Genomic DNA, 230,686 nt, shown 5'->3' with positions numbered 1-230,686 from the left:
CAAATTCTAGGCGCACAAGGCGAGGAGTTACCCGCCGGTTCACAAGGCATTATCGCGCTTAAGCAGCCATTACCTCCCAGTTGCTTACCAACAATTTGGGGTGATCATGAGCGTTTTAGGACGGGGTATCTTTCAGAGTTTCCTGGTTATTATTCAACAGGTGATGGCGGCTATAAAGACGAGGATGGTTACGTATTTGTGATGGGCCGTACAGATGATGTGATTAATGTAGCCGGCCATCGCTTATCAACAGGCGAAATGGAAGAGGTCGTTGCTAGCCATCCTGCGGTAGCTGAATGCTGTGTCATTGGAATTAACGATCCTCTAAAAGGCCAGCAACCTATTGGTTTAGTCCTTATTAAGAACGGTGTAGAGGTTGACGAAGAGCAGCTGGAAAAAGAACTGGTTGCGATGGTAAGAAAATCGATTGGTGCTGTCGCTTGTTTTAAAAAAGCGGTTGTTGTTCAGCGTTTGCCTAAAACGCGATCAGGGAAAATACTGCGTAAATTGCTCCGCCAAGTTGCTGATGGACAAGCTTACAGCATCCCTTCTACGATTGATGATCCAGCGAGTTTGCCAGAAATCGAAGAAATATTGGACTCACGCGGGTTAGTCAGCCGTTAATTATTCGTGCGCCAAACCTGTCTTTAAAGCAGCCATTTAGGCTGCTTTTTTTGTTGCTTAATTAGATGGAACTAGCTCTGGATAACTAACCTTTGTATAGTTCTGAATTAAATTAATAAATAGCGATATATTATTGTTTTTAAAGCTATTTATTTTTATTTTCTGTATCTTTTATGCAACATAAAGGTGAGTGCTGATGACAAAACAAGGTGGGGTGTCAAGGTGTGTACTAATTTTAGGCAGCGTAGCGCTTCTACTGCTGGCAGTAGTGCTCTTTATATTTTGGCAAACGATAAGCGTTAAAGAGTCCGGTGCTGATGTGCCTCCAATCATTGAATCACAGGTTGAGGATCGATTGATTAATCAACCGGCGACCAACCCGCTTACGGGTCGTAATGAACAGCTATCTGAGACTCGTCATTCCCACCCGAGTGAACCGCTGGCTAAGTCTGTATTTAGTCGCGACGCTGATATAGCAGTAAGCATTCCTACAGAACTGGGGCATGGTTTTGCGCTTCCTTTATTTGCCGATGTGGACTTGGACATAACGTTTGAGACTGAACGTAGAATAGGTGAAAAGAAGCTTCTCTTACAGGGGCGCATTACTGGTGAATCTCTGTCTACCGTCACACTGACGTTAATAGGCGATGATTATCTAATGACCATTCAAGACATGGAAAATGGAAAGTCATACCGGTTACGAGGTAACCAAGCGAAACGGCGCGCCACAGTTACCGAAGTAGATTTAGCCAAAATGCCGGCCCAAACCCATGAACATGTGTCAGTTCAATAATAGATTTTATATGTACAGTAACCGCTGTTTAGTAGTCCGTCGGTTTTATTCAAGCAAACCCTGCAAGCGATAGAGAGACCATGATGGCTCAACAACTAAAAAAATCTGAACATCCTGTAATTGTTTCGCCCAAACACGCCCATCAAGCGAAACGTGTTCCTATTTTAATGACTACTTCCCTAGCGGTGGCCTTAATCAGTTCACCTGTTTTTGCCGAAGAAATTGATGTCATGATGGTCTTTGATTCAACGGCTAAGGCCTGGGTCGATAATAATGGGGGGATGGAGCTGTTTTCATTGGATATCCAAAACCGAATGAATCAAGTGGCAAGCAATAGCGGGTTAGACCTGGAGTTCAATATTGTCCATAGTCTTGATATTGATTACACCACGCAAGCTACTACCAATAGCAGTAGTTTTTATAATGATTTAGTGGCTTTACGCCAAGGGCAAGGGGTGTTTAGTTCGGTTGCCACTGCACGTGAAACGTACGGTGCAGATCTAGTAACTATGATGGTGGATCATGGCTCTGCATACGGTAATGTGGGCTTGGGGTATTCATTAATTTATTGGCAAGGGGATTCGAGTGCTGCGTTCTCGGTTGCCGCCATACGATCAGTTGATATATCCAACACCCTCGTACATGAGCTTGGGCATAATTTAGGCGCGGCGCACCCCAAAGCTTTAAGTAGTGGAGCGGGGCCAAATAGCTATCTAGATAATCAATATTCAGCGGGTTGGTTTTTCACAGGATCTAATGGCAAAGCTTACTCTACCGCTATGGGCTACAACTATAACGACGGAACCTATTACGCAGGCGCCCCTCTGTTCTCTACTCCCTACGTTAACTATCAAGGTGTCGCGGCGGGGGATCAGGCTGATGCTGATAATACGCGATTAATTAACGATACGATGTCGGTTGTTGCCTCCTATCGTGAATCGGTTTGCCAAGAAGAGCCTGTATCTGCATGGAATACTGTGACCGGTGAGCTAGCAGGTTTTGATTCAATGTGTGATGTACAGGAGCCTTGGCAAGCTGGTTCACCGCCTGATAGCGATGGTGATGGGTTAGATGATGCTTATGAATTACGAAATGGTCTAGACCCTGATAACCCAAATGATGGCGGAGTAGCCGACCCAGCAATTGACGTAGATGCGGATGGTGACGGCACGCCAGATGAAATAGACAGTCATCCAGAAGACCCTACACGGCGAGGCAGTGATCTGCTTGTACTGAACACAAGCCATGAGTGGACAAGTGTTGTGCTGCCCTCTACCTATGACAATCCGGTCGTTATCGCAGGACCACCAAGCTTTAATAACAGCTCACCAGGTGTGGTTCGTATTAAAAATGTAACCCGTGAGGGGTATGAAACGCGCTTCTCGATTAACTTTAGCGAATGGGATTATTTAGATGGGGAGCACGCCAGCGAAACGATACCGCATGTGGTGTTAGAAAGTGGTCGATACACAATGCCAGATGGCTCTATTTGGGAAGTGGGAACCTTTACGTTAGATAAAACGCGTAACTTCCAAGCACAGACATTCAGCGCCAGCTTTGCGGCAGCCCCGCGGATCTTTTTAACGATGCAAACAGCCAATGAAGCACAAGCCGCTATACCCCGTGTTAAATCGGTAACCGCCACGGGTTTCAGTGCCGCTTTGTATGAGCAAGAAAGTTTGAACAATGGCCATGCCGCTGAAACAGTTGGGTATTTAGCCGTTTATAGCCCGCATGGCTCAGGAAAAGTAATATTGGGAGGCGAAGAAGTCACTTATTTAACTCAGCAGACGCTTGTTACCCATGAGTGGTTGCCTTTAATTAACTCATCCATCTTTGTTGAGGAAGAGCAATCGCGCGATTCTGAAGTTGCTCATACAACGGAGACAATCGATGCAATATCTATTGGTGGGCAGCTTTTTGCGCAGGATGTCAGCACCCGAGGAGGCGATGCGTCTGCATTGCGCCAACAACCACAAATTGATGCTACGCCTGTTGAGTGGGGCTACTTACAAGGCATTACTGACCAGTGGACAACGGTTCCACTAGGCAAGGACTACAGCGCTCCTGTTGTAACAGCGTCGGTTGGTGAACTATCAAATGAGTTAGGTGCTATTCAAATCCGCAACGTTACACCTACTAGTTTTGATATCCGCTTTTCAGGTTGGGATTATCAGGGCGGTACTCACGTTAACGGGGAAAAAATATTCTATCTTGTCGCTGACAGTGGTGAGTATCAATTAGGCGATTTAGTATTAAAAGCCGGCCGCTCGGATGTAGAGGTAACCGCATCCCAATCCGTTAATGTGTCTTACGGCTCAAGCTTTAGTGAACCTCCCGTTATTTTTACAAGCGTTAACAGTGTTAATGACGAGGACGTTGTAGTTGCTAGGGTGCTCTCAAACTCGAATGCAGGCTTACAGCTCGCGCTTCAAGAACAAGAAAGTTTAAGCAATGGTCATGCTAGCGAAGTGGTCGGTTGGATCGCGATAGAAAAAGGGAATACCGACATTGGCGGTCGGTCGATTGAAGTGACGACAGCGTACGGTGCCAATAAGGTGGTTAATTTCAACAAGCTTTCAGCGAATAAGCACCCTGTTGTTGTGACGGCCCTAGCCAGTTTCCGGGGAGCTGATACCGCCTATGCCGCTCATCGAGCCTTATCATCTTCTAAAGTTTCCGCGTATGTGCAAGAAGAGCAATCTCGCGATAGTGAGCTGGGGCATACCAGTGAAACAATCAGCATTTTTATTGCGGATTAGTGACTGTTACTCATCATTAAACAACGCTCTAAAAGCAGCCACTAGGCTGCTTTTTTTTGTTGTGCGAACACGGATTACGCTAAGCCATGCTACTCGATTAACTTCTACTATATATAAGGGGCCTTAATAGAAAAAACTAATCAACCTCTTAAAAACAATTAATTTCTACATATCAATCAATTTCCATAGACTAGCTCCTGTCGAATCAACACCTAATTGAATCAAACCCAGCTTTAACAGGAGCAACAAAATGATCAATACAGAAATCAAACCATTTAATGCATCAGCTTTTAAACAAGGCGAATTTATCGAAGTATCAGACGCTGATCTAAAAGGTAAATGGTCTATTGTTTTCTTTTACCCAGCTGATTTCACATTTGTTTGTCCAACCGAGCTAGGCGATATGGCAGACAGCTATGCTGAACTTCAAAGCATGGGTGTAGAAGTATACTCAGTGTCTACTGATACGCACTTTACTCATAAAGCATGGCACGACTCTTCTGAAACGATCGGCAAGATCCAATACACAATGATCGGCGATCCTACAGGCACGGTTACTCGCAACTTTGGTGTGATGCGTGAAAACCAAGGCCTTGCTGACCGTGCGACGTTTGTAATCGATCCTGAAGGTATTATCCAGTCAGTTGAAATTACTGCTGAAGGTATTGGTCGTGAGGCGGCAGACACCGTCCGTAAGGTAAAAGCAGCACAATACGTAGCGGCTCACCCAGGTGAAGTATGCCCGGCTAAATGGAAAGAAGGTGAAGCAACACTTGCTCCGTCTTTGGATCTAGTTGGCAAAATCTAAAACGACGCTCCTCAACTGACTCCTGCTTGAGAACCACTCGCTAGTAGGAGCCAGTTGGCCGATTAGGCATCAGCTTTATTACGTAAGATAAGTCGAATTTTAAGACACTAGTCAGGTAACGATAATGTTAGATACAAACCTTAAGAAACAATTGGACACCTATTTGCAGAACATCGTTAATCCGATAGAACTGACTGTGTCCACCAATAACACTGCAAAATCTAAAGAGCTAGAAGAATTGGCCACCGAAATTTCGGCGCTCTCTTCAAAAATAGAATTAATTATTGATAACAACCCCGTTGGTCGAGCACCGCAAATGAGTATAGCGCCTAAAGGTAGCGCATCTCGTGTCGCTTTTGCTGGCATCCCAATGGGCCATGAATTTACGTCACTTGTGCTGGCATTATTACAGGCAGGGGGGCATCCCTCTAAAGCCGAACCTGCATTAATCGAGCAGGCAGAGCAGCTTACGGGTGATTACAACTTTGAAGTATACATTTCCCTGTCATGCCAAAACTGCCCTGAGGTTGTACAAGCACTCAACCTGATGGCGATTAAAAATCCGAATATACGTACAACCATGATCGATGGTGCTTTGTTTCAGGATGAAGTTAACGAGCGAAATATCATGGCAGTTCCATCTGTTTATTTGAATGGTGAGTTATTTGGTCAAGGGCGCATGTCTTTGGCAGAGATACTCAACAAAGTTGATAGCGGAGCGAGTGAGCGCCAAGCAGCGGCCTTAGCAGAAAAAGACCCATACGATGTACTGGTCGTTGGTGGTGGCCCCGCTGGTGCAGCATCAGCAATTTACGCCGCCCGTAAAGGTATCCGCACTGGTGTTGTGGCCGAACGTTTTGGCGGCCAAGTGATGGATACGATGGCTATTGAAAACTTTATCTCAGTAAAAGAAACAGAAGGTCCTAAATTAGTCGCTAACCTTGAGCAACACGTATTAGATTATGATGTTGATCTTGTAAACACGCAGCGAGCCAAGCGGCTAACTAAAGGTGACATGATTGAGGTTGAGCTAGAAAGTGGTGCGGTTCTAAAAAGTAAGTCTGTCATTTTAGCCACAGGTGCGCGCTGGAGAGAAATGAACGTACCGGGCGAGAAAGAATATCGTGGTAAAGGAGTGGCTTACTGCCCGCATTGTGATGGCCCGTTATTTAAAGGTAAAAAAGTTGCTGTGATTGGCGGTGGTAACTCAGGTATTGAAGCAGCAATCGATTTGGCTGGTATCGTTGAGCATGTCACCGTACTTGAATTTGGCAACACATTACGTGCCGATGAAGTCTTAGTGCGCAAAGCTAAATCGATGAAAAATATCACCATCATTAAAGAAGCGATGACCACAGAGGTTATCGGTGATGGCCAGCGAGTTATTGGTCTGAATTACACAGACCGTGCTACGGGTGATAAACACTTAGTGGATGTTGCTGGGATATTTGTTCAGATAGGTTTAATTCCGAACACTGAATGGTTAAAAGATAAGCTTGAACTATCAGATCGAGGCGAAATTGTAATCGATACAAAAGGGCAGACATCGATGCCAGGCGTTTTTGCTGCAGGCGATGTGACTACCGTCCCTTACAAGCAGATTATTATTGCAATGGGCGCTGGTGCAACAGCCGCTTTGGGCGCATTCGATCACTTAATACGTACGTCAGTGCCCGCAGAAGCAGGAAGCGAAGCGGCCTAACCTGACAGTCAGGCGATCCACCTGATAAAAAAAGCCCCCACCAGAACTCTTTGGTAGGGGCTTTTTTATGGGTAAAGGCTACGCTATTTCCATAGCGTTTGCAGAAGCTCTGTTGTTCTAGCAGCGGGGTTTTCTCTAATCGCTTTTTCTTGCTCGGCTAGTTTTAAAAACAAGCCATCGAGCGCTTTGTTTGTTACATAGTCAGTCAAATCAGTGTCGATTGATTCTCCGACGACGGGTAGGCTAGCCGCTTTTTTGGCGAGTTGATCGTACGAGCGGGTTGCATCAACACTAGATAAAGCCGAGCTGATTTCAGGTTTGAATAAAGCCGCAATCTTATCGCCTGACTTGTCCTTTAAATATTGAGTAGCTGCGTCATCGCCACCTGAGTATATAGTGCGCGCATCCTCAAAACTCATGTTGGTAATGGTTTCAGAAAGAATAGAGGCAGCTTTAGGTGCGGCTTTTTCTGCGGCACGGTTAATAGAGTTTTCAAACTCGTCGACCTGATCGCCCATACCAAATTGGCGTAAAGCTCCCGACAGCTTATCTAAGCCGTTAGGCAAGGGGACTCGTATGTCAGCATCATTTAGGTAGCCGCCATTTGCAGAGACTATAGCTACCGCACGTTGGGTGCCGACTGATAACGATTCTTTTAACCCCTCTATGATGGTGGACGTCTCCAATGATGAGGACGAGCCTGTGTTGTTACCCGATGTGAGGGAGTCTTTGAGTACGCTACCACCTTCATCTTTGACCTTATCAACTAAATCCGACCATCCTGCGTTAACGTGAGGTACGAGTAAGCAAGAACTCATTAATATGGCCGGAGCCCATAATTTACGCATTATTCAATCCTTTTACGGTTAGTCGTTAGTAAGTCTGATGTATAGACTGCCACAGAGAAGATTTATTCCAGCTTTACAGCAATTAAACCGATAGATTACGCGAAAATAAAGAAGAAGGGGAAGCGAAGAGAAGAGGAAGGATTTACCTAAGTGGCTTTTAATAATTTAAAGCCACTTAGGTGTTGAGAGCTATATTAAAGAAAACACTTAGATTTTCTTAGCTTGCTCTACGGCGTTACCAATATAGTTATGCGGTGTCAGTGCTTTGAGCTCTGCTTTAGCGGCTTCTGGCATTTCTAGGGTGTCAACAAAAGCAAGAATTGTAGACTTGCTCATAGTTTGACCCCGTGTCAGCGCTTTTAGCTTTTCGTAAGGCTCTTCGATAGCGTAACGGCGCATCACCGTTTGGATAGGTTCCGCTAGCACTTCCCACGCATTCTCTAGATCTTCGTCTAAGCGCGCGGCGTTTAACTCTAATTTAGAAATACCTTTTAAGGTAGATTGGTAAGCAATGACGCTGTAGCCAAAACCTACGCCCATGTTACGAAGAACCGTTGAGTCGGTTAGATCACGCTGCCAGCGGGAGATAGGTAATTTAGCGGCTAGGTGCTGCATGATGGCGTTTGCAATACCTAAGTTGCCTTCAGAGTTTTCGAAGTCAATTGGGTTAACTTTGTGCGGCATAGTAGAGGAGCCGACTTCGCCCGCAATCGTTTTCTGCTTGAAGTAACCCATGGAGATGTAACCCCAGATATCACGATCAAAGTCGATGATAATGGTGTTGAAACGACAAACAGCATCAAACAGCTCTGCTATGTAATCATGAGGTTCGATCTGAGTTGTGTATGGGTTCCAGCTAATGCCGAGACCTTCGATAAAGTCTTTAGCGTTGGCTTCCCAGTCGATATCGGCATAGGCAGATAGGTGAGCATTGTAGTTACCAACGGCACCGTTGATTTTGCCTAAGAACTCTACATTGTTGAGTTGTTTTATCTGACGTTGCAAACGATGAGCTACGTTTGCCATTTCTTTACCGACCGTTGTCGGAGAAGCCGTTTGCCCATGTGTTCGAGACAGCATTGGTTGCGTAGCGTAATCGCGACCCATGCGAGCAATTTCATCAGCAATTTTTTGCATTTGTGGCTTTACAACGGCTAAGCCGTCACGAAGCATTAATGCATGAGACAAGTTGTTGATGTCTTCGGAAGTACAAGCAAAATGAACAAATTCGTTGATGGCCTGCAGCTCAGCGTTAGATTGGATCTTTTCTTTGATCAAATATTCTACGGCTTTAACGTCATGGTTTGTTGTGCGCTCAATTTCTTTTACGCGCTCTGCATCCGCTTCGCTAAAATTATCAACTATATCGTTAAGAAGTGCGTTTGCTTCATCGCTGAAAGCAGGAACTTCCTGAATCTGGGGGTGTGAGGCCAGTTTTTGTAACCAACGAATTTCAACCAAAACGCGGTTGCGGATTAAACCAAATTCACTGAAAACAGGGCGTAAGTCAGCAGTTTTACTGCCGTAACGGCCATCTACCGGAGAAACGGCGGTGAGTGCAGAAAGCTCCATGTATCGTCTCGCTGTAGCTATAGGGTTAAAAAGAAGGCGGGATTATAGCGGAAAATATAACGAAAATCTGTAGTTAGATTCAGCCTACACTCTGGACAAAGGATGAACTTGTGCGGTGTTTTTATAAGCAATGTGTTTCAAGGAACAGTGCCGCACCCTCAGCACTAAGCGGTTTGCTATAAAAGTACCCTTGTATGTAATCGCACTCAGCGGCTTGTAAAAAATTAAGGTGGCTTTCAATTTCAATGCCCTCAGCCGTAACATGCATACCTAAGTGCTTAGCCATACTAATTATGGATTGTAGAACACCTCTAAATTTTTCACCTTCATCTATTTGTACGATAAAAGCTCGGTCAATTTTTAGATGATCGATTGGCAGATTTGTAATGTATGCTAACGATGAATAACCCGTACCAAAATCATCCAATGCAATACTAATATGACGGTCATGGATTTTGCGTAAGAGTAACGCTGCTCCTTCTGGATCGTCAATTAAAACGCCTTCTGTAATTTCTAACTCTAAGTTGCGAGGATCAGCGCCTGTTTTTTCTAAATACAGGTCTAAATGGGCTAAAAAATGAGTATCAAATAGTTGAACTGGGGATACATTGACGGCCATTTTACCGGACCATAATCCTTGTTGCTCCCACGCTACCTGCTGTTTCAAGGCTTGATGTAGTACAAAATAACCCAGTTCTAATACTCGTCCTGTATCCTCAGCAACGGCAAATACATCGAAAGGGGATACAGAGCCTTTAGTTGGATGGCTAAAGCGTGAAAGAGCCTCGAAGCCGGAGATGGTCATGGTGTGTAAATCTAGCTTTGGTTGATAATAGACCGTTAATTGATTTTTATTCAGTATGTTGGCTACATACCGTTCCATATCGACGCGTTTAGTGAGCTGTTCACTGAGTTGTTTGTTGTAGAAACTACATTGCTCCCTACCATTCTCCTTGGCATTGTACATCGCTAAATCTGCGCATTGTAATAATTCATCAAAGCTCGTTGCATCATTAGGTGAAATACTTATGCCAATACTCGCACTGACAATCGCATGATAACCGCCGATAAAGTAGCTGTCAGACAGCGCAGTAATAATTGCTGTGGCGATGTTTTCAGCGTTGATGTTTGTTGAGTCTGGGATGAAAACAGTAAATTCGTCACCTCCAAATCGAGCACAGATAGCATTGCTGGGAATTGATTTAAGTAAGCGTATGGACGCCTCTTGTAATAATAAATCGCCAATATGATGGCCCAATGTATCGTTAATGTTTTTGAATCGGTCAAGATCGATAAACATTAACAAGGATTCCTTACAGGGCGTAGCAAGGTTGTCCAAGCAGGCTGAAACTTGTTCTTGAAAGTACTTCCGGTTATGTAATTTCGTTAAACTATCTGTATTGGCTTGCGACTCTAAAAGTTTGTCTCTTTGTAGAGCATTTAACACAATTGAGCTGTGCTGAAAGTATTCGTTTGTGCGTGGATGATATGTTTTACGATCGTTAGCAACGATAAGGAAAACTCTCAGGTGCTGTTCGTTTGATAATTGAAACAAGGTGTAGCTGCTATCAATAGAGAGGTAAGGGGTTGTTATACGTGATTTTATTTGATCGTAAGAAAAACAAACACTTGTGCCGGGCTCTATATCGTCGAAGGCAATAGTTGGATCCTGCAGTATATGGTCCTTTACATGCAGCTTATTGTCTTTACAGTCAAATCGATAACTAGAATAACTGGTTTCGTTAATGGAATCGGATACATAAGCAAAGATGCTATGGGCGGCTGTTAAGAGTGGTATATTGCGAATGATCGATTCCATACATTCTGAAAACGCTGCTCTAGTTATCAGTTTTTCATCAATCTCTGTGAGCGCTGTGCTTATATCAGACTCTGATGATAGCTTGGTAGTCATTGTGTTGAATGAATTAGCTAAATCTTCATATTCGTCGTTTGTTTTAATAAGCACTTTATGTTGCAAATTGTTTTTGTAAATTTCCTGAGTACCTAACAGTAATGCATCAATTGGTTTTAGGTGCTTCTTTACAAGGAACAGAATTGCGTACGTTGTTAATAATAGGGCTAGTGCAATACCAAGGAAAAGTAAGTTTTGAAAGCTGTATAAGTCTTTGAAAATTATAGACTCTGGCTTGCTAGTGACTAAAATCCAGTCGCTGCTTTTAAATTGATGACCTAGGTATAGCTGCCAATGAGCAGAGAGCATTTCTTCCTGTTCTTCGTTCATCCACTGGATTAACTTGCTCTCTTTTTGATTTAATTGCGTGATAGCTGCGAAGTTTGGTGGGTTATTAGAGCAGTGAAGCAATAGTAGTTTTTTTGTGTATACACACAGCTCTTCATACGCATCTAAATAGGTGTCTGCCCATAAATATTCTTGGTTTAGCTCAGCCGTGTATAAAGTTGCTTGTGGTCCATTGGTTTGAGTGACGTGAAAAGAGATCGACAGCTCGTCTCCGTTTTGGGTTACTTTTAGCGAAGGGTATTCAAAATTCCCTATGTTAGTGCCTTGGCTGACTTCTAACGGAGTTTTATCGATGCTTAAAAAATATTCAGATAATAATTCCTGATCGGAGTCGTCTAAATTATTATCCAAAGCTTGTGTTTCGATCACAAGTTTTAGGTGGCTTTGGGCATTATAGAGACGCTCGAACATGTCAAGCCCGTAGCTTTTGGTGCTTTCGCGAATAAGTGTGCTCTGACCTTGAGTCAGTAGCTTTTTTATTTCGTGATTAGAGATAAGTGCTGTAAATAGTATAGGGACTATTACAATGGAGAAGCACAAAATAAAAAGCCGACGGGCTATTTTACTCTTAAATATTTCGAGCTCTATTTTCATTAATAATCAGAAGCTAAGCCGATATAGGAACCGTCGTTGGCAACAATGATGTCATCTTGGCTTTTCTTAGCGTTAATAGGGCTGGTGGAGTCTCCGTCTTTTCCTTTACTGTAAAGGTCGTACGCACCATTGATTGGCTTCAAGTTTTTATCTTTTCTGACTTTCCCATTACCTTTTACTGTTGATAAATTGAGGTAAACATAGTTGTTACCCCATGGATCTGTCTTTTGTTCATCGGATAAGCTGAGTTCGTCAAGGGAATTTGGGAAGCGATTGTTCACTGCGTTGAAAATCTCGATTTTATCAATTAGTACTTGCAGTTGAGATATAGCGACACCGTTATCTACTTTATCTTTATAAGCGCTGTAAGAAGGGTAGGCGAATGATACGATAATACCTAAAACAGCCACTGCAATAAGCAACTCCAGCAGGCTCAGTCCTTTACAGTATGCGTTCGAAATTGTCATTCACCCTCACTCTTAGAAAAACTGTAAGTCCTTACATGTTAAGTGTAGTAGGTTTCGACAAATTTACCTTTTTCTTTATCGGATTTTTTGTAGAGAAGGTCTAATTCGAGAGCGGAAAAACAACATGTGCCAGCGCTTACCACCTACTTGATTCCACAAAATGGCAGCACGAACACCAGCAAGTAATAGGGCACGAATTTTAGCGGCATTTTCTGCGTTTTGCAGATGTCGTGGGTCTCCAGAGACCTGTATTCTAAAATTAAAAGTGCTGATTGTGTCTTGGTATAGGTTAGCGATGTTGGCAATGATACTGGAATGCGTGAACGCTGATGGCTCGTCCATAGGGTTGGACACATCTGGGCTAAAATAGTGAGTCTTCTCTCTAATGTCGTCTAGTCGATCGCTAATTGTCTCAAGCATGCCAGGTGTTTTGCGCACCTTGGATTGAAGCATCATTAGGCTTAATACATAGTTGGTGATGTTGTTGTTTTTCACATCGCCTTTTTTTTCAACCAGGTCGCTTAACGTCTTGATGCCCATACCTAAATTGTTGGGTAAGCTACTAACCCCGCCAAATACATCTTCGGTAATATTGGGTGAATCAACAAATAAGCTATAAATAGAAGACTCAAGGCTGTGTTGAGGTACCATGCCTCGAGTGGCTATTTGATCGACTAAGGTCGCCACTTGAAACATGGCGGCTAAAGCTATGGTTTGTTCATCATGTTCACGAGACATTAATTACGCCTTTTTTCCAGTCGATTCGATAGCACCACCACCTAAACAAAGATCATCTTTATAAAAGACGACGGATTGCCCTGGGGTAATAGCGCGCTGCGCTTCGTTAAAGTGGACTATATAAGATCCATCTTCTTGTTTTTCAAGTACACAATCCTGATCTTCTTGACGATAACGGACTTTTGCTTTGCAGTGAAAAGGGGTTTGTGGTGCTTGTCCATTTATCCAAAACAAAGAGTCACTCGTTAACCAATCAGTAAAGAGCAAGTCGTTTTCTATACCTTGAACGGCGATTAACACGTTACGCTCTAGGTCTTTACCTGCAACAAACCACGGTTCTTCTGGGTAGTTTTTGAGGCCGCCGATATGTAAGCCTTGACGTTGCCCTATGGTGTAATACATCAAACCCGAGTGTTCACCAATGACGTCTCCACTCTCTGTTTCTATTTTTCCAGGCTGAGCCGGTAAGTATTGCTGTAAAAAGTCTTTAAAGCGGCGCTCTCCGATAAAGCATATGCCAGTACTGTCTTTTTTGTTGTGAGTAATAAGGTCGTGTTCTTCTGCTATCCGGCGAACTTCAGGCTTTTCAAGCTCACCCACGGGGAATAAGGTCTTCTTAATTTCGTTTTCTCCCACTTGGTGGAGAAAGTAGCTCTGGTCTTTGTTGTTATCTAAGCCTTTTAGTAAGCACGTGTGTCCGTCTCTTTCACCGCGACGTACGTAGTGACCTGTTGCAATAAAGTCAGCTCCTAATTCAATCGCGTACTCTAAAAATGCTTTAAATTTTATTTCCCGGTTACATAGGATATCGGGGTTAGGAGTGCGGCCGGCTTTGTATTCCGCTAAAAAGTATTCAAATACATTATCCCAGTACTCAGCCGCAAAGTTGGCTTTATGGAGCACAATGCATAGCTTGTCACAAACTGCTTGGGCATCGGCCATATCATCCATTGCTGTGCAATATTCAGTGCCGTCGTCTTCTTCCCAGTTCTTCATGAACAGGCCTTCTACTTGATAGCCTTGCTGCATTAGTAAAAGCGCAGAAACAGAAGAGTCGACACCGCCAGACATGCCGACGATAACTTTTGCAGTATGATTTTGGGTCATGAAATACTCGAACTAATTGGGTCAGTGTTAAATGTTGCGTACAAAATTTACGGGAAACCGCCGATTATCCAGATAATCGTCAATGCATGCCAGTACCAGGGGGCTTCGAATTTGATCGAATTGTGCAATTAACTCTTCACGGGACATCCATAGTGTTCTTACAATGTCATTATCAAGTTGATAGTTGGGTTCTGCCGATAAGATGGAGGCGACATAGCATAAGCGGTGATACGTTACGCCATTACTGCCTTCACACGTATACAAGCCGACAAGATCGGTAAGCGCTACGTTAAGGCCTGTTTCTTCAAGTGTTTCACGAATGGCGGCTTGTTCGAATGTTTCACCTTCTTCTACATGGCCAGCAGGTTGGTTGAAAACATGTTGGCCATTGTCGATTTCTTCCACCATCAAAAATAGACCTTTTTGCTCAATAATAACGGCAACGGTAGCATGCGGTGTCCAACTCATATGAATCTCCTAGGTAACTCGTGGAAATACTAGCATTAATGGTATGATTTTTCTTAAACAGTGATGACGCGGAAACGATATGGACTCAATTAGAATTGATGTGCAAACAGAAGACTTTAATATTGCACAGTTACATCATTGGTTATCATTGGGCAATGTATCATCTGGAGCTGTCGTTACCTTTACGGGCTTGGTTAGGGATCAGACCACCAATGATTTTGAAGGCTTGTTTTTAGAGCATTACCCAGGTATGACCGAAAAAGCATTGTTGGCTATTGCTAACCAAGCTTGTGAACGTTGGGACATTAACAAACTGCACATCGTGCACCGTGTGGGCCGTTTGCTGCTTGCTGACAATATTGTGTTTGTAGGGGTTTCGTGTCCGCATCGTGCGGAAGCTTTCGAAGCAGCCCAGTTCGTTATGGATTATCTAAAAAGGGACGCGCCGTTCTGGAAAAAAGAAATCGGCAAAAACCCTAAATGGGTAGAGCAAAAACAATCAGACCTAGACAAAGCGTCTCAGTGGTAAAAACGCTATATCCGCTTTAGCGTTTAGTTTTTAATAGCTTTGATCCCTTGGTTGGTTTTCTTGTAGAGGCTTTGCCACCTGTTTTTGCGGCGGTAGAGCGTTGGTTTTTTAGGGGGCGCTGCTTGTTTTTGGAAGGGATGGTAATATTTGCTTCCATTTGGCGCTGCTCACCCGGCGCTAAGCCTTCAATAGTCCACGCTCCAATAGCGTATCGAATAAGCCGTAGTGTAGGGTGGCCTACGGCGGCCGTCATTCTTCTTACTTGCCTGTTTTTCCCTTCGGTTATCTTTAATTCTATCCATGTGGTCGGAATATCTTTGCGCTCTCTAATAGGTGGGAGGCGATCCCAAACATGCGGGGGGGCTATAGCGCGGGCTTTGGCAGGACGCGTAAGGCCGTCTTTCAAAACCACCCCTTTTGCTAGCTGTTCAATTGCCATGGCAGATACTATGCCTTCCACTTGAGCCCAGTAAGTTTTTTCCATTTTAAACTGTGGATGTGCTAAGTGATGCTGCAATGCGCCATCATCTGTTAAAATCATTAAGCCTTCGGAATCAAAGTCTAAACGGCCAGCAGGATAAAATCCCGGCGTTTTAATGAAACTAGCTAGTGTAGTTTTCTCACCAGATTCAGAAAATTGGCTTAAGACATGATAAGGCTTATTTAATAGAATGATGTTAGACATGAAAGGCCTAAAGCTAAGCAGGAAAGTGGGGCATAATTATACAAAGAAGATGCAATAAGCGCATGCAAGATTGAATAACAGTGTATATAAAGTGAGACAGTACTATTTTGGGGCTGATGAAACAGTCTATTGCTAATTTAGCAACTTGTATAAAACTGACCTTCTAACAGGCAAAACAACAGTAAACTGCTGCTTTGCCTGTAATCAGCAAATGAAGGTGATTAAAGAATTATGAAGCGATGGGGGTGATGTTAACCGCATGCAGCCCTTTGGGGCCTGGAGTTGTCTCAAACTCTACGGTTTGTCCTGCTTTAAGACTTTTATAACCTTCTGATTGTATTGCTGAATAATGGGCAAATAGATCTTCGGTGTAATTTTCATCTGGGATGATGAAGCCGAACCCTTTAGCATTATTGAACCACTTAACTTTCCCTGTCTGCATCACGTACTCCTAGTTAAAACTGTTTAAGGTCTACCTGCAGATAGCAGACCTATACCGCTCACTCCTGCTACACTCAAATGAAAGAGTTGTAACTAAGAGTGAATCTTCCATATTATTCTAACAGGGATATCAGAAATCCATCTCCTGTTACAATTAGTATAGCATTCTGTTAAGGCTGTGCTAATCATTGTATTTTTTTTAATAAAAATTTACAGAGTAAATTCATGTTTGAAGTAATAAAATCGGTTAAAACAAGATTATCGTCTGAGGATGAGGACAATAATAACGACCACGGTTGCTTGGTAACTCAAGAAGCAGCGCCTAAACTCAAAAGACCATCTATGTATCGGGTCGTTTTGATGAATGATGATTTCACTCCTATGGAGTTTGTAGTAGAAGTATTAATGATCTTTTTTAATATGAATCAGGAGAAGGCAACACAAGTAATGCTTTCGGTGCATACACAAGGAAAAGGCCTTTGTGGCGTTTTTTCTCGTGACGTCGCTGAAACTAAAGCAACACAAGTGAATCAATATGCTAGAGATAACAAACACCCGTTGTTGTCCGAAGTAGAAGCTGTATAGCGGAGGCGTGGCTATGTTAAATCGTGAACTTGAAGATACGTTAAGTGCAGCGTTTAAAGGAGCAAGAGAAAAACGTCATGAGTTTATGACGGTTGAACATCTATTGTTAGCATTGCTCGAAAACAGTGACGCGTCCAAGGTGCTTAATGCTTGCGGTGCGAATTTAGAAAATTTACGTCAAACCTTATCAGATTTCATTGATGAGACCACTCCACTCCTACCTGAAAATATACCTAATATGGAAACCCAGCCAACTTTAGGTTTCCAGCGTGTACTGCAGCGTGCTGTATTCCACGTGCAATCATCTGGCAAAAGCGAAGTTAGCGGTGCTAACGTTGTTGTCGCTATTTTTAGCGAGCAAGAAAGCCAAGCGGTTTACTCTCTTCAGCAGCAAGGCGTTGAACGGTTAGATGTTGTTAACTTTATCTCTCATGGCATAGGTAAATCAGCTGATGATGAAGACGAAGCAGCGGCCGAAAATGATGATGAAGGCGCTCAAAGCAGCGCAACGGCACTAAGCAAGTATGCGGTAAACCTTAATCAGCAAGCGGCAGAAGGTCGAATTGATCCGCTCATTGGCCGCGCTGCCGAAGTTGAACGTGTTATCCAAATTTTGTCTCGCCGTCGTAAAAACAACCCGTTATTAGTGGGTGAAGCTGGCGTGGGTAAAACCGCTATAGCTGAAGGTCTGGCTAAGCTGATTGTGGATGAAGAAGTCCCGGAAGTGATTCAAGGTAGTATTGTTTATTCCTTAGACTTAGGTGCGTTACTTGCGGGTACTAAGTACCGCGGTGATTTTGAAAAACGCTTAAAAGCTTTGCTGGGAGAAATTAAAAAAGCAGAAAAGTCGATTCTGTTCATCGATGAAATCCATACCATTATTGGGGCCGGTGCAGCTTCTGGCGGCTCAATGGATGCTTCTAATTTACTCAAGCCGCTGCTTAGCTCTGGGGATTTGCGCTGTATTGGTTCAACAACGTTCCAAGAGTTCCGTGGAATATTCGAAAAGGACAGGGCGTTAGCGCGTCGTTTCCAAAAAATTGACGTGCTTGAGCCTAGCGTTGATGAAACATATGAAATTTTGCGCGGGTTGCGGAAAAAATTTGAGCAACACCATGAAATCGAGTACACCGACGAAGCATTAAAAGCGGCCTCTGAGTTAGCTGACCGATACATTAATGATAAGCACATGCCGGATAAAGCGATTGATGTCATCGACGAAGCTGGCGCATATCAACGTTTGCTAAGTGCCGATAAGCGAAGCCCTGTTATTGGTTTGCATGAAGTCGAAACCGTCGTGGCCAAGATCGCTCGCATTCCTCCTAAAACAGTGTCTGTATCGGATAAAGAGCAGCTTAAAAAGCTGGATAACAACCTCAAGATGGTTGTGCTGGGGCAAAATGAAGCCATTGATAGCCTGTCATCCGCTATTCGCTTGTCACGCGCAGGCCTTAATGATCCGCATAAACCCGTGGGTAACTTCTTGTTTGCTGGCCCAACAGGGGTGGGTAAAACAGAAGTAACTAGCCAGCTTGCCCGCATTTTGGGTATTGAGCTAGTGCGCTTTGATATGTCTGAGTATATGGAGCGACATACAGTTTCGCGCCTGATAGGAGCGCCTCCGGGTTATGTTGGGTATGACCAAGGCGGGCTATTAACTGAAGCGATAACTAAAAGCCCTCACTGTGTACTGTTGTTGGATGAAATTGAGAAAGCGCATCCCGAAGTATTCAACATCCTGCTTCAGGTAATGGACAACGGATCGTTAACTGATAACAATGGCCGTAAAGCTGATTTTCGCAATGTCATACTGGTTATGACTACCAATGCGGGTGCAGAAGCAATGAGTAGACCATCTATTGGTTTTACGCATCAAGATCACTCGACAGATGGAATGGAAGCCATTAAGCGACTCTTTACGCCTGAATTTAGGAATCGTTTGGATGCGGTTATCCAATTTAAACCACTATCAACAGATATTATCATTGGCGTGGTGGATAAATTCTTAACAGAACTGCAAGCTCAACTGGACGAGAAGAAAGTGGTGCTTACGGTTGATGATGAGGCGCGTGCTTGGTTGGCCAGTCATGGATATGACGAGAAAATGGGGGCGCGTCCAATGAAGCGTTTGATTCAAGAGAAGCTCAAAAAGCCACTTGCCGAAATGATCTTGTTTGGTGACTTAGCTAATGAGGGCGGGGAAGTGCATATTTCAGTTGATGAGAAAGATGAACTTGCTCTAGAAACAATAGTGGCGACTGTTTAAGTCGCCACTAGCAAATCTTTGCGGGAAGTGCACCCAAGTGTGCACTTTACTGTACTAACGAGCGCGGTATACGATGCGACCTTTAGTCAAATCGTATGGTGTTAGTTCAACTTTAACCTTATCGCCAGTTAAGATGCGGATGTAATTCTTACGCATTTTACCAGAGATATGTGCCGTTACTACGTGGCCGTTTTCGAGCTCTACGCGGAACATTGTGTTCGGCAGAGTGTCGATCACGGTACCTTCCATTTCAATGCTATCTTCTTTAGCCATTAATTACCTACCTGTGGAAAGGGCTGATTTCGAACGATGTCCTATTCTCAGAGCGGCGTATTTTGCCTTAATTACGCGGGGATATCAAAAGAAATACAGGAAAAACTCATCGAATAAGTATCCATTGGCCATCAATAAGGAATTCCATAGGCCTAAATCCTATTTTATATTTCATTTTTCTACACGATTGTACCCAATAACCAAGGTATAAATAATCGAGCCCTAATCGCTCACATTCTGCAATTTGCCATAAAATTGCAAAAGTCCCTAGGCTTCGCTTGCTAAATTCTGGGCTCGGATCGTAAAAAGTATAGGTGGCCGAGAGGCCACGAGTAAGCGTGTCGGTCACAGAGACAGCTATAAGAGTATCTTCTAAGTAGTACTCGATAAACTCACAAGGTTGGTCTCCGTCGACTAGAAAGCTAACAAACTGCTCTCTCGTGGGAGGGTACATGTCGCCATCCGCATGACGCTCGTTGATGTAGCGTGTATATAGATCAAAATAATCGTCATTGCAGTGTGGGGTGGCATGTTTAATAACTAAGTCTTTGTTGCGGCTGATAATTCGGCGCTGGGTTTTGCTAGCCTTAAAAGTGGCTACGGGTATCCTGACAGATATACACGCTTGGCATTGCTCGCAGTGGGGACGATAAATATGCTTGCCGCTTCGACGAAAGCCTAGGTCTGATAATTGGCTAAACGCACCCACACTGATACTTGTTTGAGGATCTACAAACAAAGTTTTTGCTTTATTGCCCTCAATATAACTGCAGTTATGCTCAGGGGTTGCAAAAAAGTGCAATTCTTTAAGGTCTGTCATCTAGCTAAAATCACCATTAACGATAGCTTAGCAGCTATGGTCAAATATCCATTGGTGTTCTGGTTCGCTGTCTATATAGCTATTAATATAGAGTAAAAATTCGTCCCGTGAAATCCCTATAGCCCCCAAACTTTCAAGATGGGGGTTATGCACTTGGCAGTCAATTAATGGGTAGCCCCATGTGTTAAGTTGGCGTGCTAATTTAATAAAAGCTACCTTCGACGCATTAGGTCTTAAACTAAACATGGATTCACCAAAGAACAACTTGCCCATAGCAAGACCATAAAGCCCCCCTATAAGCTCTCCATGCTCAGACCAGACCTCGACCGAGTGTGCAACACCTTGTTGGTGGAGCGATTGATAAGCGGTGATTATTTCGTCCGTAATCCAAGTACCCGATTCCTCTCGTAGCGCAGAACAGTGCTCAATAACGGAATTAAAAGCGTGGTCGAAGGTGACGTTCCAAGCATGCTTCTTCATGTGTTTTTTCATGCTTTTAGAAATATAAATGTCGCTTGGCTTAAGTACGCAACGAGGGTTAGGACTCCACCAAAGGATAGGTTCGTCTTCACTAAACCAAGGGAAAATGCCATGCCTATAAGCGTTAACTAAGCGTTGGGCGGACAAGTCACCTCCCGCGGCTAGCAGTCCGTTGGGCTCTTGTAGTGCATCGTCGACTGGAGGGAAATCTAAATGAGTAGGGGATAACCAAGGTATCATTATTAATCGGCTGTCGAATTATTTATGCGGGCAAGTGTGGTAAGACGTTAAACCTGTTTCATGTGATGAGCAATAAAAAAGGAGGGTGATTTCCCTCCTTGTTGATATAACAGCGAAAAACTACTGCTTTATTACTTGGTTAGCCCATCAAGGAAGCGCTCAGCATCCAGCGCGGCCATGCAACCGAAGCCAGCAGATGTAATAGCCTGTCGATAAATATGATCGCAAACATCACCCGCCGCATAAACACCTGGTACGCTAGTTTGTGTCGCGTTACCGTCAAGTCCAGACTGGATTTTTAAATAGCCGTCTTTCATCTCCAATTGGCCTTCAAAAATATCTGTGTTTGGTTTGTGGCCAATCGCTACAAATACGCCAGATAAGTCTAGTTCTTGAGTAGAGCTGCCGTCTGTGCTTTTAATGCGTACACCAGTAACACCCATATCATCGCCAAGGACTTCATCTAGCTGATGGTTCCAAATGATATTAATGTTGCCATTTTCAGCGCGCTCAAACAGTTTGTCTTGCAAGATCTTTTCAGAACGCAAGCTATCGCGGCGATGAATTAGTGTAACTTCGGCTGCAATGTTTGATAAGTAAAGTGCTTCTTCTACTGCGGTGTTACCACCACCGATAACCGCTACTTTTTGGTTGCGATAGAAGAATCCATCGCATGTTGCACATGCGCTTACCCCTTTACCTTTGAAGGCTTCTTCTGATTCTAAACCTAGGTATTGCGCCGATGCGCCGGTTGCGATTATGAGGGCGTCGCAGGTGTAAGTTCCCATATCGCCGGTAAGAGTGAAAGGGCGGTTTTTTACATCTACTTTGTTGATATGATCAAAGAGAACTTGAGTGTCGAAACGTTCAGCATGAGCTTTCATACGTTCCATTAGCTCTGGGCCTTGAACGCCTTCTACATCACCAGGCCAGTTATCAACTTCGGTCGTGGTGGTTAATTGTCCACCTGCTTGCATACCCGTAATAACGACTGGGTTAAGGTTAGCACGTGCTGCGTAAACGGCTGCTGTATAGCCAGCAGGGCCGGAACCTAAAATAATTAGTTGATGGTGTTGTGTTTCGCTCATGATAGTAGCCTTAAATCCAACTCGTATTGATACAATATCTACATATGATGGGGCGCAGCCCTTAAAATGCAATGACATTGGTTTAAAAATCATTAAAAGCAGTAAAGCTGCCTTCAATAAAACTTTTCGCTACCTCAAGTTGCACTTGTTAGAAGCGGTTAAGTAAAGATGCAATATGATACACAGAAATTATTCGCAACGGCTAATAATGATTACTCTTAAGGATATAGCTTAGCCTGCGATAGGGCGCGTGTGTTACTTCGTAAATAGCATCACATTTATGGGAAACAATCATATTTTACGTTGTCTGTGCAGAGCAGAAAGTTAGCAATTGTGCTATTTTTGTCGGTTTGTTATCAGTGCTTCAAGTTTAAGGATATTGAGTGGATAAAATGCGATCAGCCAGCCCGCAAGCGTTTATGGATTTACTGGCACGCGTAAGTAAAAGTTTTGTGCTGTTAGTTATTGCAGCCCTGTGTCTTTTTTTATTACTGAGTTTATTGGGCTACCACCCCAAAGATCCGGGGTGGTCTCATCTTGGGTATCATCCTGAAGTTCAAAATTGGACCGGGAAAGGCGGGGCGCTTGTCTCAGATATAGCTTTTTCTTTTCTGGGGGTTGCGGCGTGGTTAATACCATTTGTTATTGGTTTACCCATTATTCGTTTCATGATTCGAGGTGAAATTTCGTTATTGGATGGGCTTCCGTTTGTGATGCTGCGAGCATTAGGCGTGTTGCTTATCGTAACAACGCTTAGCACATTAGCGTCTATCCATGTCAGCAATGCCAGTTTAGGTTACAGCTTTACAAGTGGGGGGCTGCTTGGCGAAGCAATATCGGACGTGATGGTTTCGTGGTTCAGCATTTTAGGAAGCAGTGTTCTTTTGCTCGCTACGCTTCTGATTGGATTGACGTTTTATCTTGAGTGCTCATGGGGACAAATGCTCGATGCCGTCGGTAATTCTGTGCTTAAAGTGGGCTCTATAGGTCAGTTATTTACGTTCAAGCCAAAACCGACTAAAGGTTCAGAAACCTCGGTACAGGAGCGCGCTGAATCTTTACGTGAGCAATTTAAACAACGCTTTGAGCAGCCTAAAGCCAGACCGGTTGCACAAACCGGTAACACAGCCGCTACGGCTCCAACTGCAACGCCATTAACGCCATTAACGTCAACGCCAGTCCGGGGCAATACCGAGTATGACCTGGATAAAAGCCATTTGTCTTTGTCTGCCAATCGCTCGTTTGATGTTAATGAATCAACTGGCGAGCTATTGTCTTCTCCGGTACAAACCACTGAAGAGGTTGATATCCCTGTCGTCACTAACGTGGTGTCGTCTAGCACGAACCCTACCTTTGATGAAGGTGTTAAGGCAGCGGCGCCTACGATTGCTGGTATACCCGTAGTGGATCCGGCTACCCCTAAGCCATCATCATTAACACCGACCGGTTCAGTAGGGCAGGGCAACCCACTCAGTACAGAACAGAAAAAAGCGCTCAAAATTGTACCTTTGGCTGAAACGCATCAGCCAATTAAAACGGAAGATGAAGTAGATCTAAACACGCCTGCTATGGATAGACGCCCAGCGCGGTCTATACAAAAAATTCCTTCTATGGATCTACTTGATCCTCCTGAATTACATACAGAAACCGGCTATACCGACGAGCAACTAGAGGATATGTCGCGTTTGCTAGAAAGCAAGCTGAAGGATTTTGGGGTTGTAGCCGAGGTGGTTGAAGTTAACCCAGGTCCTGTTATCACTCGCTTTGAGATACAGCCAGCACCGGGAGTAAAAGCCAGTAAAATTACTAATTTATCAAAAGATTTGGCTCGCTCATTAGCGGTGTTGAGTGTGCGTGTTGTGGAGGTTATCCCCGGTAAATCCGTCATGGGTATAGAAATACCCAACGAGACGCGACAAATGGTGCGCCTAAGCGAGGTCCTTAACTCAAAATCCTACAAAGAATCATCATCGCGTTTATCTCTGGGCTTGGGTAACGATATAGCGGGGAACCCTGTGGTAACTAACCTTGCCAAGATGCCACATTTACTGGTCGCGGGTACTACAGGCTCGGGTAAGTCCGTTGGTGTTAACGCTATGCTACTGAGCTTGCTGTATAAAGCAACTCCTGAAGAAGTCCGCTTGATGATGGTTGACCCAAAGATGCTGGAGCTTTCTATTTACGAAGGCATACCGCATTTATTGACACCTGTTATCACTGATATGAAAGAGGCCGCAGGCGGTTTGCGTTGGTGTGTGGGGGAGATGGAGCGTCGCTATCGCTTAATGGCAAAAATGGGGGTGCGTAATCTAGCTGGATTTAACGATAAAGTTAAAGCAGCTGAACAGCGCAATGAGCCTATTCGAGATCCACTTTGGAAGGCAGAGGAGCACGGGGAACCAGAAGGTACACCCGCGCCTTATTTGGAATCGCTTCCGTATATCGTCGTCGTTATTGATGAGTTTGCTGACATGATGATGATTGTCGGCAAAAAAGTAGAGGAATTAATCGCCCGGATCGCTCAAAAAGCCCGTGCCGCAGGGATTCATCTGATTTTGGCTACGCAGCGACCTTCTGTCGATGTCATCACTGGCTTGATAAAAGCCAACGTCCCTACGCGTATTGCCTTTCAAGTATCTTCTAAGATTGATTCACGTACCATCCTTGATCAATCGGGCGCAGAGAACTTATTAGGTAACGGCGACATGCTGTATTTGCCCGCTGGAACAAGTGTCCCTAATCGAGTCCATGGCGCATTTGTGAGTGATGACGAAGTGCATCGAGTAGTTGAAGCATGGAAACAATTAGGCTCTCCGGTTTACATTGATTCTATTCTGGATGAGAGCAGCGGCGATGCAACTATGGGCAGTGGCGGTGGTCTATTTGATGAGGAGCAAGACGCTCTTTATGATGAAGCCGTTGCTTTTGTAACAGAAACCCGCAAAGCCTCCATCTCCAGTGTGCAGCGCAAATTAAAGATTGGTTATAACCGTGCTGCACGCATGATAGAAACGATGGAAGCGGCGGGAGTGGTTACCGAAGCAGGAAGTAATGGTCAGCGCGAAGTATTAGCTCCGCCGCCAGTGAGGAATTAATGGATGCAATTAGTGCTTAATAAAAAAACATTCGTAACACACTGTTTAACCGCTTTATTGTGTGTGATGCCAGTGAGTGTGTTTGCCGATGAGACAGAAAAAGATCCCGCGCAAGCGCTAAGCAGTGTGCTAAAAAGTTACGAGCGCTTTAGTGCCGATTTCGAGCAAATTACTCGTTCTGATCAATCAAGTGAGTCAGAAATTAGCAAGGGTGAGATGCAGATAGAGCGCCCAGGAAAGTTTCGCTGGGAGACCAACACACCATTCCCACAATTAATCGTTAGTGATGGTGACAATGTTTGGATTTATGATCCTGATTTGGAGCAAGCAACGCGTAAACCCGTAAACCTAGAAGACACTAATGGGGCGGCACTCATCCTCAATGGCAACATCGAAGAGTTGCAAGAGAAGTTTGATATTAGCATGCCGGTCAGTGATGCCGGCTCGCAATTGTTTGACCTTCAACCCAAAGACAATCAAAGTAGTTTTCAGCGGATCCGCATTTATTTTTCGAATGGCGTGATGTCCGAGCTAATGCTTCAGGATGTATTGGGACAGCAAACGACGATCGTTCTTCATAACTCAAGCATTAACCCGGCATTTAGCGATACCCTGTTTGAATTTACACCCCCTGAAGGTGTCGATGTGATTATCAGCGACCAGATGTAATGGATGATTTGTTTGGAGCCCCCTCGCCAGTGTATCAACCACTGGCGGCCAAAATGCGTCCCACCACGCTTGCCAACTACATAGGGCAATCTCATCTTCTAGGCGAGGGTAAACCGTTGCGTGCAGCAATAGAGCAAGGGATGCTGCATTCAATGATTTTATGGGGGCCACCAGGTGTTGGGAAAACAACGTTAGCTAAAATAGTGGCTAATACGTGTGATGCTCACTTTATGACAATCTCGGCTGTCCTCTCAGGTGTCAAAGATATTCGTGCCGCTGTCGATGAAGCCAAGCAAATAGCTGTTTCTCACCAGCAAAAAGTTATCTTGTTTGTTGATGAGGTGCACCGCTTTAACAAATCACAACAAGATGCCTTTTTGCCTTATATTGAAGACGGGACCTTCTTGTTTATTGGTGCCACGACTGAAAATCCATCATTTGAGCTCAATAACGCCTTACTTTCTCGGGCGCGGGTTTATCTTTTAAAGAATCTAACAACCGAAGAGACTCAAGCGGTAATAAATCAAGCGCTTAAAGATGAGGTGCAGGGTTTAGGTCAAAGGCAGCTCACCTTTGAAGAAGGAGCGTTGGCTCAGTTAGCACTGGCCGCAGATGGAGATGCAAGACGTGCATTAAATTTGCTGGAGATCGCCGCAGACTTTGCCGAAAAGCAAGAAGACGGTTCAGAAGCCATTCGATTAAGCGCGTTATCGCAAGTGCTAGCAGGCAACGTACGACGTTATGATAAGCGAGGTGATTTATTTTACGACATGATATCGGCTTTCCATAAGTCAGTGAGAGGGTCATCACCTGATGGTGCATTGTATTGGTGCTGCCGCATGCTAGAAGGAGGCTGTGATCCTTTGTATATTGCTCGCCGATTAGTCGCTATCGCTTCAGAGGACATTGGTAATGCAGACCCTCGGGCCATGCAAGTAGCGTTATCCGCTTGGGACGCATTTGAGCGAGTAGGGCCAGCAGAAGGGGAACGTGCTATTGCCCAAGCGGCTGTGTATTGTGCCTCGGCCCCTAAAAGCAATGCTTTATACATGGCTTATAATCAATGCCGATCAGATGTGCGCCAAGACCCCGATTTCGAAGTGCCTGTTCATTTACGTAATGCGCCAACATCATTAATGAAAGACCTAGGTTACGGTGCAGAATATCGTTATGCGCATAATGAACCTAATGCTTACGCGGCAGGTGAAGTTTATCTTCCAGAAGAGATAGCACAGCGCCGATATTATCAGCCAAGCGATAGAGGGCTTGAGTCTAAGATTCGAGCTAAGTTTGAAAAGTTGAATGAGCTAGACCAGGCCAGCCCGCAAAAACGCTATACATAACTCTTATCTGAGTAAATCACTGCCCAAACTCTGCTACCTTTGGTAGGCTTTTCTTCAGATAAACACCCGTTTTTGGCTGCTAAGAGGAAAAATCAATGCAGATATTGTTAGCCGTAGGCTTTGGCGGTGCTTTAGGGGCGGTAAGTCGTTATTGGTTGGCGGGGATGCTTAATAGCAAAGCTGATAAGTTACCTTTAGGAACCTTGAGCTGTAATGTTATAGGGTCGCTGGTAATGGGGATTCTGTTTGTCCTTATAATGGAAAAGGCCAAGTTATCACCTGAGTTACGTCCCATGTTAATGGTCGGTTTTCTAGGGGCATTTACTACCTTTTCATCTTTCTCATTAGAAACGGTGGCTCTCTTGCAGGAAGGGCATACCATGTCCGCCCTAATCTATGTATTATTAAGCGTCATTTTATGCATCATCGCGTTAAGCGTCGGTATTTGGTTCACTCGCTTGTTTTGATTAAGGTTTTTAAGAAATATGTTAGACACAAAAATTGTCCGTTCTAACCCTGAAGCTGTTGCGCAACAGCTGGCTAAGAAAAAATATGAATTTCCATTGGATTTGTATAACGAGCTTGAAGCTAAGCGTCGTGATATACAGGTGCAAACTGAAAATCTTCAAAACGAGCGAAACACACGATCCAAAAGCATTGGTAAAGCCAAGGCTGCTGGAGAAGATATCAAACCCTTGTTGGCCGAAGTACAAGATTTAGGCGACCAGTTGGATGCAGCTAAGGCGCAGCTAACCGCCGTCGCTGACGAGCTCGATAACTTATTGATGGGAATGCCTAATTTGCCTGATGCAAGTGTTCCTGATGGCATGGACGAAGACGATAACGTTGAGGTCCGTCGCTGGGGAACTCCACGCGAGTTTGACTTTGAGCCTTTAGATCATGTGGCCCTGGGCGAGCAAGATGGTGGTTTAGATTTTGAAACGGCTGCTAAGCTTACGGGTTCCCGCTTTGCGGTTATGACAGGAAAAATGGCGCGTTTACACAGAGCACTAATTCAATTCATGTTAGATGTTCAAACAAACGAGCATGGTTATACCGAAGCTTACGTACCTTACTTGGTCAATGAAGATAGCTTGCGTGGTACTGGACAGCTACCAAAGTTTGGTGAAGATCTATTTAAAGTACCATTCGGTGACCGCCAGTATTATTTGATCCCTACTGCAGAAGTGCCCGTTACTAATATGGTGCGCGATACTATCGTAGACGCCGATCGTTTGCCGCTTAAGTTTGCTGCTCATACACCGTGCTTCCGTTCCGAAGCTGGCGCGTCAGGCAAAGATACTCGCGGTATGATTCGCCAGCATCAGTTCGAAAAGGTCGAGATGGTACAAATTGTTGATCCTGCTACTTCTTGGGAAACGCTGGAAGAGATGACAGGGCATGCCGAAGCCATTTTGCAAAAATTAGAATTACCTTACCGAGTTGTTGCGTTGTGTGGCGGTGATCTAGGCTTTGGTGCGGCTAAAACATACGATATAGAAGTATGGTTGCCTGGTCAGGATAAATACCGTGAAATATCGTCTATTTCCAATATGACTGACTTCCAAGCCCGCCGCATGCTGGCGCGTAGCCGAAATGCTGAAACGGGTAAACCAGAACTGCTACATACGTTGAATGGATCTGGTTTGGCCATTGGTCGTACTTTGGTCGCGGTATTAGAAAATTACCAGCAAGCCGATGGCACGGTAATTATCCCTGAAGTGCTGCGTTCTTATATGGGTGGTATTAGCCAGCTGTAAGCCCACCGAAAACTCTACATCGCCACCGTTTTACTGGTGGTGTGCAATGCCCTAGTCCAATCAATGGAGTAGGGCATTACTTTTTATAGAAGGTCAAGGATGAGCAAACTGCCCTATAAACGACTCTCAGGCTTCTATTTTTTCTACTTCTCGCTGTTGGGCGCAATGATGCCCTACTGGTCGCTTTACTTAAAACAACTCAATTTTGATGCCAAAGCCATTGGTTTTCTTATGGCGACTTTGTACTGCTCTCGTATTTTTGCGCCTTCTTTATGGGGCTGGCTAGCCGATAAGACGGGTAAACGCATGTCAATTATCCGTTGGGGCGCCGCGGCTACTTGGCTATTGTTTCTGGGCATATTTTGGCAAGAGAGTGCATGGAGTATAGGCCTCATTATGCTGGCCTACAGCTTCTTTTGGAATGCCGTTTTGCCACAGTTTGAGGTCGTTACACTCAATCATCTGGGCGATAAGCGGGAGCGATATAGTCAAATACGCGTATGGGGCTCTATTGGCTTTACTTTAACGGTAGTGGCTCTGGGTTATATCTTCGATTTTATTAGTGTCTCTTGGTTACCTGTCATCATGCTTCTTTTGATGATCATGATATGGCTCAATGCATGTTTGGTGCCGGCTGGCGATACTTCTACTGTTTTAGAATCAACCGAACATTCAAAAGGCGGGATGTTCCTTAGCACATTATGCAGGCCTGCAGTCATCGCTTTCTTTGCTGCAACATTCTTAGTTCAGTTATCACACGGTCCTTATTATACGTTTTTTAGTGTGATGCTAGAGGATCAAGGCTTTAACCGAAGTGAAATTGGTTACATGTGGTCCTTAGGTGTTGTGGCTGAAGTAGTGGCGTTTATTTTTATGCACAGAATGATAGGCCGCTTTGGAGTGCGAGGGGTTATGTTGTTTAGCTTGTTAATGGCGGTGGTACGCTGGGCTGTGATTGCTTTGTACCCAACGAATATCGTCTTACTATTGATGAGCCAATTGTTGCATGCATTTACTTTTGGGGCTTTGCATTCAACTGGGGTAGCTTTAGTCCATAATTTTTTTGATGCAAATACACAAGGTCGAGGTCAGGCGTTGTTTTCCAGCGTTGGCTTTGGTTTAGGTGGGACTCTGGGAGCTGTGCTCTCGGGAATGTTTTGGCAATCCCATGGTTCTATGGTGAGTTTTCTGATGGCGTCTATCATTTGTGCGGTTGCGCTTATTTTAACTTATACTTGGGTCTATCCTATTGATAAAGCAGGGGCTAAAAATTGATTTTTGCACTGCGGTAATTATCGCTATATAGTGAACTTCGTCCTGTTTTATAAACTAATAATAAAGGGTTCTATTTATGAACTTTAAAATTGATGTGGACATGACACCAGAAGAGTTTCGTAAAGTAATGGGCTTACCGGATGTAGCCTCATTACAAGACGAAATGATCAGTAAAATTAAAGAACAAATGGAAGCGGGTGTTGAAGGCTATGACCCGTTAACATTACTCAAACCCTATTTAACAAATAGCGTGGGCTCGGTTGAAGCCTTTCAAAAAATGATGCTGGGTATGATGAGCCAATACAACTCATCGAGTAACGACAAAAAATAATCCAGCTCGACACATTTAAGGGTTTATGGTGACAGAGAGAGAACCAGAAGTGCGTATTCTTCGTAAATATACAAATCGCCGCTTATATGATACTTCGCGTAGTTGTTATGTAACGCTTGAAGATGTAAAAGAACTCGTTTTAAATTCTGAGCCCTTCCAAGTACTGGACTCAAAAACAGGCAATGACTTAACACGTAACATTTTATTGCAGATCATCAGCGAGCAAGAAGGGGAAGGGCACGGAACGCTTCTGACTAATCAAGTGCTGCAGCAACTTATCCGTTTCTATGGTGACAGCATGCAAGGAATGATGAGTCAGTACCTTGAACAAAGCATAGCGGCGTTTTTAGAGCACCAAGAAAGGATTCGTGAGCAGATGCAAAGTATGATTGGTGCCGCTAACCCGCTAACCATGATGAACAAAATTGCCGATCAAAATATGGCTGTCTGGAATATGTTTCAACCTGGGGCAAGCAGAACAGGGTCAGCTGACAGTAGCGCAAAAGCTGATGATGCAGAGCCAACAGAAAAAGATAGCGACAAATAAAGCGCGATAACAAATATTAAGAAAGGCTGCTGACTTTGGTTTGCGGCCTTTTTTATTGTTACTCTGCAAGCCATTTAACAATGGTATCGGGCACAAGTTTATGGGCTTTTCGGCTTACGAAAACACCAATATGCCCAGCTTTAACTAAGAGTTCGGAATACTGACTGTGAGGGCACACGGCTTTTAACGCGAGCGATGAATCAGCTGGAACCAAGTGATCATGCTGACCATAGATATTTAAGATAGGATGCCTGATTTCAGATAAGTTAACGTCAGTTCCTCCTATGGTTAAGCCACCGTTTACAAATCGGTTTTCTCTAAAGAATAGGGTTATAAACTCTTTAAATGCCTCTCCTGCTTGGTCCGGGCAGTCGTATAACCATTTTTCCATGCGAAGGTAGCTCAGAGCTGATTCCGTTGTTGTTAGATGTTTTGGAAGATTCAAGTTCTTTTGTATGCCCAATCGCATTGGCATAAGTGAGCTATAAACATGGTTAAGAAAAGAACCCGGTATATTTCCGTAGGTTTTAACAGCCAAATCAATATCTGTATGCTGTGACAATTTTTGTAACATATTGTCAGGCGTCTGAAAATTAACCGGTGTAACGGCGGTGATAAGTTTGCGAACTTTCTGCGGGTGTAAAGCCGTATAACACAAGCTAAAAGTGCCGCCTTGGCAGATCCCCATTAAATCCAACTCAGTAGAACCTGAATGTGCTAAGGCTTGGTCAATGCAATCATCTAGGTAGTCATTGATATAATCATCTAGATCAAGAAAACGATCAGCTTTGTCAGGGTAGCCCCAATCTAAAACATAGACATCTAAACCTCTTGCTAATAGCGATCTTAGCAATGAACGCTCGGGGTCTAAATCAATCATGTACCATCGGTTGACTAGGGCATAGCAAATAAAAATGGGATGAGATGCGCGATCTTCTTTAGGCTGCGTGCTTTCAAAATACAATAACGACAATTTGTCGCGCTTATATATACAGTGACTTGGTGTGGAAGCCACATCGATGTTGGGTAAGCTATTCAGCGTTAACTGACTTTTTCTTAAGTTCTGAGTGAGCTCTGTTAGTTCGTCCTGAACTTGTTGGGCGTCCAGTTTCAGGTTTTTCATTTTAGTATTTATTCTTGTGTCGCCTGAGAGGTTTTTGGTAGCAGGTTACCACCTATTTGTTCAAATTGTTGGCTTAATTCTATAAGAGAGTGTGTCAATTGTTCATTAAGCAACCGTTGCTCCTCTAGTTGCTTTTTGACTGCTTTCATTTCTTTATGCAGCGCTTTTTGCTGCTGTAGAGTGCTATCTAATCCCTTGTGCGTGGCTAAGCCTTGTTGCTCATACACGCTTAGTTGCATGTCCTGTTGGAAAGCGACTAGAGCCATATAGCAATTGGTAATGTTTCCATACGCTTGCTGGTAGGTTTCTTGCCTGATCGCTTCTGCATAGGCATCTTCGTAGCAGCAAACCCACAGCTCGTGTAATTGGTTTAAAGACTCTATTGGCTGCTCATTATGCTCAAGCGCGTGCTTTAAGCGGTTAACCGCACTCTCTGTTATTTGGGTGCTCTGCTGTATATAGGTGTGTAAAGCTGCTTGGTAGTTGGCTAGATGTTCACAACCCGCTTTAATTCGTTCTTCATGCATTGCATGAAACTCAGGACAGGTAAAAAGCAGTGTGTGGCGCCATGTGCTAAATAAAGCATTGGGATTTTGTGCGGTAGTTTTTTCGATAGCCGCTTGAAATTGATGAGGTATTTGCCACTGTTTTAAAATGCTATCTAGTGAGTGTTGTTGTGTTTGTTCGCTTAATTGGCGAATGAGTGAGTCTATAAGGCCTTTGTCTAGTGCTTTGGCTTTAAGCTGCTCTAAGAGTTGGGTGCTTTGTTTGAGGAACCCCGCTGTTTTAGATGCCATCATGGCGGCGGCTTTCATTTGATCATTACTCATGGTCTGAAATGCTTCAGGGGATGGCGTCAACCATTGAGTAAAAAGCGCCTGCTGTTGCTCAAAAAAAGCGTGTAGTTGGGCATGAAAATCAGCTTGCACTCAAAAGTCCTCTAATACTGCTTGTTGTGCATCGTCATCATAGAATGCAGTGTAATGGAGTAGAGGTCGTAATTGAATACTCGGTTCTACTCGGTGTTCGTCAGCATACTAACAAGCGCGCTTGCAGCATTCGATAACGTGCGATCTCTATGATAAATATAGCCCAGTTCCCGAACAATAGGTTCAGCGTTGGGGTGTAATATGGTTAATGATTCGTCAATCATCGTTTCTGGCAATAAGCTCCAACCTAGGCCAATACTGACCATCATTCGGATGGTGTCTAGGTAATTGGTCGACATCATCACATTGAGTGCTAGGTCATTGCGCTGAAACTGATCCGCTACAATTTGATGTGTAAAAGTACTTTCCGATGGCAATATCGCCGCATGGCCAGTTAGCTCACTTAAGCTGACTTGTGGCTTTTTTGCCAAGGGATGATCTTTAGCAACGACGTATTGTAACCTATCTTCCCAAATGGGATATGAACAGATCATAGGATCGGGGTGAGGGGATAGTGTGATTAGAGCCAGCTCAAGATCCCCATGTTGCACGCCGTTATACGCTATTTCTGATTCATGAAAGCGCAGATCTAGCGTGACTTGAGGGTATCGGCGTGTAAAAGCCCGTAATATAGGCGGTAACCGGTGCAGGCTAATGTGATGGCTAGCGGCCAAAGACAAGATTCCACTGACTTCGCCGGATAAATTACCCATGGCTCGGGTGGCATCTTTTATTTCATTTAAAATATTTTTGGCTCGTGGTAATAGTGCATCACCCGCTTCTGTTAAAGAAACTTTGCGGCCGATTCGGTCAAATAGTCGTTGATTTAACTGCTCCTCTAATAAAGCAATGCGCTTACTCACGGCCGACTGAGTAATAAAAAGTTGTTCGGCGGCTTGGGAGAAAGATTGAGTGTCTGCTACAGCCAGAAAAGCAGTGAGTGTATGGGTATCCATTAAGCTCGTCCTTGAATTTAAGTAGGGAGCATATCGTATATAAATACGGTATGCCTACTTCGCTTTATATCGAGTGAGCGCCACGCCACTAAAAATAATACCAATCGCCACTAAAGAGATTGCTGTTGCGCTCTCTCCTAGAATGGTAACGCCCAGTACATAGGCCACAACAGGTACCATAAAGTTCATATTGGCAAGAAAGCTAGGACCGGCTTTCTGGATAATATTAAAATAAATGAGCGATGCAACCCCTGTCGATAAAGCCCCCAGCCATAAAATGCTCAAAAAACTCGCGGTCATTAGGTTCGCCATAGAAAGCTGATCTAAACCCTGGCTAATGAAGAAGGGAAATGCAATTAAACTGGAAGCGATGAGCATGCCAGCGCCACCAACCATAGGGTGATGTTTAGATAATCGTCTTACCAACACGGCATTCAGTGCATAACAACTAGCAGCAGCTAAAATACAGAGTTGATGTACGAGTAGTCCGGTATTAGCTAAGGACGGATTTAAAAGAATAGCGACACCTATGAAGGCCGTTGCGGCGCCAGCCAACTTATAGCGGCTTAGCGTTTCGCCTACAACGGTAAAATGAGCGATCAGCATAGTCATAATGGGCATGATAGCCATTAAAACGCCGGCTAGCCCCGAAGGCACGCTTTGTTGGCCCCACGCAATTAAAAAGAAGGGGGCTGCATTACCCACTAACCCCAACACAAAGAACGTTCCCCAATCTTTTAACGTAAAGGGCAAGCGTAAATGTTTAATATAGACCAAGCAGGTTAATACAGCGGCACCACATACCAACCTAAAAAATGTGATAAAAAGTGGTGAGAATGTTTCTAAACCAATAGAGGTAAAAAGAAAAGAGGTTCCCCATATTAAGGCTAATGCCAGCAAAAGAACCCAACTTCCATAGCTTACGTGTGTCGATTGATTCGACATGAACATTCCTTAGTAATTATAAAGCCTGCGATTAAGCGTCTAGTGCCTTTAGATCATGACGCTCTGTATAGATGAGAATTAGTAATAAAATAGTACCCAGCACCATCATAATTGCTGCCATAAAGAGTGCGGCGCTGTACTGGCCTGTTTGGGCCGCCATATAGCCCGCAATGGCAGGGGCTATAATCTGAGCAACACCATAAGAAAGTGTTAATTTACCCATTAACTTAGCAGGCTTAGTCGGATAAAAGCGTCCAGCCATAGTGAGGACTAAACCAACGATACCAATAAAGGTTGCGCCATAAAGCATGCCGCTAACAATAGCTGCTGTCAGAGTCTGCGAAAATAAGGGTAATACTATGCCAATGATATGTATTAAGTAGCAAATCAATAAGGTGTATAAGGTGCCTATTCGTCGGGCTAGTTTATCCCAATAAATGACAGCAGGTATTGCGGTAAGCCCTAGCAGTAACCACACTAGCTGGCCTTCACCCGCTAACCCAGGTAGACGCTCAACCATGGCAACAGTAAAAGTCGCACTGATAACATAGCCAAATCCTGCGCAAAAATATGACATGACCATCAACCAAAAAAAGCGTGCGCTTGGAGGTTTGTCTTTTAACACCTGACCGGAGCTATGCACAGTGCCATTATGTGGTCGAGGTAGCCATCGCCAAGCAGGGATACTTAATAAGGCCGCACATACGCCTAGCACTATCCATTGTGTTGACCATGTTAGTTGGTTAACCATCAATTCGCAGGCGATAGCGGTAAACACAATGCCTAAGCCCATCCCCATAAAGTGGATACCAAGCTCGCTTCGGTAGTTGTTTCTAATCAACCAATTAAGCACTAAACCTGATCCAATTAAGAGGCCTGCCGCACTGCTTAACCCTGACATAAAGCGCAAAAAAGCCCACAAATATACATTGTCGGTGAATGCCATTGCGAGAGTGGTGATAATCGCTGTTATCAGACCTGCCCGATATAGCTTGTCCTTGAGCATTAGATCGCCGATTGTGGCAGCTAACACTGCTCCACATAAATAACCGGCATAGTTTATAGTAGCGAGCCACCCGGCACTGATATCAGACATGACAGAGGCACTAATCATTACTGGAATAAGCGGGGTGTAAGCAAACCGAGCGATACCGAGTAACACAACTAAGCTGATAACACCGGCGGCTAAGACGTAATATTTCTGATGCTGTATTTTATTATTGTTTGTCATGAGGCTATCAAATAGGCAAAGAGCAAGGTTAAGGTTATAACAAGCTCGATGACTATTTGATAGTAATAGCGAAAGGAACGGACTGTCCTGTTTTGCAAGGCTTATTCTTTAGTCGATACACTTCGCTTAATGATGTTCTAGCGTGGTCTCCGGGCTTTGCCCTGGTAATTCTGAAGCCGGTGTAATCATCATTTCAGTTACCCAAGGATGGTCAACGATCATTTCCATCATATGATCAATAAACAACCTTACTTTGGGGTTTAAATGACGGCGGCTTGGGTAAATTGCATTAATCTCTATAAGAGGGCACTTATAATCCGTTAAAATTTCTACCAATTCACCAGCTTGTACGCAGTTACGGCAATATACGCGGGGTAAGCGGGCAATACCGTGCCCTTGCATCACCATTTCTTTTGCAAAGGCGATGCTGTTTACTTTTAAGTGCCCTTTGACTTCTACCGCCGTTGGCCAGCCTTCAAATTCCCAATATTCATGAGCTTTAAGTTGCCCGAAGCACTCGTACTTTTCTAAATCATCTGGCGTTTTTGGAGTGCCCATACGCTTGAGATAATCAGGAGACGCATAGAGCGCACGGGACACATGTGCTACACGACGTGCAATAAGGCTTGAGTCGGCTAGTTCACCTACGCGTATCGCTAAATCGACGCCTTCTTCAATTAAGTCTACTAGGCGGGTACTGAGCTCAACTTCTAGATTGATTTTTGGGTAACGCTGCATAAAAGTAGAGACGACATCATTCATCATGAATACGCCTAACTCAGAAGGCATTGTAATGCGTAAGCGGCCACGTGGATCTTCTTGTGTGGCTGATAATTGATCGCGGGCCGTTTCTAACTCATTAATTAAGGGCTGGCAACGAGAGAACAGCTCTTCACCATCATCAGTAAGCTTGAGCTTGCGCGTGGTTCGTTGCAGCAACCGGACGCCTAAATCATCTTCTAACTGGGCGATACGACGGCTGATCGTTGATTTTTGTATTCCAAGACTTTCAGCAGCAGAAGTAAAGCTGCCGGTTTCAACAATCCGTATAAATAGGCTGACGTCATTTAAGTTCATGTGGTCATCGCTTGTTTGGTCGAAAATAAATGCGCTTTGAAACGCAAAGAGTGAATATTCTAGAGTTGATCGGCAAGTAAAGACGAGGGCCGAATCTGTTTCGCATATGAAAAGGGGCTGCTATACACGAATATTGAATATTCTAGATATATCGAATCTTCGACTATTGAGGCTTAAAGATCAAGCGATTGCAGCCTTCTAATTTGTTGTTCGCCAGGCCCTGGGGAGGTAGTTACTAGCGAGTGTACGCTTTAATTGTCTCGACAATCGCGTGCAATCCGTTAGTGCGGGAAGGGCTGATAAATCGGTGCAAGCCCCGAGAATGCAGGGCCTCCGTAACATCGAAGCATTGAATCTCTGAAGCGGTCTTACCTTGTAGAAAGCTTAAAACCCATAGCGATAAGCCTTGCATAATTTTGGCATTAGAGTTGACCGCAAAGTTAAAAAAAAGCTCTCCATGAACCTCAAGCTTCTGGCAAACCAGCCAAACATCAGACTCACATCCGCTAATGCGGTTTTGGTCATAATGGTATGATTGGGGTAACAGGCTTGGGTGATCAGCTTGGGATAGCAAGAGAGCTAGCTTATTTTGCTGTGCCTCAGCTGCAATACGTTGATCGAGTTCAACTAGCTGGTTGGCGTCAGGGAAGCTAATGGCCGGTAAGGTGGCTTCAATTGTTTGGTCACTGTTTGGTTTAATCGGTTGGTTACTTGCCATTTTAGAAGACAATAAATCGATAATATGTGCGACAAATGTTTCGGCTTCCTCTCGTGTATTGTATAAGGCAAAAGAAGCGCGCAAAGTACCTTGAATTGAAAGAGACTCCATTAGCGGCATGGCACAATGGTGTCCAGTCCTGACCGCTATGCCGTGTTCATCTAATAGAAAAGCGGCATCCTGATGATGCAGCCCGCTGATGCTAAGCGAAACAATGCCTACGTTCTCTGCAAATGGGGCATATACCTTGATAGCCGGGTATTGTTGTAGGGAGTCGACAACAAACCGACGCAGTGCCGATTCATGCGCCTGCACGGCTTGTCTATCTAGCGTTGATAAGTACTCAAGCGCAGCCGCTAAACCCAATACACTCGCTATTGGAGGAGTTCCCGCTTCAAACTTAAAGGGAAGGTCATTAAACTCGGTGTGATCAAAACTGACGTGCTTGATCATTTCTCCGCCACATTGCCACACCGGCATGGCTTTTAGTAAGTCTTCTTTGCCCCAAAGCACACCAACACCACCGGGTGCATAACATTTGTGCCCTGAAAAAAAGTAAAAATCACATCCTAATTGCTTAACATCCACCGAGAGGTGGGCAATAGCTTGAGAGCCGTCAATAACGGTTGTTGCATGATATTGTTTAGCCAAATGACAACATTGCTCGACAGGATTGATGACCCCTAGTGCATTTGATACGTGAGTTAATGCAACAATTTTAGGGCGATGCTTTTTTAATAGGGACTCATAAGCAGATATGTCTAGCGTTTGTTCATCTGTTAGCGGGACAGGAATAAGGGTAGCTCCCTTGCGCAGAGCGGTCTGCTGCCAAGGTACAAGGTTAGCGTGATGCTCCATCGTCGATACCAGAATCACATCTTCTGGTTTAATTAACAGATCACCTAACGAATAAGCTAATAGGTTAGCCGCTTCCGTAGCCCCCTTTGTCCAAATAACATGGGCAGGATCGGGAGAACCAATAAAGCTAGCGGCTATTTTCCTAGCGTTCTCAAATTCTGTGGTTGCGGCATTGGACAAGGTATGTGAGCCACGGTGTACGTTACTATTTTGCAGTTTATAAAAACGAGCAACACTGTCCATAACAACACGAGGCTTATGTGTTGTGGCGGCGTTATCAAGATAGACCAGTGGTTTCCCGTTGACACGTGATGACAGTATTGGGAAATCTCGGCGTATTCTTGATACATCAAACATGTCAATGCTAGTCCTTTATTGGGCAGGAAGGTTTTGGCGAGCTAATTGGCTAGCCCAGCGCGCGTACATCATCGCAGCTGTGAATAATACAACCACAAGCAAAGCGTAAATCAAACCGAATACTCTTGTTTCGGGGTTGGTTGCTGCGGCTAATACGGCTTCATTAAAATACAGTAATAACATAAAGCACAACCACGCGTGGCTGCGAGGATTACCGCTTTTAATACTAGGGAAAAAGCAGGCCAAGGGGAGAAAATGAATCAGCCAAATTACCCAAGGGTTGGCCGTATCAACAGGGTGAATAAAGACATACCATGCAGTAAAGAGTATCAGCAGCCCCGCATAACACGACACAGTGAGAAAGCGTGTTAACCGAACCTTGGTCTGTAAAGTGCTCATTGACTAGCTCCCAATTTAACGGCGATGCTCGCCAAATGCTTACCTTGAGCTTGGCACAGTGAAGTTTCGTCTGAGTCCAAGGCACGTTTACTATCCTGACCTGCTACATGCGTTGCACCATAGGGAGTGCCTCCGCTTTGGGTGGTAAGTAAAGCGGTTTCGCTATAAGGAATACCGGCAATGACCATTCCATGGTGCATAAGCGGTAACATCATACTAAGCAATGTGGTTTCTTGCCCGCCATGTAGGCTGGACGTGGAGCTAAAGACGGTCGCGGGTTTACCAATCAACGCACCAGACATCCACAAGCTGCTAGTTGAGTCGATAAAATACTTGAGCGCTGCTGCCATATTACCGAAACGTGTAGGGCTACCGAGCGCTAAGCCTGCGCAATCCCGAAGGTCTGCTTCTGTGCAATAAATATCGCCATCATTAGGAATTGTCGGAGCCGTTGCTTCACATACGCTTGAAACCGGCGGCACTGTGCGTATCCGTGCCTCTATGCCGCATTGCTCAACACCACGGGCGATGTGCTTAGCCATGTTTGCTGTAGAACCGTGACTACTGTAATAAAGCACTAATATATAAGGGGCGCTCATTATAGAATCTCAAGTACTGATTCAGGAGGGCGGCCAATGCGAGCTTTATTTCCGGTTACTACAATAGGGCGTTCTATGAGTTTTGGGTTAGCAAGCATAATATCGATAATGGCTTCGTCGCTTAAGGAAAGGTCATCAGCGCCAGCTGTTTTATATTCGGCTTCTTTTTTGCGCAGCAAGTCACGTGGGCTTATCTGTAATGCAGATATGACGGCCTTCAGCTCATCCTTACTCGGTACATTTTTTAGGTATTCAACGATAGTTGGTTCGATACCTTTATCAGTCAACAGTGCGAGTGTTTCACGAGATTTAGAACAACGTGGGTTATGGAAAATAGTTACTTGGCTCATATCAATTCCTTGTCAGACGATTCTAAAGCACTGATTCTAATGCATGGGTTGTAAAAGAATAGCGAAGCTGCAAAGCTGGTATTGTATATGCCAAGCTCTGTGCAACAAAGTTACAGAAAGGAATTTCTCTTCATGAAAGCAATTTTGGATTCAACCTTTGTCGGTTTTGTCCGGTATCTCATTAAACAGTTTATTAACAATGGTGGGATAATTAATGCCTCGGCACTGACATACACCACATTATTTGCTGTAGTGCCTTTAATGACGGTCACTTATGTCATGATCTCGGCCATCCCTTCCATCAATGGTTATGGAGATGAAATACAAGGATGGATCTTTGCAAATTTTGTCCCCACCACAGGGGAGGTGATGCAAGAATACCTACGAGAATTTACAGGTCAGGCTAAGAGCCTAACCGGGGTTGGTGTCGGCTTTCTTGCGGTGACTTCCATCATGATGATGCGCAATATAGAGGTAGCATTTAACCGAATTTGGCGTGTGAGTGATCAACGAAAAGGCGTTTCTAGTTTTCTGCTATATTGGGCGGTGCTAAGTTTAGGGCCTATTCTAATTGGTCTAGGGTTAATAGTTACCTCTTATATAGCCAGTCTTCCTTTTATATCTGACGCAACAGAGCTGGTAGGAAAGGGCAGATTGCTCTTGTTTTTGCCTGTTATTTTGTCATCTGTCGCTTTTACCTTGCTGTATGTCGCGGTCCCAAACTGTAAAGTGCCGATTCGTAATGCATTTATTGGCGGTGTGGTTGTAGCCATCTTATTTGAGTCGGCTAAACGTGGCTTTGCTTTCTATGCTACGCAGTTTCCATCATATGAACTGATCTACGGTGCTTTTGCAGCTGTACCTTTGTTTCTTGTTTGGATATTCATTAGTTGGGTCATCATCCTCTTGGGCGCTGAGTTAACACGAGCCCTTACTGTCTATAAAACGCTAGACCGCACGCGCGAGTTTTCCCACTTACATACAATCATGGGAGTGTTACATGCCCTATGGGTTGCACAGCAAAGTGGGACAACTTTATCGGATGATGAGCTATTACAAAATGTTCCAGGCTTAGATCAAAGTGGCTGGGATAGCTATGTGCAGATCCTGATGGAGCAGAAAATTATACGCCGTGCAGATCAGGGCGAATATTTATTAAGTCGAGACCTAAGTACACTGACTCTGAGTGAATTATGCGATCGTTTACCTTGGCCACTGCCTAGTCCAATGAACAATGCAATAATGAATAAAGGCTGGCCTATAGCGTTGGATACCCACTTAGACAGAGTGAAAAAGATTCAAAAGGGTGAGCTGGACGTATCACTGGACCTTTTGTTTAAAGATCCTGCCAGTTAATTGATTGGCTTAATTAAGCAAAGAGAATTTTCCATAACGACACTATAAAAAAAGCGGCTACTAGTAATAGTAACCGCTTTTTTATTGAGCCTATCTTTACCAATTAAAGCTGAGCTTTAAGAAACTCAATAACGCCTTCTGCGTTCACATCTTGCTTATCATCATCGCGACGGCCTTTATATTCGTAAGCACCGGCTTTAATACCGCGATCAGAAATGACGAGGCGATGAGGAATACCCATTAGCTCAGCGTCAGCAAATTTAACACCGGGCCGCTCTTTACGGTCATCCATGATAACTTCGATGCCTGCCGCTTTTAAATCACTATAAATGGCGTCTGCAACCTGTTGAACTTCTTCAGATTTATCATAATTTAAAGGGATGAGGGCGACCTGAAATGGAGCCAGCGAAGCCGGCCAAATAATACCGTTTTCGTCATGGTTTTGTTCGATAGCCGCCGCTACAACACGCGTAACACCGATGCCGTAGCAGCCCATATCCATAGCGACAGCTTTACCATTCACATCTAAGACGGTTGCGTTCATCGCTTCTGAATACTTAGTGCCTAATTGGAAAATATGGCCCACTTCAATACCACGTTTAATTTGTAACGTGCCTTGACCACATGGGCTTGGATCGCCTTCCACAACATTGCGTAGATCAGCGACTTTTGGTGTTGGCATATCACGATCCCAGTTAATACCGAAAAAGTGCTTCCCTTCGATATTCGCTCCAGCACCAAAGTCTGACATTTTTTCAACAGCACGATCGATAACACACGGAATTGTTAGATTAACGGGACCGATTGAGCCTGGCCCTGCATCCATAAAGCCGCGGATTTCTTCTTCTGTAGCCATGCGCAAAGGAGACTCTACTTCTGGCAGTTTCTCAGCTTTAATTTCGTTAAGCTCATGATCACCACGCACCAGTAAAGCAATAAATGAGTGATCAGACTCTTCAGAGGCAGCTACGATCAACGTTTTAACTGTCTTCTCGATCGCTAGGTTATGCTGCTCAACCAACTGTGCAATAGTTTTTGCGTTGGGTGTATCAACTAACGTCATTTCCATAGTTGGCTCAGCGCGCTCACCAGCAGGTGATAGTGCTTCAGCTAGCTCAACATTGGCTGCATAGTCACTGCTATCAGAAAACGCGATGTCGTCCTCACCAGAATCAGCTAACACATGGAACTCATGAGAGCTGCTGCCACCAATCGATCCTGTATCTGCTAAAACCGGACGGAAGTCTAAGCCAAGTCGCGTAAAAATGTTCGTATAAGCTTGATGCATAATCTCATAAGTATTTTGCAGAGACTCACGATCAGCATGGAAAGAGTAGGCGTCTTTCATAATAAATTCGCGCGAGCGCATCACGCCAAAACGAGGTCGAATCTCGTCACGGAACTTAGTCTGAATTTGATAAAAATTTGCCGGTAATTGCTTATAACTTTTCAGCTCGCGACGCACCAAGTCTGTGATGACTTCTTCGTGTGTAGGCCCCATGCAAAAAGCACGGCCATGACGATCGCTCAAGCGCAGTAGTTCTGGTCCGTATTGCTCCCAACGGCCAGATTCTTCCCATAGCTCAGCCGGTTGTACTGTCGGCATCAATACTTCTTGAGCGCCAGCATTTTCCATTTCTTCACGGACAATTCGCTCAACCTTTCTCAATGTCCTTAAACCCATGGGCAACCATGAGTAGAGGCCGGAAGCTTCTTTACGGATCATACCAGCACGTAGCATGAGTTGATGGCTAATAACTTCAGCATCGGATGGTGTTTCTTTTAGGGTAGCAATTAAAAATTGACTAGCGCGCATGTCGTGAAGACCCTTACAGTTCGTATGAAAAATCGCTTTATTCTAGGGCGTAGCTCTCTTGGTAACAAGCCAGACCGCACAGAAGCTCAGGAAACAGTCATATTAGGCAAAAAAATACCTTCAAGATTATCAATTTAAACAGATAATCGATATATTAACTGCCTGTAAGAGTACATCTATTGATTTCACTACATCGCTAAGAAACTTGCTCCCAATATGCGAAACGAGCCAGTTATTTCTTTTTGTCATCAGGAGAAACGCTATGGATCAGTTTATGAAAGCCGCAATCGATGAAGCCAAAAAAGGACTGGCGGCAGGTGGTATACCCATAGGTTCTGTTTTAGTTATTGATGATCGAATTGTTGCCGCTGGACATAACCAGCGGGTTCAACGAGGCAGTGCTATTTTGCACGCGGAAATGGACTGTTTGGAAAAAGCCGGACGTTTAAAAGCCGCAGACTATAAACGAGCAACACTGTACTCGACCTTATCTCCATGTGATATGTGTAGTGGGACCGTGTTGTTATACGGTATTGGTAAAGTCATTGTTGGTGAGAATAAAACCTTTCAAGGGCCTGAGGCTTATCTAAAAGAACGTGGAGTTCAGGTTACCGTGCTAAATGATCCTGAATGCATTTCTATCATGGAACAATTTATTGCAGATAAGCCTGAGCTCTGGAACGAAGATATTGGTGTATAGCCCTTGTTAACGGGTTATTTATGCAGGTCTAGCGTCGATTTTAAGGAATTCTAATTGCGTTATTTAGTCATTTTTTCGTTATTGCTGCCTAGCTTTGCTCAAGCTGCAATAGTGTCATACTTTAAATATGAAGATGGTCGTACCAATTGGCAGTATGTTGCTAACTTCTCAAGCAGCATTCTTATTATTTTGTTGTCACTGGTAATTTTGGGGCTTTTCATTGCGCGCCGCCGGTTGTTTAAAGCCCATAGAGAACTGCATGCTATACGTGATGATTTAGAGGTGCGAGTTAAAGAGCGTACAGCAACGCTTAATGAATCAAATACCAAGTTGCTTGCTAGTAACGAAGCACTAGAGCAAGAAATAGCACAACATATATTAACAACGAAGCGGCTCATGACATCGGAAGCGTATATCACCGATATTCTGACATCGATGCCGCTAATGTTAGTGTGTTTAGATAAAGATGGACGTATTACTCACTGGAACCGCCGTACCGAGGAAGTCTCAGGAATTTCTGCAGAACGCGCTTTAGGTAAATCATTGTGGGAAGCTTACCCAACGGCCACGGTTTCTCCTGATCAAATCCAGCAGGCGATTAAAAACCAAGACACAGTCCACATTAAGCAAAGCCTGCGCAGCATGTCCCATTTTGACATCACAATTTACCCGTTACGTGAAAACAGTGACGGTGGTGTCGTTTTGTTGATTGATGACATAAGTAAAGAGACCATGGCAGAAAATATGCTCATTCATAACGACAAGATGTCGTTTATGGGGGAGATGGCCTCTACCATGGCGCATGATATCAATACACCTTTACAAGGCATTCTGCTTGATCTTCGAAGTTTTCAGCGTGCGTTGCGTGCAAATGCCGATTCTGATGATGCGCAACAAAACGCAAAACGTGCTGAGCGCTTAGATGAAATAGCCAATCAGATGTCGTTAAAAGGCGATCAGGTAAACACCATTATTAACAACTTGCTTGCATTTGCCCGCAGCCGGCAAGAGAAAAAGCAAATGGTTAATATGGTCGATGTGATGGAAAACACATTGCGTTTGGCTGGAGATATTCTGTCTGTATCTGAACGATTGCCTTTTAATCGTATCAAAATCGAACGCCACTTTGATGAAAACTTGCCACTCACACCATGTTACATCACCGAAATGCAGCAGGTATTCTTAAGCTTGTTACGTAATGCGTGTCATTCATTAGATGAGAAGCTAGCAAGTGAAGTGGTAACAACCGATAGCGATAAGCCGTTTATCCCTACCATTAAGCTATTGCTAGCAGAGTGCTACGGTAACCTATGGATTAAGGTTCAGCATAACGGCAAAGGGTTATCTAACGAAGAGCAAATGTATTTGTTCGAGCCTTTCTTTAGCAATCAAGAACCAGAGAAAAGTGTCGACGCGGGGCAACGCTTGTCGTTTTCGTATTACATCATCACTGAACAGCATCAAGGCCACATGGCTGTGACATCTGATGAGGAGTCTGGATCTACCTTCCATATGCAACTGCCGCTTCAGGCTTAACTCTGGATCACGCTCATCTACTTACATAGTGGGTGAGTGTGTAAAATTACGCTGACTGATTGCCTCGCATCCCGCCCATTATGGATACCTGCCAGTTAAACGATTTTCAACCAGTTCAGCCAAAATGGTATTTGCTAAACGCATTACAGAGTTAGGTGCCTCAGCACGGCGGCGAGACGCAATAGCCGGTACAGAAATGCTGTCTCCTGTAATTTCAACGAAGCTTACGTTTTCGCGGGTTAAGCGTTTTACCTGATCAGGCACTAACGTAAACCCCATTTCAGAAGCCACCAGCGATAAGGCGGTTTGCACATCATTGACTTGCTGTACTACATTAATGCTTAAACCACGGCTATGAAAAAGAGACTGCGATATATCGGAAAAGTTAGGCCCATTCCCGGCAGGAAAAGTGATCATGGGGACTTCAGATAAAGCCGCCATAGTAGGGTTCGATTTAGAAATCACATGCGAGGTAGGCACAGCGGCTAGTACGGGCTCATTAAATAGCAGCTCTTGCTCTATATCTGGATCATCGATACTCAGACGGCCAAAACCGATATCTATTTTCCCTGTTTTAAGGGCATCGATTTGCTCGCGTGTTTTTAATTCGTAAAGCATGATTTCTAAGTTCTTATTCTTTCTAAGCCGTCTGACCATCAAGGGTAGCTGTCCGTAGAAAATGGAGGGGACAAACCCAATGGAAAACACCGTTTTTCCATGCTCCGCAATACGCCGCGTATCCACAATCGTGGTATCCACCTTATTCAGTATTTGCCTCGCCTGATCTTTAAAGTACAAACCCGCTTGGGTTAGCTCTAACCCTCGAGGTTTTCGTATAAAAAGCGCTGCGCCTATTTCTTCTTCGATCTGTTTTATCTGGCGTGTTAGCGGTGGCTGAGCGATGAATAACTTTTCGGCGGCTCTGGTTAAATTAAGCTCTTCGGCAACAACGCAAAAATATCGTAAATGTCTTAATTCCATCCATACCTCCAAGGTATTGCTCGCTACTTATTCAATATTGGTTAGTCTTACAAAAAGTCCGTAATTTATCGACTAAACAAGAACAAAAAATAAGTCACGGAGTTTTCATGTCGACAACGATCCATTCAATAGACGCTATTCTGGTCGATATACCTACCATTCGTCCACACAAGCTATCCATGACAACCATGGGTGTTCAAACCATGGTGATTGTTCGTATAAAAGATTCTAACGGGCTTGAAGGCTTAGGAGAAGCAACTACGATTGGCGGTTTAAGTTATGGGCCAGAAAGCCCTGAAAGCATAAAGCTGACTATCGATAGTTATTTGGCCCCGCTGTTACTTAATCAGCCTTCCAATAATATCAATACCTTGAAAGTAAGGCTGAATGCCAATATTCGTGCAAATCATTTGGCAAAATCAGCCATCGAAACCGCACTACTTGATCTAAAGGGTAAGCAACAAGGTTTATCGGTTTCTCAACTGCTTGGTGGAGCGATTCACCAGCACCTTCCCGTATTGTGGGTGCTAGCCAGCGGAGATACCGCTAAAGATATCGATGAAGCTCAATCCATGATCGCAGCGAAACGTCATTGTGTCTTTAAGTTAAAGATTGGCTCTCGCCCTGTAATGGAGGACGTAAAGCACGTTGCTGCAATTAAAGCCGCTTTAGGAGATTCTGTGAGTATTCGCGTTGATGTCAACCAAGCCTGGGATGAATCTACCGCAACTAAAGGTATGCAAGCTCTGCAATCGGCAGGGATTGACTGGGTAGAGCAACCAACCCCAACTAAAGATTTTGCTTCGCTAGTAAGGCTTTCACAAAAATTTACTATTCCCATCTTAGCGGACGAATCCATTAATGATGCAACGGATGGTTTTCAGCTCGCGGCAGCAGGGTTTAGCGGATCTTATGCACTGAAAATTGCTAAATCCGCAGGGCCTATCGGTGCACTCAAGCTGGCATCAGTAGCGCAAGCATCTGGGATCGGCCTCTATGGCGGCACCATGCTTGAGGGAACCATCGGTACTGTTGCTTCATTGCATGCATGGTCAACCCTTGAAAAATTGCATGTAGGCACCGAAATGTTTGGCCCCTTGTTGATGAAGGACGACATTGTAGTTAATCCGCTTAACTACTCAAACTTCGGAGTCGAGATTCCCACGACACCCGGCTTAGGGGTTGAGATCGATGAAGACAAGTTAGCATTTTACCGTCGTAAATAGACGGGAAATAGTCCTGAGCAAAAAGCACAAAAGACATAAAAATAAGGAGTTCACATGCTTTTTAAAGTCGAAATGAAAGTGAATATACCCACTGATATGCCAGAGGCGATGGTAGCCGATATCAAGGCTCGCGAAAAAGCCTATTCACAAGATCTACAAGGCCAAGGTAAATGGCGTCATTTATGGCGTATCAGCGGTAGTTACGAAAACGTTAGTATTTTTGATGTCGACAGTAATGTTGAATTGCACGACATAATTACAGGACTTCCCTTGTTTCCTTATATGGATATTGCAGTGACACCCTTATGCCGTCACCCATCCTCAATAAACGAAGATGATCGTTAAAAGCTTTAATAACAGATATTTATATAAAAAAAATAAAAGTAAATAGTTACTCCTTAACGGGTATTCCCAATCAGTTAAGACAAAAATCCGATATAACAAAAACAACAGATGAGGACCAACGTCATGTCAGTTAAAACAATGAACACTGCACAAGTACAATCTCTGCTTAAAAAAGTAGCCGGTATGGATAAAGAGGGCGGTGACGAACGGTTTAAGCATATCGTTCACCGCGTCGTTCGTGATCTTTACCAAGCGATTGAAGACTTTGATGTCACGCCAGAAGAGTTTTGGAGTGCGGTTTATTACATTAATGATTTAGGTAAAAACGGTGAAGCTGCACTACTTGCACCTGGCTTAGGCTTTGATCATTATCTCGATATCCGCATGGATGCCGAAGATGAACAAGCGGGCCTAACAGGCGGGACTCCACGGACAATCGAAGGGCCCTTGTATGTCGCCGGCGCTCCGCTATCTGAAGGCTTTGCCCGTATGGATGATGGTAGCGTTGAAGGTGAAACCATGATTTTCACCGGTGTAGTGACTGATGAGCAAGGTCAACCGATCGAGGATGCCATAGTTGATATTTGGCATGCCGATGTAAAAGGTCGTTATTCGTACTTCGATCCCTCTCAAAGCGATTACAACTTACGTCGTCGCATAAAAACGGGAGCCGATGGTCGCTATACTGTTCGTAGTTACTTACCGTCTGGTTACGGTTGCCCACCCGATGGATCAACTCAATTATTGCTTGATAACTTAGGCCGCCACGGCCAACGCCCTGCACACATCCACTTCTTTGTGACCAAGCCAGGGTTTCGTCATCTCACATCGCAAATCAATGTGGCAGGTGATAAATACACATACGACGACTTTGCCTTTGCAACGAAGGATGAATTAGTTGTTGAAGCGAAAACAGTCTCTGCTAGCCCTAACCCTTGGGATATTGAAGGCGACTATAAAAAGTTGGAATTCAATATCACGTTATTGAACGCACCAAACGAAACGGCACAAGAGCGTCATGCCCGAGTACGAGCGCTAGAAGCTGACGCTGCATAACTTTCGGTAGTAACTTCCGGCATTAGTTTGCCGAATCAATAGAACACGATGATTTCTGTCTGCTGGCTCTAAAGAGACGGCCTGGCTAACGTCGGCCTAAATCTAGACCTCAGACACGAAATCGAGGGTAAGTGACTGTTATGACTAAACGATTAGATCAACTACAAGACAAGGTAAACAGCGCAGTCATTGCGCATCCGGAAACGGGCCGTTACCAATGTGACCGTAGTGTTTTTACTGATAAAGAACTCTTCGATTTAGAGATGAAATATATTTTCGAAGGTAACTGGGTATTTTTAGCACATGAAAGCCAAATCCCTGAAATAGGCGATTACTTTACCGTCACAGTGGGTCGCCAGCCTGTTGTTATTACCCGCGACAAGTCCGGAGAGCTAAATGCCATTCTTAATACGTGCTCACATCGGGGGGCAACTTTATGCCGTCGTAAGCGTGGTAATAAAACCTCATTCACTTGCCCATTCCATGGGTGGTCGTTCAAAAACGATGGCAAATTTCAAAAAGCTAGGGACCAGAAAAAGGGTGGGTATCCTGAACAGTTCAACACGGATGGTTCGCATGACCTCAAAAAAATGGCACGTTTTGAAAACTATCGTGGTTTTTTATTTGGCAGCTTAAGTGATGACGTTATTCCGCTATCCGAGCATCTTGGTGAAACCACTAAAATCATCGATAACATTGTTGATCAGTCGGAAGATGGTATTGAAGTATTGCGTGGAACATCTTCCTACACCTACGAGGGCAACTGGAAATTAACCGCTGAAAATGGTGCGGATGGCTATCACGTAGGAACGGTCCATTGGAACTACTTGTCTACAATGGGCCATCGCAACTATGAAAAGGGCGGCACAGAAGCGGTCGATGCCCGTTCATGGTCTGCCGATGGGGGGTTCTATTCTTTTGAACATGGCCACATGATGCTTTGGACACGGTTACTCAACCCCGAAGCCCGCCCCATATTTAACCAACTAGAGCGATTAGAGAAAACCTTTGGAGAAGCGCGAGCTGACTCAATTGTACGTACCACTAAAAACTTGTGTTTGTACCCGAACGTTTACTTAATGGACCAGTTTTCTACACAAATTCGTGTAACTCGCCCGATTGATGTTAACAAAACAGAAGTGACCATTTTTGCTTTCGCACCTAAAAACGAACCCGCCGAACTCCGTGCTAAGCGTATCCGTCAATATGAAGACTTTTTCAATGTTAGTGGCATGGGAACCCCCGATGATTTGGAAGAGTTCCGAGCTTGCCAACAAGGTTACGAAGCGTCCGGTATGAAGTGGAATGATATGAGCCGAGGCGCGGCACACTGGATCAATGGCCCAGACGATCATGCCAATCAAATTGATATGAAACCTACTTTGAGCGGTGTAAAGCCGGAAGATGAAGGGCTGTACGTTAATCATCACCTTCACTGGGTCAACGAAATGACCCGCGCTATCAAAAATGAACGCAAACAACTCATAGCCGTATCGAACGTAGGAGAAGTGTCATGAATGCTAGCTACCAAGATATCCGTGCATTTATCTATCGCGAAGTACGTTTGTTAGATGATCGCCAGTGGGACGAATGGCTCACCTGCTACAGCGAAGACGCCGTTTACTGGATGCCTGCCTGGGACGATTGTGATGAGTTAACCGACAATCCTCAAAGCGAGATCTCATTAATCTATTACCCGAATAGGGATGGGTTAGAAGACCGTGTATATCGCATCAAAACAGAGCGCTCAGGTGCCAGCATGCCAGAACCGAGAACCACCCATTTTATCGCTAATCTAGAGGTTCTCTCGGCATCCGATACAGAGGTGAAAGTTCGTTACAACTGGCACACCTTGAGCCATCGCTATAAAGAGACGACACAGTTTTTTGGTACCAATTTCTGCACGATCGCTACAAGTGGCGAGCAGTTTGTTATCACGCATAAAAAAGTCGTTCTGAACAATGACTACATCAATCAAGTGATTGATGTGTATCACCTATAACCCAAGGGAGTGAATGATTATGCCGTACAACATAGCCCTAAATTTTGAAGATGGTGTAACGCGCTTCATTACCTGTAATGATGATGAAACCGTGCTAGATGCCGCTTATCGCGCTCACATTCGCCTACCCATGGACTGCTCTGATGGTGTGTGCGGAACCTGTAAAGGCGCATGCCACCAAGGCAAGTTTGACCTTGGAGATGAATACATTGACGACGCATTATCAGACGAAGAGCTTGAAGCCGGAAAAGTATTAACTTGCCAAATGGTGCCGGCTAGCGACTGTGTTGTTGAAATACCGATTGCCTCCTCGTTATGCAAAGCGGGACCAACCGAGTTAACTGCAGTTGTCGATGAAGTGAATCTAGTATCTCCAACGGCTATTGAACTCAAAATCACAGCCCAATCACCGGTTGAGTTTTTAGCAGGGCAGTACGTGAATATTCAGGTGCCTGGTACTCAAGAAACGCGTGCTTATTCGTTTAGCTCTCAACCCGGCAGTGATCAATTAAGCTTTCTTATCCGCAATGTATCAGGCGGTTTGATGAGTACCTGGTTAGTCGGCAAAGCACGTACTGGCGATTCGCTTTCATTAAATGGGCCTATGGGTAGCTTTTATCTAAGACCCGTTGAGCGTCCTGTACTCATGTTAGCCGGTGGCACTGGCTTGGCACCTTTTTTGGCAATGCTCGAATATCTAAAAGTGCAAGCTGTAGAGCATCCTATCCATCTTATCTATGGTGTAACGAATGAAGATGACCTTGTCGGTTTGGCGGTATTAGAAGCATTTGCCGACATTATCCCGTCGTTCAGTTACAAGACAGTTGTAGCCAACCCTGAAAGTCAGCATCCGCTTACAGGTTATGTAACACATCACATGGAAGATGCAGCTTTAGATCAAGCGACTGATGTATATCTGTGTGGGCCACCGCCAATGGTCGATGCCGTGTTGGGTTATTTCCGTGATAACACTATCAAACCTCACTCATTTCACTACGAAAAGTTTGCGCCAAGCCTGGTGAGCACAAAGGAAAAAGTCGCATGAGCACAGTAGATAAGTCTTATCCAACGAGCTTGTCACGCTTTAGTCATAAAGTGGTCGTGGTCACGGGTGCTGCTCAGGGTATTGGTAAGCGGGTAGCGCAACGGGTTGGGGACGAAGGAGCCAAAGTGGTTATCGTTGATATTGCGGATTATATCCACGATGTTGCGAAGGAGCTGCAAGCGCTAGATATTGACGTTTTAGCACTACAGGCAGACCTAGAAACGTGGGTTGGTGCAGAGCAAGTTATGGAAAAAGCCAACGCCCATTTTGGCCGCATCGACATCCTCATTAATAACGTGGGGGGCACCATCTGGGCGCAGCCTTTTGAGCATTACACACCTGAGCAAATTCAAAAAGAAATCCAGCGTTCGCTATTCCCCACATTATGGGGTTGTCGAGCGGTTCTACCTGCATTTTTAGAACAGGGTGCAGGTGTGATTGTTAACGTATCGTCTGTTGCAACGCGGGGACTGATGCGTGTGCCATATGGCGCCGCAAAAGGCGGTGTGAATGCGATGACCGTGAATTTGGCTTATGAATATGCCGAACACAATATTCGTGTTAATGCCACAGCACCGGGTGGCACTGAAGCACCACCACGATTAACGCCAAGAAACGCGAAGCCTCAAACAGAGCAAGAAGCTGCCTGGTATCAGACGCTAATTGATCAAACAGTCAGTAACAGCCTAATGCATCGCTATGGTTCATTGGATGAGCAGGTTGATCCTATTTTATTTCTGGCATCGGATGCTGCCAGTTACATCACAGGCACCATCTTACCGGTGGCAGGAGGCGATCTCGGCTAATCAAAAATAATCACGTGAACACATCTACATGAGCAATGACTTGAGTAAGGTTGGCTCACAATAAAAATAAGAGGGTAGATCAATGAAAACAATCGACGTACAAGACGTCATCGATAATGCAACGTTTAATCCTTTCCACTGGAAAGTACTCTTTTGGTGTACTTTGGTTATCATTTTTGATGGTTACGACTTAGTCATTTACGGTGTTGTGCTTCCTATTCTAATGGAGCAATGGCAACTCGACCCATACGTAGCGGGGCTACTAGGCAGCAGTGCGTTGTTTGGCATGATGTTTGGCGCCATTGGGTTTGGCATGATGTCTGATAAGGTTGGACGTAAAAAAACGATTTTAGCCTGCGTTATTCTTTTTAGCTTAACCACAGTCGTCAATGGCTTTGCTACAGATCCTTGGGTATTTGGCATATTACGCTTTATTGCGGGTTTAGGCATCGGTGGTGTCATGCCCAATGTGGTTTCGTTAATGAGCGAATACTCACCAAAGCGTCGTCGTAGCACCATGGTCGCTTTGATGTTTAGTGGCTATGCCGTCGGTGGCATGATGTCCGCAGGCTTAGGGATTTGGATCGTACCAACGTATGGCTGGGAGGTTATGTTTTATTTAGCGGTAATTCCGTTGTTGCTGGTGCCTTTTATGATTAAGTTTTTGCCCGAATCGGCAAGCTTTATGATGTCGCAAGGTCTCAAGGATCAAACGCGTCATGTGTTGGTTAAGATTGCACCAGAACGCCAGATCGCCGAATCAGATGAACTCACCATTCCGGCTGCTCACGTCAGCAAAGCCTCGGTAGCTGAATTATTTCGGGATAATCGTGCGCTATCAACCATGATGTTTTGGATCGCCTTTTTTTGCTGCCTATTAATGGTATACGCGTTAGGTTCATGGTTACCCAAACTCATGTCATTGGCCGGTTACCCTTTAAGCTCTAGCCTTATGTTCTTAATGGTACTTAATATTGGCGCTATTATTGGTGCAGTAGGGGGCGGGCGTTTAGCCGATAAGTTTTCATTACGTTCGGTACTTATCAGCTTCTTTATTCTTGGTACAACGGCACTCATCACCCTAGGTTATGAGAACCCTATGTGGGTCTTATACTTATTAATGGGAATAGCTGGAGCTACAACAATTGGTTCGCAAATCCTACTTTACGCCTATGTTGCTCAATACTATCCGACTAACATTCGTTCAACAGGGTTAGGCTGGGCTTCAGGTATCGGGCGAAATGGCGCATTATTAGGGCCTATGTTAGGCGGTGTATTAATGGCGATGGCATTACCACATCATATAAACTTCCTTGCGTTAGCTGTCCCTGGAGCGATTGCTACCATCGCGGTTGCTTTTGTAGGCCGTAATCCCGTTAAAAAAGATAGTCTTGGATCATTCAGTGGAAGCACGGCTCAGTAAGAGTCAGATATCCATTTATTATCCTATCGAAAGCTCTGGCGTTTATGCGTCAGAGCTTTTTTACATGTAACGGGAGGAAGATATGCCAACGTTAATTAAAGATTTTTCTGTCTCTGCTTTAGTGGCTGGGTTGCTGGCTGTCTTTGTCTCCTATTCCGGTCCGTTAGCTATCGTATTTCAGGCGGGTAACAAAGCGGGCATTGACCATGACATGATGACGTCATGGGTATGGAGTATTTCAATCGGGGCAGGCATTACCAGTATTGTGCTCAGTACAGTCTTAAGAGTGCCGGTGGTGACCGCATGGTCGGCACCCGGTACTGCTTTATTAGTCGGTTTGTTCCCTGATTTATCACTCAATGAAATGGTCGCAGCTTACGTAACAGCCGCCGTTATCCAGCTGATTATTGGTGTCAGTGGCGCCTTCGATTACCTAGTTAAACTGATTCCACCCGGCATAGCCGCGGGTATGATGGCCGGCATACTCTTCCAATTTAGTCTAGGCGCCTTTCTGGCTATTGAAACCACGCCTGTATTAACGCTGGGTATGCTAATGTCCTACGTAGTTGCTCGCCGTTGGCTGACTAAATACACACTGGTGTGTCTGTTAGGTGCTGGAATAGTGTTGGCTATTTTTAGTGAAGGTACATCGCTATCTCACGTAGGCTTAGAGCTAGCGCATCCTCAATGGATTACCCCGCATTGGACCATAGCATCAGTATTGAGTGTCGCACTCCCGATTGTGTTGGTCAGTTTAAGTGGGCAATTTCTACCTGGCATGGCGATTCTACAGGGAGCCGGGTACAAGGTCAGTGCCAAACCAATCATTACGTTTACCAGTTTAGTGTCAATCCCATTGGCATTCACAGGCGGAATAAGCACCGTTGTAGCCGCCATAACCGCTGCTATCTGCACCGGAAAAGACGCACACGAAGATCCAAGTAAACGGTACGTATCGGGTATTTTTAACGGTATTTTCTATTTAGCCGGCGCGGTATTCGCAGGAACGATCGTGTCACTCTTTACAGCCTTGCCCGCCGCATTCATTGCCGTACTCGCTGGGTTAGCCCTATTAGCTCCCATCGCTAACAACCTTGCAGGCGCAATGGCGGACGCTGCGCATCGAGAAGTATCGCTGATCGCTTTTATCATCACGGCATCAGGGCTCTCGGTTTACGGGCTTTCATCGGCATTCTGGGGAGTCGTGATTAGTTTGGCGTGTTATTGGATTTTGAATATAAAAACAATAATAAAGGTCGATACTGAATGAGTGATATGGAACAGGTATATCAATACTGGGGACTTAATCGCATGTTCCTTAGTTTAGGTCGCCTTTTTTCTGCCTATTGATAGCACATTCCCTAGGCTCATGGTTACACAAACTAATGTCATTAAGCGGTTATCTTTTAAGCTTGAGTTTTATGTTCCTAGTGATACTCAATTTTAGTGCCATTACCGGCACAGCAGAGCGGCGTTTATCATGGAGGCAGCCGGGGTTGTCTCGTTAGCGCCCACTGCGAATAACCTTGCCGGAGTAGTTATAGATGTCTTACTGATGGCGAGTGTTTAGTATAAGAAGGTTGTATTATCCTTAATAAGTAGATATGCTGCTAATGCAAAGAAGAATCCATATCATTTTCATTTACTGATATTCAAGGAATGAATTTATATCGAATAAATACGAGATTGTAATTAATGAATTCTCCGGTTTGACAGGCCATACAAACATGAGTGTGTATGCTAACGGAAAATTACTTGGAACTTACGGCTCTAATCTAGGCGATCCCGATTTCAATATATTTAACGGTTTATCAGGGGGGGGTTATGTAGAGGCGTTAGAAGAACTTGTACGTGAAGAAATAACAGACCTTGCTGACTGGCTACAAGTTGCCGTTGGTGCTATTTACTTTACAGCAGACTTGGAGGTTGCATGAAATATTTAGTAAAATTTACGATAATCACTTCTACATTATTTTTATCGACTGTAACTAGTTCACAACCGACTATAAAAGAAAAATCAGTAGATGTAGAGGAAATTTTAAGTGGGAATTCCATACTAATTACAAATAAATTTACACCAGCATTATTTCAATTCGATTCTAATTATGAATTCAGAGGTTATAACCCTAACGGCGACATAGTTGATATAGGCGTTTGGCGTGCTAATGGAAACTCCCTATGTTCGACTGTTACTTATCAACCACTTAGATCGCCAACTAAAATTCAAAAGCCAAAAGAATTTTGCATGGTTATCCCTTCATCGAAAACATCCTGGAGCGCAGTAGACCCAAAAAATGGTGTCATAAAATATTTAATATTAGATGGCAAACCTTCTATCGATGAAGCTATTAAAATTATAAAAAAATGAGATATTGCCACCAAGCCACTTGGTGGCAATATCTTGGATTTTTGTGGAAGTGGATATAAATATCAACTGCAGTGTTAACGAAGCTATAAAATCTTGTAAAAATCTTTTTTTATATATGGGATTTTAGTTTGTTTACTAATTTTCTTATGCTCATTGATATAAATAAAAAGGCCTTATTCGAACCACTATAGGACAAGAATGAGGCTGAAGGCGTGATTTTTTAAGCAAACATACCGCGCATAAGTATGAACAGAAGCGATGGGCCTAGTAGGCAGCCAAGTGCAGTATAAAAAGCAGCGGTTAAGCAGCCGTAAGGGACGAGTTTAGGGTCGGTAGCTGCTAAACCTGCGGCGACACCACTGGACGTTCCCATTAATCCACCAAATATAACGGCTGAGCGTGAGTTATTTAGACCAATGTATGGCGCAACAAAAGGTGTCAATATCATCACTAAAATCGACTTAACCAAGCCTGCGGCAATCGACAAGGCCATGACTTCTGAGCTAGCACCAATAGCAGCCCCGGTTACGGGTCCAACAATGTAAGTTACAGCACCCGCTCCTATAGTGGTTAAGCTCACTGCATCGGTGTATCCAAATGCTAATGCGATGGAAACACCTGCTATGAAGGATGAAAAAATCCCCATAAATAACGCAATAACCCCCGCTTTACCTGCGCGTTTCAGCTCATCAATATCCACACCAAAGCCAGTTGCCACAATAGCAAAGTCTCGTAACATGGAGCCGCCTAAAATGCCAATACCCGATAACAAAGGAAGATCGACAATTCCTTTTTCACCACCGGTAAATACACCGCCTAAATAGGCTAAAAATAACCCTAGCATGATAGCGATAGCTGAGCCATGAACACGGCCTTTAGTAAAGCGGCCTGACACCCAATAAGATAACCACATGGTTAATCCAATAACGGCAAAACCCATGACCAAGCTGTATTTATTACTTACTACTAATAAAGATTCGTACATAATGATCACCGCACAGAGCTAGAGGTTGTAGTCGATGGCGTTTCTACTGAAACGGCCTTTGTTGTCTTAGAGCTTTCGTCGTTCCCGATTCGGCTCAATACCGGTACTAACAAAAATCCACAAACAACCGCAAAAATACCGGCTGTAATTGCCATAGGTCCGCCAGTTAGGGCACCCATTACATTTTGCTTTGCCGCCATAGCAACAACGATTGGGATATAAATGGCACTCCAAAACTCGACGCCTTGCTCAGTTTTTATGTTGAGTAAGTCGCGCTTTTTAAGATATGTACCGGCTAAGATAAGTAGGATCATTGCAATACCTACACCTCCGACATTGGCAGGGACGCCAATTAGTTTGCCTAACATTTGCCCAATAGCGATGCCCGTTAAGGTGCAAACGGACAGCAGAGCAACTCCGTAGATGATCATAATTTTTCTCCAGTTGTTATTTCTATTATTTCTGGCTGTATAATTTTGTGTTGTTAATGCGAGTGGTTTTTAGTGTTTAATCTCCTCAAGTAGGCATATAGATTAAGTTGAAAGATTTATAGGTGCTGATAAAGCAAAGTGTCGAGGCGCGTGCTTTGAGCAGCAAAGCATTGCCCTTGAGTAAATACCCGGCGGCATAGACCTGTTAGTGTCGAACCGGGTGGTATTTCAACAACCCGTCCCACACCACGCTCCAGCAACAATTGGCTGCTATCATGCCAATGTGCTTGGTTTGCCATGTTGTGAGAAAGGTCTTTACGAATATCGTCTATATTATTGATTAACCTTGATTTTGATGCGCTAATGTAGCGGATTTTAGGACGCTTGATTATTGTTTTTTCTAATTTGCTCAACAAGTACTCTGATTGGTCTTTTAATAAGGAGCAATGGGACGGAACCGCAACTTCTAATAAGCGAGAAGTACATCGGGTTTTCGATTTGATGATGGCGGCGGTCTCCAATAGGGCAGGTTTATAACCGGCCAGAACAAACTGGTTTTCGGCGTTAATGTTCGCTAAATAAACGCGCTTACCCTCTATCACCTGTTGTTCTAACACGGATTCTACTACCGTGCGATTTACATTAAGCAGCGCTAGCATTCCGTAGTCTTGCGGGAAAGCAGTCTGCATTAATCGACCTCGTAAGGATACCAATTGAAGAGCATCTTCAAATGACAAGCAACCAGCAAGGACCGCCGCAGGATAAGCGCCCACGGATAACCCCATGACATAATCCGGTACGCACCCTTTATCCATTAGGTATTTACCCCAAATAACTCCGCTAATAAGTAATGCCAATTGAACATTAACGGTTTCTTTTAAGGCTCTTTCGGAGTCAATATTTGTTATGGTTTGGCCTAAAGCGCTTTCTGCATGACTCAAGTAGCTGTGTGTGGTTGGGTCATCGGGTAGGTTCTCCCTTAACATACCGGGAAACTGTGAGCCTTGCCCCGGAAAAGTAAATGCCGTTAACATTTATGCGCTCTCCTTGGCTAAGCCCCACGGGTCGCTAACGAGGGAGGGGCCATGATTACTTTTTACCAACACGTGATTATCACGTAAGGCCCACTCAGCCAATGCAACGGCCCCCATTGGGGTTTCTAACTGTATATCCAAGCGACAACCCTTTACGTTCCAAGACGCTAACCAACGTGACGCATCAGCTTTAGACCACAATGTTTGCCCATCGATAATTAAATCAAGATCGCTACGTGGCGTTAGTTGCGGGATACCTGTCGCTAGCTCGTAGCCACAGCTTCCGGTGATCCCCCATGGACGACCGAGCGATTCAAGATGTGGTGTTAATGAATCCAACGTTTTAAAAACCGAATGTTCTCTTGTCAGTGGGTGATTAGCCCAGAGCTTACGTTTTACAATCTCGTATGGGCTGATAGATTGTAAGATGTGATGTGTTGCTACATAAGCGGCACAACGTTCTGCTTTACAGCCTCCGCGTACTCCTACAGGAATGTATTTAATACTCTGTTTAACTATGGGCATCGCACGACGAACCACAACAGGGCCGGTACTTGTAAGTACCCAATCCGGTATGGGTTGATGGTTTTCAGCAAGCATCAATTCAGCTTTGCTTGTTAACCAGACTAGGTCGTGCGCATGCCAGCTCATCTTATGCTCCTGTCCATTGCGCTTTTAACAGATCTCTCACCTGGCGCGATGCTTGTCGATGCTCACCACTAAGCCGACGAGATATACCTGTATCCTTAGGTTTAATGTCCAAAAGGGCGTCCGTTATGGCTTGCTCTACACTATGTTTATCGCTTGGTGTTGGCTGGGTAGCCGATTCAACTTGTAAGAGATTATCAATGAGCCCCAATGACGCGTAGCTTTTAAGATCGTAAGCCATAGGTGGGTTTTCGGCGGCAAGCTGGTCAAGCTCGGCTTCTGTGCGCTGAGTAACGCGCGCGGCGGCGGCCTTACCCATGGCATGCACCATGACTCCTTCATCCGATAAAGCTATGATGCGGTTGGCTTGATAGCCATGCGCTAAATACGCCCCTGACATTGCTTTACCGACGAGTAGGGCGATGATTGGATGGCCGTTTTGACGAGCATTAGCGTACGCACTCACAGCGGATGCCAATGCTTGATGTATGCCTAATGTTTCTTCTCTTCGGCCATAGGCTTGGCTGGGAACATCCACGATAAGAACAAGTGCCCGTTTGGTTTCAGAGTGCGCATCGGCTTCTACCACGGCGTTGACTTCACGTGCGAGCGCCATGCCTTCTAAAAGTCCAACCTCGCCATTAACAGCACGAGGAAAATGATTGTTAAGGTCTGGCACAACTGCGATCAGTCGACAGGCACGGTTTTCATACTCACCGTCTGCCACAAGGACGGAGGGAACAATAGCGTTTTGCTTGGTAAAACCATGGCTGAGCAACGCAAACCATTGCGCGCCTCGATGACTGGAAGGGTTATCATGTATTACTTTCATTTCAGGTATTGTCTGAACAGAATTATTCATGGCTAGCCACTCCTTCTAATAGCACTTGCTGAGCATCATGTGGCGCTATGTGATCTTGTGTATCAAGGCGTAAAAATGCTTCTAACAAATCGCTGTATTTTTCACTTCGGTGTATTGTGGGGACACCTTGATTTAAATACTGCTCTACAGCTTCGCGAGCGCTGCTTTGGCTATCGCTGATGTAGCTATCCACCAAGCCACTTTCAAACCGCTGCTTACCACCAATCACACTCCAAATAAAAGGGCGGTCGCTCGCGTTATACTCGGCAATGCCGGCTTCTTGTTCTATCACTAGGGGGCCATTTAATCCTAAGCGACCTTCGCGTGTCATGATGATGTAGCTACACAACGCGGCACTGATCGACATCCCGCCAAAGCAGCCCACAGGGCCTGTCACTAAGGCAACCACCGGTCGATGTCTTCGTAAGGCAACAATGGCGGATTGAATTTCTGCAATAGCGGCCAAACCTAAGTTAGCTTCTTGTAATCGAACGCCCCCCGTTTCTAGAATTAATACAGCCGACATTGGGTTGCCGTTTTCATTTTCTTCAACCGCTAGCTCAAGCGCCCCCGCTATTTTTGCACCACTGACTTCACCTAAACTGCCGCCCTGAAAGCTTCCTTCAATTGCTGCAACAACGGTTTGTTCTCCGTTGATGGTGCCTCGCGCTATAACAACACCATCGTCAAACTGAGAGACAATCCCTTGCTTAGCCAACCAAGGTGACGTTATTCGATCAAATGGGCTAATAAGTTCACGCATGGTTCCTTCGTCCAGCACGTTCTTTACACGCTGGCGAGCGCTTTGTTCTATAAAACTGCTGTCTTTTGTCGTCATTGTGCTATTCATGATGGCTACCTCCTAACGACATGGCTTGCTCTAATGCTTGTTCGATACGTAGGCGAATAACGCCTGGCGTGGCTGCAAAGTCATGTATATCCATGCGCATAGCGGGTAATGGGATGACAGGCGTAATTTGGTCAATGATCTGTTGCCAACGGACTTCACTGCCAGCGGTAGACGTTTGAATATGAATTTCTGCAAATTCACCGCGGCTTGGCTCTATCATGACTTCTAAGTCACCCGAGCCAACATACCCAACCAATGATGGTTGTACCTGACTCGCTGAAGCAGGTCGTTGAAAATATAAAGTCTCCATCGTGACTCCTACTGTTGATACTTATTATTAGAGGTACTGCTTACAAATAAGCGGTCTATAAACAGGGTGGCCGCTAGCAAATCAGCAGCCCCGCCTGCAGAGGCGTTTAACACGAGAAGCTCGCGCTCTAGTTGGCGTAATGCTTGCCGGCCTGTAAAAGTATTGCAGCCACCCGCATTGAGTACTTCAGCTGCCCCCGTCTGCATAGTGACTAAGCCTGAGATGCCCGACCGAGATAGCACACAGGTATCATCCAGTGTGGCCATAATGGCCAATAAAGCATTAAGTCGAGCGGATGATTCAGCATCACCACGCGCGCGACTTTCCCACAGTGTTGGCAACGCCTGTTGTTGAATGTGCGGAAAGCCTTGTTGAGCTTGTTCTCGAGCACCGGCTACTTGATACTCGCGGCATGCTTGCTGTCCTTTGCTTAACGCCTGCGTCGTCTTTAATGCGGGGTCTTCAATTGAGGCGATAGCGGCCGCTCGGGAAAGGAGTCTCTCAATAGTGGTATCGTGTGTTGTGGCCGCCACAATCAAAAGCCCCAATGCCCATATCGCTCCTCTGTGAGTATTCACGCCTTGCGTTGTTTGCAGCATGGCTTTTTCTGCTTCGCGGCCAATTAACCCTATTTGGGTGCGCAACTTTGTATCGTTTGATTCGAATGCAGCGGTTTGGGCCATGCGCAAAAAATAAGGCTCTAATGTGTTAGCAGAAGCTAGCATGAGTGCTAAGTGCATATCTTTATGCGCCCCAGAGCCTCGGCTATCGACTAGCGCAGGTTTAGGGCTAAGCCGTGCTTCTTGTTCTAACGCCCATGTCACGGATTGAGAGAGATATCTCAGCGAAAACCGTTTCTGATCACGTTGTGTAATAGGCGAATTAATAGTTGTCATCATTACCAGCTCCTAAACTTAGCTGGTGGTTGATACAACCCGTCGGACCAATCTTGTAATTCTGCAATGCTTTTTGCTGCTAGTAAGTCTCGTGTGGCGTCACTGCGACGGATCCCAAGGTCTTCTGGGTAGGCGACCAACCCAGCGGCTCGTAAATTGGCCGTTACCTCTGGATCACGTTTTAGCCCTATAGGCGTTACACCGGCAACCGCAGCAATCATGGCGCGGCGCTGTTCTAACGACTCGGCTTTGTATAGATAAGCAATCCCTTCTTCAGTGAGTACATGAGTGACATCACTGGCATAAATCATGACGGGTGCAAGTGGCATTTTATAATCACGTGCCATGGCTAAAGCATCCAGCTCCTCAACCAACGTTGGGCTAGTACTGTTCTGGAATGTTTCAACCATTTGAACAACGAGCTTACGCCCCTTAGTAAGCAGATGGTCATCACTTCGCATATCCAACCAGGCAGGCGATGAATGACGGCGGCCACCAGGGTCATGTCCCATATTCGGCGCTCCGCCAAAACCCGCTAATCGTCCGCGTGTCACGGTAGAGGAGTTGCCATCACCATCAACTTGCAGTGTGGAACCGATAAACATATCTACAGCGTACTGGCCTGCCAGTTGGCAAAAAGCTCGGTTAGATCGCATCGAGCCATCTTGGCCCGTAAAGAAAACATCAGACCTCGCTGCTACATAGTTTTCCATACCCAGTTCAGTACCAAAGCAATGAACGCTTTCTACCCATCCCGATTCAATAGCAGGGATAAGAGTAGGGTGAGGGTTTAACGTCCAATTGCGGCAAATTTTGCCTTTTAAGCCCAGAGCTTCGCCGTAAGTAGGTAGTAGCAGCTCGATAGCGGCCGTATTAAAGCCAATACCATGGTTAAGCGACTGCACATTGTGGCGTTCATAAATACCACGAATAGCCATCATACCCATGAGCACATGCACGTCTGTAATTAAACGCGGGTCACGTGTAAACAAAGGCTCAATAAAGAAGGGTTGATCGGCTTGTACAATATAATCCACCCAAGAGGCGGGGATATCCACACGCGGTAGGTCTGTTACATCATCGACAATTTCATTAACCTGTACGATAACAATTCCATCTCTAAACGTGGTTGCCTCAACCAATGCCGGCGTATCTTCAGTACTGGGGCCCGTATAGATGTTGCCCGCTCGGTCGGCTTTAAATCCTGCCAGCAACGCAACGCTGGGTGTGAGGTCAACATACAATCGAGCGTATAACTCGATATACGTATGAATTGCGCCTACTTCGAGTAAACCGTCTTCCATGAGTTGACCAATACGCAAACTTTGCTGGCCAGAAAAAGAGAAATCCAACTTACGAGCAATGCCGTTTTCGAATAAATCTAAGTGCTCAGGACGTCCAACACTAGGCATAATCATATGCAAGTGGTTAACAACGTCTGGATTAATAGTGGATAGCGAGCGGGATAAAAAGTCAGCTTGTTTCTGGTTATTACCTTCTAAGACGACTTTATCACCGGATTTGATTAGGCTTTCTAAGGCTGTGTTGATCTGTTGAGTAGGAATGATCTTGCCGTTGACGATGGATGAAACAGTGTCCATTCGGCGGCGTTTTTCGTCTCGGCGCGTTGACCAATTAATAGTCGGTTTGGAGATGGCATTCATGATGCGATCCTTTTTTTTGTATTATTTTTTCTTAAAAAGTAATCCTCCTAACGCTGCCCATCAATCAAGCAAGTTGATAAACCGTTACTCTTAGAGTAATAATCAAACCTCCCTATATATAACAATAAAAAGAGAGAGCCATGTTTGACGATGTTTTGACACTCAAAAAGCTCGAGATTTTTCTCGCTTTCATTAAAACGGGGACTTTATCCGAAGCCGCTGCGGATCTGAACATGAGTACCGTGAGCATCCATCGTGCTATTCATTCGTTGGAAGAAGGGTTGAAGTGTCCTTTGTTTCGTCAAGAAGGCCGTCTGTTGCTCCCTTTACCTTCAGCGCGGGTGCTAGAAGAACGAGCAGAAAAAATAATGGCTGATATCAACGAAGCTGTTGCATCTACTCGTGAAGCGGCCGGCTTATTTTCTAGTGAATTTAATTTAGGCGCGCTGTATTCCTTAACCTTAAACACAGTTCCCCGTTTGATTGCCGGATTAAAGCTGAGGAAAGGAGACCTAAACATACAACTGACATTAGACTCCAATGCGGTTTTATTCAATAAACTCAATAACTTACAGCTAGATGTTATTCTGGTTTCTTTAGAACAGCAATTTAATAACCCAGATTACATCTCGCTTCCGCTTTTTAGTGACGATGTTCTCCTCGCCGTACCTGCTGATAGTGAGTTAGCCAGCGCAGAGGATGTTGACTTAACCTCATTAAAAGACGAAACATTCGTGACGCTAACACAACAATTTGCGACCCACAGAGATAGCCTCTTAGCGTTTGATAGAGCGGGGTTTCAGCCCAATGTTGTGATGCAAGTTACTGATATATTCTCACTCATTAGTATGGTTAGTGCCGGAATGGGGTACGCTATTTTGCCGCGGCGTGTAGAGTCGGTCTTTGAAAATAAGATTAAGCTTATAAAACTCAAGGGGTTAGAAGATATTAAGCAGAATATCTCTATGGTTTGCCTAGCGAGCAGAGAGCGCGATCCAAGAATACTCAGCTGTATAGCAGAATGTCGGACAAATGATTATTTGTGAAAGGAGTGGTGCTTATTATCACTCAAATAAGCACCACAATGTTTGCTGTATTAATACTCGACAGTGCCGCGTATTGGGTAAGTTTCTTGGCTTCTCACAAACGTTAATCCATGAACCACAATTTCTAATTCAGGACGTAATGATGGGGCATTTGATATATCAACGCTCTGCAGCGTTCCGGCTTCATTAATAATAAACATACCCGGCTCAGCAAAGTTATGATCGGTTTCTTGCTCATGCCGAGGCATCGAAACATATAGCCCCAGCTGTTTCATTTGGACTTCGGTTAAACCGTACGCGATAGGGAAGCTAACATTCAGTTTCTGAATATGTTCTTCTAATTGATCTTTTGAATCAGCAGAAACCGCCATAACATCGACACCGATATCAGCGAGCTTCGTCTTATATTCTTCTAATAAGTTTAAATAACGTGTACATAACGGGCAATGCTTTCCACGATACACCACAACCATGTGCCACGTGGCGCCTTCAGTTATCGTTTGGCCTAATTGAACAGTCGATCCATCTAGCAGATTGGCTTTAATCGTTGGAAATGCATCACCTGCTACTAGTTTAAAAGAGGTTGTCATTGCGTACTCCGAATATGATTCATATAGCTTTTCTTTCTTATATAATATTGTATTACATATAATAAGGCCATATTGAAATCTACAACAATGCTATCCATGATCCGTCCATTAACAGCACCGTATTTTAGGTAAGCCCTCGAATCGAGTTGTATACTGAGGCGACAAAAAAGCACGCTTCATCGCATATTGGGGCGTAATACCTTGGCCTGCAATATGTACCGTGTTACGGCCATAGCGAGCATTGATGCTATCCATACACTGCATAAGGGAAGGGTTGTCGTTCGAGATAGAAAATAAATCGGCTTGGTATTGGCTAGCATCCACTATTTCGATTAAGCCCACACCACATTTATAAAAATGTACGCCTGATTTATACAGACCGTCCACTAAACCACTCACCGCATGAGCTATCACGGTTGTATCACTGGTCGGAGTCAAAAACTGATAGGTAAATGATTTACGATAAAACGGCTCGCCATCATGCGGAGAATTACTGGCAAACACCTGCAGAGTACTCGCCAACCCTTGCTGACGACGTAATTTACTAGCCGCAATACCAACATGAGATAACAACGCTTGGCGCAAAACGGATTTATCCGTAACACGTGCCCCAAAAGACCGGGTGGAGTAAATTTGTTGTTTGGGTGCACGCACATCATCCCATGATAACTTAATGATACCATTGAGCTCATGTACGGTACTTTCAACCAATATACTAAAATGCTTACGCATCAGCGCAGGCTTGGATTGTGCCAATTGCCACGCGCTCTCGATACCCATCTCATTTAATCGACGTGCTAATCGACGACCAATACCCCAAATATCACGCACCGACATCTGCTTTAAGACGCGACGGCGCACCGCTTCATTATCAATCACCGCCACACCATTAAAGCCTGCAATGTGCTTGGAAGCATAGTTAGCGGCTTTCGCTAAGGTTGGCGTTGGGCCTATACCCACGCCTATCGGTAAACGCACCTCTTTCCAGACGGTGCGCCGAATATCGCAAGCATGCGCTTCCCAGCCTATATCGGGAACATAAGAGCCAAAGTATAAAAAGCATTCATCAATGCTATAAACATGATGGTCAGGCGCAAAGCGCGCACAGGTATCCATTAAACGCTGGGACAGATCAGCATAGAGTTCATAATTAGAACTACGCACGACAGCGCCAGCGGCCGCCAACTCATTCTTGACGGTAAAGTAGGGCACAAAGCTTTTACCAATGCCCATCTTGCGTGCCACAGGGCAAGTGGCACAAATGCACCCATCATTATTCGTTAACACCACCACGGGCTTTTTACGAATGCTCGGGTCAAACACCTTTTCGCAACTGGCATACATCGCATTGACATCACATAACGCATACATATCACACAACACCCAAATAACTGTTTATATATACAGTATATTAGAGTGATGTACTGATAAATCAATAAAAGACTTTATGTGTCAGTTTCCTCACTCTCTTAGGTATAGGTTATTCAAAGAATTGAAAATTCAATGCTAAACTGGCTTTTTTACAAGGATGTAATTATGCAAATGACTGATATAAACCAGCGTTTAACGCTATTGTGCATTGCTTTATTCCAAGGCTTAGCCTTGCTTGTGCTGCATCAATCAATCGAGCAAAGCTTCTGGCCTTCGTATAAATTACCTTGGTTATTTGGGCTTTATAGCTTCACACTAGTCACTCCAACCATTTTGCTATTAGCCTTAAATAACAAAGCAAACGGAATGCTTTACGCCTTCGCTATGTTAGCGGGGAGCGTGGCGCTTTTGCTAGGTTATTACACAGGAACGCAAGCCAGCCCCTTCCAGCCCCAAGACAGTTACGGCGAACTCATCCCTGTTTTAGTTGGCACCATCGCCATCGCAACGTTTAAGGGGCTGATGTACATACAGCACTTTACCGTACCAGGAAGAGGAGAAGAGCCCACTTACAGCCGTTTATTTAAATTATCTTGGCGCAACTTTTTAACATTCGGTGCCGCGCTTGTATTTATGCTGTGCTTCTGGGGTATTTTAAAGCTGTGGGGTGCATTATTTGACGCTATTGATATCACCTTCTTCGAAACGCTATTTGAACAGCCTCACTTCTATTATCCGATACTTTCTCTAGCGAATGGGGTAGGCATTGTCATATTCCGTCAGCAGTCCGGCATCATTGATACACTAACCAGAATTCAACAAGCGTTGATGAAGTTTTTATTGGTTGTCTTAATTTTTGTATCGATTATTTTTTTACTCTCATTGCCATTTACAGGGCTAACGCCTTTATGGGAATCGGGAGGCAGTCTATTAATCTTATGGATGCAGGCTATTCTCCTGTTTTTTACTAATGCCGTTTATCAAGATGATCCTACTCAGCGGCCTTATCCAACGGCTATTCATCGCTTCATCTATATTGGTTTAGCCTTATTGCCCATTTATAGCATCATCAGTGCTTATGGACTTTATGTGCGTATCGAGCAATACGGTTGGAGTGTAGACCGCTGCTGGGCTTGGCTACTGTGGAGTCTACTAACCTTATTTTCGTGCGGCTATTCGTGGAGCATTGTATCGAAACGGGATAATTGGCTATACCGCCTTAATTGGATAAACATTCGCATGGGCGTTGTTGTACTTGGCTCTATGTTACTTGTTAATACTCCTATTCTTGATTTTCGAAAAATATCGGCACATAGCCAAATTAACCTGCTTAGTCATGATGATCTAGTACTGGAGGAGGTTGATTTTTATTACCTCAGATATAACTTAGCCAAGCCCGGTTATGATGCGCTTAACGCATTAAAAGCAAAGCATCCAGATAATCTCAAGCTAACCATCAAGATAGATGCTTTATTTACTGAACGAGGCAAAGCGGCAGCGGTCGAGCAAGACACCCTCATCGCTACGATCAACGTATTGAACGGAGAACTACCGGAATCTCTGGAAAAGCCTATCTACGACATGATGGTTAATAATGTCTGGTTGTTTAGGCAACTGAGCGCTACCTATTTACAGCCAATAGACTTAAATAAAGATCAACAAACCGACTATTTACTCATTACGGAACAAGAGGGTAATCGAATTCAGATATACCTTTTTTATTTTGCGGATGATCAGTGGAAGCATTCCTCGTTTGGTCGTCATGAGGGGCTTAGCAAATCGCAAATAATAGACGATATTAGACATAATAAAATGGAGGTTAAGCCGCCTGTCTGGAATATTTTAAAGATAGGTGATCACGAGCTACAGCTACGCCAATAAATGATCAGGGATGGCGTGTGGCAAAACGCGCTAAGTTCACGAAAGCACTCAGGCATTAAATTGGGTTTTTACACTAACCCGCGTTTAAAAGGCCGGTGCATACGAATTGAGCGCGTTACAACCCCCTCAACTAGAAACTCATCGCCGTCATTTAATTGGTAAGTTTTAAAGCCTTTGGCTGAGGACAGTAGCCGCATATTTTTAGTATCGGCAATTTTACACACAAAGTTACCGTTTAACGTGGCAACAATGACATCGCCAGAGATAACTTTTTCTGCTCGTGAGACTACCAGAATATCGTGAGGAAAAATCCCCACCCCCGTCATCGATTCGCCCTCAACAACTCCCAAATAGGTAGCTGAAGGGTGGTCAATTAAGATTTGATCTAAGGTTAAGGATAATTGCGTGTACTCGGCAGCAGGGGACTCGAACCCTGCAATACCCGCTTGAGCTTTAAGAGGAATAAATCGAAGCATGACACAACCCTATGCTGTATATAATTACAGTATTTTAGCGTAATTCGACAGCAAAGCAATGAGTCCTTAATGGGCTAGTGCTTACACTCTGCTTGTAAACGCTTTTTCAACCTGCTGTTAACGCACTTGGTGCATGGTAAAGATAGATGAACCATAGGGATGATATTGAGTTGGGCAAAACTAACAGAGTACTAAATAAAGCCGAGACGGCAGGTTATTATTTTCTTACATGGTAAATTATTGTAAAATTCGGCCAATCATTAAATGGATATAAGGTAAGCATTTTGCTGATCACGCCACCTTAGGCAACCTCTCCTCAAACAGTCATCGTTTTCGGATGACACCCTAATACCGCGTCTGCGGTGGGTACGTTTGGAATCAGAACTTATAACCGCGCGTTTGTCATCAAAGGATAAACGATGTGTGCTATCTGTTAGCAACCGCAGTTTTAAAAGTATCGCAACTATCAAAAACGTAGAATCTGCACAGCAGCTAAAGAGCAATCGCTTGAAGCTGAGCGCCGAGACCGCGTTGTTTTAAACACATGACAAGGTTTACTATGCTTGAAAAAATGAAACTAGAATGGCTCTCTAATATTCGGGGCGACTTACTGGCCGGCACTGTAGTGGCGTTGGCCTTAATCCCTGAAGCAATCGCTTTTTCTATTATTGCAGGCGTTGACCCTAAAGTAGGTTTGTATGCCTCATTCTGTATCGCAGTTATCATCGCGATAGTGGGTGGCCGCCCTGGCATGATATCGGCCGCTACCGGCGCGATGGCTTTGCTGATGGTCACTTTAGTCAAAGACCACGGCCTTGAATACCTTTTAGCAGCAACGCTACTCACGGGTGTTATTCAGATAATAGCCGGCTATCTAAAGTTAGGTAGCTTAATGCGGTTTGTGTCGCGCTCTGTAGTCACTGGGTTTGTTAATGCGCTGGCTATTTTAATCTTTATGGCACAACTGCCCGAGCTTACCAACGTGACTTGGCATGTTTACGCAATGACGGCCGCAGGCTTGGGGATCATTTATTTGTTTCCATACGTGCCGGTTGTAGGCAAATCGATTCCATCGCCTTTGGTATGTATTATCGTATTAACGGCCGTTGCCATGATGATTGGGCTCGATATTCGTACTGTAGGAGACATGGGTGAGTTACCTGATACCTTACCTATCTTTTTATGGCCTGATGTACCACTTAACCTAGAAACCTTGTATATCATCCTTCCTTACTCTGTCGGTTTAGCTATTGTTGGTTTATTAGAATCCATGATGACAGCCACTATTGTCGATGATTTAACCGATACAAAAAGTGACCGTAACAAAGAATGTAAAGGCCAAGGCATCGCTAATATTGGTGCTGGTTTAATGGGTGGTATGGCCGGCTGCGCAATGATTGGTCAATCAATCATCAACGTAAAATCTGGTGGTCGTGGACGGCTATCGACCTTCGTAGCCGGCACATTGCTGATTATCATGGTTGTCTTTTTAGATGAGTGGATTAAACAAATCCCTATGGCGGCACTCGTCGCGGTAATGATTATGGTATCCATTGGTACTTTCTCATGGAGCTCTATTACCGACCTTAAAAAACACCCTCTATCAACCAATATTGTAATGATTGCAACGGTGATCGTTGTTGTGGCTACTCATAACTTAGCGCTGGGTGTATTTGTTGGTGTGTTGTTGGCTACATTGTTCTTTGCGAACAAGATCGGCCGCTTTATGGTCGTTAAATCAGAACAAGCAACAAACGGCGTGCGTAACTACCAAGTGATTGGTCAGGTATTTTTTGCATCGTCTGAGCAGTTCATTGAGTCATTTGACTTCAAGGAAGTGGTTGATAAAGTGGTTATCGATCTAACGCATGCGCATTTTTGGGACATCACAGCGGTATCATCGCTTGATAAAGTCGTCATCAAATTCAAACGCGAAGGCGCAGAGGTCGAAGTCGTTGGCATGAGTGCAGCAACAGAAACGATTGTCGATAAGTTTGGCGTCCTAAACGATCCCAAAGAAGTTGAAAAACTGATGGCAGGTCACTGAGGAGATAACAATGAATAAAATTATTACTTGTTTAGACGGCTCAGCTTTTTCCAATGCCGTGTGTAGTGCAGGCATTTGGGCCGCTAACAAACTCAGTAAGCCTCTGTTATTGCTGCATGCTATCGAAAAAGAGAACGTGGCGGCTGCTGAAGACCTGAGTGGGGCAATTGGTTTAGGCGCGCGCTCTTCTTTATTAAAAGAAATGGCAGCGCTGGATGAGCAACGGAGTAAAGTCGCTCTTGAAATGGGTAAAGAGATGCTTGCTAATGCCCAAACAATTGCCGAACAGCAAGGCTGTGCTCAAATCGAACAGACCCAACGCCATAGTGACATTGTAGAAGCTATTTGCGATTTAGAATCAGATGCACGTTTAATTGTGATAGGCCGCTCAGGGCAAGGAAACAAACCTGATTTTAATGCAATTGGCTCCCATATTGAGCAGGTGATCCGCCAAGTTCATACCCCGGTATTGATTGCTAATAAGGACTTTTCCGCTCCTAAGAGCTTTATGTTGGCTTACGACGGACGAGAAACGGCAGATAAAGCGGTTAAGCGAATTATCGAAGGCGGGCTCTTGCATGGCATGACGTGCCATTTGGTCACGGTAAAAAATAAGCAAAGCGGCTTAATGGAGAAATTTAAAGCCACAGAAAAGATGTTGCGCGATAGCGGTTTTGATGTGAAGGCCAGCTTTTTAGAAGATGCCATCTTTGCAGGATTAATGGATTACAAAACCAATAATGAGGTGGATATGCTGGTGATGGGAGCTTTCTCGCACTCCAAGCTAGCTCAGGCATTTTTGGGGAGCAACACGTTAAAGATGATCGAGAATACGCACCTTCCTATGTTGATACTGCGCTAAAAGCTTCACATTAAGAACACAAGGCAGCGAGGGCAAAACTCCGCTGCCTTTTTTATTATCTACCACTTAAACCTCTTGCCCTTTAGCACTTGATGCCCGCTCCATATTGTCCGAATCAACATATAACTCATCCGTAGTTCGAATGCTCCCGTGTCCTAAATCAGCTTGAACATGAGCTAAGTTTCTCCCCGCGGCTACCTCCATAGAAGCGCCAGTATGTCGCAACCAATGCGTGGTCGCCGCACGTAGCTCTGTTGCTTCAACAGTAAAGCCATCACTAACTAACGCGTCGCATCCTTCATTTAAAGCCAGCTCAACGATATTTCGTAACTGACGGCTCCCCAAACCGCGATTATCCGCACGCGATTCTATGAGCGGCTCGGACGAGTCTTTAGAGGGCAGGGGAGATAAGCCACGATACTCACGGTAACGGATTAAAAACTGAATATATTCATTAGAGATAGACACATCGCGCTCTTTAGAGCCTTTTCCAAATGCTCTAAACCACCAGTTACCTTCGTGATCGCGATGGAAATGAGACATCACTGGCAACCAATTAGGCCGTTCAGATAACTCAGAAATACGCAACTTTAACGACTTTAACGTGGCTATAACAAAAAGCGTCCTTTCGTGTAACGGCTCTTTATCTGCCATGGATTGGGCGGAGCTTAGCAGGTACTCCCATTGCAATTCAGACAAACGACGGGCCGTATTAATCCCCGATTGCTGTATCAGGTAGGGGCAGTTTTTCTTAACGATAGGGATTTGATTACCCAGTGCATAATCTTCTGCCATCAAGTAATTGAAATACACACTCAAGTTAGAAAACAAACCCTGCCATGATTTAGTATTCAAACGCCCTTTGCCACCGCCCGCCAATCGAAACGGCCGCCACCGAGGATTCGGTTCACGCAGGCCATTTTTACGGGTAAAACGCCTTTCCACGGATTCTGACTGCCAACTAGGATCGGGTTTTGCTACAAAATCGGTGTATTCTTCTAAATCTCGCCTACGCAACATCGACACAGACTTACGCTTCACCAACCAAGACCACAGTAACAAACGCTCTGCATCGCCTCTAAACTTATCGTACGTATCTTGGCTTTTCTTGCTGTAGCTTAATAAAAAATCTTTTGTGTATCGGAAGTCATCCAGCGCCCCCTCAACAGGCAGGCCTAACACAAATATCTCTACCGCAGGCGAGGCATCAGGAAAGACTGAATTCCTCGGTATTTGATTAAAATACGTAGCCGAATCAAACAACGGCATACCAGGGAAAGAACGAGTAGACACAGCAAATACGCCTTAGTAAGAAATTGTTTATGAATCAGCATTAAATTACTAATTATAAACAGGTTTTCTATTATTCCCACATAACGTCAGTCTTTTTTTCGGCAGCGGCTTTCAGCAAGTTTATCAAGGGTAAAGCGCGTTTGGCCAAGCTAACAGCAGGCTCTGATTCATCTTTGTTAGATGTACTGTTTGGGTCAGCTTGCTGTTCTTTAAGAGCCTCGATAGCCGTTGTGAGTTTAGCCAAAGCAGCAGGGACGTCATCTGCCATAATCGCACCAGGCACAGTACCACTGTGGCCCATTTTTTTAAGTAAAGAGACGGCAACATCACCAAACATCGTCATATCGCCAAAAGCATCGGTTGAGAAAGTAACTATCATGAAGCACTCCTTGAGCTGGATGAAATTTATGTTATGAAAGCGCTAGTGTTAGCCTTTCAAAGAAGCTTTGAATTTATAAGACAGCGTAATCTGTATATTCAAAAAATGTAAACGCCACTTTTAAAGCCTCTTCGGAACGATCGGCACCCCTTAACCAACGGATCTTTATTCCTAGGTAGTCAGCCCATGCTACACCTTTTTTAAAAGCCACCCACTTATTACATTTAGCACAAGCCTCGATATATTGGTTAACAAGTAGGTACTGGCTTTTACCGGCCACATATTTCCCTAGAGTAAATGCCTTCTCGTAGTGCTTGAATGCTGATAATTTATCTTTTTTTCGATAGTAATAAACCGCTGTCACCCATTCAAACATCCACTCTAGGCACTCAAATTGACCTAAACTGTTTGCATAAGATTTCAATACTTCAACTTCAGATACATAATTTATTGATTTTTTTAGTTCAGACAAACGAGCATGCACCTCCAAAAACTCGTTAGGTGGCTGATAGTTTTTTTGTAATTCTCGGCCCATAAAGTAGGAACTTATATTGAATCGGCCACAAGAAAAGATAGCATCTGTACAACCCCTTTGGTGATCATCAATATCCTCTTGATCTAGCCCCTCATACTGCGACCGGTCTTGCATAATAACTCGGGCATGTTTTTTCACATCAGCTCGGATCTCTGGCAGCAGTTCTCGGTATATGTCGAGTAAGTGGGCCAGAAAACCAATGCCAAAAACCTTTTGCACTTCGTTAGTGATAAAAGTGGTCAACCTAGCAATAAAGAATATGACCATGACAGACTGCTTTTCTTTATCTGTAATAATGTCATTATACTGTGGTTCATGTTGAACTAATGCGTTTAGCGACTCTTCAAGATTCGCTCGTAAATTTGCCCACGAAGGAAGGCTTCGGCCATTAATCCACTTACCCGCGTTAATTAAATTCTGCTCTAATCTAGAATCATCTGTAGCACTATTTTTACCGGGAAAGTGAAATTGTGTTTGGCTGACACCATAACGTGCATAAAGCCACTTAAATGCCTTTTTAAGCGGAGTTATAACTTTGTTTTCATTAATATCAGGTAAAAACCAATCGATACAGTTAGGTGATACAAGCTCCTCAGAGCTAACATTAAAATAGAGCATGTTTTTATAAGGGGAGAGAACGAGTCGAAAAATAAGGCGTGTTTGCATAGCCCAGCGAATGGTCTCTAATCTAGTTAGATAAGAGCCTTCGTTGCGTACTAAATGTTGATACTGAACTAAGACATCTTCCAAGCTTTGAATCATGGCATAAGCAACTTTTTTCGACCCTACTGCATCGATAACGTGCTTATCAATTAAGGGTAAAATAGCATTCATTGAATCCGTCAAACTAGATTCTTCTTTAGCTAAACGATTAATGGCTTTTTGTAACGTTTTCTTCGCTGTTTCATCCCCAATAACTGATTTTTTGGGGTCTTTTTGTGCAAGCAACCCCATGCCTTTGATCGCGTAATTAAGCACTTCACCCTGCGTTGGGAATCCGTATTCTCTTTTCAATGTTCATAATCCTTTAAAAGCCCCCATTTAAGGGGGCAAACCGTATCACTTTTTTTGATTGGGGTTTAGCTGTGCACCACGATTGCCGTTAGCTTTAGCATTGGCTTGGTTATTCCCAGAAGTACCGCGGTTACTATTTAGCGTATTGGCTCTATGGTTTGTGTTAGCTTTAGTCGCGTTTGTTTTAGATACTTTGCTCATGATTACTTCCTTATTCGTTTTCAGTGTTGGTGAAATCGTATACTAGCCACCAGCCTAGATAATTTAACTGGTCTTTTTGGCGACACGTTTTTCACTAAAAGCCAATAATGCGCATCCCCAAAAAACACCATTGTGTAGTACACTGATTTCCAAACAAAAAAGAGACTAGCGGACACCCCACCTTGTTACCCGCTGTGTTTTTCTAACGCTACAAAGGACTGACACCTCCATGCAAAACTTCTCTCAAACAGCTGCATTTATCTGGTCTGTGGCTGATCTTCTTCGCGGTGATTTCAAACAAAGTCAGTATGGGCGGGTGATTCTGCCTTTCACCTTGTTACGTCGTTTGGAATGCGTACTTGAGGCCGATAAACAAGCGGTTTTGAGCGAATACGCGAAGGTGAAGGGCATGAACCTGCCTGAGGAAGCCGCTGAAAAAATGATTTTGCGCGCCACAGAGCAGAAGTTTTATAACACATCCCCCATGTCACTCGATAAGTTGGGTGAAACCGGTATTAAAGATAACCTCGATAACTATGTTCAATGCTTTTCTAAAGATGCCCGTGAGATCTTTGAGTATTTCAAGTTTGAAGAGTTTGTTGGCCTGCTGAGTGATGCCAACCTGCTATATAAAGTGGTGCAGAAGTTTGCCAATACCGATCTGAGTCCAGAAGCCATCTCTAACCATGAGATGGGGTTGGTGTTTGAAGAGCTGATCCGTCGGTTTGCAGAAAGCTCGAATGAAACCGCAGGGGAACACTTCACCCCACGGGATATCGTCCGTCTGACCACCTCGCTGGTGTTTATGGAGGATGATGACGCACTCACGAAAGACGGCATTATCCGCACCATTTATGACCCTACGGCGGGAACGGGCGGCTTCCTGTCGAGTGGTATGGAATATGTGCATGAGCTAAATGCCAATGCGGTGATGCGTGCCTTTGGGCAGGAGTTGAACCCCGAGTCTTACGCTATCTGTAAAGCGGATATGCTGATTAAAGGACAGGATGTTAGCCGCATTAAACTGGGTAACACGCTATCAAACGATCAACTCTACGCCGATAAGTTCGACTACATGCTGTCTAATCCGCCGTTTGGGGTGGATTGGAAAAAGGTTGAGGGTGATATTAAGGACGAGCATACCCTGAAGGGCTATGATGGCCGTTTTGGGCCGGGGCTGCCACGGGTGTCGGATGGCTCGCTGCTGTTTCTGATGCATCTGATCAGTAAGCTGCGCGATACCTCGATAAACGGATCAGGCGTTGTTGAGGGCGGGGGCCGTATCGGCATTATCCTCAACGGTTCGCCTTTGTTTACCGGTGGGGCGGGGAGTGGTGAGAGTGAGATTCGCCGTTATATTCTCGAAGCCGATCTACTGGAAGCGATTATCGCGTTGCCGAATGATATGTTCTACAACACAGGTATCGCTACTTATGTTTGGGTGCTGTCGAATAAGAAATCAACCGAGCGCAAAGGCAAAGTGCAGTTGATTAACGCCGTCAACCTCTGCGGTAAGATGCGTAAATCATTAGGCTCTAAACGTAATGAGATGAGCACTGACGATATCCGAATGATCACCCGCTGTTTCGGTGGTTTTGAAACCATCGACCATCAATCGCTAGATAAGCCTGCTGAACAAAAAAGCAGTCGAGGCCGTCAGTCGGCTAGTCCGAAACCAGAAGCTACAAAAACCTTCTCCAGCAAAATATTCGATACCACTGACTTCGGCTATAGGCGCATTACCATCGAGCGCCCATTGCGGTTATCAGTACAGATCAGTGATGAACGCTTGGAAGCACTGCGTTTTGCCCCCAAACCCTTTAATGCACCGATGCAGTGGATCTGGCTGGCCTATGGTGGCGACTGGGATGAGACGAATTACGGCCAGCTTTCCGACGTTGCGATCGAGATCAGAGCCGAACTCAAGGTCAGCTACCCTGAACTCAAAGAGAAGCAGATTAAAGACCTACTGGATAGCAAACTCTGGTTGAGCCAAAAAGCATTGCTAGATAAAGGCCATGAGCTACAGGCAGCACTGGGTGCATCAATGGGGTCAGACAGGGTTATTGATCAGCCCTGCGATGACTTTAATCGGTTTGAAGACGCGCTAAAATTCGCCATGAAACAGGCGGGCATCAAGCTGGATGCTAAAGAGAAGAAGCAACTGCTGGATGCGATTAGTTGGAAGAACCCTGAAGCGCAGCCTGTTATCAAGAAAGTTATTAAAGAAGCGGCTCAACCCAAATATGGTGCATTCTCCGTTACTCTGAAAGGGAAACCCGCGGTTGTGGAATACCAGCCTGATGGGGACTTACGGGATAACGAAAATGTACCGCTCGATCCTTCACAACTCACCGAAACCCTGATCGAAAGCTACTTCGAGCGTGAAGTGGCCCCCCATGTGCCTGATGCGTGGATCGATGCTAATAAGCGCGACGCCAAAGATGAAGAGATCGGTATTGTCGGCTATGAAATCCCCTTTAATCGCCATTTCTATGTCTATCAGCCACCGCGTAGCTTGGAAGAGATTGATGCGGAGTTGGATCAGGTGAGTACAGAGATTATGGAGCTATTGCGGGAGGTTCATTCGTGATGGTAGATAAATATAACTCTTACTCGTCGCACAAACCTACAAATTATATTTGGATAGATGAGATTCCTGAATCTTGGAGTCTAGTTGAATTGAAAAGGTACTCGCATGTCGTGGGAGGCTACGCGTTTAATAGTGATTCTTTTGTTGATGCTGGTACAGCTGTTATTAGAATAGGGGACATAAAGAAGGATGGCTCTGTTTCCTTAGCCGCATGCAAATACATATCGAGTAAAACTGTAAATAGTTTCAATCAGTATGCCGTCAATAGGGGAGACCTTTTAATGGCTATGACTGGTGCTACGATCGGCAAGGCGGGCTGGTATACATCACATGAACCAGCTTTACTGAATCAGAGGGTAGGTGCATTCAGATATGATCAAAAAAATTTAAATTACAGGTTTTATTGGTATGTTTTGAATAGCCTAGGTTATCAAGAGTACATTCAACTAACAGCTTTTGGTGGTGCACAACCAAATATAAGCGACTCAGGAATGGTCGGTTATAAAACAGCCCTACCAAAGTTAATCGAACAACAACAAATCGCCAACTTCCTCGACCATGAAACCGCTAAGATCGACACCCTGATTGACAAGCAGCAGCAACTGATCAAGCTGCTGAAAGAGAAGCGTCAGGCGGTGATCAGCCATGCCGTCACCAAAGGCCTAAACCCCAATGCCCCGATGAAAGATTCAGGTGTTGAGTGGTTGGGAGAAGTGCCAGAGCATTGGGACATCAAGAGGTTACGATTTGCTGGTTTATGCCAAAATGGTATTAACATTGGTGCTGAATATTTTGGAACAGGGTTTCCTTTTGTTAGCTACGGTGATGTTTATAACAACAAAACTCTCCCAAAGAGTGGCAGTGGGCTTGTTCAATCTAGTGAAGCTGATAGGAAAAACTACTCAGTGGTGTCTGGTGATATTTTCTTTACTAGAACATCCGAAACAATAGAAGAAATTGGTTTTTCTTCCGTCTGCTTTCATACAATTAAAGATGCTGTTTTCGCAGGTTTTTTAATTCGATTCAGACCATCGTATGGGAAATTGTACTCTGGTTTTTCTAAATATTATTTCCAAAACATCTCTTTGAGATCTTTCTTTGTTAAAGAGATGAATTTGGTTACCAGAGCCTCTCTAAGTCAGGACCTATTGAAGAAGATGACTATTCTTCTTCCTAGTGAATATGAACAGAAAGCTATCGCTCAATATTTAGATAAAAAGTGCGGTACGATAGATCTGTTGATCCAGAAGGCACTATTTTCAATTGAATTAGCGAAAGAACGCCGCACAGCCCTAATCTCCGCTGCTGTTACGGGTAAGATAGACGTTCGCAACTTTAAAGCAGGCGATACGCATGTGGCTTAGTATGAATGGCTCGGCATACACTGCGCTGCCTATAGCCATCTTAAGTGATCACTGGATGCTCGGTATGCGCGTCTTCCTGATTGATGCTAAACGGCATGGCTGGATAGCAAGATGAGAGCCTTGCAAGGATGCTAACGAATGACTAAAGCACCACAATCATCTAATAATACCCCGTCAATTTTAAATAAAGCGCTCGGTTTTGATGACAGGTTTCAGTACAGCCTATGGATATTAACCGTGCGCACTAGGGCTGCATTTCATCAGACCATGATGGTTAAAGCATGAATATAACGGCCCATATAGATAATCCAACCGATGTTTATGTTAATAAGCAAACGTTGGCACAGTTACTCCAGCTTAATTTGATACTGCCTCCGTATCAGCGGCTTTACTGCTGGGGCGAGCCACAAGTGGCAGCACTGTTGGGGGATATTGATAGCTTATTGCAGGATAAAGGGGGAGAGGAGGCGCAGTATCAAGTGCCGCTCTTTTTAGGCACGGTGATTTTGCACCAAGAGGGTGACGTTAAATTGCGTAATAACTTAGTGGATGGCCAACAGCGGGCACTAACCCTGAGTTTATTGCTCATTGCGCTGCATCGTTATAACAACCGATTAAACAACGGCATTAATGTTTATCAGTTAGCGGGCATTGCGCAGCCTAGTTTATTAAACGCTAGGTTTAGCCACAATCAGGCGCAGCAGCAATTGGCACTAAATTTTAAACAGATAGAGCAGCATATTAACAATGCCGCTTGGACGAACAATCAAGAAAAGCTAACCCAGATGCTCGCAGGTATCGAATGCGTGGTGATCACGATTCACTCCATCGATCAGGCATTTGCTTTTTTTGATAGTCAAAACAGCTCAGGCAAACGTTTATCTGAGTTTGATCTACTTAAAGCGCGTCATCTGCGTGGCATCGTTTCTCACCCATCCGTAGGCATTGGTTGCTCCCGTATTTGGGAAGAGTATGAACTACTCAAACTTAACAGCTGTCATGACTATTCCGTCGCTTACTATTTGACCGAGCAATTATTGGGATACACACGCCAGCGGCAACGGGGCAAACCCGTGGATGCGCTACAACTAGACGCTGAATACCCTGTATCTACGCAATCGATCACGTCATCTGCAACGCAACAGCACACGCCGACAGTAGCCTTGTCTGGGCCGACTAACTCGCCTTTTTGTCGTGATTGGCTGGTTAAGTATGATGCGGATAAAAGAGACTGTTTTCCCTTTACATTTACCCATCAATTGTCGGTGCATGGGGAGCAACTTTCCCGTGATGTAAAGGATGTGAGCCTATTGCCTTTACAGTTAAATCAGCCATTGATTGGCGGTGAGCAGTTTTTCATTTTTATTGCCAAATATGTGGCGCTGTATAAGCAGTTATTTGCTGCTGATATCAATACTCAATCTGCAACTGACAACGAGGAAGTGGTTAGCATGCAAGAGCGTTATTTGCAGCTACATCGCGGGCTTGAAGCTAGGCAAGGTTTAGGCTATCCCCGTTTGATTCAAGTGTGGCAATCCTTAGTGATTTTTTATGTGGACCGATTTGGGCAGGATGAGAATTTAGCCACGTTTGTACAATTGAGCGATCAATATGTGTTTAGTTTACGCATCGCTATGGCTCGATTGTCTCGCCTTTCGGTTGAAAAGTCGTTACGCAGTGATGAACTGTTTTTAAGCTTTGCTCAATTAGCAACCTCGTCTCAAGCGATTAATTTGCTACGAAAACTTATTGAAGAACGATCGGCTGATAAGGTGTTAAATGAGCGTTTAATAGCCGGCATTAACGGCATAAGTGCAAACTACATTCAGCTGTTTTATTGGCATGAAGATAAAAACAGTGATGCACTTCGTTACCCTGATAACGGGTTAACCCGCTTATTGTTGGAACATAAAAAGGGGGATTCTCCGAATGAGTAACCTCGTCACTGAGCAGCCTGCTTCGCTTACAACAGCTAAATTCAGCCCTAAGCTTATGGTGAGTGGGCATGGTTATCTAGCGGCTGATCTATCGGATATACCTTTTTTGATTCCTATCTATCAGCGTTTATATAGTTGGGAAACTGAGCACGTACAGGGCTTGTTGGATGATTTATGGGATGCCTTTCGATACGGTGTGCCTCTGCATCAACAAAAAGAGTATTTTATAGGTGCCTTAGTCGTCACCCGTGAGACGGTTGAAGGGCAAGTGCTGTTAGAACTGATTGATGGCCAACAACGCTTAACAACATTATGGCTGTTGGCATCGGTGCTGGTCACTAAACCTGAACTCGATCCGGAAAGGCGCTCACAATGGCAGCAATTTATTGCCTTGGCTCAGCAGTCCCGATTAGTATTTTCTGGGCGAGAAGCGGATATAAAAGCGTTTAACGCCTTCATACAAGATGTTGGGCAAGATAAGGAAGGGCGTTATAGCGCCAATAATCAACAGTGGTTAAGCAACACGGCTATGATTAATGCCCGCACTGTGATTGCTAATTTTTTCTCTGCTAGAGCTAACGACTGGAACCATGACAGGTTACAAGCCTTTAGTGATTATATTTGGGCGAAGGCGACCTTTGTTATTACGCAGCTTGATACTCATACGGATAAGGAGCGCTTTTTCGATACCATGAATAGCCGGGGAATCCAGCTAGAAAAACATGAAATATTGAAGGCGCTAATGCTGACCGGTTTAAATGATGACGAACGCGTCGCTTACGCACGGGTGTGGGATTTATGTGCAGATATTCATGGTTACTTACCCGGCGAACTACAAGCTGCATTGAAGTTTGGCTTTGCTCCGCTACATAACATGGAAAAAAACGACCTGTTTGCAGCGTTTAAAAGAGTAGAAGTTGCGGACAATAGGGATGCGCTCTCGAGGGATTTGAGTTTAGAGGCTATTTTAGCTCCTGAGTTTTCATTACCGGAGGTGGTTGATACGCAACAAACTGCGCCCCCTGCGTATAAAAGTCCCGTGTCTTTTCCTGTTTTTTTATTGCATGTATTGAGTATTTTCCTTAAAGAACATTCAGACTTGCCGGTTAAACAGCAAACAGTTTCGCTTGACGGTAAAAAGCTAATCGAGACATTTAAACCCATGTTTGAAGACAGTGATAAAAGCCTACGGGTGGCTTTTATCGAGTGTTTACTGAGATGCAGGCTACTGCTGGATAACTTTATTATTAAAGGTCATGCGGATACTGCTAATACCTATACTGATTGGCAAATTTCGTCACGGTTAGCAGACCCCCTTAGAAAGTCGCGGACTAAGTTTACCGGACAGGCATGGGCATCTATTCGGATGTTGCAATCGATGATGCACTTTAGTCCGATGAATGGCGGCCAACGGACAACATGGCTATCCCCTGTACTCAGCGGGTTGATCGCTCAACAAGATGCGCCCGATACTGATGCATTTGCGAAGAGCTTTTTAGCGACCTTACAGCTGCATGATAAGGCCTATGCCAACGCCATATTAAATGGTCAATCCTTAAGCAGTGCATTAGGGGCAGGTGAGGGGAAAGCGTTGGGAACTCAGGTTCATCATTATTGGTTTTATAAGTTAGAATACTGCTTATGGCGGCTATGGTATAACCCATCCGCAAACGATAAGAGGACTCTCTGCCCTAAACCGAGCAACCTTTCAGCTCCGCAATTGACCTTTCGTATGCGCTCGGTAAATTCGGTTGAACATATTAGTCCGCAAAGCCAGAATAATGGCGAAGTTGATGCGGCTATGCTTGATCGCTTTGGCAATCTTGCTTTAATTTCGGTCAGCGAAAACTCAACCTATAGTGATGCCGATCCTCTAACCAAAAGAGGGGTTTTTGTGTCTCACCTGAAAAAGGGGTTTATTCAATCATTAAAGTTAGCGCATATTTTTTCTACATTTGAGACTGATTCATCCGATTGGACAAATGAAGCTATGGCGCAACATGAACAAACGATGCTCGATGTATTAGCCGCTTTTCATGACGAAGGTTAGGCGTTCAATAACAGCACGCTATAGGTTTTAAGTAATTACTCTGTAAGGGATTATCGGGATATGGGTAAAGCTAACGAGTCAACTTTTCAAAACGACATCATCAAACAGCTAATCGCTAACGGTTGGTTGCTCGGTCAACCATCGGGCTATAACCGTAAGCTGGCGCTGTATGAAGAGGATCTACTTGGTTTTGTACAGGAGACTCAGCCAGAGCAGTGGCAGAAATACGGCAAACTCTATCCTCAAAACCCTGAACAGCACTTTTTGGAGCGGGTGGCTTCCCAGCTATCTAAAGCTGACCCTAACGCGGCGAGCAAAGACCTACGCACCTTTGGCACGCTGGGTGTGCTGCGTAATGAGCTCAAAGATCGCGGTACACGCTTTCGTCTCTGTCAGTTTAAGCCTGACCATAATCTCAACCCTGATACCTTGGTACGTTACCAGAAGAACCGTCTGCGGGTGGTGCCTGAACTGGTGTATAGCCCTTATGCCACGGATGAATACTTGGGTGAAACAGGCCAACAAGCTAAAAAATGGCGCATCGATTTAGTGTTGTTTCTCAACGGCCTGCCTATCGCCACCCTTGAACTGAAATCTGAGTTTAAACAGGCGGTTAACAATGCGATTAAACAATACAAACTGACCCGTCTGCCGAAAGACCCAGTGACTAATAAACCTGAACCGCTGCTTACCTTTAAACGCGGCGCTTTGGTGCATTTTGCGGTAAGCCAATACGAAGTATATATGGCGACAAAACTGGAGGGGGAGAACACCTTCTTTCTGCCGTTCAACAAAGGCACTACCGAGGGTGCGGCGGGTAATGATATTCCTGCTGATCCGAATGAGTATGCCACGGTTTATCTGTGGAATGAGGTGCTGGCCCCCGATAATCTGCTGAAAATTCTGGCCAAGTTTGTTCATCTTCAGGTCGAAGATAAAGAGGACTGGCAGGGTAAGAAGAGCAAAAAAGAGACGATGATCTTCCCCCGTTATCATCAGTGGGATGTCGTCAACAAACTGGTCGGGGATGCTCGTGACAACGGCCCTGGCCATAAATACTTAGTGCAGCATAGTGCGGGCTCGGGCAAATCAAACTCTATCGCCTGGACCGCGCATCAACTCGCCTCGCTGTATGATGCGAAGGGTGATAAACGCTTTCATTCGGTGATTGTTGTCACCGACCGTACTGTGCTCGATGATCAGCTACAGGACACCATCTATCAGTTTGAGCATGCGGATGGTGTCGTCGGGCGAATTAATAACAAAGAGGGACAGGGGTCTAAATCAGAAAAACTGGCCAGCGCGTTGGAAAATGCTCAGCCTATTATTATCGTGACTATTCAGACCTTTCCCTTTGTGCTTAAAGCAATTGAGAACAGCGTCAACCTGAAAGCGCGTAACTATGCAGTTATTGCCGATGAAGCCCACTCATCCCAGTCGGGTTCGACGGCGCGTCAGCTGAAAGAAGTGTTGATGACCGACTCGACAGATCAGGTTGACGATGAGTTAACATCAGAAGATATTTTGGATGCTACCATTAGCGCCCGAAAAGGTTCACCAAACCTGAGCTATTTCGCCTTTACCGCCACGCCTAAATCGAAAACCTTGGAACTGTTTGGCCGCTTACCTGATCCTGACTTGCCTGCTTCATCCACCAATAAGCCTAAGGCTTATCATGTTTACAGTATGCGCCAAGCGATTGAGGAAGGCTTTATCCTCGATGTGCTGAAAAACTACACCAGTTACAAGGTGGCTTATAACCTTGCGGAAAAAGCCCGAGAACAAGACAAAGAGGTGGATAGCAAACGCGCCAAGGTCAAACTGAATCAATGGGTGCGGTTGCACGATTACAATATTGCGCAAAAGGTGCAGGTAATTATTGAGCACTTTAAAACCAATGTAATGGGCCTGCTGGGCGGGCAAGCTAAGGCGATGGTGGTGACCAGTTCCCGTAAAGAAGCGGTACGCTACAAGCTGGCCTTTGATAAGTATGTCACTGAGAACAAATACAAAAACATCACAGCGATGGTCGCGTTCTCAGGCGACGTAGAGTTTAACGAGGATGACCCTAACGCTACGGGGCTTATCGGTGAGAAGTTTACCGAAAACACTATGAATCCCGCGCTCAAAGAGCGTGATATGCGTAAGGCCTTTGATTCCGATGATTATCAGGTGATGTTGGTTGCCAATAAATTTCAGACAGGTTTTGACCAACCCAAGCTTTGCGCCATGTACGTGGACAAGAAGCTGGGCGGTGTCGAATGTGTGCAAACCTTGTCTCGTCTGAACCGAACTTATCCAGGCAAAGCCGAATCAGGCACCTTTGTGTTGGATTTCTTTAATGACCCTCAGGATATTCTTGACGCCTTTCAGCCCTATTATCAAACCGCTGAACTCACCGACGTTTCTGATCCCAATCTGGTTTATGACCTCTGTGAGAAGCTTAAAGCACAGGGGATTTTCACGTGGGATGAAGTCGAACAGTTCTGTACAGCCTTCTTCGTTCCGAATAAGAGCAATGCGGCCATCAGTAATATCTGTAAACCGGCCGTCGAACGCTGGCAGAAACGCTATGCTTCTGCCATTGACGCCTACAAGCAAGCCAAAGATATCTTTGAACGGACCAAACATACTGGAGATGCAACGCTGATCGCTAATGCCGAGAATAGCTTTAAAGAGTGCAAGCAGGAAAAAGATACATTAGAGATCTTTAAAAAAGATTTAGGCAGCTTTGTGCGCTTTTATGAGTTTATGTCTCAGATCGTCGATTATGACGATAAAGAGCTGGAAAAACTCAGCCTGTTTGCACGTCATTTACGGCCACTGTTGCGGGAAAAAGTCAGTGAAGATGATGATATCGATTTGAGTAACGTCACCCTAAGTCATTACCGCTTATCGAAGATTCGCCAGCAAGATCTGAAACTAAAAGAAGATGCGCCGGATTACACCCTCGACCCGAATACTGATATCGGTTCTGCGAAGGCTAAAGATAAAAAAGAAGAGTTCCTGTCTGTCATTCTAAAGCGTCTCAACGAGCTATTTATCACCGATAACTTAACTGACGACGATATGCTCAACTATCTTTATACCGTGGCCGATAAAGTAGGGGAGAACGAGAAGGTTATGCGCCAAATTAAAAACAATACACCTGAACAAGCCTTCTTAGGTGACTTCCCTCAAGCTGTTGATGAGGCGGTAATGGATAGCTCGGAAGCGCAAAGAAACCAGATGATGCAGATATTAAGCAGCCCACAGATAGCAAATGGTTTTGCTCGCGCAGTACTAGATATTTTAATTAAACGATAAAGGATAGTAGGCAGCATTAATTGATATGGAAAAGTCGAAAATAGCAATATTTGTTGATGTAGAGAATTTAACTAAATGGGTTAAAGAAGAGGGTTTAGAAAAGCTGGTAACCGACCTCGGTAGCACAGCGGGACGCATCGTTACTCGCAAAGCCTACGGCGTGTGGAGCAATTCACAAATTTCAAATCTGCAAGCACCACTAAACCGCATGGGGTTTGACTTAATTCATAGTTATCATCCAGTTAGCGGGAAAAATTCCGCTGATATCCAGTTCACAATGGATGTACTCGAAAGCGCAATCAGGGTCGATGATATAGAGCAAATAGTGCTCGCAACCGGCGATTCAGATTTCTCTCCACTGTTTAGACGCTTACGTGAAATGGGCAAAGAAGTGATTGGTGTAGGACCAAGATCGCCGCTCAGCGAGTGTGTTAAATCATCATGCACAAGATATATTTATACCGATGTAGCTGAGGCACAAGAAGCCCAATATGAGCTAGCTGAAGCTAAAGCAATGGTCGAGAAAATCATTAAAGAACATGGCGAGCCTATGTCATTAGGGCTGTTAAAAAGCCAAATAATATCAACAGATAATTCTTTTGATGAGCGTACTTGGGAATATAGTAATTTTTCATCATTTGTTCGTGACATACCAACAATCGACGTATACCAAGCGAGAGGGAAAACGCATTGGCTTGGGGAAATTAAGCAACAAGTACCTGATAAAAGCAGTAATCATAAGCTATCACAGGCGACTACAGACGAGTATAAACAGCTTCTTAGGCAAATGAATTGGCCATTTGTACCACGAAACTTGATTATAATCCTTCATAAAGCACTGCAAAACACTAAAGCCGTTGAAGCCTCCTATTTGAAAGAAAACCTGGTTCAATTTGTGTCTGATAAACACAAAAGAAGCCTAATGCAAGGATATACTGCAAGTGATCTTAAAAAAGGGCTTACCGTGTTATTTAAAGCAAAGCTGTTCAATGTAACGGCTCATGACGAGGACAAATACTGGAAGTATATAGGTGGTGCTAATTATCTCTCAGAGATCAACAACGCGATGAGCGTACGTGTCAGATCCGCCTGCGGTAAAGCTAATGTACCATTCGACACAAAATACCTACAGCCATTGTTATATCCAAAGGGCTAACCCAGTTACCAGTAGTAGACACTACTGGTAATTAAGAATGCTCCTGTACCTCCTCATACCAGGGTTTAAAAAGCGACTGCTTGTACAGCTAACTATTCTCCTTATTGGTATTCTGAAAACCTACAAAGTACTTCACAGTAAGCTCACGCATATCAATGCATTCCCCCAGCGAAAACTAAACATGTCCTTTCCTACATGACCTCACAGTTTTGAGATTACCTCTCTGCAAGCCGCGAAAGAGCCAAGCATTCATTAATAGCAGCAGAGGAGGTGAAGTAACACTAAAGCAGGTAGCTATAAGGTTGTACTGTTCATTCATTTAAACAATACAAAATATGTATTATTCGTACAGAAGAGAATCAACACTCAAATATAATCAAAACATATCATCGTGCGCTACGTGCATAGAGTGGGAGTTTGCCCGCAAAAAATAAATCTTAACGCCTGTGCGCACGAAGAGAATCTATTACAACAGCTTAAATTGAATTATTAAGCAATAAACCGGTAAGTGACGAGCTATTGATGGTTACAGCTCCAATGAAGAAGACAAGGGATAAGAATAAGAGGAATAATTAGCTGAACCTCTGTTTTACTAAAAAAGCATACGTCTTCTTCACATCATAGGAATAAGATAATACTTAATTTAACATAATATACATTATACGAAGTTATATTTATCGGTAAAGATACGCTATAGCGGCGTTTCCTTTACGGTGATTACCTACTTCAAAAATTTGGTTTTAGTTTATAGATGGCCGCTGCGGATTAAGAATGTAATCGTCGATCATGAATGGATGGATAAAAACTAATTGGCCTGTAATGTCAGACTCAACAATAAAAGCCATATTACAGCTATCAGTTTCTATTTTAGAAAGAACTTGATAAGGACGACCACGGCGCAGAACAAGCTCGTGATCTACAAAATAATCTACCTCAATGATGATTTGATCACCTTCGAGGATGCTATACCAAAAAAACTCAGAATCTAATAATGGGTTTTCGGCTTCTTGAGTCCTCAAGGTTGAACGATTCCTTCTCGAATGGCCAAGTGGACTAATTCAGAATTATTAGAAAGTTTAAGCTTGCGTAATATATTGGAGCGATGAGCATGAACCGTTTTAGTACTCAAAAACATTGACTCAGCAATAAAGGCTGCAGACTGGCCTTTGGCTAGCAAACCAAATATCTGCATCTCTCGTTTAGTTAATTGCGACAGCGGGCTTTCTTCGCCTTCTGAGCCGTTAATTATGGCTTTGATGCTTTCTGAGAAATGCTCACCACCTTTGTAAACGGTTAATACGGCTTGAACTAACTCATCAGGCGCACAGCGCTTAGTTAGGTAGCCTTTAACACCTGCTTTAACAAGATTAGCGGGATAAGGGTTAGATTCCCAAACCGTTAACACAATGACTTTAGCATTGGTGTCGAAGCTCATAATCTTACTAATGGCTTCTATGCCACCTTGGGCTGTGGTGGCTTCTACAGAATCCGCATCGCTGGGCATAGATAGATCCATTATCACCACATCAGGCTTGGCTAACTTGTAGATTTCAAAGGCTTTTTGGCTGTTATTGGCTTGAGCAATAATCTCGATTTGCGGGTGCATATCCAGTAATTGCTGAAACCCTGCACGAACGATATCGTGGTCGTCCACTAACAAAACTTTAGCTTTTTGCATACTTTGGTTAATTCTCTTATAGCACTTTGAACTAGCGAAGGTTAATTCATTACTCAACCCACGTCGAATCTGAATCAGCACCCGTATAAACGCCCTGTGTATCCACATCCAAAGCGTATACAGAGGCCTGACTCAAATCCTTGCACCGAGCAGGGTAAGCAACAAGTTCATCACTATAGCCTACTAAACGAACACCTTCCTGCTTACAATGCCTTAATACTTTTTCCAATGCACGGATTACAGCTTGCTGTCGATCGCTAAACTCGCCCTCCTCTACATCGCTGCGTCGCTTACCGGTCACCTGGCGTATCACATAGCCATCGCTATCAATTAGCTGAATGCTCACACCCGTTATTTTCTCTTTTACCAATAACAACTTAGCTTTAGAGAAAACCGTCTCAGATTGGCAGGCAATAGATTCACCCGCTGATAATTCTTGCAATGCTGTTCGTATAGTTTCTAAATCAGCGTTAACGGGTAGAACTGTATCCATGTTTTTTCCTGATAGACCGACCATTATACATACGTGCTAATTGTTATCTTTAACCTGAGCAAGTTCAAGCCTGCAATGATTCAGGGAATTAACCACATCTTCATAGCGAGCGTCTTGCTGCGCCAAAACCAATTCTAGCCTATGTTGCTGTTGTAATGCTTCTTTTTCCTGGGAGGCTAACTGTCGTATTAGCTGCTCGTTCTCAGTAGACTTGATGGCAAGTAAGTCGTTTAACTCATTGACTTTGTTGGAGAGAACTTTGTTTTCAACGCGAAGCTCAATCATCTTTTCTTGATGCTGACTATCAGCTTTGCCTCCTCCCTTAGACGCGTTAGTCTGATCTTTATCAAATAGTCGCTCCAATTGCTTCACTTTGCGGCTCAAGTCATCGCGCTCTGACGTTAGCCGAATAACCTGAGTCTCAAGTGATGACGCTCTTACTTGTTCAGCTTTTGATGCTCGAAATGCTTCATCTAATTCAGACCGCAGGTTGGCATTACTGTTTTGTAGGCGATCAACTAACTGTCTGAGGTTGTTAAGCTCTTCGTTGGACTGCTTTTTAATATCGCCCAGTGTTTGCTGCAACTCGGCTCGTTGCTGATTTAGGTTATGATGAGCGTAAGCAAGGGCTTGATCCCAAAGCTGGTTCGCAGCAGTCAGAACAGGTTCTGGTAGCTCGGGGTGTTCATTTTTACGAGCGACTCTATCAGCCAAACTTGCCCACCAATCATTAAGGGCGGCATTGATAGTGCTGATGCTTCCTGTTCCAATGAGATCGCGAATACTTTGTTGGGTAGGCTTTGCTCCTTGCTGTAATAGTTGATCAGCTGCAGCGAAGACTTTTTCTCGGGTATCAGATTTTCTAGGCATATAGTACACAATACGTATTATTTGATACGTATCATTTTAAGATAGTAACTTTTGGATAGCAATCTAATCGAGATAACGAGAGAAAGGAGGCCATTGTGCCTTTAATAGCGAGGACTAACTTCGAATGCAAAGCCTAAATATAAAAATAGACAGGCGTGCTGCCCGTCTATTTTTTAGTACGACTGCTCATAGAGTTGGATTTAAGCCTTAGCTCTACCCTACTTTATGTCATATCTGGCTGAAAAAGATTGCGTTTCATATAAAACTTAACCCACAGCGCAGCAATCACACCAACAACAGCTAACATCCCCCCGGCAATGCTAAATATCATGGATGTCATTTCAGGCGCCGGTGAATTGTTGATGATGACATACACCATCGCAATAATTCCAACTATTTGCGGCAGCGGGTAAAACGGTGTGCGATACGGGCGATTCAATTCGGGGTGTCGTTGGCGCAAAACAATCACATCGATATGGGAAATGATATAGGCCAACAGATAACTGGTTGTTGCCGCTATAACAAGAACAATCAATGAGTCGATGCCTAATGTAATAAATGGAATTGATGTAAATACAGCCATCATCAGAATACCAACCCATGGCGTGTTAAATCGATTGAGCGATTTAAGCTGTGGAAAGGCCTGCTTTTGCTCGGCCATGCCATGCAGCATTGAAGGTAAGGCTGCCAATATAGTATTTACCGTACTGCAGGTGGCGGCCAAAGCCATTACTGTAGCGATAAATAAACCCGCCTGACCAAATACCGCATTAGCATAGTTAAGGTATGGTATTGGCGCAGTCAGAAGCGTCTCCGTGTCCATATATAAGCTAGCGCCAAACACGAATGCTAGAAATATCCCAAAAATGGCAAACAATGACATTTGCATGGCACGTGGGATATTTTTAACAGGGTCTTTTACCTCATTGATCATTGGGCATATGTATTCGGAGCCAACAAACAACCACATAGCCAAGGCTATCAGCCCAATAAAACTGCCATCTATCACCCCGCCAAATCCCCAATCTACTGGCGTACCAGTTATAACAGGGTGCGGTTTATCAGCACCCGTTATCGCCATTAATCCTAACAAAATCATTACACTTACAAGTATAAATGCAATGAAATTCTGGACTTTAGAGAACACATTCTTACCTACCAAATTGGTCACAGTTAGTGCAATTAAAATAAGTATGGGGACTAATTTTTCAGGGAAAACGCCTGGGAGCAGCTCTGCCAACATTGCGTCGACTAAAAACATCTCCACAGGCACCGCTAAGCTCGCAACAATCACATAGCCAGCAAACACAGAAACAATGGCAGGAAAGTGACCGATAGCTTTTTGCGTATAGGTCGCCAATGTCCCCTCTTGAGGAAACATAAGCGACAGTTCTGCAAAGCTCATTGCATTGAATTGCGAAATAATTAGCGCGGCAATCATGGCAAAGACAAAGGTCATTCCTCCCATGCCAATACCTTGCATAGCGGATATCATAGCCCCTTGCACAATAACGAGACCTATACAGATCGCCATCATTGTTAGTAAGCCCATTTTTTTACTATTGCTTGCAATGACGGGTGAACTCGCCATTTTTAAACTTTCAGTCGTTGATATGTAGCTCATTGTTATGCTCCTTATGGAATAACAGTGTTATCAGTTTAAAAACGATCGAACCGGTAAGGGTCGGGATTAACCAGTAAGGTATCGTTCAAAACAATGTCCGCCGCTAGCTGCCCAGCGGCTGGCCCTGTACCAAAACCGTGACCAGAAAACCCGGTCGCAACAGTTAAGCCTGGTATTGCTTTGACACGATCAATTACAGGAGTGGAGTCGGGCGTCACATCGATCAGTCCTGCCCAAGATTCTTCTATTTCAGCTTGCTCAAACTGAGGCCATGCTTGATGCGTGTTTTGGAGCGCATCTTGTAAAAGTTGATGATTAATTGCGGGATTTTTAACCCGCTCTGCCTCAAACGGTGTTGGCTTATTTGCTGACCAGCGCCTTGGCATTATCAGATCTTTAAAGAAGGGAGTTCCCAATGAAATGTTAAGTGCGTCTTTTCCAAATCTCAGTTGGTCTTTAAACTGCAGGCCTATTTTGAGGTGGTCTAACGTAATCGGCGCATCAACTTTACCGCGTTGCATAATGATGAACCCACCATCCTTATGCTTACGAAAAGAGAAATCGGGTCCACCAACTGCTATTTCAGTGGGGCCTTCCATCGGTTTGGTGCGCAACACTGATGCAACAACAGGTAGGGTTGGTAAAGAAACACCCATATTGCCCAAAAAGCGTCTCGACCAAGCCCCACCCGCTAGTAGCACTTGATCGCACTCAATTTCTCCCTGCTCTGTTATGACGCCACTGACTTTCCCTGCCGATCTAGAAAGATCACGCACAGCACAGTTTTGTATCAAAATAGCCCCCGCATTCATTGCGGCTTTGGCTAATGCGCTAGTCGCAATAGCCGGTTCAGCTCGGCCGTCCGAAGGCGTATACACTCCCCCCTTCCACATCCCTCTGCCGCCGGGTACATGCCTGTCAATCTCTTTAGGGCTTAGTAATTGAGACCCCAGATTCAGATCACTAATGGATGATAGCCAGCTCTCGTGAATCGACATTTGCTCATCAGTTTTAGCTAAAAACATAATGCCAGATTGTCGATAACCAACATCAGCACCAACACGCTCAGCCATCTTGGCCCATATACGGTCAGCGGCTTGAGCAAGAGGAACATCATTAGCATGACGACTTGTCTTACGGATCCAGCCCAAGTTTCGCGATGATTGCTCAGCCGCTATTTGCCCTTTTTCAAGCAACACCACTGGAATGTTTTTTTCTGCTAAAGAGAGTGCAGCAGAGACTCCGACAATTCCTCCGCCAATAATGACAACTGATGTGGATTGGGGTATCGCTGTTTGCGTCGATATAGGGATAAGCTTGCTAGTCATAATGCGTATCCTATCGATTATGTTGAGGCTAGATTAATACGAGTAACAGACCGCTTTGATGCGTTACGATAAGCTGTCACCTCCAATTCAACTTTGTAAATCGTTGATCCTAAAGGAGGGCAAGTAACAGTAGTAGCAGGGTCAATACCACGAAACTTACTACCAACCACTTCCATTACAGTCGCTGTATCATCTGGGTTTTGAATAAACACGCGCGACATAACAACATCAGCTAGGCTGGAATCAACACTGGCAAGTGCTCGCTCAATATTTGAAAACACTTGGTTGGTTTGCTGAATGATGTTCTCATTGATTTCTTTTGTATCTGGGTTACGGCCTGCCGTATTAGATACATAAATCCAATCATCAACAGCGACTAACCGTGAATAGCTACCCATATCCTCAAACGGAGAACCGGTCTTAACTTTGATAATATTGCTCATGACTTTTCCTATGAATTGGACTAGCGATGCCAAACTGCATCGCTTAATGATCGTTACCTGCTATGGGGCATCAACGGAGCGCGGGGGTATCCCACAAATTCAACTTCACTCCAATGTCTTGCTTGATTGCGTTTTGGTAGATTTTTGTTGCCCAAGCGACATCTTCTGTTGGTAAGCCACCGACAGATAGCACGATAATTTCTTCATCATTTTTTCGCCCTGGCGCTTCACCTGCCGCGATCGCACCTAGATCTTCAAGCTGATCTTTACTCATGAGCCCTTCGTCAATCATGTCCATAAAGCGGCAACCGATAATAGGGATGTACATATGGCTGGGCTTAGGCGCCTCTTCATACCAAGCTTCATAAAGACCAATGTTGTCCATGACTTTTCGAACATCGTCTTTTTCAAGATCGGCATCGAATCGGCAATAAGCAGGCATAGATATATAAGCGCCCGGTTTTACCCACTCCCGTTTCACAATAGGGTATGTGGACACGTCTCCGGTTTCGCCTGAGTTGCAGTAGGTCACTATGTCAGCATCCCGTACAACATCTTCTAACGTATCAACAACCTGCACATTAGTGATTTGAGGAAAGGTTTGGTTAACCCACGTAAGAAAACTATCTAAACTTTTTTGCCCACGGCCTTTAACTTTTAGCGTATCAATATCAGGGCAGGCAGCCATAAAAGCAGCAATGGAGGTTTTACCCATGACGCCTGGCCCCAACAGACCCACAACCTTTGAATCTTTACGTGCCAAATGACGAGCGCCAACACCTGGGACTGCGCCAGTACGGTATGCCGACAACAAATTTGCAGACATATGAGCCAAAGGCGCCCCTGTATCAGCATCATTGAGGGTAAACATCAAAATAGAGCGTGGCAGGCCTTTTTCACGATTAGCTATGTTTGAGCCATACCATTTAACGCCACATGTTTTGTAGTCACCCCCTAAATAAGCCGGCATTGCCATCAGACGACGGTCTGGTGTATGCCTTGGCATGGTAGGAATTTCAGGCTCCTCAGGAAACGTCACCATGGCTCCATGCGAATCATTGTTTGGCCCTGCCATGCGATAGTCGCCTTTGTGAAGCAAGGCAAACATATCTTCCATAGTATCAACGCAGCTATGCATGTCAGTGACACCCGCTTTAATCATGTCGGGCTCAGAAAGATAGATAAAATCAATTTTGGTATTGTCAGACATAACATTCCCCTACTCTTGTGAGCGATTGAATACGCCACTACCTTGCTTACAACGTCAGCCATTAGCGGTGAAAACGTCTAGATAGTGATCAGGTGCTTTTTATCCTAGGGAGGTAGATTTGAGGCGTATTGTAAATTTGCGACATGCTCAAAAAGAGCGCAAAAGCATGCATCCAGGTAGACATGTACATATTGACGCTTGGCGTATGCGCAAAAAAACGAATCGGTAAAATCATGTGTATTGGCATCTATCTTGCTGTGAGCCTCAACATATTCAACGTTGGGGATGCCTCCATGCCTAAGCAAACAATCGTTAATCATTTAGCCAGAATTCGGTCTAAACAGCCTTGGATGGTCATGAGTGCGGCCGATGAATTTTGTTTAGCAGGATCCGATCACCCCACTATTTCTCACTATTATGGTTTTGAGGCAGGACATTCTGCAGAGCCTATTTTTGCTATACCGGACGGATGTGTTGATATCTTATTTGACTGCGATACAACTTCGCCTAAAGCGGAAGTATATGGAACTCCAATGGAGGCCATGCAAATAGAGTTGATTCCTAAACATCGATATTTCGGTGTTCGATTTGCATCAGGGATCATGCCTGATTGGCTTGACGTTTCTGCCAAAGATTTAATAGAGCAACATGTCAGTTTTTTGAGTGTTGCAACCGAGGCAGAACAAGTGTTTGAGGCAATAGTCAGAGAGCCCGATTTTTTATCACAAGTGGCTTCATTTAAGGACTATTTTAACGGTAAAAAAGCACGGCATTTTTCACCGCTAACCATCGCCGCCTTACAATACATATTTGACCACAATGGCAACGTGCGAATTGATGAATTAGAAGTGATAACAGGCTACACAACACGAACCATTCAGCGTCAATTCTTATCGGACTTAGGTTTTTCGCCCAAAGTGTTTTGCCGAATTGTACGCTGCCAATCCGCCGTTTACGCCATCAACCATAAAGAAATCACCTTCTCTGATATGGCTTGTGATTTAGGTTTTACCGACCAGTCTCATTTTCTAAAAGAATTCAAAAAACTGGTAAGCGCTACCCCGCTCGCTTATCAAGATCGAGTAAAACAGCATACATATTTAGACAAAATCCACTATTGCTAACTCAATTTAGTTGATCATTAATAGCGCACAGACCTTAAATTTGCGCTAAAAAGCGGCAAAAAACAGACAATTTTTACCTAAAAGCATTACAGATCAGCCATTGCTATACGGCTGCCTAGCCTGCTGGTTTCTATATCAATGCGCAAAGGCATTTGCTCTTTAAGCTCGGCAACATGGGAAATAATTCCGATCATCCGGCCGCCTTGTTGTAAATCCATTAGGGTTTGAATCGCTAAATCTAACGATTCCGGATCTAAGCTACCAAAACCTTCATCAATAAAGAGTACATCTAATCGAATGCCCCCTGCATAAGCCTGCACGACCTCCGATAAACCTAATGCCAACGCCAAGGCAGCCATAAACCCTTCGCCACCCGATAGGGTTTCAACGGCGCGTACTCGTCCTGAATAGGTGTCTTCTACTTCTAAATCAAGACCAGAAGCAACATTACCTGCTGAGCGCTCTTCTTTGCGAAGCAGGTTGTACCGCCCTTTACTCATTAACAATAAACGATGGCTGGCTTCGAGTAATACATCATCCAACAGCACACTGAGTACAAATCGCTGCAAGCTAACTCGGCTGGATGTTTGCCCATTGGCAACCTGACTCAATGTCCCAACTACCGCATACGCTTTATCAAGCTCTTGCGCTTTTAAGGCAATGGCATCTAAACGTTCTTGGGTTTTAAGTAAGTCAGATACCTGATGATCTGCAGCAACCCAATGCTTGTTAGCTTCGGTTTTGGCATGCTGATAACTGTTAAGATCATCCGATAATCGATTGATATCTGGACGTTCTTGAGATCCAATTTGTTCTTTTAATTGATCAATAGCGGCGTTGTTCGCAGTGACCGCATTATCATATTGAAGCAAACGCTCCTGAAGGGAGCTAGCCGAATCAATAGCTTGATAGGCTTCTTTAAAAGCTTCTTCATTATCAAATGAGCTCGCCTTTAGCGCTTGAGTAAACTCATCGCGAGCCTGTAGCGCTTGGGTTTCAACAACGGGCAGCTCTTCTGAAACCGCCTGCTCCACTGCACTTTGACTTTGCAATGAGGTGTAAGCGGCTTGTATAGCGTTTGTAATATCTTCAATAGCTTTGTTGTCATTCGCTAAAGCGGTTCTACTGTTTACGAGTGCCTGCTCAACCACAGAAGAATCCCGGTATTCCTCAGGTAAATCAGCGGACAGCTTGCCAGCATTGGCTGCCGCCACCTCTTTGGCAGCCCGAAAACGACTGACCTCTTGCTCAAGCAACTCTAATTCAGCACGCAGAGTATTAATTTGCTGATTCAGTTTATCAATCTGTTCACCGGCTGCACGTCGCTCTATATCAGCCTGTTGGCCTACTTGGTGTTGTTTTTCAGCTTCACTTAATTTCGATTCAATGTCTTTGAGGCTGAGCACCGCATTATCTTTTAACTTTTCTTCACATTCAGACAAATCGTTAATACATTTATCTAACTCTTTATTTATAAAGCGATAGTTGGATCTCTCCTGTGTGAGGTTCTGATCTTTTAAAGAGACCTGCAAACGGGCTTCTTTTATTTGCTCCTGCGTCGGAACCTCAATAGTAGAAGGCTGAGGAGATGGATGATCTTGACTGCCACATACCGGGCAAGGCTCCCCTGGTGTGAGTGATTTAGAAAGTATGGCTGCTTGTCCTAAGTGCCAATCTCGTTCTAATCGAGTTGCTGCACTTTCGCATTCATCAAACTCGGCCTTAAAACGTAACCCAGCGGCTCTAGATTCGTCTAATCGAGCTTTGCAGTCGTTCCGCTGCTTTTCGAGTACATCCCTCTTCTGAGCCAACTCTACAGCGGTTGTTAACTCAAAAACCCGCTGCTGGGCCGCTGACAATCCCTCTGTTAACTGACTTTGTTGCTTTTGGTATGCCACCCATTGATCAAGACTTTCAACGCTACTGGTTAACGAAGCTCGTTTTTGTTCACGCTGGGTAGACGCTTCCGCAAATTGCTGGGAGGATTCCTGATAAAGGCTTTGCGCACTCTGAAAATCATTGACCAGTGCTGAATAACGCTCTAGCTTCTGGATTTGTTCCTGCGTTAAACGCACCCGATCCTGCAAAGCGGGTATGTCAGCTTGTCGTGTTTGAGCACGCTGGTACTCAATCGTCGCCTGCTCTGTATGAGTTTTAGCTTTTGCCAGACGCTCTCGAATAGCCGCTAACGATGCTTGCGCTGATACTTGATGCTGATAAACCGCGGCAATACTTTTCGCCCGCTCTATAGCATTGAGCTTAATTTTATCTTGTTCGATAAGGCTGGATTGCTCATTAAGTGCTTCTCTTTTAGTTATCAGCGTATCCAGTTGAGCATAAGTAGCTGCTAATTGTTCTGCTCTAGTGAGTACCTTTTCAGCTGATGAAAAAGCTGCTTGGGCATAAAGGTTAGCCAGATGCATTTGGTGACGGTGCGAATCTGCAGCGTCTAATGCAACGCCTAGCGCGGATGTATGCTCAAGATCATGCTGCCTTAACAAGGCTTGTCGCGAATCGTTAATCGATTCTAGCTCACGATTCAACTCTAAAGCTTGCCGCTTTAGCGCCTCTTCAAGCTTTGCATAAATACCCGTTTGGAAAAGCTGGCTAAAGATTTTTTCGCGCTCGGCTGACCCCGCCGTTAATAACTTTCTAAATTGGCCTTGAGGCAAAACCATCACCTGCCGGAATTGATCAACACTCAAACCCAGTAACTGCTGTATGGCATGGTTGGCTTGCGTAACCTTGCTGCTAACTAATAATTTTTGAGACTCACCTTGTTCATCTAACTGCCACAGTTGTGCCTCCGACGATTGTTGAGTAAAGCCTTCGCCACGAGCTTTGGGTCGGGGCTGATCTGGGACACGCCGAATCCGGTAACTGGCATTTCCTATATGAAAACTAAAAACAACTTCTGTCAGTGTATCAGCCGCTGCTAAGTCACATCGCATTTGATCACCACCACGCTCATCACCCGTGGTTTTGCCATAAAGCGCGAAGCACATAGCATCTAAGATTGTTGTTTTACCTGCCCCGGTAGGGCCGTTAATCAAAAAAAGAGGATTCTTCCCTAAGCTTTTGAAATTAATCACTTCATTTTTAGGAAACGGACCAAACGCAGTAAAGCTTAGCTGTATAGGTGTCATAGTATAAGTGGTACTTATTCCAGTAAAGATTGGAGCGTTTTATGCAAACAGGTCTGCTGCTCTTTGGTCATCGGCTGACCCATCACTTGCGAAAAAAAGTCACTAAACATTCGCTCTTCGCTTTGTTGCTTACGCTGTTTATTGAGCGCGCGAGTGTCGTTACTTTTCATTAGTCCTGGCCGCTCAACATGAAGCACATTGGGATAAACGTCCCGCAGTTTACTCATTACATCCATAATCGCATGGGTGTCTGTTAATGCGACATACAAATAATCGTCACGAGCGCTATCATTAACACTGGATTCCAGCACCTGCTGTAATTCACCTTCTAAACGTCGCATGTCTCGCTTGGGTATTAATGGGATTTGCTCAAACGAAAAAGACGATGGTGTTAGCTCTACCACCGTAAATGATTTGATTTGCTTTGTTTCGGAGAAGGAATATTTAAGGGGTGACCCTGAATAGCGTATGTGCTCGCTGCCTTTATACTGACGCCCGTGTAAATGGCCCAGCGCTGTGTAAGAAAAAGGCATAAAGTGCTGATAACTTACACAATCCGCGCCGCCCAATGATAATGGCCGCTCCGAGTCAGAAGGCTCCCCTCCATCTATAAAGCAATGAGCTATGACAACGGTTGCCAAGGAAGGATCAGCAATATCGGTGATCCTCTGTGTTAAATATGCCATGGCCTCATCATGTGTATTTACCTCCACGCCAAAAGCATGGCGGACACTAACAGGGTCAGCAAATGGGATACCATAAAAAGCGACCTCATCATTGACCACTATTGGCTCACAGAACTTAGACAGATCACTTAATATATGCACACCTTGCGATGCCATGACTCCAGCCGCAAACCCTAATCGTTCGGCCCCATCATGATTGCCGGAGGTGATAATAACGATAATCCCGGCTTGATGTAGCTGACTTATAAGCTCACTCATCACACTGACTGCATTAGCGGGCGGGACAGAACGATCGTAAATATCCCCGGCGATGATCACAACATCAACGCCCGAACTAACGGCATAATCAACTATTTGCTGTAATACATGACGCTGATCATCGAGCAAGGAGACGTTGTGAAACTGTCTCCCGAGATGCCAATCAGATGTGTGAAGTATTTTCATAAATAAGCAAGATAACTCTTTGTTTTATTTGATGCCGCATGTAGTTACAAAGAGCTGTTTAAATAAATCAAACTCTTGCAAGTCCAAGGTGCCTGGCGGTTTGATAAACTCATCTAATAAGCCATCGAAGCATGCTTGATAAGGGTTAGCAGCCGTCGGTTTGAGGCCCGTAATAAACGATAGGCTTTTAAGGGCTTCTCTGCTATCGATGAGGTTGTATGTTTTGGTAACGGTACCGATGCAGTGAGACTCGTTATTATCCAACTGGTCTTTGGGTTTGAGACTCAGGCTAGCAATATCATCACTGGCTTGGCCTGCTTTGCCTAAAGGCAATTCGGGAGCAGCCAACTTCATTAACGTTGCCGAATTAACGTTGAGATCGACTTCTAAAATAGCTTCAGAAATTAGGCGAGCCCCTTGGATGCTTCCATTACATCGCATGCCGGCTTCATCAATGCTTGTGATGTATTCCCTATATAACGGAGAAAACCCAGGTAACCTGGCCATGACGAGTACACGCGCATGTATTGCTTTTTCGGGTTGCTTATCATGGTACAGAACAAGTTCAAGGGCCTCGTCCAGTGTACCAATTGGCTCATACACCACATAGCCTGCCGTTAGTGCCGACTCGTCTTCCCGGGCTGGGCGTTTTGCATATAAACCACCATCAGGAGTGCGTTTAACCGGTATATCTTTAAACTCTTCAGCACAAGCCGCCATGTCGTAAGCTCCACCGTCATCTTCTTGTGCCATCAAAGGCTCAAAGCACAAAGGATGAAATAAAGGCACCGACTCGGCTCCCTCATAAGAAGCGGCCATAGTGGCTACTGGAAATGAGAGCAAACTAACTAGTAAAAAAGGAACGCAACGCATCAACTATGCCTTCAGATATAAATTTTTAATAATCATAACAAAATCAAACCGATCTGGGTCGAGCTAATATTCTATATGCTATACAGCTGTGTTAATTTTGTAGCCCAACTTATCAATTTTTAAGGCTAACATGTCTTCCATTGACACTCCCACTTCTCCTGCCAGCCAATCTATTTTAATTACCGGTTGCTCGTCGGGAATAGGCAAGCATGTTGCACTTGCGTTGCATGAAAAAGGCTATGCGGTTTATGCGACCGCCCGCAATAGCGAAGATGTGATGGCCTTGCGCTCCTACGGCTTACAAGCTTGTGAGCTGGATTTAGACTCATCTGAGTCTATTCAGCAGGCGGTTACTTGGGTGCTTGAACAAACTAATGGGTACCTCTACGCTTTGTTTAATAATGGCGCATACGGTCAACCTGGGGCCGTTGAGGATTTATCTCGGGATGTACTCCGCCAGCAATTTGAAACCAATGTATTCGGCTGGCATGAGTTAACCAATCTTGTGATACCTATCATGCGCAAGCAAGGTTATGGCCGCATCATCCACAATAGCTCTGTATTAGGCTTAGTAGCGATGCAGTACCGTGGGGCCTATAACGCCAGTAAGTTTGCACTTGAGGGGCTCACTGATACTCTTCGTCAAGAACTAGACGGCTCTGGCGTCTACATATCCTTGATTGAACCTGGCCCAATTACTAGTCAGTTTCGCGTTAATGCATTCGCAAAATTTAAAACGAATATTAAAACTCAGGGCAGCCCCCACCAAACCATTTACGAGCAAGTAGAAAAGCGATTGGCGAGTGCCAGCGACAAAGATGCGCCTTTTACACTAGGCCCAGAGGCTGTTTTACAGAAAGTAGAACATATCTTAACCAGCAAGCGACCTAAAATACGATACTATGTTACTTTCCCTACTTATTTGTTCGGCTACTTAAAACGCCTATTACCGGCACGCTGGCTCGACTTACTGCTTTTAGCTATCTCTCGTCGTGAGAACCGCTAAACGGCATAAAATAAGCTCATCCAAATCTTCATAAAAAATTCACATCAATGTTATAGTGTTTTTGACAAAATCTGCTTGTTTCCAATTACAGACGGTTCAAGGATAATTATGAAAATCAAAAAGAGCGATGTAGCCATGGCAGTTCAATGGATAGAGGTTCAAATCGCTCGCGAGGACAGCTTTCCGTTTGATCAAACTAATGAAAAGGCCGCCAAGAAAAACTTAAAAGCTTTAAAAGATTGGCGCAAGTGCACTTCATCCGTGCAGGACATAAGAGAATGGGCCGATGAATGGTTAACTGCAGACAACAAAAAACGGTTTCAAGAAGCTATCGTAGCCGCGCGTTCATACAAGGCAGATAGCCCAATTAATCTAACCAAAGATGCTTTGAAATGTTTAGAGCAAGCGGCTGAGGCAGCGGAGCTGTCTCCTTCTGAGCTGATTATTGCGCATTTTTCTCTGCCAGCACTGGATTCTGGTTCAACAGAGAGTGGTGAGTAAATAGTGTAAACCCTAATCGTCAGCTTCATCATCAAGCTGACGATTTATTGCAGTACGAACTTTCCCACATACCGCCTGATGCAATTACGGCCTGCATCTTTTGCCTCATAAAGCAGTTGATCGCTACGCTTAAACAAGTCGTTTATAGATTGATCCTCATCACTGAGTTCTGTGACACCTAAGCTAATCGTGTATTGCAGCGAATGCCCATCAACCAAAACACAATTGCTTTGGTTGGCACGTAGTATTCTTTCGGCTAACGCCATGGCTTCCGATTCCAAGGTATTGGGCAATAAAATAACAAACTCTTCCCCACCATAACGAGCCATCTGATCACTCCCTCGGAGCAAGCCACTGGTTACGTTAGCTAACGATTTGAGCACTTCATCACCGGCAAGATGACCAAATTTGTCATTAATTTCTTTAAAAAAGTCGATATCTATCATTACTAACGAAAAAGGTTGTTTATAACGACGAGCTCTTTCAAATTCATGAGAAAAGTTCCGCTGAAAAGCATAGCGGTTATCCAAACCCGTTAACGCATCACGCTCGGCTTGAATCTTCAGCGTCGCTTCCGCCTCTCGCCGGCGTGCTATTTCTTTCCTTAATCGGCGTGTTAGCGAGTATAAATACGCACTTATAATCAAACTAATAATAAGTGGTAAAACTAGGAGCTTTACCCACTTAATATAGCCGGATAAAGGATGGTTTGCGGGAGGGATATAAAGGAGCGATTCGATATCATATTCGCGAATTAGGCCTAGGGATTGATAGGTTTTCGCAATTTTTTCCCATCGAAGTGGATTCATGTAACCCACTTCAATGACATCAGGGTTAATTAACTTCTTAATTTCAGCAGACTCATAGATTAAAAACTCAAGGTCATAATGCTCGTTACGCGTACGATATTCTTTATGGATAAGCGATACAATTTCTGCTGGATGTTCAAGAGCGTATTTCCACCCTTGTAGGCTAGCATCGCGAAATGATTTAACAATGTCTGGCTGCTGCTCGATCATTTTAACACTGGTGAAAATGAGGTCTCCGTAAAAGTCGATCCCATAATCTTCAGGGCTAATAATCAACGGAGTGCGCCCTTCTTTCTCAACAAAAAATGGACCATCTGTCACATAGGCTGGCATTAGTTCTGTTGTGCCATTGAGTAAATCCTCTATCTTCCACGTAGGAAAACGATTATTCAACCAAGCAGGCTCAACATGAGCGACTTTCAAAGCAGCCATAGCTTCAGCATCATTGCGTCCATCGCTGACCGAAGGCAAATTTAACGTGACCGGTCGATTAAGACCTATCTCCTCTAGACTAGAGAAACCGTAGTCCTTTAGCGTCATGAATACATAGGGAGAGTGTTGCATTACGTTGGCAATCACAGCAACAGGAAGGCCCTGGCTATGATTTATGAGCAAATCAGTTCGCGTTATACCAAATTGAGCTCGATTAAAAACCACCTCAGCTTCAGGTATAATTGCATTCCCTTTAGCGTCGTAGCCCCCATCTTTGATGGTGACATCTAGCCCTGCAGCCTCATAAAAACCTTTGTGTAGCGCGGCGTAATAACCTGCAAATTGAAATTGATGATACCACTGCAGTTGCAATGTAACAGGAGTTAGGTATTTGTCATTATTATCAGACGCTTTTGCTGCCTCAAATGCAAATATACCCCCAAGCGCCATCAGCGCTACGCTGTTCCAAAATGAAACTTTATAGTCTTTAGTTGCCATCCATGAACCATAATCTGAATATAAGCTTAACTAAAGAATAGCAGAAAATTTTGCATTGCATTAAAACTTCAAACCTTTTTAAAAAACCTTTATAGTTTGCAGCTTTAAACGACCGAAATAGTCATAAAATCATGTCAATAATTAATATCCTTACTTCATTGTTTTCAACTAAAGAAAGTAGAGAAAAAAATTACCAAACAGAACAATACAAAGGATATGTCATTACGGCTCAACCGTTATCAGAAAATGGCCAATACAGAATAAACGGAACCGTCACCAAAGATGAGTTATCACATAACTTTATCCGTGCCGACCAATTTCCCAGTGAGGCGCTATGCCAACAAGAAACCTTTCGTAAGGCTAAGTTGCTAATCGACCAACAAGGAGACTCTTTATTTAATTAATTCATTAAATAGAGAAAATCCGCTAATTATTTTAATAACACAGTTTAAGGATGAATGATGAAGACCATGGATAAGGTTTGTTGTCTTGTCGCTGCATTGTCTGTACAGACAGCAGCGGCGGATTACAGCGACATGTTTTTTTTTGGCGATAGCCTCTCCGATTCGGGTACCTACTTACCTTTTTTACTCTCAACCAGCCCAAATTATACGGGAGAAGGCAAGTTTACTACTTCGCCTGGAAACGTTTGGGCCGAAAACATCGCAGAACGATATGGGTTTAATGCCTCCCCGGTTAACCAAGGTGGGAATAACTACGCTCAAGGCGGTGCTCGCATACAAGGAGAAGGCTACTCATTTACCACTGCGATGTCTCTAGTTGATCAAGTCGATACCTATTTAGGCAGTGTAAATGGTCAGGCAGACCACAACGCTTTGTACTCTTTATGGGCTGGTGGCAATGATTTTCTATGGATGTTAGAAGGTAATGTGGCAGCGGCCGATGTTCCCGCTTATTTAGGCGGCATGGTCGCCAATAACATGGGAGCCATCACTAGGCTAGAAGGCGCAGGTGCTCAGTATATTTTACTACCAAGCATCCCAGATATAACTAATACACCCACTGCTAGCAGCTTAAGCGCTGAACAAATCGTGCAAATCTCGACGCTCACCAAGTCATATAATCAGCAACTTTTCACCCAAGCCGCAGCATCTGGGGTTACCGTTATCCCGATGGATATTGATCGACTGTTCACTGAGCTGCAAGCTAATCCAACGCAGTATGGATTGCTCAATACAACCACGGCGTTGTGCCCCACGGTTGAATCAGCTCTATTTTGCATCGAAGGCGAAACTTATACTGCCGGTGATGAATGGCTGTATGCCTTTGCCGATTTTGCACACCCCACTGTCGCTGGCCATCAATTGATCAGCGATTATGTATACAGCATGCTTAATGGATCGGCCTTGGCCAATGCCGCTAATCAACTAACAATTAATGAAAGTGCTACTGTTCAGCAGAATTTACATACCATGCTGAGGAATATTCACATTGCAGAGAACGCCGATAACTTATGGATTGATGCCAACATCAGTAGCTCAGACCCTTATGACAAGGTTCCTTTACGGTTTTCAGCCGGCATATTAATCCCAACCAACGAAACGTCCGCTACAGGCTTTGCCATCCATTTGAATGAAGCTAATCTTGAAAACTCCAGTGGCGATGTGGATTACCAAAGCGTGGGGCTCAGCCTTTTCCACCACAGAGAGTATGACCAATTACACATAAACACCTCTATGATGGTAACGGCAGGCAAAACTGACCTAGATCGTCAGGTGGATCTACTGAGTGCGACCCGCACCATGCATAGCGATGCTGATAGTTTATCGTTCAATTTCCAAGGCGAATTAAATTATTACACGAGCTATAAAGCACTAGAGCATGGCCCGATATTAGGGGCCCGCTACCAATATGTATCCTTTGATAGCTTAAAGGAAAAAAGCTCAGACGGCACGACATCGACCAGCCTGATGATTGATGACCACTCACAGCAAAGCACACTCTTGTATGCTGGTTGGCACTTTGCCGCAATAAACGACATTAATAGCAACTTTTCTCCCTATTTGGACATCACTTGGCATTATCGAACCAATGAAGATGATGATGCGCTAGTGCTGGCACTTGTCGATTATGAAAACAATCAGTTTTCTACACCTACCCAAAAAACCGATAAATCTTATGGGCTGATCGAAACAGGCGCCAGTTGGAAGTTAAGCGACAAGGTGGCGCTGCAAGGGCGTTTAAGCTATCGCTCAGGTGATAGCCAACAAGAAAACGTAAGCGCCGGTTTATCTGCTCTAATCAGCTTTTAAACCTTACCGCCCTACCTTGCTCTGATTCAGAAGCCGACCTAGCAGGCTTCTGAATCAGCATTTTTTCAGGTCGTGTTACATAAACGCCATCACTCATAGATTTAAAGACACCTAATCCCAACCATTAAAACCAAACCTTAGTTTCTTTTTATTGTCTGTTAATAAACAGCAGATCATTTCATTCATAAGGAGCTAACAATGTCATCCACGCGCGTTGAACACGACAGTATGGGCGAACTCAATGTACCATCTGATGCCTTATATGCTGCACAAACACAACGAGCCGTTGAAAACTTCCCTATTAGCGGCCAACCAATGCCCGAGCCTTTTATACGAGCGCTAATTTTGGTTAAAGCGGCTGCGGCGGCCGCAAATAAAGAGCTCGATCAAATCAACCCTGTAATAGGCGATGCAATCATTCACGTTGCGCACAACCTATTAGCCAAACCGGATCTAATGCATCATTTCCCCGTGGATATCTACCAAACAGGGTCCGGCACCAGTACAAACATGAATGCCAATGAAGTGATCGCTACTCTTGCCTCGCTTCAAGCTGGTTGTGAAGTGAAACCAAATGATCACGTTAACGCAGGTCAGAGCAGTAATGATGTAATCCCTACAGCCATTCATGTCAGCGCAGCGCTTGAGATATCCAACCATTTACTGCCTGCCCTTGAGCACCTTTCGCAAGTTATAAAAATGAAAGCCAGCCAAGTCGATCACTATGTAAAAACAGGAAGAACTCATTTAATGGACGCCATGCCGATTCGTATGAGTCAAAGCATGAGCGCTTGGGCAACACAAATAGATCAGAATATCGATCAGATATCCTTCTTAGCATCTGGTTTAACCAAACTAGCTCAAGGAGGGACAGCCGTCGGCACGGGGATAAATGCTCACCCTAAATTCCCTGAGCACTTTACAACGGCTTTATCGAAAGAAACCGGATTAACGTTTAAACCTGCTGACAACTTTTTTGCAGCCATTAGCTCACAAGATACCGCTGTCGCCGTGTCAGGACAGTTAAAAACACTGGCTGTCAGCATCCTTAAAATAGCCAATGATTTACGCTGGATGAATTCAGGGCCGCTCGCAGGACTAGGGGAAATTGAGCTTGAAGCATTGCAACCTGGATCATCAATTATGCCCGGCAAGGTTAACCCTGTCATACCAGAAGCCGCCGCTATGGTTTCAGCGCAAGTAATTGGCAACGACACAACGATAACAATCGCGGGACAGTCTGGTAATTTTGAACTCAACGTAATGCTACCTGTCATTGCCAGTAACTTGCTCGAAAGCATACACTTGCTAGGAAACACCAGCCGCATATTAGCCGATAAAGCTATCGCCACCTTTGTCGTTAACAACGAAAACCTAAAAGAGGCTTTAGCTAAAAATCCTATATTAGTGACCGCATTAAACCCCATCATTGGGTATGAGAAGGCGGCCGAAATAGCGAAAAAAGCTTATAAAGAGCGCCGCCCCATTATAGAAGTGGCACACGAAAATACCGACTTGCCATTAGCCAAATTAGAAGAAATCTTAGACCCTTTAACATTAACTAAATAGCATTTTTGCATAGCACAATCTTTCACTAAAGCTTTTAACCTTATAAAAAATAGTCAGCATAAGCTAAGTTAAAGAGCCTTAGCTTATGCTAAAAATCTAATTTTCACTTACAGAAAATCAATTAGTAAATTTTAAAAACACTCTGCTTATGGCATAAAAACATACTACCTTAGTACCTATCCTATTCCCCTAAGAAAGCTCCTCGACATTTTAGACAATAGTATATATCTTACTGATATACATGGATTTTATCGTTTTAAGCGGCATAAGCATCTAAGATTTATTCGCTATAAAAAAGCTAGTTTTAATAACTTTCAACTCATGTAAATTGATTATTTTGCTCATACGACTATTGTAGAAACGACTAAAGCATAAGGGCTTTAAACACCCACTATGACTGGTTTTCACGTTATAGATAACAATTATTGGCTTGTAGTTTATTTACAAAAAGTTAAATCATTGTTTCTCATTAAAATTACCTCTTTGTTGCTATGCACAATTTTCTTTTGACTCTAATCCGGAATACACCGATTATTTAGATCATCCAAGGTAAGGAGCTTATTTACTCCCCGTAAATACGCACTTTGATATTCAATGTAGTGTAAAGGTTTTTGGCTATTACCGTCGCTCTTCATAAACGGTTTAGCCTATACAAGTAGAAATGAAAGCAACTGTTATTAATTGGTTAATACACTAACCAAAATTCCAGTTCCTATTTTGTAACATAGCGAAGGACTAACCATGTCAAATTTCACAAATGATATCGATGCAATCGCAACACTCCGCGCTCAACAAGGCGCCGCGTGGGAAGCCATCAACCCTGAATATGCCGCTCGTATGCGCGCTCAAAACCAGTTCAAAACAGGTTTGGATATCGCTAAGTACACCGCTAAAATCATGCGCGATGACATGGCTCGTTACGATGCCGACTCATCTCAGTACACGCAATCTCTTGGCTGCTGGCACGGGTTTATCGGCCAACAGAAAATGATCTCTATTAAGAAGCACTTTAATAGCACTGATCGTCGCTACTTGTACCTGTCTGGTTGGATGGTAGCGGCTCTGCGCTCTGAGTTCGGTCCTTTACCTGACCAATCTATGCACGAGAAAACCTCGGTTGCATCACTCATCGAAGAGCTTTACACCTTCTTGCGTCAAGCTGATGCTCGTGAACTAGGCGGCCTATTCCGTCAGTTAGACGCCGCTCGTGACGCCGGTGACAGCGCCGCTGAAAAAGCCGTACAAGCTCAAATCGATGGTTTCCAAACACACGTTGTTCCTATCATTGCTGATATCGATGCAGGTTTTGGTAACGAAGAAGCCACTTACCTTCTCGCTAAGAAGATGATCGAAGCCGGTGCTTGCTGTATCCAAATCGAGAACCAAGTATCTGACGAGAAGCAGTGTGGCCACCAAGACGGTAAAGTAACGGTGCCTCATGCAGACTTCCTTGCTAAGATCCGTGCGGTTCGTTACGCATTCCTTGAGCTAGGTGTTGATGACGGTGTTATCGTGGCACGTACTGACTCATTGGGTGCGGGCTTAACAAAACAGATCGCTGTAACGAACGAGCCAGGCGACCTAGGCGATTTGTATAACGCCTTCCTAGACGGCGATTACGTTGAAAGTGCTGATGACATCAACAACGGTGACGTGGTGGTTAAAGCCAACGGTAAACTACTCAAGCCTAAGCGTTTAGCATCTGGTTTGTTCCAGTTCAAGAAAGGTTCTGGCGAAGACCGTTGCGTACTTGACTGCATCACATCTCTACAAAACGGTGCTGACTTGTTATGGATCGAGACTGAGAAGCCTCACGTGGGTCAAATTGGCGGCATGGTTAACCGTATCCGTGAAGTGGTTCCTAACGCTAAGCTGGTTTACAACAACTCACCTTCGTTCAACTGGACGTTGAACTTCCGTCAGCAAGTATTTGATGCGATGGTTGAAGAAGGTAAGGATGTTTCTGCTTACGATCGTGCTGGTTTGATGGACGTTAAGTACGATGAGACTGAGTTGGCAATCGAAGCTGACAAGCGTATCCAGACGTTCCAAGCGGACGCGGCACGTGAAGCCGGTATTTTCCACCACTTAATCACATTGCCTACGTACCACACCGCTGCCTTGTCGACTGACAACTTGGCTAAAGAGTACTTCGGCGAAATGGGCATGTTGGGTTATGTCGCTGGCGTACAACGTAAAGAGATCCGTCAAGGTATCGCCTGCGTTAAGCACCAAAACATGGCTGGTTCTGACATGGGTGATGATCACAAAGAGTACTTCTCTGGTGATGCCGCACTGAAAGCGTCCGGTAAAGACAATACGATGAACCAGTTCTAAAAATTAACCGGTTCTATTGACCAAAAAGGGATGCTCACAAGCATCCCTTTTTACGTTTGGGTCATCTGAAATCATATTAATTGAATGAATGACAAACTCGACAAGCATTAAGCGAAAATATAGTAGCCGTTAAAACGTAACAAGGTTGCGCAATACAACATGCGCTTCTTGGCATTCATCAATAGGTGATTTGATATCGGCAAGGGCGCTAGCGGCCGTTACTGGCATCGCTTCTTGCACAACCGCTTCACTGTAATCATCACGCGGCATTTTGAGGTAAATGGGCTGGCCTGTTAAACGCATATAAATGTGTTCATTATCATGTACTACGCCCACGTAAGGTGCCTCATGCAGCTCAACAGATGAGCCTTGCTGGGTAGAAACAAACCCATGAAAACACCCAGTCGACGGCATTGGACTTTGACCGTTGCCCGCTGCTGTGGGGCTTTGTACTTGTGTGGGGTCATCGCCTTGCAATATGGCATCTTGCAAAGCAATAGCTTCTTGTTGCGCGCTCGGTTCATCTTTTAAAAAAGCAATTTCAAAATTATTATCGCTGTTAAGCATCCAGCCAACAGAAACTGCCGTTACAGCTAATATCGATATGCCTTTTAGTGCGTCATTCATGTCGCGCCCATGGTGTTATTACATTGCTCAATTATGATTGATCAACTTATGCTGCTCAATTGTACTGCAGGACAGTGTGCAACGCTTTTTACTGTTTTTGGCCAGCTAAGTAAAACCACGTATCTAAAACAGTATCGGGATTAAGTGAAACGCTGTCGATGCCCTGCTCCATTAACCAACGAGCTAGATCCGGATGGTCAGAGGGGCCTTGCCCACAAATACCAATGTATTTACCTTGTCCCTTGCATGCTTTAATAGCCATGCTCAACAGCATTTTAACGGCCTCGTTACGCTCGTCAAATAAGTGAGCAATAACACCCGAGTCGCGATCCAAACCTAATGTCAGTTGGGTGAGATCATTTGAGCCAATTGAAAAACCATCAAAAAACTGTAAAAACTGGTCAGCTAATAAAGCATTTGAGGGGATCTCACACATCATTATCAAGCGTAATCCGTTCTCACCTCTGACTAGTCCATTGGCAGCTAGCATTTCACTTACCTGCTTAGCCTCACCGACAGTACGAACAAACGGCACCATAATTTCAACGTTTGTGAGCTTCATCTCATCACGTACTTTCTTTAATGCTCGGCACTCTAAATCAAAACAATCTTTAAAAGAGTCACTGATATAACGTGCGGCACCACGAAAACCCAGCATAGGGTTTTCTTCATGAGGCTCGTATTGATCTCCGCCTATAAGATGGCCATATTCATTAGATTTGAAGTCCGACATCCGGACAATGACTTTTTTTGGGTAAAAGGCCGCAGCAAGCGTAGCGATACCTTCCACTAATTTTTCTACATAAAAATCGATTGGGCCTGCATATCCTGCACTGCGACGCTCAATAATCGTACGAATAGCGGGCGGCTGATCATCAATATTTAGTAACGCTTTAGGGTGCACACCGATCATACGGTTAATAATAAACTCTAAACGCGCCAGCCCCACACCAGCATTGGGCAGTGATTGGAAATCAAAAGCACGGTCGGGGTTACCAACATTCATCATAATCTGAAACGGAATAGAAGGCATTGAGTCAACACTATTGGTTTGATGCTCAAAGTTAAGCGCCCCTTCGTATGCTCTTCCTGTATCCCCTTCAGCACAAGATACAGTAATAACCTGACCATCAGATAACCGTTCAGTAGCATCACCGCAACCCACAATAGCAGGGATACCTAGTTCACGCGCAATAATAGCTGCATGGCAGGTTCGACCGCCTCTGTTTGTCACAATAGCCGATGCCCTCTTCATTACAGGCTCCCAGTCGGGATCTGTCATATCAGTGACTAATACATCGCCTGGCTGCACTTTCTCCATTTCGTTTATACTCGACACCAACCGGACAGGCCCTGATCCAATACGATGCCCTATCGACCTTCCCTCAATGAGAACCTTGCCTTTTTCTTTGAGTAAATAGCGCTCCATAACATTACTGTTATCTCGGCTACGAACAGTTTCTGGGCGGGCTTGTACGACATACAGCTCACCATCGTCTCCGTCTTTGGCCCACTCGATATCCATAGGTCGACCATAATGTTGTTCGATCACCACTGCTATTTTGGCCAGTGCTTGAACATCTTTATCATTAATGCAAAAACGATTGCGTTGCGCATCGGGCACTTTGACTGTTGAGACTGCGTTTTTTGTTGAGCCTTCTTCTTGGTAAACCATTTTGATGGCTTTCGAACCTAAGGTACGGCGAAGTATAGCTGGAGCGTCTTGTTTTAATGTTGGCTTATAGACATAAAATTCATCAGGGTTTACCGCCCCTTGAACGACCGTTTCACCTAATCCGTAAGCTGCTGTAATGAATACAACGTGGTTAAACCCCGACTCTGTATCCATAGTAAACATCACACCGGAAGCAGCCGTTTCGCTACGTACCATGCGCTGAATACCAGCCGATAGAGCAACTTCGTTGTGCTCAAAGTTATGGTGCACCCGATAAGAAATAGCGCGATCGTTATACAAGGATGCAAAAACTTCTTTAATTGCCTGCTTGATGTTGGCCAGGCCACGTATGTTTAGAAAGGTTTCTTGTTGACCGGCAAAAGACGCTTCAGGTAAGTCTTCAGCGGTGGCAGAAGAACGTACAGCAAAAGCCATGGTCTCATCACCGGACGCCATTTCTTGGTAGGCATGGTCAATAGCTGCATTCAAGTCGGGTTGCAGTTGGCTGTCTAAAATCCATTGACGTATCTGTTTACCCGTTTCGGCTAGGGCAACTACATCATCGGTGTCTAAAGAAGAGAGCAGATCATCAATTTTATTTTTTAGATTACCAGCATTTAAAAAATCACGAAAAGCTTGTGCTGTGGTTGCATATCCGCCCGGTACTTTGATGCCTGCCGTACTTAACTGGCTGATCATTTCACCAAGCGATGCATTTTTACCGCCCACTTTTTCTACATCAGACATTCCAACCTGATCTAGACGCAAAACATAATCTTGCAAAGCTTTCTCTCCTACTACCGAAAAGCGTGCTCTTATTTTAAGGATGCGCACGTATATAGAGAACATAGGATACTGCAATTTGCTGCGAAATAGAAAAATTACACAAGCAAATCGGCTAACCCCAACCAGCCCGAAGCTATCATTAACAACATTTTAATGCTCAGCAACCTAACAGACTAACATGACGTTTGATTGATAAAATCGTTAAATAAAATTTCTAAATGATCTGCATGCTGATCACACTGTGCACACCGCATCAAACTAATCGCCGCTTCCACCGTGCATAACCCACCCTCAACTTGGTTACGACGAAGATGAAACTTAGATGGCTCGCTTTCTGGTAGTGCCACTCTAGGCAATTTTTGCAGATAAGCGCTACGGTTCATTATTTTACGAGCTTCTTGCCATGTGCTATCGATAACGATGAAATGGTCAAAGCTCTGAATCTCTTGGCCATTATCTACTCGCTCCGAAGTGAGTTGATCCGCCACATTGGGCAAGTCAGGGTATAAAATAGCAACCCTTTGGTTTTCAATCAGTTTTAGCAACCACGGGTCCGGTAGCGTTCTTTTCCATATGACTCTTCGCGATACCCATACGGGTAACTGCAGTAACAACTGCCCGGTATTTGTTTTTTTTGTGAGCTCTCTTTCGTGCGTTAACGCAATTATCAATGGTTCAGACTGTCGGGGTATATGACTCATTTGGTATAGTCGTGCCAGAAGAGGATTGAAACAATATATGAAACGAACGGCATTCTTTATTTCCGATGGTACAGGTATTACAGCAGAAGCTCTGGGTAACAGTTTACTGGCTCAATTTGCGGATATTGTTTTTGAGCGTATTACTTTACCCTACATTGACTCTATTGAAAAAGCACATGAGGTGGTAACCGCCGTCCGCGAAGCTCACATTAAAGATGGTACTAAGCCGATACTCATTGATACCATCGTGGATGAGAATATACGGCAACTGATCAGTCAAAGCGAAGCGATTAAAATAGATATTTTTTCTACTTTTATCAATCCCTTAGAGAGCGAACTTGGCATTAAGTCTAGATATTCTGTTGGCCAGTCTCATGGCATTGTAGAATCTCAGCGTTATAAAAATAGAATAGAATCCGTTAACTTCGCGTTAGATAACGATGACGGAATGCGTACCCGACATTACAATGAAGCCGATATTATTCTCGTTGGTGTTTCCCGTTGCGGGAAAACGCCTACCTGCCTTTATATGGCATTACAGTTTGGTGTGCGTGCTGCTAATTACCCACTCACCGAAGATGACCTAGAAAGCAATGGCCTGCCTAGCTGCTTAAAGCCTTATCAAAATAAGCTGTATGGCCTAACTATCGACCCATTTCAGCTAGCAGCCATAAGGCATGAGCGCCGCGCTAATAGCCGTTATGCTTCACTCACGCAATGCGAAACAGAAGTTGTATTTGGTGAGCAGTTATTTAAATCTTTAAAAATTCCTTTTATCAACACAACTACTTTTTCAATAGAAGAAATCTCGACGCGCATCATGGCTGATCGCGGCCTAAAGCGTCGAATTAATTAAACATCAGTTTAAATCAACTCAAGATTTACGCACCCAGCCCGCTAACTCAATAACAGCAAACATCTGTCTATCTACTATAGTGATGTAAGTATGGAGTTACCGGGCCTCTTCAAAATCATAATGATCCTTCCCGGAACTCATCTATTTGTCCGGAGATTTTTGTGATCGATACAGTCGTCAAATATTGTCTTAAACATACATGGCATGTGGTAATCCTTGCGATTGGGGTTACCCTAATCGCGGGGTTTGGTGCCTCTAAACTTGTTTTCAAAAGCGATTATCGTGTCTTTTTTAGCCCAGACAATCCCGAGTTAAAGACTTTTGAGGCTATGCAAAAAATTTACAGCAAAAGTGATAACGTCGCTTTTGTTATTTCCTCGAAAAAAGGCAAAATTTTTACCCCTGACGCTATTAGTGCCGTTCATGACTTAACGAATGAAGCATGGCAAATCCCCTATTCAACCCGTGTCGATTCAATCACCAATTTTCAACACACTTATGCCGAAAATGATGACCTCATTGTAGAAGACCTTGTACTTGAGCTAGACCAAGTTACTGAGCAGCGTTTACAAACAATAGAAGATATTGCTCAAGCAGAGCCTCTATTGGCAGGTCGATTAATTTCTGAAGACAGTCAAGTAACCCTAGTCAATGTCACTATTCAACTGCCCGGTCTCGACCGCACCGTAGAACAACCAAAAGTCATCCGTTCCGTTGAGTCTATCGCTAATACTATTCGAGAGAGACACCCCGATATATCAGTTCAACTGACCGGGGTTGTAATGATGGACCACAGCTTTGTAACCGCTTCCGAGAAGGATTCTAGCTTTTTAATTCCCATTATGTTTGCCATTGTTGCACTCAGCATTTTACTGTTTTTGCGCTCAATAAGCGGTGCCATTGCCACGATTATCATTATCGCTTCATCCATCGCAGCAACAATGGGGACTGTTGGCTGGTTAGGCTTTCATTTGACCAGCCCATCATCTGCAGCACCCATCATCATCCTCACCCTTGCAGTAGCCGATAGTATTCATGTTCTAACTACTTTTTACCAAGAGCACGAACACTTACATAATCGTTATAACGCGATGTTGAGCAGCATACGCATTAACTTTATCCCTGTATTTCTAACCAGTGCGACCACTGCTATTGGTTTCTTAAGCATGAACTTTTCTGATTCACCGCCTTTTAGAGATTTAGGTAATTTTGTTGCTATCGGGGTATTTTTTGCTTTTACGTTCTCAATCACGCTTCTGCCAGCCCTCATTATGTTACTCCCCTTTAAGCCAGTAAAAGCATCTGGCTGGGATAGTCGTTTAATGAAGCACCTATCAGCTTTTGTAATACGTCAACATAAAACGCTTTTATTGGGCTTGTCATTAGCCATAGTAGCGATCATTGCTTTCGCACCCGCCAATAAACTCAACGATAATTTCGTCGAATATTTCAGTGAAGACGTTCCTTTCAGGCAGGCATCAGATTTTATGCAGGAGCACTTGACCGGCTTAGCCTCTATCGAAGTGTCAATGGATTCTGGTGTTTCAGGCGGCGTTAACGATCCCGATTTTTTAGTAACTGCAGAGCGGTTTGTAGATTGGGTCCGAGCGCAACCCCAAACGGATCACGTCAACACCTTAACCGATACTTTAAAACGCCTAAACCAAAACATGCATGCTGATAATCCAGACTACTATCGCTTGCCAGAAACACGCGAAATGTCAGCACAGTATTTACTTTTATACGAGATGTCATTGCCTTACGGGTTGGATTTAAACAATCAACTTAATGTCGATAAATCTTCAACGCGTATTGTTATCTCTTTAAAGAACTTGACCAGTAATGAGCAAGTCAATTTTGAACATACAATCAACGAATGGTTTGCCGAAAATGCCCCCCAACTGCAGGTATCGTTAGCAAGCCCCAGTTTAATGTTCTCTCATATTGGCCAACGAAATATTGAAAGCATGCTTAAAGGGGTGGTTATTGCATTATTCTTAATATCTATTCTTTTCGGGTTTGCCTTACGTTCTATTCGATACAGCTTTTATAGCTTACTGCCTAACCTAACTCCTGCACTCATTGGCTTTGGTGTTTGGTATTTTATCAGCGGTCAAGTGGGACTGGCTTTATCGGTGGTTGCAAGCATGACGTTAGGAATTGTGGTGGATGACACTATCCACTTTCTCACTAAATATAAACTCGCAAGAGAACAACGCCTGCTCAAACCCGAAGCCGCAGTCGAGTATGCATTTGCAGGAGTGGGACGAGCTTTGTGGGTGACTACGCTTGTTCTTGTACTAGGCTTTATTGTCTTAGCGCAATCAACTTTTCAAATTAATGCCGATATCGGTCTTTTGACCGCTATCACACTCGTAGCGGCTTTAATTGTCGACTTTCTATTTTTACCGCCCTTGCTATTAAAAATAGATAAACGCAGCGCTACCACTCAACACAAAGGCCAAGCATGATTATGAAGCGACTAACCACCCCCTCTATCTTGTGTACGTTTAGTGCGTTAACTTTTTTAACATCACCTGCAGCCCATGCGCAAACCCCCGCCGAAAAAGGCCTATCCATCGCCACGGCTGCAAAGCAAAGTGATGCAGGCTGGCAAGACATGCAAGCAAGCATGCAAATGATTTTACGTAACAGTGAAGGACAAGAAAGCCTTCGTGAGATTCGGATAAAAGCCTTAGAACAGCCTGATGATGGTGATAAAAACCTCACTCTATTCGACAAACCTTTAGACGTAAAAGGGACCGCCTTCCTTAGTTTTTCTCACGCGGTAGGCCCGGATGATCAGTGGCTTTATTTACCAGCGCTTAAACGGGTTAAACGTATTGCCTCACGTAATAAGTCTGGCCCTTTCATGGGTTCAGAGTTCTCATTTGAAGATATGAGTTCGTTTGAAGTTAACAAATATACTTATAAGTACATCCAAGACAGCCCTTGCTCACTGGGTAACTGCTATGTTGTTGAACAATACCCTGTTGATCAATATTCAGGTTATACCAAACGAATTACTTGGGTCGATACACAAGAATACCGTCTGGATAAAATCGAATTCTATGATCGAAAGGACGCCTTATTAAAGACACTGGTCTACGATAATTATCAGGTATACCTAGACCAACATTGGCGCCCCCACACCATGAAAATGGTAAATCACCAAACTGGAAAAAGTACCGATTTGATTTGGGATAACTTCCAGTTTCAAACAGGTTTATCAGACAGTGATTTCAACCAAAATGCATTAAAGAGAGCTCGATAATGAAGCCTCTAATTTCTCCCCTACTCGGATTATCGATTCTAATTGCTAGTTCATTAACTACAGCGGCCTCAACAGAAATCGAATTTGATATATCGGGGCGCATTGGTGCAGAACTACGGTTGTTCAACCAAAATGGGCGTTACGAGGGGCAGAATTATAAGGCTAATGTTTCTATGTTTGTGGAACCCGCTTTCACATGGCAATGGAACAATGGGTATGATGCGGCGGTGATTACCCCTTTCTTTCGTGTAGATCAGCAAGACAGTAAACGTTCACATGTTGATTTACGAGAAGGCTACTGGCTTCATGTTGCTGATACCTGGGAGCTAAAACTAGGTGTTGCACAAGTATTTTGGGGCGTGACTGAGTTTCAGCATCTATCAGACGTTATTAACCAAACAGACTTTGTAGAAGACATTGATGGCGAGGACAAACTAGGTCAACCTTTATTAAAATTATCTCTAGTAAGAGATATGGGCATTTTAGATGTATATATTTTACCCGGCTTTCGCGAACAAACTTCTGCAGGCTCTCATGGCCGATTTAGACTCCCCATAGTGATTGATAACGATGATGCCACTTATGAATCCTCCCAAAAAGACAAACATGTCGATGTAGTACTGCGTTGGAGCCATTCCACAGGGCCTTTTGATTTAGGGGCGTATGTGTTTAAAGGGACCAACCGTGAGGTCGTGTTAAATAGCCAATTAGAGGGTTCTGAGCTTAAGTTGGTCCCTTATTACACCCAAATGACTCAAGTAGGTGGGGATCTACAGTACACCTCCGGCAATTGGTTATGGAAAGCGGAAGGTATCTGGCGTGATACCAAGGAACATACATTACGGGCAACTCAGACAGGTTTTGAATATACCTTTTATGGCATCGCAAACTCAGCCATTGATATGGGAATGTTAGCCGAATATAGCTGGGATAGTGATGGAGAAAAAAGCAGCCGCTTGTTTCAAAACGATCTTTCTATTGGTGTGCGCTTTGGTATGAATGACGTTCAGAGTACAGAAGTACTCATGGGTTTGACTTACGATTTAGATTACCACTCAACCAGTTTTGGGTTAGAAGCGAGCCGAAGGCTTGGCAATAGCTGGAAGTTAAGCCTTGATGCTCGTATTTTTAACGCGAACGATAAAGAAGATCCGCTCTACACTATCGACGATGATAACTATATTGGATTGACATTGGAGCGTTACTTTTAACCTCTTTATACACCAGATAGCTGCTGACGACATTTTAAATACAAAAGAAAAAGGGCCGAGATAATCCCGACCCTTTTACAGCTATTGCGCTAATTAATTAGCTTAAATCAACTTGTAACTGATTATTAGCCAACAAGTAGTCAATGATTACAGAATCATCCGCACAACCACATGCCAGTTCTGTATCGGCCAAACGTATTGTATGGTCGACATTAGCGTCGTGGTTATCTTCTGTTCCGTTGTTAGCAAATAGGCCTTCACTACTAATTTCAATGATGGTGTCGCCCTCATCAGTGAACTCAAAGTGTAGGTAGTCAGATAGATCACCTGTGCTACCTTGCAACAAGTCCGCAAAATCAAGGATGTCTTCATCACCAAATTGGTAAACCGTATCCGAGCCATCAAGGTCTTTGAAATTAGTCACTAAGGTGTCAGCGTCCATGTCATCGCCCATGTATATGGTGTCGTTTCCTTCACCACCTACAAGGGTATCAGCACCGGCGCCACCGTAGATAATATCATCGCCTTCGCAGCCGTAGATTTGGTCGTTACCAGCACCGCCCGTTAACAGGTTGTCATACTCATCACCAAAGATAATCTGATCGCTTGCTGTATCGTAATCGATCGTTACCGTTGTAGAAGTGTATCCGCCGTTCCCATCAGTGACCATATAATCAAATGTTGCTTCACCAATATAACCAGGTGTTGGTTCAAACGTGACCGTTCCATCATCATTTAATGTAGCAGTACCGTTAGTGGCATTGCTCACAAAGAAGATGGAAAGAGTGTCGCCGTCAGGATCAACATCATTAGCTAACAAAGTAGAAGCAGGGAAAGTGATTGTCTGATCAGGTTCTGCTGAGAACGAGTCTGGCGTAGCGCATGGAATGTCATTAACAGAAGCAACAGTAATCGTTACCTCAGCTGTGTCATACCCACCATTACCGTCTGTGATAGTGTATTCGAATGTTGCCTCACCAAAGAAGTTAGCCGCCGGTATGAACAATACAGAACCATTTTGATTCAAAATGACTGAACCGTTCTTAGGGTTGCTTACACTAACAATGGATAACATATCGCCATCAGGATCACTATCGTTACCTAATAGATCATTCGCCGTTAGTGTCAGTGGCGTGTCTTCATTCGTTGTGAATGCATCATCTACTGCATCCGGAGCATCATTCATCGGAGCAAAGTCGATGGTGACTGTGGCCGTGTCAGTACCGCCATTGCCGTCTGTGATGGTGTAGTCGTACGTCGCTTCGCCTACAAAATCCGCATCCGGTGTGAAGGTAATTGTGCCGTCAGCATTCAGAACAACGGTACCGTTCGTTGGGTTAGATACGCCCGTGATCGATAGCGTGTCACCTTCTGGATCCGTGTCGTTGCCAAGGATCGCTGCTGGCGTCATGACGTATGGCGTGTCTTCTTCGCCCGTGAAGCTGTCGTCAACCGCATCCGGTCCGTCGTTCACTGGCGAGAATACTACGGTCACTGTGGCCGTATCTTCACCACCGTTACCATCGCTAACTGTGTAGTCGAACGTGGCTGGACCGTTGTAGTCCGGATCCGGTGTGAAGCTCACTGTGCCATCGGGGTTCAGTGTTACCGTACCGTGGCTTGGGTTAGAGACGGCGGTGATCGTTAATGGATCGCCATCAACATCCGTGTCGTTACCCAATAGCGTTGCTGGATCCAGCGTGATGGTGGTGTCTTCTTCACCTGTCAGCTGATCATCAACGGCAACCGGTGCATCGTTAACCGGTGCAAAGTCGATTGTCACAGTAGCGGTGTCGTATCCACCGTTACCGTCAGTAATGGTGTACTCGTACGTCGCTTCGCCATTGAAGTTCTCATCAGGCGTGAAGGTCACGGTGCCGTCAGCGTTAAGGACAACCGTACCGTTCGTTGGGTTAGACACTTCAGTGATCGTGAGTGTATCACCATCTAAATCCGTGTCATTTCCTAGCATTTGCTCTGGAGTTACCGTAACTGGCGTATCTTCCATTCCCCAGAAATTATCAAATGCAGCAACTGGCCCATCATTCTCAGGAGTTACATTGACCGTTACTGTTGCAGTTGTCTCGCCACCGTTACCATCACTTACGGTATATTCAAATGTAGCAGGACCTGAGTAATTAGGTGCGGGTGTAAACGTTATTGTTCCATCCGCGTTTAATACAACAGTACCGTTACTTGGATTACCAACAGCCGTGATTGTAAGGTTATCACCTTCTGGATCAGAGTCGTTTACTAAAAGGTCTGAAGGCTGGATAACTAATGGCGCATCTTCTGCTACAGATAAAGTATCGTCAGCCGCGACAGGTGCATCATTTTCACCAATGATAGTAATTGTCACAGTTGCGTAGTTAGACACATTACCTTCTGGGTCTTTAACCGCATAGGTGAATGTATCGGTAGCCGTCTCACCCGCCGCTAAATAGTCATATGCTGGACCTGGAACATAGGTAAACTGGCCACTTGCTTCATCGAATGAGATAGTGCCGTTAACTGCGTCTGTGTAATCACTGATTACCAGATCACTAATTGGAGTGTCATCATCACAGTCGTTTGCTATTAACGTATTAGCATCTAACGCCAACGAGCCATTTTCTTGAACGGTGAAGGCATCTTCAGCAATAGCAGGACCTGAAACACTAATGTACTTAATTAAGTAGTCGGAAACGTCACACTTATATCCATAAACGTTATCTGACGCTGTAAAAACGATTTCATCAAAAACTAAATCACCCGTATCGATGCTCAGCTCTTTGAAGCAATTTTTGTTGCCGTAAAAATCGCCAGAAGTAACAAGGTTCCCTTCGTAATACGCTTCCCAATGACCGCCTTCATTCCCTGAAAGCTTTGAGATACCAACCGTTGCTTTGTTTAAGACTTGATCAAAGCTAATGGTGATTGATTCAGATTGTCCCGTTTTAGCGTTGTATTCAAGTTGCCCTGTTTTATCACATCCGGCATCAACACCAATGCCTTCACAATTGATAAGTGAAGCATGTGTTTTATTACCGTTAATGTCAGTTGCTGAAATTGAAACACCATCAAGCTTCCAATCACTAACGCTTTGAGATTTACCAGTAGAACCTAAAAATGCAGAATACTTGCTAGAACCAGGATCATCTTTTGCTACAGGAGCAATGGATGTATAGCACCAATCGTCATTTTTATTATCGTGATGTTTATATTTAGACCAGTAAGAGTTGTACCAGCTATAACCGGAATACCCAGAACTCGTATAGTAAAAAGACATGTAATTTCCTCCATGATTTTAGACTCTGTCTATGAGGCAGTTAGCCCGAAACAAAAACCACCTCATTGCAGTCAAAGGCATGTATAACAAATCCACATTACTAATAAAATTTTTTTTAGTTAAAAATTTGATTTTTTTGCATCTCTAGGCTACGACTCTTAATTAAATTAATAGAGCCTGAATACAAGAGAGGATTTAGAAGATTTTTGCAGGAATGTATCGATATTTCAGTGAAAAAATACCACTGACACTTGTCGCCAATCGACAACTATAATGAGCAACTACGTTAGTTATTGGACTGAGAAACCATGCTGTTTTCTTTAATAACTGAGCCATCAAGCATCTCTTCAATAACCCAATCTTTAAAGGCTTGCATGCCATAAGTTAATAATCGATTTTTTTGGTAAACCAAATAAAACGATTTATGTGTATCCATCATTAAATCAAACGGGACAACCAGTTTACCCTGCTCAATTTCACGTGAAGTAAGCGTGCTATCGGCCAGTGCAACGCCTAGGCCCTCTTGAGCAGCTGCCGTTGCTAATTGACTACTAGACAACTGCAGTCCTCGGCTAAAGCCCGTATATTCTACCCCTGCTAATTGCAGCCACTCTGGCCATTCATACAATCGCTTACTCACATGTATGAGTGTATGCCTACGTAAATCAGCGGGTTGAATTAATGGACGAGATCCCGACATAAGCACAGGGCTGCATACAGGCACTTGGAAAACATTACGCAGAAAATGCACTTCAATGTCATGCCAATCTCCATGACCAAAATAAACGGCCATATCAACTGCCGACTTATTAAAATCAATAAGGCCTGTCGATGCACTAATTTGCAGTTCTACATCAGGGTATTTTTCTTGGAAACGGCTCATTCTAGGCATGAGCCAACGGGTTAAAAAGTTAGGTGCAACACTGATTGTAACAACGTCATTACCCGCGCTGGTTGTTATTCGCTGAGTCGCCACTTCAATTTCATCAAGGGCATGTTTGACCGAAACTAAGTATTGATGGCCTATTGGGGTAAGCTCAACTTTGCGTTTGTTTCTTCTAAACAGAACCAACCCTAAAAATTGCTCAAGCGTTTTTATTTGATGACTAACCGCTGAAGCCGTTATGAATAGCTCTTCAGCCGCCGCAGCGAAACTTTCATTGCGCGCTGCAGCTTCAAATACACGAATGGCGTTGAGTGGGGGTAAGCGTCTGATAGCAGCACCTCATTGATTATTTTTTCTCATCATTCTACTGAGAAATGATCGTTTGTCCAATTCCGCATTCGACCTTAGTATACCTACATACCTTAATCAATTGAGCTTAACCGGAGGCTTAACATGCATACTCAACACAGCATCAAAACAGATTCTACTGGCAACGTCGACACTCAGTATTACATTGATCGCGCTTACCAAATGCGTCGTGAATACAACGCTGAATTATTTGCATCAACAAAACGTTTCGTTAAATCTTTGTTCCGTATGGAACTACCTAAACTTCATATTGGTCGCCACGCACACCATTAATTGACGGGCACCATTTAATCTTCCGGAATACGGGGCTCCCTTGCCCCGTTACTCCATCCTAATCCTTAAATAAACACTTAACCCAACATCTGTTTTCAATACTCTATCTTTTTGTCCTATACTGCTCTAAAAAAGAAGAGCACCTATGGATACTATACGCCCTTTCATCACAGGCTCAGGCCTCTGGAAACCCGCTAATACCATCTCTAATGACGAACTTGTGCATAGTTATAATGCATGGGTGGAACAAAACATAGCACTATTTGGTGACAAGCCTCCTTTTTCCAATAGCGAATTTATAGAAAAAGCTTCCGGCATTAAAAGCCGTTATGTTATAGAAAAAGACGGTATTTTAGATACAAATAGAATGCGACCATCACTGACTGAACGCCCTGATGATGACATCTCTTTACAAGCCGAGATGGCAATAGAAGCCGCTAAAGACGCACTATGTGCAGCAAATAAGCTCCCAAATCAGATAGATGCCGTTATAGTTTCTTCATCTTACACGCAACGACCTTATCCTGCGATCGCAATTGAGGTTCAGCACGCGCTGGGAATAGACGGGTTCGCTTTTGATATGCAAGTCGCCTGCTCCTCTGGCACCTTTGGTTTACATCGAGCTTATGAAATGGTCAAAGCCGGTACGGCTAACTCGGTATTGGTTATTTCCCCGGAGTTAACATCACCTCAAGTCAACTTCACCGACCGTGACAGCCATTTTATTTTTGGTGATGTTGCAACGGCAATGGTTGTTGAAAACTCCAAAGCTATTACTTCACCTTTACATACATTTGAAATGGTCAGCGTCCGAGCGGCGACACAGTTTTCGAATAATATACGCTCTAACTTTGGGTATACCGCTCGCGCCTGCGATACAGACCCTTTTTCACCTCAAGCATTGTTCCATCAAAACGGGAGAAAGGTTTTTAAAGAGGTTTGCCCCATGGCTGCTGATCACTTAGAGAATCATGTAGCCTCTAATGGCTTAAAAACTAGTGATATAAAGCGTTGGTGGCTACACCAAGCAAATATCAATATGAATCAGCTAATTATCCGTCGTTTATTAGGGAAAGATGCAGATCAACTGACCGCTCCAATTATTCTTGATCAATTCGCCAATATAGCCTCTGCAGGATCTTTGGTTGCCTTTAATTTATATCATCAAGATATGGAGCCAAACGACCTTGGTGTTATCTGCTCGTTTGGCGCTGGGTACTCAATAGGGAGTCTGTTACTGAAAAAGATTTGATGCTCATATGGCCCTTATAGATGCAAAGATTTAGCGCGTTCATTAAGTCTTGTATCTATATGGCTAATAAATACGAGAATATTAGGCTTATACTCACCCTCTAGTGATGTGATTAAATGCTCTATGGTGTCTTGATCTAAGCCATCAAACGGTTCGTCTAATAACAAAATAGGGGCCTTGCGAATCAGCAATCTAGCTAAGGCTAGACGCTTAATCTGACCTCCGGATAAATCTTTTCCCTGAGCACTTAAAAACGTATACATACCTTGAGGTAGCCCGTGAGCCCAATCATCCAATTTGACTGCCGCTAACGCCTTCAACACTTCTTCATCGGAGGCTTCTGGCTTTCCAAGCCTAATATTAGCTGCAACACTTTGCTGGAAAATATAAGGACTCTGAGGCAAGTAACTGACATAAGCTTGATAAGCCGGTTCTCCATATAAATCGATCACCTGATCATTGATCAATGAAAGGCCTTGCGAATAACACTCCCCTGCCATTGAAGATAATAATGTCGATTTGCCACAACCACTTTTTCCTATAATAGCTAGAGTGTCTCCCACTTTAAGCGACATAGATACAATAGGGCTGCCCAAAAGCGAAGGAAGATGTACCCCTTTCCAATTTTTAAAAGAGAGCGAATCAATGTGAGAAATAGCTAGGTTGGATTTTGGTTTAACCTGCACTTCAATCTGTTTTAGCCGTTTCAAGCCAACTTTCGCTTGTGCGTGTGCTAAAAACAACTGAGCCAATGGAGTCATCAGCTCATTAAGTGCTAGGAGAGATAGCAGCAGACCAACAAACCACGCGGCATCTATGCCGTCAATCAATGTAAAGTGTTTATTTGAAGACTCATACTGAACGGCTAATGTCACGAGCAAGGTTAGCAAAGCAATTGTAACAAGATTGATTAAGAACTTAGCGACGCTCAATAACATCTGTATCTGTTTATCATTTTTTCTCTGTCGATTATCCAACTGGTGCAAGCGCGACGAATAAGAAGACCAATTCCCACGAATAGTTAACGTAATTAGAGAGGAAAATACGCTAATAAAACGACTTCGGCGATGTATACCTAATACTTGAGATGAGTAAACCCTCTTTAATCCCCAGCGCATCAAGAGATAAGGTATAACACAAAGGTGCAAAATAGCACCAACCAGCAAAGGCCACCCTAGTGAAGCATTAATATAAAAAGCCAAACAGATAACCAAACAATAGGCACCCAACGCATATAGCCAAGGGAAAAAAACCATCAACGGCCAGCGTATAATTTGGTCTACGTCTGCTACTATTCGTTGCAACAAATCGCCTTTACTTTCTTTTGAAACAAGAGCGGGATCTCTATCCGCGCGCTGATCCCAGACCCATAAACGCAACAACCTCAATAGATCAAGTAAATGACTATGAGCAAAAACTTGTTCGCCGTATTTTCCAGCAGTTCTTAATATAGCCATAAGGCGAATGATTGCCCCCGGCGTAAAGTAATTAAAAAATAGGAGACCACCGGCTAAGCCCGCAGCCGAAATAAACCAACCGGATACACCGAGAAGTGCTATGCCCGCTATACTTGATATTAACCCTAAGAGCCCGGACATAACCAACCCAGTTAAACTGGCCGTTAACAGATGCTTTAAAGACAATTTATGCAACTTCATAAAGCCCTTCCTTAGTCAGTTTCCAATGTTTATCAACCCACTCAATGGGGTGCGTATCATGACTAACGACTAATAAGGTTTTCTGCTCTGACACGCGATTAATTGTTTCTAAAACCGCTTCAGCTGTCTCTTGATCAAGGCTTGCACAAGGCTCGTCTAAAAGCCAAACATCTGCGTTGGATAATAACGCTCGCGCAATAGACAGTCGTTGCATCTGCCCACCGGACAGCCCTGTCCCTAACTCTGAAAGCTTGGTATCTAAACCGTTAGGTAATTTTCTAATAAAAATATTGGCTTTGCTTTTTTCTAAAGCGTCATGAATGCTTGCACTATCTAAATTGCTCAGGCCTAACGTAAGATTTTGACGAATGGTTCCATTAATCCATTCAGGAGACTGAGGTATCCAAGCTAGTCGTGAACGCCATTGAGATAGGTCGGCTTGTTTTATATCAATACCGTCAATTAGGCATTGCCCCCTATAGCTATCTTCAAAGCCTAAGAGAATATAAAGCAAACTGGATTTACCAACACCTGACTCCCCACTGAGCCAAATACGTTCGCCTTCGTGTATATGACCGGAGATTGAAACTAGCCGAGTCCGCTTATTCGCGTCTAAAGACAATGAATCAAAAAGTATCAGTGTTTGTGGGGTCTCACTATCTTTCAAGTGAACTTGTGTTGTAGAACTATCAATAGTTGAAGCCTCTAATATCTGCAAAATTCCTGATGCTGCTGCTTCTGCTTTTTGTTTGGCGTGATAGTCTTGCCCTAATTGGCGTAAAGGAAGGTAAAACTCAGGGGCTAATAACAACAAGAAAAAAGCATTAGTCAAAGTAACAGGCGAAGAACCCAGCTGCCAAGGCAACTTTTCGAGCAAACCTAGTCCTAAATACAAAGCAACCATTGCGATAGATAATGAAGCGAAAAGCTCTAAAGTAGCAGTCGATAAAAAAGCGAGACGCAGTACCCCCATAGAAGTACTTTGATAAGCTTTTGCACTTGATGAAAGCCTTTCCCTTGCATCTTCAACTCTTGAGAGACGTCTAAGCTCAGATAAACCTTGGTTCATATCCATAAATTGATTGGATAACATAGCCAGCACTGAAAACTGCTTTCGGTTAGCATTTGCAGCTTTATGCCCCACCAGAACCATAAAAAAAATCACTAAAGGTGTCGTCAATAAAAAAATGAAAAACGTAATAAGCGATATAGGCAACACCGTTAGCAGTATAATAAATGGGACTACAGTCACCATAAATGTCTGCGGTTTATAACGCGAATAATAGTCATCTAAGGCATCGACCTGCTCATAAACTCGAGTCGATAAAGCGGCATCTTCATCAATAACCGATCGTTTAGGCCCTAAAAAAGTTAATTCGCTTAATAATTTTTCCCGCAAATTGAAACGAATGTTACGACTCGCTTCAGAGGCGATAACATCTCTGCTGAGATGTAAAACTGATCGCAAAAGCCACGCTAACAGGCCTAAAATCAACATAAAAAACGATAACGTATTAAATGAGACGAGATCGGCAAAGAGGTTAGATAAAGCCCACGCTTGGACAACTATCAAAAGCCCTGCCAACATGCCTAGCACATTCACATAGCGATATTTTATACGTTGAAAACCGACTAAATCTTTCAGGAATAACGTTTCATTAGTAAAAGAGCGCCCTTGATGGCGCTCTTTGTTTTTAGAGTCTTGATTCATTTAGCTCAGGCTTCCTCTTCACCCTCATACCCTTTAAATTCGAGCCAAACAGCATTAATGATGCCAAATGAACACGCTAGCAGCACACCCAGAATCCAAGCAAAGTACCACATATCTTATTCCTCCACCTTGAAGCCACGCTTCAAAGTTATTTACATATTAATACAATGAGTGCGTATTCTTTTCTATGTGAGCTTTACTAATACGCCCGAACATAACCCAGTAGCTCCATAAGGTGTAAATCAAAATAATTGGCACAAAAACACACGCGACAAAAAACATGATTTTAAGTGTCATTTCACTGGATGTTGCATCCCAGAGAGTCAAGCTCATTCCGGGCTGTGAAGACGACGGCATTAAAAAAGGAAACATTGATCCCCCAGCGGTAACTATAATGCCCGCGATACCCAGCGATGAACTCAAAAAAGCCAATGCGCCTTTACGCAGAGCACCAGCCAAACTAGCTACTAACATGCCAGCAACCCCCAACACAGGCGCAAGCATTAACACAGGATATTTTTCATAGTTATTCAGCCATGCTCCAGATTGAATCTCAACCGACTTCATTAATGGAGTTAAGACGTCATTACCATTCACCTGGCTGGTGATCACATACCCATCTATTCCAAAAGCTAACCACAAACCTGCAAGCACAAAGCACAAACATGCCAATAACCCCGTGATTAATGTTGCGCGTGCAACTTTGATTAGCAAGTGGCCATCAGTCTTCATCAGAAGCCAAGCCCCACCTTGAGTCATGATCATTAGTAAGCTAACAACACCGCATAACACAGCAAAAGGATTCAATAGAGCGAAAAACGTGCCTGTATATGTCACCCGAAGGTAGCTATCAAACTCAAAAGGTACTCCTTGCAATAAATTACCAAATGCAACACCGAAGATAATTGGCGGCACAGCAGAGCCGAACGTAATCCCCCAGTCCCAACTATTACGCCATGAAGGGTTCGGTAATTTAGAACGGTAATCGAAGCCAATGGGTCTGAAAAAAAGCGCGACTAAGGTCAAAATCATTGCAAAGTAAAAACCCGAAAAAGAGGTCGCATAAACAATAGGCCATGCTGCAAAGAGCGCACCACCGGCGGTTATAAACCATACTTGATTTCCATCCCAATGCGGGGCAATGGAATTAATCATTACGCGACGTTCGATATCATCGTTGCCAACTATTCTCAGCAGGCTACCTACTCCCATATCGAAGCCATCGGTTACCGCAAAACCAATCAGCAAAACACCTATCAATGCCCACCATATTAGTTTTAATAATTCATAATCCATTTTACTGCTCCCCCTGAACGCGCATTTGAGCTATGTCACCTTCTAAAGCATAGCGCCCTGTATGTAAGCTGGATGGTCCTTTTTTGGCGAATTTAATCATTAGGTACATTTCGGCAAAAAGGAAAACAGTATATAGAGCAGTCATCAAGCCCATCGATAGCCAAATCTCGCCTGCTGACAGACTAGATACGGCGACATGTACCGGTAATATTTCTCCTATTGCCCATGGCTGCCTGCCATACTCAGCCACAATCCACCCTGTTTCACAAGCGATCCACGGAAGCGGTAGACTACATAAGATAATACGAAGAAATAAACGGTTGTTGCCGATGCGTCGACGCGCATTTTGATAAAAAGCAGTGGCAAAAATGATTAGCATGATGAAACCTGCCGCGACCATAATACGAAAAGCAAAAAAGATAGGCGCTACACGAGGGATACTATAATCAACAGCTTGATCTATCTGTTCGGAGGTTACGTTGTTTATGTCATCCGTAAATGCAGTAACTAGTAACCCATAACCTAAATCGTCTTTTACTTTTTCGAAATTTTCTTTAACAAGTGCGTCTGTAGAACCCGAGCGCAACTCATCAAGCAATTGATTAGCATAAATGCCATTTATTATACGTTGACGGTTATGAGCCTTTAGATCCGCTATCCCTTCCACCTCCTCAGTAATAGAGCGTGTTGCGATTAAACCTAAGACTCCTGGGATACGAATAGCATATTCCGTCTCCCCTATTTCCTGATTCGGAAAACCAATTAGTGTAAAAGCAGCAGGGGCTTCATGCGTATGCCATTCAGCTTCGACAGCAGCCAGCTTAACTTTTTGAACATCACCTAGCTCATAGCCAGACTCGTCACCTAAGATAATGACACTGAGAATAGAAGCCAAACCAAAAGCCGAAGCGATAGCAAATGAACGCCGCGCAAAGGGTAAATCGCGATTTTTTAGTAAGTAATAACTGGAAATGGCTAATACAAAAACCGCACCTGTTACATACCCTGCTGACACAGTATGAACAAACTTAACTTGCGCTACAGGGTTAAATAGCAAAGCGCCGAAGTCGACCAACTCCATTCGCATCGTTTCATAATTAAACTCTGACCCAACAGGATTTTGCATCCATCCATTAGCTATCAAAATCCACAAAGCCGAAAAGTTAGAACCCAATGCAACACCCCAAGTCACTAATAAATGCTTAAGCTTGCTTAGGCGGTCCCAGCCAAAAAAGAACAAACCAACTAAAGTTGATTCTAGAAAAAAAGCCATTAAACCTTCAATGGCTAGTGGAGCTCCAAAAATATCTCCCACATAATGGGAATAATAAGACCAGTTTGTTCCAAATTGAAATTCCATGGTTAAACCGGTTGTCACGCCTAAAGCAAAGTTGATCCCAAACAACTTTCCCCAAAACTTGACCATGTCTTTATAGACTTGTTTTCCGGTAATAACATAGACCGACTCCATGATGGCGAGAATGAATGACATTCCCAACGTCAGGGGAACAAAAAGGAAATGGTACATTGCAGTTAAAGCGAACTGCAATCTAGACAGCTCTACTACAGCTTCGTTAATGATCATCATTTTGACCTACTTCTGCATATTTAAATTAGGCGCTTAACACAGTAAGAAGCACCTACCACTAAACTAGTGCAGATTAAAATAGGCCCACATTTAAATCATTAACTTACATCAACAAATGCTAATATACATAGACAAAAAAAAGCCTAGCAAACAAGCTAGGCTTTTTCATATACGTCTGTTCTATTTACGCTCAATTTCAGCGCTATCAGTAACGGACTTAGCAACCATTTTATACGCTTCCTGACCTTTCATTGAGGCTAAATATTGCCCCATTGCGTTCAACGTATCTTCATTTTCTGCCGCTTCTGATTGAGTCACAGCAGTTAATTGAATGACCGCCACACTTCCGTCAGCTAATACAGCTTTAGAGGCTGTAGGAGCACCATCAGGATGCGGCATAGCAAATAGTTTACCAACCACTTCGGCGGGAGCTGAAGAAGCTGAACGGCTAAGCGACTCAAGCGCATTTACCTGAGCATCATCAGCAGCCATGGATAATGATGTACCGCTATTTAACGCGGCTAATTTACTATCAGCTTTTTCATTCAACGCTTTTGAAGCATTATCATAGGCTATTTGATCTCGTAACTGATCAGAGACTTCTTCTAACGATAGCTCTCGAGGCTCAAAATGGTCTTTGACGCGTAAAACCATAGTACGGTCTTGATCAATCTCTATCGGCGTACTATTGAGTCCTTCATTTAATTGCTCATCAGCAAATGCCGCTTCAATTACTTGAGTGTTACTCGTAAACACATCCGCCCCACCAGAACGATCAAAAGGCTCACTCACTTCAATAGGTAAGCCCATTACTTCCGAAGGCTCAGCAAGGTCTCCTGCTGAATACGTGGTATCCGCTAATTGCTCTAAGCCTTCTACGTATTCAGACTCAACTTTACGAGTCACGATATCATCTTCAAGAGAACGCTTTAATTCTTCAAATGAAGGCATTGTAGACTCGGTTTCGCTGATCAGTTTGATGATATGGTAGCCAAACTCTGTACGCACTGGCTCAGAAACATCGCCAGGTTTTAACGCAAGCATCGCATTGTCAAAGGGCTCAGATAGCATACCCGTTGTTATATTACCGAGATCACCACCGGATTGAGCCGAGCCAATGTCGTCCGATTCAGCTTTAGCTAGCTCATCAAACGCAGCACCCTGATCCAATTGCGACTTAATTGATTCAGCTTTAGCTAGCGCTGCTTCATCATCTTGGTCAGGAGAAATTTCAACCAAAATATGCGCTACATGACGCTCATTTTGCGGTGCAAAGGACGCTTGACGCTGTTGGTATTCAGACTGTAACTCTTCATCAGTAACAGTTATCGCATCACGCATCGCCTGCTTATCAAGCACAATGTACTCTATAACGACCTGCTCTGGCGTTGTTAACGAACTACGCTCTTGATCATAGCGAGCCTTAATTTCATCGTCGGTGACTGCTACTTTAGCGGCTTCGATATCTAACGGCATAGTAAAGTAGTTACCTGAACGCGTTTGCGTTTCAAGGTCAACTACCTGTTTTAGCTGCGCTGGCACAACAAACGATGAAAGCTGATAAGCATTAGCCTCTTGAGCTAAGATTCGCTCTTTGCGCATCAAGTCACGATACATAAGTGGCGTTAAACCAGCGTTACGAAGTACCGCCTGAAATTGATCCGAATTAAACTTCCCGTCAATTTGGAAGTCAGGCGTTTCTATGATCATTTGATCAAGCATACGATCAGAAACATACAAACCTTTATCTTGCGCCGAGATCAATAAAGCTTTTTGTTCAATTAAGCTTTCTAAAACCATACCGCTGATCACATTCTCATCAAGCAATGCAGGGTTTGCATTCTCGCCCATTTGAGAAAGCAACTGACGACGCTGTATTTGCGTTGCCTGATACAGTTCTTGCTCAGTGATCTCTTCACCATTTACGCTGGCTGGCGCGTTGGAGCCTGCCGTTAGACTGACTAACGATTCGACACCAAACAGTGCGAAAGTAACAACGATTAAACCAACAATAACTTTAGCGACAATACCTTGAGAATTATCGCGAATCGATTGCAGCATGATTCACCTAGTATCCATTGTTCAAAAAAAAAGCGCATTCCCAGAATGCGCCTTTTTCAAAAGTGGCGGAACGGACGGGACTCGAACCCGCGACCCCCTGCGTGACAGGCAGGTATTCTAACCAACTGAACTACCGCTCCAGATTCGGGATTAAAACGCTTACGCGATTAGCCCCTATTACTTATTAACTGCGTCTTTAAGCGCTTTACCCGGTTTGAAAGTCGGCAATGTAGCCGCAGCAATTTCAATTGGGTTGCCTGTCTGAGGGTTACGACCTGTACGTGCCGCGCGCTCTTTTACAGAAAAAGTACCAAAACCAACAAGTGCTACTGACTCACCTTTCTGCAAAGCAGAAGAGATAGAATCTAAAGCACCGTCTAATGCGCGACCAGCAGCTGCTTTTGGAATGTCTGCAGATGCTGCAATTGCGTCGATTAATTCAGACTTGTTCACGATGTTCCCCTTTATCGAGTCGATTATTTTTTATGTTCTGTAGTCCATGCCCAGCACAAATATCTCGCACTTTATACCAACTGGCAGAAACAAGTGTCAAGCTCCAACCCCCTGATTCTGCCTATGTTTCCGGTTAATGCGTGTTTATTTGTCCTGTTTCAGACTTAGACGATTTTTTTTCTGAAGAAGCAGCTTCTACTTCTTCATCTGATAGCGGCTTAGGTTGATAAGTCAAGGCAATTTCAAGAACTTCATCAATCCATTTTACGGCCTTAATATCTAGGTCGGCCTTAATGTTATCAGGTATTTCTTTCAGGTCACGCTGATTTTCATCAGGAATGACTACCGTTTTAATACCACCACGGTGCGCGGCTAATAACTTCTCTTTTAAACCACCAATTGGCAGTACTTGTCCACGCAACGTAATTTCACCTGTCATCGCTACATCAGCCCGGACAGGTATATTAGTCAGCGCTGAAACCAGAGCTGTACACATGCCTATACCCGCACTTGGGCCATCTTTTGGCGTAGCACCTTCTGGAACATGAATGTGGACATCATTTTTCTCATGAAAATCCGCGGGAATACCTAAAGAACGTGCTCGACTTCTAACCACAGTCAAGGCGGCCTGTATAGATTCCTTCATTACATCGCCTAGGCTACCCGTAGTGACTTGCCTACCCTTACCCGGTACAACAGTGGATTCTATTGATAAGATATCACCGCCTACTTGGGTCCAAGCTAATCCTGTCACTTGGCCAATTTGATCTTTCTCTTCAGCTAAACCAAATTTACATTTTTGGATTCCGCTGTAGTGCTCTAATTCTGCAGATGTAATCTTAACCGGAGCTTTCAATTTGCCTAAAGATAAATCTTTTACGACTTTTCGGCAGATTTTAGCAACTTCTCTTTCAAGTCCACGAACACCTGCTTCACGCGTGTAGTAACGGATCAAACCTGTGATGGCGTCATCGCCCACTTCGATCTCTTTATCTTTAAGCCCATTTTGCTTGATCTGCTTTGGCACAAGATATTTACGCGCAATGTTTAACTTTTCATCTTCTGTGTAACCAGGGATGCGTATTAGTTCCATTCTGTCCAGTAACGGGCCAGGGATATTCATGGAATTAGATGTACATACGAACATAACGTCCGATAAATCGTAATCCACTTCCAAATAATGGTCATTGAATGACGAGTTTTGCTCAGGATCAAGCACTTCTAATAACGCAGAGGAAGGATCACCACGATGGTCCATACCCATTTTGTCGATTTCATCAAGTAGGAATAACGGGTTTCGAACACCCACCTTCGCCATTTTCTGAATCAACTTACCAGGCATCGAACCGATATACGTGCGACGGTGTCCACGAATTTCAGCCTCATCCCGCACGCCACCTAAAGCCATACGCACATATTTACGGTTAGTTGCGCGCGCAATAGAACGGCCTAGAGAGGTTTTACCGACCCCAGGAGGACCTACTAAGCACAATATTGGTCCTTTGAGCTTCTTAACCCGTTTTTGGACGGCTAAATACTCTAAAATACGCTCTTTGACCTCTTCTAACCCAAAGTGATCTTCATTTAAAATCGCTTCGGCCTGAGCCATATCATGGCGCACTTTTGAGCGTTTAGACCAAGGTATTTGCAGCATCCAATCGATATACCCACGTACAACGGTTGCTTCAGCGGACATTGGGGACATCATTTTGAGCTTATTATACTCTGCTAACGTTTTATCGTACGCCTCTTTGGGCATACTCGCTGCATCGATCTTATTTTTCAGTTCTTCAATATCGCTTGCGCCATTCTCATCGAGGTCACCCAACTCTTTCTGGATGGCCTTCATTTGCTCATTGAGATAGTACTCACGCTGGCTTTTTTCCATCTGCTTTTTAACACGACCACGGATCCGTTTCTCGACTTCAACAAGGTCGATTTCGGCTTCCATGAGTGACATCAAATGCTCTAAGCGTTGGCGATTATCAAGCATTTCGAGAATGCTTTGCTTTTCATCCAACTTTAATGACATGTGAGCCGCAATCGTGTCTGATAAGCGGCCTATATCATCAATATTCTGTAGTGACGTGAGCACTTCAGATGGTATTTTTTTGTTAATTTGTATAAAGCGATCAAACTGCTCTAATGCTGTGCGCTTATAAACTTCACTCTCAGCTGCACTTAACTTTTCAACAGGCAAACTACTAACAGTCGCCGAAAAGAAACCTTCATCGTCTGCGAGCTCATTAATTTGTGCTCGATAGTCACCCTCAACCAAAACTTTAACTGTTCCGTCGGGCAGTTTTAGCATTTGCAAGACACTGGCAACGGTACCAATATTGAAGAGATCGCTAGCTACAGGCTCATCGTCAGAGGCATTTTTCTGGGCTATCAGTAAAATTTCTTTATCACCCTCCATTGCTGCTTCCAATGCTTCGATAGACTTTTCACGGCCAACAAACAAAGGAATAACCATATGAGGGTACACAACAACATCGCGTAGCGGCAGAACGGGAAGCTCTACATGTAACGTATCGGCATTAGCTTCTAACTTATCCATAGTGGATTTTGCCTCTCTACAGGGCACCTTAGGTTAATAGATAGTAAGCCTAGGTGCGAAAAAATGGACATTAATATCAAAAATAATTTATGGGGACGCTAAACAGAAAAACAAGTTAACATACTCACATTATTGCCCGATATTGAATGACAAGCTCTTGGAGTTATAGCAACTCATTTGTAAACACGCAATGTGGATGCCGCATACAGACACCCTGAATGCGGCCAAGGGAGGATGTTTATTTATAGTACGCGTTATCTGTCACCGTGTGATCGGTTACATCTTTAACAGCGACTAAGCCAGGAAGCCTTTCTATTAATGTTTTTTCGACCCCATCTTTAAGAGTTAGGTCAACAGCACTACAGCCCTGGCAACCACCGCCAAATTGTAAAATGGCAATGTACCCTTCTTCTTCCTCTAGCAGCTCCATTAGCTTTACTTCACCGCCATGAGAAGCAAGGCCAGGATTGATTTCAGAATATAAGATATAGTTGATTTGCTCATTCATCGGGCTGTCAGATGACACTTTAGGGACTTTAGCATTTGGGGCTTTAATCGTGAGTTGGCCACCCATGCGGTCCTGAGAATAATCGACTGTCGCTTCTTCTAAGTAAGGAAGGCTGTTGCGCTCAAAATAGAAACGCAAATGTTCCAATTCTAAAATTTCATCTTCTGGATTGATTTCATCCGGGCGACAATAAGCCAAACACGTTTCAGCATACGGCGTACCGGGCTGTGTAACAAACATTCTTACTGCGATACCTTCTACGTTCTGCTTTTCAAGCAGATCAGCCAGATAAACTTCTGCGCCTTTGGTAACCGTCATATTCATAATAAAACACCTGATGACCGACTTACATTTACACTCAGGATACACGCATTGCAATCCTGAGTAAATTGATCAGCTATTAGCTATAGTAGTACTTTTTACATTGTGTCAGCTGAGCCTGTAGAAGTGATTATTGGTGCGAAAACAATCTTTTCAAGTAACGGTATTAAATTCGCATTACTTAGCCATAACAACGCCTGCTTTATCAAAACTCAAGCACCACAATTATGCATTGCCCGAACAAACTATATTAAAAACGCGCTTTATTACGCCGTTTCCAATACAACTCAGCTAATGGCACCGCCGAAGCTTGATCCTCCGCCTTACCTAATAAAACGAGTAAAGCAGCGAGTGTTGATATTAAAGCCCCTTCTCCATACTCATGTGTCAGTTCGCCGCGCCACAATGCTAATAGCTGGTCTGTTTCGAGTGTCTCCTCTTTTACTAATCGACGAGGATAAACACGAGACCAAATCTGATCTGATAGCTGACCTTCTTTTATCCATCTAACCTCACAATCTGAATCGGGTTTTAGCTCAGCCTCACCACCATCCCCTCGAATCGTTAAACTATGTTGAACACCTAATAAGTGGCTAGCTTTTTGGTGCATAGGCGCATAAGCCGGATGGAAGACACCATCGACTGTGCAGCTTGCAGAAAGAGGATTTATAAGTCGGCACAACGTGTGCACGGGTGAACGCAAACCCAAGATTGATCGCAATTCAATAATTTCACCAAGTCGCGGTACAAGAGTATTAATAGACATAAATGCAAAGCTGTGTGAGTCTAAGGCCTGCTGCACCTCATCCCATGTTTGGGAAGCTGACATACCAAACAAAGACAGCATATCTTCAGTGTAAATCCGTCCGGGTGTATGCCCACGAGAACCATGCATGAACACACGCACACCTTCCCCCGATAATACAAAGGCCGCCAGCATATACCACGGAAGTTGGCGCTTTTTACCCGCGTAGGACGACCAATCCAAATCGACTTGCAGAGAACTTGGCGCATGAGCGTGTAAGCGAGCGGCTTTCACAAAACCGGTAAGCTCCTCGGGCGACTCTTCTTTGACTCGAAGCAACATAAGAAATGCACCTAACTGCTCGGGGCGTACTTGATCAGTTAGGATCATGCTCATTGCGTCAAAAGCCTCATCCTCAGTTAAAGAACGAGACCCTTTTTTGCCTTTTCCTAAAATACGTACAAAGGGAGCAAACGGATGTTCTGCCACAATTTTTCTCCTAGAAACGATTGGAACTACTATATCGCAAAATAGAGAAGTTAGTGTGAGACACGCGCAAAATGTAAGCTAGCTATTTGCTCAAACTGTTCGTAAAGAACGAAAATGTCGGCGATGGCTGAGTGGAATCGACATCAGGTGCCGCTTCTGACTCATAAGCTGAAGAACAGGAGGCCCCACATTTTGCGTTACTCGTACAGCCAATCCGTGCAACTGGAAAGTTCTTTGTATCATTCACTCCCTCTAAAGCCTCACCAACAAGCGAATAATAAAAGCCATCTTGTACTTTAAGCAGCTCGTCAATTGCAAACAATAAAGGTAGCGCAGGCGGGTTTACATGATCAATTTTTTCTCGTTCACACGATAGCCGCCATGCCCTTTTTAGACTTGCATTGCCCATGTGTTGTGCGGGATTGTTAAGGGGCAAACTTGGCACATGATCTAAGAAGCGGCCCAACCCCTTTTTACAAAACTTACGATACTGCGCTGTAAATAAAATAAATTCATGCCACGCCTCGTCTACAACTTTTGATGGCATAGCGACTGCGTTGTTACCGGCGACATTACAAATATGAAAGTACGAACGTAAACCATCCAAGATCATATCGATATCTGAATCGTTAAAGTGAGGGTACTTTTCTAGCAGTTTATTTCGAATAGTGTCGGGAAATTTGTATCGATTTATGTAAGGGAGTCGACGTTTATGGCGCCTCAAAAATAAAGCTAATAGTAAGTTCAGTAGAATTGCTACCGTTAAAATCAAATCAAAATTAACGCGAGTACCGGCCTCAGTAAGCACATCATGTTCCTTATGCTGCTAATCTGAATAACTTCTTCCTTGAATTCATGCGGCTTTTGCATGATTACACGCAGAATTTGCGCCCAGTGACAAAAAAAGTCAAGGCAACACACAATTTCAATCAACACAACAAACCGATCCGGTAATGCTTTGTGCTACTATAGCCGCGCTCAAATTCAGGATACCTCTATGAAAAAAAATGCCATTCGCTTTGGCCGGCCTGCCCCGCGCAAACCTGCATCGTCCAATGCCCCCTTTACAGTAGATATTGAACGATTAAGCCATGATGGACGCGGCGTCGCGCGCTTAAACGGAAAGACCATTTTTATTGAGGGAGTGTTACCTGGAGAGACAGTTATAGCCAAAGTCACACAAACACATAAACGGTTTGACGAAGCCTCTGTGCAATCAATCGTTACACCATCCAGTGAGCGTGTAAGCCCAACCTGCGGGCATTATGAAGATTGCGGCGGCTGCCAGTTACAACATTTAGCTACGGCTGAACAAATACGTTACAAAGAAGAAAATGTGCTGAGCCTTCTACAGCGAATGAGCAGCATTACCCCAGCACAAATAGATGCGCCTATTCTATCTGACGCTTTCGGATACAGGCGATCGGCTAGGGTCGGACTGAATGTCTTGCAGCGCAACGATGAAGTCATAGCAGGGTTTAGACGACGCCAGTCAAACAAACTTTTACCCATTAAACATTGCCCAGTTTTGTCGCCCCGCCTAGATGGAATCTTTACTGACCTACAAAAGAGCTTATCTACCCTGAGCAACCCCAAACAACTTACACATGCCGAAGTACAACTGGGTGATGCAGGTATAACCTTGACACTACGCTGCAAAGGCAGTTTAAAAAGCAGTGACAAAAAACTGCTTAGCACATGGGCAGAACAAAAGGCATTCAATCTATTTATTCAAACAGATACAAAGACACTAAACCTACATCAGCAACATGACGACTATTATCAGCTGCTTAATGGCAACTTAAGACTAGACTTTGCTTCAGGTGATTTCTTACAAGTAAACCCTGCCGTTAATGATAAAATGATTGACCAAGCATTGAGCTGGTTAGCCCTAGACAAAAGCGACAACGTACTCGATTTATTCTGCGGTTTAGGCAACTTTACTTTACCCATCGCCCCCTATGTTAACCACATTATCGGTGTTGAAGGTATCGAAAAAATGGTTGCACAAGCAACCGCTAACGCAACCCGCAATAACCTTACTAATGCCCAATTTTTTCGGGCGGATCTGAGTAAAGATCTATCAAGCGAAACATGGCTTAATAAGCCTATAAACAAAATAATCCTAGACCCTCCTAGAACCGGCGCATACGAACTGTTAAAACAATTGCCCGCAACAGCAACTGATATTCTTTATATTTCTTGCGAGCCGTCGGCATTAGCGCGAGATGCAGAACTGTTAACCCAAAAAGGCTATTCGATGGTGCGCTTTGGAGTAATGGATATGTTCCCACAAACGAACCACGTTGAATCGATGGCGCTATTTCAAAAAACAACAAAAGGTAAGAGCTCATGATAGAAGAAGTACAGATTCCAGTACTTTACCAAGATGAGCACCTGATTATTGTAGATAAACCAGCTGACGTGCTTTCAGTTCCTGGACGCGGGCCTGACAAACAAGATTGCGTCATTAGCCGAGTGATCAATCAAGGCTTTACCAGCGCTAAAATTGTTCACCGCCTTGACTACGCCACTTCAGGATTGATGGTAATTGCCCTAACGCCAGAAACTCACAAAGCGTTGAGTCTATTGTTTCAAAATAGAAAAACTGAAAAAGCCTACGAGGCTATAATTCATCAATGCCCTACTGAAGATAACGGTATAATTACAGAGCCTTTACGTTGTGACTGGGAAAGAAGACCTTTACAAATAGTGGACTACGAACACGGTAAAGCCTCAACTACTCATTGGAAAATACTAGAGCGTATGGCCAATAAGGCCCGAGTTGAGTTAACCCCCATAACCGGGAGATCACACCAACTCAGGGTACATATGCAGTGGTTAGGCCACCCGATTTTAGGCGACCACTTTTACGCAGAAGAAGACATACAAAAAGCGGCCGATCGTTTATTGCTGCATGCAAAGATGCTCAGCTTTGTGCACCCTCAAACGCAAGTGCCAATGCATTTTACATCAGCCCCAAGCTTCTAAAACCACACATGCTGATTTAGGAACAAGGTTTAAACAACTCGACGTTCGCCCTGCTCACCACTCAAGAACACGTTAACGTTTTCTATGGTTTGCTCAACTATACGCTGACGTGCCTCTTTGCTTCCCCATGCAGAATGAGGCGTTACAATTAGATTAGGCACACTTGAATCAAGTAAAGGGTTACCGTTTTTAGGGGGCTCTTCTATTAGCACATCGGTAGCCGCCCCTGCGATAACACCCGACTTTAACGCGTTAGCCAATGCCTGCTCATCCACAATCCCTCCACGTGCCACATTGACCAAAAAAGCACTTGGTTTCATTAAATTTAGCGCTTGTTCGTCAATTAGATTCTGTGTAGCGGGTGTTAGAGGACAATGCAGCGTTAACACGTCAACCTGCGGGAGCAGTTGCGCCAGAGGCAAACGATTTTCTCGACAGTCAGACTCATCGCGACGTGCAATCAGCACTTGCATACCAAATGCTTTTGCAATCTGCGCAACGCCTTGACCCAAGCTACCATAACCGACAACACCTAATGATTTACCGGCTAGCTCACTGATGGGATAGTTAAGCAAGCAAAACTGATCCGACTTTTGCCAATCGCCCGCTTCGACAGACTGCTGGTATTGGATTAAGTTAGTGTGGAGCGCAAGTATCAAGGAAAATGCATGCTGAACAACCGACGGTACGCCGTAAGCTTGGCAATTAAACACCGCTATCCCACATTGCTTAGCGGCTTCTAGGTCAACATTATTTGTTCCTGTAGCCACTATGCATATTAACTTTATTTGACTTGCCTTTAATAAAGTCGCATCCAATTTTACTTTGTTTACAATCACAACATCCGCGTTTTGTATACGAGGCGCGATATCTTTCTGGGTTGTTTTATCAAAGATAGTTAACGATGAGAATGCTTTTTCTAAACCCGATAGATCCAAATCACGTAAAGTTTCAGCATCTAAAAAAACGGCCTTCATTACTACTGCTCCTGCATCTTTATGCTTAATAACTGGTGAGGACTGGTAATTTTTCGATAAAAAAAGGGGCTGGAAAGCCCCCTTTTTTATCGCTTATGTAACGCATTGCATTACATTGAGTCTTTCAGATCCCAGAGAATTTCTTCAGCTACTTGAGCATCGGCATCCTCACCTTGATCATCTAAAACGGATACCAGAATACCCGAGCGGGTACGATTCAACTTAATCTGATATCGACCAATTTGCTGGTATACATCACCATCTTTGCTAATTCGCCCTTTAGAAGAGCCTGAGTTAAAGACGTACACTACTCGCCCGGCCAGCCAAATTTTATAGCCATCTTGAGCCGATAGATCTTCTGGATCCCCAAACTCTTGCACTAGTTCTTCAGCCGATTTCGACGTGTAGCGAATATCATCATCACCTTCGTCATCTACACCCACTAAAGCACCTAGTGTCCCTGTATTTAACGTGATATCACCACGATCGGAGAACATCCACTCAAAAAAGCCTTGGCTTTTCTTTTCGATCGGTGTCGTGGTTACGTACGTCATGTAAAGCAACCCTTGCTTTTGATCACGCGTACCTATATCCATGCCTGCGCTGTCTGCTGCCTTGTTAACCTTTTCCCATGCTTCATCCGCTGAATCTTCGAGCTTTAACACAGGGTTTCCACTAGAGTCTCGCCCAAGCAAAGGGCGTGCATTTTGGTGGTTCTGCATAGACAGTAAGGTTTGCTCAGCAGACTGATCTGATGCTTTACTCATGTAGCGTAATAAAGAAAACATCATATCTGTTTTATAGCCAACATCGGCCGAATCTTGCTGCCAATCCACCTTATCGACTTGCTCGTTCTTGGAGAACTGAGCATGCTGCATAACAATTGCAGTACGCTGTTCTGCGTCTTTTTCAGGACGCAAGGTAACACGTATTTTATCCTGTGTGCCTTCGGGTATGTTCTGCAAGGTTAAATGCTTTATCCAACGATCTACCGCATGATATTCAGGGCCATTGGTTTCGATCCAGTCAGTCTCAATCACCCCATCACGCGCATCAGCATTAGCCACTTTGATATTGTTGTAGGCAAAGAAGTCCAACACTTTTGTCCAAGTAACATCAATTGGCTCATCAACAACGATGATTTTTTCACCACCTTGACGCTTCAAGCTAACGGCATCACTGCCTGTATCAGCATAGAAAAACTCTGGCCGTGGGACTTCAAAGCCACTTTGCAAAGCACTCGAAGTTTCACCAACTTTTGGAATTACCAGTAGATCATTTGTCTGCTTAGCCCGTAAACTTGGCGGAATTTCTAATCGCTTAGCAACGGTTGCTGTTTCGTACTCCTGATTTCGATCTCGGATAATCCCGTTTTCACCATAAATCGGGTTCTTATCGATCACACTGCAACCGCTGATCGTCGTGATAGCAACTACCGACGTGACTGCAGCGGGAAGCAACCGCATTTTAATCAAAGCAATACTCCTTACTTAACTAAACCAATATCGACTAAAGCCTGCTTAACAACAGGGCGGTTCGCCTCTGACAAAACGGTCAAAGGAAGACGTATACCCTGACCAATCAACCCCATTTCATGCATAGCCCATTTTACGGGTATGGGATTCGCTTCAACAAACAAGTGCGTATGGGCCGGCATCAGCTGTTGCTGTAATGCGCGTGCTTTGTCAGCCTCCCCCGCCAAACCTAATTTGCAAAGTTCTGACATCTGAGCTGGCGCAATGTTCGCTGTCACAGAAATATTTCCGTGGCCACCCGCTAAGATGAGCTCGATTGCCGTTGCATCATCGCCCGAATAAATAGCGAACCCTTCTGGTGCTTTGGCAATTAAATCACGCGCTCGCTCAACATCACCCGTCGCTTCTTTGATACCAACAATGTTTGGAATTTCAGCTAAACGCAATACGGTTTCCGTAAGCATATCGCATGCAGTACGACCCGGTACGTTATACAAAATTTGAGGAATATCAACGGCTTCTGCAATCGCTTTAAAGTGCTGATAAAGCCCTTCCTGAGTAGGCTTGTTGTAATAAGGTGTAACAAGTAAACACGCTGATGCGCCAACTTTTTTTGCCTCACGAGTTAACTCGATAGCTTCACGCGTGGAGTTAGCTCCTGTACCAGCAATAATAGGCATACGGCCATTAACACGCTCAACTACGCGTTTGATAACCGCACAGTGCTCATCGCAATCTAAGGTAGCAGACTCACCTGAAGTACCAACGGCGACAATTGAATCTGTCCCGTTCTCCAAGTGAAAGTCGACGATCTTATCAAGCGCTTCCCAGTCGAGTTCACCGTTGTCTAACATTGGGGTCACAAGCGCTACAAGGCTGCCGGTAATCATTTTATTCTCCATTACATAAGCTCGAATGATTAATACAGTACATCCGAAACCCGTTCTGATATCGTATAAGACCCGATATTCTATACGAAATAAAAGCGTAAGGCGTAGTCACCATGACGCTTTTTTACAAACTGAGGTAAAAGAAATATGACAACGATTGCTGTAGGCCAGCCAGTAGCCGACTTTTCCGCTCCTGCAACAAGCGAAACCACTGTTAAACTGAGTGACTTAAAAGGTAAAAAAGTCGTTATTTATTTTTACCCTAAGGACAACACACCAGGCTGCACAACAGAAGGCCAAAACTTCCGAGATTTATTTGCCGAATTTGAAGCCAACAACACCGTCATTTTCGGAGTGAGTAAAGATAGCCTTCGTGTTCACGAAAACTTCAAAGCAAAACAGTCTTTTCCATTCGAACTGATCAGCGATCCTGAAGAACTGGTTTGTAAACATTTTGATGTGATTAAGCTCAAGAAAAACTACGGTAAAGAGTATATGGGGATCGAGCGGAGTACATTCTTAATTGACGAGAATGGTGTTCTACAACAGGAATGGCGTAAGGTACGCGTAAAGGATCATGTCGACCAAGTATTAGCCGCAGTTAAAGGTGAATAACCCCTGCCCCTATCAAAAAAGCCGATCATTTGAGGATCGGCTTTTTTATGCGTCAAATTCTGAATTATGGAGCTTTAATAACGGGACTTTCCTCATCAGCCGATAAATGTCGAGGCCAAGCATTCATGATCGCTTTCACAAAAGTTGCCAAAGGTATTGCAAAGAACACCCCCCAAAAACCCCACAGCGTTCCAAAGATAAGCACCGCAACAATGATAGATATTGGATGCAAGTTGACGGCTTCGGAAAACAATAATGGGACAAGCACGTTCCCATCTAAAGCTTGGATAATGGCGTATGCTATCAACAAATACATAAAGTCATCGCTCAGCCCCCATTGAAAAAAACCAATCAGTGCAACCGGCAATGTCACCACTGCTGCCCCGATGTATGGAATGAGAACAGACAACCCAACAATAATGCCCAACAATGCCGCATAATTAACATCGAGCAAAGCAAACGTTGCATACGTCACCGTACCTACAATCAATATCTCAATGACCTTGCCACGGATGTAATTGGCAATCTGGTCATCCATTTCATGCCATATATTGGTCAGCATATTTCTTTTTTTCGGTAAGAAAGATGTCCACCAGCCAATTAACGAGCGCCCATCCTTTAAAAAGAAAAACACTAAAATGGGTACCAAAACGAGATATACCAACAAGGTCATCACACTAGCTAACGAATTAAACGAGTATGTCAGCACCCATTGACCAGCCGAGGTTAGCTCCTGAGTCGCCAACGACATAATGCTTCGAATTTGAGTTTCAGTAATCCAATCAGGGTATTGCTGTGGCAACACAAGCAAAAGAGACTGAACCTGCTGGACCATTCTCGGCAACTCAGTAAACAAGGTTGAAAGCTGTTTCCACGCCAAAGGGACAACTATTAATAATAGTGCCAATACAAAGCTAACAAACCCCAAAAAAGTAATGAGAACTGCGCCTAAATGAGGGACTTTCTTAGCCTTTAACCAATCAACGCCACCTTGCATAAGAAAAGCTATGACTATACCTGCAAAAACGGGAGCAAGTGGCTTACCCAACGTTGCCATTAACACTAGCGTTGCCACAATCAGTATGAAGAGAAACAACGCCTCCTCATCTGAAAAATAACGATCTATCCATTTGTTGAAAATGGCCTTCATTTTTTTACCCCTAACCCACAACGAATAATGTAAATATACTCAGTCTCACCAATGAACGTATCCAGTAAATCATGGTCAGAATGCTCAATAAATACTGTAATATCGCGCACTGAGCCAGCATCGGTTGCTATAACTTTTAACACACTCCCTGATGACATTTTATGAAGTGCTTGTTTCGTTTTTAATAAAGGCAGAGGACAATTTAGCCCGGAGGCATCCAAGACAGTATCAATGTTAATATTTAGCATGAAGCAACATACTCTGCAGCAAATCAGGAAAAATTCAATTGAATTCAGGCATCTGCCCATCCAACGGGGTAAGATAATGACACGCTTCCCTTTGGCATGAAAGAGAACAGGATTACTGAATGCCCTTTCTACGACTTTTTATTTTTAGCTTTTTACTTTTACCTGTCACTTCTCATGCTGACAACAATCTGCCTATTTTTGGTGATACCACATCCGGGATCATATCTCTAAGCAAAGAACACGAGTTAGGACAGGCTTGGGCAAGATCATTACGTGGCAGCGCAAAGCTCCTGGATGACCCGATTACATACAGCTACCTGAATGATTTACTGTGGAAACTAGCCTCCCATAGCCAATTGCAAGATAGGCGGCTTGATCTCATTGTATTAGACAACCCGACTCTGAATGCCTTTGCTGTTCCAGGCGGTATTATTGGAATACATGGAGGACTCATCCTTAGCGCCGACAACGAGGACGAACTCGCCTCTGTTGTAGCTCATGAGCTGGCCCATTTAAGCCAACGCCATTTTGCCTCTCAACTAGAGGAGGCTCGCCGCAACCGACCGTTTACACTCGCAGCTTTGCTAGCTAGCATCCTAGTTGCTAGCGCAGATGGTCAAGCCGGTGCCGCCGCTATATCAACTACCATCGCCTCCCAACAATCAGCCGCACTGGCTTTTAGCCGTCAAAATGAACAAGAAGCTGATCGAGTAGGCATGCAAACCCTAGTCAACGCGGGTATTGACCCAGAAGCCATGCCTAGGATGTTCTCGCGCTTACTAAGGTCGCAGCGCTTTGATCAAAACCGTTTACCTGAATTTTTGCTTACACACCCTGTATCTGAATCTCGTATTGCAGATGCTTTAAATCGCTCAGCGCAACTGCCTGATCAGCCGGCCTCTAAAAACTCAAAAGAATACGAAATCATACGCACACGCATGACCGTACACTTTGCCAAATCGCCACAAGATTCGTATGCATTTTATCGGCAAGCAGTAGATGCCAGCCCGACGCCAACGGCTTTGTATGGCCTTGCCCTTTCCAGCATAGAAACTAACCGGTATCAAGAAGCGCACCAAGCCCTCAAGCAATTGCCCAATGACTGGCAATCAATGCTTTACATCAAACTCACCGTTGCCGAGATTTACTTAGCTCAGCAAAACTGGCAAACAGCAGTTGAGTCGCTTCAAGCGCTTAATGAACTCTACCCGTATACCTATACCGTAGAAAAACTCTTATCAAAAGCTCTAATGGCCCAAGGGCAGCCGGCTCAAGCCATACGCGTTATGAATAATATTAAACGCGACTACCCCAAAGACGTAGATAATTGGTATTTGCTGGCAGAGGCATACGGTCAAAACAATGAACGAATGAACGTGCATCTGACGCGCATCGAGTACTTCTTACTCACCGGACAAACTGATAGAGCTAATCAACAGATTACTTTTGCGCGCCGAGAGAAGAACCAAAGCCAATACGAAATAGCTAGGCTCGACCAGCTAGAGCAAGAAACCAAAGCCGTGCGCGATGCAATGAAAATGGATATTTAAAAACGAAGACTGAGGGATAACACATCCTCAGTTGATAGGCTATTGGGCACACCCAGTGCGCGGTCAACTGCTTGCTGTTTAACGATTGAAACAATAGCTCTAGCAACCAGAGGCTCTTCAACTATGGATAAGCACACCTCTACAGCCTGATTATTTAACGAATTATCCAGCTCAAAGAAAAGCGCCAATACATCACTATTGAGCTTTTGTGATTCCCCTATGCAAATACGTAATATTGATAAGTAAAACGTTTCCTGGATAAGAAGCTCATAACCATTAAGAATGACGTTGAGTGCCTGTTTATTAGCAGATGATGAACAGGTTTGAAGAGAATCAGTTTGAATTTTTTTTGCGGAATCAAAAACAACCATGGATAACAAATGATCTGATTGTAAAATCAGCCATTCATGAAGCAATGAAAGCTTAGAAGGAAAGTTATTGTAAACTGTTGGTTTTGATACACCGGCAGTTTGCGTCACAACATCGATAGACGTCGCTTGATAACCCAAATGAGAAAACAATTGACCAGCAGTATCAATAATATGCTGCTTTTTAGATGGACGACCACGTGCCATAGATTGAATCTTTTGATAAGAATGAGGCGCGATTGTAGAGTGGATTCATATAAAGATAAATGCGCCAAGGCAAAAACCTCAGCGCATTTGTATTCAACAGCTTACTTAAACACCTTATAAGCCATTCAATTTCGTGAGCAAAATTCGCTCAGATTAAACCTTAAGCTCACCTTCAACTTGCTTAAGCTTACGACGAGCCAGCGCAAGGTTGCCTGATTGGTTTAACACATAATAAACGAACAACTCGCGATCAGAAGCCAGTGGACGAATCAGATGGATTTGATCAGACAACGTAATCAAAATATCTTCAATAGTAGACGTCAAGCCTAACATCTTAATCGTTTTGATTTTAGCGCGTACAACTTCTGTATTACCACCAGCTGCTACATCTAGGTCTACGCCTTGACCTGCAGAACCAAGCATCATCCCGCTATTATAATCAACCAATGCAGCGCACATAGCGCCATCAACAGTTAATAGCTCTTGTAGGCTTTCATTAATTTTGCTCATTTTTTTCCCTTTCACGTCATTCTATTTGTGGGTGATTTACTAATAATCCAAATATTTTTCTATGTATTCAGACCATTCAACACTGCATCATAAGCTTTCTGCAACGTCCAATTCGCTATACCGTGATTTACCGACCGTTTAAAGCCGGCCAACAGGACAAAGTCCGTTTCTTTAGTAAACAATAGTCTAGAAAGCAGCAGCCCTTCACTACCTTCGACAGAAGCACCTTTCACTTCACCAATTTCGCACTCAGATGCAAGGCTATAACTCAACCCTGTAAAGGAAACCGCCATAGTGGCGATACGGTTTGGATCCATTTTTTGCTTATCAACTTGCGCCCCCGCGTGAGCAACCAAGAAACCATCTGATGTTGCTAACACAACAAATCGTAGGCCTTCATACTCATCTAACAAGGACTTTAATAACGCTTCTAACTGCTCAGACTGCTCTGCTAAATCTTGGCTCATTACTAATCCAATAAAAATCTCAATTCCGCATTTGAAATCAATACGTGCAATAAAACCGTGAGATCTTGCTCATTTCGTGGATCCGAGCAAAACACCGGCATTGTTAACCCTTCATCCATGAGTAATTGATTGCAATGATCAACGTCGCTGTCCGTTGCGCGATTTAGGGCGACGATAAAACTGCTAGGATCAACAAACTTTGTGAATTCGTCTACGAAATACTTAAAGTCCTTCCAGCAATTCTCTTGGCTACAATCCAGCAACATGATTGCTCCCATAGCCCCTTTTGTGATTATAGGCCACATAAAGTCAAAGCGCTGTTGTCCCGGCACACCATAAAGTGCAACTTTACCGTGTTCGCCTAAGTTTATTTCTCCATAATCCATCCCCACCGTGGTCGTGGGTTTATCAACTTTAAAGCGCTCTGTATTGCGTGCCTCTGTTTTTACCGGCTCAATCTCGCTTATAGTCTGAATTGCTGTACTTTTTCCTGACCCCATGGGCCCAATAAAAACAACTTTCAGCAACATGTACTACAGTCCTAGTTTTGCTTTGAATGCTTGTAAAACCGATAGGCTTGCATCGATAGGCGGTTGCGTTACCGTATCGGCTTCTTCGTTTTCAACTTTAACTCTCAAGCCAGAAACACTACATGCGTGAAGGAAAGTACATACCTCTTCTGCATTGAGTCCGCTTACCATCATCCCTGTTTTCACAGTTGCAGCCTTTCGACCATATAAGGAGGACAACCTAAACATTGGCGCCGTTGACTCCCAATGCCCTAATTGAGGCCAACTCAACAAACGGTAAAGTGCATCCGGCCGATTCCACTTTTGCGCTGCATAACGATGTTCTTTAAGCCCTAAAGACCAAAGCAAGCTAGCTATTGGCAACTCCAAGCTTGGCTTAAGAATAGATACGTCTTCTGATTTTTTCCAATCTGCATCATCAGAATTAAAAATTAATTCTACTAATTCTGTTTTATCTGAAGCATTAGTACGCAGAACCTTATCCTGAGCACAAATAAATGTTTGGGTATTATTATGAACATATAGGCTACCGCTACCCTCTTGGGCCAAACCTACTATCCATTCTGCCATTGAAACCAACCCTACCTCTGGCTCTGCCGATAGGCGGCTATCTGCATAATTTAAAAGATCAAGCAGGGTAAAAACACGTAACGGCAACTCAAACTCACCTTGACTAAGAAACCTTAGTTCGTTTGTGAGCATAATATTGAGCGCATCATCGTTAGGGGCTTTCGACCTCCCCTCTATTCCAATGCGCAAGTCAACGGACTGGTCGTCATTACACAATACCCAGTTTGATGATAAATACGGACGAATCACATCCAGTTGAGCTGGCATTATCTGGCAGCTGAGATCATCAAAACCATTTAATGAAAAAGTATAGGTATTCAAACAAGCCTCATTGATAAATGTCTGCTTTCACAGCTTATTACTCATACAAACTAAACAGGTGCATAAGTAAACCCTTAATTAGATAAGTGTAGACTAGTGCCTGCTCCTTTTACAAAACCTGAATAAACAAATATCTGTCTCTTTTTTACACCAAATCATCTGTTACAGCCTAAGCTTGACATGTTAATCGTAAAACTCTATTTTATTTACCAAACCGTTTAGTAAATAAATTAACTTAAAGAGAGCGACATGAAAGATCAATTTTTCGGACGTTTTGGCGGAAGTTTTATTCCAGAGATTCTCTACAACAGCCAACAACAGCTCATTGACGCATACGAATCAGCGATGTCGGATGCCGAGTTTGTAGGCCGATTAAAATCTGAATGGCAGCATTATTCAGGTCGCCCTACACCACTGACTTTTTGCAACAACTTAACGCAACAGATAGGCGGCGCCCAAATCTACCTCAAAAGAGAAGATTTAAACCACAGCGGCGCGCATAAAATGAACAACGTTATTGGCCAAGGCTTGTTAACCCAATACATGGGAAAAACACGCGTCATTGCTGAGACGGGTGCTGGTCAGCACGGAATTGCGACCGCCCTAATATCTGCTCGCCTAGGCCTTAAATGCACTATTTATATGGGCGCTACAGACATCAAACGTCAATACCCTAATGTGTTTTGGATGAAACAGCTCGGGGCCGAAGTGATACCGGTCACCACTGGAAGCGCTACTTTAAAAGACGCACTGGATGAAGCAATGCGAGATTGGGCCGCAAATTACGATGACACCCATTATCTAATTGGTACGAGCTGCGGCTGTGCTCCCTTCCCTGAAATGGTCGCTGGTTTTCAATCGATTATTGGAGAAGAAGTCAAAGAACAGTCAATCAACCAAATCGGCAAACATCCTGACAGAATATACGCCTGTGTAGGTGGAGGCAGTAATGCTTGCGGCATTTTCCTGCCCTTTGTTGACTCGTCATCAACAGAGCTTGTTGGTGTAGAAGCAGGTGGCCGCAGCGATGCACCAGGAGATCACGCAAAACGATTTAACACCGACCAAGCACGTTTTGGTATTGCCCAAGGCTACGCAACCCGCTTTCTTCAAGACAGTGAAGGCCAGTTAATGCCGACACACTCTATTTCAGCAGGCCTAGATTACGTCGGTGTTTCGCCAATATTGGCCGACCTAGAAGAAAACGGAAAGGTCAGAATGATCAGTGCGAACGATGACGAAGTTATGACCGCGTTCTCCCAGCTAATGCGCAACGAAGGCATTATTCCCGCTTTAGAATCAGCTCATGCGGTAGCCGGCGGTCTTCGTGAGGCAAAAAACATGAGACCTGATCAATCTATTGTTATTAATCTGTCTGGGCGCGGCGATAAAGATATTTTTAATGTCGCTAAAGTAATGAAGGACGAACCTTTCAGCGCTTTCTTAAACGACTTTTTATTGGAGGCAAATTAATATGCATCCTTTGACCCAATACATCCGTGACAAACGTAAAACACAAGACATTCTTTTAATGACACACGTCGTTTACGGATACCCAAGCATTGAAGACAGCCTATCTATTATGAGAAGCCTTCTCAATCAGGGCGCGGATATTTTAGAGGTACAATTTCCTTTCTCAGACCCTGTTGCTGATGGCCCTACCATTACCACTGCATGTCATCAGGCTCTGGAAAACAAGCCGCGACTGGAACAATTATTGGCAGATATAGAAATGCTAAGTAAAGAGTTCCCAAAACAGCATATCTTACTTATGAGTTATCTAAACCCGCTTCTCCAATTCGGTTTAGATAACTTAGCTAACACTATGAAAAATCGTGGAATTAGCAGCATGATAATCCCTGACATACTGCAAGACAGCTATCCTCTATTGGCCCCATTAACGGAGCAAAGCATATCACCCATTTGGCTTGTTACTCCGGATATGTCTGATGAGAGGATTAAGCAACTCAAGCAACGAGCCGACGGAATGTTGTATTGTGTCAGCCGAAAAGGAGTAACTGGAAAGCAACAAACGGATAGCGTTGATAAATCAGCAACGATCCAAATCGGTAATTATTTAAATAGAGTGAAAGGCTTAACCGAACTTCCTCTCGCCATGGGCTTTGGCATTCGAACCAGAGAAGACGTGAAGGCATTAATTGGACATGCCGATGTTGCTATTGCTGGCTCTGTCTTTTTAGACGCCTACAATGCAGGAGGGATTAAAGCAGTAGGCGAACAAGTAACCTCTCTTAAATCTGCTTAATTAGTATATAACGAGCGCCCCTAATCTACTGACAAGCACTAGTGGTTAATGGGGCGATTCGCTATAATTTTCGGCCAACTAGCTGCTTTTAAATAACGAGTTATTACAACAATGAGTAAATTCTGGAGTGACGCGATCCGTGATCTAACCCCTTATGTTCCAGGCGAACAACCTAAGGTTAGTAACATAATCAAACTCAACACAAACGAAAACCCGTTTGGCCCTTCTCCCAAAGTTACTCACGCCATTCATTCATTTGAAAGCAACAAATTGCGTAAATACCCAGACCCAGACTCTACATCACTCAAAAATACGCTGGCTGATTACTATAATGTAAGATCCAATCAAGTATTTGTGGGTAATGGATCGGATGAAGTGCTAGCGCATGCCTTCATGGCCTTCTTCCGCCAGAAAGAGCCGCTGCTCATGCCTACCATCACCTATAGTTTCTATGATGTGTATTGCAACTTATATAATATAAACTACGAGCATATCCCCCTTGGGGATGATTTCTCCATCGACCTAACAAAATACCAGCGCCCTAATGGCGGCATTATTTTTGCAAACCCTAATGCACCTACCGGTAAAGCACTAACCCTTGATGCAATTGAAGGCCTCCTCAACACCAACACAGAATCTGTCGTGATTGTTGATGAAGCCTATGTAGACTTCGGGGCTCAAAGCGCCGTTAGCCTTATCAATAAATACCCCAATATTTTGGTGATTCAAACGTTTTCCAAATCCCGGTCTTTAGCCGGTATGCGAGTTGGTTTCGCTCTAGGGAATGCAGAATTAATCGAAGGCTTAGAGCGAGTTAAAAATAGCTTTAACTCTTACCCTTTGGATATGCTCGCTCAAGACACCGCTATTGCTGCGATACAAGACGAGCAATACTTCCAAGAAACAACGCAACAAATCATCAGCACACGCGAATGGACAACCGCTCAACTTGAATCGATTGGGTTTAATGTTGTTCCATCTAAAACAAACTTTGTCTTCGCGACGCATCGTTATTTGCCAGGCGCTGAGCTCATGGGCTTTTTACGTACTCATAACATATTAGTCCGTCATTTTAGCCGACCAGGCATCGAAAACCATTTGCGCATTACCATTGGAACCCCCGATGAGATGAGTGCCTTGATTGACTGCCTTAAAAAGCATCCTGATATAAGCACATTGGATTAAGGCCCCCTCATAAGCGTCTGGAGTCGCTACACCTTTAGACGCTTCTACCATTCAATCCAACAACGCACTGTTCCCTTGTAGATACCTAATTTATTGATAGAATCGCGCTTTATATTAAGGATTCTACCGTGATCGAGCAAAACCGCGGCCTTATCTACGCCCTAACCGCCTACCTTATTTGGGGAACATTCCCACTTTTATTTAGCTTATTCAAAGGGCTACCTGCAATGGAAGTGCTCGCGCACCGCATTGCGTGGTCTGCTGTTTTTGTAGCCATTATTATTACACTGACCGGAAAGTGGCACCGCATTAAAGTCGCCCTTACCAACAAGCAGCTGATCTTAGCTTTATGTTGCTCAACCACATTAATTGCTGCTAACTGGGGACTTTATATTTGGGCAGCTATGAACGAGCGAGCCGTTGAAGCAAGCTTGGGCTACTTCATCCACCCACTAGTGTCGGTAGGCTTAGGTGTTTTTTTCCTAAAAGAATCGTTAAGCACTTATCAAAAAGTCGCACTGTTATTAGCGATCATCGCTGTTGTTTACAAAGTTACAAGCTCTGGAGCTCTCCCGTGGATCTCATTATCCTTAGCCGCAAGCTTTGCTCTTTATGGGTTTGTGCGCAAACAAACGCAAGTGGATACCGTAACGGGGCTAATGATAGAAACGACCTTAGCCCTCCCTTTCACTCTGATATTTTGGCTGTTTACCCCAGTTAACCACTTTGGATTCAATCTACAAGGTGGCCTTTTCATTTTAGCTGGCATACTCACTGCCATCCCATTGTTAGCCTTTGCAGCCGCAGCGAGGCGCATCAGCTTATCAATGATAGGATTCCTGATGTATTTAAACCCTACACTTCAATTATTGTGCGCTGTATTTATTCTTGGGGAGCCCTTCACTCACACCGATTTAATAACATTCTCACTCATTTGGATTGGCCTAGCTATTTTCACTGGTGGAACCTATTGGCGGCACAGAAAAGACCGACAAAAACTGCGCCCAAGCGTAACTTCATCATAATGTGCTTACGGGACGCGGCTCCATTTTTTCTAGCTCATCAAATGCGAGTATTAAATCATCCACGCGACTTGATAGCATGGCTTGTGCATCCCTTACGCCTTGATTATAAAAATAAGCCCCCATTTCTTGAGATATAAAATCCAATAGGAATTGGGCTTGAAACTGCCCTAATTCGTAGTCCAATTCTTTGACAAAATATTGCTTTAATCGTCTTTCTAACATTTCAAGGGACGCTTTTTCTAACGCAATCACACTCATTTAGCGATCTTCCTTTTCATTTAAAATCAAGTTATTCATAGGGTTGCTGCACGTTTAGGATTACAATGCTCACATGCTTACTATATTAAAACACATTGTTATTAGTGCAGATGAACTTGAATTTACAGCCATTCGCGCTCAAGGCAGTGGTGGACAAAATGTAAATAAAGTCTCATCCGCCATCCATCTTCGCTTTGATATCAAAGCATCATCACTCCCCGATTTTTACAAAGAGCGCTTACTTGAGTTTAAAGACAAACGGATAACGGCGGATGGTATTATTGTCATTAAAGCGCAAACTTTTCGTACCCAGCAAAAAAACCGAGAAGATGCACTGGAACGCCTGAAAACACTCATCCTTGACGCTACGACTATCCAAAAAAACAGGCGCCCAACAAAGCCTACCCGCAGCTCGCAACGCAAACGAATGGACAGCAAAACCAAGCGAGGAAACACCAAAGCAATGCGCGGCAAAGTGATGTAGTTAATCTTGCCCCCATGAACTGAGGGCAGATAGAGAATTAATATGTAAAAACCTTAAATAGGTTCGCCTTCAATACGGTTACTGCCAGATTGCTTAGCAATAAACAGGTTTTCTTCTGCACGCTTGAGCATTACTTCAGGCTCATCTTCTGGATACATTAAAGTCGATATACCTATGCTGACAGTAAAACTCAGGTCACCGGTAGGGAAAGGTATTTCTAAATTTTCTGCAAGAACACGAACCCGTTCAGCCGCCAACATCGCTTGATCTTGGTTAGTTTCAGGCAAAAACATTACAAATCTATCATCGGAATAGCGGGCAAAAAAATCAGCGGTTCGCTTAAAGCCATGCAGAGCAGTCACAAATGCCTGCAACACTTGATCCCCTGCATCTAAGCCTTGCTTGTCGTTGATATCACTAAAATGATCGATATCAATTAAGAGAAATGAACACACCCAGTCATAACGCAGCGCCTGCGCAACAGACTGCTGTAAAATAGTCATGAGCGAACGGCGATTATAGGCACCCGTCAGCGGATCGCGTTGAGCTTGCTGTGAAATTTTTTGATTCAACTGACGTGATTCTGAGATATCACTCATCATAAAAAGAATATGATGAGGATCTATGGCCGAAAAGCTAAATTCTATAGCGCGCTGCTGATCCAAACCCGCCTCATGCAATTGCAATAAATGTTCGGGTTTTAGTGTGATCTGATGCTTTTGCACACCCTCACCCGCTGGCGCAGTTAATGATTGATCAAATGCTTGCTTTAGCACCTCGGCATCGGGCTCTTCGAATAGAGGAAACAAAGTGAGACCCCGTAACTTTTCGCCCCTCATCCAACTGGCAGTTCCTTCATGGACACGTGTTATTTCACCTGTGCCATTAAGAAGAAATACGGTTTGATCAACACCTTTTAGTAACGCCTCTAATACTGGCAGATCCGCTGTAGCTTCGTCTGCGGCACTCTGAATAGCACCCACCATGACAACACTCCTAATTGTTTTTTTAACTCCATGTATCTTTATAGCACAGACTAGGATAATTGCCGTTATTCTTACGCCTAAAGGCAGCGCCAAAAGCAAAAGGGAGCCCCTCGACCTAGACAAGCACTAACCAATAAAACGTCTAACAAGCCTAGCCGCATCACCAAATAGATCTATAGAAAATTGTAGAGGCTTTTCGTCGTTAGATGATAAACGTATCAGCTCATTAATGAGTGGCTCAATGGTAGCCGGTTCGCCCTCATAGCTGGCGCTGAGCAAAATAGAATTAATCTTTGACAGATGAGCACTTGATTCAGTTTCAGAGTCAAGAGCCAACATAACAGGGGAATTGTGAAGCAAGGTCTCTTCATCGTCAGCGCTTAATATACGCCAACCTAACGCTTGTAGATGAGTCGCTAACTCCTGACGAGTTAGCGAGGTTGTTACTGTTCCTAACAAGCGATACTCTTGCATTTTACTGCTATCGCTTCATCGATTTTTTAGCCAACGCTTTTTCGTTTAGTGCTCGTTGTCGTTCACGCTCAGCACGTTTAGCGGCACGACGCTGATCCATTGTTGTAAGAGCATCTTTACCAATATGCCCTTCACCACGCGCTTGAGCTAAAGACATTTGCAATTCGCGCTGACGAAAACGCTCGATTTGCTCCGGCGAGTGAGTACCAAAACAATGAGGACAACTCACGCCTTTTTCGTACTGATCCGATAGTTTATCTTCTTCTGTTATAGGCAAACGGCACGCATTACATAAATCATAATGCCCTTTTTCGAGTTGATGATTTACAGTTACACGATCATCGAACACAAAGCATTCGCCTTCCCATAAAGATTCCTCTTGAGGAACTTCTTCTAAGTACTTGAGAATCCCACCTTTTAAGTGATAAACCTCATCAAAACCTTGTTCTTTCATATACGCTGTCGATTTTTCACAACGTATACCGCCCGTACAAAACATGGCCACTTTTTTATGTTTAGTCGGATCTAAATTCTGTTTTACGTACTCAGGAAACTCACGAAAGGTATCTGTTTCTGGATTAACCGCGTTTTTGAATGTCCCTACTTGAACTTCATAATCATTACGCGTGTCCACCAGCAAAACTTCAGGGTCACTGATGAGATCATTCCAAGCTTTAGGGTCCACATAAGTACCCACAACCTGCTTAGGATCAATCCCCTCAACTCCTAACGTGACTATCTCTTTTTTAAGCTTAACTTTAGTGCGTTTAAAAGGCGGCACTTCATGAAGCGACTCTTTGTAATCGAGATCAGCCAATCGACTATCTGATTTCAACCAAGCCAATAACGCATCAATACCCTCACGGCTACCTGAAACAGTCCCGTTAATTCCTTCTCTAGCAAGCAACAATGTGCCTCGAACGTGGTTACGCTCCATTACTTGAGTTAAAGGCTCACGAATGGCTTCGTAATCATCTAGCGTTACAAATTTGTACAAAGCGCATACGACGGTATGAGACATTATCTAGCTCCGATGCATTATTTAAACGGCGGCAACTATACAGCAAGGCCGCCATTTTGTCTTGCAGCACAGCACAACGAATTAACCGGTGTGCTGCTTGGTTTGATTAATGTCATACCGGTTTAATGTCTCTAGCGCCGCTTCTAACCACTGCCCTGATTCGCCGCGCATCCAACTGGATGTTAACTCTATCTGTATGACCTTTTTCCAGTCACGCGTTTGCAGCTGCTCGGGAAGCGAGAAGCGATACGGCAAATTTTTCAGAATAGAAAAAACTTCAAAATCGATGGAGAAATTAAAAAAGTGTTCCCGTGCATACATTTCTAACTGCGGACCATTACAGGCAGAGGGATCAAATGAACGCCCTTTAGATACGTGCGCAATCGGATCAATCCCTTTCAGCCCCAGCTCTTCTTTTTTAAGAGGAAATACGCCATAAAGATTGAAAGCACGCAAATAAATTTGGCGCAAATAAGAGCTATAACACTGATTACTGATCGCTTCCTTGCGGGACATACCCGTTATATTCTGAACCTCACATGCTGCATCAGCTATTGCATAAGCTCGACCTTGGCTAGCAACAATGTCTATTTCTGATGCCTGATGGCGAATCCAGTGGCAAATTGGCCGCTCGGTTTTCCAAAGAAACTCCAAAAAAGCAGCGGACAGTTCGAAAGGCTGAGCCATATCCGTAGTGACACCGCCCACACCAAAGCGGACATTCAACATCCCCAATTGCACGTTGCCTAACAAGGCCTCAATCAACTTACCAGACTCCTCATGAAAACTCAGAAAGTCGTCCTCATATTGAGTAATCATATCGGCCGGGTTATTAAGGATTGCCACTAAGTTAGACACAGGCCAGCGCTCACAAAGAAGCGATTCTTCTTCAATACCACCCGCTTTCGGTTCTAGATTGTTCGAAATCGCGATAGTTTGAGCCGTTTTGTCTTCTGTATGCTTAACCATGAAATACCTTCCCTTGATGACCGGTCATCCATGATCGCGTTTGTTATTTTTGCGTCCAAGCTACTTCAACCGGTTAGTTAATTCCGCTTCTCAATAGTGAGAGGCAAATTAACGTGTTGCGCCAGCCTCAATATCTGCTTTAAGCATCAACTTGTTCAATACCCGTGATGCTGCAACCATACCGAATGTGGATGTCACTACAACCGCAGCGCCAAAACCCCCATCACAATCTAGTCGAGTCAGTCCTTCATCAAGGTTTTTTTGGTTACAAACCGAACCATCCGCTTGCGGATAGCGCAGCTGCTCCGTCGAAAACACACATTCCACGCCAAACTTCTTACCACTTTTACTATAATTATAGTGTCGGCGGAGGAATGATCTAACTTTAGCAGCTAATGGATCATTATGTGTTTTAGATAGGTCGCATACACTCACACAAGTCGGGTCTAACTGCCCTCCAGCACCACCAACACAAATTACTGGTACTTTATTGCGACGACAATAAGCAATTAATGCGGCTTTGTCTTTTACACTGTCTATTGCATCAACCACATAGTCAAAGTAATCACCAATTAGGTCGGCAGTATTCTCTTTATTAATAAAGGCTGATTCTTCATGCACTAAGCACTCCGGATTAATAAGCCTTATCCGTTCTGCCATTTGGGCTATTTTTGATTTACCTACAGCACCGTCTAACGCATGTATCTGCCGATTAATATTCGTTTCACAAATGTCATCTTGATCAATCAGAGTAATTTCACCTACTCCTGAACGGGCCAGTGCCTCTGCTACCCAAGAACCTACACCACCGATACCTACCACGCACACATGCGACGAACGAAAACGCTCGACTGCATCGCTCCCATATAAGCGACGCGTACCCCCAAACCGATTGTCATAACTAGACACGCTAATCACCTACCTGAAAATATTGACTGCCAACCACTTAAACCCATTGTCGCCCATGCAACTAAATATCATCATCCGTTAACTCGGTATACACGGCTTGACCACATTGCAGACACTGCCCTTCAATGAAGATTGTGCCTTCTAGTTCATATTCAACAGGCTCCTGCATCCCTAAATCAGCTTTCATGCAGTGATCACACCAAGTGGTTTCTAAAAATGCCTTTTGCTCTTCTTTGTCTCGAGCATAAAAATCACGTGACGTAGGCGTCCCCATAACTTATCTCTCTATTCGTTGTTTGCCGGCCACTTGAGGCTGGCTGGTTGTTCCCAGCGCTTCAGTTGAGCCTCGACTTCTGGGCAATCAAAAAAACGTCCCCATTCCGGCTGGGCAATAAAATGATAATGATTTTCGTTAAAAGAAAACATCAACTGCCATGCGTGCAAATACGTTCTATCAGCTGGCGAACCACTATATAGAGCGTCTCCAAGGACAGGAGCCCCTATGCTTTTTAAAGCCACACGCAGTTGGTGAGTTTTACCAGTAGAGGGCTTTAACAAAAACAAACGACGCCCTGGCGAGGGGCTCATACTAAAAAAATGTGTCAGCGCTGGTGAAGTATTAGTTTTAGTTAACTTCCATGCGCCACGTCGCGCTTTTATCATGTCGCCTTTAACAAGGCCCTGTTTTTTACTGGGTTTTTTATCGCTCAGCGCTATATAGAATTTTTTTACCGTCTTCTTAGCAAACTGATCAGCTATCTCAGCAGCAGCGTCAGCTGACTTAGCAAAAACCATAACACCCGACGTTACTTTATCAAGCCGGTGTACTAGGTAAACATGAATACCCAGTGCAGCCGATAACTCCATTGTTAGGCCTGACTCATTATCATCTTTATGGACAGAGATACCTGGCGCCTTATTGATAATAATAAAATCGGCATGATCAGCGATTATACGAAATGAACTCATGATAGGGAGACGACAAAAGTAGCAGAAGAAACTACCACCCCATTTCCTGCTTGATGAACGGGATTGTGACTTTGCGCTGAGCCATCAATGATGCCTTATCCAAACGCTCTAACATTAAACAAAGGTCAGACATATTGCGGCTAGCATGATGAACTAAATACTTAGCGACTTCTTCTGTTAATTCAAACCCGCGAATCTTGGCGCGCATGGCAATAGCAGCGGCTTTACCTTCATCGTCGAGCTCGGAAACACTAAACACACCACCCCAACTTAATCGCGAAACCAAATCAGGCAACTTGATAGTCAATTGTCTGGGAGGTGTGTTTGCCGCTACGATAAGCGTGTTTTGTTCTTGCCGGATGCGGTTATAAAGATGAAAAAGTGCTTCCTCCCACACTTTATTCCCCGCAATTGCTTCCACATTATCTACGCACACCAAGTTAAGATGCTCCATCCCTTCTAAAATAACGGGACTTAAAGAGATCAAATCAGCTAATGGTAAATAGACAGCTGTACGCTTTAGCGGCTCTGCAGTATGGCAAGCGGCTTGTAGCAAATGGGAACACCCCACTCCTTCATAACCCCAGATATACAGGAATTGCTCGCCTCTGCCTTCTGCCGCTTGTCGCAGCATAGAGCACACAAGACCATTTTCCCCGGTCATAAAGTTTTCAAACCGAGCCTCGTCTTGAAGGGAAACGCCTAAAGGCAGTTGCTGAGGCGCATTAGCGCTGTTCATCTGTCTCAAATTCCTGTGTGTCGGATGGCTCATCCTCAGCGATAGGCCGGGGAGTTTCTGAACCATAAAGATGGCTATTTTTATACCCATCATGAAGATGGCGCAAAAATACCATAATTACGGCCGCAACGGGTAGTGCTATAAGAACACCAACAAAACCAAATAACTGACCACCGGCCATAATGGCAAAAATTACCGCAACCGGATGCAAACCTATTTTATCACCAACCAGTAAAGGAGTAAGCACCATGCCTTCTAACATTTGGCCTATTCCAAACACCAATGCTACCCACAACAGTATGGATGGCTCATTAAATTGTATATAAGCAGCAATAGCCGCTACTGCGATACCTACAATTGTCCCCATGTAGGGAACAATGCTAGCCAACCCTGCAATTAACCCAATTAGTAGCGCTAAATCAACGCCTATTGCCCACAGACCCAGTGCATAAATAGCCCCCAGCATCAACATAACGAGCAACTGGCCTTTTATAAACGCAGCCAGGACCTCATCACACTCAGTTGCCCATGAGGTAACTGTTGGCTCTAAGTTACGAGGCAACAGACGGCCTATCTTAGCCATCATGACGTCCCAATCACGTAATAAATAGAAAGTAACGACAGGGATTAACAGTAAATTTGTTAGCCAGCCCATTACCGCCAAACCAGACTTTGTAAGCCCAGAGGCCACCTGAGCCATTATGCTTCCGGTTTGCTCCCAATGAGTGGTAATCAGCTGTTTAATGGACTCACTTCCTCCAAAACTAATCTGGGTGCCAAGATATGTTTCAATTGCAGGGAACACCTTGCTCTCAAACATATCAGCAATCGCCGGTATTAATTTTATAAGGGTCTGAACTTGAGCGCTCAACTTCGGCACCAGCAACAACACAAACAAACTCAAAATGGTTGTCATGACGACAAACACAACCACAACAGCTGAGGTCCGTTTTAGGCCTACCGCTTCAAGGCGATCGGCTAAAGGATCCGTCAAATACGCCAAGAGTGCGCCAGCCAGAAACGGAGATAATATAGGCCCTAATAAATACAACAAAACCCCTGAAATCACAGCAACCGTGATGATGAACCACCGCTGAGTTTTCAATAGCACTTCCACTGAGCTCATGCCCACTCCCTATTACTTAACTAAGCATCTCACTAAAAACATAAAACAAGCCTGTAACGCGCCTGCCTACTAACCAATATATGATATTACGAATAAGCTTACGGCACTGTAACTGAATTATGAAAAAGCCTAAAACCTTATTTTTAAGAATATTTTTTTTATTTCAGGCATAAATATGGCAGGTAATCGGCAACATACAATAGCCCGCGCTATATCAACCTGATAGAATACTGCGCATATTTTTACACCTCACTTACCCAGTCTGAAGGTTAAGATACATGTCTACTGGTTCCGACAAAAAATCCTTAAGTTATAAAGATGCCGGCGTTGATATCGATGCAGGTAATGCCTTGGTTGATCGCATTAAAGGGGTTGCTAAGCGTACGGCTCGCCCTGAAGTTATGGGCGGTTTAGGTGGCTTTGGAGCGCTCTGCGAAATTCCAGAGGGCTACAAGCAACCCGTTTTAGTATCCGGCACGGATGGCGTTGGGACGAAATTACGTCTTGCAATGGAGCTAAACAAACATGACACCATTGGTATTGACCTTGTTGGCATGTGCGTCAATGATCTAGTAGTAGCAGGTGCAGAACCTCTTTTCTTCCTTGACTATTACGCTACCGGCAAACTTAATGTTGAAATGGCAGCGGATGTCGTAACCGGTATTGGCCAAGGCTGCGAACTTGCCGGTGCGGCTTTGGTAGGCGGCGAAACAGCTGAAATGCCTGGCATGTACGAGGGTGACGATTACGACTTAGCAGGCTTCTGTGTTGGCGTCGTTGAAAAAGCCGACATTATTGACGGCTCAAAAGTTGCCGCAGGCGACACTTTAATTGCTTTAGCGTCTTCAGGGCCTCATTCCAATGGCTACTCTTTAATTCGCAAAATCATTGAAGTATCGGATGCAGACTTATCACAAGAAGTCGATGGTCGACCATTACGCGATGCGCTTTTAGAGCCCACACGTATTTATGTTAAACCATTACTTAAGCTGATCAAAAAATCACAAGTCAACGCACTTTCCCACATTACCGGCGGCGGACTGCTAGAAAACATACCTCGCGTACTACCCGCTGATGCCAAAGCTGTTATTAATACCCAGTCATGGACACTGCCAGGCGTATTCCAGTGGCTACAATCTGCAGGTAATGTTGAACCACGCGAAATGTATCGTACATTTAACTGTGGCGTTGGCATGGTAATCGTTGTTCCAGCAAGTGAAACAGACAACGCACTTAGCATTTTAAAAGATGCTGGCGAATCAGCATGGGTCATTGGCCATATCGATAATGCTCAAAATGGCGAAGAACAGGTAGAGCTGAGCGATTCGGAGTAAGCATGTCCACAAAACGGATCGTCGTACTGATCTCGGGTAGTGGCTCAAACCTGCAAGCAATTATTAACGCAATCGATGCGGGTCATATTCATGGCCGCATCGAACACGTTATCAGCAACAAAGCAGATGCCTACGGCCTAGTACGCGCAGAACAAGCCGGTATTTCATACTCGGTTATTGATCACAAAGCCTTTGACAGTCGCGAATCATTTGACGCCCACACCCGTCAAGTGATCGACAAGTATGCACCTGACCTTGTAGTACTAGCGGGTTTTATGCGGATTTTATCCGCCGCATTTGTTCAGCATTATCACGGGAAAATGCTCAACATACACCCTTCGCTACTACCAAAATACAAAGGTTTACACACGCACAAACGGGCCCTAGAGGCTGGCGATAATGAACATGGCTGCACCGTACACTTTGTAACTGAAGAGTTAGACGGCGGCCCATTGCTAGTACAAGCTTGTGTTCCTGTATCCTCTGACGATACTGAAGCTTCCCTTCAGGCCAAAGTCCACCAGCGAGAGCATGTAGCTTATCCACTGGCCGTAGAACTTATTTGTGCTGACCGCATTCGATTTGACGAGGCAGGTATCTTTCTGGATGATGAACTTTTACCACCTTCTGGATTCAGATTAGCATACGACGCGTAACTGACCTGATCAAAGGAGATCGATTTTGCGCCAGCTTATATCCGGTGTAGTACTCTCTGGAATTTTACTATGCCCTACTGCACAAGCAGATGTGACCGCATACAAGGCGACCTATGCTTCTGAATTTGACATCGGCATTGCTATGTCTGGAGAGCTTACTCGGTCACTTCGTCAAACATCCAACGGTCAATGGCTCTTTTCAACCAATGCTGAAGCAATGATCGCTTCTATTAAAGAGAATACATCCGTTACTTTTTCCAACGATCATGTTGTTCCTCATACTTACCTTTACAAGCGTAAAGTGCTGGGTAAAACACGCGAGGCCAAACTGACCTTTGATTGGAATAATAACCAAGTTACCAATGATGTTGAAAAAAAGCCTTGGACTATGCAAGTTCCCGATGGAACCCAAGATAAGTTAAGTTATCAGCTACAAATGCGCTTGGATCTCATATCTGGTAAGAAAGGCCCTTTTAGCTATCAAATAGCCGATGGCGGGCGCCTAAAGACCTATGATTTTAATATTATCGGTTCTGAAAAAATCACCTCACCCATGGGTGAGTATGACGCCATCAAAGTAGAGATGGATAGAGGGACGGATGCCAAACGTGAAACTTATATTTGGTACGCACCTGCCCTTGATTACATGATCATTAAGCTCAAGCAAACAGAGCCTGATGGCAAAACCTATGCTCTACAACTTAAATCACTAGAAACTGAATAACCGGGTTTTACACAATAATGTCTATGCTAAACGGCGAACAACTTTACAACTGGCTTTTACAACAAGAAGCTGAAGGCGATGATGATCGCCGTTTCTACTCAAGCTATTTGCTAGGCCACGTTAGTCTCGCCATCGCCGAAACAGAAGAAGCACCAAGCCAATTCAAAAACCAACTCTACCACTGCGTCGAAGAGGCACTAGGAATTGATAAATTGAGCGAGGCAGATATTATTGGCATACGAGAGCTACTCAAACAAGGAGCTGATCAAGCATCCAATCAGCTCTCGCCTGCTTAGTTTTCCAGCTCTACACCCAGCGCATGTGCTCGCTGCTTAACAGCAGCGGACACCTGCTCATCAGTCAGCGTTCCATTGCCATATGAAATACTTAATACCCTTTCACACTGCTGATGCATTTCATCGATGTACCGATTATCAGCGTCAGTATTTTTCCACGCCATTGATTGACGCCTAAAGCCCACGTAATCCTCCCGAAAAGACTCCAACGTGTAAGGTGTAGCCGGCTTTACTGTTTGATTGAGCAAGGCAATAAATCCCTTGGTCATAATAATAGATGCCGTGGAATATTCGAATAGATCTTGCTTAGACAAACCTGGTACAACCGATTTCAAATCCGTCAGCATCACATGGCTCTTAGCCTCGTCTAAGTTATGCACCAAGGCATATAGGCCATCGTAATAACCAGCACACTGCGCACCAACTGACGTAGCCAAACGAACTTGCTCCACATCAACCGAGTTCGTTTGGCTAAAAGTTACATTAGCCCATGCACAGGCCGCTACTATGCACGTCAGCCGAGCATTAACTGAAAATAATTGAGCGACACTTCTACGCTTCATTGGTTTTCCTTATAACCTTCAAATATAAAACTATCATACCAATTCTTAACGTAATTAAATGTGTTAAGTTACGCTCAATTACGCACAACAAGCCCTTAAGAAATAGCCTCCTCCGATACCTCTTTGTTGGCAATATCAACTTGCTGCACCAGCCCCACACCTCCTGATTCCTTCAAGAACACACCCGTCTCACGAACGGCTGCTGCCACCGCCCCATTGTCGTTATACTGCATAAATGGTGTACTGGAAGATGCCAGCCCAATCGCACCTACATCAGATCCAAGCAACGAAGTCAGCTCATCTCCTGCCTCTGTTTTTTTCCATAGCTGCAAACTGTCAAAAACTGAGTCAGCCTCATCAATAAAGCCATTATTATCTTCATCGTATTGTAGGAGATCATCAAAACCATTTCCTGAAATAGCACCAAACAATTCAGAACCATCATTGATTTGACCATCATTATTTTTATCATAAGCTAACCAACCACTTCCACTGACGAGATACGGCATTAAATCGGACACACCGTCATGGTCTATATCGAACGAAAAAGTCTCATCGCTTAACTCAACCGCCCCGCCATCAAAATTCAACACCAGCGGATCTTTAAAAACAACAGTCTGCTTTTCGACGCTATCGAATTGATAACTTTGCTGATTATGCATTTGCAAAGAAACATCGACATCAAACACGTGGCCATCCAAGGTTTCAATTGTACCTGTTGCAGAAAAATTGGTTGTTTCTGTACGCTCATAACGCTGGGTTAACGTAACCTCGACAGATTCCCAAGCCATGCCACCGAGCCCTTGAGTAACAGCCGAACGCTGCACTCGTCCACCTTCCCAGCCACCCACTGGGGCACTAGAGTCAACGCAATCGCACGCAAGCTCAGGACTATTCGGGACATACTCCTTACCTGTAATAGCGGCAAACAGAACATTAAAAAGTTTTGTTTTTGTATCCTGGATCGACTCTGCCTCAGAAGTAGAGCTTGCCTGACTTACACCAGATAGATCAGATGAAGCCTGAATAAACTGCGCATTAAATAATACGCCTGATTCCCTCACCTCTTTTTTCATGATCTGAGTTGACTCATTCAATACATGCCCAGACTGAAGCTGCATATCATTTTTTGCTACGATCATATCCACCTCACCCAATTATTTACGGATTCAATAGCCATTTATTGCGGCCAATGTTTGCCGCATTGCCGCCCTGTTAATCAAAAGAAAAGTGAAGGTAATACCTAAGCAACTGTTATTTATATAAATAAAACCGTTAGCTACACTTAACTTCCTTTGATTTCTACTAGCACTTGCAAGACCTCTTATGAAGAAGCAAGATACAGGCCTCATTGTCATTCTCGGGACATTTCCATGCCATTCGCTCATTTAAAGACCCCACTACTTATCACGCTAACCTGCCTATGGATGACAGGCTGCTCGACTGTTAAGCAAGATACATCTACAGAACATCCAGCAGCCGGTATTGGCGACCCTATATGTTGGAGTCAGCTACCAAATTGGCATGAAGATACAGCTTTACAAGCCATACCGGCGCTTGAAAGCCAATGCCCTCGTTTGGGAAAGCAAAGCGAGTGGTCAAACTTTTGTGAAGCCCTAACCAATCACACGCCGATCGATGAAGAAGGCATTCGCCAACTACTAGAAAATCACTTTGTACCGCATCGCATCAATGGCAATAACGGTAATAACCGCGGCCTGTTTACAGGCTATTATGAACCCACACTCAATGGCAGTTACCAAAGATCAGATCGCTATCATTACCCGCTCTACCAACGCCCGCCTTCAATGCTACAACTGGAATTAGGCTCCCGTTTCCCTGATCTAAAAAATCAGCGTGTCAGAGGTCTATTGAAAGGCAATAAAGTAGTACCCTTTTATGATAGAGCGACGATTGATGGGGCAAACAAACCACTGGCCGGTAATGAAATATTATGGGTAGACGATGCGGATGCCGCTTTTTTCTTACATATTCAAGGTTCCGGACGTGTCCAACTTCCTGATGGCACAATGGTAGCCGTAGGTTACGCTGACCAAAATGGTCAACCTTATGTTGCTATTGGCAAAATCCTCATTGAGCGAGGAGAGCTAACACCACAAGAAGTTTCGTTACAGACCATCAACGATTGGCTAAAGTCACACCCCAAAGAAGCGGATGAACTCAAAAACCATAACCCAAGCTATGTATTCTTCACTTTACGCAACGATGTAGAATCAGGGCCAAGGGGATCCCTCAATGTTCCTCTGACTCAAGAGAGAAGTGTTGCCGTTGATCGTAGAGTCATCCCTTTAGGTACACCGCTATGGATTAACACCACACTCCCTGACAACACCCCCTACCAACGCCTGATGGTTGCTCAAGATACAGGAGGAGCGATTAACGGCCCAATTAGAGCAGATATATTTTTTGGCCGCGGCAATCGCGCCGAAAAATTAGCGGGTGAGATGAAACAAAAGGGAGAAATATACGCTCTAATACCTAAAGAAAGCTCAAAAAGCGCCGAAAGTGCAGAGTGTAAGTAGATGAAAAGCTCGATTACTTTGCATTGCGGGCATAGGATACAAGCTCAACGCTACTAAACACCCATGGAGCATTACCTACAGGATGTCACTCAAAAATCTATGACATTAACGGAGCGCCTCAAAGCGCTCCAATACGCCTGGTACAGGTAGGAGTGATTATGCCACGCCAATACATAAGGCATCCGGCACAAATACCCATCCAAGTCGAAGATGCATCACACACATTAGAATGCCCAGCACAAACTCACAATATTAGCCTAGGCGGCTTGGCTTGTGAGTCTAGGTTGGCCTTCTCTCCCGGCGACCGTGTTGAGATTGTCATACCCATACTTCAACCCGCTTTTTCTGCTCAAGGCCATGTTATGTGGTGCGAGAAATATATAGATCACTTTCTTCTGGGTATAGGGTTTGACAACCTGCAACAAGTTTATGCCATACGCATGATCGAACAAGTGTGTCATATAGAGCAGTATAAACAATCCATAGAGAAAAACGGACGAGCCATCACTACCGAAGAAGCGGCTCTAGAATGGATCAGCAAATACGCTAAGGAATTTCCAAAACTACATTAAGCCGCCACACAAGTTACGGAAGATAATGAATAGCCTGCAGATTAACAGCGGACGACGTCTGCCGCTGGGGTTGATTAGTAAAAAAGTCGATAGCGGATGGCGCTGCAATATTCGCTGGCAATATCGCTAAAATTTTACCCGCCAATTCGGTATTTTCTCGAGTTTCCCACATTTCCTTAAACTGCGAATCACTATAAGTTCTATTACCCAATGAAGAATCGGCCAGCCAAACCGTATTCACATCAATACCGCGCAATACAGAAAAATGATCATCTTTACGGTAGCTCAAATAAACAATTACAGGGATTTTAAGCTTAGTCAGCTGCTCATAAGATGCCGCATAACCCACTCCCTTAAAACCTATTTCTTTGAGTGCTTTTGACATGTCACTAAATGACGCTTTATCTTGCTTGCCGATTAAATCGAGTACTTCTGCTTCAGTGATAGGGTAACCATAGAACTCACTTAAAATAGTAGCTATTGATGCAGAGCCACAGGAGTAATCAAGATTCTGCTTTACTAGGCGCTCATCCCTGAGAGACTTCCAACTTTTAATAGGTATAGCACCATTTATAGTATCGCTTTTGAAATACAGTTCATCCTTCGCAAACGTGTGGTCTAAACAACAGATAACACCTATGAAAATACTGAATACTCTCTTTCTTAAACACCACATAAAGGTGATAACTCCTGTACACAACCCTGCCGACAAATAGCAAAAGGCCGCTAAGCGCGGCCTTTGTGTTTTACAACGCTTAAATTAACAACCGCAAGGAATGTGACCACCGCCATGGCCACCATTATGACCACCGTGGCCGTGGCCATAGCCATAGCCATAGCCATAGTGACCACCAAAGTAGTGGTATTTATGATGGAAGAGACCACCGAACAAATAGTGAAGGAAAAAAGCACCTTCAGTATTTTGCATTTCTTCCTGAGATAAGACCTCTACTTGAGCAGAGTCCGCTGCATCCAAAGCAAATACGGCATTAATATCAGAAGCATCATCTGCCGCAATCACAGGTAATGAAAACGCAGCACTAAGTACTGCTGTGGCAAATATTTTTTTCATTTGTACACTCCATGTGTCAGGGGACATTAAAAGGCTTTAAGCCAATTAAACCTCAGGTCTGCCCCGTCACGACCTGTGGCATCCGTCTTAAAAGAAAAGCTCATAGTGCTTCCCTTAGAGACTCCATAGCCAAGACCTAACATCAAATCAGTGTTGGTCTGACGAATTCCATCTCGTTGATCACTCCATTGATCTGGCTGCTTATTTATCCACTGAACCCCCGTCGTTAACGTTACTCTATCGTTCACTGCGAATGATACAGAGGGATTGATAGCTAAATAATTCCCGGGGTTATACTCAGAATCGCCATCTTTGCGCTCCAAGTTAAACCGGTAACTCGCCGACATAGACAACACGACGGGATCTAAAGCCCTGTATGCTGTAAAGCCAACCGCCCATGACTTTGCTGATGAGCTACTCTGCTGTCCTTTCTCACGCAGCGCTCCTTCAATAAAGCCAAGTAAAGCTGGAGTTTCATTGTCTTCTGAAAATCGATAATTCAAACCCAACCACGCATCCAAAAACCCATTGTCACTACCAGAGGCCGACTGATCATCAGCGGCTAAATAGCGATAATCACTGTAATAAAAGTTGGCTCGTGTATAAATTTCTGATGAGGGGGTTACACCCATTCGAAGCCCAAGCGTTGTAATAAAAGTATCAACGTTAGTTTGGCTGGTTCCATATCCAGTAGGAATATACACATAAGAGGAGTCACCGGTTTGAACCAAAACAACCTGTCCGGCCTCTACCCCCTCACGATCTTTGTTGGCATACGTCAAAGATAGATCTAATTTAAGACTACCTTCTTTTGTGATGAGGTTTTCAACAGTTAATGGCAATTCTGCTTTTGCATGAGAAGCAAAGACAGACATACAGACAACCGCCACATGAACGAATACTGCCTTGTTCATTATCTTATTCCCTTTAATAGCGGTAAGAGCAACAAACCTGCCCTCAACGCTTGTTCCTTTTTTGGGGAGTTTGTACCTAAAAGAATGAACGTATACTTAACATCATTTAACAAATTGAGGGGATATAAAACATACTGAAATATAACGAAAAAGTGCTGCAAATAAGCAGCACTTTTAAAGCCATAATTATAAAAACTGAGGAGAACTAACTACAATATAACCCGTAAATCAACATTGGCCATATACAGATTTAACACTTACCTTTGGGTCATTATAGGCTGTGAGGTAAGTTGATGTATCAGCCGTCCGGCCTGCTGATGGGTTAATGGAGGTGATAAATTAAAACCTTGTAAGCGATCTACATTTAGCTTTTTACAGCATTCATATTGCGCTTCACTCTCGACACCCTCTGCAACCGATTCAAGAGAAAGCGAGCGGATCATAGACGTTAACCCCGATGATAAGAAAAAATTCTTTTCATCATGCTCATCAATAGGGATAAGGGACCTATCAATTTTGACGACATCAATTGGAAAACGTTGTAAGTGCGAAATTGACGCAAACCCTGTCCCAAAATCATCCAACGCAATAGAGCACCCTAAATTGCTTATGCCCTGCAGCTTTTGAATATTATGATCAGAATGATCTAACAACATGGTTTCTGTTATTTCAAACTCTAGACACTGCGGATCAATTTTATATTTGCTGATAACCGAAGAGATAAAAGGAACAATATGATTATCTTCTAACTGCACAGCGGATAGATTGATAGCCATTTTGACATCCGTACCAAAGCTAACCTGCCATTTTTTTAGCTGATGGACTGCCGAACTAATGATCCATTTACCTATAGGCCGAATTAAACGCGTCTCTTCTGCAATATGAATAAATGAATCCGGTAGCAAGAGTACCTCATTTCGTCGCCACCTCAACAGAGATTCAAACCCCCACAACACTTTGTTCTCTTGTTTGAAAACTGGCTGAAAGTATAACTCTAAAGAATTATCGAGAATTGAGCTTTTTAAAGCATTCTCTAGCTCCACCCTAGCGACAGTCCGTCTTTGCGCCTCAGCAGTATAGTAACAAAACTTATTTTTCCCTTGTTTTTTAGCCCGATACATCGCCATATCGGCATGCTTAAGCAACTGCTCGGCACTTGTGCCATCTTCAGGATACAACGATATACCAATACTAGCGGACACTTGTCCCCCCATGGCCGGCTGTAATGTTATAGGGTATTGCAGCTTATCTAGAATACGACGACTAACCCTAGCAGCGCTATGCTGCCCTTCATTACCTGTTAACAGCAACGCAAACTCATCTCCCCCTAAACGCGCTAACAATTCACCATCACGTAAGCAAGACCGAATATTGTCGGTTACTCGACGTAGAAACTCGTCACCAATATCATGCCCATGAGTATCATTGATACGCTTGAAGTTATCTAAATCAATGAGCAAAACCTCAAGGTGACCAGAGCTTCGCGATGCATTAGCTAGTGCCGCGTTAAGAGAAGCCTCAAACATGTAGCGATTATTTAAACCCGTTAACGAGTCTGTTTCAGAAAGGTGCTTAACCTTCTTATAATCAACTAATTGTTTTAATTCGATATCATAGCGGGTGCGCGCATTAGCTAACGCAAACCATAAGCGCTTTTCACTTATTTCAGATTTAAATAAGTAATCTTGAGCCCCTGCATGCAAGCAACGCTGGATAAGATCTACATCTTCAAGACGGCTCACCATAACAATGGCTGGTGCGGTATCCCATGGCCAAGAGCGTAACTCATAAAGAAGAGAAATCCCTTGGCATTCGTCGCTCGAACATCCAATAATGATGACATCATAAGTTTGGTTTTTTAGACGAGGAACGACTTCGGAGAACTGAGCCACTTTGTCGACATTTGCCGGAGTGTTTTTGAGGGCTCGACAAATTCGCTCCCTATCAAAATGCACAATATCGACAACCAGCACATTCATATCTATCATCCTTAATATACAAACCGCTCTCGGGCGGGGTTTGTTCATATAGAGCGCTTACATCCTTAAAGCGCGAAGCTTTTATCAACTATGAGCAATGAAGCTTGAGTTTATAGCCTATCTAAATGCTCAATAAACGCTTTTGGCTCCATAAAGCCAACTACCGTGTAATCTGATTGTAACCGGCCTTGGGCATCATAAAAAATTAACGCCGGCGGTCCAATAACTGAGTACCGCTTACTCAGCGCCTTAGCATTATCATCATTAGCCGTAACATCTACTTTTACACGCTCATATTGAGCCAATCGCTGCTGAACTCCAGCATCGGCAAAAGTAATCATATCCAGCTCAATACAGGATACACACCAATCCGCATAAAAATCCAACAGAACAGGACGTTTAGACGCTTTAGCCGATGCTAAAACGGCTTCGAGTTCACTCGGTTCCGTAACACGAGCAAAGCTTAAGTGCTCTTGGCTAGCAACACTTGTTGAAACTGACAAACCTTTTAGAGGAGTAATAAAACTTTGCGAGCCGGATAATAAGCCAACTAGTAATGAAGTCGCATAAATCAACAGAATTAAGCCAACGCCCTTCCAGAGCTTTAACCACCGCTTACTACTGTCAGCAATAGTGTCCATAGTCCCCATATAGACAGCTGATATAATTAATATAATGGCTGTCAGCAGCATAGTGATTTTAATATCGACGATACGATCAAGCATCCACACTGCCATTAGCAACAATACAACGCCAAAGCCGGATTTAATCGCGTCCATCCAGTCCCCCGCTTTAGGCAACAGCTTACCCGCGGACAACCCGACCAGAATCAAAGGCACTCCCATACCTAAACTAAGGGAGAACAATGCTAGCCCTCCCACCAAGGGATCTCCGGTCTGACCGATATAAATCAACGCACCAGCCAATGGCGCTGCCATGCATGGCCCGACAATCAGAGCAGATAAAAAACCCATTAAGGCGACACTGAGCGTGCTTCCTCCTTTTTGCTGATGACTAACTCCAGATAACTTAGTCTGCAAAGCCGCCGGCAATTGCAACTGGTAAAATCCAAACATAGCTAATGCCAGCGCAACGAACACCAACGTGAATAAAGAAATGACCCACGTATTTTGGAACGCTGCTTGAATATTGGCTCCAAACAAACCCGCTAACACCCCGGCAACGGTATAAGTAATCGCTACAGCCAACACATAAACCAGCGACAACCAAAATGCTCTAGCCGTAGTTATTCGGTGCCCATGCCCTGCAATAATACTGGAGATAATAGGGATCATAGGAAACACACACGGTGTTAACGATAACGCCAATCCAGCAACAAAAAACAGCCCCAAAGTTAACATAAGCCCACTACCAGACAACAAAGCAGCAAAGCGGTCTTGCTCGCTTACAAACGGGGCCGGCTCATTTTCACTAAGCACTTCATTTTCAGGCGGTGATATAGAACTTACCGCAGTAGCGGGAGGAATATCACCAACAGCTAATGGCGTTTTAACGGGTGGATAGCAAATACCGCCTTCCCAACACCCTTGATAACTGACCATCACCTCAGAATTAGGTAGTACCTCAGCGCTCAGCGCTCCGAGTTGGACGGTAACATTTGCAGCATTATGATAAACCTCAACCTGTCCAAATAGAGGATCGTCTTTACTCTCAGAAGGAGCGTTTATTCGCTCAACAAGATCGACATTTTGAGGGAGATCTAACGTTATACGGTCACGATATAGATAGTACCCATCGGCTATTTGCCAATGCAGTAAAACACGACCATCTGCTTCGATTGATGGCTGAAAAATAAAAGCCTGCTCAACTGGCAACGGCCCCGAATCTGACGAGGAAGATTTTTGATCAAAAAAACCTGCATAGCTTTCCATTGAAACAACGCAACTGCAAACTACAACTAATATGCCACACAATTCACGTACACGTTTTAACACGCAAAACCTCTTAACGTTGAGCAACTTCGGCTACATTCAATGGAAAAAATAAAGACAGGCCTAAGACCTTCACATTAGCGCTCAGTTCTATTTCATATCAAATTAAAGTCATACATCACTATTTTTAATAATTTTAGCATTCTATCATTGATGGACAGCTATCTAACGGCAAAAATGGAATATTAGCCACTTATAAAAGTTATAGGTTTATGATAAAACACTACGCTCTAATTATAAGCCGCAAACAAGCAAGCAACTAACATCGATTGCTCCAGGAATAAACATCATGTCAGATAACCGTGTAGATAACCTTAATATTGAATCCACCTCGGTTCTGATGACGCCCGATGCGTTAAAATCAGAACTACCTATTACCGATGCTGCTGCTAAAGCTGTTGTAGAGGGTCGCCAAGTTATTCGTGATATCTTGGATCGTAAAGACAAGCGCTTATTTGTCGTTATTGGTCCGTGCTCCATCCACGATGTCGATGCCGCAATAGAATATGGTCAGCGATTAAAAGCACTAGCGGACAAAGTAAAAGATTCTATCTATCTGGTGATGCGCGTTTATTTTGAAAAGCCACGAACCACCGTCGGCTGGAAAGGATTAATTAACGACCCCCACATGAATGATTCGTTTGATATACAAACGGGCCTGTTTAAAGCACGCAAGCTGTTGATTGATTTGTCTGAGATGGGCTTACCATTAGCAACAGAAGCACTTGATCCTATTTCTCCTCAGTATATACAAGATTTAATCTCATGGTCGGCTATTGGCGCTCGCACAACTGAGTCACAAACCCACCGCGAAATGTCATCCGGTTTATCCTGTGCTGTGGGCTTCAAAAATGGTACTGATGGCGGGCTCGAAGTAGCGACCAACGCTCTGAAGTCAGTCAAACACCCACATAACTTTTTGGGTATTAATCCAAACGGACAGGTAGCCGTCATACGCACCAAAGGCAATCAGTACGGTCATGTCGTATTGCGCGGTGGTAATGGGCGCCCTAACTATGATTCTGTAAGCATCTCTATTTGTGAGCAAGAGCTAGACAAAGCCGGGCTAACCAAAAACATTATGGTAGATTGTAGCCACGCTAACTCATCAAAAGATGCTGGTCGTCAACCCCTAGTAGCAAAAGATGCTACTCATCAAATCATTGAAGGAAACACCTCTATTATTGGTTTAATGATAGAGTCAAACCTTGGATGGGGAAATCAGTCGATACCTAGCGATTTATCTCAGCTTAAATACGGCGTATCCGTTACTGACGCGTGCATCGATTGGGATACAACCGAAAACTGTATCTTAGAGATGCATGACAAACTAAAAGACACTTTGCACAACCGCTAATAAGAAACCACGGCCTTAATTATTTTAAGGTCGTGTTTTTTTCATTTAAGCTTCATAAAACCTACACTTTAATTTAATTAACGCAAACCGCTCCTTCCCTTCCTGAGCAATTAAGCTCATGTTTTCAAAGCATATATAGCTTTAGTCGTATAAAGTCTGATATAAAAGCATTATAAAAATGCGCTGTGAAACCTGCCGCTATCGCAGCAATACCCAATACAAGGGCCTTTGCTCTTACTTATCGGAGAATAATCGGTGACTCGACTTCCTTTATTTTGGATGCTTATTTTTGTTGTATGTGCTGCCATGGAAGGAATTGCGCTTTATTATCAATATGCACTAGATTACGGCCCTTGCGTACTCTGTGCCCAAATCCGTGCTTTCATATTTTTAATAATGATTGCCAGCCTACTTGGTCTACTAGCTGGTAAATATAGACCCGTACGCGTTTTTGCTACCGTCTTAGGACTACTAGGAAGCATAGGAATGATGGAGCGAAGCTATCAAACCTTTGGTATTGAGCGGGGGTTTATTGATGGAAGCTGCTCTCTAGATGGAGGCTTCCCTGCTGCCCTTCCTCTTAACGAATGGCTTCCCTCCGTATTTGAACCTTGGGAATCATGTGGCTATACACCCGATTTGCTTTGGGGAATAACCATGGCAGAAGGACTGATTGTAATAGCTGCTGCGTTAATTGCGGTTTTTGTTCTAGGGTTACCTTCTTCATTTAGCCAGCCTAAACGCCGTTTTTTCTAACATTAATTAGGATAGCGCGCCCCCACTCAACCGAGCGCGCTATCCTTTTTTATAAACGAATAAGCCTAACCTGCAATTAATCAAGCTCCGTATTAACGCTCAGTAACTGATCTACAAAAAAGCCCGGCACTTCTAAACGCGTGGCTATCTCCTTGAGCACCACTATTTCTGGATGGTTTGCCTTACCTTCTGCACGCGCCATCACACACAAATCTTTAAGAACCTGTATACGCTTGGGTAAACTATTATATTTGTTCACCGTATCAATCCTCGTTGAGAGATCAGCCCTTAAACGTTCTAAGTTGAAATCATCCCGAAACTCATTTTTACCGAAAAACTTTTCGAAAGCCTCTATCTCTGCTTTAGAAATGCTTCCATTAGCATTTGCCACAAGCAAAGCACCTGCGAATAGCAAATGACGCATAGATAGAGCCGCATCTGTTTTAGACTCTAAATAGCTTGGCTCCATCAGAGCCATTATGCTTTCTAGCCCCAATTCTAAAGTGGCGGAGTTAACACCGTCTTTTTTCATATATTCTGATTGATGAAACATCTGTAAAGCTTTGACCCTGAGCGGGCTAAAAGGATGTGTCATAAACCAATCTTCAGCGCTAGAGCTTGTCCCCACTAAATCATCGGTCATTTGCATATCGTCTATTTGCTGGAGAAAGTCTTTTAGATTGAAACGTACAACCGTGCTCGTTACACCAGAAGCCAGCTTAAATAATGACCTAGCAACCGCATCAAAATTTTGAGTACATAATGCCCCAGCCCTGTCAGCCGAAATTTCCGCATAACGGGACCAGCTGGTTAACTGTAACGCAAGCGAAGGAGAAACTGGGGGCTGACCTTTAAGCATGTATCCAACCGGAATATCATGATGTCCATAAACAAAATGCCCCAACTCGTGACCCATGACAAAGCGAAGTTCTTCATCATCAAAACTATCGAGCAAGCTAGACGAAAACATAATGAACAAGCGGCCACTTTCTGGCTTAACGCAAGCCGCATTGAAATGAGGGCTAGAATAGGCATACAGTTCTACAGGCATATCGACACCTAAAATATCCATACACTGTCTAGCAGTCCTATTTAAGCCTGGAGCCATAGCAGAACTCATACGTACAGAGGTCGATAATAAACGTCGACGGACACCTAGATGGCCCTGAGCTTCGTGCAGTGCTAACTTATGATTGACCGCCTGCACCTCTGGTAGTGAAAGTAATAGCCCAGATAGAGCTCTATCATGTTGTGAACGTATCGAGTCAGACGTTGTCATTCTTATTATCCTTCAACAGTATTAAGCCCTAAATCCTATATCATGAGCCAGAAGCTGTCCAAAGTAGAAAGTCTATTTAATTCAGGGCACTTACAGGCTTACCACAACTTAAATGACACACATAAAATCTATTAATAGAAGCTTAAAAAGCTCGGTAAATTCACCAGAAAGATCATCAACATAAATTTATACATACAAACTAATACTTAAAATTATCCTCCATAAAATCAATATTTTGTGGTTTTATTCAAACAACTGTTTTAAAAGCACGTCAAAATTGAGCTAATTAACACTCTTTGTTTGAATTTATTCAAAAATGATTAATCACACGATTAAAGTACGCTAGTATATTGCCGATATATAATGAATACACATCCGGAGCACCTGCATGGCATTGTTGATTTACGACAATGGGAATTTAGTTAAAAATCCCGCTGACTCAAAGTTTACACCGACAGGTGTAGCGACGGTCGGCAATAGCCAAGGCGCACGCGCAACGGTACAAAACAATGCCAACCAGCCTCTACCAACACGCACACCTTACGTTCCGAGTAGCGGCGGACAGCCTTCTAATACAACGCGCTCAACTGTTTATTCGTCCCGAGCTTATCAAGAGACCAGTAGAAAGTCAGACTCCCTGCAGGACAGAAGGCGGCTCAATGCAATACACGTGATGAGCGCTCCCGTTATCACAACAAGTCAGTTTGACACCGTAAAAAATGCGCTACAAAAAATGCATGCAGAAGACATTGACCACCTAGTGGTGGTCAATAATAGCGGGCATCCATTAGGCGTTGTAACGGATGGCGAGTTATTACGCCATGGGGCAGAATCAAATAGCTTCATTGAGAACTTACTGACCAACTCATTAGTCGCAGTGTCCCCTGATACTCTAGTGCGAGACATAGCGCTAATTTTTATGGAACAAAAAGTAAGCTGTGTGCCGGTCATCAACTCAGAGCATCAAGTCGCTGGTATTATATGCCGCAGCGACCTATTGCGATTACTCGTTAGCGGCCCTAACATGGAACAACGCGTATAAAAATTGATTATAAATACTGACTTACCGACAGCGTGTGATGATTATCGCCACTGTTCAGCATCAAATCATTCCCAGATATAGTGACTGATAAATCTATCGAACGATCAACCCACGGAATAAGTACTTTAACCTCCTCATACTTAAATCGGTAAATCTCAACTTTTGACAACCGAGCAAAGTCTTCCGAAAAACGTTGCCACCATATTTCTGACTCGCTTCCGTAAGCGTAAAGCTTAATGTTTGCAGCCCTACTTACGGCTTTACGCAAACGATCAGGCGATACCTGACCCACTTCTATCCACTCCATGATTTCTTGAGTCGGAGCAACTTGCCAAAGGTCGGCTTCATCAGCAGCAGACAACCCTTTACAAAACTCCAAATCTTCATGGTAGTTAAGTGCATAAGCTAAGAGTCTCACCATCATTCGTTCAGGCAGCTCCGACGGATGAAGCGCTAGCGTCAGCTTAACGCTAGGATACACATTTCTATTCAAATCAACGATTTGCAAATCAACTTTATAAATTGTTGGCTTCAAAGCCATAAATTACTCACTTAGTTTTAGTCAGCTTATATGAATGTATTACAGCTTTGCACATCGCCACTGGTAAATCCTTGATTAAACCATTTCATGCGCTGGCGTGAAGTACCATGGGTAAAAGAGTCTGGCACTGCATAGCCTTGAGCCCTTTTCTGTATTGCATCATCTCCAATTTGACTTGCTGCATTCATCGCCTCTTCAATGTCACCCGGCTCTACAACCGCACGCTCTTTATCCGCATAATGCGCCCAGATCCCAGCAAAGCAATCCGCTTGCAACTCTACTTTTACCTGCAGCGCATTTGCCTGTGTTTGGGACATGGATTGTTTCATTTGGTGAGATTTTTGAAGAATTCCAAACTGTTGCTGAACATGATGCCCTACTTCATGCGCAATAACATAAGCTTGGGCAAAATCACCTGGCGCTCCAAATGAGTTTTTAAGCTCATTATAGAAATCTAAATCGATATAAACACGTTGATCCCCTGGGCAGTAAAAAGGCCCCATAGCAGACTGAGCAGTTCCACAGGCAGACTGAACTACGTTACGAAAGAGCACTAAGGTAGGCTCCTCATAACGCTTTCCCATTTGAGTAAACAGCGGCACCCACGTATCTTCTGTATCAGCTAGCACCACTGATACAAAGTCAGCCATCTGATTATCTTCAGCACTGCTGGTTTGCGTAGGATAAGATTGTGTATTGGTGGTTTGAGTTTGCGTTGGGATACCAGAGTTACCCATTAACAGCCCCAGCACAGTATTTAGGTCCCCACCCATTAAAAGCACAACACCGATCATAATAACCAAGCCGATGCCGCCTCCTTTTTTTGCACCACTCATACGGAATCCGCGGCCACTCGACACCTGTCCCGAAGCAGAGCGCCTGTCATCAATATTGCTACTACGCCTACCTGATTTCCAACGCATCCTATCTACTCCGTATTCGGCTCAATGATTTATTACTATTAACTGCGTGATTATGATCTACTGCGGCGATTTATTTAAGCTGAATCTTCATAATTAACCGATACCCGTCAACGCAACACTGACAGACACTTAAGATTCGCCTAAAATGCGCTCTCCCCAAAGGGATGATACAAACGCAATACAAAGGGTGGCATTTTGGATATTAAACAACTAGTGATACGTGAACTCCAAGAATCAGAAGAGCGTAAAGTAAACCTGACGCCGCGCGGCGGTGTTATGCGTGCAGACTCTCCTGTTGCCGCCGATATGGTTGAAGCATTAAGTGCGGCCCTCTCAAGAAGAGCGACCTTGATACATGGGTCATTTGACCCAGAGAAAAAAGAGGAAACGCCATTCGTTCCAGCATTTGAAAGCTATGTGGAACAAGAACCGCAGGCCAATAGCTTTTTAGCATTAGCCGATGTCACGCTAAGTGATTTAGTGGAAAAGATGAACAACCGGCAGTCTCTCTCAAGCAACGCCGGATATGTAATTTTTAGTCACTACCAAGAAGATCGCTACGAATTCCTGATGATCGCCCTAGTTCGAAACCGTCCAACTATTTCCTTAGACAACGAACTTCACCCAACACAAATAGATGAAGTCGATCTAGACAAACTACATCAAGCCGCAAAAATTAACCTAACAAACTACCGCAAAGGCAAAGACAGCTATTTAAGTTTTATTGGTAGCAAAGAAAAAGGAGATGTTAGCCAGTATTTTGCCGAAACATTCGGATGCACCAGCGCTACACCCTCTAAAAAGGCAACAGGCGATCTCATAAAAGCGGCTAAAGAGTTTTGTAGCGAAAACGGCATGAAAGAACAGCAAGAACAAATTGTAGAAGATGTTGTTAGCTATATGAACCGCCAACGCTCAGAAAAACAATCAGCCCAGCTACCTGATGTTGAGCAAATTTTCGACCAATATATACCGCCAGAACAAGCTGAAACCCTTACCGGAACATTCGGAAAGTTTGCTAATAGTGATCGGTATCAAGTAAGCCACGAATTCCAACCTCACAGACACACTTTAAATGCAGTAACCAAGGTAAAAGCCAAAGCAGACAACTGGCAACTAGACTTTGCTAAACGCGCGGTCGGGCCTGCAAATTCAGGGCAAGAAATAGAGTTTGACGAAGCATCTCAGACACTAACAATTCGCCGCATTCCAAGCAAAGTCGTTGAGCAATTGAGAGCTATATTAGCGGGCGAAGAAGACTAACTTGAATCGCTTAACAATAAAAAAGGACGCAAATGCGTCCTTTTTAAATACTATTAACAACTATTTTTGATCAGCTGTTTTTGCTTCTTTCTCTGGTGTTTCGTAAATCAAAATTGGTTCAGACGTTCCTTCAATGACGCCCTCGTCAATCACGACTTTACTCACATTCTCCAAAGATGGCAGTTGGTACATAATATCCAGCAAAGTAGCTTCCAAAATCGAGCGCAAGCCACGCGCACCGGTTTTACGGTCTAGCGCTTGCTTTGCAACAGCGCTTAATGCCGCCTCACGGAAATCAACTTCAGCACCTTCTAGCTCAAACAGTTTTGAATACTGACGAGTTAAGCTGTTTTTAGGCTCTGTAAGAATTTGTATAAGTGCCGCTTCATCCAATTCAGCCAATGTGGCAATCATAGGCAAACGACCAACAAATTCCGGGATCAAACCAAACTTCACTAAATCTTCAGCTTCGATATCCTTGAGCGTATCTGTCATAGAACGACTGTCGTCTTTGCTCTTCACCGTAGCGTTAAAGCCTATTGAGCTCTTTTCCGAACGGCTTCGGATGATCTGATCAAGCCCCGCAAACGCACCACCACAAATAAACAGAATATTTGAAGTATCTACCTGCAAGAACTCTTGTTGCGGATGCTTACGCCCACCTTGAGGCGGAACTGATGCAACAGTACCCTCAATAAGCTTCAACAACGCCTGCTGAACACCTTCACCTGAAACATCACGAGTAATAGAAGGGTTATCAGATTTACGCGAAATTTTGTCAATTTCATCGATATAAACAATACCTCGTTGGGCACGATCTATATCGTAATCGCATTTTTGTAACAGCTTCTGGATAATGTTCTCAACATCTTCACCCACATAACCCGCTTCAGTTAGCGTTGTGGCATCTGCGATGGTGAAAGGAACATTCAACAAACGAGCTAATGTTTGCGCCAATAGCGTTTTACCACTACCTGTAGGACCAATTAGCAAAATATTACTTTTACTAAGCTCTACTTCTTTATCTTTACCTGTAGCGTTGCTTTGGAAACGCAAACGCTTGTAATGATTGTATACGGCGACTGCGAGTACTTTTTTAGCCCTGTCTTGACCTATAACGTACTCATCCAGCTTATCCTTGATCTCTGCTGGTATCGGCAAGCGATCTTGTGATTCATGCTCTTCAACATCCTGAATTTCTTCACGGATGATGTCATTACACAGATCGACACACTCATCACAGATAAAGACAGAAGGACCAGCAATTAACTTACGTACTTCATCCTGGTTTTTACCACAGAAAGAGCAGAACAGTTTGCCGTTTTCATTATCTTTATCGTTGATATCGTCGCTCATTCGGCTTCCTCATAACAAAGCGGTATTAATTATAAATAGTGGCTAACCGCTTAAATTTCAACTCTAAGCCACAAAAAGGTCCGCTAAAGCGCTTTTTATTCACCAATACGCTTGGTGAGTACTGAGTCAATCAAACCATATTCAGCCGCTGTAACGGGATCCATAAAGTTATCACGCTCTGTGTCACGCGCAATTGTTTCTAAATCTTGTCCTGTGTGCTCAGCCAATTTTCGATTTAATTTCTCACGAATTGACAGAATTTCACGTGTATGAATTTCGATATCTGTTGCCTGACCTTGATAACCACCCAGAGGCTGGTGAATCATAACACGCGCATTGGGCAACGCATGACGCTTGCCCGGCTCACCTGCTGCCAACAAGAAAGCACCCATACTAGCAGCCTGGCCGATACACATAGTGCTTACATTTGGCTTGATAAACTGCATTGTATCGTAAATAGCCAAACCAGCCGTAACCGAGCCACCTGGTGAATTGATATAAAGATGAATATCTTTATCTGGATTCTCTGCTTCCAAAAAAAGCAACTGAGCGACAATCAAATTCGCCATGTGATCTTCTACTTGACCAACCAAGAATATCACGCGCTCTTTGAGAAGACGCGAATAGATATCGTATGCGCGCTCACCCCGGGCAGACTGTTCAACGACCATAGGTACAAGACCCGCATTTTGGATCTCTGACGCACCACCCTGATGGATTATTGACATACTAAATTACTCCTTTAACCCCTAAAAACAAAAAACGACAGCCGGATCGCACCAACTGCCGTTTTTCATTCAGTCAATGCGCCTGTTAACGACGCAAGACTTCTTAAGCTGCGGCGTTTGCTGCTGGCTTGATCGCTTCTTCATAAGCTACTGCCACTTCTGTGACTTTAGCAGATTCGAGCAAGTGATCAACCACTTGATCTTCTAGCACCAAACTCTTAACTTGATTTAACATTTCTTCGTTACTGTTATACCAATCAATAACTTGCTGCGGCTCTTGGTAAGTTGACGCCATCTCTTGGATCGCTTCAGCTACACGAGCATCATCAGCTTTAATGTCATTAGCTTTGATGATTTCTTGAACCAACAAGCCCACTGTTACGCGACGCTTAGCTTGCTCTTCAAACATCTCTTTTGGCAACATGTTTGGATCAATCTCTGCACCGCCACCAAACTGCTGAACAGCTTGTTTGCGCAAATTGTCGATTTCGCTATCAACCAACGATGTTGGTACTTCGATACCATTAATATCGACCAACTGAGTGAAAACCTGATCTTTCAATTTAGCTTTCAATGCATTTTTTAGTTCACGACCCATGTTAGCGCCGACTTCTGTTTTGAAGCCTTCAAGATCGCTAACGTCTAAACCAAACTTAGAGAAAAATTCGTCATTTAACTCTGGCAACTCTGGTGCAGATACACTGATAACCTTCGTTTTAAAGACAGCGTCTTTACCCTTTAAGTTCTCAGCCTGGTAGTCTTCAGGGAATGTGACATTCAAATCGAACTCTTCACCTGCTTTTTTACCAACAATGCCAGACTCAAAACCAGGAATCATCGAATTAGAGCCTAGTACAATATCTGTACCTTCTGCTTTTCCGCCTTCAAACGCTTCACCATCGATAAAACCTTCAAAATCGACTTTAGCTCGATCACCGTCTTCAGCTGCACGCTCAACTTCAGTCCACGTCGCCTGCTGCTTACGCAACGTATCAATCATTGTATCAACATCAGCATCAGTCACTTCTGACGTTTGCTTTTCGATCTCAGCCGAAGAGAAATCCGCTAACGTGATTTCTGGGTACACTTCAAAAGTGGCAACAAACTGGAAATCTTTACCATCTTCATCGTTTTTGAATTCGATCTTAGGGCTGCCAGCAGGCATCACTTTCTCTTGCTGAACGGCTTCAAAGAAACTTTTCTGCACTACTTCACCGACAACATCCTGGCGGATACCGGCGCCGTAACGCTGTTTAACAACTTTCAAAGGCACTTTACCTGGACGAAAGCCATCAATACGAACTGTACGTGCGGTCTGCTGTACACGCTTATCTACATCATTATCAATGCGCTCTGCAGGCACCGTAATTGTCATCTGACGCTCAAGAGCGGAAGTCGTTTCAACAGAAACTTGCATGGGGTTCCTCACCAAAAAATACTATACCGGTTAAATTGAATCACTAAGCAGCTTGGTACCGGGATACGTGTCTTAGTTTTATGATCTGTAATTGTACAGGTTCACTTCAACAAAGCGCTAGAAATATAGCTCAAGCCGTTTTTTCAAAGCGCGAAATTTTCAGCCACTTGGCGGCATTAGTCAAGGAAGAATCACAAATCGATGAAAATAGATTGAGTTTTGGGAGAGAAAGCAGAAGGAATGTCAGAAACGGAAAAACTGCGCTAGGTAGTAAAAATGACTTATAGCCAAATAACCAACCTACACAGTAATTTTCACAGCATCAACTGAACTTAGACACTAAATGGTGCGGACGGAGAGACTCGAACTCTCACACCTTTCGGCACCAGAACCTAAATCTGGCGTGTCTACCAATTTCACCACGTCCGCATATCAAGAAAATGGGGTGGACGATGGGGCTTGAACCCACGACCACCGGAATCACAATCCGGGGCTCTACCAACTGAGCTACGCCCACCATAACTAGATTAAGAGACCATATAAAGCATTTCTTAATCTTTTTCTTGAACCTTAACCAACCTCTTTAAGTTCTGATTTCTCAGTTCTTGTTGAGTGCCTCGTTAAGATGGGGCGTATTCTATGGACACCCCCGCTCCCTGTCAACAAAGAAATTACACTTTTTTGAATATTTTCTTCAATTTTTTCAAACAACTAGCAAACACTGCTTTTTTTGATCATTAAATAATCAAAAAACGATTAAGTGGTTTATTTTTATACAGTAATTAACTAAAAATCTAGTCGATCACCGCCAATCAAGTAACAGCTACAGAATGATAAAATGCTTGTTTCCTTAAAAAACATCAACTCATCCATATTTAAAGCAGCCCAAACACCCAAACGGAAACCTTAAGCACTGTTTATACATAGCTGCATTATTGAACCACCTCCATCTACTCACCATAAGCAAATGGATGGCCTGTCACATATAAAAACTTAAAAAAACACCTTACATGCTAAATAACAAAATTATAGGTACTACTATAGAGCACTGTACAACTGGCCATGTAGAAGCAACTAAGCCATCATTCTGCTTACAAAGAGAAATAGCGAAGGCTAATCAGTTAAATAAAACAACCTGCCCCGAAAAAGGCCAATAAAGACGGTTAATGTATACAGCGTTTGAAAGGCAAAAAAGAGATGGCGGGGCTAGCAGGATTCGAACCCGCGACCACCCGCTTAGAAGGCGGGTGCTCTATCCAACTGAGCTATAGCCCCATATTTTACTTGGGAAAAAGTGTCCTTTGTAAAGCCTCGCTGCTGAACCGAGATCCAAAGGCCTTACAAAGGAGCGCGTATCCTAATAGAGCAAAGGATAAGGGTCAATAATTTTTTATTTCACCTCTAACAATCAACTACTTAGCTATCAGGTCTAAGGTTCTACTTGGCGCACATCCTTTAACATGAGAAAATTAGTTAACAGTTTTAACGCCTCTTAAGCTCAGGAACTCCCTTACAACATGACCGCACAGATTATCGATGGCAAGCAAATAGCCGCCAATGTACGTAAAGACGTAGCCGCACGCATTAAGCAACGCCTATCAGAAGGTAAACGCGCACCATGCCTAGCCGTAGTTATTGTAGGCGACGACCCTGCTTCACATGTTTATGTTCGGAATAAAAAAAATGCATGTAAAGAAGTCGGCATTCTTTCCGAGTCCTACGACCTACCCGACACAACCAATCAAGCAGAGCTATTATCATTAGTTGATAAACTTAATCGCGACGCAAATGTTGATGGCATTTTGGTTCAACTCCCTCTGCCGGATGCCCTCGATGCCAATGAAATACTTGAGCGCATCAAACCGGAAAAAGATGTAGATGGTTTTCACGCATTTAATTTAGGCCGCTTAGCTCAGCGTATGCCAGTGTTACGCCCGTGCACACCTAAAGGTGTTATCAAGCTTTTAGAGTCAACTGGGATCAATTTTAAAGGCCAAGAGGCTGTTGTAGTAGGTGCTTCTAATATTGTAGGCCGCCCCATGTCACTCGAACTACTATTAGCTGGCTGCACAGTAACCACAACGCATCGCTTTACCCGTGATTTGCCCGGCCATTTAGCCCGAGCTGATATTGTAGTGGTAGGGGTTGGCATACCCGAGCTAGTAAAAGGCGAATGGATCAAAGAAGGTGCGATTGTTATAGATGTAGGCATCAATCGACTTGAAGACGGGCGATTAGTGGGTGACGTTGAATTTGCTCCAGCCGCCGAGCGAGCAAGCTGGATTACCCCTGTACCTGGCGGCGTAGGGCCGATGACCGTGGCCTGCCTAATGGAAAACACATTAGAAGCCGCCGATAAAGCATAGTTTTTAGCTTTTAGGCAGTCGCATAAAAAAGCCGCTGAGGGATAACATATCCTCAGCGGCTTTTTTAATAGCCTGCATTTTTCAAAAAGAGCTAGCCCTCGCGGAACCACGTAGTTCCTTCACGACTGTCTTTCAAAATAATACCTTGGGCCGCCAATTCATCCCTAATACGATCGGATGCAGCAAAGTCTTTATTGGAACGAGCTTGCTTTCTGTCTTCGATGAGCGCTTCTATCTGTTCAGCCGTAATCTCTCCCGCCTTAGACTCGCCCTGCAAAAAAGCCGCCGGATTTTGCTGCAGCAAACCTAACACCCCACCCAACGACTTCAATTGATAAGCTAAAGCCGGCGCTTCAGGTAATAGCTCACGACTTGCCTTATTAAGCTCATTAACCAACTCAAACATAACGGCAAATGCCTTAGGCGTATTAAAATCGTCGCTCATTGCTTGATTGAATCGCTCAGTAAAATCGTTCTTAACAACACCCTCTACAGGCTCTACTGATCGTAGCGCTTGGTAAAAGCGCTCAAGACCACTTCTTGCGTCCTTCAAGCTATCTTCACTGTAGTCAATATAGCTACGATAATGCACGCTCGACAAAAAGAAACGCACCACTTCAGCGTCGTAGGTTTTTAATACTTCACGAATCGTAAAAAAGTTACCCAAAGATTTAGACATCTTTTCTTTATTGACGCGAACAGGACCAGCATGCATCCAATAATTTACATATTGACAGCCATTTGCTGCCTCAGATTGCGCAATTTCGTTTTCATGGTGAGGAAATGGTAGATCCGGGCCACCGCCATGGATATCAAACGTCTCGCCAAGACAGCATTTTGACATTGCAGAACACTCAATATGCCAACCAGGTCGCCCTGCCCCCCAAGGTGACTCCCAACTGACTTCACCGGGTTTTGCTGCTTTCCATAAAACAAAATCTAACGGACTCTCTTTAGTATCACCAACTTCTACACGAGAACCTGAACGCAGCTCCTCTATGTTTTGGCGCGTTAATTTTCCATAACCTTCAAACTTTTCTACTCGATAATACACATCACCATTGTCAGCCGCATAAGCGAAGCCTTTATCAATCAAGGACGACACCATCGTAACAATATCATCGATATGTGCGGTTGCTTTAGGCTCCTGGTCTGGGCGTAACACGTTCAGCTTATCTTCGTCTTCATGCATAGCGCCAATCATACGTGCAGTTAATACATCAACGGGTTCGTTATTATCTTGAGCACGCTTGATGATTTTGTCATCAACATCTGTAATGTTACGCACATAATTAACTTTCCAACCCTGTGAGCGTAAATAACGAGTAATCACATCAAAACAGACCATCACACGCGCGTGTCCAATATGACAATAATCGTAGACGGTAATACCGCACACATACATACTGATATGACCATCAACCAAGGGTTTAAAAGGAGCTTTTTGGCGAGTAAGCGTGTTATAGATCTGGAGCATTGTGATTCCGAAATTAGTCATTCAAAGACAAAGACGACCATAGCCGTCGCAAAGCCGTTAGTATAGAGGAAAGCAATAAACAGCGGTATTAGCTCAGACGAGTTTTGAGCAGCAAAAGCCGAGAAGCCGCCTAGCTTTTAACGCTGAGGAAGCGTAATACGAGCAAGCTGCTGCTTGCCTAGCGGACTGGATTCTGACGATATGAGTAAATGCCCATTATCTTCCCAGACAATTCCTTCCCATTGAGCATAGGGTTGTAAACGATGGTACTGGGCATGATCCCAATCAGGCTGTCCATCTACCACATTGATCAACCATATAAATGAGTAACCAAACGCACTGACTTTGGAATAACCGAGCAGAGCCAATTGATGCGTTTCTTCGTTATAGTCTGCACCCGTGATCATACCTCCAACCGGCAGCGTCATCATAGGCTGAACTATTTGCTGGCTCACACTTGGCTCAATCATGTATAGACGAGTTTGAAGGTCTCCCCAATTTTTTGAGAACAACCATAATCGACCTTCAACCAAAGTAACCGCTTCGCAATCAAAGTTGGTAGAAAACTTACCACTACTCTTTTGATAATCACCGTATGAAAACTGGGATCTCTGCGCAATAACAGATCCTTTATCAACAGATCCCGCAGAGGCTTTTGAGACCGCCTGCAAACTCGCTAAGCTGACACGATAAAGGTCTAGCTGCTTTCGTTTTCCATTGTTATTACCGCAATCAGCTACATATAAATACTGACGATCGGCAGCCAAAGATTCCCAATCCCGGTTTTTGGCTCCTTTCAACTTAACGACGGCTTCCAGCTTTTTCTTTTTTCGATCAAAGCCGTAAAGTGATGCAGCGCCACCACTGTCATTTATTGTCCAGATATAGTCAGCGGAGAAAGCTAAACCCGATGTTTCTTTAACAGTATTCGGCCAATAAGCCACAGGATCAACGGCTAAAGTAGCACCGCGTTTATCAGGAGTCATGGCTGGTGATGCACAGCCCCACAAGGCAGAAATTGCTAAACCAGAATAGAGGAAACGCTTTAAGGAAATACGAACGCGCATAGACAGTGATTTTTACCCATACAATAGTGTTAACTAGCCGACGGCATAACTGACTCATCAACGTGTGATAGGTTCAATCCAATTAATAACCGACCTAAAATTACACTACAAGGTAGCAAAACTTAGTGGCTTTGCCATAAAAAAACGCTTTTGCCGGCGACAAAGCCCACAAAAGCGTTTCAATCAACCACAACTCAAATTATTGAGCAGCGGCTTCTTTCGCTTCCTCAACTGTTTCTTTAGCTGAGTCTGATAAACTATCAGCTGCATCAGCCGCTGATTCAGCTGCTGTATCTGTTACGCTAGCTGTTTTATCTGAAGCAGAGTCCATAGCGTCTGCAGCCGCTGTTTTACCTTTTTCCACAAGCGACTTAGTGCCTTCTACTGTTTCATTGTATGCCTCGGCCGTTGCTTCAGAAGCATCGTTAGCCATTTCTTTAGTAGCATCAACGGCATCAGCAGCCATTTCCTTGGTAGCTTCGACCGCAGCAGCTGTTGTGTCCGATACCGCGTCAGCTGCATCAGATGCTGCCTCTTTGGTCGCTTCTACAGCAGTGGAGGTTTTTTCAGCCACAACATCAGCCGTAGCTTCAGCGGCTTCTTTCATTTCTTTAGCCGCTTCTTGGGTTGAGGTTTTTGTCGCATCAACTGCTTTTTGGGCATCATCGTTATCACAACCCGTTAACAATACAGCCGTTGATAATAAACCAGCTACAACCATTGTATTCAGTTTCATAAATAGTATCCCTTGTTAGAAACAGAAAAAAGACGCCGCAAGTATAGAGCGGAAACCTGAACGAGAGCCAGACAACTATCATAAATAATTGAATAATCTATTAAAAATAGATTATTTCTACGCCTCGCCTGATCTAGCTTATGATAGTATCCAAGATATCATCTAAGCCTTAACAATCGGCTATGCCCTACCCCTTTGCGCCGTATACCGTAAAATTGCTACTTGAAAATCATGTCTAAATATATACTGAGAGAATATCAACAAGAAGCTGTTACAAAGACCATTGAACACTTTAAAGGTTCCGCACGTTCTGCTGTAATCGTTTTACCTACTGGCGCAGGTAAAAGTTTAGTCATTGCCGAACTAGCAAAACGTGCCCGAGGTAAAATCATAGTACTGGCTCACGTCAAGGAACTTGTAGAGCAAAATTACGATAAGTTTCGCTCATTTGATTTAGACGCCGGTATCTTTTCAGCGGGTCTTAATCAAAAAAACTTAGAACACCCCGTTACTTTTGCCAGTGTCCAGTCCTTGGCGCGCAATCTTGAGCAATTATCAACCTCTTACTCTCTACTCATCATTGACGAATGCCACCGGCTAAGCGATGACGAGAATAGCCAATATCAAAAAATCATAACTCATCTAAAGAAGCTAAACCCTAAGATGCGTGTTCTCGGGCTAACCGCAACGCCCTATCGTTTAGGGCTAGGTTGGATTTACCAATACCATTACCGAGGCTATATACGCAGTGATGAGCCCCGACCGTTTGATCATTGCATATACGAATTGCCGCTTAGATATATGATTACACGGCAGTTTTTAACGCCCCCCAAACTCATGGATGCCGCGGTTGCACATTATGATTTCTCTAGCATTAACCCAAACAATCTAGGCGAATTACCAGAAAAGCCTGTCAACGAACTACTCAAACAGTGCAAGCGCGTTACGAAAGCAATTACTCAACAAATAATAGAGCAAGCCAAAGACCGAACAGGCGTGATGATTTTTGCGGCTACCGTCTTGCATGCCCAAGAGGTATTTAGTTATCTCCCGAGCGAACAAGCGGTGCTCATTACCGGAGCAACAGACAGTAAGTTGCGTGATCAATACATAGAGGACTTTAAGCGTCATACAATAAAATATCTTGTTAACGTATCGGTTCTTACAACAGGCTTTGATGCTCCGCATGTTGATATGATTGCTATTCTTCGCCCTACGGCTTCCGTTAGTCTATACCAGCAAATTGTAGGGCGCGGGCTTCGATTATCTGAAGGTAAAACGGATTGCCTTATCATCGATTACGCCGGGAACCACTACGACTTATTCCAACCAGAAGTCGGAGAAAAACAACCCAACCCTGATTCTGAGATAGTACAAGTATTCTGCCCTGACTGCGGATTTGCCAATATATTTTGGGGGAAAACCGACGGTTGCGGCAATGTTGTTGAGCATTTTGGTAGACGCTGCCAACATGCGGAGCCAGATGATAATGGGGTATTGCAACGATGTAATTACCGCTTTCGATTTAAAAGCTGTGTTTTCTGTGGAGCCGAAAACGACATAGCGGCTCGCCAATGTCATCAATGCTCCGAAGCCTTAGTAGATCCGGACGATCAACTTAAGAAAGCTTTGCAACTAAAAGATGCAATGGTTTTACGTTGTGCGGGAGTATCTTTTTCAAATCAAGAGAATACCTTAACAGTGACATATCATGGTGAAGACGGAGAGACACTAAAAGAACGCTTTATTTTTGATTACGACTCTCACCAAGAACAATTTAACCATTTATTCGCTCGAAGACTTAAGAAAGGAACACAAGCCTTACCTTTCAAAGCAATAGAAGATGTTTTGGCCAAACAAGCTCATATAAAATCGCCCGACTTTGTTGTCGCCTATAAAGAGAAAAGATATTGGCGTGTTCATGCTAGGATTTTTGATTACGAGGGTCGTTACCGCAAAGCCCATCAACTATAACCCACCTCACTTAAAACTCCCGTATACACCAACAAGAGCTATCGGACACAAAAAAGCCCTGAAAACAGGGCTAATAGATGCTAATGCAGTACATCTTAGGGCTTTTTACAAGGACAAGTCGCGGACACTGGCTTGTATAAACTGCTTCTTAAGGTCTTCAAATGTGTGCACTGCTGGAAACTGAGGGAATTCAGCAATCACATTATCAGGTGCATGGAATAAAATACCTGATTCAGCTTGTTTGAGCATGGTAGTGTCATTATACGAATCACCTGCTGCGATAACCCGGTAATTCAACAACTGAAAAGCACGCACAGACTGACGCTTAGGGTCTCGTTGACGTAGGGTATAATCGGTAATGCGGCCATTTTCATCTACTTCTAGCTTATGGCATAACAATGTAGGGAAGCCTAGCTGGCGCATAAGCGGCTCAGCAAACTCATAGAAAGTGTCCGACAAAATAACGACTTGGAAACGCTCCCTTAACCAATCTATAAAATCGCGCGCACCTTCTAACGGAGATAGACGGCTAATGGTATCTTGAATTTGCGGCAATGTTAGGCCATTTTCATCCAAAATGCGCAAACGCTGCTTCATTAGAACATCATAATCAGGAATATCACGCGTTGTCGCTTTTAAGGCCTCAATGCCGGTTTCTTCTGCAAACGCGATCCAAATTTCCGGAATCAATACACCTTCTAGATCAAGACAAGCTAACTCCACAAAACACTCCTTTTTATACATTCAATATTGGCACGCAATGTAACCTGTAATGCCACGGGATTCAATCGCATCACGAGTTAGTCACCCGCGACGGCTATAGCGCAATTAAAATGATAACGAACTACATCACGGGTAACTCTAAGTCGGCAAACAACTCATCTATTTCGGCTCGGGTGCTGCAATCTAACACCTGCCTGATCACATCTTTTGTTAAATGCGGTGCAAACAGATGAATAAAGTCAAACATATAACCACGTAAGAAGGTGCCTTTTCGGAACCCTATTTTAGTCGTGCTGGACTCAAACAAGTGGCTAGCATCCAGCGCTACCAAGTCCGTATCTACGTTTGGCTCGTAAGCCATAGTAGCAACAATACCTACGCCTAAGTTAAGCCGCACATACGCTTTGATAACATCCGAATCAACTGCTGTAAAAACGACTTTAGGATCTAAGCCTTCTTTTTTAAACGCATCATCTAATTTAGAACGACCCGTAAAACCAAACACATAAGTTACAATAGGATATTGCGCTAAATCAGCTAGTGTTAATTTTGAAACTTGGGTCAACGGATGGTCTTTAGGGACAATAACCGAACGATTCCAACGGTAACAAGGCATCATGATCAGATCAGAAAAATGAGACATTGCCTCCGTTGCTATCGCAAAATCGACCGTACCGTCAGCCGCCATTTCAGAAATTTGCATAGGCGTCCCTTGGTGCATATGCAAAGAAACATCAGGGTAGCTTTTAATAAATTCTGTAATCGTTTTAGGCAAGGCATAACGAGCTTGGGTATGGGTCGTTGCTACGGCTAAGCTCCCCATCTTCTCATCACTAAACTCTTGTGCCACCTGCTTTATGCTTTCTACTTTTTGCAGTATCTCGCCTGCAATATCAAGAATAGCTTCCCCCGCCGGAGTAACACGGGTCAAGTGCTTGCCACTGCGCGCAAACACTTCTACACCCAGCTCATCTTCTAACAAGCGGATTTGTTTGCTAATTCCGGGTTGGGAGGTGTATAAACTTTGCGCTGTAGCAGAAACATTTAGGTCGTGACGTGCAACTTCCCAAATATAGCGCAATTGCTGGAGTTTCATATTCTGTTCGCCCGATAAAAAAAGAAGGCCTTATTAATACAACGATTACATATAACTGTAAAGAATAAGGCCTTGTTTTATTATTATAAACGGGCGTTTAGTCGACGAATTTCTTCGTCTTGCGTTATCACGCGCTTTTCAAGGCTTGCAGAACGTGATTGTACACGCATCAGCTCATCTTCTCTTTCTTTCAATTGAGCACGTAACGCGTTTTCTCGACGGCTCCAATCGGTTGTTGTATTAACATGTTTTTGGTTAATACGTTTTATTTCAGCTTCCACTTCGCGCACTTTATCTTCGAAGCGTTTCGCTTTGTTTGTTTCACCTAAGAGTGCTGCATTAACACGCGCTAGCTCGCGGCTTTGCTGAGTTGCGTCCTGTTTAAGTAGCTTAAGCTCTTCTTCTTGGCTTTTAATCTGATTGCGAAATGTTTCAGTCTTAACATCACGCTTAGCTACTTCTGCTTTTAAATCATGAATCTCTTTTGTTAGTGCCGACTCTTTCTTGCCTACCTCATCACGCAATTTTTCTAGTGCGTTCCGATAGTAACGGATATCAGCATCCGATTTCCCTACTTGATCAAGAGCACGACGCTGCTCATCTTTGATGCGTTGATCAAATGTACGCTTAGAATCATCATGAGTTTTACGTAATACAGCCAAATCATGCTCTACATTAGAACGTAACTGTTCTTCTTGCTTACGCTGATTAGTTTCGGCTGCGAGTGACGACTTAAGTACGTTGATCTCAGCTTCAAGCGATTTACACTGCGAAGTTAGCTCTTCAACCTTGCCGTTTTGGGTACGTATGCGCCCTTCTAACTCTAGTTGACGGCTTTGCATCTCATGAACAGTGTCATCACTGATACGACGAGCCTCTTCTAAAGAAGTCCCCACGCTTTTGTGCTCAAAAGAAATCCTATTATTCGCTTCTTCAACCGCTTGTTGCCACACACGTGTAAAAGCCATATTAAGCGAGTCGGGAACATCAGGAACCATCATTGTATCTCGAGAAAAACTAATACGCTCATGCAAAGAGCTTCTCCAAGAAGATAGCAAGCTTGTCGCCTGTTCAAGACCAATACTAAACTCCGCATCTATCAACTCTGGAGTGGGCAGATCACCTTTAATCCATAAGGAATCTGCGTAACGATAAACGTCATCTTTTACCATGTAATAACTATCCTACAACGCACTACACAAAGTAGCATTCAAACTGTCGTTTAATTAAATACTAAAACCGTTCAACCATCTAACCCAATTACAGTTAGTTAGATTTATTTTTGACCATACTCTTGTTCGTTATGCTGGTTTGCTAGACGCTCAGTCGCCTCAACCAATGGCGCTTCTAATGGTGCACTTATTTCCAATCGTTCACCATCAGGCAAATCAACACTTAAGCGAGCCGAATGTAGAAACAAGCGACGAACACCAACGTCTCTCATCTGTCGGTTTACTTCATCACTGCAATATTTGTCATCACCAATAATAGGATGGCCCATGAATTGACTGTGTACACGGATCTGGTGTGTACGTCCCGTTACTGGTTTTGCTTCGACTAATGTCGCTGTTTGGCCAAACCGACGCAGCACTTTAAAAAGAGTAATAGAAGGCTTACCGTCTTCTTGAACCTTTACGATACGCTCACCGGATTTAAGTTCATTTTTACGTAAGGGAGCCTCTACTCGATTATCTCGCGTCTCCCAACGCCCCTGAACAAGTGCATGATAAACTTTATTTACACGGTTTTGTCGCAATGCCTCATGCATGTGTCTTAACATACTTCGTTTTTTTGCAATCATAATGCAACCTGATGTATCACGGTCTAAACGATGCACTAATTCCAAAAAGCGCGCGTCAGGACGCATCTGCCGTATAGCCTCAATCAAGCCTAGATTAACACCACTCCCTCCATGAACGGCCAAACCCGAAGGCTTATTCATAACCATCAATGCATCTGATTCATAAAGAATGGCACCTTCTAAAGCATCAACTAAACCCTGACCTACCAACGGAGCTTCACCACGCTCGGACACCCGTATAGGGGGAATCCTAACAATGTCACCTGCTTGGATGCGCCCATCAGGCTTAATTCTTTTTTTATTAACACGCACCTCACCCTTGCGTAGAATGCGATAAATCATGCTTTTAGGAACACCCTTTAAAGCCGTTCGCAAAAAGTTATCAATACGCTGCCCTGCTTGGTCTTCTTCTACTTCGACAAAACGGACACTTGGTGATGCTGAGGGGTTTATATCTGACATGGGGGAAACGTGTTCTCGATTGATGCAATATAGGTTAGCTGCTATATTGTATCGTCGCAAAGCGCTGTTGGCTCTAGCTATTTTAAAAAAGCGGTTCGATTCGTGTGTTGATCACTTCATATCCACACGCTCACCACAGCGCCAAATGTACGTTTTACCCATTAAATAAATTTTTACGAGAGCATATCCCCCTGTTCGAATCCCCTGTTGGGTTCGGTTTGAGGTAAAGATGCACTAACAGCCTAGAACCTGCCTTTTACGCGTTTACGTGGTATTTGCTTGCAGCAACAAACTAACAGAAGAACAATATTGGCTGTTTTTTTCCTTTACCGATGATGTGCTTAGCGCAACCCTGTCATCTACAGTGGTTGGCTTTCAATATAGATCGACATCGCATGGCTGAACCGTGAAACGTTTCCACCAGGCGGAACGAACTGGCTTGAATGCTCTCTGTAATAGAGAACTGAAAAAAGCATGAAAAGAATGTTAATCAACGCAACTCAACCAGAAGAGTTGCGTGTAGCCCTCGTTGATGGCCAGCGCCTATACGATCTGGATATAGAATCCGATAGCCGCGAACAAAAGAAAGCTAATATCTATAAAGGTACTATCACTCGCGTAGAACCTAGCTTAGAAGCCGCATTTGTTAATTATGGTGCTGAACGCCACGGATTCCTTCCATTAAAAGAAATATCTCGTGAATACTTCGCAAAACAGCCGGACCGAGGCAATCGCCCAAATATCCGTGATGTGCTGAAAGAAGGCACCGAAGTCATTGTCCAAGTTGACAAAGAAGAGCGCGGTAACAAAGGCGCCGCACTAACCACCTTTATCAGCCTTGCTGGCCGCTACCTTGTGTTGATGCCGAACAACGCACGCGCGGGCGGCATCTCTCGTCGAATCGAAGGCGAAGAGCGCACCCAACTCAAAGCTGCACTGGATGGCGTCACAGTTCCTGACAAAATGGGCATTATTGTCCGTACCGCAGGTGTTGGCCGCACATCCGAAGAGCTGCAGTGGGATTTAAACTACCTTGCTAAAGTCTGGAAAGGCATTAAAGAACATGCCACAAAACCAGCCCCTTTCTTAATTTACCAAGAAAGCGATGTAGTTATCCGTGCTATTCGTGATTATTTACGTGCAGATATCGGCGAAGTGCTCATCGATGACGAAGCAGTGTATCAAAACGCTATGGAATTCGTGCGTCAGGTGATGCCTTCTTATGAGACAAAGCTGAAACTATACAAAGAGCAAACTCCGCTTTTCAATCGCTTCCAAATTGAATCACAGATTGAGACAGCATTTGAGCGCGAAGTTAAATTACCTTCTGGCGGCTCAATTGTAATTGACCCAACAGAAGCCCTCGTATCAATCGACATCAACTCTGCGCGAGCAACACGCGGCGGTGATATCGAAGAAACGGCTCTACAAACTAACCTTGAAGCAGCCGAAGAAATTGCACGTCAACTGCGCTTGCGCGACATAGGCGGCTTGGTTGTCATCGATTACATTGATATGACACCCATTAAAAACCAGCGTGCCGTGGAAGAGAAGCTCTATGAAGCACTCAAGCTTGATCGCGCGCGCGTACAAATGGGCCGAATATCGCGTTTTGGCTTGCTCGAAATGTCACGCCAACGCCTTCGTCCGTCCCTGACTGAGAGCCGCGGCTCTGTTTGCCCTCGATGCAACGGCCAAGGTAGCATTCGTGATACCGAGTCACTTGCACTATCAATCATGCGCCTCATTGAAGAAGAGTCAGCAAAAGATCGTACTTCCCAGATTCGTGCCATTCTGCCTGTAACTGTTGCTACTTTCCTCTTGAACGAAAAACGTCGTGCGGTACATGATATCGAACTACGTCACGAAGTTCGCATTGTGATTGTTCCTAATCCAAATATGGAAACTCCGCACTATGAGGTTGTTCGTTTGCGCGACGACCACACGGTGACTTCCGTTAATGATGCAAGCTACCTACTCAAGCCAGAAAACACACCTGAGCCTGAAGAGGTGAAAGAAACGCAGCCAGTTAAACGCGAAAAAGCAGCGATGTCAGGCGTCATTCCAAGCGCCCCAGCTCCAACTGAATCAACCTCAGCACCGGCTACACCCGCTGCCTCACCAAGAGCGGCGGCTAAAACTGCAGCACCTAAAGTCGCTCCGGCTACCGGATTATTTAATAGAATCATCGCTTCTATTACGGCTCTTTTTGCTGGCGAATCTAAAGAACCTGAAACCAAGGTTGCTACAAAGCAAGCGCCAGAGAAAAAGAATACTCGTTCTAAAAATGAGCGAGGTAACAGCAATGAGTCTGGCAACCGTCGTCCTCGCAAATCCCGCCGCACGAATAGCCGTGACAGCATGGATAACCGTCGCGACAACCGCAACTCTAAAGCAGACGAAGTGATCACGGTAACACCTGATACACAAGCTCCTGCGACAGAGACAGCACCAGCCGCGAAAAAGAACGGCAAACGCGACAATAACAGCGACGATGACAAACAAGGTAAGCGTCGTCGCCGTCGCACACGCCGCAACACTGATGACAATGATCAACAGAACCAGAGCAAAACTGAAGATCAGTCGACAGCCACTGCTAAAAAAGCAAACGATGAGCAACCAGAGGCTCGCAGCCGCAATCGTGGTCGCCGTCGTCGTAATGCTGAACGCTCTGCTGAACGAAGCAACAAGCAACAAACCGAAACAGCGTCGGTAGAGACCACCGACAACAAGCCTAAGGTTAACGATGCAGCAACAACCGCTGCCGCTATCATTGCCGCTTCAGCTAAAGCAGAATCAGCAGCTAGCAAACGGGTAGAAACAACAAGCAATACTGCCCACTCAGCAACCATGATTGCTGTGATCCCTGAAGCGGTAACTGAGGTGTCGGCCGCAAAAGCCATTAACATGGCCTTTATCGCTGTTCGCCCAGAAGACACCATCTATCTGGACGATAACGCTAGCACTGTAGTTGAGGCAGAGGCAGACCACTCTCCTTCTACAAACGACATCAAGCCTTCAGGCGAGCAAGCGCCAACAGCTCAACCGGCCGATAGCGCAACGCCAACTGCAGACTCAACAGTGGAGACTACCGTTGAAGCTGAGGTTGGGACTACTGCTGAAGCTGAACCATTGCAAGCGGAAGAGAAAGCGCCTGAGCCTATCGAACAGCACGCTGAACAGCCAACACCGACAACTGAACAGGTCAGTGCAACTACAGAGGCACCGGAAAATGTAGAGAAGCAGGCGGTTAGCGAAACGGTTGAAGAAACCACGCCAAGTACAGACGCTATTACCGAGCCTACTTCAGAAGCTGAAGCTGAGACTCAAACCAACGAGCCAGAAGTAGCCGCAGAAACAGAACAAAAAACGTCTGTAGCTGCCGCTCAAGATAACTCAAATACAGCGGAACCTACGGCACCCGCGCGCCGCCAACGCCGTGCAGGTCGAGCGGCTAATGACCCACGAGAAATTCGACGCCGCCAACAAGCAGAAGCTAATACAGAAAATTAATGTATTAGCAGCCCATAAAAAAACCGGCCTCTTATAAAAGAGCGCCGGTTTTTTATTGTCTATTTTTTGCTGGTTTACATAGAATCTAGCGCATCAACAATGTATTGAGGCAATGCAAACGCAGACACATGCATTCGAGGATTATAATAACGGGTCTGAATACCTGAATCCTTGAAGCGCGCTTCGATTGTCTTTAAATCAACATCGCGCAAACCTTCATTATCAGACCCCCATGCCAAGGTCATATTACCACCGACATACGTCGGAACAGCTGCACAATAGAAATTTTGATCAGAGAAATACGGGCTTAGACGGCGTCGAGTGGTTTGCACCTCTTCAATTTGCATGAACGCCACACCATTCTGGGCAACAAACACCCCCCCTTCATTTAGGCAACGCTTACAGCCTTCGTAGAAACGGCTACTAAATAGCACCTCACCTGGACCAACAGGGTCTGTGCAATCAGAGATTATGACATCAAACTTTTCTTGCGTATTGCAAACAAACTCAATGCCATCATCTATAACGATGTTTGCTCGCGCATTGTCATATGCGCCGTCAGAGTGGTTAGGCAAATATGTCTTACACATATCAATGACGGCTTGATCGATTTCAACCTGTGTTGCATGCTCTACTTCTGGGTGTTTTAACACTTCGCGTAAGATACCACCATCGCCACCACCAATAATTAGAACACGCTTAGCGTTGCCATGAGCAAACAAAGGAACATGCGTTAGCATCTCATGGTATACAAACTCATCTCGCTCTGTCGTTTGCACAATACCATCTAACGCCATAATGGTACCAAACACCTTATTACGGAAAATAATTAAGTGCCAAGAGTCTGTTTGCTGCTCAAACAGCACTTCATCAACCGAAAAAGACTGACCGTAGCCGTCGTAAAGGGTTTCAGTAAAATTTGCCATTGTGAAATATCCGTTCCGATCAAAACCTAAAAACTAAAATGCCCAGCAATCACTGGGCATCAACGAAAAGGGGTTTTTACACTTTTTAACAGGTCATTGGCAAGTAATATCACATGCAAATGCTAAATCCAACGCCTCACTTCCGCCTTATAAGCATTAAAAGCTTCACCAAATTTACTAGCCAACACGCGCTCCTCCGGCTCTATTTGAAAACGATTCATGTATAAAACAAATAAAACGCAGCCAGTAAGCGACCAAACATTGGTTAAATAACACCACCAAGCGAACAACACACACAACAGCGCGAAATACATAGGGTTTCGCGTAGCGCGATATACACCATCGGTAACCAGCGCCGAGCTTTCGCGAGGAAACATAGGGTTAACGGTAGTCTTGTGGCGCCTAAAACACAGCACACCTGCCACGCCAAACGTGATAGCCAGCACCATAAAAATAGACCATAAGGTCACTCTAACTTCACGTGAGATATACATATCATGAGTGCACACATCCAGTGCCCACATCAACAACCCGCACAATGCAGCCACAATAACAGGCGGCACTTTTAGTTCAAGCCAACTCATTAATCTATCCCTATGACGATTCTAGCAAAGTAAAATTTGACCTTAGTCACAATAAAAAACACAGTGGACGTTGTTTACCATTCATCGGTTACGCGGCTATTAAGATCGGTACTTTTCATTAATATGCTAACCGTTAATTTACGACAGTAATAACGGCTAAACGTTTCAACGAATAAAACAACCAAACAATACAAATAGGGCAACTAGCTAGGTAACTGAAGCAAATTAAACAAGTTCAAGCCTTCAAACACTAACTCAATTGACAAGGCTGCCAGCAGCATTCCCATAACACGTATCAGAATGGAAGCGCCATTATTACCAATTAAACGAATCACCGGCGCTGCAGCCAGCATAAACAAAAATGTGATGCCAAGTATCAAACAGATTACCATCACTGTTCCTACCTGATCTGATATGGGATGCGTATGGTTATCCGTCAAAACAATAGCGGCCATAATAGCTCCAGGTGAGGCTATAGAGGGTACTGCCAAAGGAAAAACAGCAATATCATGTCCCTCTTCCGCATGCGAGGGGTCCTCTCCTGCGCCATTGCCAAAGATCATTTTTAGGCCAAACAAAAATAGAATAATGCCACCGGCCACTTGCAAAGAAATTAACCGAATCCCCATGGCTGACAAAAGCAATTGCCCAACTAAAACCGCACTTATTAGAATAATTGCCGAATATAACGTTGCTTTAAGCGCCGTTCTAAAGCGAGCTTTTTGGTCTAAACGTGCTGTTAAGCCCGCAAAGATAGCGAGTGTTCCTACAGGGTCAATGGTTGCCCATAAAATTAACGCATCTTTAATCAAATGATCAGCGTGCATGAAAAGCCCTACTCAAAAAGAAAACTAGTTCAGGAGAAATCCTGACCAATGATTGACCTAGCTATACCGCCGTTGTTCCTTAAACAGACAAGAGTATCAATTATTTACTAGGGTCAATTATAGACACAAAAAAACCCGCTAAATGCAGGCTTTTTAAGAACGAGACAACAATTAGTCTTGATCGTACTCGTCACGCTCTACAAAACTACGATGACCCGGCTTAGCAATAATTTCGACATAAAAAGAAGTTAATTGCTGAGCTTCAATTTCGCTTATTCGGCCATTGATGTCTGAAACGGCTACAGGTTCGGCTGTATCTTCTGTTAGACCAAACTTACAATCAAAATCCCAATAATCAGCACCTGCAGGCAACTGCTTATTACGCTCGCGCTTTAAGTACTTTTTAACGTCATGCTTAGCACCTTCTACAAGGCGCGGGTACTTAATTTTGGGATGTGATAATTCAAAGGTTTTTTTCATGATTTTCCTAAGTACTTATTATGAGGTTAGAGTAATAGCCTCTCTAACTCACAGCTAAAAAGCCCCGTTAACCCTTATTACGGTTGATACGGGTTCGTGTCGCTTTGTTGGTACGGTTAGCACGGCCTTTTTTAGCAATATTCTTTAATAACTGATCACGGTTACCTACCTCAAAACCCTCTCGGTAGATACGCTTAACTTTAGCGCCAATCATTCGCTCAATGCTATCGACAATGCGTTCTTCTTCACGACTAACAAAAGAGATTGCATGGCCTTTATTACCTGCCCTGCCAGTCCTTCCTATACGATGAACATAATCCTCAGCCAAATACGGCAAATTGTAGTTCACTACATAGTCTAAGCCTTGAATGTCTAAACCTCGTGCCGCCACTTCTGTTGCGATTAGCACTTGAATTTTTGATGACTTAAAATCGGCTAAAGCACGGCGTCGTGAGCCTTGTGTTTTATCGGCATGGCAAACAGCGGCATCGACCTTGTTAACCTTAAGCACACGCATCAGCTGATCAGCTTGCTCTTTTGTACTGGTAAACACCAGAACTTGAAACCAATTCTGTTCATCCAATAACTCAATGAAGAGTTCTAGCTTACGCGCCTCTTCCACTGGATACATTACATGATCAACGGTATCCGCTGTTGTGTTCACTTTTGTCACGCGAATATCAACGTGGTTTTTGAGCAGCTTATGGGCTAACTCATTTACACCCGCAGACGTGGTGGCTGAAAAAAGCAAAGTTTGGCGTTTTTTGGCGGTGTGCTGCATCAATTTTTGAACATCAGCAATAAAGCCCATATCCAACATGCGGTCAGCTTCATCCAACACAGTAAACTCAACGCCAGCCAAGTTTACATTTCCTAAAGCGATATGTTCAAGCAAGCGCCCAGGTGTAGAAATGATAATATCCGTACCCGCTTTTAATTTATTTGCTTGCCCTCCCATCTTAACACCGCCATACAAAGCAGTAATCGTAAATGGCAGAAACTGTGCGTATGCACCAATGGTGTGAGCTAGCTGTTCAGCTAACTCCCGTGTTGGCGTTAAAATTAGAGCCCGCGGACGACGAGCCCCATCGGCTAGAGGTTTATCAAGCATTTGCTGAAGAATTGGCAACGCAAAAGCAGCCGTCTTGCCGGTTCCTGTTTGCGCATTAGCCAAGACATCACGACCACGGCGAGCCGGGATAATTGCTTTCTCTTGAACGGGTGTCATTTCACTATAACCACAAGCCTCAATTGCTTGTAGTAAAGGGGGTGCTAAATCTAAAGATGAAAATTTCATTCTGTTCCTTCTGCAGACAACAGCTACAGTTATATATCGATGTCGAAATATACAGGATTTTGCCAATAAAATCGGATTTCTTTTGCTAGAAACAGGCCTTTAAGGTAATTATTTCCAGTTAACGATTACCTAATACAACTAAAGCAACCTTAGGGGCTACACACTTTAACAATCGATTAGCGATGATCGTTAAACACACTATGATGATTGGCGTTAGCAGCCAGAAAACGTAGTAAGGCAATTCGACAGGTAGTTTATTAAAGACGACCCACAGTATAACTAAAAGCGGACCATGCGCTAAAAAGGTGAAAAAGCTATTCCCTGAATAGCGATACAGTAACGTACCCAGTTTAGTTGACTCTAACAGGGATAACGCGGGCCAAATCATAAAAGGAGACACCATTCTGAATAACTCGCGATTTTCTATCTGGAAAGCAACAATCGATATACACACAACAACGAAGCTTAATAAACAAGGAAATGCATACTTATCTAGCCGGCGAAGATCGTATGATTTGTATGCTAATAAGGCCCCACAATAGAAACTAATTAACATCGAGTTTCTCAAAATCAATTCACCTTCCACATTATAGAAGTAAACTATAAACACCCCCACTAGCCCTAAAAATGCGCCTTTTTTCAAAACCCAACCAATGAGCGGAGACAACAATGCGATGACGAATAAGTCCCTCAAAAAATTAAGCGGGTAATTGATTGGAATACGGCTTAAGCCCAGATTAGCGTCAAGCCAGATAAATAGATCAAACGGATACAGCTCCATCGAGAATTGATAATCGATGATGTTAAAGCGCTGAACCAAATACACGGCTATCGCAAGGGGTAAATTCCATAGGATAAGTGGAACCAGCAAGGTAGAAACTTTCTTTTTAAAGAGTTTGACAGGCTTTAAGTGTAACTGGGTAGCAAAGATCAAATACCCTGACATAACCGTAAGCACAGGCACTGAAGCACGAAAAACACCGTGAGCAAAAAAAGCTTTTATATAGCCAAAAATTGAGCCATCGAGTTCACTTAGCGCTTGATAAGGAGGTACGTGCAATATCACTATACCTATAACCATCAAATATCGAGCAATCCAAACCCGCTTGCTTATATCCTCATCTAACATTTTTAGCCTCACATTCCTTGTGGATACACGGCATTTAATACCGTCCTGTCATCCTTTCCATTGAGGATGCTTCATCATAACAGAAGCGAACAAGCTAGACTCAAGCAAACCCGTTAGCCATATTTTCAAATTTGGGTACGGGCTTTGCTCAAACCACGCTTTATCAACATGCGCGCATTGCCTTATAAAAGGGAAAATCGCCATGTCGGCCATCGTATATTGAGCTGACAGCAAACAACCATCGTTAGCTAGCAAATAGCCTTCTATCTGCGCCAGCCACTCCTCACACTGAGAGCGATAATACTCCATCGGATGCTCAGGATATCGATCGGCATACTTATAACGATCCAACCAAGGCTTAAATTCTGAGTCATTTATCATTATCAACCGACTAACGTCAGCCTCATTAGCTTCAGTCAACCACCCCTTTCCATCATGCTGGAGCAAAGCCCAACGCATAATATCGGTGCTCTCCTCAAGCACTCGCCCATCCGGGAGCTGTAAAACAGGCACTGTCCCTTTAGGTGAAATCGCTAACATTGCTTTGGGTTTGTCTTTTAGCACAACTTCACGATGCTCTACTTCCACACCACTATAAACGAGCGCGATACGCGCACGAATTGCATAGGGACAACGACGAAACGAATACAAAATGGGAAGCGGTTGGGACGGTAAAGAACAGGACATATAAAGGCCACAGGTTAGTAAAAACGAAAAGAGAGCGGGCTTTAAAAACACAGCGGCGGGCGTTTTTTAGCCCGTCGCCTTAATCATTGAATATGATGATGGATTAATTAAGCTAGGCCCTTTAATTCTTTTGGCGTAACTTTTTAAATACCACTTTTAAACTTTTCTGCATGCGACTGATTGCATCGGCAAGCTCACCAATTTCATCTGATGAATTAACTTTAATTTCCTCGTCCATTTTACCTAAACTCATCTGACGAGCGCTTTCAGACAGCTCTAATATAGGACGCACCATTGTCCGATTTGCTACCCATAAGTTAATGGTAATCATGACAATCAAAATCACTAAGCCAATACCAAGAGACAGCAAGACTGTCTTTTCAACTTTATTATCAACTTCACTCTGTAACTTATTGATTGAACTATCAATATCATCAATATAAAAGCCTGTACCTATCATCCACCCCAACTCATGTAATGCGGTTGCGTAACTCAGCTTTGGTAGCTCTTCGTCAACCGAGGGCTTATGCCAATGGTATTCAACAAAGCCGCCCCCATTACGTGCAACTTTTATTAATTCTGCAATGACTTTAGTGCCATTAGAATCTTGCATATCTATCATGTTTTGGCCAACCAGTTGAGGCTGCCCAGGGTGTACTGTGGTTTCACCATCAAAAGTGAATGCGAAAATATAACCGTCTTCGTCACCGTAACGAATCGCACTAAGCGTCTCTTTTAATTGACTGAGTGCCTCAGGCGACTGAGGGTAATTCTTTAAAATGGGGCTGACAGCAGACTTCACAATATCCATACTGTCTTTAAGTGCAGCTTGCTTATCTTCAACCATCGAAAAACGAAGGTTCTGTATTTCCTGTTCACCCGAGGCCTTAATTTGATAAATAGACACCGCCATAATTGCTACAACAGCAATCAACAGTGGAATAGCGGTTAAGACCAACATTTTTTGTTTAATTTTAAGGTTTTTCACTAACAAGCCTCCAAGCCTTGCAGCTGACTACGCAGCTTTATTTTTATTATGAGCGCCATTTAAAAGTGCCGATTAGTGCCACTAACAGCTTTATTCAAATATTAGCATTATAAGTGTCTCAACGCGGGAACAATTGAGGTTCAATTTCCAAATCAATACCAAAGGCTGAATGGATTGATTCTTTAATATCAGAAGCAAGGGCTAATAACTGATCACGAGTACCATCGCCATAGTGAACAAGCACTAAAGCCTGCTTCTCATAAACGCCTACTGGCCCTTGGCGATAACCTTTCCACTGGCACTTATCAATTAACCAGCCTGCGGCCACTTTAACGCGACCATCCGGTTCTGGATACCCAACCAGTGTAGGCCAGTGTTCTAAAATCTGCTGGTAATGATCTGCCGAAATAACGGGGTTCTTAAAAAAACTTCCCGCGTTAGCTAACTCATTGGGATCTGGCAACTTTGCTCTGCGAACAGCACAAACGCCATCAAACACCTGTACTAAGCTTGGCTTATCGATACCCAGACCTGAAAAGTACCCTGTTAAAGCATCATATTTAACATTAACGGTCGCGGTTCTCGATAGTTTGAGCACGACTTCAGCGATGATAAAACGACCCTTTTCTTGCTTAAATCGACTATCACGATAAGCAAAATTGCACGCTTCCTTCGTAAAACTCACCCACGAGTTTTGCTGGGTATCGAAAGCTGTTAAGCGATAAAAAACGTCTTTTAACTCAGTACCGTAGGCGCCGATATTTTGAACAGGGGCAGCACCTACTGAGCCAGGAATTAAAGCCATGCTTTCGATGCCAGACCATCCCCGCTCCACCGTCCACCGGACAAGCTCATGCCAGTCCGTTCCGGCTCCCACGGTTACAAGAACATCGTCCCCCTTAAGCTCAAAAGAAATATCATTCAATGCCGGTTTGAGCACCAATCCATTAACCTGTGGAGCCAATAAGACATTACTGCCTCCTCCTAGCACATGAACCGAAAGTTGTTTCTCTTTGGCCCACTGTATGCAAGCCTCAATCTCTTCTGGCGATTGCGGCTCAGCAAAAAACTGGGCGACTGATCGAAACCCGAGTGTATTGTACTCACTGAGCGCATAGTCTGAGATATACTTCATAGACGGTGATCTCGCTGGATACTCATCAGCAGTCCTGTTGAAGCGTTTTCTACAAGGTCCAGCACATGGTTAAAGCCTGCATCCCCTCCGTAATAAGGATCAGGCACTTCACTTTCAATCGATTGCGCATAATCCAAGAACAAACCAAGTTTGCCGCGATAGCCATCAGCTTTAAGCGTCTTTAAATTAGCCAGGTTCTCATTATCCATAGCTAGGATATAGTCATACTCATTAAAGTCATCAGCACTCACTTGTCGTGCGCGCAAGCGGGTCAGATCATAGCCTCTACTTTTAGCGGCCGCGATGGAGCGAGGATCAGGGGCTTTACCTATATGGTAGGCGGCCGTGCCCGCCGAATCGACGCGGATACGATCGCTCAACCCCTGACGCTCTGCCAAAGTTTGAAACACCCCATGCGCACTAGGGGATCGGCAAATATTACCTAAACAAACAAAAAGAACTGACACTTTATCTTTACTAATCAAAACACTAAACCCAAGTATTAATATTAATTATATAAAATTACAACTCATAGAGCTCTAATGGCAAATCATCTGGATCACTAAAAAATGTAAACCGTTTGCCGGTATATTCATCGACACGAATCGGCTCAACCGCAACGCCAGACTGCTTAAGATGAGCGACAACGGTATCTAGGTTTTCTACCTTAAAAGCAAGATGCCTTAAACCTTGAGCTTCAGGATAGCTTGGACGCGCAGGTGCATCTTGAAAAGAAAACAGCTCAATTTGGCTACCATCCGGCATCCCCAAATCCAGCTTCCAAGACTGGCGAGCTTCTCGGTAGTGCTCAGCAATAATAGAAAGGCCGAGTATCTGGGTATAGAAAAATTTAGACTGCTCATAATTCGAACAGATAATCGCAGCATGATGAACCCCTAAAAGCATATCACTTACCTTTCAATACAAAAAAACCGCATATTATGCGGTTTTTTGGGTAGGTACGTCGACTATTGATGTAAGTAGCGGCTTTATTTACTGTTCGCGTTTACTTCATGATCTGTGATTGATCCTTCTGTAAACAAATAGTCCTTTAATTCATCATTAAATTTTGCATCTTTACGACGGATCCACTCAATCACCATTGCCGCATGCTCTTTTTCTTCATCACGGTTGTGCGCTAAGATTTTTTTAAGCTCTTCATCCTTGCACGCATCAATTCGCTGGTTATACCAATCTACCGCCTCCAACTCTTCCATAAGGGATACAACAGCGCGATGCATGTCACGGGTTTCGTCAGATAATTCGCTGACGGGTTCATGATAACCTTCACTAGACATTCTAGTTCTCCTTGTCAGAACTGCTTTGATCTCAAAGCTATTAATTATGTGAACTCTTACAATTACGCACTTACATGTTAAATAGATTCCTGCCCGCTGAAATAAGCGGGCACTCTAAAGACCTATAACTGCCGCTAAAATTCCCACTTTTTAGCTAAAGCACGCAAAATAGACGCTATTTACGCACATAATCTGTTACTGTAAAGCCCTAAAATCAATTGCTGTTTTTATGGGTACTTTTGGTATGCGGTTAGTTTTATTTGCCATTTTTTCCACTAAGTTATTACCTTTTTTATACCTATACGCTCGCGCTATAAATAGATCACAAACACATGTGTGCTTGTTGTTTATGGGATTTATTAGCTATGCGGCACACGCCTCGGAAGATCTAAGCTCTAATAACCAGCAGGCAGCGCGCTCTACCATTAAGCCATTAATTGAGTCCCGCTGTATGGTCTGCCATGGGTGCTATGACGCGCCTTGCCAGTTAAAAATGGAGTCTTTTGAAGGTCTTTCACGCGGGGCCAACAAAGCTCTAGTTTATGACGGAGCACGGCTTACAGAAGCGCCGCTCACTCGCCTTTACGAAGACGCAAACAGCCAAGAAGCTTGGCAAAAAAAAGGCTTTTATAGCGTACTCGATGCACCGCAGAATGATCCGATGACCAGCCTGATGGCGCGTATGCTCACATTAAAAAAGGCCCACCCGTTACCTACAGAAAAAATACTCCCTGACTCATTTGATTTTAGATTACAGCGCGACCAGCAATGCCCTGCGCCTGACGAGTTTGAGCAATTTGCTAAGAAAAAACCTCTATGGGGGATGCCTTACGGTCTCCCTGCGCTTAACGAACAAGAGCATTCTTTATTAATTGAGTGGATTCAAAACGGCTCTCCTTACACGCAACCATCATTAACCACTGAACACTTGCTTCCTTTTATCGATCTATGGGAGGAATTTTTCAACAGAGACAGCTTAAAAAACCAACTGGTTTCGCGCTATTTGTTTGAGCACTTATATTTAGCGAATTTGTATTTCGAAGACGAAGGTACACAAACGGTCTACTACAAACTGGTTCGCTCCGCCACTCCGCCTGGGCAACCTATCCAACGCATTGCAACCCGACGCCCCTTTGACGCCCCTTCCGTAAAGCGAGTTTACTACCGATTATGGCAAAGCCCTGACAGCTTATTGGCAAAAACACATATGCCATATGCCCTTAACGCCCAACGCATGAACTTTTGGACATCGTTATTTTTTGCATCTGACTATGAAGTTAGCGAACTACCCGGATACGAACCTGCGGTGGCAGCTAACCCATTTATTACCTTTCAACAGCTTCCTCCCGAATCCCGATACCGCTTTCTGCTGGAAGAGGCCGAATTTACCATCATGAATTACATTAAAGGATCTGTATGCCGGGGTACGGTTGCACTTAACGTAATACAAGATCGTTTTTGGGTGTTATTTGCAGAACCAGGACAATTTGATTCCAACGAGTCGGCCCACTTCTTAGCAAGCCAAGACAAACATTTACAGATGCCCGCCAGCTCACAAAGTGGATTACTATCAATTACCGACTGGCTCTCTTATGCTGATGCACAAAAGTCTTACCTTAAGGCAAAATCTGTATTTATGAAGAAGCATATTCAATCAATGCAAAACAAAGGCATTGATATTATTTGGGACGGTGATAAGAGCAACACCAATGCGGCACTTACCGTGTTTAGGCATCACAACAGTGCAAGTGTTGTTAAAGGCCTTGTTGGCACTTCGCCTAAAACTATTTGGGTTATAGATTATCCAATTTTAGAACGCATCCATTACTTGTTAGTCGCTGGTTTCGACGTCTATGGAAGCGTATCCCATCAAGCGATGACTCGGATGTATATGGATTTCCTTCGCATGGAATCTGAAATGAACTATTTATCATTGTTGCCAGAAGCAACCCGTCGTGAAAAAGTAGAATTTTGGTATAGAGATGCTATTGATGACATACAGCCTTACCTTGACCTTTATATAAAAGCTGGTGTTCCAGGAATTGTACGAAACAGCGAAACCGTAAACGCGACACAACAGCTAGAAAAAAGCCTACGCGTACACCTAGATAATGCGTTAACTCCCTATTACTCGCTTAAAGCTTCATCCCTATCTAAAGAAGCAATTACTGCGCTGAGCCGTCTCTCAGAGCTAACAGGGACGCCTGCCACCTTACTGCCCGAAAGCACGCTGATTACCGTAGAAGGCAAAGGCGTTCTGAGTTTGCTGGCAGATACCGCGTATTCAAATATTTCGTCGATGTTTGATGAAAAAGAAAGACGTTTACCTAACGAAGACAAACTCACAATCGCAACCGGCTTTATCAGTGCCTACCCAAATGTCATATTAAGTGTCCCTGAGAAAAACATACCCGATATGGTTAAAAGCATTGAGTTACTAAAATCAGAACATGATTACGAACAATTTTTAGACCAATATGGTGTAAGACGCTCAGACCCAAACTTCTGGAACAGAAGCGATAAAATTCTAGAAAAATACCGAGCAAAAGAGCCACTCAATAGTGGTATCTTAGATTACAACCGGTTAGACAACCGCTAAAAAGCGATAGCATTATAGCAACTGCCAGCCCGCTTTGATTAATATGGCCAGAGTCGCTAAAAAGCCCACGAGAAAGGCGTAACTACGTGGGCTAGGATTTCTTTCAGTCGCTATAGCGTAGTACAACAGCATGTGTACTATACGTGCAAGTGCATAGATCCACACCGCGACTCCTAACCAATATGGCTCGACTTGTGTGTAGGTCGCTAATAAAAATGCGCAAAGGAAAAGTGGCAAATTTTCAAGCGAGTTCATAAAGGTCCGGTGCGCCCTGAAAACAAATGAGCCATGACTCAGCGACTCAGAAATTTTTCCCGGAATGGCATTAGGCTGTTTAGCCTTTACCACACTCGCCACAACAAATTGCACACATAACGTTAAAGCAAGCACCCAGAAGCCAAATAGGGCAAAATCATAGTTCATCATAAGGTTTGTGTCCTTGTCAGGTTTGATAATGCATGAAACCAACACACGTAAATGACATCATTAATAACGTAAAATGACTTGTACGCGTGTTCCTACCAATATGTACGTTAAAGAATCGAATATCGATGTTAGCGCGTATAGCTAAACCGTGTATTTGACAAAGCCACTAGGCGTGAGGCTCAGGAGTTTATGAAGTTATTTAGTTGTATTTGCGGTGAAACCAGCTCACTTTTTTTTGAAAGCACACAATGCACAACCTGCGGCCGTCTGACGGGTTTTTGCCATGATTTAAAATCAGTGATTAGTTTTGATCCCACTGAAAAAGAAGGAATCTTCGTTGGAGCTGAAAACGGATTAGAGTACCAACAATGCGATAACTATCGATTACATCAAACGTGCAATGGCATGACGCCAGTAATTAACCCAAAGCATGAAGAAGCAACGTCAAACCTTTGTTTTAGCTGCCATTTTAATGACAATATACCCAACCTATCAATTCCCCAGCATATTACACTCTGGCGCAAACTTGAAACGGCTAAACGTCGTACCTTATTCACCCTAGATGCACTAGAACTGCCCTTACTAGACAAAACCCAAGACCCAGAAAAAGGCCTTAGCTTTGACTTTTTAGCCGACAAAAACGCTACGGACCACTTTGCAACTCCTATAAAAGGCCAAGACCCTGTCTTTACCGGACACAGCAATGGACATATTACCATTAACATTGCCGAAGCAGATGATGTAGCTCGTGCATCCACCCGTCTGGCCATGGGGGAGCGCTACCGAACGCTTTTAGGGCATTTTCGTCACGAGATAGGCCACTACTATTGGGATATTCTTGTAGCCCCAGACAAGAAGCAGTTAACCAAATGCCGTGCTCTGTTCGGTGATGATCGCGAAGACTATCAAGAATCTATTGAACGCCATTACGAAGAAGGCGCACCCGAAAACTGGCAAAATAGCTACATTTCAGAATATGCCACCATGCACCCTTGGGAGGACTTTGCAGAAACATGGGCGCATTATTTACATATGATAGATACGCTAGAAACGGCTCAAGAGGGAGGATTAGAGTTAACTAAAAAATCAGATAAACATAGTCCTGAAGTCAGCGATCTAGCACTACCTCAAGAAGAAAATTATTTTAATAAACGCTCATCACTCACCAATATTGTTAACACGTGGATTCGCTTCTCTGTTGTTCTCAACTCGCTTAACAGGAGCATGGGGTTACCCGATGCCTACCCATTTGTTTACAACGAAACTATTGTTAAAAAGCTACAGTTTATCCATACCCTAATCCACAATTACGATCCAACGAGCATGCAGGTAACGCCAGAACACAGCAAAGAAAAGCCCGAACACGCTAAAAACCACATACCATCATCAGACGACGCACCCTTGGCTAGTGGCCAGCCTGAGAAAAAAGATTCATAACTAGCACGCCTGATAAAATAAGCGCTATACCAATAACGGCGGGCCAGTCGAGGGCCTGCCCAAACACCTTCCAGCCAATCAAAGCGATGAGCACAACGCCTAGGCCCGACCACACCGCATAGGCAACACCAACGGGTATAGTACGAAGCGTTAACGACAAAAAGTAAAAAGCACTCGCAAAGCTAACAGCGCATATGATCGTTGGTATGAGGCGTGTAAAGCTCTCACTTTGCTTCAAAGCCGATGTACCAATAACCTCCGAAACAATAGCAATCAACAGAAACAACCAGCTTTTCATCTTCCACCCCATTTATATTAGCTTTAAACAGCTTTATGCCTTTACTCAGAAGCAAAAAAGCAGCCAAAGCTGCTTTAATCCCGTTAATACTGCGTTATTAGTCTGGATTTCATATCCAACACGTTAACAGCAGCTCATTACGACACGGCGATGGTTCTAAACAAATAAAGCACGTAATCGCTCTAAATCCTCAGGAGTATCAACACCTGCTGGTGGAAGTTCGTTGGCAACAGCCACATGAATTTTAGCACCATTCCATAAAGCTCTTAATTGCTCTAAGCACTCGGTATTTTCTACGTCCGCAGGCTCCCAAGTAACAAAGCTATTCAACAAACCAACGCGGTAGGCATATATACCGATGTGACGCTGCCAATTAAAACCGGTCGGCATGATTGTTTTATCGCGATTAAACGCATCTCGAGGCCATGCGATCGGTGCCCGACTAAAATACATAGCCAAGCCATTACGATCAGTAACTACTTTCACAACATTGGGGTTGAGTAGGCTTTCTATGTCTTCGATAGGTTCTGACAAGGTAGCAATGCTAGCTTGGGGTTCAGCCATCAAATTTTGAGCTACTTGATTAATTACGCATGGCGGGATTAGTGGCTCGTCACCTTGCACGTTAACGACGATATCATCCGGAGCAAAACCTAATTGAGCAACCACTTCCTGTAGTCTATCAGTACCCGATGGATGATCTTCACGCGTCATACAGACTTCTGCACCAAATGCTCGTGCGGCATTAGCAATACGGCTATCATCTGTAGCAATGATAACTCGGTCAGCTTCACTCAATAATGCTCTCTCATATACATGTTGCACCATCGGCTTGCCCGCTATATCCGCTAAAGGCTTACCTGGGAACCGAGATGACCCATAACGTGCTGGTATAATAACGCTAAATCCCATGTTAACTGCTTCCTTTACTTATCTTTTAAACGCTCTTCAGCGGTCAGTGTACGTGCTTCACTCTCGAGCATCACGGGAATATCATCACGAACAGGATAAGCCAACCCACTAGGACGACACACCAACTCGTTAGTATCTTCCTTATATTCAACAGGAGCCTTTGATACTGGGCATACTAAAATATCGAGTAACTTTTTATCCATTTTACCCACTCTCTTATGGTTTAAATTAATTCGTTAGTGGCGGTGTACGTTCACGTAAAACATTGTGTAAGCGTTCAAATAACGCCGTTGGTAAAACCGCATCGACAGGCATAAAATACGTATGCGAAAGCGCGCCAAAAACCCTGCACTTTACGGCATCTTTTTCTGTCATGATAACAGGAAGCCCATCGCCGAACGTAATATCATCTTGCTGATATTGGTGATGATCTGCAAAGCTATGCTCAATAACCTCACACCCCTGACTTTTCAGCGATTCATAAAAGCGCCTTGGATTACCAATACCAGCAACTGCATGGATGCGCTGACCGGAAAAGCGGCTTATATCTAAGTACGACGAATCAAACATAGACACCAGCGTATTAGGAACAAGTCTCATCGTAAAAGCCCCTTCCTGCACTATTTTCTGTGTTGCAGTACCTTGGCCGTTTACAACAATTAAATCGACATCATCTAGCCGGTTTGGTGGCTCCCTCAAGGGACCAACCGGCAAACAACGCTCATTCCCTAGACCACGGACCCCATCAATAATCGCTATTTCTACTGTTCGTCCCATACGGTAGTGCTGCAAACCATCATCACTAATAATAATATCGCACGATGTTTGTTCAATGAGCGCTTTGCACGCTTGCACACGGTCCGGGTCAATAAATAAAGGAACATTAGTTCGCTGTACGATCATCAGTGGCTCATCACCGCATTGCTCTGCAACGCCACCGGGTGACACACGAAAAGGGGTGCTAGGCGGATTAGCTTTATAACCTCGGCTGACAACACCTGGGGTGTAACCTTGCTCGCGTAAGTGCTCAATGAGTGCTAAGGTAAAAGGCGTTTTACCTGTTCCCCCAACGCTGATATTTCCGACCACTATTAAGGGGATTGGTGGCTGCCATTGCTGCTTTAGATCGTGCGCCTTTTTTCGATGAGCTAACCCCGTAAACACACACGTTAAAGGCCACAATAAATAAGGCCAACGTGAGCCATCAAACCATGCCTGCTCCAACCGAGACATTACTCGGCCGCCTGCTGCGTGGTGATGCTTAACTTGTCAAAGCCTAGCTGCCCTGCCACATCCATAGCCGTTACTACAAATTGATGAGGGGTTTTTGCATCAGCCGTAACAATAAGTGGTGGCTTTTGTTCGAGACTAGCTTGATCCCCCAGCACTTTTAAAATCGCAATACGCAGCGTTTCAGCCTGAGTATTAATTAATGGCTGACCATTAACACTAAAAGTGCCTTCAGCACTAATAATAATATCAACGGTTTGGGGTTGTTCCTCTAATTGAGTTGCTTCGGCCGCTTCGGGCAAATCAACTTCTAGGTGTGTTTCTTTGGTGAAGGTGGTCGACACCATAAAAAAGATTAATAACAAAAACACCACATCAATTAAGGGTGTTAAATTAACATTAACCTCTTCACGTCGTTGACGTTGAAATTTCACAGGCTACTCCGGCTTTATTTATCCTGATCGGCTTCGCGTTCACCGTGAACAATCTCAACCAACTTAATGGCCTCTTGCTCCATATCCACAACTAAAGTATCCACTTTTCGTTGTAAATGACGATGAAAGATAAGCGTAGGTATAGCAACAGCTAGCCCGGTTGCTGTTGTAATCAAAGCCTCAGAAATACCACCCGCTAGTACCGATGCATTCCCGGTGCCTTGTGCCATGATAGCCGCAAACACTTTAATCATACCGATGACCGTACCCAGCAGCCCAAGTAGCGGGGTTATAGCGGCAATAGTACCTAACGCCGTTAGAAAGCGCTCTAGCTCATGAACGACCTCGGTTGCGGCCTCTTGGATGCTCTCTTTCATAATCTCACGGCCATGACGAGCATTGTTTAAGCCAGCCACCATAATACGACCTAAAGGACTCGCTTTTTTAATCTCTTTCATTTGTTCAACGGAAATAGAACCCGCTTTTAGTCGTGACCAAATATCATTGGTTAAGCCGGTAGGCGCAATTTTTTCTGAGCGCAACACCCAGAGACGCTCTAAACAAATAGCTAACGATAGAACCGAGCAACCAATGATAGGTACCATTAGCCACCCACCTGATGAGATTAATTCAAACACGTGCAAGCCTCCTAAAATGAGGGGCTACTTTACCATAGGTTTTACCGCTGGAATATGGCCTTAACCCTTTGACCAAAAGCGTTTTTGTCGAGTACGCCAGGTTTCTGATTCGCAACGCCCATTTAACGTTTCGTACAAAAAGACGGCACCGTCTTGGTCTGTTCTCAAGACATTATCGGTGTAACTATGTACACGGCTTAAAACGTCTTGATGCGGATGACCATAGCGATTCAAAAAGCCGGCACTAAATACAACGGTTTTCGGTGTGGTAGAAGCCAATAAAAATTCACCGGTGGAGTGCCGACTACCATGATGACCAGCCAACAACCACTCTACAGGTTTCAACTGAGACGACAGCTCCTGTTCAACACCTTCATCAATGTCACCGGTTAACAAAAAGCTACATGAGGACGACCTTATCTCCAGGACACAAGATTGATTGTTAGTGACCGATGTTTGACGTTGGCTTGGCGCTACTAGATAACGAAACGAAACGCCATCCCACTCCCATGCGGTTTGTTCTTGGCATTGTTGATACGTATTAATAGGAAACTCAAGTAAGTGTCGAGGAGAGCCGCCAGTTAGTCGATCAAAGCTGATCCCATGGTCGTAAATAGCTTGTAAACCGCCCGCATGATCATTATCTGCATGGCTTACCACCAGCTCGTCTATCAGAAAGCCATTAGCGCTTGGTGAGAGTTTAGACAAGGCAGGTAAGACGGCTGATTCAAATGCAGAACCACCAGAGCGATACCTTGCTCCCGTATCATAGAGCAACCGATGATTTTGAGTGGATATTAGCACTGCATTCCCCTGCCCTACATCAAAAACCACCGCCGAGAATTGACCTTTATTCATGCGCTCTTGCTGTGGCAAAAAAGCGGGCAAACAGCACAAAACTCCCACCCACCGTAGCCGTCCTTTTACAGGCTGCAATAATAAAAAAACACCCACCAAAAGACTAAAAAGTGCCCAATAAGAAGTCGCTAATATCAAATAGATACTTGAGTTACCTAATAGATTTACGATGAAACTCACGACAGCATCCAAAACCGACCAAAAGACAGACAGTAAATTTCCGACCATCATCAGAGGAAGCATCCATCCACAATAAGCGCACAATAAGGCAGGAACACTCAACAACAAGATTAATAAAATATAAGGAATAGCCAGCAGATTCACAAAAGGAGAAAGGATACTCACTTGCCCAAAAGACAGCGTCACTAAGGGTAACATCACAATAGTAATCCAGATTTGAGCACGAATAGCTGTTTTGATGCCGGAAGATTGACTACGCCTAGCAATCAAAAGCAACAAGGCCCCAACGGCACCAAAACTCAGCCAGAAACCAACTTCATAAATACTCAACGGGTTTAGCAACAACACAAGAAACATGGCAAACCACCAGCGCCGCCAAACACTTGGCGGGCACTTGAGTAACAACCCTCCTAACAACACAGCCGCCATGATCCAGGCACGCTGAGTGGGCAAACTAAACCCAGCAAGGCCAACGTAAATACCGCTCAACACTAATGCAAAAAATACTGGCAACACGCGCTCAAGCCATGGCCAGACAAGTCCACCTTTATGCCCGAGTCGCAACCCCAGATAAGTACAAGCAACTAAACAGCGCCCTATCCACCAGCCACACCACACACAAATTCCGATGTGTAAACCACTAACAACTAATAAATGCGATGTCCCCGTTTGCTCCATCAACGCCCAATGATCATCGGATAGCCCTCCTCGATCACCCAACAACAAAGCTCGATAGCTTGCTGCAATCAAAGGCGAATCGCTCCACAATTCGGTTAACCAGTGAGCCAATTTAAATCGAATAAGTGAAACCGATATATCAGGAGCTTGATAGTCTAAGTGCTTCTTTACATAACCGGTGGCATCAATCCCCTTAATTAACGCCCATCGTTCATAATCAAAACCATAAGGGTTAGCTAAACTATGCGGCGGTTTTAATTTAGCAACGATAGTAAACGTGGCTCCGGGCAATACAGACACATCAGACTTAAACCAACGGAGCCGTATCCGCTCGAAATTTGCATCCTTGAGTTTTACGCCTTCTGGGGCGCTAATAACGTTAGTGACCTGCAAATTAAAACGAATCAGGTCTGTCTCATGCGAAGGCAGGCCAATTACACGCCCCTCGACCACCCAATCCCCCGTGTGTGCCTGAGGAAGCCTAGACTGCAAAAGACGATCAGCCGAAACGGTAAACCATGTAAAACCCATGCCCCAACAAATAGTGGCGTACAACAACGTTCTAAGCGAGAAATGACTCGCCCCAAAAGAATGATCAAGCCCTTTCACATGACGTTGGCCGAGGCGCGAAAAACCTAATGGCCTTGTCACCCAAATGACGGACTTGGCGCCATACACCAAAAGAATGACAAGAATAAAACTTAAGCAGAAAACCAAAGAAACAAGGAAAGGTAATTGCGATGCTGTGAAAATGCCTAAAATAAATCCGATCATCCGTGATCTCGTGTTGGATTACTGCTCGCGCCTGTGCATAATACCGCTACGTTTTTCAAAGCTGTACGATGTATATGCCACGTAAGTTTATAAAGAAGTACTTGCCTAATGAGTCAAGTCTTAAAAACCACAAACATCTTAGCTGGCTAGGCAGTCACCTGCATGACCCAGCCTTGTGGCATCTCACTCGGAAATCCTTTTCCAAAGCGTTTCTCGTAGGGATATTTTGTGCGTTTTTGCCGTTCCCGCTTCAAATGCTCATTGCCGCACTGCTCGCTGTATTTATGCGTAGCAATATTCCCATATCTGTCAGCTTGGTGTGGATTACTAACCCTTTCACCATTCCGCCTATTTTTTTCTTTACCTATCGAGTGGGCACTTTTTTATTAGGCTCACCTGAGCGCAACATAGAACTGAGTTTTACTCGCGAAGCCCTATCTCATGACTTGCCTGCCATTTGGTGGCCACTACTGACAGGCTCACTCTTTTGCGGGATCGTTTTTAGTATAATTGGGTATTTCGTTGCGAGCCAATTTTGGATCTATTACGTCAAAAAAAGCTGGTCACTTCGCAAAAGAAAACGTAAAGATTAATTAGCTAACCTGAATCACGGCTGAGCATGCACTGGCGTTATAGAGAACCCACAAGCTAGTGCACACCATCTTACGTCTACTAATGATTAGTAATTTCGACGAGGCCGCCATCGGTCAATTCAAAGATACGATCCATCTTCTTCGCCAAATCAGGATCATGCGTGACAATAATAAACGATGTATTCAAGTCTTGATTCAACTGTGACATCAATGCCTGAATCTCTGCCGCGGTTTGCCTATCCAAGTTTCCGGTTGGCTCATCCATCAACACACATGCTGGCTCAGTTACCAATGCTCGCGCTATAGCTACCCGTTGACGTTCACCACCACTTAATTGCGCTGGCTTATGAGATAAGCGATGAGACAAACCGACTTTCTCAAGCAATACTTTTGCTTTATCGGCCGCCTGCGCTGGCGATTGCTTAGCCAACATTAAAGGAATAGCCACATTCTCAACCGCAGTAAACTCAGGTAGCAAGTGGTGGAACTGATAGACAAACCCCAGCATACGATTTCGGATTTCAGATCGACGCTTTTCAGACGTTTGATAAAGCACTTCTCCGCCTACCGTTACCGACCCACTCGTAGGCCCTTCTAACCCACCAAGCATATTAAGCAAGGTACTCTTCCCCGAGCCCGAAGAACCAATAATGGCTATTCGTTCACCCGCACCAACAGACAAAGAAACCGACCGTAGCACTTCAACTTCATTGCCAGCTTCATTATACGTTTTACAGACATCATCACACACCATAACGGCATCTTGAGTCGCTGCAAAAGATTGATCACTCATAACGTAAAGCCTCTGCCGGTTGTGTTTTGGATGCACGCCATGCGGGATACAAGGTGGCTAAAAAGCTAATTGACATAGCCGATGCTGTAATCAGCACCACATCAGACATATTTAATTGGGAAGGCAAATAGCTAATAAAATACACATCCGCTGAAAGAAACTGCACACCCAGTACGCTTTCTAGCCAAGCAACCAGATCTGTCACAGTAAGCGCGAGTAAAGTCCCTAACCCCGCACCCAGTAGCGTGCCGGCAAAGCCAATAACAACGCCCTGTACCATAAAGATACGCATGATCATGCCGGGTGTAGCACCTAGTGTACGTAAAATTGCAATATCTGATTTTTTGTCCGTAACCACCATTACTAAGGTAGAGACAATGTTAAATGCGGCGACAAACACAATTAAAAACAACAGGAGCCCAATCATTTTCTTTTCCATCTGAATGGCTTGAAATAAATTACCATGAGTACGTGTCCAATCCGAGATTAGATAATAACCTGGTAATTTTGAGCCAATTTCCCGAACTGCCGAGGGCGCTTTAAATAAATCGTCTAACGTTAAACGAATCCCCTCAACACCTTCCGGGATACGCTTAATTTTCGCAGCGTCATCAATATTGATATAAGCAAGGCTACTATCTAATTCAGCCCCTACCGAAAAAATACCAACAACTGTAAAGCGCTTAAGCCGTGGCGTAACTCCCGCAACGCTAATAGATGCTTCGGGTAGAACAAGAGTGACTTTATCACCCATACGCACACCCAAATACCGAGCTAACAAATCGCCCAGCACAATACCAAAGTTAGCCTCTTTTAATGTATCCCAAGATCCATTAAGCATATGGTCGGCAACGATGGATACCGCTTTCTCTGCTTCCGGATCAACACCTTGCACCATAACCCCTCGTACCTGCCCGGCATTGGTTAACATTCCTTGAGCATGAATAAACGGAGCGGTTCCAATAACTCGGGGATCATCCAAAACGGTACTCGAAATAGATTTCCAATCTTCAATCGGCTGATCATATCCAGTAATACTCGCATGAGGAACCATCCCTAAAATGCGATCTTTTAATTCACGGTCAAAACCGTTCATCACAGAAAGCACCAGAATAAGTGCCGCTACACCCAGCATTAAGCCAAGCATAGAGACAAGAGAGATGAACGATATAAAATGGTTATTGCGTTTTGCAGCTGTGTAACGCAAGCCCACAAAGAGGGAAAATGGTTTAAACATAATTGCGGATTAAATCACCGTTATTGGGACAACTCTAATTAAACGTTTCACTTTCTCGATCCTTTACCTTAATTAGCCGTAAATCGAGGCTGGATAGGTAAAATGAAACACTATATGGTCTACTTCAGAATATGGTAAGTTTATCTTGTTATATGTTAATCACAAGTGACTGAATTTATTAGGCTAAATAACCATTATGAGCATCCTTAACGAGCATATAGACCTGATTACGACCGCATTCGATCAGTTTAGTGCCGACTTGATAGTATTTAGCCAGCATCTTGCCAACTCAACACGACCTATCTTTTTAGGCAATCCACCAGACCCTTTTCAAACAGCCAAACATCAGGCTATCGATCTATACAGCAATATATGGCACCAGGATAACGGCGACGGACGTAAAACCAAAAGTTACTATGGCCTAGTGGGCTGTGATGACACCCTCATTAATTCAGCCCACCAGCTCAATGCCAGCAAAGCCAATCTCAAACAGGCCGTTAGTATACTCAAACAAAAAGGTTTAGCTGAATTAAATCAAACTCTACATCAACGATCGGCCACTATTAATGAAGCATTGAATAAACAGGGTTTAGGGAGGCTTCACCTTAAACAATGTTACCGAACATTACCTATTGTTGAATCATGCCCTGATCGTGTCCGTTTTAGCTGGTACACCAGTGGCCGAAGTATCAAAAAAATTACGGTAAAAGAAGCCATAGACAAACTACTTAAAATGGGAAGTGACAAACCTCATATTGCCCTACAACTTGATAAATTACAGCGCCTAAATAGCCACACTCCTTTGGCGCAAATTCAGTCTCAAGCTCCGCTTATACGAGCCAACTTTGCATGGAAAACAGAAAACGATCAATGGAAACGCCAAGCACGCAATTGCCCACTACCCATCCTAATTCCACTTGCAGCCAACCAAAATCTGCCTGAGTGCAACCGCTTACCCGACAAAGCACCAACAGAGCGACAGCGCGCTTTAAGAGCAGACAACCTCATTGATCCCGAGCCTTTCATACCCAGTTTGCGTATACATTTGTACTGCGGTTAACCAACAACAAAACCATCATCCGTTCTTCACCGAAACGTAACATTACCGCTCTAAGGTATGTGGAGCTATTACACATACACATCGGAGCAGATGATGAAAACAATCGCGACTACACTCTCGCTAGCCGTCGCAGTCGCCATGGCTAATGCCGCTCAGGCCGATATTTTACCCGCTTATCAATCCGGCAGTGATTGGTTTACTGAAGCGCAAACAGCCATTGCAGATAAAACTCAGTTAGAACGTATCAAAGCAGCTAAAAACGTCATTTTATTTGTTGGCGATGGCATGGGAATCTCCACTCTCACTGCAGCTCGTATTCTAGAAGGTCAAAACAACGGGAATACCGGTGAAGAAAACCTGCTTTCCTTTGAAACGTTCCCCTATTCTGCTCTAGCTAAAACCTATAATACCAATCAACAAACACCTGACTCAGCTGGCACAATGACAGCAATGATGACAGGGGTAAAAACCAAAGCCGGTGTCATCGGTCTATCACCGGAGGCTATTCGTGCCGAATGCGAAAATAACCCCAATCATCAATTATTTACAGCGCTGGAAGCTGCCGAGCTCGTAGGGAAAGCAACGGGCATTGTCTCAACTGCTCGCCTAACCCATGCAACACCCGCGGCCACCTACGCTAAATCACCAGAACGCAACTGGGAAGATGATTCAGATATGCCAGAAGAAGCGATTGCAGCAGGGTGTACAGACATTGCCAGCCAGCTAATCGACTTTCCTTATGGTGATGGTATTGATGTAGCCATGGGTGGCGGTCGCCGTCATTTTCTACCCAATGATGCCACCGCTAACTCAATTGATGCCGTAAGCACTGTGGAAGGCGACCGGACTGACGGGCGCAACCTAGTTGAAGAGTGGAAAAACGCCCATTCAGACGGTTACTATGCCGATGTGCAAAGTGAATTTGATGCCATCCCAAATACTGCAAAAAAAGTATTCGCTTTGTTTAATGAATCACATATGCACTATGAAGCCGACCGCACAAATGACATTGGTGGCGAACCTTCTCTCACACAAATGACAGAAAAAGCCATTAATGTGCTAAGTAACGACGAGGACGGTTACTTCCTGATGGTTGAATCTGGGCGTATTGATCATGGTCACCATGCAGGTAGCGCTTACAATGCCTTGACCGATGCGGTAGAACTATCAAATGCCGTAAAAAAAGCTGTTGAACTAACCAATGATGAAGAAACACTCATCATTGTTACCGCCGACCACAGCCATGTATTTACTATTGCCGGCTACCCTACTCGCGGAAATCCAATTCTCGGCAAAGTTATAACAAACGATGGTTCAGGTGCGCCCTTAAGCGATGAGTATTTAGCAGCCGATGGCATGCCTTATACAACCCTCGGATATAACAACGGATTAGGCTATGCATCGCTCTCAGGTGAGACCGATGCTGATGCTCGCTACGACACCGGTGCCTACCCCATTTCCTCAGGCACACGTGTTGATCTCGCTTCTGTTAATACACAAGACTCAGGCTTCCACCAAGAAGCACTTGTCCCATTATCATCTGAAACTCATGCAGGCGAAGACGTCGCTGTTCATGCTATGGGACCATCCGCTTACTTATTCCAAGGCGTCATTGAGCAAAACGTGCTTTTCCAAGTAATGAAGACTGCCATGTCAATTGACGACGAGATCTAAGGCCAGATAAAAGGATAAACATCATGAAAACTTTTAAAATGACTTTGCTGGCCACTTCAATTGCTGTGCTAGCTGGTTGTAACTCATCTGATGACAACGACGATAACAAAGTCAGTATCGCACCTAAAGACGAAGCGTCACTCGCGTGGTACCAAAACAGTGCTGCTGAAGTCACCACGGCTGAATCTGTTGCTCAAGCAATCGACAATGCTAAAGGCTCTGCTAAGAACATTATCTTATTCGTCGGTGATGGAATGGGCGTTTCCACCGTTACTGCTGGCCGAATCCTTGAAGGCCAACAGCAGGGCATGACCGGCGAAGAAAATATGCTCAGCTTTGACGATTTCCCTTTCTCAGGTCTGTCCAAAACCTACAACACCAACCAACAAACCCCAGACTCCGCTGGTACGATGACAGCCATGATGTCAGGTGTTAAATCTAAAGCGGGAGTGATTGGTGTCAGCGAAGATGTTGTGCGTGCCGACTGTGTATCCTCGCAAGGCACAGAACTAGCCACCGCCTTAGAATTGGCAGAGATAGCCGGTAAATCCACCGGAATTGTGTCGACAGCACGAATTACACACGCCACCCCTGCCGCTACTTATGCTAAATCCCCTGAACGTAACTGGGAAGACGACGGTGATATGCCGCAAGCGGCCAGAGATGCAGGCTGCTTAGACATAGCCG

212 protein-coding genes and 4 tRNA genes (2 of these 216 cut by a window edge) are annotated in these 230,686 nt (G+C 44.1%); 81 read left to right on the top strand and 135 right to left on the bottom strand.

All coding sequences use genetic code 11. From position 1 onward, the window contains the following. From BS617_RS07385 to ahpF, 5 genes are all read left to right on the top strand, one after another. On the top strand, window positions 1–624 hold the 3' end of the coding sequence (locus BS617_RS07385; RefSeq protein ID WP_075172200.1) for a propionyl-CoA synthetase. The gene continues 1,269 nt to the left of window position 1, outside the view; the window shows 624 of its 1,893 coding nt (coding positions 1,270–1,893); its start codon lies beyond the left edge, outside the window; it ends in the stop codon at window positions 622–624. Between the two features lie 196 nt (window positions 625–820). Next, a complete protein-coding gene (locus BS617_RS07380; protein ID WP_075172199.1) occupies window positions 821–1,417 on the top strand; it encodes a hypothetical protein in 597 nt (198 codons plus the stop codon). A gap of 80 nt (window positions 1,418–1,497) precedes the next feature. Beyond that, a complete protein-coding gene (locus tag BS617_RS07375; protein ID WP_075172198.1) occupies window positions 1,498–4,179 on the top strand; it encodes a M12 family metallo-peptidase in 2,682 nt (893 codons plus the stop codon). A gap of 250 nt (window positions 4,180–4,429) precedes the next feature. Further along, window positions 4,430–4,987, top strand: coding sequence for an alkyl hydroperoxide reductase subunit C (gene ahpC / locus BS617_RS07370; protein ID WP_075172197.1), 558 nt, complete (start codon window positions 4,430–4,432; stop codon window positions 4,985–4,987). Between the two features lie 124 nt (window positions 4,988–5,111). Next, window positions 5,112–6,689 carry an alkyl hydroperoxide reductase subunit F gene (gene ahpF, locus BS617_RS07365; RefSeq protein ID WP_075172196.1) on the top strand — a complete coding sequence of 526 codons (1,578 nt, stop codon included), beginning with the start codon at window positions 5,112–5,114 and terminating at the stop codon, window positions 6,687–6,689. A gap of 83 nt (window positions 6,690–6,772) precedes the next feature. Here the strand turns inward: ahpF and BS617_RS07360 are convergent, their stop codons facing one another. From BS617_RS07360 to BS617_RS07330, 7 genes are all read right to left on the bottom strand, one after another. Beyond that, entirely contained in the window at window positions 6,773–7,537 is a 765-nt protein-coding gene (locus BS617_RS07360; RefSeq protein ID WP_075172195.1) for a DUF4197 domain-containing protein, read from the bottom strand. 207 nt (window positions 7,538–7,744) lie between these two features. Continuing rightward, window positions 7,745–9,109, bottom strand: coding sequence for an adenylosuccinate lyase (gene purB / locus BS617_RS07355; protein WP_075172194.1), 1,365 nt, complete (start codon window positions 9,107–9,109; stop codon window positions 7,745–7,747). Between the two features lie 121 nt (window positions 9,110–9,230). Then, a complete protein-coding gene (locus BS617_RS07350; RefSeq protein ID WP_170870328.1) occupies window positions 9,231–11,780 on the bottom strand; it encodes an EAL domain-containing protein in 2,550 nt (849 codons plus the stop codon). A 182-nt stretch (window positions 11,781–11,962) separates the two neighbouring features. Next, complete coding sequence (locus BS617_RS07345; protein WP_075172192.1) at window positions 11,963–12,430, bottom strand: prepilin-type N-terminal cleavage/methylation domain-containing protein; 468 nt, start codon at window positions 12,428–12,430, stop codon at window positions 11,963–11,965. Between the two features lie 75 nt (window positions 12,431–12,505). Continuing rightward, a complete protein-coding gene (gene hflD / locus BS617_RS07340; RefSeq protein ID WP_075172191.1) occupies window positions 12,506–13,168 on the bottom strand; it encodes a high frequency lysogenization protein HflD in 663 nt (220 codons plus the stop codon). Between the two features lie 3 nt (window positions 13,169–13,171). Then, window positions 13,172–14,275 (bottom strand): tRNA 2-thiouridine(34) synthase MnmA, encoded by a 1,104-nt coding sequence (gene mnmA, locus BS617_RS07335; RefSeq protein ID WP_075172190.1) that lies wholly within the window; start codon window positions 14,273–14,275, stop codon window positions 13,172–13,174. A 27-nt stretch (window positions 14,276–14,302) separates the two neighbouring features. Continuing rightward, window positions 14,303–14,743, bottom strand: a complete 441-nt coding sequence (locus tag BS617_RS07330) for an NUDIX hydrolase (protein WP_075172189.1) — start codon at window positions 14,741–14,743, stop codon at window positions 14,303–14,305. Window positions 14,744–14,822: 79 nt separating this feature from the next. On the opposite strand from BS617_RS07330, the gene BS617_RS07325 reads away from it, so the two are divergent. Continuing rightward, entirely contained in the window at window positions 14,823–15,272 is a 450-nt protein-coding gene (locus tag BS617_RS07325; protein ID WP_075172188.1) for a molybdenum cofactor biosynthesis protein MoaE, read from the top strand. Between the two features lie 16 nt (window positions 15,273–15,288). Here BS617_RS07325 and BS617_RS07320 read toward each other — a convergent pair whose 3' ends face one another. Then, a complete protein-coding gene (locus BS617_RS07320) occupies window positions 15,289–15,957 on the bottom strand; it encodes a pseudouridine synthase (RefSeq protein WP_075172187.1) in 669 nt (222 codons plus the stop codon). Window positions 15,958–16,186: 229 nt separating this feature from the next. Continuing rightward, complete coding sequence (locus BS617_RS07315) at window positions 16,187–16,399, bottom strand: cold-shock protein (RefSeq protein ID WP_075172186.1); 213 nt, start codon at window positions 16,397–16,399, stop codon at window positions 16,187–16,189. Window positions 16,400–16,623: 224 nt separating this feature from the next. Between BS617_RS07315 and clpS the strand changes: the two genes are divergently transcribed. Beyond that, window positions 16,624–16,983, top strand: a complete 360-nt coding sequence (gene clpS, locus BS617_RS07310) for an ATP-dependent Clp protease adapter ClpS (RefSeq protein ID WP_075172185.1) — start codon at window positions 16,624–16,626, stop codon at window positions 16,981–16,983. Between the two features lie 13 nt (window positions 16,984–16,996). Further along, the gene (clpA, locus tag BS617_RS07305) at window positions 16,997–19,249 is read left to right on the top strand and encodes an ATP-dependent Clp protease ATP-binding subunit ClpA (RefSeq protein ID WP_075172184.1); all 2,253 of its coding nucleotides are present in this window, start codon (window positions 16,997–16,999) and stop codon (window positions 19,247–19,249) included. A 54-nt stretch (window positions 19,250–19,303) separates the two neighbouring features. Here the strand turns inward: clpA and infA are convergent, their stop codons facing one another. The 4 genes from infA to trxB all read right to left on the bottom strand — a co-directional run bounded on the left by infA (window position 19,304) and on the right by trxB (window position 22,150). Further along, on the bottom strand, window positions 19,304–19,522 hold the full coding sequence (gene infA / locus BS617_RS07300; RefSeq protein WP_075172183.1) for a translation initiation factor IF-1: 219 nt from the start codon (window positions 19,520–19,522) through the stop codon (window positions 19,304–19,306). 106 nt (window positions 19,523–19,628) lie between these two features. Next, entirely contained in the window at window positions 19,629–20,342 is a 714-nt protein-coding gene (locus BS617_RS07295; RefSeq protein WP_075172182.1) for an arginyltransferase, read from the bottom strand. Window positions 20,343–20,369: 27 nt separating this feature from the next. Then, complete coding sequence (aat, locus tag BS617_RS07290; RefSeq protein WP_075172181.1) at window positions 20,370–21,062, bottom strand: leucyl/phenylalanyl-tRNA--protein transferase; 693 nt, start codon at window positions 21,060–21,062, stop codon at window positions 20,370–20,372. Between the two features lie 131 nt (window positions 21,063–21,193). After that, complete coding sequence (gene trxB / locus BS617_RS07285) at window positions 21,194–22,150, bottom strand: thioredoxin-disulfide reductase (protein ID WP_075172180.1); 957 nt, start codon at window positions 22,148–22,150, stop codon at window positions 21,194–21,196. A gap of 392 nt (window positions 22,151–22,542) precedes the next feature. On the opposite strand from trxB, the gene BS617_RS07280 reads away from it, so the two are divergent. The 8 genes from BS617_RS07280 to phaR all read left to right on the top strand — a co-directional run bounded on the left by BS617_RS07280 (window position 22,543) and on the right by phaR (window position 31,170). Continuing rightward, window positions 22,543–25,245 carry a DNA translocase FtsK gene (locus tag BS617_RS07280; RefSeq protein ID WP_075173483.1) on the top strand — a complete coding sequence of 901 codons (2,703 nt, stop codon included), beginning with the start codon at window positions 22,543–22,545 and terminating at the stop codon, window positions 25,243–25,245. 3 nt (window positions 25,246–25,248) lie between these two features. Further along, window positions 25,249–25,914: an outer membrane lipoprotein periplasmic chaperone LolA gene (gene lolA, locus BS617_RS07275; RefSeq protein ID WP_075172179.1), complete on the top strand. Its 666-nt coding sequence runs from the start codon at window positions 25,249–25,251 to the stop codon at window positions 25,912–25,914. Then, window positions 25,914–27,257: a replication-associated recombination protein A gene (locus BS617_RS07270; protein ID WP_075172178.1), complete on the top strand. Its 1,344-nt coding sequence runs from the start codon at window positions 25,914–25,916 to the stop codon at window positions 27,255–27,257. The genes lolA and BS617_RS07270 overlap by 1 nt, the downstream gene beginning before the upstream one ends. Before the next feature lie 95 nt (window positions 27,258–27,352). Next, window positions 27,353–27,724, top strand: coding sequence for a fluoride efflux transporter CrcB (gene crcB, locus BS617_RS07265; protein WP_075172177.1), 372 nt, complete (start codon window positions 27,353–27,355; stop codon window positions 27,722–27,724). Between the two features lie 18 nt (window positions 27,725–27,742). After that, window positions 27,743–29,017, top strand: coding sequence for a serine--tRNA ligase (serS, locus tag BS617_RS07260; protein WP_075172176.1), 1,275 nt, complete (start codon window positions 27,743–27,745; stop codon window positions 29,015–29,017). A 99-nt stretch (window positions 29,018–29,116) separates the two neighbouring features. Then, window positions 29,117–30,292 carry an MFS transporter gene (locus BS617_RS07255; RefSeq protein ID WP_083609964.1) on the top strand — a complete coding sequence of 392 codons (1,176 nt, stop codon included), beginning with the start codon at window positions 29,117–29,119 and terminating at the stop codon, window positions 30,290–30,292. Between the two features lie 76 nt (window positions 30,293–30,368). Further along, window positions 30,369–30,623: a DUF6489 family protein gene (locus BS617_RS07250; RefSeq protein ID WP_075172175.1), complete on the top strand. Its 255-nt coding sequence runs from the start codon at window positions 30,369–30,371 to the stop codon at window positions 30,621–30,623. Between the two features lie 25 nt (window positions 30,624–30,648). Then, window positions 30,649–31,170 (top strand): polyhydroxyalkanoate synthesis repressor PhaR, encoded by a 522-nt coding sequence (gene phaR / locus BS617_RS07245; protein ID WP_246283338.1) that lies wholly within the window; start codon window positions 30,649–30,651, stop codon window positions 31,168–31,170. 58 nt (window positions 31,171–31,228) lie between these two features. Here phaR and phaC read toward each other — a convergent pair whose 3' ends face one another. The 10 genes from phaC to arsC all read right to left on the bottom strand — a co-directional run bounded on the left by phaC (window position 31,229) and on the right by arsC (window position 40,712). Then, on the bottom strand, window positions 31,229–32,293 hold the full coding sequence (gene phaC / locus BS617_RS07240) for a class III poly(R)-hydroxyalkanoic acid synthase subunit PhaC (RefSeq protein WP_075172174.1): 1,065 nt from the start codon (window positions 32,291–32,293) through the stop codon (window positions 31,229–31,231). 8 nt (window positions 32,294–32,301) lie between these two features. Beyond that, window positions 32,302–33,222, bottom strand: coding sequence for a poly(R)-hydroxyalkanoic acid synthase subunit PhaE (locus tag BS617_RS07235; protein WP_075172173.1), 921 nt, complete (start codon window positions 33,220–33,222; stop codon window positions 32,302–32,304). An 86-nt stretch (window positions 33,223–33,308) separates the two neighbouring features. After that, window positions 33,309–34,178, bottom strand: coding sequence for a LysR family transcriptional regulator (locus BS617_RS07230; RefSeq protein WP_075172172.1), 870 nt, complete (start codon window positions 34,176–34,178; stop codon window positions 33,309–33,311). A gap of 54 nt (window positions 34,179–34,232) precedes the next feature. Then, window positions 34,233–35,123: a DMT family transporter gene (locus BS617_RS07225; RefSeq protein ID WP_075172171.1), complete on the bottom strand. Its 891-nt coding sequence runs from the start codon at window positions 35,121–35,123 to the stop codon at window positions 34,233–34,235. A 31-nt stretch (window positions 35,124–35,154) separates the two neighbouring features. Next, a complete protein-coding gene (locus BS617_RS07220; protein ID WP_075172170.1) occupies window positions 35,155–36,354 on the bottom strand; it encodes a YbfB/YjiJ family MFS transporter in 1,200 nt (399 codons plus the stop codon). Between the two features lie 126 nt (window positions 36,355–36,480). Continuing rightward, window positions 36,481–37,431, bottom strand: coding sequence for a LysR family transcriptional regulator (locus tag BS617_RS07215; protein WP_075172169.1), 951 nt, complete (start codon window positions 37,429–37,431; stop codon window positions 36,481–36,483). 235 nt (window positions 37,432–37,666) lie between these two features. Continuing rightward, window positions 37,667–39,364 carry a SufS family cysteine desulfurase gene (locus tag BS617_RS07210; protein WP_075172168.1) on the bottom strand — a complete coding sequence of 566 codons (1,698 nt, stop codon included), beginning with the start codon at window positions 39,362–39,364 and terminating at the stop codon, window positions 37,667–37,669. A gap of 15 nt (window positions 39,365–39,379) precedes the next feature. After that, window positions 39,380–39,763: a DUF2069 domain-containing protein gene (locus BS617_RS07205; protein ID WP_075172167.1), complete on the bottom strand. Its 384-nt coding sequence runs from the start codon at window positions 39,761–39,763 to the stop codon at window positions 39,380–39,382. Continuing rightward, a complete protein-coding gene (gene wrbA / locus BS617_RS07200; protein ID WP_075172166.1) occupies window positions 39,760–40,362 on the bottom strand; it encodes an NAD(P)H:quinone oxidoreductase in 603 nt (200 codons plus the stop codon). The genes BS617_RS07205 and wrbA overlap by 4 nt, the downstream gene beginning before the upstream one ends. Beyond that, window positions 40,362–40,712 (bottom strand): arsenate reductase (glutaredoxin), encoded by a 351-nt coding sequence (gene arsC, locus BS617_RS07195; protein WP_075172165.1) that lies wholly within the window; start codon window positions 40,710–40,712, stop codon window positions 40,362–40,364. Before arsC ends, wrbA begins: the two co-directional genes overlap by 1 nt. A 132-nt stretch (window positions 40,713–40,844) precedes the next feature. On the opposite strand from arsC, the gene BS617_RS07190 reads away from it, so the two are divergent. Continuing rightward, window positions 40,845–42,068, top strand: a complete 1,224-nt coding sequence (locus BS617_RS07190; RefSeq protein WP_075172164.1) for a YihY family inner membrane protein — start codon at window positions 40,845–40,847, stop codon at window positions 42,066–42,068. 103 nt (window positions 42,069–42,171) lie between these two features. Here the strand turns inward: BS617_RS07190 and BS617_RS07185 are convergent, their stop codons facing one another. Further along, window positions 42,172–43,884, bottom strand: a complete 1,713-nt coding sequence (locus BS617_RS07185; protein WP_075172163.1) for a proline--tRNA ligase — start codon at window positions 43,882–43,884, stop codon at window positions 42,172–42,174. A gap of 262 nt (window positions 43,885–44,146) precedes the next feature. Between BS617_RS07185 and BS617_RS07180 the strand changes: the two genes are divergently transcribed. Both BS617_RS07180 and BS617_RS07175 read left to right on the top strand, forming a co-directional pair. Further along, window positions 44,147–44,584, top strand: coding sequence for a nucleoside deaminase (locus BS617_RS07180; RefSeq protein ID WP_075172162.1), 438 nt, complete (start codon window positions 44,147–44,149; stop codon window positions 44,582–44,584). A gap of 54 nt (window positions 44,585–44,638) precedes the next feature. Then, a complete protein-coding gene (locus BS617_RS07175; RefSeq protein WP_075172161.1) occupies window positions 44,639–46,120 on the top strand; it encodes a two-component system sensor histidine kinase NtrB in 1,482 nt (493 codons plus the stop codon). Window positions 46,121–46,198: 78 nt separating this feature from the next. Here the strand turns inward: BS617_RS07175 and BS617_RS07170 are convergent, their stop codons facing one another. After that, window positions 46,199–47,101, bottom strand: coding sequence for a LysR family transcriptional regulator (locus BS617_RS07170; protein WP_075172160.1), 903 nt, complete (start codon window positions 47,099–47,101; stop codon window positions 46,199–46,201). 107 nt (window positions 47,102–47,208) lie between these two features. On the opposite strand from BS617_RS07170, the gene BS617_RS07165 reads away from it, so the two are divergent. The 11 genes from BS617_RS07165 to BS617_RS07115 all read left to right on the top strand — a co-directional run bounded on the left by BS617_RS07165 (window position 47,209) and on the right by BS617_RS07115 (window position 57,372). Beyond that, window positions 47,209–48,327: a muconate/chloromuconate family cycloisomerase gene (locus BS617_RS07165; protein ID WP_075172159.1), complete on the top strand. Its 1,119-nt coding sequence runs from the start codon at window positions 47,209–47,211 to the stop codon at window positions 48,325–48,327. Window positions 48,328–48,381: 54 nt separating this feature from the next. Then, window positions 48,382–48,672 carry a muconolactone Delta-isomerase gene (gene catC / locus BS617_RS07160; RefSeq protein ID WP_075172158.1) on the top strand — a complete coding sequence of 97 codons (291 nt, stop codon included), beginning with the start codon at window positions 48,382–48,384 and terminating at the stop codon, window positions 48,670–48,672. Between the two features lie 123 nt (window positions 48,673–48,795). Beyond that, window positions 48,796–49,728 (top strand): catechol 1,2-dioxygenase, encoded by a 933-nt coding sequence (gene catA / locus BS617_RS07155; RefSeq protein ID WP_075172157.1) that lies wholly within the window; start codon window positions 48,796–48,798, stop codon window positions 49,726–49,728. Between the two features lie 140 nt (window positions 49,729–49,868). Next, window positions 49,869–51,245 (top strand): Rieske 2Fe-2S domain-containing protein, encoded by a 1,377-nt coding sequence (locus BS617_RS07150; protein ID WP_075172156.1) that lies wholly within the window; start codon window positions 49,869–49,871, stop codon window positions 51,243–51,245. Further along, a complete protein-coding gene (benB, locus tag BS617_RS07145) occupies window positions 51,242–51,730 on the top strand; it encodes a benzoate 1,2-dioxygenase small subunit (protein WP_075172155.1) in 489 nt (162 codons plus the stop codon). The genes BS617_RS07150 and benB overlap by 4 nt, the downstream gene beginning before the upstream one ends. Window positions 51,731–51,749: 19 nt before the next feature. Then, on the top strand, window positions 51,750–52,775 hold the full coding sequence (benC, locus tag BS617_RS07140) for a benzoate 1,2-dioxygenase electron transfer component BenC (RefSeq protein WP_075173480.1): 1,026 nt from the start codon (window positions 51,750–51,752) through the stop codon (window positions 52,773–52,775). After that, window positions 52,772–53,581, top strand: coding sequence for a benzoate diol dehydrogenase BenD (gene benD / locus BS617_RS07135; protein WP_075172154.1), 810 nt, complete (start codon window positions 52,772–52,774; stop codon window positions 53,579–53,581). The genes benC and benD overlap by 4 nt, the downstream gene beginning before the upstream one ends. An 82-nt stretch (window positions 53,582–53,663) precedes the next feature. Further along, window positions 53,664–55,004, top strand: a complete 1,341-nt coding sequence (locus BS617_RS07130; protein WP_075172153.1) for an MFS transporter — start codon at window positions 53,664–53,666, stop codon at window positions 55,002–55,004. 82 nt (window positions 55,005–55,086) lie between these two features. Next, window positions 55,087–56,274, top strand: a complete 1,188-nt coding sequence (locus BS617_RS07125; RefSeq protein ID WP_075172152.1) for a benzoate/H(+) symporter BenE family transporter — start codon at window positions 55,087–55,089, stop codon at window positions 56,272–56,274. A gap of 457 nt (window positions 56,275–56,731) precedes the next feature. After that, entirely contained in the window at window positions 56,732–56,938 is a 207-nt protein-coding gene (locus BS617_RS07120) for a hypothetical protein (protein WP_075172151.1), read from the top strand. Continuing rightward, on the top strand, window positions 56,935–57,372 hold the full coding sequence (locus BS617_RS07115; RefSeq protein ID WP_075172150.1) for a hypothetical protein: 438 nt from the start codon (window positions 56,935–56,937) through the stop codon (window positions 57,370–57,372). Before BS617_RS07120 ends, BS617_RS07115 begins: the two co-directional genes overlap by 4 nt. 220 nt (window positions 57,373–57,592) lie before the next feature. Here the strand turns inward: BS617_RS07115 and madM are convergent, their stop codons facing one another. The 9 genes from madM to mdcA form a co-directional block, all read right to left on the bottom strand. Beyond that, complete coding sequence (gene madM / locus BS617_RS07110) at window positions 57,593–58,357, bottom strand: malonate transporter subunit MadM (RefSeq protein ID WP_075172149.1); 765 nt, start codon at window positions 58,355–58,357, stop codon at window positions 57,593–57,595. Window positions 58,358–58,362: 5 nt separating this feature from the next. Next, window positions 58,363–58,788, bottom strand: coding sequence for a malonate transporter subunit MadL (madL, locus tag BS617_RS07105; protein ID WP_075172148.1), 426 nt, complete (start codon window positions 58,786–58,788; stop codon window positions 58,363–58,365). Between the two features lie 116 nt (window positions 58,789–58,904). Continuing rightward, complete coding sequence (locus BS617_RS07100) at window positions 58,905–59,822, bottom strand: ACP S-malonyltransferase (RefSeq protein ID WP_075172147.1); 918 nt, start codon at window positions 59,820–59,822, stop codon at window positions 58,905–58,907. Further along, window positions 59,823–60,473, bottom strand: coding sequence for a malonate decarboxylase holo-ACP synthase (locus BS617_RS07095; protein WP_075172146.1), 651 nt, complete (start codon window positions 60,471–60,473; stop codon window positions 59,823–59,825). Window position 60,474: 1 nt separating this feature from the next. Next, window positions 60,475–61,332, bottom strand: coding sequence for a biotin-independent malonate decarboxylase subunit gamma (gene mdcE, locus BS617_RS07090; RefSeq protein WP_075172145.1), 858 nt, complete (start codon window positions 61,330–61,332; stop codon window positions 60,475–60,477). Beyond that, window positions 61,325–62,182 (bottom strand): biotin-independent malonate decarboxylase subunit beta, encoded by an 858-nt coding sequence (locus tag BS617_RS07085; protein WP_075172144.1) that lies wholly within the window; start codon window positions 62,180–62,182, stop codon window positions 61,325–61,327. The genes mdcE and BS617_RS07085 overlap by 8 nt, the downstream gene beginning before the upstream one ends. Then, window positions 62,175–62,492 (bottom strand): malonate decarboxylase acyl carrier protein, encoded by a 318-nt coding sequence (mdcC, locus tag BS617_RS07080; protein ID WP_075172143.1) that lies wholly within the window; start codon window positions 62,490–62,492, stop codon window positions 62,175–62,177. The genes BS617_RS07085 and mdcC overlap by 8 nt, the downstream gene beginning before the upstream one ends. An 8-nt stretch (window positions 62,493–62,500) precedes the next feature. Further along, entirely contained in the window at window positions 62,501–63,391 is an 891-nt protein-coding gene (locus BS617_RS07075) for a triphosphoribosyl-dephospho-CoA synthase (RefSeq protein WP_212667414.1), read from the bottom strand. Beyond that, entirely contained in the window at window positions 63,391–65,052 is a 1,662-nt protein-coding gene (mdcA, locus tag BS617_RS07070; protein ID WP_075172142.1) for a malonate decarboxylase subunit alpha, read from the bottom strand. Before mdcA ends, BS617_RS07075 begins: the two co-directional genes overlap by 1 nt. A gap of 140 nt (window positions 65,053–65,192) precedes the next feature. Here mdcA and BS617_RS07065 point away from each other — a divergent pair, with 140 nt between their 5' ends. Then, complete coding sequence (locus tag BS617_RS07065) at window positions 65,193–66,098, top strand: LysR family transcriptional regulator (RefSeq protein WP_075172141.1); 906 nt, start codon at window positions 65,193–65,195, stop codon at window positions 66,096–66,098. 50 nt (window positions 66,099–66,148) lie between these two features. On the opposite strand, the gene BS617_RS07060 is transcribed toward BS617_RS07065, so the two are convergent. Together BS617_RS07060 and BS617_RS07055 are read right to left on the bottom strand one after the other, a co-directional pair. Then, window positions 66,149–66,688 (bottom strand): redoxin domain-containing protein, encoded by a 540-nt coding sequence (locus BS617_RS07060; RefSeq protein ID WP_075172140.1) that lies wholly within the window; start codon window positions 66,686–66,688, stop codon window positions 66,149–66,151. A 108-nt stretch (window positions 66,689–66,796) separates the two neighbouring features. After that, entirely contained in the window at window positions 66,797–68,059 is a 1,263-nt protein-coding gene (locus BS617_RS07055) for a Y-family DNA polymerase (protein ID WP_075172139.1), read from the bottom strand. Between the two features lie 165 nt (window positions 68,060–68,224). Between BS617_RS07055 and BS617_RS07050 the strand changes: the two genes are divergently transcribed. Then, window positions 68,225–69,940 (top strand): DUF4153 domain-containing protein, encoded by a 1,716-nt coding sequence (locus BS617_RS07050; protein WP_170870327.1) that lies wholly within the window; start codon window positions 68,225–68,227, stop codon window positions 69,938–69,940. 68 nt (window positions 69,941–70,008) lie between these two features. Here the strand turns inward: BS617_RS07050 and BS617_RS07045 are convergent, their stop codons facing one another. Beyond that, window positions 70,009–70,416, bottom strand: coding sequence for a LexA family protein (locus tag BS617_RS07045; protein ID WP_075172138.1), 408 nt, complete (start codon window positions 70,414–70,416; stop codon window positions 70,009–70,011). 559 nt (window positions 70,417–70,975) lie between these two features. Between BS617_RS07045 and BS617_RS07040 the strand changes: the two genes are divergently transcribed. Both BS617_RS07040 and BS617_RS07035 read left to right on the top strand, forming a co-directional pair. Further along, entirely contained in the window at window positions 70,976–72,463 is a 1,488-nt protein-coding gene (locus BS617_RS07040) for a SulP family inorganic anion transporter (protein ID WP_075172137.1), read from the top strand. A 10-nt stretch (window positions 72,464–72,473) separates the two neighbouring features. Then, window positions 72,474–73,325: a universal stress protein gene (locus BS617_RS07035; RefSeq protein ID WP_075172136.1), complete on the top strand. Its 852-nt coding sequence runs from the start codon at window positions 72,474–72,476 to the stop codon at window positions 73,323–73,325. A gap of 66 nt (window positions 73,326–73,391) precedes the next feature. On the opposite strand, the gene BS617_RS07030 is transcribed toward BS617_RS07035, so the two are convergent. The 4 genes from BS617_RS07030 to BS617_RS07015 form a co-directional block, all read right to left on the bottom strand. Then, a complete protein-coding gene (locus BS617_RS07030; protein WP_139303137.1) occupies window positions 73,392–74,618 on the bottom strand; it encodes a tyrosine-type recombinase/integrase in 1,227 nt (408 codons plus the stop codon). A 70-nt stretch (window positions 74,619–74,688) separates the two neighbouring features. Continuing rightward, complete coding sequence (locus tag BS617_RS07025; RefSeq protein WP_075172134.1) at window positions 74,689–74,997, bottom strand: DUF1840 domain-containing protein; 309 nt, start codon at window positions 74,995–74,997, stop codon at window positions 74,689–74,691. Between the two features lie 73 nt (window positions 74,998–75,070). Beyond that, window positions 75,071–76,546 (bottom strand): hypothetical protein, encoded by a 1,476-nt coding sequence (locus BS617_RS07020; protein WP_075172133.1) that lies wholly within the window; start codon window positions 76,544–76,546, stop codon window positions 75,071–75,073. A 45-nt stretch (window positions 76,547–76,591) separates the two neighbouring features. Further along, the gene (locus BS617_RS07015; RefSeq protein WP_075172132.1) at window positions 76,592–76,747 is read right to left on the bottom strand and encodes an alpha-amylase; all 156 of its coding nucleotides are present in this window, start codon (window positions 76,745–76,747) and stop codon (window positions 76,592–76,594) included. Between the two features lie 229 nt (window positions 76,748–76,976). Between BS617_RS07015 and BS617_RS07010 the strand changes: the two genes are divergently transcribed. From BS617_RS07010 to BS617_RS06985, 6 genes are all read left to right on the top strand, one after another. After that, window positions 76,977–79,340, top strand: coding sequence for a type I restriction-modification system subunit M (locus BS617_RS07010; protein ID WP_075172131.1), 2,364 nt, complete (start codon window positions 76,977–76,979; stop codon window positions 79,338–79,340). After that, window positions 79,340–80,704: a restriction endonuclease subunit S gene (locus BS617_RS07005; RefSeq protein ID WP_075172130.1), complete on the top strand. Its 1,365-nt coding sequence runs from the start codon at window positions 79,340–79,342 to the stop codon at window positions 80,702–80,704. The genes BS617_RS07010 and BS617_RS07005 overlap by 1 nt, the downstream gene beginning before the upstream one ends. 281 nt (window positions 80,705–80,985) lie before the next feature. Further along, on the top strand, window positions 80,986–82,641 hold the full coding sequence (locus BS617_RS07000; protein WP_075172129.1) for a DUF262 domain-containing protein: 1,656 nt from the start codon (window positions 80,986–80,988) through the stop codon (window positions 82,639–82,641). Continuing rightward, the gene (locus tag BS617_RS06995) at window positions 82,634–84,691 is read left to right on the top strand and encodes a DUF262 domain-containing protein (protein WP_075172128.1); all 2,058 of its coding nucleotides are present in this window, start codon (window positions 82,634–82,636) and stop codon (window positions 84,689–84,691) included. Before BS617_RS07000 ends, BS617_RS06995 begins: the two co-directional genes overlap by 8 nt. 60 nt (window positions 84,692–84,751) lie before the next feature. Continuing rightward, window positions 84,752–87,997: a type I restriction endonuclease subunit R gene (locus tag BS617_RS06990; RefSeq protein WP_075172127.1), complete on the top strand. Its 3,246-nt coding sequence runs from the start codon at window positions 84,752–84,754 to the stop codon at window positions 87,995–87,997. A 25-nt stretch (window positions 87,998–88,022) separates the two neighbouring features. Continuing rightward, the gene (locus tag BS617_RS06985; RefSeq protein ID WP_075172126.1) at window positions 88,023–89,153 is read left to right on the top strand and encodes an NYN domain-containing protein; all 1,131 of its coding nucleotides are present in this window, start codon (window positions 88,023–88,025) and stop codon (window positions 89,151–89,153) included. 740 nt (window positions 89,154–89,893) lie between these two features. On the opposite strand, the gene BS617_RS06980 is transcribed toward BS617_RS06985, so the two are convergent. From BS617_RS06980 to BS617_RS06945, 8 genes are all read right to left on the bottom strand, one after another. Further along, entirely contained in the window at window positions 89,894–90,172 is a 279-nt protein-coding gene (locus BS617_RS06980; protein ID WP_075172125.1) for a hypothetical protein, read from the bottom strand. Beyond that, window positions 90,169–90,831 carry a response regulator gene (locus tag BS617_RS06975; protein ID WP_075172124.1) on the bottom strand — a complete coding sequence of 221 codons (663 nt, stop codon included), beginning with the start codon at window positions 90,829–90,831 and terminating at the stop codon, window positions 90,169–90,171. The genes BS617_RS06980 and BS617_RS06975 overlap by 4 nt, the downstream gene beginning before the upstream one ends. A 49-nt stretch (window positions 90,832–90,880) precedes the next feature. Next, window positions 90,881–91,324 (bottom strand): hypothetical protein, encoded by a 444-nt coding sequence (locus BS617_RS06970; protein ID WP_075172123.1) that lies wholly within the window; start codon window positions 91,322–91,324, stop codon window positions 90,881–90,883. Window positions 91,325–91,360: 36 nt separating this feature from the next. Next, window positions 91,361–92,194, bottom strand: a complete 834-nt coding sequence (locus BS617_RS06965; protein ID WP_075172122.1) for a DNA-binding protein — start codon at window positions 92,192–92,194, stop codon at window positions 91,361–91,363. 223 nt (window positions 92,195–92,417) lie between these two features. Further along, the gene (locus BS617_RS06960) at window positions 92,418–93,818 is read right to left on the bottom strand and encodes an APC family permease (RefSeq protein WP_075172121.1); all 1,401 of its coding nucleotides are present in this window, start codon (window positions 93,816–93,818) and stop codon (window positions 92,418–92,420) included. Between the two features lie 35 nt (window positions 93,819–93,853). After that, a complete protein-coding gene (locus BS617_RS06955; protein WP_075172120.1) occupies window positions 93,854–95,146 on the bottom strand; it encodes an NAD(P)/FAD-dependent oxidoreductase in 1,293 nt (430 codons plus the stop codon). 17 nt (window positions 95,147–95,163) lie between these two features. Continuing rightward, on the bottom strand, window positions 95,164–95,589 hold the full coding sequence (locus BS617_RS06950) for a RidA family protein (protein WP_075172119.1): 426 nt from the start codon (window positions 95,587–95,589) through the stop codon (window positions 95,164–95,166). Between the two features lie 70 nt (window positions 95,590–95,659). Beyond that, on the bottom strand, window positions 95,660–96,799 hold the full coding sequence (locus tag BS617_RS06945; protein WP_075172118.1) for an ornithine cyclodeaminase family protein: 1,140 nt from the start codon (window positions 96,797–96,799) through the stop codon (window positions 95,660–95,662). A 293-nt stretch (window positions 96,800–97,092) separates the two neighbouring features. Here BS617_RS06945 and BS617_RS06940 point away from each other — a divergent pair, with 293 nt between their 5' ends. Further along, on the top strand, window positions 97,093–97,923 hold the full coding sequence (locus BS617_RS06940) for a helix-turn-helix domain-containing protein (RefSeq protein ID WP_075173477.1): 831 nt from the start codon (window positions 97,093–97,095) through the stop codon (window positions 97,921–97,923). Window positions 97,924–98,009: 86 nt separating this feature from the next. On the opposite strand, the gene BS617_RS06935 is transcribed toward BS617_RS06940, so the two are convergent. The 3 genes from BS617_RS06935 to BS617_RS06925 are packed head-to-tail and all read right to left on the bottom strand — an operon-like array spanning window position 98,010 to window position 103,072. Continuing rightward, window positions 98,010–101,069 (bottom strand): AAA family ATPase, encoded by a 3,060-nt coding sequence (locus BS617_RS06935; RefSeq protein WP_075172117.1) that lies wholly within the window; start codon window positions 101,067–101,069, stop codon window positions 98,010–98,012. Between the two features lie 14 nt (window positions 101,070–101,083). Continuing rightward, window positions 101,084–102,199, bottom strand: coding sequence for an exonuclease SbcCD subunit D (locus BS617_RS06930; protein WP_075172116.1), 1,116 nt, complete (start codon window positions 102,197–102,199; stop codon window positions 101,084–101,086). Between the two features lie 24 nt (window positions 102,200–102,223). Next, window positions 102,224–103,072 (bottom strand): hypothetical protein, encoded by an 849-nt coding sequence (locus BS617_RS06925; protein WP_075172115.1) that lies wholly within the window; start codon window positions 103,070–103,072, stop codon window positions 102,224–102,226. A 130-nt stretch (window positions 103,073–103,202) separates the two neighbouring features. Between BS617_RS06925 and BS617_RS06920 the strand changes: the two genes are divergently transcribed. Then, on the top strand, window positions 103,203–104,078 hold the full coding sequence (locus tag BS617_RS06920) for an SDR family oxidoreductase (RefSeq protein WP_075172114.1): 876 nt from the start codon (window positions 103,203–103,205) through the stop codon (window positions 104,076–104,078). A 108-nt stretch (window positions 104,079–104,186) separates the two neighbouring features. Then, on the top strand, window positions 104,187–104,579 hold the full coding sequence (locus BS617_RS06915) for a hypothetical protein (RefSeq protein WP_075172113.1): 393 nt from the start codon (window positions 104,187–104,189) through the stop codon (window positions 104,577–104,579). Window positions 104,580–104,623: 44 nt separating this feature from the next. Here BS617_RS06915 and BS617_RS06910 read toward each other — a convergent pair whose 3' ends face one another. Next, a complete protein-coding gene (locus BS617_RS06910; RefSeq protein ID WP_075172112.1) occupies window positions 104,624–106,318 on the bottom strand; it encodes a GGDEF domain-containing protein in 1,695 nt (564 codons plus the stop codon). A gap of 131 nt (window positions 106,319–106,449) precedes the next feature. On the opposite strand from BS617_RS06910, the gene BS617_RS06905 reads away from it, so the two are divergent. The 4 genes from BS617_RS06905 (at window position 106,450) to BS617_RS06890 (ending at window position 112,497) form a co-directional block, all read left to right on the top strand. Further along, window positions 106,450–106,722, top strand: a complete 273-nt coding sequence (locus BS617_RS06905) for an HlyU family transcriptional regulator (RefSeq protein WP_075172111.1) — start codon at window positions 106,450–106,452, stop codon at window positions 106,720–106,722. A 54-nt stretch (window positions 106,723–106,776) separates the two neighbouring features. Further along, entirely contained in the window at window positions 106,777–108,591 is a 1,815-nt protein-coding gene (locus tag BS617_RS06900) for an autotransporter domain-containing protein (RefSeq protein ID WP_083609962.1), read from the top strand. Window positions 108,592–108,789: 198 nt separating this feature from the next. Next, a complete protein-coding gene (locus tag BS617_RS06895; RefSeq protein WP_075172109.1) occupies window positions 108,790–110,160 on the top strand; it encodes a class II fumarate hydratase in 1,371 nt (456 codons plus the stop codon). Between the two features lie 741 nt (window positions 110,161–110,901). Beyond that, complete coding sequence (locus tag BS617_RS06890; protein ID WP_075172108.1) at window positions 110,902–112,497, top strand: isocitrate lyase; 1,596 nt, start codon at window positions 110,902–110,904, stop codon at window positions 112,495–112,497. Window positions 112,498–112,626: 129 nt separating this feature from the next. Here BS617_RS06890 and BS617_RS06885 read toward each other — a convergent pair whose 3' ends face one another. From BS617_RS06885 to BS617_RS06875, 3 genes are all read right to left on the bottom strand, one after another. After that, entirely contained in the window at window positions 112,627–113,124 is a 498-nt protein-coding gene (locus BS617_RS06885) for a hypothetical protein (RefSeq protein ID WP_075172107.1), read from the bottom strand. An 88-nt stretch (window positions 113,125–113,212) separates the two neighbouring features. After that, on the bottom strand, window positions 113,213–115,582 hold the full coding sequence (gene ppsA, locus BS617_RS06880; RefSeq protein WP_075172106.1) for a phosphoenolpyruvate synthase: 2,370 nt from the start codon (window positions 115,580–115,582) through the stop codon (window positions 113,213–113,215). A gap of 176 nt (window positions 115,583–115,758) precedes the next feature. Further along, window positions 115,759–116,286 (bottom strand): DTW domain-containing protein, encoded by a 528-nt coding sequence (locus BS617_RS06875; protein ID WP_075172105.1) that lies wholly within the window; start codon window positions 116,284–116,286, stop codon window positions 115,759–115,761. 37 nt (window positions 116,287–116,323) lie between these two features. Here BS617_RS06875 and ppsR point away from each other — a divergent pair, with 37 nt between their 5' ends. The 4 genes from ppsR to BS617_RS06855 all read left to right on the top strand — a co-directional run bounded on the left by ppsR (window position 116,324) and on the right by BS617_RS06855 (window position 121,627). Further along, window positions 116,324–117,142, top strand: a complete 819-nt coding sequence (gene ppsR / locus BS617_RS06870) for a posphoenolpyruvate synthetase regulatory kinase/phosphorylase PpsR (protein WP_075172104.1) — start codon at window positions 116,324–116,326, stop codon at window positions 117,140–117,142. A 161-nt stretch (window positions 117,143–117,303) separates the two neighbouring features. Next, complete coding sequence (locus BS617_RS18565; protein ID WP_083609961.1) at window positions 117,304–119,613, top strand: efflux RND transporter permease subunit; 2,310 nt, start codon at window positions 117,304–117,306, stop codon at window positions 119,611–119,613. Between the two features lie 2 nt (window positions 119,614–119,615). Next, complete coding sequence (locus BS617_RS06860; protein ID WP_083610065.1) at window positions 119,616–120,416, top strand: outer membrane lipoprotein-sorting protein; 801 nt, start codon at window positions 119,616–119,618, stop codon at window positions 120,414–120,416. Beyond that, entirely contained in the window at window positions 120,416–121,627 is a 1,212-nt protein-coding gene (locus BS617_RS06855; RefSeq protein WP_075172101.1) for a hypothetical protein, read from the top strand. The genes BS617_RS06860 and BS617_RS06855 overlap by 1 nt, the downstream gene beginning before the upstream one ends. Window positions 121,628–121,724: 97 nt before the next feature. Here the strand turns inward: BS617_RS06855 and BS617_RS17995 are convergent, their stop codons facing one another. Both BS617_RS17995 and gcvA read right to left on the bottom strand, forming a co-directional pair. Further along, on the bottom strand, window positions 121,725–124,895 hold the full coding sequence (locus BS617_RS17995) for a cadherin-like domain-containing protein (protein WP_083609960.1): 3,171 nt from the start codon (window positions 124,893–124,895) through the stop codon (window positions 121,725–121,727). 286 nt (window positions 124,896–125,181) lie between these two features. Further along, window positions 125,182–126,111 (bottom strand): transcriptional regulator GcvA, encoded by a 930-nt coding sequence (gcvA, locus tag BS617_RS06835; RefSeq protein ID WP_075172100.1) that lies wholly within the window; start codon window positions 126,109–126,111, stop codon window positions 125,182–125,184. 123 nt (window positions 126,112–126,234) lie between these two features. Here gcvA and BS617_RS06830 point away from each other — a divergent pair, with 123 nt between their 5' ends. Then, window positions 126,235–126,423 (top strand): RSP_7527 family protein, encoded by a 189-nt coding sequence (locus BS617_RS06830; protein WP_075172099.1) that lies wholly within the window; start codon window positions 126,235–126,237, stop codon window positions 126,421–126,423. 145 nt (window positions 126,424–126,568) lie between these two features. After that, on the top strand, window positions 126,569–127,675 hold the full coding sequence (locus BS617_RS06825; RefSeq protein WP_075172098.1) for a beta-ketoacyl-ACP synthase III: 1,107 nt from the start codon (window positions 126,569–126,571) through the stop codon (window positions 127,673–127,675). A 14-nt stretch (window positions 127,676–127,689) separates the two neighbouring features. Here the strand turns inward: BS617_RS06825 and BS617_RS06820 are convergent, their stop codons facing one another. From BS617_RS06820 to BS617_RS06765, 12 genes are all read right to left on the bottom strand, one after another. Beyond that, on the bottom strand, window positions 127,690–129,333 hold the full coding sequence (locus tag BS617_RS06820) for an amino acid ABC transporter ATP-binding/permease protein (RefSeq protein ID WP_075172097.1): 1,644 nt from the start codon (window positions 129,331–129,333) through the stop codon (window positions 127,690–127,692). Beyond that, window positions 129,320–131,044: a thiol reductant ABC exporter subunit CydD gene (gene cydD, locus BS617_RS06815; RefSeq protein WP_075172096.1), complete on the bottom strand. Its 1,725-nt coding sequence runs from the start codon at window positions 131,042–131,044 to the stop codon at window positions 129,320–129,322. The genes BS617_RS06820 and cydD overlap by 14 nt, the downstream gene beginning before the upstream one ends. A 5-nt stretch (window positions 131,045–131,049) precedes the next feature. Then, window positions 131,050–131,157, bottom strand: a complete 108-nt coding sequence (gene cydX / locus BS617_RS06810; RefSeq protein WP_075172095.1) for a cytochrome bd-I oxidase subunit CydX — start codon at window positions 131,155–131,157, stop codon at window positions 131,050–131,052. A gap of 46 nt (window positions 131,158–131,203) precedes the next feature. Continuing rightward, window positions 131,204–132,340 (bottom strand): cytochrome d ubiquinol oxidase subunit II, encoded by a 1,137-nt coding sequence (gene cydB, locus BS617_RS06805; protein ID WP_075172094.1) that lies wholly within the window; start codon window positions 132,338–132,340, stop codon window positions 131,204–131,206. A gap of 1 nt (window position 132,341) precedes the next feature. Further along, complete coding sequence (locus tag BS617_RS06800) at window positions 132,342–133,922, bottom strand: cytochrome ubiquinol oxidase subunit I (protein WP_139303189.1); 1,581 nt, start codon at window positions 133,920–133,922, stop codon at window positions 132,342–132,344. A 186-nt stretch (window positions 133,923–134,108) separates the two neighbouring features. Then, on the bottom strand, window positions 134,109–135,989 hold the full coding sequence (locus tag BS617_RS06795; RefSeq protein ID WP_075172092.1) for a SurA N-terminal domain-containing protein: 1,881 nt from the start codon (window positions 135,987–135,989) through the stop codon (window positions 134,109–134,111). A 63-nt stretch (window positions 135,990–136,052) separates the two neighbouring features. Next, window positions 136,053–136,129, bottom strand: a tRNA-Asp gene (locus tag BS617_RS06790). A 37-nt stretch (window positions 136,130–136,166) separates the two neighbouring features. Then, a complete protein-coding gene (locus BS617_RS06785; protein ID WP_075172091.1) occupies window positions 136,167–136,442 on the bottom strand; it encodes an HU family DNA-binding protein in 276 nt (91 codons plus the stop codon). Between the two features lie 133 nt (window positions 136,443–136,575). Further along, window positions 136,576–139,002 (bottom strand): endopeptidase La, encoded by a 2,427-nt coding sequence (gene lon, locus BS617_RS06780; RefSeq protein WP_075172090.1) that lies wholly within the window; start codon window positions 139,000–139,002, stop codon window positions 136,576–136,578. Between the two features lie 238 nt (window positions 139,003–139,240). Then, window positions 139,241–139,834 (bottom strand): Fe-S biogenesis protein NfuA, encoded by a 594-nt coding sequence (gene nfuA / locus BS617_RS06775; protein WP_075172089.1) that lies wholly within the window; start codon window positions 139,832–139,834, stop codon window positions 139,241–139,243. A gap of 247 nt (window positions 139,835–140,081) precedes the next feature. Beyond that, window positions 140,082–141,065, bottom strand: a complete 984-nt coding sequence (locus BS617_RS06770) for a glycosyl transferase family protein (RefSeq protein WP_075172088.1) — start codon at window positions 141,063–141,065, stop codon at window positions 140,082–140,084. An 82-nt stretch (window positions 141,066–141,147) separates the two neighbouring features. Then, window positions 141,148–141,873: a glycine-rich domain-containing protein gene (locus BS617_RS06765; RefSeq protein ID WP_075172087.1), complete on the bottom strand. Its 726-nt coding sequence runs from the start codon at window positions 141,871–141,873 to the stop codon at window positions 141,148–141,150. Window positions 141,874–142,062: 189 nt separating this feature from the next. On the opposite strand from BS617_RS06765, the gene rlmD reads away from it, so the two are divergent. Next, window positions 142,063–143,421 (top strand): 23S rRNA (uracil(1939)-C(5))-methyltransferase RlmD, encoded by a 1,359-nt coding sequence (gene rlmD, locus BS617_RS06760; RefSeq protein WP_083609959.1) that lies wholly within the window; start codon window positions 142,063–142,065, stop codon window positions 143,419–143,421. Continuing rightward, the gene (locus BS617_RS06755; RefSeq protein ID WP_075172086.1) at window positions 143,418–144,056 is read left to right on the top strand and encodes an RluA family pseudouridine synthase; all 639 of its coding nucleotides are present in this window, start codon (window positions 143,418–143,420) and stop codon (window positions 144,054–144,056) included. The genes rlmD and BS617_RS06755 overlap by 4 nt, the downstream gene beginning before the upstream one ends. A 29-nt stretch (window positions 144,057–144,085) precedes the next feature. Here the strand turns inward: BS617_RS06755 and BS617_RS06750 are convergent, their stop codons facing one another. From BS617_RS06750 to dapA, 3 genes are all read right to left on the bottom strand, one after another. Further along, on the bottom strand, window positions 144,086–145,033 hold the full coding sequence (locus BS617_RS06750) for a 2-hydroxyacid dehydrogenase (RefSeq protein WP_075172085.1): 948 nt from the start codon (window positions 145,031–145,033) through the stop codon (window positions 144,086–144,088). A gap of 110 nt (window positions 145,034–145,143) precedes the next feature. After that, window positions 145,144–146,499: an NlpB/DapX family lipoprotein gene (gene bamC, locus BS617_RS06745; protein ID WP_075173474.1), complete on the bottom strand. Its 1,356-nt coding sequence runs from the start codon at window positions 146,497–146,499 to the stop codon at window positions 145,144–145,146. A gap of 20 nt (window positions 146,500–146,519) precedes the next feature. Further along, complete coding sequence (dapA, locus tag BS617_RS06740) at window positions 146,520–147,398, bottom strand: 4-hydroxy-tetrahydrodipicolinate synthase (RefSeq protein WP_075172084.1); 879 nt, start codon at window positions 147,396–147,398, stop codon at window positions 146,520–146,522. Window positions 147,399–147,545: 147 nt separating this feature from the next. Between dapA and BS617_RS06735 the strand changes: the two genes are divergently transcribed. After that, window positions 147,546–148,013, top strand: coding sequence for a peroxiredoxin (locus BS617_RS06735; RefSeq protein ID WP_075172083.1), 468 nt, complete (start codon window positions 147,546–147,548; stop codon window positions 148,011–148,013). 64 nt (window positions 148,014–148,077) lie between these two features. Here BS617_RS06735 and BS617_RS06730 read toward each other — a convergent pair whose 3' ends face one another. Further along, a complete protein-coding gene (locus BS617_RS06730; protein ID WP_075172082.1) occupies window positions 148,078–149,163 on the bottom strand; it encodes an AI-2E family transporter in 1,086 nt (361 codons plus the stop codon). Next, window positions 149,160–149,411, bottom strand: coding sequence for a sulfurtransferase TusA family protein (locus BS617_RS06725; RefSeq protein ID WP_075172081.1), 252 nt, complete (start codon window positions 149,409–149,411; stop codon window positions 149,160–149,162). The genes BS617_RS06730 and BS617_RS06725 overlap by 4 nt, the downstream gene beginning before the upstream one ends. 119 nt (window positions 149,412–149,530) lie before the next feature. Here BS617_RS06725 and BS617_RS06720 point away from each other — a divergent pair, with 119 nt between their 5' ends. Then, complete coding sequence (locus BS617_RS06720; protein WP_075172080.1) at window positions 149,531–150,961, top strand: M48 family metalloprotease; 1,431 nt, start codon at window positions 149,531–149,533, stop codon at window positions 150,959–150,961. On the opposite strand, the gene BS617_RS06715 is transcribed toward BS617_RS06720, so the two are convergent. The 5 genes from BS617_RS06715 to BS617_RS06695 all read right to left on the bottom strand — a co-directional run bounded on the left by BS617_RS06715 (window position 150,958) and on the right by BS617_RS06695 (window position 153,934). Next, on the bottom strand, window positions 150,958–151,536 hold the full coding sequence (locus BS617_RS06715; protein ID WP_075172079.1) for a TetR/AcrR family transcriptional regulator: 579 nt from the start codon (window positions 151,534–151,536) through the stop codon (window positions 150,958–150,960). The two genes, BS617_RS06720 and BS617_RS06715, sit on opposite strands and share 4 nt — an antisense overlap. A gap of 153 nt (window positions 151,537–151,689) precedes the next feature. Then, on the bottom strand, window positions 151,690–152,046 hold the full coding sequence (locus BS617_RS06710) for a hypothetical protein (protein WP_075172078.1): 357 nt from the start codon (window positions 152,044–152,046) through the stop codon (window positions 151,690–151,692). A 59-nt stretch (window positions 152,047–152,105) separates the two neighbouring features. Then, window positions 152,106–152,513, bottom strand: a complete 408-nt coding sequence (locus BS617_RS06705; RefSeq protein ID WP_075172077.1) for a roadblock/LC7 domain-containing protein — start codon at window positions 152,511–152,513, stop codon at window positions 152,106–152,108. 2 nt (window positions 152,514–152,515) lie between these two features. Further along, on the bottom strand, window positions 152,516–153,043 hold the full coding sequence (locus BS617_RS06700) for a GTP-binding protein (RefSeq protein ID WP_075172076.1): 528 nt from the start codon (window positions 153,041–153,043) through the stop codon (window positions 152,516–152,518). Between the two features lie 3 nt (window positions 153,044–153,046). Continuing rightward, window positions 153,047–153,934, bottom strand: a complete 888-nt coding sequence (locus BS617_RS06695) for a hypothetical protein (protein ID WP_075172075.1) — start codon at window positions 153,932–153,934, stop codon at window positions 153,047–153,049. A 249-nt stretch (window positions 153,935–154,183) separates the two neighbouring features. Between BS617_RS06695 and trpB the strand changes: the two genes are divergently transcribed. From trpB to rarD, 4 genes are all read left to right on the top strand, one after another. Continuing rightward, window positions 154,184–155,407 carry a tryptophan synthase subunit beta gene (gene trpB, locus BS617_RS06690; protein ID WP_075172074.1) on the top strand — a complete coding sequence of 408 codons (1,224 nt, stop codon included), beginning with the start codon at window positions 154,184–154,186 and terminating at the stop codon, window positions 155,405–155,407. Between the two features lies 1 nt (window position 155,408). Beyond that, on the top strand, window positions 155,409–156,200 hold the full coding sequence (gene trpA, locus BS617_RS06685; protein WP_075172073.1) for a tryptophan synthase subunit alpha: 792 nt from the start codon (window positions 155,409–155,411) through the stop codon (window positions 156,198–156,200). A gap of 111 nt (window positions 156,201–156,311) precedes the next feature. Further along, entirely contained in the window at window positions 156,312–157,385 is a 1,074-nt protein-coding gene (gene hisC / locus BS617_RS06680; protein ID WP_075172072.1) for a histidinol-phosphate transaminase, read from the top strand. A 128-nt stretch (window positions 157,386–157,513) separates the two neighbouring features. Next, window positions 157,514–158,410, top strand: coding sequence for an EamA family transporter RarD (gene rarD, locus BS617_RS06675; protein WP_075172071.1), 897 nt, complete (start codon window positions 157,514–157,516; stop codon window positions 158,408–158,410). On the opposite strand, the gene BS617_RS06670 is transcribed toward rarD, so the two are convergent. Continuing rightward, window positions 158,405–158,668, bottom strand: coding sequence for a DUF2164 domain-containing protein (locus BS617_RS06670; protein ID WP_075172070.1), 264 nt, complete (start codon window positions 158,666–158,668; stop codon window positions 158,405–158,407). The genes rarD and BS617_RS06670 overlap by 6 nt on opposite strands. A 73-nt stretch (window positions 158,669–158,741) precedes the next feature. On the opposite strand from BS617_RS06670, the gene arfB reads away from it, so the two are divergent. Further along, entirely contained in the window at window positions 158,742–159,152 is a 411-nt protein-coding gene (gene arfB, locus BS617_RS06665) for an alternative ribosome rescue aminoacyl-tRNA hydrolase ArfB (RefSeq protein WP_075172069.1), read from the top strand. Between the two features lie 53 nt (window positions 159,153–159,205). Here arfB and BS617_RS06660 read toward each other — a convergent pair whose 3' ends face one another. The 9 genes from BS617_RS06660 to BS617_RS06620 all read right to left on the bottom strand — a co-directional run bounded on the left by BS617_RS06660 (window position 159,206) and on the right by BS617_RS06620 (window position 166,345). Next, window positions 159,206–160,138, bottom strand: coding sequence for a GGDEF domain-containing protein (locus BS617_RS06660; protein ID WP_083609956.1), 933 nt, complete (start codon window positions 160,136–160,138; stop codon window positions 159,206–159,208). 126 nt (window positions 160,139–160,264) lie between these two features. Then, window positions 160,265–160,612 carry a hypothetical protein gene (locus BS617_RS06655; protein ID WP_075172068.1) on the bottom strand — a complete coding sequence of 116 codons (348 nt, stop codon included), beginning with the start codon at window positions 160,610–160,612 and terminating at the stop codon, window positions 160,265–160,267. Window positions 160,613–160,619: 7 nt separating this feature from the next. Next, on the bottom strand, window positions 160,620–161,633 hold the full coding sequence (gene trhO / locus BS617_RS06650) for an oxygen-dependent tRNA uridine(34) hydroxylase TrhO (protein ID WP_075172067.1): 1,014 nt from the start codon (window positions 161,631–161,633) through the stop codon (window positions 160,620–160,622). 81 nt (window positions 161,634–161,714) lie between these two features. Beyond that, window positions 161,715–162,602, bottom strand: a complete 888-nt coding sequence (locus tag BS617_RS06645; RefSeq protein ID WP_075172066.1) for a hypothetical protein — start codon at window positions 162,600–162,602, stop codon at window positions 161,715–161,717. 108 nt (window positions 162,603–162,710) lie between these two features. Beyond that, window positions 162,711–163,511 (bottom strand): tRNA cyclic N6-threonylcarbamoyladenosine(37) synthase TcdA, encoded by an 801-nt coding sequence (tcdA, locus tag BS617_RS06640; RefSeq protein ID WP_075172065.1) that lies wholly within the window; start codon window positions 163,509–163,511, stop codon window positions 162,711–162,713. 61 nt (window positions 163,512–163,572) lie between these two features. Further along, complete coding sequence (locus BS617_RS06635; RefSeq protein WP_075172064.1) at window positions 163,573–163,785, bottom strand: hypothetical protein; 213 nt, start codon at window positions 163,783–163,785, stop codon at window positions 163,573–163,575. Between the two features lie 11 nt (window positions 163,786–163,796). Continuing rightward, window positions 163,797–164,480, bottom strand: a complete 684-nt coding sequence (locus BS617_RS06630; protein ID WP_075172063.1) for a TIGR01621 family pseudouridine synthase — start codon at window positions 164,478–164,480, stop codon at window positions 163,797–163,799. A gap of 31 nt (window positions 164,481–164,511) precedes the next feature. After that, window positions 164,512–165,219, bottom strand: coding sequence for a DnaA regulatory inactivator Hda (gene hda / locus BS617_RS06625; protein ID WP_075172062.1), 708 nt, complete (start codon window positions 165,217–165,219; stop codon window positions 164,512–164,514). Then, window positions 165,206–166,345 carry an AI-2E family transporter gene (locus BS617_RS06620; protein ID WP_075172061.1) on the bottom strand — a complete coding sequence of 380 codons (1,140 nt, stop codon included), beginning with the start codon at window positions 166,343–166,345 and terminating at the stop codon, window positions 165,206–165,208. The genes hda and BS617_RS06620 overlap by 14 nt, the downstream gene beginning before the upstream one ends. A gap of 278 nt (window positions 166,346–166,623) precedes the next feature. Between BS617_RS06620 and purM the strand changes: the two genes are divergently transcribed. Genes purM through BS617_RS06600 form a run of 4 tightly spaced genes read left to right on the top strand, consistent with a single transcriptional unit; the run spans window position 166,624 to window position 169,355 of the window. After that, window positions 166,624–167,679: a phosphoribosylformylglycinamidine cyclo-ligase gene (gene purM, locus BS617_RS06615; protein ID WP_075172060.1), complete on the top strand. Its 1,056-nt coding sequence runs from the start codon at window positions 166,624–166,626 to the stop codon at window positions 167,677–167,679. 2 nt (window positions 167,680–167,681) lie between these two features. Then, a complete protein-coding gene (gene purN, locus BS617_RS06610; RefSeq protein WP_075172059.1) occupies window positions 167,682–168,335 on the top strand; it encodes a phosphoribosylglycinamide formyltransferase in 654 nt (217 codons plus the stop codon). A 25-nt stretch (window positions 168,336–168,360) separates the two neighbouring features. Continuing rightward, window positions 168,361–169,059 (top strand): DUF3108 domain-containing protein, encoded by a 699-nt coding sequence (locus tag BS617_RS06605; protein WP_075172058.1) that lies wholly within the window; start codon window positions 168,361–168,363, stop codon window positions 169,057–169,059. A gap of 17 nt (window positions 169,060–169,076) precedes the next feature. Continuing rightward, window positions 169,077–169,355 (top strand): YfcL family protein, encoded by a 279-nt coding sequence (locus tag BS617_RS06600; protein WP_075172057.1) that lies wholly within the window; start codon window positions 169,077–169,079, stop codon window positions 169,353–169,355. Here the strand turns inward: BS617_RS06600 and BS617_RS06595 are convergent. Continuing rightward, window positions 169,352–169,918, bottom strand: a complete 567-nt coding sequence (locus BS617_RS06595; RefSeq protein WP_075172056.1) for a hypothetical protein — start codon at window positions 169,916–169,918, stop codon at window positions 169,352–169,354. The genes BS617_RS06600 and BS617_RS06595 overlap by 4 nt on opposite strands. A 95-nt stretch (window positions 169,919–170,013) precedes the next feature. Next, window positions 170,014–171,060 (bottom strand): hypothetical protein, encoded by a 1,047-nt coding sequence (locus BS617_RS06590; RefSeq protein ID WP_075172055.1) that lies wholly within the window; start codon window positions 171,058–171,060, stop codon window positions 170,014–170,016. 231 nt (window positions 171,061–171,291) lie between these two features. Here BS617_RS06590 and mltA point away from each other — a divergent pair, with 231 nt between their 5' ends. Continuing rightward, window positions 171,292–172,461, top strand: coding sequence for a murein transglycosylase A (gene mltA / locus BS617_RS06585; RefSeq protein WP_075172054.1), 1,170 nt, complete (start codon window positions 171,292–171,294; stop codon window positions 172,459–172,461). Between the two features lie 158 nt (window positions 172,462–172,619). Next, window positions 172,620–173,033 carry a PilZ domain-containing protein gene (locus BS617_RS06580; protein ID WP_075172053.1) on the top strand — a complete coding sequence of 138 codons (414 nt, stop codon included), beginning with the start codon at window positions 172,620–172,622 and terminating at the stop codon, window positions 173,031–173,033. A 13-nt stretch (window positions 173,034–173,046) separates the two neighbouring features. On the opposite strand, the gene BS617_RS06575 is transcribed toward BS617_RS06580, so the two are convergent. The 5 genes from BS617_RS06575 to dsbD form a co-directional block, all read right to left on the bottom strand. Beyond that, window positions 173,047–173,709 (bottom strand): C39 family peptidase, encoded by a 663-nt coding sequence (locus BS617_RS06575; protein WP_083609954.1) that lies wholly within the window; start codon window positions 173,707–173,709, stop codon window positions 173,047–173,049. Between the two features lie 84 nt (window positions 173,710–173,793). Beyond that, the gene (locus BS617_RS06570; protein WP_075172052.1) at window positions 173,794–174,105 is read right to left on the bottom strand and encodes a hypothetical protein; all 312 of its coding nucleotides are present in this window, start codon (window positions 174,103–174,105) and stop codon (window positions 173,794–173,796) included. 26 nt (window positions 174,106–174,131) lie between these two features. Further along, entirely contained in the window at window positions 174,132–175,019 is an 888-nt protein-coding gene (locus tag BS617_RS06565; protein ID WP_083609953.1) for a hypothetical protein, read from the bottom strand. A 257-nt stretch (window positions 175,020–175,276) separates the two neighbouring features. After that, the gene (locus tag BS617_RS06560; protein WP_075172051.1) at window positions 175,277–176,998 is read right to left on the bottom strand and encodes a two-component system response regulator; all 1,722 of its coding nucleotides are present in this window, start codon (window positions 176,996–176,998) and stop codon (window positions 175,277–175,279) included. Window positions 176,999–177,108: 110 nt separating this feature from the next. Continuing rightward, window positions 177,109–178,953, bottom strand: a complete 1,845-nt coding sequence (dsbD, locus tag BS617_RS06555; RefSeq protein WP_075172050.1) for a protein-disulfide reductase DsbD — start codon at window positions 178,951–178,953, stop codon at window positions 177,109–177,111. Window positions 178,954–179,239: 286 nt separating this feature from the next. On the opposite strand from dsbD, the gene BS617_RS06550 reads away from it, so the two are divergent. After that, a complete protein-coding gene (locus BS617_RS06550; RefSeq protein WP_075172049.1) occupies window positions 179,240–180,307 on the top strand; it encodes a 3-deoxy-7-phosphoheptulonate synthase in 1,068 nt (355 codons plus the stop codon). Window positions 180,308–180,562: 255 nt separating this feature from the next. Continuing rightward, window positions 180,563–181,063 (top strand): disulfide bond formation protein B, encoded by a 501-nt coding sequence (locus BS617_RS06545; protein ID WP_139303135.1) that lies wholly within the window; start codon window positions 180,563–180,565, stop codon window positions 181,061–181,063. Between the two features lie 76 nt (window positions 181,064–181,139). Here BS617_RS06545 and BS617_RS06540 read toward each other — a convergent pair whose 3' ends face one another. Continuing rightward, window positions 181,140–182,342 carry a M48 family metallopeptidase gene (locus BS617_RS06540; protein WP_075172047.1) on the bottom strand — a complete coding sequence of 401 codons (1,203 nt, stop codon included), beginning with the start codon at window positions 182,340–182,342 and terminating at the stop codon, window positions 181,140–181,142. A 388-nt stretch (window positions 182,343–182,730) separates the two neighbouring features. On the opposite strand from BS617_RS06540, the gene BS617_RS06535 reads away from it, so the two are divergent. Beyond that, on the top strand, window positions 182,731–183,384 hold the full coding sequence (locus tag BS617_RS06535; RefSeq protein WP_075172046.1) for a CBS domain-containing protein: 654 nt from the start codon (window positions 182,731–182,733) through the stop codon (window positions 183,382–183,384). A gap of 7 nt (window positions 183,385–183,391) precedes the next feature. On the opposite strand, the gene BS617_RS06530 is transcribed toward BS617_RS06535, so the two are convergent. Further along, on the bottom strand, window positions 183,392–183,925 hold the full coding sequence (locus BS617_RS06530; protein ID WP_075172045.1) for a YaeQ family protein: 534 nt from the start codon (window positions 183,923–183,925) through the stop codon (window positions 183,392–183,394). A gap of 26 nt (window positions 183,926–183,951) precedes the next feature. After that, a complete protein-coding gene (ypfJ, locus tag BS617_RS06525; RefSeq protein WP_075172044.1) occupies window positions 183,952–184,848 on the bottom strand; it encodes a KPN_02809 family neutral zinc metallopeptidase in 897 nt (298 codons plus the stop codon). 195 nt (window positions 184,849–185,043) lie between these two features. On the opposite strand from ypfJ, the gene BS617_RS06520 reads away from it, so the two are divergent. Continuing rightward, a complete protein-coding gene (locus BS617_RS06520; RefSeq protein ID WP_075172043.1) occupies window positions 185,044–186,111 on the top strand; it encodes a nucleoid-associated protein in 1,068 nt (355 codons plus the stop codon). 60 nt (window positions 186,112–186,171) lie between these two features. On the opposite strand, the gene clpX is transcribed toward BS617_RS06520, so the two are convergent. From clpX to BS617_RS06490, 6 genes are all read right to left on the bottom strand, one after another. Further along, entirely contained in the window at window positions 186,172–187,467 is a 1,296-nt protein-coding gene (gene clpX / locus BS617_RS06515; RefSeq protein ID WP_075172042.1) for an ATP-dependent Clp protease ATP-binding subunit ClpX, read from the bottom strand. Window positions 187,468–187,562: 95 nt separating this feature from the next. Then, window positions 187,563–188,195, bottom strand: coding sequence for an ATP-dependent Clp endopeptidase proteolytic subunit ClpP (gene clpP, locus BS617_RS06510; protein ID WP_075172041.1), 633 nt, complete (start codon window positions 188,193–188,195; stop codon window positions 187,563–187,565). A gap of 103 nt (window positions 188,196–188,298) precedes the next feature. Beyond that, window positions 188,299–189,612 carry a trigger factor gene (tig, locus tag BS617_RS06505; RefSeq protein WP_075172040.1) on the bottom strand — a complete coding sequence of 438 codons (1,314 nt, stop codon included), beginning with the start codon at window positions 189,610–189,612 and terminating at the stop codon, window positions 188,299–188,301. Window positions 189,613–189,956: 344 nt separating this feature from the next. After that, window positions 189,957–190,041 (bottom strand) — tRNA-Leu (locus BS617_RS06500). A gap of 12 nt (window positions 190,042–190,053) precedes the next feature. After that, window positions 190,054–190,129: transfer RNA gene (locus tag BS617_RS06495), tRNA-His, on the bottom strand. Between the two features lie 681 nt (window positions 190,130–190,810). Next, window positions 190,811–190,887: transfer RNA gene (locus tag BS617_RS06490), tRNA-Arg, on the bottom strand. 242 nt (window positions 190,888–191,129) lie between these two features. On the opposite strand from BS617_RS06490, the gene folD reads away from it, so the two are divergent. Beyond that, window positions 191,130–191,978 (top strand): bifunctional methylenetetrahydrofolate dehydrogenase/methenyltetrahydrofolate cyclohydrolase FolD, encoded by an 849-nt coding sequence (gene folD, locus BS617_RS06485; protein ID WP_075172039.1) that lies wholly within the window; start codon window positions 191,130–191,132, stop codon window positions 191,976–191,978. Window positions 191,979–192,069: 91 nt separating this feature from the next. On the opposite strand, the gene cysS is transcribed toward folD, so the two are convergent. The 3 genes from cysS to BS617_RS06470 all read right to left on the bottom strand — a co-directional run bounded on the left by cysS (window position 192,070) and on the right by BS617_RS06470 (window position 195,258). Continuing rightward, window positions 192,070–193,455: a cysteine--tRNA ligase gene (gene cysS, locus BS617_RS06480; protein WP_075172038.1), complete on the bottom strand. Its 1,386-nt coding sequence runs from the start codon at window positions 193,453–193,455 to the stop codon at window positions 192,070–192,072. 137 nt (window positions 193,456–193,592) lie between these two features. Further along, on the bottom strand, window positions 193,593–194,522 hold the full coding sequence (locus BS617_RS06475) for a hypothetical protein (protein ID WP_075172037.1): 930 nt from the start codon (window positions 194,520–194,522) through the stop codon (window positions 193,593–193,595). Between the two features lie 199 nt (window positions 194,523–194,721). Further along, window positions 194,722–195,258 (bottom strand): hypothetical protein, encoded by a 537-nt coding sequence (locus BS617_RS06470; RefSeq protein WP_075172036.1) that lies wholly within the window; start codon window positions 195,256–195,258, stop codon window positions 194,722–194,724. 231 nt (window positions 195,259–195,489) lie between these two features. On the opposite strand from BS617_RS06470, the gene radD reads away from it, so the two are divergent. Then, window positions 195,490–197,232, top strand: a complete 1,743-nt coding sequence (radD, locus tag BS617_RS06465; protein WP_212667412.1) for a DNA repair helicase RadD — start codon at window positions 195,490–195,492, stop codon at window positions 197,230–197,232. 105 nt (window positions 197,233–197,337) lie between these two features. Here radD and thrH read toward each other — a convergent pair whose 3' ends face one another. The 4 genes from thrH to rluC all read right to left on the bottom strand — a co-directional run bounded on the left by thrH (window position 197,338) and on the right by rluC (window position 201,314). After that, complete coding sequence (gene thrH, locus BS617_RS06460) at window positions 197,338–197,955, bottom strand: bifunctional phosphoserine phosphatase/homoserine phosphotransferase ThrH (RefSeq protein WP_075172035.1); 618 nt, start codon at window positions 197,953–197,955, stop codon at window positions 197,338–197,340. A gap of 121 nt (window positions 197,956–198,076) precedes the next feature. Next, window positions 198,077–199,051 (bottom strand): HTH-type transcriptional regulator CysB, encoded by a 975-nt coding sequence (gene cysB / locus BS617_RS06455; RefSeq protein ID WP_075172034.1) that lies wholly within the window; start codon window positions 199,049–199,051, stop codon window positions 198,077–198,079. An 83-nt stretch (window positions 199,052–199,134) separates the two neighbouring features. Next, a complete protein-coding gene (locus BS617_RS06450) occupies window positions 199,135–200,223 on the bottom strand; it encodes a coiled-coil domain-containing protein (RefSeq protein WP_075172033.1) in 1,089 nt (362 codons plus the stop codon). A gap of 104 nt (window positions 200,224–200,327) precedes the next feature. Then, window positions 200,328–201,314, bottom strand: coding sequence for a 23S rRNA pseudouridine(955/2504/2580) synthase RluC (gene rluC / locus BS617_RS06445; protein ID WP_075172032.1), 987 nt, complete (start codon window positions 201,312–201,314; stop codon window positions 200,328–200,330). 474 nt (window positions 201,315–201,788) lie between these two features. Between rluC and rne the strand changes: the two genes are divergently transcribed. Then, window positions 201,789–204,827, top strand: coding sequence for a ribonuclease E (gene rne / locus BS617_RS06440; RefSeq protein ID WP_075172031.1), 3,039 nt, complete (start codon window positions 201,789–201,791; stop codon window positions 204,825–204,827). Between the two features lie 74 nt (window positions 204,828–204,901). On the opposite strand, the gene speE is transcribed toward rne, so the two are convergent. The 12 genes from speE to BS617_RS06380 form a co-directional block, all read right to left on the bottom strand. Further along, entirely contained in the window at window positions 204,902–205,753 is an 852-nt protein-coding gene (gene speE, locus BS617_RS06435) for a polyamine aminopropyltransferase (RefSeq protein WP_075172030.1), read from the bottom strand. 122 nt (window positions 205,754–205,875) lie between these two features. Continuing rightward, entirely contained in the window at window positions 205,876–206,337 is a 462-nt protein-coding gene (locus BS617_RS06430) for a methyltransferase family protein (protein ID WP_075172029.1), read from the bottom strand. 203 nt (window positions 206,338–206,540) lie between these two features. Then, window positions 206,541–207,164, bottom strand: coding sequence for a MarC family protein (locus BS617_RS06425; RefSeq protein ID WP_075172028.1), 624 nt, complete (start codon window positions 207,162–207,164; stop codon window positions 206,541–206,543). Between the two features lie 171 nt (window positions 207,165–207,335). Continuing rightward, the gene (locus BS617_RS06420; RefSeq protein ID WP_075172027.1) at window positions 207,336–207,644 is read right to left on the bottom strand and encodes a DUF6172 family protein; all 309 of its coding nucleotides are present in this window, start codon (window positions 207,642–207,644) and stop codon (window positions 207,336–207,338) included. A gap of 67 nt (window positions 207,645–207,711) precedes the next feature. Further along, window positions 207,712–208,941, bottom strand: a complete 1,230-nt coding sequence (locus BS617_RS06415) for a DEAD/DEAH box helicase (protein ID WP_075172026.1) — start codon at window positions 208,939–208,941, stop codon at window positions 207,712–207,714. Window positions 208,942–209,059: 118 nt separating this feature from the next. Next, window positions 209,060–210,070, bottom strand: a complete 1,011-nt coding sequence (locus BS617_RS06410; RefSeq protein ID WP_075172025.1) for an acyltransferase family protein — start codon at window positions 210,068–210,070, stop codon at window positions 209,060–209,062. Between the two features lie 48 nt (window positions 210,071–210,118). Further along, window positions 210,119–210,757, bottom strand: coding sequence for a glutathione S-transferase (locus BS617_RS06405; protein ID WP_075173469.1), 639 nt, complete (start codon window positions 210,755–210,757; stop codon window positions 210,119–210,121). A gap of 121 nt (window positions 210,758–210,878) precedes the next feature. Beyond that, complete coding sequence (locus BS617_RS06400; RefSeq protein ID WP_075172024.1) at window positions 210,879–211,745, bottom strand: cache domain-containing protein; 867 nt, start codon at window positions 211,743–211,745, stop codon at window positions 210,879–210,881. 118 nt (window positions 211,746–211,863) lie between these two features. Next, window positions 211,864–212,880: a UDP-N-acetylmuramate dehydrogenase gene (murB, locus tag BS617_RS06395; RefSeq protein ID WP_075172023.1), complete on the bottom strand. Its 1,017-nt coding sequence runs from the start codon at window positions 212,878–212,880 to the stop codon at window positions 211,864–211,866. Continuing rightward, window positions 212,877–213,347, bottom strand: coding sequence for a low molecular weight protein-tyrosine-phosphatase (locus BS617_RS06390; protein WP_212667450.1), 471 nt, complete (start codon window positions 213,345–213,347; stop codon window positions 212,877–212,879). The genes murB and BS617_RS06390 overlap by 4 nt, the downstream gene beginning before the upstream one ends. A 55-nt stretch (window positions 213,348–213,402) precedes the next feature. Further along, window positions 213,403–213,786: an SMU1112c/YaeR family gloxylase I-like metalloprotein gene (gloA2, locus tag BS617_RS06385; protein ID WP_075172022.1), complete on the bottom strand. Its 384-nt coding sequence runs from the start codon at window positions 213,784–213,786 to the stop codon at window positions 213,403–213,405. A gap of 83 nt (window positions 213,787–213,869) precedes the next feature. Further along, on the bottom strand, window positions 213,870–214,178 hold the full coding sequence (locus tag BS617_RS06380; RefSeq protein WP_075172021.1) for an encapsulin-associated ferritin-like protein: 309 nt from the start codon (window positions 214,176–214,178) through the stop codon (window positions 213,870–213,872). A 244-nt stretch (window positions 214,179–214,422) separates the two neighbouring features. Here BS617_RS06380 and BS617_RS06375 point away from each other — a divergent pair, with 244 nt between their 5' ends. After that, window positions 214,423–216,777, top strand: a complete 2,355-nt coding sequence (locus BS617_RS06375; protein WP_170870325.1) for a fatty acid cis/trans isomerase — start codon at window positions 214,423–214,425, stop codon at window positions 216,775–216,777. 12 nt (window positions 216,778–216,789) lie between these two features. Here BS617_RS06375 and BS617_RS06370 read toward each other — a convergent pair whose 3' ends face one another. After that, complete coding sequence (locus tag BS617_RS06370) at window positions 216,790–217,203, bottom strand: MAPEG family protein (protein ID WP_212667411.1); 414 nt, start codon at window positions 217,201–217,203, stop codon at window positions 216,790–216,792. A 189-nt stretch (window positions 217,204–217,392) separates the two neighbouring features. On the opposite strand from BS617_RS06370, the gene BS617_RS06365 reads away from it, so the two are divergent. Continuing rightward, window positions 217,393–218,640: a zinc-binding metallopeptidase family protein gene (locus BS617_RS06365; protein ID WP_075172020.1), complete on the top strand. Its 1,248-nt coding sequence runs from the start codon at window positions 217,393–217,395 to the stop codon at window positions 218,638–218,640. Here the strand turns inward: BS617_RS06365 and BS617_RS06360 are convergent. The 7 genes from BS617_RS06360 to BS617_RS06330 all read right to left on the bottom strand — a co-directional run bounded on the left by BS617_RS06360 (window position 218,609) and on the right by BS617_RS06330 (window position 224,642). Continuing rightward, entirely contained in the window at window positions 218,609–218,938 is a 330-nt protein-coding gene (locus tag BS617_RS06360; protein ID WP_075172019.1) for a DMT family transporter, read from the bottom strand. The two genes, BS617_RS06365 and BS617_RS06360, sit on opposite strands and share 32 nt — an antisense overlap. Before the next feature lie 156 nt (window positions 218,939–219,094). Next, window positions 219,095–219,850 (bottom strand): 3-deoxy-manno-octulosonate cytidylyltransferase, encoded by a 756-nt coding sequence (kdsB, locus tag BS617_RS06355; protein WP_075172018.1) that lies wholly within the window; start codon window positions 219,848–219,850, stop codon window positions 219,095–219,097. A 14-nt stretch (window positions 219,851–219,864) separates the two neighbouring features. Beyond that, window positions 219,865–220,053, bottom strand: a complete 189-nt coding sequence (locus BS617_RS06350) for a Trm112 family protein (protein ID WP_075172017.1) — start codon at window positions 220,051–220,053, stop codon at window positions 219,865–219,867. A gap of 25 nt (window positions 220,054–220,078) precedes the next feature. Then, complete coding sequence (gene lpxK, locus BS617_RS06345; protein ID WP_075172016.1) at window positions 220,079–221,083, bottom strand: tetraacyldisaccharide 4'-kinase; 1,005 nt, start codon at window positions 221,081–221,083, stop codon at window positions 220,079–220,081. Beyond that, the gene (locus tag BS617_RS06340; RefSeq protein WP_075172015.1) at window positions 221,083–221,514 is read right to left on the bottom strand and encodes an ExbD/TolR family protein; all 432 of its coding nucleotides are present in this window, start codon (window positions 221,512–221,514) and stop codon (window positions 221,083–221,085) included. Before BS617_RS06340 ends, lpxK begins: the two co-directional genes overlap by 1 nt. 14 nt (window positions 221,515–221,528) lie before the next feature. Then, window positions 221,529–222,152 carry a MotA/TolQ/ExbB proton channel family protein gene (locus BS617_RS06335; RefSeq protein WP_075172014.1) on the bottom strand — a complete coding sequence of 208 codons (624 nt, stop codon included), beginning with the start codon at window positions 222,150–222,152 and terminating at the stop codon, window positions 221,529–221,531. Between the two features lie 60 nt (window positions 222,153–222,212). Then, entirely contained in the window at window positions 222,213–224,642 is a 2,430-nt protein-coding gene (locus BS617_RS06330; protein WP_075172013.1) for a DNA internalization-related competence protein ComEC/Rec2, read from the bottom strand. A gap of 74 nt (window positions 224,643–224,716) precedes the next feature. Here BS617_RS06330 and BS617_RS06325 point away from each other — a divergent pair, with 74 nt between their 5' ends. Then, complete coding sequence (locus tag BS617_RS06325; RefSeq protein WP_075173465.1) at window positions 224,717–225,235, top strand: DUF2062 domain-containing protein; 519 nt, start codon at window positions 224,717–224,719, stop codon at window positions 225,233–225,235. Window positions 225,236–225,314: 79 nt separating this feature from the next. Here the strand turns inward: BS617_RS06325 and lolD are convergent, their stop codons facing one another. Together lolD and BS617_RS06315 are read right to left on the bottom strand one after the other, a co-directional pair. After that, window positions 225,315–226,028 (bottom strand): lipoprotein-releasing ABC transporter ATP-binding protein LolD, encoded by a 714-nt coding sequence (gene lolD / locus BS617_RS06320; protein ID WP_075172012.1) that lies wholly within the window; start codon window positions 226,026–226,028, stop codon window positions 225,315–225,317. Next, window positions 226,021–227,265: a lipoprotein-releasing ABC transporter permease subunit gene (locus BS617_RS06315; RefSeq protein WP_075172011.1), complete on the bottom strand. Its 1,245-nt coding sequence runs from the start codon at window positions 227,263–227,265 to the stop codon at window positions 226,021–226,023. Before BS617_RS06315 ends, lolD begins: the two co-directional genes overlap by 8 nt. A 196-nt stretch (window positions 227,266–227,461) precedes the next feature. Between BS617_RS06315 and BS617_RS06310 the strand changes: the two genes are divergently transcribed. The 3 genes from BS617_RS06310 to BS617_RS06300 all read left to right on the top strand — a co-directional run. Continuing rightward, entirely contained in the window at window positions 227,462–228,325 is an 864-nt protein-coding gene (locus tag BS617_RS06310) for a DNA replication terminus site-binding protein (protein ID WP_075172010.1), read from the top strand. A 90-nt stretch (window positions 228,326–228,415) separates the two neighbouring features. Further along, window positions 228,416–229,999, top strand: a complete 1,584-nt coding sequence (locus tag BS617_RS06305; protein WP_246283333.1) for an alkaline phosphatase — start codon at window positions 228,416–228,418, stop codon at window positions 229,997–229,999. Between the two features lie 23 nt (window positions 230,000–230,022). After that, window positions 230,023–230,686 carry the start of an alkaline phosphatase gene (locus tag BS617_RS06300; protein WP_075172008.1) on the top strand. 1,001 nt of this gene lie beyond the right edge of the window, so 664 of the gene's 1,665 nt are visible here — the first part of the coding sequence; its start codon is at window positions 230,023–230,025; its stop codon lies off the right edge, out of view.

Origin of the sequence: Neptunomonas phycophila, from assembly GCF_001922575.1 — a bacterium.
GTDB classification, from domain to species: domain Bacteria; phylum Pseudomonadota; class Gammaproteobacteria; order Pseudomonadales; family Balneatricaceae; genus Neptunomonas; species Neptunomonas phycophila.
Note: the sequence above shows the minus strand (reverse complement) of the source record. Positions and strands in the feature narration are given on the sequence as shown.

Coding starts and splice junctions, on each gene's coding strand:
- BS617_RS07380 (WP_075172199.1), top strand. CDS start 821: ATGACAAAACAAGGTGGGGTGTCAAGGTGTGTACTAATTTTAGGCAGC.
- BS617_RS07375 (WP_075172198.1), top strand. CDS start 1,498: ATGATGGCTCAACAACTAAAAAAATCTGAACATCCTGTAATTGTTTCG.
- ahpC (WP_075172197.1), top strand. CDS start 4,430: ATGATCAATACAGAAATCAAACCATTTAATGCATCAGCTTTTAAACAA.
- ahpF (WP_075172196.1), top strand. CDS start 5,112: ATGTTAGATACAAACCTTAAGAAACAATTGGACACCTATTTGCAGAAC.
- BS617_RS07360 (WP_075172195.1), bottom strand. CDS start 7,537: ATGCGTAAATTATGGGCTCCGGCCATATTAATGAGTTCTTGCTTACTC.
- purB (WP_075172194.1), bottom strand. CDS start 9,109: ATGGAGCTTTCTGCACTCACCGCCGTTTCTCCGGTAGATGGCCGTTAC.
- BS617_RS07350 (WP_170870328.1), bottom strand. CDS start 11,780: ATGTTCGAGCGTCTCTATAATGCCCAAAGCCACCTAAAACTTGTGATC.
- BS617_RS07345 (WP_075172192.1), bottom strand. CDS start 12,430: ATGACAATTTCGAACGCATACTGTAAAGGACTGAGCCTGCTGGAGTTG.
- hflD (WP_075172191.1), bottom strand. CDS start 13,168: ATGTCTCGTGAACATGATGAACAAACCATAGCTTTAGCCGCCATGTTT.
- mnmA (WP_075172190.1), bottom strand. CDS start 14,275: ATGACCCAAAATCATACTGCAAAAGTTATCGTCGGCATGTCTGGCGGT.
- BS617_RS07330 (WP_075172189.1), bottom strand. CDS start 14,743: ATGAGTTGGACACCGCATGCTACCGTTGCCGTTATTATTGAGCAAAAA.
- BS617_RS07325 (WP_075172188.1), top strand. CDS start 14,823: ATGGACTCAATTAGAATTGATGTGCAAACAGAAGACTTTAATATTGCA.
- BS617_RS07320 (WP_075172187.1), bottom strand. CDS start 15,957: ATGTCTAACATCATTCTATTAAATAAGCCTTATCATGTCTTAAGCCAA.
- BS617_RS07315 (WP_075172186.1), bottom strand. CDS start 16,399: ATGCAGACAGGGAAAGTTAAGTGGTTCAATAATGCTAAAGGGTTCGGC.
- clpS (WP_075172185.1), top strand. CDS start 16,624: ATGTTTGAAGTAATAAAATCGGTTAAAACAAGATTATCGTCTGAGGAT.
- clpA (WP_075172184.1), top strand. CDS start 16,997: ATGTTAAATCGTGAACTTGAAGATACGTTAAGTGCAGCGTTTAAAGGA.
- infA (WP_075172183.1), bottom strand. CDS start 19,522: ATGGCTAAAGAAGATAGCATTGAAATGGAAGGTACCGTGATCGACACT.
- BS617_RS07295 (WP_075172182.1), bottom strand. CDS start 20,342: ATGACAGACCTTAAAGAATTGCACTTTTTTGCAACCCCTGAGCATAAC.
- aat (WP_075172181.1), bottom strand. CDS start 21,062: ATGATACCTTGGTTATCCCCTACTCATTTAGATTTCCCTCCAGTCGAC.
- trxB (WP_075172180.1), bottom strand. CDS start 22,150: ATGAGCGAAACACAACACCATCAACTAATTATTTTAGGTTCCGGCCCT.
- BS617_RS07280 (WP_075173483.1), top strand. CDS start 22,543: ATGCGATCAGCCAGCCCGCAAGCGTTTATGGATTTACTGGCACGCGTA.
- lolA (WP_075172179.1), top strand. CDS start 25,249: ATGCAATTAGTGCTTAATAAAAAAACATTCGTAACACACTGTTTAACC.
- BS617_RS07270 (WP_075172178.1), top strand. CDS start 25,914: ATGGATGATTTGTTTGGAGCCCCCTCGCCAGTGTATCAACCACTGGCG.
- crcB (WP_075172177.1), top strand. CDS start 27,353: ATGCAGATATTGTTAGCCGTAGGCTTTGGCGGTGCTTTAGGGGCGGTA.
- serS (WP_075172176.1), top strand. CDS start 27,743: ATGTTAGACACAAAAATTGTCCGTTCTAACCCTGAAGCTGTTGCGCAA.
- BS617_RS07255 (WP_083609964.1), top strand. CDS start 29,117: ATGAGCAAACTGCCCTATAAACGACTCTCAGGCTTCTATTTTTTCTAC.
- BS617_RS07250 (WP_075172175.1), top strand. CDS start 30,369: ATGAACTTTAAAATTGATGTGGACATGACACCAGAAGAGTTTCGTAAA.
- phaR (WP_246283338.1), top strand. CDS start 30,649: ATGGTGACAGAGAGAGAACCAGAAGTGCGTATTCTTCGTAAATATACA.
- phaC (WP_075172174.1), bottom strand. CDS start 32,293: ATGAAAAACCTGAAACTGGACGCCCAACAAGTTCAGGACGAACTAACA.
- BS617_RS07230 (WP_075172172.1), bottom strand. CDS start 34,178: ATGGATACCCATACACTCACTGCTTTTCTGGCTGTAGCAGACACTCAA.
- BS617_RS07225 (WP_075172171.1), bottom strand. CDS start 35,123: ATGTCGAATCAATCGACACACGTAAGCTATGGAAGTTGGGTTCTTTTG.
- BS617_RS07220 (WP_075172170.1), bottom strand. CDS start 36,354: ATGACAAACAATAATAAAATACAGCATCAGAAATATTACGTCTTAGCC.
- BS617_RS07215 (WP_075172169.1), bottom strand. CDS start 37,431: ATGAACTTAAATGACGTCAGCCTATTTATACGGATTGTTGAAACCGGC.
- BS617_RS07210 (WP_075172168.1), bottom strand. CDS start 39,364: ATGTTTGATGTATCAAGAATACGCCGAGATTTCCCAATACTGTCATCA.
- BS617_RS07205 (WP_075172167.1), bottom strand. CDS start 39,763: ATGAGCACTTTACAGACCAAGGTTCGGTTAACACGCTTTCTCACTGTG.
- wrbA (WP_075172166.1), bottom strand. CDS start 40,362: ATGAGCGCCCCTTATATATTAGTGCTTTATTACAGTAGTCACGGTTCT.
- arsC (WP_075172165.1), bottom strand. CDS start 40,712: ATGAGCCAAGTAACTATTTTCCATAACCCACGTTGTTCTAAATCTCGT.
- BS617_RS07190 (WP_075172164.1), top strand. CDS start 40,845: ATGAAAGCAATTTTGGATTCAACCTTTGTCGGTTTTGTCCGGTATCTC.
- BS617_RS07185 (WP_075172163.1), bottom strand. CDS start 43,884: ATGCGCGCTAGTCAATTTTTAATTGCTACCCTAAAAGAAACACCATCC.
- BS617_RS07180 (WP_075172162.1), top strand. CDS start 44,147: ATGGATCAGTTTATGAAAGCCGCAATCGATGAAGCCAAAAAAGGACTG.
- BS617_RS07170 (WP_075172160.1), bottom strand. CDS start 47,101: ATGGAATTAAGACATTTACGATATTTTTGCGTTGTTGCCGAAGAGCTT.
- BS617_RS07165 (WP_075172159.1), top strand. CDS start 47,209: ATGTCGACAACGATCCATTCAATAGACGCTATTCTGGTCGATATACCT.
- catC (WP_075172158.1), top strand. CDS start 48,382: ATGCTTTTTAAAGTCGAAATGAAAGTGAATATACCCACTGATATGCCA.
- catA (WP_075172157.1), top strand. CDS start 48,796: ATGTCAGTTAAAACAATGAACACTGCACAAGTACAATCTCTGCTTAAA.
- BS617_RS07150 (WP_075172156.1), top strand. CDS start 49,869: ATGACTAAACGATTAGATCAACTACAAGACAAGGTAAACAGCGCAGTC.
- benB (WP_075172155.1), top strand. CDS start 51,242: ATGAATGCTAGCTACCAAGATATCCGTGCATTTATCTATCGCGAAGTA.
- benC (WP_075173480.1), top strand. CDS start 51,750: ATGCCGTACAACATAGCCCTAAATTTTGAAGATGGTGTAACGCGCTTC.
- benD (WP_075172154.1), top strand. CDS start 52,772: ATGAGCACAGTAGATAAGTCTTATCCAACGAGCTTGTCACGCTTTAGT.
- BS617_RS07130 (WP_075172153.1), top strand. CDS start 53,664: ATGAAAACAATCGACGTACAAGACGTCATCGATAATGCAACGTTTAAT.
- BS617_RS07125 (WP_075172152.1), top strand. CDS start 55,087: ATGCCAACGTTAATTAAAGATTTTTCTGTCTCTGCTTTAGTGGCTGGG.
- BS617_RS07120 (WP_075172151.1), top strand. CDS start 56,732: ATGAGTGTGTATGCTAACGGAAAATTACTTGGAACTTACGGCTCTAAT.
- BS617_RS07115 (WP_075172150.1), top strand. CDS start 56,935: ATGAAATATTTAGTAAAATTTACGATAATCACTTCTACATTATTTTTA.
- madM (WP_075172149.1), bottom strand. CDS start 58,357: ATGTACGAATCTTTATTAGTAGTAAGTAATAAATACAGCTTGGTCATG.
- madL (WP_075172148.1), bottom strand. CDS start 58,788: ATGATCATCTACGGAGTTGCTCTGCTGTCCGTTTGCACCTTAACGGGC.
- BS617_RS07100 (WP_075172147.1), bottom strand. CDS start 59,822: ATGTTAACGGCATTTACTTTTCCGGGGCAAGGCTCACAGTTTCCCGGT.
- BS617_RS07095 (WP_075172146.1), bottom strand. CDS start 60,473: ATGAGCTGGCATGCGCACGACCTAGTCTGGTTAACAAGCAAAGCTGAA.
- mdcE (WP_075172145.1), bottom strand. CDS start 61,332: ATGAATAATTCTGTTCAGACAATACCTGAAATGAAAGTAATACATGAT.
- BS617_RS07085 (WP_075172144.1), bottom strand. CDS start 62,182: ATGAATAGCACAATGACGACAAAAGACAGCAGTTTTATAGAACAAAGC.
- mdcC (WP_075172143.1), bottom strand. CDS start 62,492: ATGGAGACTTTATATTTTCAACGACCTGCTTCAGCGAGTCAGGTACAA.
- BS617_RS07075 (WP_212667414.1), bottom strand. CDS start 63,391: ATGATGACAACTATTAATTCGCCTATTACACAACGTGATCAGAAACGG.
- mdcA (WP_075172142.1), bottom strand. CDS start 65,052: ATGAATGCCATCTCCAAACCGACTATTAATTGGTCAACGCGCCGAGAC.
- BS617_RS07065 (WP_075172141.1), top strand. CDS start 65,193: ATGTTTGACGATGTTTTGACACTCAAAAAGCTCGAGATTTTTCTCGCT.
- BS617_RS07060 (WP_075172140.1), bottom strand. CDS start 66,688: ATGACAACCTCTTTTAAACTAGTAGCAGGTGATGCATTTCCAACGATT.
- BS617_RS07055 (WP_075172139.1), bottom strand. CDS start 68,059: ATGTATGCGTTATGTGATGTCAATGCGATGTATGCCAGTTGCGAAAAG.
- BS617_RS07050 (WP_170870327.1), top strand. CDS start 68,225: ATGCAAATGACTGATATAAACCAGCGTTTAACGCTATTGTGCATTGCT.
- BS617_RS07045 (WP_075172138.1), bottom strand. CDS start 70,416: ATGCTTCGATTTATTCCTCTTAAAGCTCAAGCGGGTATTGCAGGGTTC.
- BS617_RS07040 (WP_075172137.1), top strand. CDS start 70,976: ATGCTTGAAAAAATGAAACTAGAATGGCTCTCTAATATTCGGGGCGAC.
- BS617_RS07035 (WP_075172136.1), top strand. CDS start 72,474: ATGAATAAAATTATTACTTGTTTAGACGGCTCAGCTTTTTCCAATGCC.
- BS617_RS07025 (WP_075172134.1), bottom strand. CDS start 74,997: ATGATAGTTACTTTCTCAACCGATGCTTTTGGCGATATGACGATGTTT.
- BS617_RS07015 (WP_075172132.1), bottom strand. CDS start 76,747: ATGAGCAAAGTATCTAAAACAAACGCGACTAAAGCTAACACAAACCAT.
- BS617_RS07010 (WP_075172131.1), top strand. CDS start 76,977: ATGCAAAACTTCTCTCAAACAGCTGCATTTATCTGGTCTGTGGCTGAT.
- BS617_RS07005 (WP_075172130.1), top strand. CDS start 79,340: ATGGTAGATAAATATAACTCTTACTCGTCGCACAAACCTACAAATTAT.
- BS617_RS07000 (WP_075172129.1), top strand. CDS start 80,986: ATGAATATAACGGCCCATATAGATAATCCAACCGATGTTTATGTTAAT.
- BS617_RS06995 (WP_075172128.1), top strand. CDS start 82,634: ATGAGTAACCTCGTCACTGAGCAGCCTGCTTCGCTTACAACAGCTAAA.
- BS617_RS06990 (WP_075172127.1), top strand. CDS start 84,752: ATGGGTAAAGCTAACGAGTCAACTTTTCAAAACGACATCATCAAACAG.
- BS617_RS06985 (WP_075172126.1), top strand. CDS start 88,023: ATGGAAAAGTCGAAAATAGCAATATTTGTTGATGTAGAGAATTTAACT.
- BS617_RS06975 (WP_075172124.1), bottom strand. CDS start 90,831: ATGCAAAAAGCTAAAGTTTTGTTAGTGGACGACCACGATATCGTTCGT.
- BS617_RS06970 (WP_075172123.1), bottom strand. CDS start 91,324: ATGGATACAGTTCTACCCGTTAACGCTGATTTAGAAACTATACGAACA.
- BS617_RS06965 (WP_075172122.1), bottom strand. CDS start 92,194: ATGCCTAGAAAATCTGATACCCGAGAAAAAGTCTTCGCTGCAGCTGAT.
- BS617_RS06960 (WP_075172121.1), bottom strand. CDS start 93,818: ATGAGCTACATATCAACGACTGAAAGTTTAAAAATGGCGAGTTCACCC.
- BS617_RS06955 (WP_075172120.1), bottom strand. CDS start 95,146: ATGACTAGCAAGCTTATCCCTATATCGACGCAAACAGCGATACCCCAA.
- BS617_RS06950 (WP_075172119.1), bottom strand. CDS start 95,589: ATGAGCAATATTATCAAAGTTAAGACCGGTTCTCCGTTTGAGGATATG.
- BS617_RS06945 (WP_075172118.1), bottom strand. CDS start 96,799: ATGTCTGACAATACCAAAATTGATTTTATCTATCTTTCTGAGCCCGAC.
- BS617_RS06940 (WP_075173477.1), top strand. CDS start 97,093: ATGCCTAAGCAAACAATCGTTAATCATTTAGCCAGAATTCGGTCTAAA.
- BS617_RS06935 (WP_075172117.1), bottom strand. CDS start 101,069: ATGACACCTATACAGCTAAGCTTTACTGCGTTTGGTCCGTTTCCTAAA.
- BS617_RS06930 (WP_075172116.1), bottom strand. CDS start 102,199: ATGAAAATACTTCACACATCTGATTGGCATCTCGGGAGACAGTTTCAC.
- BS617_RS06925 (WP_075172115.1), bottom strand. CDS start 103,072: ATGCGTTGCGTTCCTTTTTTACTAGTTAGTTTGCTCTCATTTCCAGTA.
- BS617_RS06920 (WP_075172114.1), top strand. CDS start 103,203: ATGTCTTCCATTGACACTCCCACTTCTCCTGCCAGCCAATCTATTTTA.
- BS617_RS06915 (WP_075172113.1), top strand. CDS start 104,187: ATGAAAATCAAAAAGAGCGATGTAGCCATGGCAGTTCAATGGATAGAG.
- BS617_RS06910 (WP_075172112.1), bottom strand. CDS start 106,318: ATGGCAACTAAAGACTATAAAGTTTCATTTTGGAACAGCGTAGCGCTG.
- BS617_RS06905 (WP_075172111.1), top strand. CDS start 106,450: ATGTCAATAATTAATATCCTTACTTCATTGTTTTCAACTAAAGAAAGT.
- BS617_RS06900 (WP_083609962.1), top strand. CDS start 106,777: ATGATGAAGACCATGGATAAGGTTTGTTGTCTTGTCGCTGCATTGTCT.
- BS617_RS06895 (WP_075172109.1), top strand. CDS start 108,790: ATGTCATCCACGCGCGTTGAACACGACAGTATGGGCGAACTCAATGTA.
- BS617_RS06890 (WP_075172108.1), top strand. CDS start 110,902: ATGTCAAATTTCACAAATGATATCGATGCAATCGCAACACTCCGCGCT.
- BS617_RS06885 (WP_075172107.1), bottom strand. CDS start 113,124: ATGAATGACGCACTAAAAGGCATATCGATATTAGCTGTAACGGCAGTT.
- BS617_RS06875 (WP_075172105.1), bottom strand. CDS start 116,286: ATGAGTCATATACCCCGACAGTCTGAACCATTGATAATTGCGTTAACG.
- ppsR (WP_075172104.1), top strand. CDS start 116,324: ATGAAACGAACGGCATTCTTTATTTCCGATGGTACAGGTATTACAGCA.
- BS617_RS06860 (WP_083610065.1), top strand. CDS start 119,616: ATGAAGCGACTAACCACCCCCTCTATCTTGTGTACGTTTAGTGCGTTA.
- BS617_RS06855 (WP_075172101.1), top strand. CDS start 120,416: ATGAAGCCTCTAATTTCTCCCCTACTCGGATTATCGATTCTAATTGCT.
- BS617_RS17995 (WP_083609960.1), bottom strand. CDS start 124,895: ATGTCTTTTTACTATACGAGTTCTGGGTATTCCGGTTATAGCTGGTAC.
- BS617_RS06830 (WP_075172099.1), top strand. CDS start 126,235: ATGCATACTCAACACAGCATCAAAACAGATTCTACTGGCAACGTCGAC.
- BS617_RS06825 (WP_075172098.1), top strand. CDS start 126,569: ATGGATACTATACGCCCTTTCATCACAGGCTCAGGCCTCTGGAAACCC.
- BS617_RS06820 (WP_075172097.1), bottom strand. CDS start 129,333: ATGAAGTTGCATAAATTGTCTTTAAAGCATCTGTTAACGGCCAGTTTA.
- cydD (WP_075172096.1), bottom strand. CDS start 131,044: ATGAATCAAGACTCTAAAAACAAAGAGCGCCATCAAGGGCGCTCTTTT.
- cydX (WP_075172095.1), bottom strand. CDS start 131,157: ATGTGGTACTTTGCTTGGATTCTGGGTGTGCTGCTAGCGTGTTCATTT.
- cydB (WP_075172094.1), bottom strand. CDS start 132,340: ATGGATTATGAATTATTAAAACTAATATGGTGGGCATTGATAGGTGTT.
- BS617_RS06795 (WP_075172092.1), bottom strand. CDS start 135,989: ATGCTGCAATCGATTCGCGATAATTCTCAAGGTATTGTCGCTAAAGTT.
- lon (WP_075172090.1), bottom strand. CDS start 139,002: ATGGATAAGTTAGAAGCTAATGCCGATACGTTACATGTAGAGCTTCCC.
- nfuA (WP_075172089.1), bottom strand. CDS start 139,834: ATGAATATGACGGTTACCAAAGGCGCAGAAGTTTATCTGGCTGATCTG.
- rlmD (WP_083609959.1), top strand. CDS start 142,063: ATGAAAAAAAATGCCATTCGCTTTGGCCGGCCTGCCCCGCGCAAACCT.
- BS617_RS06755 (WP_075172086.1), top strand. CDS start 143,418: ATGATAGAAGAAGTACAGATTCCAGTACTTTACCAAGATGAGCACCTG.
- BS617_RS06750 (WP_075172085.1), bottom strand. CDS start 145,033: ATGAAGGCCGTTTTTTTAGATGCTGAAACTTTACGTGATTTGGATCTA.
- bamC (WP_075173474.1), bottom strand. CDS start 146,499: ATGCGGTTGCTTCCCGCTGCAGTCACGTCGGTAGTTGCTATCACGACG.
- dapA (WP_075172084.1), bottom strand. CDS start 147,398: ATGATTACCGGCAGCCTTGTAGCGCTTGTGACCCCAATGTTAGACAAC.
- BS617_RS06735 (WP_075172083.1), top strand. CDS start 147,546: ATGACAACGATTGCTGTAGGCCAGCCAGTAGCCGACTTTTCCGCTCCT.
- BS617_RS06730 (WP_075172082.1), bottom strand. CDS start 149,163: ATGAAGGCCATTTTCAACAAATGGATAGATCGTTATTTTTCAGATGAG.
- BS617_RS06725 (WP_075172081.1), bottom strand. CDS start 149,411: ATGCTAAATATTAACATTGATACTGTCTTGGATGCCTCCGGGCTAAAT.
- BS617_RS06720 (WP_075172080.1), top strand. CDS start 149,531: ATGCCCTTTCTACGACTTTTTATTTTTAGCTTTTTACTTTTACCTGTC.
- BS617_RS06715 (WP_075172079.1), bottom strand. CDS start 151,536: ATGGCACGTGGTCGTCCATCTAAAAAGCAGCATATTATTGATACTGCT.
- BS617_RS06710 (WP_075172078.1), bottom strand. CDS start 152,046: ATGAGCAAAATTAATGAAAGCCTACAAGAGCTATTAACTGTTGATGGC.
- BS617_RS06705 (WP_075172077.1), bottom strand. CDS start 152,513: ATGAGCCAAGATTTAGCAGAGCAGTCTGAGCAGTTAGAAGCGTTATTA.
- BS617_RS06700 (WP_075172076.1), bottom strand. CDS start 153,043: ATGTTGCTGAAAGTTGTTTTTATTGGGCCCATGGGGTCAGGAAAAAGT.
- trpB (WP_075172074.1), top strand. CDS start 154,184: ATGAAAGATCAATTTTTCGGACGTTTTGGCGGAAGTTTTATTCCAGAG.
- trpA (WP_075172073.1), top strand. CDS start 155,409: ATGCATCCTTTGACCCAATACATCCGTGACAAACGTAAAACACAAGAC.
- hisC (WP_075172072.1), top strand. CDS start 156,312: ATGAGTAAATTCTGGAGTGACGCGATCCGTGATCTAACCCCTTATGTT.
- BS617_RS06670 (WP_075172070.1), bottom strand. CDS start 158,668: ATGAGTGTGATTGCGTTAGAAAAAGCGTCCCTTGAAATGTTAGAAAGA.
- arfB (WP_075172069.1), top strand. CDS start 158,742: ATGCTTACTATATTAAAACACATTGTTATTAGTGCAGATGAACTTGAA.
- BS617_RS06660 (WP_083609956.1), bottom strand. CDS start 160,138: ATGGTGGGTGCTATTCAGAGTGCCGCAGACGAAGCTACAGCGGATCTG.
- BS617_RS06655 (WP_075172068.1), bottom strand. CDS start 160,612: ATGCAAGAGTATCGCTTGTTAGGAACAGTAACAACCTCGCTAACTCGT.
- trhO (WP_075172067.1), bottom strand. CDS start 161,633: ATGTCTCATACCGTCGTATGCGCTTTGTACAAATTTGTAACGCTAGAT.
- BS617_RS06645 (WP_075172066.1), bottom strand. CDS start 162,602: ATGGTTAAGCATACAGAAGACAAAACGGCTCAAACTATCGCGATTTCG.
- BS617_RS06635 (WP_075172064.1), bottom strand. CDS start 163,785: ATGGGGACGCCTACGTCACGTGATTTTTATGCTCGAGACAAAGAAGAG.
- BS617_RS06630 (WP_075172063.1), bottom strand. CDS start 164,480: ATGAGTTCATTTCGTATAATCGCTGATCATGCCGATTTTATTATTATC.
- hda (WP_075172062.1), bottom strand. CDS start 165,219: ATGAACAGCGCTAATGCGCCTCAGCAACTGCCTTTAGGCGTTTCCCTT.
- BS617_RS06620 (WP_075172061.1), bottom strand. CDS start 166,345: ATGAGCTCAGTGGAAGTGCTATTGAAAACTCAGCGGTGGTTCATCATC.
- purM (WP_075172060.1), top strand. CDS start 166,624: ATGTCTACTGGTTCCGACAAAAAATCCTTAAGTTATAAAGATGCCGGC.
- purN (WP_075172059.1), top strand. CDS start 167,682: ATGTCCACAAAACGGATCGTCGTACTGATCTCGGGTAGTGGCTCAAAC.
- BS617_RS06600 (WP_075172057.1), top strand. CDS start 169,077: ATGTCTATGCTAAACGGCGAACAACTTTACAACTGGCTTTTACAACAA.
- BS617_RS06595 (WP_075172056.1), bottom strand. CDS start 169,918: ATGAAGCGTAGAAGTGTCGCTCAATTATTTTCAGTTAATGCTCGGCTG.
- BS617_RS06590 (WP_075172055.1), bottom strand. CDS start 171,060: ATGATCGTAGCAAAAAATGATATGCAGCTTCAGTCTGGGCATGTATTG.
- mltA (WP_075172054.1), top strand. CDS start 171,292: ATGCCATTCGCTCATTTAAAGACCCCACTACTTATCACGCTAACCTGC.
- BS617_RS06580 (WP_075172053.1), top strand. CDS start 172,620: ATGCCACGCCAATACATAAGGCATCCGGCACAAATACCCATCCAAGTC.
- BS617_RS06575 (WP_083609954.1), bottom strand. CDS start 173,709: ATGTGGTGTTTAAGAAAGAGAGTATTCAGTATTTTCATAGGTGTTATC.
- BS617_RS06570 (WP_075172052.1), bottom strand. CDS start 174,105: ATGAAAAAAATATTTGCCACAGCAGTACTTAGTGCTGCGTTTTCATTA.
- BS617_RS06565 (WP_083609953.1), bottom strand. CDS start 175,019: ATGAACAAGGCAGTATTCGTTCATGTGGCGGTTGTCTGTATGTCTGTC.
- BS617_RS06560 (WP_075172051.1), bottom strand. CDS start 176,998: ATGAATGTGCTGGTTGTCGATATTGTGCATTTTGATAGGGAGCGAATT.
- BS617_RS06550 (WP_075172049.1), top strand. CDS start 179,240: ATGTCAGATAACCGTGTAGATAACCTTAATATTGAATCCACCTCGGTT.
- BS617_RS06540 (WP_075172047.1), bottom strand. CDS start 182,342: ATGACAACGTCTGACTCGATACGTTCACAACATGATAGAGCTCTATCT.
- BS617_RS06535 (WP_075172046.1), top strand. CDS start 182,731: ATGGCATTGTTGATTTACGACAATGGGAATTTAGTTAAAAATCCCGCT.
- BS617_RS06530 (WP_075172045.1), bottom strand. CDS start 183,925: ATGGCTTTGAAGCCAACAATTTATAAAGTTGATTTGCAAATCGTTGAT.
- ypfJ (WP_075172044.1), bottom strand. CDS start 184,848: ATGCGTTGGAAATCAGGTAGGCGTAGTAGCAATATTGATGACAGGCGC.
- clpX (WP_075172042.1), bottom strand. CDS start 187,467: ATGAGCGACGATATCAACGATAAAGATAATGAAAACGGCAAACTGTTC.
- clpP (WP_075172041.1), bottom strand. CDS start 188,195: ATGTCAATAATCCATCAGGGTGGTGCGTCAGAGATCCAAAATGCGGGT.
- tig (WP_075172040.1), bottom strand. CDS start 189,612: ATGCAAGTTTCTGTTGAAACGACTTCCGCTCTTGAGCGTCAGATGACA.
- folD (WP_075172039.1), top strand. CDS start 191,130: ATGACCGCACAGATTATCGATGGCAAGCAAATAGCCGCCAATGTACGT.
- cysS (WP_075172038.1), bottom strand. CDS start 193,455: ATGCTCCAGATCTATAACACGCTTACTCGCCAAAAAGCTCCTTTTAAA.
- BS617_RS06475 (WP_075172037.1), bottom strand. CDS start 194,522: ATGCGCGTTCGTATTTCCTTAAAGCGTTTCCTCTATTCTGGTTTAGCA.
- BS617_RS06470 (WP_075172036.1), bottom strand. CDS start 195,258: ATGAAACTGAATACAATGGTTGTAGCTGGTTTATTATCAACGGCTGTA.
- radD (WP_212667412.1), top strand. CDS start 195,490: ATGTCTAAATATATACTGAGAGAATATCAACAAGAAGCTGTTACAAAG.
- cysB (WP_075172034.1), bottom strand. CDS start 199,051: ATGAAACTCCAGCAATTGCGCTATATTTGGGAAGTTGCACGTCACGAC.
- BS617_RS06450 (WP_075172033.1), bottom strand. CDS start 200,223: ATGGTAAAAGATGACGTTTATCGTTACGCAGATTCCTTATGGATTAAA.
- rluC (WP_075172032.1), bottom strand. CDS start 201,314: ATGTCAGATATAAACCCCTCAGCATCACCAAGTGTCCGTTTTGTCGAA.
- rne (WP_075172031.1), top strand. CDS start 201,789: ATGAAAAGAATGTTAATCAACGCAACTCAACCAGAAGAGTTGCGTGTA.
- speE (WP_075172030.1), bottom strand. CDS start 205,753: ATGGCAAATTTTACTGAAACCCTTTACGACGGCTACGGTCAGTCTTTT.
- BS617_RS06430 (WP_075172029.1), bottom strand. CDS start 206,337: ATGAGTTGGCTTGAACTAAAAGTGCCGCCTGTTATTGTGGCTGCATTG.
- BS617_RS06425 (WP_075172028.1), bottom strand. CDS start 207,164: ATGCACGCTGATCATTTGATTAAAGATGCGTTAATTTTATGGGCAACC.
- BS617_RS06420 (WP_075172027.1), bottom strand. CDS start 207,644: ATGAAAAAAACCTTTGAATTATCACATCCCAAAATTAAGTACCCGCGC.
- BS617_RS06415 (WP_075172026.1), bottom strand. CDS start 208,941: ATGAAATTTTCATCTTTAGATTTAGCACCCCCTTTACTACAAGCAATT.
- BS617_RS06410 (WP_075172025.1), bottom strand. CDS start 210,070: ATGTTAGATGAGGATATAAGCAAGCGGGTTTGGATTGCTCGATATTTG.
- BS617_RS06405 (WP_075173469.1), bottom strand. CDS start 210,757: ATGTCCTGTTCTTTACCGTCCCAACCGCTTCCCATTTTGTATTCGTTT.
- murB (WP_075172023.1), bottom strand. CDS start 212,880: ATGAAGTATATCTCAGACTATGCGCTCAGTGAGTACAATACACTCGGG.
- gloA2 (WP_075172022.1), bottom strand. CDS start 213,786: ATGCTTTTAGGGGTTCATCATGCTGCGATTATCTGTTCGAATTATGAG.
- BS617_RS06380 (WP_075172021.1), bottom strand. CDS start 214,178: ATGTCTAGTGAAGGTTATCATGAACCCGTCAGCGAATTATCTGACGAA.
- BS617_RS06375 (WP_170870325.1), top strand. CDS start 214,423: ATGCGGTTAGTTTTATTTGCCATTTTTTCCACTAAGTTATTACCTTTT.
- BS617_RS06370 (WP_212667411.1), bottom strand. CDS start 217,203: ATGATGAACTATGATTTTGCCCTATTTGGCTTCTGGGTGCTTGCTTTA.
- BS617_RS06365 (WP_075172020.1), top strand. CDS start 217,393: ATGAAGTTATTTAGTTGTATTTGCGGTGAAACCAGCTCACTTTTTTTT.
- BS617_RS06360 (WP_075172019.1), bottom strand. CDS start 218,938: ATGAAAAGCTGGTTGTTTCTGTTGATTGCTATTGTTTCGGAGGTTATT.
- kdsB (WP_075172018.1), bottom strand. CDS start 219,850: ATGGGATTTAGCGTTATTATACCAGCACGTTATGGGTCATCTCGGTTC.
- BS617_RS06350 (WP_075172017.1), bottom strand. CDS start 220,053: ATGGATAAAAAGTTACTCGATATTTTAGTATGCCCAGTATCAAAGGCT.
- lpxK (WP_075172016.1), bottom strand. CDS start 221,083: ATGTCTCGGTTGGAGCAGGCATGGTTTGATGGCTCACGTTGGCCTTAT.
- BS617_RS06330 (WP_075172013.1), bottom strand. CDS start 224,642: ATGATCGGATTTATTTTAGGCATTTTCACAGCATCGCAATTACCTTTC.
- BS617_RS06325 (WP_075173465.1), top strand. CDS start 224,717: ATGCCACGTAAGTTTATAAAGAAGTACTTGCCTAATGAGTCAAGTCTT.
- lolD (WP_075172012.1), bottom strand. CDS start 226,028: ATGAGTGATCAATCTTTTGCAGCGACTCAAGATGCCGTTATGGTGTGT.
- BS617_RS06315 (WP_075172011.1), bottom strand. CDS start 227,265: ATGTTTAAACCATTTTCCCTCTTTGTGGGCTTGCGTTACACAGCTGCA.
- BS617_RS06310 (WP_075172010.1), top strand. CDS start 227,462: ATGAGCATCCTTAACGAGCATATAGACCTGATTACGACCGCATTCGAT.
- BS617_RS06305 (WP_246283333.1), top strand. CDS start 228,416: ATGATGAAAACAATCGCGACTACACTCTCGCTAGCCGTCGCAGTCGCC.